General features: G+C 58.3%; 212 protein-coding genes, 3 tRNA genes, 1 other RNA gene, 1 pseudogene and 1 riboswitch. Of the genes and pseudogenes, 98 read left to right on the forward strand and 119 right to left on the reverse strand.

The features are described 5' to 3' along the window. Positions 1–185: 185 nt before the first annotated feature. Both OQ273_RS00005 and OQ273_RS00010 read left to right on the forward strand, forming a co-directional pair. A complete protein-coding gene (locus OQ273_RS00005) occupies positions 186–527 on the forward strand; it encodes a DUF202 domain-containing protein (protein WP_267988425.1) in 342 nt (113 codons plus the stop codon). A gap of 611 nt (positions 528–1,138) precedes the next feature. Further along, complete coding sequence (locus tag OQ273_RS00010) at positions 1,139–1,690, forward strand: cytochrome b (protein WP_267988426.1); 552 nt, start codon at positions 1,139–1,141, stop codon at positions 1,688–1,690. 24 nt (positions 1,691–1,714) lie between these two features. On the opposite strand, the gene OQ273_RS00015 is transcribed toward OQ273_RS00010, so the two are convergent. The 14 genes from OQ273_RS00015 to urtA form a co-directional block, all read right to left on the reverse strand. Continuing rightward, positions 1,715–2,734 carry an NADP-dependent oxidoreductase gene (locus OQ273_RS00015; RefSeq protein WP_267988427.1) on the reverse strand — a complete coding sequence of 340 codons (1,020 nt, stop codon included), beginning with the start codon at positions 2,732–2,734 and terminating at the stop codon, positions 1,715–1,717. A gap of 143 nt (positions 2,735–2,877) precedes the next feature. Further along, entirely contained in the window at positions 2,878–3,465 is a 588-nt protein-coding gene (locus OQ273_RS00020) for a TetR/AcrR family transcriptional regulator (RefSeq protein ID WP_267988428.1), read from the reverse strand. 124 nt (positions 3,466–3,589) lie between these two features. Then, positions 3,590–4,210: an urease accessory protein UreG gene (gene ureG, locus OQ273_RS00025; protein WP_267992987.1), complete on the reverse strand. Its 621-nt coding sequence runs from the start codon at positions 4,208–4,210 to the stop codon at positions 3,590–3,592. Next, positions 4,204–4,890 (reverse strand): urease accessory protein UreF, encoded by a 687-nt coding sequence (locus OQ273_RS00030; RefSeq protein WP_267988429.1) that lies wholly within the window; start codon positions 4,888–4,890, stop codon positions 4,204–4,206. Before OQ273_RS00030 ends, ureG begins: the two co-directional genes overlap by 7 nt. After that, on the reverse strand, positions 4,868–5,323 hold the full coding sequence (locus tag OQ273_RS00035; protein ID WP_267988430.1) for an urease accessory protein UreE: 456 nt from the start codon (positions 5,321–5,323) through the stop codon (positions 4,868–4,870). Before OQ273_RS00035 ends, OQ273_RS00030 begins: the two co-directional genes overlap by 23 nt. Beyond that, positions 5,320–7,032, reverse strand: a complete 1,713-nt coding sequence (gene ureC / locus OQ273_RS00040; protein ID WP_267988431.1) for an urease subunit alpha — start codon at positions 7,030–7,032, stop codon at positions 5,320–5,322. The genes OQ273_RS00035 and ureC overlap by 4 nt, the downstream gene beginning before the upstream one ends. Before the next feature lie 6 nt (positions 7,033–7,038). Further along, a complete protein-coding gene (locus OQ273_RS00045; RefSeq protein ID WP_267988432.1) occupies positions 7,039–7,344 on the reverse strand; it encodes an urease subunit beta in 306 nt (101 codons plus the stop codon). An 8-nt stretch (positions 7,345–7,352) separates the two neighbouring features. Continuing rightward, on the reverse strand, positions 7,353–7,655 hold the full coding sequence (locus OQ273_RS00050; protein ID WP_267988433.1) for an urease subunit gamma: 303 nt from the start codon (positions 7,653–7,655) through the stop codon (positions 7,353–7,355). Positions 7,656–7,664: 9 nt separating this feature from the next. Then, positions 7,665–8,528, reverse strand: coding sequence for an urease accessory protein UreD (locus tag OQ273_RS00055; protein ID WP_267988434.1), 864 nt, complete (start codon positions 8,526–8,528; stop codon positions 7,665–7,667). A gap of 23 nt (positions 8,529–8,551) precedes the next feature. Next, positions 8,552–9,253, reverse strand: coding sequence for an urea ABC transporter ATP-binding subunit UrtE (gene urtE / locus OQ273_RS00060; RefSeq protein ID WP_267988435.1), 702 nt, complete (start codon positions 9,251–9,253; stop codon positions 8,552–8,554). Between the two features lie 13 nt (positions 9,254–9,266). Further along, on the reverse strand, positions 9,267–10,019 hold the full coding sequence (urtD, locus tag OQ273_RS00065) for an urea ABC transporter ATP-binding protein UrtD (protein ID WP_267988436.1): 753 nt from the start codon (positions 10,017–10,019) through the stop codon (positions 9,267–9,269). Then, the gene (urtC, locus tag OQ273_RS00070; RefSeq protein WP_267988437.1) at positions 10,016–11,161 is read right to left on the reverse strand and encodes an urea ABC transporter permease subunit UrtC; all 1,146 of its coding nucleotides are present in this window, start codon (positions 11,159–11,161) and stop codon (positions 10,016–10,018) included. The genes urtD and urtC overlap by 4 nt, the downstream gene beginning before the upstream one ends. Then, positions 11,158–12,762: an urea ABC transporter permease subunit UrtB gene (urtB, locus tag OQ273_RS00075; RefSeq protein ID WP_267988438.1), complete on the reverse strand. Its 1,605-nt coding sequence runs from the start codon at positions 12,760–12,762 to the stop codon at positions 11,158–11,160. The genes urtC and urtB overlap by 4 nt, the downstream gene beginning before the upstream one ends. A gap of 65 nt (positions 12,763–12,827) precedes the next feature. Further along, positions 12,828–14,087, reverse strand: coding sequence for an urea ABC transporter substrate-binding protein (gene urtA, locus OQ273_RS00080; RefSeq protein ID WP_267992988.1), 1,260 nt, complete (start codon positions 14,085–14,087; stop codon positions 12,828–12,830). A gap of 538 nt (positions 14,088–14,625) precedes the next feature. Between urtA and OQ273_RS00085 the strand changes: the two genes are divergently transcribed. Both OQ273_RS00085 and OQ273_RS00090 read left to right on the forward strand, forming a co-directional pair. Continuing rightward, entirely contained in the window at positions 14,626–15,642 is a 1,017-nt protein-coding gene (locus OQ273_RS00085; RefSeq protein WP_267988439.1) for a LacI family DNA-binding transcriptional regulator, read from the forward strand. 123 nt (positions 15,643–15,765) lie between these two features. Next, positions 15,766–17,253 carry an NAD-dependent succinate-semialdehyde dehydrogenase gene (locus tag OQ273_RS00090; RefSeq protein WP_267988440.1) on the forward strand — a complete coding sequence of 496 codons (1,488 nt, stop codon included), beginning with the start codon at positions 15,766–15,768 and terminating at the stop codon, positions 17,251–17,253. A gap of 53 nt (positions 17,254–17,306) precedes the next feature. Here the strand turns inward: OQ273_RS00090 and OQ273_RS00095 are convergent, their stop codons facing one another. Continuing rightward, positions 17,307–18,491 (reverse strand): amino acid aminotransferase, encoded by a 1,185-nt coding sequence (locus tag OQ273_RS00095; protein WP_267988441.1) that lies wholly within the window; start codon positions 18,489–18,491, stop codon positions 17,307–17,309. Continuing rightward, positions 18,484–21,945 (reverse strand): indolepyruvate ferredoxin oxidoreductase family protein, encoded by a 3,462-nt coding sequence (locus OQ273_RS00100; protein ID WP_425493307.1) that lies wholly within the window; start codon positions 21,943–21,945, stop codon positions 18,484–18,486. Before OQ273_RS00100 ends, OQ273_RS00095 begins: the two co-directional genes overlap by 8 nt. A gap of 138 nt (positions 21,946–22,083) precedes the next feature. Here OQ273_RS00100 and OQ273_RS00105 point away from each other — a divergent pair, with 138 nt between their 5' ends. Beyond that, entirely contained in the window at positions 22,084–22,542 is a 459-nt protein-coding gene (locus OQ273_RS00105; RefSeq protein ID WP_267988442.1) for an Lrp/AsnC family transcriptional regulator, read from the forward strand. 6 nt (positions 22,543–22,548) lie between these two features. Here the strand turns inward: OQ273_RS00105 and OQ273_RS00110 are convergent, their stop codons facing one another. The 9 genes from OQ273_RS00110 to OQ273_RS00150 form a co-directional block, all read right to left on the reverse strand. Further along, positions 22,549–23,001: an SRPBCC family protein gene (locus tag OQ273_RS00110; protein ID WP_267988443.1), complete on the reverse strand. Its 453-nt coding sequence runs from the start codon at positions 22,999–23,001 to the stop codon at positions 22,549–22,551. A gap of 21 nt (positions 23,002–23,022) precedes the next feature. Beyond that, positions 23,023–23,652 carry a nucleotidyltransferase family protein gene (locus OQ273_RS00115; protein WP_267988444.1) on the reverse strand — a complete coding sequence of 210 codons (630 nt, stop codon included), beginning with the start codon at positions 23,650–23,652 and terminating at the stop codon, positions 23,023–23,025. Between the two features lie 5 nt (positions 23,653–23,657). Then, positions 23,658–24,497, reverse strand: coding sequence for an XdhC family protein (locus OQ273_RS00120; RefSeq protein ID WP_267988445.1), 840 nt, complete (start codon positions 24,495–24,497; stop codon positions 23,658–23,660). Next, the gene (locus OQ273_RS00125; RefSeq protein WP_267988446.1) at positions 24,494–25,690 is read right to left on the reverse strand and encodes a vWA domain-containing protein; all 1,197 of its coding nucleotides are present in this window, start codon (positions 25,688–25,690) and stop codon (positions 24,494–24,496) included. The genes OQ273_RS00120 and OQ273_RS00125 overlap by 4 nt, the downstream gene beginning before the upstream one ends. Further along, on the reverse strand, positions 25,687–26,565 hold the full coding sequence (locus OQ273_RS00130; protein ID WP_267988447.1) for an AAA family ATPase: 879 nt from the start codon (positions 26,563–26,565) through the stop codon (positions 25,687–25,689). The genes OQ273_RS00125 and OQ273_RS00130 overlap by 4 nt, the downstream gene beginning before the upstream one ends. 75 nt (positions 26,566–26,640) lie before the next feature. Beyond that, positions 26,641–29,064: an aerobic carbon-monoxide dehydrogenase large subunit gene (locus tag OQ273_RS00135; protein ID WP_267988448.1), complete on the reverse strand. Its 2,424-nt coding sequence runs from the start codon at positions 29,062–29,064 to the stop codon at positions 26,641–26,643. Beyond that, the gene (locus OQ273_RS00140; RefSeq protein WP_267988449.1) at positions 29,061–29,552 is read right to left on the reverse strand and encodes a (2Fe-2S)-binding protein; all 492 of its coding nucleotides are present in this window, start codon (positions 29,550–29,552) and stop codon (positions 29,061–29,063) included. The genes OQ273_RS00135 and OQ273_RS00140 overlap by 4 nt, the downstream gene beginning before the upstream one ends. A gap of 27 nt (positions 29,553–29,579) precedes the next feature. Further along, on the reverse strand, positions 29,580–30,443 hold the full coding sequence (locus tag OQ273_RS00145; protein ID WP_267988450.1) for an FAD binding domain-containing protein: 864 nt from the start codon (positions 30,441–30,443) through the stop codon (positions 29,580–29,582). A gap of 131 nt (positions 30,444–30,574) precedes the next feature. Continuing rightward, positions 30,575–31,741, reverse strand: a complete 1,167-nt coding sequence (locus OQ273_RS00150) for an MHYT domain-containing protein (RefSeq protein WP_267988451.1) — start codon at positions 31,739–31,741, stop codon at positions 30,575–30,577. A gap of 578 nt (positions 31,742–32,319) precedes the next feature. Here OQ273_RS00150 and OQ273_RS00155 point away from each other — a divergent pair. Beyond that, complete coding sequence (locus tag OQ273_RS00155; protein ID WP_267988452.1) at positions 32,320–32,931, forward strand: TetR/AcrR family transcriptional regulator; 612 nt, start codon at positions 32,320–32,322, stop codon at positions 32,929–32,931. 24 nt (positions 32,932–32,955) lie between these two features. Here OQ273_RS00155 and OQ273_RS00160 read toward each other — a convergent pair whose 3' ends face one another. Next, a complete protein-coding gene (locus tag OQ273_RS00160; RefSeq protein ID WP_267988453.1) occupies positions 32,956–34,107 on the reverse strand; it encodes an acyl-CoA dehydrogenase family protein in 1,152 nt (383 codons plus the stop codon). Between the two features lie 176 nt (positions 34,108–34,283). On the opposite strand from OQ273_RS00160, the gene OQ273_RS00165 reads away from it, so the two are divergent. Genes OQ273_RS00165 through OQ273_RS00175 form a run of 3 tightly spaced genes read left to right on the forward strand, consistent with a single transcriptional unit; the run spans position 34,284 to position 35,721 of the window. Further along, on the forward strand, positions 34,284–34,565 hold the full coding sequence (locus tag OQ273_RS00165) for an SCP2 sterol-binding domain-containing protein (RefSeq protein ID WP_267988454.1): 282 nt from the start codon (positions 34,284–34,286) through the stop codon (positions 34,563–34,565). A gap of 3 nt (positions 34,566–34,568) precedes the next feature. Continuing rightward, complete coding sequence (locus OQ273_RS00170) at positions 34,569–35,018, forward strand: MerR family transcriptional regulator (RefSeq protein WP_267988455.1); 450 nt, start codon at positions 34,569–34,571, stop codon at positions 35,016–35,018. Positions 35,019–35,049: 31 nt separating this feature from the next. Next, positions 35,050–35,721 (forward strand): NnrU family protein, encoded by a 672-nt coding sequence (locus OQ273_RS00175; protein ID WP_267988456.1) that lies wholly within the window; start codon positions 35,050–35,052, stop codon positions 35,719–35,721. A gap of 6 nt (positions 35,722–35,727) precedes the next feature. Here the strand turns inward: OQ273_RS00175 and rirA are convergent, their stop codons facing one another. Further along, positions 35,728–36,189 carry an iron-responsive transcriptional regulator RirA gene (gene rirA / locus OQ273_RS00180; protein ID WP_267988457.1) on the reverse strand — a complete coding sequence of 154 codons (462 nt, stop codon included), beginning with the start codon at positions 36,187–36,189 and terminating at the stop codon, positions 35,728–35,730. 283 nt (positions 36,190–36,472) lie between these two features. Here rirA and OQ273_RS00185 point away from each other — a divergent pair, with 283 nt between their 5' ends. Then, positions 36,473–37,498 (forward strand): Fe(3+) ABC transporter substrate-binding protein, encoded by a 1,026-nt coding sequence (locus tag OQ273_RS00185; RefSeq protein WP_267988458.1) that lies wholly within the window; start codon positions 36,473–36,475, stop codon positions 37,496–37,498. Positions 37,499–37,569: 71 nt separating this feature from the next. On the opposite strand, the gene trhO is transcribed toward OQ273_RS00185, so the two are convergent. Next, entirely contained in the window at positions 37,570–38,511 is a 942-nt protein-coding gene (gene trhO, locus OQ273_RS00190; protein WP_267988459.1) for an oxygen-dependent tRNA uridine(34) hydroxylase TrhO, read from the reverse strand. Between the two features lie 121 nt (positions 38,512–38,632). Further along, positions 38,633–40,438: an alpha/beta fold hydrolase gene (locus OQ273_RS00195; protein ID WP_267988460.1), complete on the reverse strand. Its 1,806-nt coding sequence runs from the start codon at positions 40,436–40,438 to the stop codon at positions 38,633–38,635. Positions 40,439–40,662: 224 nt separating this feature from the next. Here OQ273_RS00195 and OQ273_RS00200 point away from each other — a divergent pair, with 224 nt between their 5' ends. From OQ273_RS00200 to modC, 6 genes are all read left to right on the forward strand, one after another. Beyond that, positions 40,663–42,891: an autotransporter domain-containing protein gene (locus tag OQ273_RS00200; RefSeq protein ID WP_267988461.1), complete on the forward strand. Its 2,229-nt coding sequence runs from the start codon at positions 40,663–40,665 to the stop codon at positions 42,889–42,891. A 213-nt stretch (positions 42,892–43,104) separates the two neighbouring features. Continuing rightward, on the forward strand, positions 43,105–43,746 hold the full coding sequence (locus OQ273_RS00205) for a 2-dehydro-3-deoxy-phosphogluconate aldolase (RefSeq protein ID WP_267988462.1): 642 nt from the start codon (positions 43,105–43,107) through the stop codon (positions 43,744–43,746). 95 nt (positions 43,747–43,841) lie between these two features. Continuing rightward, positions 43,842–44,549 (forward strand): tellurite resistance TerB family protein, encoded by a 708-nt coding sequence (locus OQ273_RS00210; protein WP_267988463.1) that lies wholly within the window; start codon positions 43,842–43,844, stop codon positions 44,547–44,549. A gap of 168 nt (positions 44,550–44,717) precedes the next feature. Further along, positions 44,718–45,482, forward strand: coding sequence for a molybdate ABC transporter substrate-binding protein (modA, locus tag OQ273_RS00215; RefSeq protein WP_267988464.1), 765 nt, complete (start codon positions 44,718–44,720; stop codon positions 45,480–45,482). 3 nt (positions 45,483–45,485) lie between these two features. Beyond that, a complete protein-coding gene (gene modB, locus OQ273_RS00220) occupies positions 45,486–46,169 on the forward strand; it encodes a molybdate ABC transporter permease subunit (RefSeq protein WP_425493308.1) in 684 nt (227 codons plus the stop codon). Beyond that, positions 46,166–47,275 (forward strand): molybdenum ABC transporter ATP-binding protein, encoded by a 1,110-nt coding sequence (gene modC, locus OQ273_RS00225; protein WP_267988465.1) that lies wholly within the window; start codon positions 46,166–46,168, stop codon positions 47,273–47,275. The genes modB and modC overlap by 4 nt, the downstream gene beginning before the upstream one ends. Positions 47,276–47,312: 37 nt before the next feature. Here modC and OQ273_RS00230 read toward each other — a convergent pair whose 3' ends face one another. Further along, the gene (locus tag OQ273_RS00230; protein WP_267988466.1) at positions 47,313–48,509 is read right to left on the reverse strand and encodes a pyridoxal phosphate-dependent aminotransferase; all 1,197 of its coding nucleotides are present in this window, start codon (positions 48,507–48,509) and stop codon (positions 47,313–47,315) included. Positions 48,510–48,615: 106 nt separating this feature from the next. On the opposite strand from OQ273_RS00230, the gene OQ273_RS00235 reads away from it, so the two are divergent. Then, positions 48,616–48,837 carry a hypothetical protein gene (locus OQ273_RS00235; RefSeq protein ID WP_267988467.1) on the forward strand — a complete coding sequence of 74 codons (222 nt, stop codon included), beginning with the start codon at positions 48,616–48,618 and terminating at the stop codon, positions 48,835–48,837. A gap of 7 nt (positions 48,838–48,844) precedes the next feature. Here the strand turns inward: OQ273_RS00235 and OQ273_RS00240 are convergent, their stop codons facing one another. The 5 genes from OQ273_RS00240 to OQ273_RS00260 all read right to left on the reverse strand — a co-directional run bounded on the left by OQ273_RS00240 (position 48,845) and on the right by OQ273_RS00260 (position 54,174). After that, on the reverse strand, positions 48,845–50,041 hold the full coding sequence (locus OQ273_RS00240; RefSeq protein WP_267988468.1) for a multidrug effflux MFS transporter: 1,197 nt from the start codon (positions 50,039–50,041) through the stop codon (positions 48,845–48,847). A 172-nt stretch (positions 50,042–50,213) separates the two neighbouring features. Continuing rightward, positions 50,214–51,284 carry a nickel/cobalt transporter gene (locus tag OQ273_RS00245; protein ID WP_267988469.1) on the reverse strand — a complete coding sequence of 357 codons (1,071 nt, stop codon included), beginning with the start codon at positions 51,282–51,284 and terminating at the stop codon, positions 50,214–50,216. Further along, entirely contained in the window at positions 51,278–51,940 is a 663-nt protein-coding gene (locus OQ273_RS00250; protein ID WP_425493309.1) for a DUF1007 family protein, read from the reverse strand. The genes OQ273_RS00245 and OQ273_RS00250 overlap by 7 nt, the downstream gene beginning before the upstream one ends. A gap of 123 nt (positions 51,941–52,063) precedes the next feature. Then, a complete protein-coding gene (locus OQ273_RS00255) occupies positions 52,064–52,972 on the reverse strand; it encodes a LysR family transcriptional regulator (RefSeq protein ID WP_267988470.1) in 909 nt (302 codons plus the stop codon). A 2-nt stretch (positions 52,973–52,974) separates the two neighbouring features. Then, complete coding sequence (locus OQ273_RS00260) at positions 52,975–54,174, reverse strand: amidase (protein ID WP_425493310.1); 1,200 nt, start codon at positions 54,172–54,174, stop codon at positions 52,975–52,977. 526 nt (positions 54,175–54,700) lie between these two features. Here OQ273_RS00260 and odc2 point away from each other — a divergent pair. Continuing rightward, the gene (gene odc2 / locus OQ273_RS00265) at positions 54,701–55,834 is read left to right on the forward strand and encodes an ornithine/lysine decarboxylase (protein WP_267988471.1); all 1,134 of its coding nucleotides are present in this window, start codon (positions 54,701–54,703) and stop codon (positions 55,832–55,834) included. Between the two features lie 44 nt (positions 55,835–55,878). On the opposite strand, the gene OQ273_RS00270 is transcribed toward odc2, so the two are convergent. The 5 genes from OQ273_RS00270 to OQ273_RS00290 form a co-directional block, all read right to left on the reverse strand. Next, the gene (locus OQ273_RS00270; RefSeq protein WP_267988472.1) at positions 55,879–56,823 is read right to left on the reverse strand and encodes a carbohydrate kinase family protein; all 945 of its coding nucleotides are present in this window, start codon (positions 56,821–56,823) and stop codon (positions 55,879–55,881) included. Beyond that, the gene (locus tag OQ273_RS00275) at positions 56,820–57,512 is read right to left on the reverse strand and encodes a D-lyxose/D-mannose family sugar isomerase (RefSeq protein WP_267988473.1); all 693 of its coding nucleotides are present in this window, start codon (positions 57,510–57,512) and stop codon (positions 56,820–56,822) included. Before OQ273_RS00275 ends, OQ273_RS00270 begins: the two co-directional genes overlap by 4 nt. Before the next feature lie 97 nt (positions 57,513–57,609). Then, positions 57,610–58,584: a WD40 repeat domain-containing protein gene (locus OQ273_RS00280; RefSeq protein ID WP_267988474.1), complete on the reverse strand. Its 975-nt coding sequence runs from the start codon at positions 58,582–58,584 to the stop codon at positions 57,610–57,612. A gap of 8 nt (positions 58,585–58,592) precedes the next feature. After that, complete coding sequence (locus OQ273_RS00285) at positions 58,593–59,633, reverse strand: CobW family GTP-binding protein (RefSeq protein ID WP_267988475.1); 1,041 nt, start codon at positions 59,631–59,633, stop codon at positions 58,593–58,595. Between the two features lie 63 nt (positions 59,634–59,696). Beyond that, complete coding sequence (locus OQ273_RS00290) at positions 59,697–60,488, reverse strand: creatininase family protein (RefSeq protein ID WP_267988476.1); 792 nt, start codon at positions 60,486–60,488, stop codon at positions 59,697–59,699. 286 nt (positions 60,489–60,774) lie between these two features. Between OQ273_RS00290 and OQ273_RS00295 the strand changes: the two genes are divergently transcribed. The 5 genes from OQ273_RS00295 (at position 60,775) to OQ273_RS00315 (ending at position 69,696) form a co-directional block, all read left to right on the forward strand. Next, on the forward strand, positions 60,775–61,242 hold the full coding sequence (locus tag OQ273_RS00295) for a MarR family winged helix-turn-helix transcriptional regulator (protein WP_267988477.1): 468 nt from the start codon (positions 60,775–60,777) through the stop codon (positions 61,240–61,242). A gap of 113 nt (positions 61,243–61,355) precedes the next feature. Further along, positions 61,356–62,369, forward strand: a complete 1,014-nt coding sequence (locus OQ273_RS00300) for a LacI family DNA-binding transcriptional regulator (protein WP_267988478.1) — start codon at positions 61,356–61,358, stop codon at positions 62,367–62,369. A 154-nt stretch (positions 62,370–62,523) separates the two neighbouring features. Continuing rightward, the gene (locus OQ273_RS00305; protein ID WP_267988479.1) at positions 62,524–63,630 is read left to right on the forward strand and encodes a TRAP transporter substrate-binding protein; all 1,107 of its coding nucleotides are present in this window, start codon (positions 62,524–62,526) and stop codon (positions 63,628–63,630) included. 137 nt (positions 63,631–63,767) lie between these two features. After that, the gene (locus OQ273_RS00310; protein ID WP_267988480.1) at positions 63,768–67,244 is read left to right on the forward strand and encodes an indolepyruvate ferredoxin oxidoreductase family protein; all 3,477 of its coding nucleotides are present in this window, start codon (positions 63,768–63,770) and stop codon (positions 67,242–67,244) included. A gap of 229 nt (positions 67,245–67,473) precedes the next feature. Continuing rightward, entirely contained in the window at positions 67,474–69,696 is a 2,223-nt protein-coding gene (locus OQ273_RS00315) for a putative bifunctional diguanylate cyclase/phosphodiesterase (protein WP_267988481.1), read from the forward strand. A gap of 45 nt (positions 69,697–69,741) precedes the next feature. Here OQ273_RS00315 and OQ273_RS00320 read toward each other — a convergent pair whose 3' ends face one another. Beyond that, positions 69,742–70,149 carry a methyltransferase family protein gene (locus OQ273_RS00320; protein WP_333781674.1) on the reverse strand — a complete coding sequence of 136 codons (408 nt, stop codon included), beginning with the start codon at positions 70,147–70,149 and terminating at the stop codon, positions 69,742–69,744. A gap of 334 nt (positions 70,150–70,483) precedes the next feature. Here OQ273_RS00320 and OQ273_RS00325 point away from each other — a divergent pair, with 334 nt between their 5' ends. The 6 genes from OQ273_RS00325 (at position 70,484) to OQ273_RS00350 (ending at position 75,815) form a co-directional block, all read left to right on the forward strand. Further along, on the forward strand, positions 70,484–71,356 hold the full coding sequence (locus OQ273_RS00325; RefSeq protein ID WP_267988482.1) for an alpha/beta fold hydrolase: 873 nt from the start codon (positions 70,484–70,486) through the stop codon (positions 71,354–71,356). 207 nt (positions 71,357–71,563) lie between these two features. Beyond that, a complete protein-coding gene (locus OQ273_RS00330) occupies positions 71,564–72,295 on the forward strand; it encodes an N-acyl amino acid synthase FeeM domain-containing protein (protein WP_267988483.1) in 732 nt (243 codons plus the stop codon). A gap of 229 nt (positions 72,296–72,524) precedes the next feature. Next, positions 72,525–72,749 carry an aa3-type cytochrome c oxidase subunit IV gene (locus OQ273_RS00335; protein WP_267988484.1) on the forward strand — a complete coding sequence of 75 codons (225 nt, stop codon included), beginning with the start codon at positions 72,525–72,527 and terminating at the stop codon, positions 72,747–72,749. Between the two features lie 86 nt (positions 72,750–72,835). Then, on the forward strand, positions 72,836–73,990 hold the full coding sequence (locus tag OQ273_RS00340; protein WP_267988485.1) for a Re/Si-specific NAD(P)(+) transhydrogenase subunit alpha: 1,155 nt from the start codon (positions 72,836–72,838) through the stop codon (positions 73,988–73,990). Beyond that, a complete protein-coding gene (locus tag OQ273_RS00345; RefSeq protein ID WP_267988486.1) occupies positions 73,990–74,409 on the forward strand; it encodes a proton-translocating transhydrogenase family protein in 420 nt (139 codons plus the stop codon). The genes OQ273_RS00340 and OQ273_RS00345 overlap by 1 nt, the downstream gene beginning before the upstream one ends. A gap of 11 nt (positions 74,410–74,420) precedes the next feature. Beyond that, positions 74,421–75,815 carry an NAD(P)(+) transhydrogenase (Re/Si-specific) subunit beta gene (locus OQ273_RS00350; protein ID WP_267988487.1) on the forward strand — a complete coding sequence of 465 codons (1,395 nt, stop codon included), beginning with the start codon at positions 74,421–74,423 and terminating at the stop codon, positions 75,813–75,815. A gap of 47 nt (positions 75,816–75,862) precedes the next feature. Here OQ273_RS00350 and OQ273_RS00355 read toward each other — a convergent pair whose 3' ends face one another. Further along, a complete protein-coding gene (locus OQ273_RS00355; protein ID WP_267992994.1) occupies positions 75,863–76,672 on the reverse strand; it encodes a tetratricopeptide repeat protein in 810 nt (269 codons plus the stop codon). 129 nt (positions 76,673–76,801) lie between these two features. Beyond that, positions 76,802–77,026 (reverse strand): 30S ribosomal protein S21, encoded by a 225-nt coding sequence (rpsU, locus tag OQ273_RS00360; protein ID WP_267988488.1) that lies wholly within the window; start codon positions 77,024–77,026, stop codon positions 76,802–76,804. A 295-nt stretch (positions 77,027–77,321) separates the two neighbouring features. On the opposite strand from rpsU, the gene OQ273_RS00365 reads away from it, so the two are divergent. From OQ273_RS00365 to OQ273_RS00380, 4 genes are read left to right on the forward strand one after another with little or no spacing between them, the layout of a single operon-like run. Then, positions 77,322–78,575, forward strand: coding sequence for a sarcosine oxidase subunit beta family protein (locus tag OQ273_RS00365; protein WP_267988489.1), 1,254 nt, complete (start codon positions 77,322–77,324; stop codon positions 78,573–78,575). Between the two features lie 18 nt (positions 78,576–78,593). Then, positions 78,594–78,908 (forward strand): sarcosine oxidase subunit delta, encoded by a 315-nt coding sequence (locus tag OQ273_RS00370; protein ID WP_267988490.1) that lies wholly within the window; start codon positions 78,594–78,596, stop codon positions 78,906–78,908. After that, positions 78,905–81,898 (forward strand): sarcosine oxidase subunit alpha, encoded by a 2,994-nt coding sequence (locus tag OQ273_RS00375; RefSeq protein ID WP_267988491.1) that lies wholly within the window; start codon positions 78,905–78,907, stop codon positions 81,896–81,898. The genes OQ273_RS00370 and OQ273_RS00375 overlap by 4 nt, the downstream gene beginning before the upstream one ends. After that, positions 81,891–82,460, forward strand: a complete 570-nt coding sequence (locus tag OQ273_RS00380; RefSeq protein WP_267988492.1) for a sarcosine oxidase subunit gamma — start codon at positions 81,891–81,893, stop codon at positions 82,458–82,460. Before OQ273_RS00375 ends, OQ273_RS00380 begins: the two co-directional genes overlap by 8 nt. A 12-nt stretch (positions 82,461–82,472) precedes the next feature. Here OQ273_RS00380 and OQ273_RS00385 read toward each other — a convergent pair whose 3' ends face one another. Beyond that, a complete protein-coding gene (locus OQ273_RS00385) occupies positions 82,473–82,976 on the reverse strand; it encodes a MaoC family dehydratase (protein ID WP_267988493.1) in 504 nt (167 codons plus the stop codon). Positions 82,977–83,203: 227 nt separating this feature from the next. Between OQ273_RS00385 and OQ273_RS00390 the strand changes: the two genes are divergently transcribed. The 4 genes from OQ273_RS00390 to OQ273_RS00405 all read left to right on the forward strand — a co-directional run bounded on the left by OQ273_RS00390 (position 83,204) and on the right by OQ273_RS00405 (position 87,239). Then, on the forward strand, positions 83,204–83,947 hold the full coding sequence (locus OQ273_RS00390; protein WP_267988494.1) for a phosphoadenylyl-sulfate reductase: 744 nt from the start codon (positions 83,204–83,206) through the stop codon (positions 83,945–83,947). Between the two features lie 13 nt (positions 83,948–83,960). Next, positions 83,961–84,878 carry a sulfate adenylyltransferase subunit CysD gene (gene cysD, locus OQ273_RS00395; protein WP_267988495.1) on the forward strand — a complete coding sequence of 306 codons (918 nt, stop codon included), beginning with the start codon at positions 83,961–83,963 and terminating at the stop codon, positions 84,876–84,878. Then, complete coding sequence (gene cysN, locus OQ273_RS00400; protein ID WP_267988496.1) at positions 84,878–86,347, forward strand: sulfate adenylyltransferase subunit CysN; 1,470 nt, start codon at positions 84,878–84,880, stop codon at positions 86,345–86,347. Before cysD ends, cysN begins: the two co-directional genes overlap by 1 nt. Positions 86,348–86,432: 85 nt before the next feature. Then, positions 86,433–87,239: a mechanosensitive ion channel family protein gene (locus tag OQ273_RS00405; protein ID WP_267988497.1), complete on the forward strand. Its 807-nt coding sequence runs from the start codon at positions 86,433–86,435 to the stop codon at positions 87,237–87,239. Positions 87,240–87,311: 72 nt separating this feature from the next. Here the strand turns inward: OQ273_RS00405 and OQ273_RS00410 are convergent, their stop codons facing one another. The 12 genes and pseudogenes from OQ273_RS00410 to OQ273_RS00460 all read right to left on the reverse strand — a co-directional run bounded on the left by OQ273_RS00410 (position 87,312) and on the right by OQ273_RS00460 (position 97,571). Then, positions 87,312–87,824: a DUF934 domain-containing protein gene (locus OQ273_RS00410; protein ID WP_267988498.1), complete on the reverse strand. Its 513-nt coding sequence runs from the start codon at positions 87,822–87,824 to the stop codon at positions 87,312–87,314. 14 nt (positions 87,825–87,838) lie between these two features. After that, positions 87,839–89,509, reverse strand: coding sequence for a nitrite/sulfite reductase (locus OQ273_RS00415; protein ID WP_267988499.1), 1,671 nt, complete (start codon positions 89,507–89,509; stop codon positions 87,839–87,841). Positions 89,510–89,554: 45 nt separating this feature from the next. Beyond that, the gene (locus tag OQ273_RS00420) at positions 89,555–89,869 is read right to left on the reverse strand and encodes a DUF2849 domain-containing protein (protein WP_267988500.1); all 315 of its coding nucleotides are present in this window, start codon (positions 89,867–89,869) and stop codon (positions 89,555–89,557) included. 22 nt (positions 89,870–89,891) lie between these two features. Beyond that, complete coding sequence (gene cysG, locus OQ273_RS00425) at positions 89,892–91,319, reverse strand: siroheme synthase CysG (protein ID WP_267988501.1); 1,428 nt, start codon at positions 91,317–91,319, stop codon at positions 89,892–89,894. A gap of 179 nt (positions 91,320–91,498) precedes the next feature. Further along, positions 91,499–91,714 carry a hypothetical protein gene (locus OQ273_RS00430; RefSeq protein WP_267988502.1) on the reverse strand — a complete coding sequence of 72 codons (216 nt, stop codon included), beginning with the start codon at positions 91,712–91,714 and terminating at the stop codon, positions 91,499–91,501. Between the two features lie 4 nt (positions 91,715–91,718). After that, positions 91,719–92,177 (reverse strand): hypothetical protein, encoded by a 459-nt coding sequence (locus OQ273_RS00435; RefSeq protein ID WP_267988503.1) that lies wholly within the window; start codon positions 92,175–92,177, stop codon positions 91,719–91,721. A gap of 4 nt (positions 92,178–92,181) precedes the next feature. Then, a complete protein-coding gene (locus OQ273_RS00440) occupies positions 92,182–93,420 on the reverse strand; it encodes an agmatinase family protein (protein ID WP_267988504.1) in 1,239 nt (412 codons plus the stop codon). 4 nt (positions 93,421–93,424) lie between these two features. After that, complete coding sequence (locus OQ273_RS00445; RefSeq protein WP_267988505.1) at positions 93,425–94,222, reverse strand: ABC transporter ATP-binding protein; 798 nt, start codon at positions 94,220–94,222, stop codon at positions 93,425–93,427. Further along, positions 94,219–94,767: an ABC transporter permease gene (locus tag OQ273_RS00450; protein WP_425493400.1), complete on the reverse strand. Its 549-nt coding sequence runs from the start codon at positions 94,765–94,767 to the stop codon at positions 94,219–94,221. Before OQ273_RS00450 ends, OQ273_RS00445 begins: the two co-directional genes overlap by 4 nt. After that, a pseudogene (locus OQ273_RS23720) lies at positions 94,750–94,842 on the reverse strand (ABC transporter permease); the annotation flags it as partial. The gene OQ273_RS00450 and the pseudogene OQ273_RS23720, both read right to left, overlap by 18 nt. 250 nt (positions 94,843–95,092) lie before the next feature. Beyond that, positions 95,093–96,163, reverse strand: a complete 1,071-nt coding sequence (locus OQ273_RS00455) for a putative urea ABC transporter substrate-binding protein (protein ID WP_267988507.1) — start codon at positions 96,161–96,163, stop codon at positions 95,093–95,095. A 107-nt stretch (positions 96,164–96,270) separates the two neighbouring features. Then, positions 96,271–96,382: riboswitch (guanidine-I (ykkC/yxkD leader) on the reverse strand. A gap of 193 nt (positions 96,383–96,575) precedes the next feature. Further along, complete coding sequence (locus tag OQ273_RS00460; protein ID WP_267988508.1) at positions 96,576–97,571, reverse strand: hypothetical protein; 996 nt, start codon at positions 97,569–97,571, stop codon at positions 96,576–96,578. Positions 97,572–98,807: 1,236 nt separating this feature from the next. Here OQ273_RS00460 and OQ273_RS00465 point away from each other — a divergent pair. From OQ273_RS00465 to OQ273_RS00475, 3 genes are all read left to right on the forward strand, one after another. After that, positions 98,808–100,409 (forward strand): bifunctional metallophosphatase/5'-nucleotidase, encoded by a 1,602-nt coding sequence (locus tag OQ273_RS00465; RefSeq protein WP_267988509.1) that lies wholly within the window; start codon positions 98,808–98,810, stop codon positions 100,407–100,409. Between the two features lie 112 nt (positions 100,410–100,521). Continuing rightward, positions 100,522–101,169 (forward strand): glutathione S-transferase family protein, encoded by a 648-nt coding sequence (locus tag OQ273_RS00470; RefSeq protein WP_267988510.1) that lies wholly within the window; start codon positions 100,522–100,524, stop codon positions 101,167–101,169. 69 nt (positions 101,170–101,238) lie between these two features. Then, complete coding sequence (locus OQ273_RS00475) at positions 101,239–101,442, forward strand: hypothetical protein (protein WP_267988511.1); 204 nt, start codon at positions 101,239–101,241, stop codon at positions 101,440–101,442. 1 nt (position 101,443) lies between these two features. On the opposite strand, the gene OQ273_RS00480 is transcribed toward OQ273_RS00475, so the two are convergent. The 5 genes from OQ273_RS00480 to cpdR form a co-directional block, all read right to left on the reverse strand. Then, positions 101,444–102,946 (reverse strand): SpoVR family protein, encoded by a 1,503-nt coding sequence (locus OQ273_RS00480; RefSeq protein ID WP_425493312.1) that lies wholly within the window; start codon positions 102,944–102,946, stop codon positions 101,444–101,446. Then, positions 102,930–104,252, reverse strand: a complete 1,323-nt coding sequence (locus OQ273_RS00485; RefSeq protein ID WP_267988513.1) for a YeaH/YhbH family protein — start codon at positions 104,250–104,252, stop codon at positions 102,930–102,932. The genes OQ273_RS00480 and OQ273_RS00485 overlap by 17 nt, the downstream gene beginning before the upstream one ends. A gap of 4 nt (positions 104,253–104,256) precedes the next feature. Further along, positions 104,257–106,191: a PrkA family serine protein kinase gene (locus OQ273_RS00490; RefSeq protein ID WP_267988514.1), complete on the reverse strand. Its 1,935-nt coding sequence runs from the start codon at positions 106,189–106,191 to the stop codon at positions 104,257–104,259. A gap of 376 nt (positions 106,192–106,567) precedes the next feature. Next, a tRNA-Val gene (locus OQ273_RS00495) sits at positions 106,568–106,642 on the reverse strand. Positions 106,643–106,712: 70 nt separating this feature from the next. Further along, entirely contained in the window at positions 106,713–107,072 is a 360-nt protein-coding gene (cpdR, locus tag OQ273_RS00500) for a cell cycle two-component system response regulator CpdR (RefSeq protein ID WP_267988515.1), read from the reverse strand. Between the two features lie 348 nt (positions 107,073–107,420). Between cpdR and OQ273_RS00505 the strand changes: the two genes are divergently transcribed. Both OQ273_RS00505 and hisN read left to right on the forward strand, forming a co-directional pair. Continuing rightward, entirely contained in the window at positions 107,421–108,302 is an 882-nt protein-coding gene (locus tag OQ273_RS00505) for an N-formylglutamate amidohydrolase (RefSeq protein WP_425493401.1), read from the forward strand. Between the two features lie 262 nt (positions 108,303–108,564). Next, positions 108,565–109,338 (forward strand): histidinol-phosphatase, encoded by a 774-nt coding sequence (gene hisN, locus OQ273_RS00510; protein ID WP_267988517.1) that lies wholly within the window; start codon positions 108,565–108,567, stop codon positions 109,336–109,338. Between the two features lie 5 nt (positions 109,339–109,343). Here the strand turns inward: hisN and OQ273_RS00515 are convergent, their stop codons facing one another. After that, complete coding sequence (locus OQ273_RS00515; RefSeq protein ID WP_267988518.1) at positions 109,344–110,306, reverse strand: alpha/beta fold hydrolase; 963 nt, start codon at positions 110,304–110,306, stop codon at positions 109,344–109,346. A 469-nt stretch (positions 110,307–110,775) separates the two neighbouring features. On the opposite strand from OQ273_RS00515, the gene OQ273_RS00520 reads away from it, so the two are divergent. Continuing rightward, complete coding sequence (locus OQ273_RS00520; RefSeq protein ID WP_267988519.1) at positions 110,776–111,249, forward strand: Hsp20 family protein; 474 nt, start codon at positions 110,776–110,778, stop codon at positions 111,247–111,249. 64 nt (positions 111,250–111,313) lie between these two features. On the opposite strand, the gene OQ273_RS00525 is transcribed toward OQ273_RS00520, so the two are convergent. From OQ273_RS00525 to OQ273_RS00545, 5 genes are all read right to left on the reverse strand, one after another. Further along, positions 111,314–111,886, reverse strand: coding sequence for a DoxX family protein (locus tag OQ273_RS00525; protein WP_267988520.1), 573 nt, complete (start codon positions 111,884–111,886; stop codon positions 111,314–111,316). Continuing rightward, a complete protein-coding gene (locus tag OQ273_RS00530) occupies positions 111,870–112,709 on the reverse strand; it encodes an HvfC/BufC N-terminal domain-containing protein (protein WP_267988521.1) in 840 nt (279 codons plus the stop codon). The genes OQ273_RS00525 and OQ273_RS00530 overlap by 17 nt, the downstream gene beginning before the upstream one ends. Beyond that, positions 112,693–113,616 carry an MNIO family bufferin maturase gene (gene bufB, locus OQ273_RS00535; RefSeq protein ID WP_267988522.1) on the reverse strand — a complete coding sequence of 308 codons (924 nt, stop codon included), beginning with the start codon at positions 113,614–113,616 and terminating at the stop codon, positions 112,693–112,695. The genes OQ273_RS00530 and bufB overlap by 17 nt, the downstream gene beginning before the upstream one ends. A gap of 78 nt (positions 113,617–113,694) precedes the next feature. Continuing rightward, positions 113,695–113,997 (reverse strand): BufA1 family periplasmic bufferin-type metallophore, encoded by a 303-nt coding sequence (locus OQ273_RS00540; RefSeq protein ID WP_267988523.1) that lies wholly within the window; start codon positions 113,995–113,997, stop codon positions 113,695–113,697. Between the two features lie 213 nt (positions 113,998–114,210). Further along, positions 114,211–115,281, reverse strand: a complete 1,071-nt coding sequence (locus OQ273_RS00545; protein WP_267988524.1) for a threonine aldolase family protein — start codon at positions 115,279–115,281, stop codon at positions 114,211–114,213. Positions 115,282–115,853: 572 nt separating this feature from the next. Between OQ273_RS00545 and gltB the strand changes: the two genes are divergently transcribed. Together gltB and OQ273_RS00555 are read left to right on the forward strand one after the other, a co-directional pair. Then, positions 115,854–120,569: a glutamate synthase large subunit gene (gene gltB, locus OQ273_RS00550; RefSeq protein WP_267988525.1), complete on the forward strand. Its 4,716-nt coding sequence runs from the start codon at positions 115,854–115,856 to the stop codon at positions 120,567–120,569. 44 nt (positions 120,570–120,613) lie between these two features. Next, on the forward strand, positions 120,614–122,068 hold the full coding sequence (locus OQ273_RS00555; RefSeq protein ID WP_267988526.1) for a glutamate synthase subunit beta: 1,455 nt from the start codon (positions 120,614–120,616) through the stop codon (positions 122,066–122,068). A 13-nt stretch (positions 122,069–122,081) separates the two neighbouring features. Here the strand turns inward: OQ273_RS00555 and OQ273_RS00560 are convergent, their stop codons facing one another. After that, positions 122,082–123,299 carry an SGNH/GDSL hydrolase family protein gene (locus tag OQ273_RS00560; protein ID WP_267988527.1) on the reverse strand — a complete coding sequence of 406 codons (1,218 nt, stop codon included), beginning with the start codon at positions 123,297–123,299 and terminating at the stop codon, positions 122,082–122,084. A gap of 12 nt (positions 123,300–123,311) precedes the next feature. Further along, positions 123,312–124,559 carry a lytic murein transglycosylase gene (locus OQ273_RS00565; protein ID WP_267988528.1) on the reverse strand — a complete coding sequence of 416 codons (1,248 nt, stop codon included), beginning with the start codon at positions 124,557–124,559 and terminating at the stop codon, positions 123,312–123,314. A 243-nt stretch (positions 124,560–124,802) separates the two neighbouring features. On the opposite strand from OQ273_RS00565, the gene galU reads away from it, so the two are divergent. After that, positions 124,803–125,690: a UTP--glucose-1-phosphate uridylyltransferase GalU gene (gene galU / locus OQ273_RS00570; RefSeq protein WP_267992995.1), complete on the forward strand. Its 888-nt coding sequence runs from the start codon at positions 124,803–124,805 to the stop codon at positions 125,688–125,690. Here the strand turns inward: galU and OQ273_RS00575 are convergent. From OQ273_RS00575 to hemH, 4 genes are all read right to left on the reverse strand, one after another. Further along, positions 125,687–127,207: an outer membrane beta-barrel protein gene (locus tag OQ273_RS00575; RefSeq protein WP_267988529.1), complete on the reverse strand. Its 1,521-nt coding sequence runs from the start codon at positions 127,205–127,207 to the stop codon at positions 125,687–125,689. The two genes, galU and OQ273_RS00575, sit on opposite strands and share 4 nt — an antisense overlap. A 69-nt stretch (positions 127,208–127,276) precedes the next feature. Beyond that, the gene (locus OQ273_RS00580) at positions 127,277–127,732 is read right to left on the reverse strand and encodes an NfeD family protein (RefSeq protein WP_267988530.1); all 456 of its coding nucleotides are present in this window, start codon (positions 127,730–127,732) and stop codon (positions 127,277–127,279) included. Beyond that, positions 127,729–128,718, reverse strand: coding sequence for an SPFH domain-containing protein (locus OQ273_RS00585; RefSeq protein ID WP_267992996.1), 990 nt, complete (start codon positions 128,716–128,718; stop codon positions 127,729–127,731). Before OQ273_RS00585 ends, OQ273_RS00580 begins: the two co-directional genes overlap by 4 nt. Before the next feature lie 193 nt (positions 128,719–128,911). Beyond that, on the reverse strand, positions 128,912–129,970 hold the full coding sequence (gene hemH / locus OQ273_RS00590; RefSeq protein ID WP_267988531.1) for a ferrochelatase: 1,059 nt from the start codon (positions 129,968–129,970) through the stop codon (positions 128,912–128,914). Positions 129,971–130,239: 269 nt separating this feature from the next. On the opposite strand from hemH, the gene OQ273_RS00595 reads away from it, so the two are divergent. Both OQ273_RS00595 and OQ273_RS00600 read left to right on the forward strand, forming a co-directional pair. After that, a tRNA-Leu gene (locus tag OQ273_RS00595) sits at positions 130,240–130,313 on the forward strand. A gap of 493 nt (positions 130,314–130,806) precedes the next feature. After that, positions 130,807–131,949, forward strand: a complete 1,143-nt coding sequence (locus OQ273_RS00600) for a slipin family protein (RefSeq protein ID WP_333781675.1) — start codon at positions 130,807–130,809, stop codon at positions 131,947–131,949. Positions 131,950–132,002: 53 nt separating this feature from the next. On the opposite strand, the gene OQ273_RS00605 is transcribed toward OQ273_RS00600, so the two are convergent. The 7 genes from OQ273_RS00605 to OQ273_RS00635 form a co-directional block, all read right to left on the reverse strand. Then, positions 132,003–133,862, reverse strand: coding sequence for a 5'-nucleotidase C-terminal domain-containing protein (locus OQ273_RS00605; RefSeq protein ID WP_267988532.1), 1,860 nt, complete (start codon positions 133,860–133,862; stop codon positions 132,003–132,005). Positions 133,863–134,074: 212 nt separating this feature from the next. Continuing rightward, the gene (locus OQ273_RS00610) at positions 134,075–135,325 is read right to left on the reverse strand and encodes a phenylacetate--CoA ligase family protein (protein ID WP_267988533.1); all 1,251 of its coding nucleotides are present in this window, start codon (positions 135,323–135,325) and stop codon (positions 134,075–134,077) included. 102 nt (positions 135,326–135,427) lie between these two features. Then, positions 135,428–135,790, reverse strand: coding sequence for an outer membrane lipoprotein Omp10 (gene omp10, locus OQ273_RS00615; RefSeq protein ID WP_267988534.1), 363 nt, complete (start codon positions 135,788–135,790; stop codon positions 135,428–135,430). Positions 135,791–135,952: 162 nt separating this feature from the next. Continuing rightward, positions 135,953–137,398 (reverse strand): homospermidine synthase, encoded by a 1,446-nt coding sequence (locus OQ273_RS00620; protein WP_267988535.1) that lies wholly within the window; start codon positions 137,396–137,398, stop codon positions 135,953–135,955. A gap of 94 nt (positions 137,399–137,492) precedes the next feature. Beyond that, positions 137,493–138,125: an aminotransferase class IV family protein gene (locus OQ273_RS00625; RefSeq protein ID WP_267988536.1), complete on the reverse strand. Its 633-nt coding sequence runs from the start codon at positions 138,123–138,125 to the stop codon at positions 137,493–137,495. Beyond that, positions 138,122–139,294 carry an aminodeoxychorismate synthase component I gene (locus tag OQ273_RS00630; protein ID WP_267988537.1) on the reverse strand — a complete coding sequence of 391 codons (1,173 nt, stop codon included), beginning with the start codon at positions 139,292–139,294 and terminating at the stop codon, positions 138,122–138,124. Before OQ273_RS00630 ends, OQ273_RS00625 begins: the two co-directional genes overlap by 4 nt. 136 nt (positions 139,295–139,430) lie before the next feature. Further along, positions 139,431–141,299: a M3 family oligoendopeptidase gene (locus tag OQ273_RS00635; protein WP_267988538.1), complete on the reverse strand. Its 1,869-nt coding sequence runs from the start codon at positions 141,297–141,299 to the stop codon at positions 139,431–139,433. A 387-nt stretch (positions 141,300–141,686) separates the two neighbouring features. On the opposite strand from OQ273_RS00635, the gene OQ273_RS00640 reads away from it, so the two are divergent. After that, positions 141,687–143,513, forward strand: coding sequence for a peptidoglycan L,D-endopeptidase MepK (locus OQ273_RS00640; RefSeq protein ID WP_267988539.1), 1,827 nt, complete (start codon positions 141,687–141,689; stop codon positions 143,511–143,513). Between the two features lie 15 nt (positions 143,514–143,528). Here the strand turns inward: OQ273_RS00640 and OQ273_RS00645 are convergent, their stop codons facing one another. Beyond that, complete coding sequence (locus OQ273_RS00645) at positions 143,529–143,792, reverse strand: DUF2312 domain-containing protein (protein WP_267988540.1); 264 nt, start codon at positions 143,790–143,792, stop codon at positions 143,529–143,531. Between the two features lie 123 nt (positions 143,793–143,915). Further along, positions 143,916–144,221 carry a DUF1244 domain-containing protein gene (locus OQ273_RS00650; protein WP_267988541.1) on the reverse strand — a complete coding sequence of 102 codons (306 nt, stop codon included), beginning with the start codon at positions 144,219–144,221 and terminating at the stop codon, positions 143,916–143,918. 274 nt (positions 144,222–144,495) lie between these two features. Here OQ273_RS00650 and OQ273_RS00655 point away from each other — a divergent pair, with 274 nt between their 5' ends. Together OQ273_RS00655 and pyk are read left to right on the forward strand one after the other, a co-directional pair. Further along, positions 144,496–144,903 carry a DUF1036 domain-containing protein gene (locus OQ273_RS00655; RefSeq protein WP_267992998.1) on the forward strand — a complete coding sequence of 136 codons (408 nt, stop codon included), beginning with the start codon at positions 144,496–144,498 and terminating at the stop codon, positions 144,901–144,903. Further along, entirely contained in the window at positions 144,903–146,342 is a 1,440-nt protein-coding gene (pyk, locus tag OQ273_RS00660) for a pyruvate kinase (RefSeq protein WP_267988542.1), read from the forward strand. Before OQ273_RS00655 ends, pyk begins: the two co-directional genes overlap by 1 nt. Here the strand turns inward: pyk and OQ273_RS00665 are convergent. The 6 genes from OQ273_RS00665 to OQ273_RS00690 all read right to left on the reverse strand — a co-directional run bounded on the left by OQ273_RS00665 (position 146,309) and on the right by OQ273_RS00690 (position 150,152). Further along, the gene (locus OQ273_RS00665) at positions 146,309–147,391 is read right to left on the reverse strand and encodes an alpha/beta fold hydrolase (protein ID WP_267988543.1); all 1,083 of its coding nucleotides are present in this window, start codon (positions 147,389–147,391) and stop codon (positions 146,309–146,311) included. The two genes, pyk and OQ273_RS00665, sit on opposite strands and share 34 nt — an antisense overlap. Positions 147,392–147,411: 20 nt before the next feature. Beyond that, positions 147,412–148,032, reverse strand: coding sequence for a tetratricopeptide repeat protein (locus tag OQ273_RS00670; protein ID WP_267988544.1), 621 nt, complete (start codon positions 148,030–148,032; stop codon positions 147,412–147,414). A gap of 74 nt (positions 148,033–148,106) precedes the next feature. Then, complete coding sequence (gene ykgO / locus OQ273_RS00675; protein ID WP_267988545.1) at positions 148,107–148,232, reverse strand: type B 50S ribosomal protein L36; 126 nt, start codon at positions 148,230–148,232, stop codon at positions 148,107–148,109. Positions 148,233–148,353: 121 nt separating this feature from the next. Then, on the reverse strand, positions 148,354–149,436 hold the full coding sequence (locus tag OQ273_RS00680; RefSeq protein ID WP_267988546.1) for a 5-(carboxyamino)imidazole ribonucleotide synthase: 1,083 nt from the start codon (positions 149,434–149,436) through the stop codon (positions 148,354–148,356). A 2-nt stretch (positions 149,437–149,438) separates the two neighbouring features. Beyond that, entirely contained in the window at positions 149,439–149,933 is a 495-nt protein-coding gene (gene purE, locus OQ273_RS00685) for a 5-(carboxyamino)imidazole ribonucleotide mutase (protein WP_267988547.1), read from the reverse strand. Positions 149,934–149,948: 15 nt separating this feature from the next. Then, positions 149,949–150,152, reverse strand: coding sequence for a YdcH family protein (locus OQ273_RS00690; RefSeq protein WP_267988548.1), 204 nt, complete (start codon positions 150,150–150,152; stop codon positions 149,949–149,951). 222 nt (positions 150,153–150,374) lie between these two features. Here OQ273_RS00690 and OQ273_RS00695 point away from each other — a divergent pair, with 222 nt between their 5' ends. Beyond that, complete coding sequence (locus tag OQ273_RS00695; RefSeq protein ID WP_267988549.1) at positions 150,375–150,572, forward strand: YdcH family protein; 198 nt, start codon at positions 150,375–150,377, stop codon at positions 150,570–150,572. A 73-nt stretch (positions 150,573–150,645) separates the two neighbouring features. On the opposite strand, the gene OQ273_RS00700 is transcribed toward OQ273_RS00695, so the two are convergent. Together OQ273_RS00700 and OQ273_RS00705 are read right to left on the reverse strand one after the other, a co-directional pair. Next, complete coding sequence (locus OQ273_RS00700) at positions 150,646–152,292, reverse strand: acyl-CoA synthetase (protein ID WP_267988550.1); 1,647 nt, start codon at positions 152,290–152,292, stop codon at positions 150,646–150,648. A 27-nt stretch (positions 152,293–152,319) separates the two neighbouring features. Continuing rightward, positions 152,320–153,093, reverse strand: coding sequence for a sulfite exporter TauE/SafE family protein (locus tag OQ273_RS00705; RefSeq protein WP_267988551.1), 774 nt, complete (start codon positions 153,091–153,093; stop codon positions 152,320–152,322). A 107-nt stretch (positions 153,094–153,200) separates the two neighbouring features. Between OQ273_RS00705 and OQ273_RS00710 the strand changes: the two genes are divergently transcribed. The 8 genes from OQ273_RS00710 (at position 153,201) to OQ273_RS00745 (ending at position 161,237) form a co-directional block, all read left to right on the forward strand. Then, positions 153,201–153,854 carry a thiamine phosphate synthase gene (locus OQ273_RS00710; protein ID WP_267988552.1) on the forward strand — a complete coding sequence of 218 codons (654 nt, stop codon included), beginning with the start codon at positions 153,201–153,203 and terminating at the stop codon, positions 153,852–153,854. A gap of 8 nt (positions 153,855–153,862) precedes the next feature. Next, on the forward strand, positions 153,863–154,864 hold the full coding sequence (locus tag OQ273_RS00715; RefSeq protein ID WP_267988553.1) for a tetratricopeptide repeat protein: 1,002 nt from the start codon (positions 153,863–153,865) through the stop codon (positions 154,862–154,864). 113 nt (positions 154,865–154,977) lie between these two features. Next, positions 154,978–155,541, forward strand: coding sequence for an elongation factor P (efp, locus tag OQ273_RS00720; protein WP_267988554.1), 564 nt, complete (start codon positions 154,978–154,980; stop codon positions 155,539–155,541). 36 nt (positions 155,542–155,577) lie between these two features. Then, entirely contained in the window at positions 155,578–156,372 is a 795-nt protein-coding gene (locus OQ273_RS00725) for an inositol monophosphatase family protein (protein WP_267988555.1), read from the forward strand. A 519-nt stretch (positions 156,373–156,891) separates the two neighbouring features. Next, positions 156,892–157,953, forward strand: coding sequence for a MotA/TolQ/ExbB proton channel family protein (locus tag OQ273_RS00730; protein WP_267988556.1), 1,062 nt, complete (start codon positions 156,892–156,894; stop codon positions 157,951–157,953). 3 nt (positions 157,954–157,956) lie between these two features. Then, the gene (locus OQ273_RS00735; protein WP_267988557.1) at positions 157,957–158,988 is read left to right on the forward strand and encodes a peptidoglycan -binding protein; all 1,032 of its coding nucleotides are present in this window, start codon (positions 157,957–157,959) and stop codon (positions 158,986–158,988) included. Between the two features lie 60 nt (positions 158,989–159,048). Next, positions 159,049–160,698, forward strand: coding sequence for an FAD-binding dehydrogenase (locus OQ273_RS00740; protein WP_267988558.1), 1,650 nt, complete (start codon positions 159,049–159,051; stop codon positions 160,696–160,698). A gap of 35 nt (positions 160,699–160,733) precedes the next feature. Further along, positions 160,734–161,237, forward strand: coding sequence for a cupin domain-containing protein (locus OQ273_RS00745; RefSeq protein WP_267988559.1), 504 nt, complete (start codon positions 160,734–160,736; stop codon positions 161,235–161,237). Between the two features lie 14 nt (positions 161,238–161,251). Here the strand turns inward: OQ273_RS00745 and OQ273_RS00750 are convergent, their stop codons facing one another. Both OQ273_RS00750 and OQ273_RS00755 read right to left on the reverse strand, forming a co-directional pair. Continuing rightward, positions 161,252–161,728, reverse strand: coding sequence for a nucleotidyltransferase family protein (locus tag OQ273_RS00750; protein ID WP_267988560.1), 477 nt, complete (start codon positions 161,726–161,728; stop codon positions 161,252–161,254). Next, the gene (locus tag OQ273_RS00755; RefSeq protein ID WP_267992999.1) at positions 161,729–163,498 is read right to left on the reverse strand and encodes an ABC transporter transmembrane domain-containing protein; all 1,770 of its coding nucleotides are present in this window, start codon (positions 163,496–163,498) and stop codon (positions 161,729–161,731) included. It abuts the gene before it with no gap. A gap of 219 nt (positions 163,499–163,717) precedes the next feature. Between OQ273_RS00755 and rpmE the strand changes: the two genes are divergently transcribed. Next, complete coding sequence (gene rpmE / locus OQ273_RS00760) at positions 163,718–163,939, forward strand: 50S ribosomal protein L31 (RefSeq protein ID WP_267988561.1); 222 nt, start codon at positions 163,718–163,720, stop codon at positions 163,937–163,939. Positions 163,940–164,036: 97 nt separating this feature from the next. Here rpmE and rcdA read toward each other — a convergent pair whose 3' ends face one another. Both rcdA and OQ273_RS00770 read right to left on the reverse strand, forming a co-directional pair. Then, on the reverse strand, positions 164,037–164,555 hold the full coding sequence (gene rcdA, locus OQ273_RS00765; RefSeq protein ID WP_267988562.1) for a protease adaptor protein RcdA: 519 nt from the start codon (positions 164,553–164,555) through the stop codon (positions 164,037–164,039). Between the two features lie 403 nt (positions 164,556–164,958). After that, entirely contained in the window at positions 164,959–165,147 is a 189-nt protein-coding gene (locus OQ273_RS00770; protein WP_267988563.1) for a DUF1192 domain-containing protein, read from the reverse strand. Positions 165,148–165,240: 93 nt separating this feature from the next. Between OQ273_RS00770 and OQ273_RS00775 the strand changes: the two genes are divergently transcribed. Both OQ273_RS00775 and OQ273_RS00780 read left to right on the forward strand, forming a co-directional pair. Next, positions 165,241–166,221 (forward strand): NAD(P)H-quinone oxidoreductase, encoded by a 981-nt coding sequence (locus OQ273_RS00775; RefSeq protein WP_267988564.1) that lies wholly within the window; start codon positions 165,241–165,243, stop codon positions 166,219–166,221. Positions 166,222–166,230: 9 nt separating this feature from the next. Further along, positions 166,231–166,386, forward strand: a complete 156-nt coding sequence (locus OQ273_RS00780; protein ID WP_267988565.1) for a hypothetical protein — start codon at positions 166,231–166,233, stop codon at positions 166,384–166,386. A gap of 4 nt (positions 166,387–166,390) precedes the next feature. On the opposite strand, the gene OQ273_RS00785 is transcribed toward OQ273_RS00780, so the two are convergent. The 6 genes from OQ273_RS00785 to tkt all read right to left on the reverse strand — a co-directional run bounded on the left by OQ273_RS00785 (position 166,391) and on the right by tkt (position 173,305). Beyond that, positions 166,391–167,158, reverse strand: coding sequence for an SGNH/GDSL hydrolase family protein (locus OQ273_RS00785; RefSeq protein WP_267988566.1), 768 nt, complete (start codon positions 167,156–167,158; stop codon positions 166,391–166,393). A gap of 107 nt (positions 167,159–167,265) precedes the next feature. Beyond that, the gene (locus tag OQ273_RS00790) at positions 167,266–168,291 is read right to left on the reverse strand and encodes a class I fructose-bisphosphate aldolase (RefSeq protein WP_267988567.1); all 1,026 of its coding nucleotides are present in this window, start codon (positions 168,289–168,291) and stop codon (positions 167,266–167,268) included. Between the two features lie 413 nt (positions 168,292–168,704). Further along, positions 168,705–169,901, reverse strand: a complete 1,197-nt coding sequence (locus OQ273_RS00795; RefSeq protein WP_267988568.1) for a phosphoglycerate kinase — start codon at positions 169,899–169,901, stop codon at positions 168,705–168,707. 2 nt (positions 169,902–169,903) lie between these two features. Then, the gene (locus OQ273_RS00800) at positions 169,904–170,212 is read right to left on the reverse strand and encodes a DUF1272 domain-containing protein (RefSeq protein WP_267988569.1); all 309 of its coding nucleotides are present in this window, start codon (positions 170,210–170,212) and stop codon (positions 169,904–169,906) included. A gap of 16 nt (positions 170,213–170,228) precedes the next feature. Then, entirely contained in the window at positions 170,229–171,230 is a 1,002-nt protein-coding gene (gene gap / locus OQ273_RS00805; protein ID WP_267988570.1) for a type I glyceraldehyde-3-phosphate dehydrogenase, read from the reverse strand. Positions 171,231–171,301: 71 nt separating this feature from the next. Next, complete coding sequence (gene tkt, locus OQ273_RS00810) at positions 171,302–173,305, reverse strand: transketolase (RefSeq protein ID WP_267988571.1); 2,004 nt, start codon at positions 173,303–173,305, stop codon at positions 171,302–171,304. Between the two features lie 324 nt (positions 173,306–173,629). On the opposite strand from tkt, the gene OQ273_RS00815 reads away from it, so the two are divergent. The 5 genes from OQ273_RS00815 (at position 173,630) to OQ273_RS00835 (ending at position 175,907) form a co-directional block, all read left to right on the forward strand. Beyond that, positions 173,630–173,902, forward strand: coding sequence for a DUF4164 domain-containing protein (locus tag OQ273_RS00815; protein ID WP_267988572.1), 273 nt, complete (start codon positions 173,630–173,632; stop codon positions 173,900–173,902). Between the two features lie 3 nt (positions 173,903–173,905). Then, positions 173,906–174,265, forward strand: a complete 360-nt coding sequence (locus OQ273_RS00820; RefSeq protein ID WP_267988573.1) for a cell division protein ZapA — start codon at positions 173,906–173,908, stop codon at positions 174,263–174,265. Between the two features lie 61 nt (positions 174,266–174,326). Continuing rightward, positions 174,327–174,484: non-coding RNA, 6S RNA (ssrS, locus tag OQ273_RS00825), on the forward strand. A gap of 17 nt (positions 174,485–174,501) precedes the next feature. Continuing rightward, positions 174,502–175,092, forward strand: a complete 591-nt coding sequence (locus tag OQ273_RS00830) for a 5-formyltetrahydrofolate cyclo-ligase (RefSeq protein WP_267988574.1) — start codon at positions 174,502–174,504, stop codon at positions 175,090–175,092. Continuing rightward, positions 175,089–175,907: a TIGR00282 family metallophosphoesterase gene (locus OQ273_RS00835; RefSeq protein ID WP_267988575.1), complete on the forward strand. Its 819-nt coding sequence runs from the start codon at positions 175,089–175,091 to the stop codon at positions 175,905–175,907. The genes OQ273_RS00830 and OQ273_RS00835 overlap by 4 nt, the downstream gene beginning before the upstream one ends. A 7-nt stretch (positions 175,908–175,914) precedes the next feature. On the opposite strand, the gene OQ273_RS00840 is transcribed toward OQ273_RS00835, so the two are convergent. Further along, the gene (locus tag OQ273_RS00840; RefSeq protein WP_267993000.1) at positions 175,915–176,727 is read right to left on the reverse strand and encodes an MBL fold metallo-hydrolase; all 813 of its coding nucleotides are present in this window, start codon (positions 176,725–176,727) and stop codon (positions 175,915–175,917) included. Between the two features lie 370 nt (positions 176,728–177,097). On the opposite strand from OQ273_RS00840, the gene OQ273_RS00845 reads away from it, so the two are divergent. The 4 genes from OQ273_RS00845 to ruvB all read left to right on the forward strand — a co-directional run bounded on the left by OQ273_RS00845 (position 177,098) and on the right by ruvB (position 180,195). Next, positions 177,098–177,847 (forward strand): YebC/PmpR family DNA-binding transcriptional regulator, encoded by a 750-nt coding sequence (locus tag OQ273_RS00845; RefSeq protein WP_267988576.1) that lies wholly within the window; start codon positions 177,098–177,100, stop codon positions 177,845–177,847. 131 nt (positions 177,848–177,978) lie between these two features. After that, positions 177,979–178,509: a crossover junction endodeoxyribonuclease RuvC gene (ruvC, locus tag OQ273_RS00850; protein WP_267988577.1), complete on the forward strand. Its 531-nt coding sequence runs from the start codon at positions 177,979–177,981 to the stop codon at positions 178,507–178,509. Next, entirely contained in the window at positions 178,506–179,123 is a 618-nt protein-coding gene (gene ruvA / locus OQ273_RS00855; RefSeq protein ID WP_267988578.1) for a Holliday junction branch migration protein RuvA, read from the forward strand. The genes ruvC and ruvA overlap by 4 nt, the downstream gene beginning before the upstream one ends. A 28-nt stretch (positions 179,124–179,151) precedes the next feature. Further along, positions 179,152–180,195, forward strand: a complete 1,044-nt coding sequence (ruvB, locus tag OQ273_RS00860; protein WP_267988579.1) for a Holliday junction branch migration DNA helicase RuvB — start codon at positions 179,152–179,154, stop codon at positions 180,193–180,195. Between the two features lie 3 nt (positions 180,196–180,198). Here ruvB and OQ273_RS00865 read toward each other — a convergent pair whose 3' ends face one another. The 3 genes from OQ273_RS00865 to OQ273_RS00875 all read right to left on the reverse strand — a co-directional run bounded on the left by OQ273_RS00865 (position 180,199) and on the right by OQ273_RS00875 (position 183,189). Next, the gene (locus OQ273_RS00865) at positions 180,199–181,101 is read right to left on the reverse strand and encodes an NAD-dependent epimerase/dehydratase family protein (protein WP_267988580.1); all 903 of its coding nucleotides are present in this window, start codon (positions 181,099–181,101) and stop codon (positions 180,199–180,201) included. After that, positions 181,098–181,865 carry a glycosyltransferase gene (locus OQ273_RS00870; protein ID WP_425493402.1) on the reverse strand — a complete coding sequence of 256 codons (768 nt, stop codon included), beginning with the start codon at positions 181,863–181,865 and terminating at the stop codon, positions 181,098–181,100. Before OQ273_RS00870 ends, OQ273_RS00865 begins: the two co-directional genes overlap by 4 nt. Positions 181,866–181,968: 103 nt before the next feature. Next, positions 181,969–183,189, reverse strand: coding sequence for an NAD-dependent epimerase/dehydratase family protein (locus OQ273_RS00875; RefSeq protein WP_267988582.1), 1,221 nt, complete (start codon positions 183,187–183,189; stop codon positions 181,969–181,971). 170 nt (positions 183,190–183,359) lie between these two features. Here OQ273_RS00875 and ybgC point away from each other — a divergent pair, with 170 nt between their 5' ends. From ybgC to OQ273_RS00940, 13 genes are all read left to right on the forward strand, one after another. Then, positions 183,360–183,794: a tol-pal system-associated acyl-CoA thioesterase gene (ybgC, locus tag OQ273_RS00880; protein ID WP_267988583.1), complete on the forward strand. Its 435-nt coding sequence runs from the start codon at positions 183,360–183,362 to the stop codon at positions 183,792–183,794. Positions 183,795–184,094: 300 nt separating this feature from the next. After that, on the forward strand, positions 184,095–184,811 hold the full coding sequence (gene tolQ, locus OQ273_RS00885; protein WP_267988584.1) for a protein TolQ: 717 nt from the start codon (positions 184,095–184,097) through the stop codon (positions 184,809–184,811). A 10-nt stretch (positions 184,812–184,821) separates the two neighbouring features. Beyond that, positions 184,822–185,283, forward strand: coding sequence for a protein TolR (gene tolR, locus OQ273_RS00890; protein ID WP_425493315.1), 462 nt, complete (start codon positions 184,822–184,824; stop codon positions 185,281–185,283). Between the two features lie 9 nt (positions 185,284–185,292). Beyond that, positions 185,293–186,348 carry a hypothetical protein gene (locus OQ273_RS00895; protein WP_267988585.1) on the forward strand — a complete coding sequence of 352 codons (1,056 nt, stop codon included), beginning with the start codon at positions 185,293–185,295 and terminating at the stop codon, positions 186,346–186,348. Positions 186,349–186,418: 70 nt separating this feature from the next. Next, positions 186,419–187,705, forward strand: coding sequence for a Tol-Pal system beta propeller repeat protein TolB (gene tolB, locus OQ273_RS00900; protein WP_267993002.1), 1,287 nt, complete (start codon positions 186,419–186,421; stop codon positions 187,703–187,705). Between the two features lie 101 nt (positions 187,706–187,806). Beyond that, complete coding sequence (pal, locus tag OQ273_RS00905; protein ID WP_267988586.1) at positions 187,807–188,313, forward strand: peptidoglycan-associated lipoprotein Pal; 507 nt, start codon at positions 187,807–187,809, stop codon at positions 188,311–188,313. 55 nt (positions 188,314–188,368) lie between these two features. Further along, complete coding sequence (gene ybgF, locus OQ273_RS00910; protein ID WP_267988587.1) at positions 188,369–189,265, forward strand: tol-pal system protein YbgF; 897 nt, start codon at positions 188,369–188,371, stop codon at positions 189,263–189,265. A 37-nt stretch (positions 189,266–189,302) separates the two neighbouring features. Beyond that, entirely contained in the window at positions 189,303–190,631 is a 1,329-nt protein-coding gene (gene tilS / locus OQ273_RS00915) for a tRNA lysidine(34) synthetase TilS (RefSeq protein ID WP_267988588.1), read from the forward strand. A 271-nt stretch (positions 190,632–190,902) separates the two neighbouring features. Continuing rightward, entirely contained in the window at positions 190,903–192,843 is a 1,941-nt protein-coding gene (gene ftsH, locus OQ273_RS00920) for an ATP-dependent zinc metalloprotease FtsH (RefSeq protein WP_267988589.1), read from the forward strand. Positions 192,844–192,983: 140 nt separating this feature from the next. Next, a complete protein-coding gene (gene glmM / locus OQ273_RS00925; protein ID WP_267988590.1) occupies positions 192,984–194,336 on the forward strand; it encodes a phosphoglucosamine mutase in 1,353 nt (450 codons plus the stop codon). 23 nt (positions 194,337–194,359) lie between these two features. Next, the gene (locus OQ273_RS00930; protein ID WP_267988591.1) at positions 194,360–194,494 is read left to right on the forward strand and encodes a hypothetical protein; all 135 of its coding nucleotides are present in this window, start codon (positions 194,360–194,362) and stop codon (positions 194,492–194,494) included. A 167-nt stretch (positions 194,495–194,661) separates the two neighbouring features. Continuing rightward, positions 194,662–195,525: an outer membrane protein gene (locus OQ273_RS00935; RefSeq protein ID WP_267988592.1), complete on the forward strand. Its 864-nt coding sequence runs from the start codon at positions 194,662–194,664 to the stop codon at positions 195,523–195,525. Between the two features lie 211 nt (positions 195,526–195,736). After that, positions 195,737–196,573 carry an outer membrane protein gene (locus OQ273_RS00940; RefSeq protein ID WP_267988593.1) on the forward strand — a complete coding sequence of 279 codons (837 nt, stop codon included), beginning with the start codon at positions 195,737–195,739 and terminating at the stop codon, positions 196,571–196,573. 154 nt (positions 196,574–196,727) lie between these two features. Here OQ273_RS00940 and OQ273_RS00945 read toward each other — a convergent pair whose 3' ends face one another. Further along, positions 196,728–197,534 (reverse strand): FkbM family methyltransferase, encoded by an 807-nt coding sequence (locus OQ273_RS00945; protein ID WP_267988594.1) that lies wholly within the window; start codon positions 197,532–197,534, stop codon positions 196,728–196,730. A 161-nt stretch (positions 197,535–197,695) separates the two neighbouring features. Further along, complete coding sequence (locus OQ273_RS00950; RefSeq protein ID WP_267988595.1) at positions 197,696–198,253, reverse strand: SH3 domain-containing protein; 558 nt, start codon at positions 198,251–198,253, stop codon at positions 197,696–197,698. Between the two features lie 217 nt (positions 198,254–198,470). Here OQ273_RS00950 and OQ273_RS00955 point away from each other — a divergent pair, with 217 nt between their 5' ends. Together OQ273_RS00955 and serA are read left to right on the forward strand one after the other, a co-directional pair. Further along, positions 198,471–199,646, forward strand: coding sequence for a phosphoserine transaminase (locus tag OQ273_RS00955; RefSeq protein WP_267988596.1), 1,176 nt, complete (start codon positions 198,471–198,473; stop codon positions 199,644–199,646). A gap of 70 nt (positions 199,647–199,716) precedes the next feature. Continuing rightward, entirely contained in the window at positions 199,717–201,312 is a 1,596-nt protein-coding gene (gene serA, locus OQ273_RS00960) for a phosphoglycerate dehydrogenase (RefSeq protein WP_267988597.1), read from the forward strand. 15 nt (positions 201,313–201,327) lie between these two features. Here the strand turns inward: serA and OQ273_RS00965 are convergent, their stop codons facing one another. Then, positions 201,328–202,218: a DMT family transporter gene (locus tag OQ273_RS00965; protein ID WP_267988598.1), complete on the reverse strand. Its 891-nt coding sequence runs from the start codon at positions 202,216–202,218 to the stop codon at positions 201,328–201,330. Between the two features lie 227 nt (positions 202,219–202,445). Between OQ273_RS00965 and OQ273_RS00970 the strand changes: the two genes are divergently transcribed. Both OQ273_RS00970 and OQ273_RS00975 read left to right on the forward strand, forming a co-directional pair. Further along, positions 202,446–203,744 carry an adenylosuccinate synthase gene (locus OQ273_RS00970; protein ID WP_267988599.1) on the forward strand — a complete coding sequence of 433 codons (1,299 nt, stop codon included), beginning with the start codon at positions 202,446–202,448 and terminating at the stop codon, positions 203,742–203,744. Between the two features lie 39 nt (positions 203,745–203,783). Then, positions 203,784–205,262: a hypothetical protein gene (locus OQ273_RS00975; protein ID WP_267988600.1), complete on the forward strand. Its 1,479-nt coding sequence runs from the start codon at positions 203,784–203,786 to the stop codon at positions 205,260–205,262. Between the two features lie 28 nt (positions 205,263–205,290). On the opposite strand, the gene rpoH is transcribed toward OQ273_RS00975, so the two are convergent. Together rpoH and OQ273_RS00985 are read right to left on the reverse strand one after the other, a co-directional pair. Further along, a complete protein-coding gene (gene rpoH, locus OQ273_RS00980) occupies positions 205,291–206,193 on the reverse strand; it encodes an RNA polymerase sigma factor RpoH (RefSeq protein WP_267988601.1) in 903 nt (300 codons plus the stop codon). Positions 206,194–206,413: 220 nt separating this feature from the next. Continuing rightward, positions 206,414–207,436, reverse strand: coding sequence for an RluA family pseudouridine synthase (locus OQ273_RS00985; RefSeq protein WP_267988602.1), 1,023 nt, complete (start codon positions 207,434–207,436; stop codon positions 206,414–206,416). Positions 207,437–207,466: 30 nt separating this feature from the next. Between OQ273_RS00985 and OQ273_RS00990 the strand changes: the two genes are divergently transcribed. Both OQ273_RS00990 and OQ273_RS00995 read left to right on the forward strand, forming a co-directional pair. Beyond that, the gene (locus OQ273_RS00990; protein ID WP_267988603.1) at positions 207,467–207,847 is read left to right on the forward strand and encodes a hypothetical protein; all 381 of its coding nucleotides are present in this window, start codon (positions 207,467–207,469) and stop codon (positions 207,845–207,847) included. Next, entirely contained in the window at positions 207,844–208,671 is an 828-nt protein-coding gene (locus OQ273_RS00995; RefSeq protein WP_267988604.1) for a TrmH family RNA methyltransferase, read from the forward strand. The genes OQ273_RS00990 and OQ273_RS00995 overlap by 4 nt, the downstream gene beginning before the upstream one ends. A 21-nt stretch (positions 208,672–208,692) precedes the next feature. Here the strand turns inward: OQ273_RS00995 and OQ273_RS01000 are convergent, their stop codons facing one another. Together OQ273_RS01000 and OQ273_RS01005 are read right to left on the reverse strand one after the other, a co-directional pair. Then, positions 208,693–210,846, reverse strand: a complete 2,154-nt coding sequence (locus OQ273_RS01000) for a coiled-coil domain-containing protein (RefSeq protein WP_267988605.1) — start codon at positions 210,844–210,846, stop codon at positions 208,693–208,695. A 283-nt stretch (positions 210,847–211,129) separates the two neighbouring features. Then, positions 211,130–211,729 carry a DUF1134 domain-containing protein gene (locus tag OQ273_RS01005; RefSeq protein ID WP_267988606.1) on the reverse strand — a complete coding sequence of 200 codons (600 nt, stop codon included), beginning with the start codon at positions 211,727–211,729 and terminating at the stop codon, positions 211,130–211,132. Between the two features lie 174 nt (positions 211,730–211,903). On the opposite strand from OQ273_RS01005, the gene chpT reads away from it, so the two are divergent. Beyond that, complete coding sequence (gene chpT / locus OQ273_RS01010; RefSeq protein ID WP_267988607.1) at positions 211,904–212,539, forward strand: histidine phosphotransferase ChpT; 636 nt, start codon at positions 211,904–211,906, stop codon at positions 212,537–212,539. Between the two features lie 179 nt (positions 212,540–212,718). After that, on the forward strand, positions 212,719–213,084 hold the full coding sequence (locus tag OQ273_RS01015; RefSeq protein WP_267993003.1) for a response regulator: 366 nt from the start codon (positions 212,719–212,721) through the stop codon (positions 213,082–213,084). 344 nt (positions 213,085–213,428) lie between these two features. Here the strand turns inward: OQ273_RS01015 and ctrA are convergent, their stop codons facing one another. Continuing rightward, entirely contained in the window at positions 213,429–214,130 is a 702-nt protein-coding gene (gene ctrA, locus OQ273_RS01020) for a response regulator transcription factor CtrA (protein WP_267988608.1), read from the reverse strand. Positions 214,131–214,559: 429 nt separating this feature from the next. Here ctrA and OQ273_RS01025 point away from each other — a divergent pair, with 429 nt between their 5' ends. Beyond that, a complete protein-coding gene (locus OQ273_RS01025; RefSeq protein WP_267988609.1) occupies positions 214,560–214,916 on the forward strand; it encodes a flagellar export protein FliJ in 357 nt (118 codons plus the stop codon). 104 nt (positions 214,917–215,020) lie between these two features. Next, entirely contained in the window at positions 215,021–215,527 is a 507-nt protein-coding gene (locus OQ273_RS01030) for a paraquat-inducible protein A (protein WP_267988610.1), read from the forward strand. Between the two features lie 78 nt (positions 215,528–215,605). Here the strand turns inward: OQ273_RS01030 and sciP are convergent, their stop codons facing one another. Beyond that, a complete protein-coding gene (gene sciP / locus OQ273_RS01035; RefSeq protein WP_267988611.1) occupies positions 215,606–215,881 on the reverse strand; it encodes a CtrA inhibitor SciP in 276 nt (91 codons plus the stop codon). A 467-nt stretch (positions 215,882–216,348) separates the two neighbouring features. On the opposite strand from sciP, the gene mnmA reads away from it, so the two are divergent. Continuing rightward, positions 216,349–217,548: a tRNA 2-thiouridine(34) synthase MnmA gene (gene mnmA, locus OQ273_RS01040; protein WP_267988612.1), complete on the forward strand. Its 1,200-nt coding sequence runs from the start codon at positions 216,349–216,351 to the stop codon at positions 217,546–217,548. 86 nt (positions 217,549–217,634) lie between these two features. Here mnmA and OQ273_RS01045 read toward each other — a convergent pair whose 3' ends face one another. Beyond that, positions 217,635–218,774 carry a DegT/DnrJ/EryC1/StrS family aminotransferase gene (locus OQ273_RS01045; RefSeq protein WP_267988613.1) on the reverse strand — a complete coding sequence of 380 codons (1,140 nt, stop codon included), beginning with the start codon at positions 218,772–218,774 and terminating at the stop codon, positions 217,635–217,637. A 266-nt stretch (positions 218,775–219,040) separates the two neighbouring features. Continuing rightward, entirely contained in the window at positions 219,041–220,000 is a 960-nt protein-coding gene (locus OQ273_RS01050) for a Gfo/Idh/MocA family protein (RefSeq protein ID WP_267988614.1), read from the reverse strand. Positions 220,001–220,143: 143 nt separating this feature from the next. On the opposite strand from OQ273_RS01050, the gene OQ273_RS01055 reads away from it, so the two are divergent. After that, positions 220,144–220,220 (forward strand) — tRNA-Met (locus tag OQ273_RS01055). Positions 220,221–220,419: 199 nt separating this feature from the next. Here the strand turns inward: OQ273_RS01055 and OQ273_RS01060 are convergent. The 4 genes from OQ273_RS01060 to OQ273_RS01080 form a co-directional block, all read right to left on the reverse strand. After that, on the reverse strand, positions 220,420–221,580 hold the full coding sequence (locus OQ273_RS01060) for a tyrosine-type recombinase/integrase (protein WP_267988615.1): 1,161 nt from the start codon (positions 221,578–221,580) through the stop codon (positions 220,420–220,422). Between the two features lie 668 nt (positions 221,581–222,248). Continuing rightward, the gene (locus tag OQ273_RS01065) at positions 222,249–222,761 is read right to left on the reverse strand and encodes a hypothetical protein (RefSeq protein ID WP_267988616.1); all 513 of its coding nucleotides are present in this window, start codon (positions 222,759–222,761) and stop codon (positions 222,249–222,251) included. A gap of 506 nt (positions 222,762–223,267) precedes the next feature. After that, a complete protein-coding gene (locus tag OQ273_RS01075) occupies positions 223,268–223,810 on the reverse strand; it encodes a HEPN domain-containing protein (RefSeq protein ID WP_267988618.1) in 543 nt (180 codons plus the stop codon). Continuing rightward, on the reverse strand, positions 223,810–225,069 hold the full coding sequence (locus OQ273_RS01080; RefSeq protein WP_267988619.1) for a hypothetical protein: 1,260 nt from the start codon (positions 225,067–225,069) through the stop codon (positions 223,810–223,812). The genes OQ273_RS01075 and OQ273_RS01080 overlap by 1 nt, the downstream gene beginning before the upstream one ends. A 349-nt stretch (positions 225,070–225,418) precedes the next feature. Between OQ273_RS01080 and OQ273_RS01085 the strand changes: the two genes are divergently transcribed. Beyond that, the gene (locus OQ273_RS01085; RefSeq protein WP_267988620.1) at positions 225,419–226,849 is read left to right on the forward strand and encodes a hypothetical protein; all 1,431 of its coding nucleotides are present in this window, start codon (positions 225,419–225,421) and stop codon (positions 226,847–226,849) included. Position 226,850 lies beyond the last annotated feature (1 nt).

Genomic DNA, 226,850 nt, shown 5'->3' on the forward strand with positions numbered 1-226,850 from the left:
GGTACTTCGTCTCAAGACGCGGGAGAGTAGGGCGCCGCCAGGTCCGCAAAACGCAAAACAAAAATATCTTCTCTGAACAGTGACAATTCAAAAAGGCGGCCCGGACATTTTGCTCCGGGCCGCTTTTTTGCGTTTGGACACGCCTGTCCTGCGCACACTACCCGTACCGTCACGGGGCTTGACCCGTGACAACTCTACACGGCAGGCTGATAACAGATGCAATTGAGGGATCTGTTATGGATGTGCGTGAAAAGCGCTCGGTTGAAAACCTGGTTCTGGCAATCGTGCGGACTGAACTTGCAAACAGACGCACTCTTTTGTCCTATCTCAACACCTCGATCGCATTGTTTGTTTCAGGTGTCGGTCTTTTGAAGCTCAGCGGCAGTTCGTGGCTGGAATGGATTGGTATTGTGCTGATCCCGGTATCGCTCATCGTGGCGGTGATCGGTGTTGTGGACTATCTGGTGCTGCGGCGCAGTATCGAAAATGAGAGAGAAAGAGCCGCCGCCGAAGACATCGATACCTGATGGCACCGGATACTTGACTGCCGGCGGCGGCCCGAGACGGCACGCGCCGTGCCGCCTGTTCCATTGGCCGCAAATCTTGCGGCCATCTATGATTAGGAGCGGTGTGCGGGTAACAGGCGGTTTGTCGGAACTCGAACGGCTCAGCCATCCGGAACGTTCGGCAAACGGTCTTTGAAGGTGTTGCCCGCGCCTACACGACGTATATTGTGCCGGCAATCTTCGGTTGCAAATTACATTCTGGTAATGAGAAAGTAATGGCGTCAAATCAGATGCTTATGCATCATCACGATCGCGCGATCCGAGTGGAGCGCCATTGTATCGACGTCTTCGGGCCGAGCTGGCCGGACATGACGAACCAGGCGGATATGGTTCGCAGGATTTTGCATATGGGCTCAGAACCCAAAACCGTGGCCTTACGCCCTTTAAGGATGCGTTGACTGGAGGTCGACTACAATCGCACAAGGGTATTGTGGGCCTCAGTTTTTGTGGCGGTTTGGGGCATGTCGTTCAGACGGCCATTTATATGATTGACAGCTGCAATCCGTTTGATGGCCATGGAAGCCGTGTCGGGGCGACGCTTGGTTACTGAACCATTTCAGGAGGTATCCGATATGAAGACTTCCAAACCTGCTGCGTACGACCTGGTTTCCCGTTTCAATCACTGGATCGTCGCGTTCGCCATGATCGGCATGCTGGCTTTCGGGATCTACATTGATGATTTTGTTCCACGCGGTCCACAAGCCGGTGCGCTGCTGCAGACCCACAAGGCGCTTGGCGTGCTTGTGCTCGCTTACGGATTGTGGCGGGTCGGTTGGCGGCTTGCCCGAGGGTTCCTGGACTCTGCCGCGCGGATGCCCGCCTGGCAGGAGATCCTGTCGAAGATCACCCATTGGGTGTTGATTGCAGGTATCATCCTCATGCCGCTCTCCGGAATGACGACCTCACTGTTCGGCGGCCATGACATCAATATATTCGGACTGTTCACCATACCCGGATTCACCGAAAACAAGACGGTGTCGGATCTGGCCGGCGATGCTCATGGGACCATCGCCAATATCCTGATTGCGTTCATCGTGCTGCACATCGCAGGCGCGCTCAAGCATCATGTCATCGATCGTGACACGACGCTTGTGCGCATGACCACCGGACGGACGGAACGCTAGGCCGAAGCCGGTCAGGCTGCGCTACTACGACACCTTCACAACAAGTTTGCCGAAGTTCTTGCCGTTGAGCATGCCGATGAAAGCCGCGGGGGCGTTCTCCAGCCCCTCCACGACATCCTCGCGATACTTGACTTTCCCCTCGGCGAGCCAGCCCGTCATATCCTTGACGAAGTCCCGGTAGCGGCTTTCGTAGTGATCGAAGATGATGAAACCCTGCATCTTGATGCGCTTGACGAGCAGCATGCCGATCAGCGCCGGGCTGCGGTCCGGCCCGTCCGGCAGGCTGGTCGCATTGTAGCTGGCAATCCGGCCGCAGACCGGAATACGCGCATGAACATTGAGCAGCGGCAGGACCGCATCAAAGACGGCACCACCGACATTTTCGAAATAGACGTCGATGCCGTCAGGGCAGGCGGCTGCAAGCTGTTCTTTAAGGTCTGCTTCGTGACGGTCGATACAGGCGTCGAACCCGAGTTCCTCAACGGCATAGCGGCATTTTTCAGCGCCGCCGGCGACGCCGATCACCCGGCACCCTTTGAGTTTTGCAATCTGGCCGACCGCCGATCCGACGGCACCGGTTGCCGCCGAGACGACGACTGTCTCGCCTGGCTTTGGTTCGCCGATATCCAACAGGCCGACATAGGCGGTAAAGCCGGGCATGCCCATGACGCCGAGCGCAAGGGAGGGATGCGGCATGTCGTTGTCCAGCCGGGCAAGGCCTGTCCCGTCGGATACGGCATAGTCCTGCCAACCGTTTGTGCTGAGTACCAGGTCGCCAACCGCGAATTTCGGGTTTTTGGATTCTTCTACCCGGGTTACCGTTCCGCCGATCATTACCTCATCGATGTTCACGGGCGGGGCGTAGGATGGCGCATCGTTCATGCGGCCGCGCATATAGGGGTCGAGTGACAGATAAAGCGTGCGCAACAGGACCTCACCTTCGGCCGGTTGAGGTATTTGGGATTCCTCCAGCCTGAAGTTCTGCGGTGTCGGGAACCCGGTCGGGCGCGAAGCAAGCACAAAACGGCGATTTGTGTTGGTCATGGTGTTTTCCTCTGTTTCCATAATTCGCCGGTTCGTAGCCGGCTTGATTTACTTGAATTCTCCAGTAGACCAGTCGTCTATTTCGGGAAAGCCGTTAGTTTTCAATATTTTGTGTTACTCAAAGCTCCCGGGATGTCTCCGATTTACTGGATTTGCAACATCTGGCGCGTCGCCAGGAGAGCGTTTTTGAATGCATGTGTATCGTGGCGCAGCTTGGTCATCAGTGTTGCGCCAAGCCAGAGATCATAGAGTGCCAGCGCAGCCTGCACCGGCTTCAGGGTTTGGGGCAGGGATCCGTCACGTATGCCTTCCATCAGACATTGCGCCAACCGTGTGACAACGCGCTCGGTACCATCATGCAGGATTTCCCGCATGTTCTCGGAAAGGTCCGACACCTCGGCGCCGAGTTTGACGACGAGACATCGTGTGCCGAATTCAAACGCTTCCTGCGATTCGGTCCACAAGGTCCAGTAGCGGATGATGCGTTCGGCGGCACTGCGCCCGTCAGGCTTTAGAATCCGATCCATTCGCTCCAGATACCGTTCGAAATAGTCTTCCAGAAGCGCTTCGCCGAAATTCTCCTTCGAGCGGAAGTAATGATAGAAGGACCCCTTGGGAACCCCGGCCACCGAGAGCAGCTCGGACAGCCCGACAGCTGTGAAACCCTTGCCGAGAATGACTTCCCGGCTGGAATCAAGAATGTGTTGACGCGTGTCTGTCTGCGCAGCCATGCCTTCTTCTAGAATCAATTAGACCAGTCGTCTAGCCTTGGCTTTGAGGGCCTGCATTTCAACGGGCAAGGGTGCAGTTCGTCGGTAAAGCGGGGGATCGTCCCTTACAGGCCCGATTTTGGGGCTATTTTGCCTCCAATCCACCGGCTTCGGTCAGGAACCGGACGATATCGTCGACCCCGTCACCGCGGCGCAGGTCGGTAAAGACACTCGGACGACCCTGTCTTCCCTTGTCGGCATCGCGCGCCATGACATCGAGATCCGCGCCGACATGAGGCGCAAGATCCGCCTTGTTGATAATCAGAAGATCCGAGCGGGTAATGGCCGGGCCGCCCTTGCGAGGGATTTCCTCGCCCTGGCACACGGAGATCACGTAAAGCGTCAGATCGGCGAGGTCCGGCGAGAAGGTGGCTGCCAGATTGTCGCCGCCCGATTCAATGAAAACGATATCGAGATCCGGATGTTTGCCTGAGAGGTCCTCAATGGCAGCGAGATTGATCGACGCGTCCTCCCGGATGGCTGTATGCGGGCAGCCGCCGGTTTCCACGCCAATAATCCGATCCGACGACAGCGCCTGCATGCGCACCAGCGCCTCCGCATCTTCGCGTGTGTAGATATCATTGGTGACGACGCCGACCGACCAGCGTTCGCGCATTGCCTTGCAGAGCTTTTCGGTGAGCGTCGTCTTGCCTGATCCGACAGGACCGCCGATGCCCACACGCAATGGACCGTTTGAACTCATGATCGAAAGATCCTCGAATGTTGCATTTCGTGCTTCATGGCCGCGATCTCTGCAAGGAAGGTGGCGCTGCCAAGGTCATCCAGCGTGGCCGTAGCCGCGCGCCTGCCGGTCTCGGCAAGGACCGGCTCCAGCGCTGAGAGGACACTGACACCCTGTTTTTGGCCAATTGACGTCAGTCTCAAGCCGGCCTGGATCAGGTTTGAGGTAAAGGCGTGAAGATAGGCGGTGACCGTCGCCTCCACTGAAATGCCATGTGCGCCCGCCAGTGCGCCGACCGCGACAGGCAGCGGGCAGTCCGGGCCAAGCTCGACGGGAACCGGTGCAGGCCAGGCTGAAGCGGCCTCAAGGAAAGCGGCGCCCTGGTTTACAGTTTCCAGATGCCTCTCGCTCGACCCCGTTAGCGCTTCACCCAGCGCGCGCAGATCTTCAAGGTCCTCACCCGCCCTTGCTCGCCGCCAGCTTTCAGCGACAAGCACGGCGTCGTTCCAGGCCGAACCCCGTTCCAAAAGATCGCGGAGCCAGGCCTCAAGGTCTCCGGCGTCTGCAATGCGGCCATCATGCACCGCATATTCCAGCCCATGGCTATAGGAGAAGGCGCCGACCGGGAAACTCGGCGACAGCCAACTCATCAGGCGCAGCAGGGACTGGCTGGATAGGGTCTCATTCATGGTGGTGATGTCCATGTGTACCCGAATAGGCGCCGCCTTCCGGGTCGAACGGTCCTTCGATCTCCGTAACTTGAGCGCCCAAGCCTTCCAGCATGGCGCGCATGGTGTGATCCCGGCGGATCAGGATGGACGTCTCACTGATCGCCGAAGGACAATGACGATTGCCCAGATGCCAGGCGAGCTGCAACAGATGGAGCCTGTCCCTTGCCGTCACGTGGTAGAGCGGCTCCGGTTCTGCCCGGACCTCAATGATGCGCCCATCACTCAGGAGCAGACCATCCCCGTGGCGCAGAAGCCGCGCCTCGGGAAGATCCAGCAGGAAGCCGATCCCGTTATCCGACGTCATGACAATGCGCCGACGATGCCGTCCGGTCTCGTCAAGCGTGATGGTGCCTGCAAGCTTGCCCGGATCGACCGGGACGATCCGGTTGACGGTGGGCTGTGTCAAAACAGGAAATACCTTTGTGCCATGGAGACGGTCTCAGCCGGCTCGCAGGTCAGAAGTTCACCATCGGCTCGCACTTCGTAGGTTTCCGGATCGACCTCGATCTCCGGGAGCGAGGCATTGAGCATCATTGCGCTCTTTCCGATCGAGCCGCGTGTGTTTTCCACCGGGATCATTGTTTTTTCAGCACCCAGTTTCCTGCCAAGATCCGAGGAGGCGGCGGCTGCCGAGACGAATGTGACGGACGAGTTTGTCAGCGCTTTGCCGAAAGCCCCGAACATGGGTCGGTAATGGACCGGCTGCGGTGTCGGGATCGACGCATTCGGATCGCCCATCGGTGCGGCGGCAATCGTGCCGCCGATCAGAACGGTATCGGGTTTGACGCCGAAGAAGGCCGGGTTCCAGACAACGATGTCCGCGCGCTTACCCGGCTCGAGCGATCCGATATGGGCGGACATGCCGTGCGCAATAGCGGGGTTGATCGTGTATTTCGCAATATATCTGCGCACCCGGAAGTTGTCGTTCTCTCCGGTTTCTTCCGGCAATCTGCCGCGTTGGCGCTTCATCTTGTCTGCGGTCTGCCACGTGCGGATCAGAACCTCGCCGACCCGGCCCATGGCCTGGCTGTCGGACGCGATGATCGAGAAGGCACCGAGATCGTGGAGAATGTCCTCCGCCGCAATTGTTTCGGGCCGGATTCGGCTTTCGGCGAAGGCAACGTCTTCGGGGATGTTGGCGTCGAGATGATGGCAGACCATCAGCATGTCGAGATGTTCCGCCGCCGTGTTGACGGTAAAGGGAAGGGTCGGATTGGTGGAGGACGGCAGAATATTCGGGAGCCCGCAAACCTTGATGATATCGGGTGCGTGGCCGCCGCCCGCGCCTTCCGTGTGGAAAGCGTGGATCGTGCGCCCGTCGATCGCGGCGATCGTATTTTCGACAAAACCGCTTTCGTTGAGCGTATCGGTATGGATCATCACCTGAACGTCCATCGCGTCGGCAACGGAAAGGCATGTATCGATGGCGGCAGGTGTTGTGCCCCAATCCTCGTGGAGTTTCAGAGCGCAAGCGCCGGCATTGACCATCTCTTCCAGAGCAGCCGGTTTTGACGCATTGCCCTTGCCGGCAAAGGCAAGGTTCATCGGGAAAGCGTCGGCGGCCTGGATCATGCGGCCGATGTGCCAGGGTCCGGGCGTGCAGGTCGTTGCAAGGGTGCCGTGCGCCGGCCCGGTGCCACCGCCCAGCATGGTGGTGACGCCCGACATCAGGGCTTCATCGATCTGCTGCGGGCAAATGAAATGGATATGGGCATCGAAACCCCCGGCGGTCACGATCTTGCCTTCGCCGGCAATTGCTTCGGTTCCGGGTCCGATCACGATATCGACGCCGGCCTGGGTATCGGGGTTTCCGGCCTTGCCGATCCGCTCGATGATCCCGTCCCGAATGCCGATATCGGCCTTGTAGATGCCGGTGTGATCGACGATCAGGGCATTGGTGATCACGGTGTCCACGGCACCCTCGGCGCGGGTGGCCTGCGACTGGCCCATACCGTCGCGGATGACCTTGCCACCACCGAATTTTACCTCGTCGCCGTAGACTGTAAGGTCGCGCTCGACCTCGATGAAAAGCTCGGTATCGGCCAGGCGAACCTTATCGCCTGTTGTCGGGCCGAACATGTCCGCATAGGCGGCTCTTGAAATCGTTGCGGGCATGGTTGTTTAGAGCTCCCCCATGATCTTCTTCTGGAAACCGAATATGTGTCTCGAACCGCCGAACGGTACGAGCGTGACATCACGCTCCTGCCCGGGTTCGAAGCGCACAGCGGTGCCGGGTGCGATGTCGAGGCGCATGCCGCGCGCCTTTTCACGCTCGAAGACCAGCGCTTCATTGGTTTCGTGGAAATGGTAGTGGCTGCCGACCTGAACGGGCCGGTCGCCGCTGTTGGCAACGCGGATGACGATCGTTTCGGCCCCTTCATTGAAGGTGATGTCGCCTTGTGCGCAAATGATTTCGCCTGGGATCATGGAAGCACCTATCGGATCGGGTGATGGACGGTGACGAGTTTTACGCCGTCGGGAAAGGTGGCCTCGACCTGAACGTCATGGATCATCTCTGCGATGCCCTCCATGACTTCGTCGCGTCCGATGACATGGGCGCCGGCTTCCATCAGGTCGGCCACGCTGCGTCCGTCCCTTGCCCCTTCGACGACAAAATCCGAGATCAACGCCACTGCTTCCGGATGGTTGAGCTTGACGCCCCTTGCGCGTCTCTTGCGCGCCACTTCGGCTGCCATCGCGATGAGCAGCTTGTCCTTTTCCCGAGGTGTCAGGTTCATGTTCTCTCCCTAGGTATTCCATAATTTCGGCAGGCCTTGATGGGCGCCTGTCAGTTTCCGGTTGCACCAGTCGATCACCGGCACGAGTTGCCGGCGCAGATCCAGGCCGCTTTCTGCGATCATCCGCACAACAAGACGCTCTCCGGCCGAGTTGCGAATGGCGCTGGCGCCCGCGTTTTTCCCGAGCATTGCCCGAACCGGCTCAATCATGTCGGCCGCGTTCGGATGGACCAGCAGAACCGTTGCGATCGCGCTGGCTCCGGCCATGGTCGCAGGACGGCGCAGGACATCAAGGACGTCACCTTGAAGACGGGTGTCTTCGGCGTGCAGCACCTGTCCGCCGCGATAGATGCGCCAACGGTCGAGAAACGACGCCTGATGAACGACCTCGTTCATTGCCCGGCGTCCGAAAATGACGGGCTCGACCAGTAACAGGGCGGCGTCCTTTGCCAGCTCGACATTCAGCTCTCGCGACAGTGCGGACCGGTCGAACAGGATTGTCTCCTGCGGTAGCCAGGATAAGGCCGCGCCGCCGCCGATTTTCATGCCGACCGTGATGCGCGCCGTATCGCTTGCGGCGCGGTAGACCTTTTCGCAGGCCTGCGTTGTCATGACAGCGCGGGCGTTTTTTCCGATATCGATGGACCAGTCCAGCCGGTCGCCACCGGTCACGCCGCCCGAGATATTGATCAGAACAGCGTCCAGCGCCGGGCCGTTATGGGTTTTCGGCAGCCGGATTTTCGCGGCACCCTGCTGATAGAGGCGTCCGAGCCTTGATTTGCCTTCGATATGGGCGACAGATATGCGAGCGGCTCCTTTAACCCGCTGGAGCCGTTTGTTCGGCACGATCTCGTGACGCAATACTGCCTCCATGGCCAATCCAATCACAAGCCGCTCTATACCATCAGGTGGCGGCGCACGTCAGGATTATCTAGATCGGCGGCGAGACCGCTGTGAACCATCTCGCCCCGGTCCATTATATAGACCCGGTCAGCGAGTTCGCGGCAGAAATCGAGATATTGCTCCACCAGCAGGATCGTCAGGCCGACGGTATCGCGCAGATAGGTCAGGGCACGGCCGATATCCTTGATGATGGATGGCTGGATGCCCTCGGTCGGCTCATCAAGGATCAAGAGTTTCGGGCGGGTCACAAGCGCTCTGCCGATTGCCAGTTGCTGTTGCTGGCCGCCCGACAGATCGCCGCCTCTTCGTGGCAGCATGGTCTCCAGAACAGGGAAGAGTTCGAAGACCTCAGGAGGGATGGTCCTCGATCTGCGGTCAAGGCAGGCAAAGCCGGTCTGAAGGTTTTCCTCAACGGTTAGAAGGGGAAAAATCTCGCGGCCCTGCGGGACCGTTGCAATACCCTTTGACGCGCGGACATAGGGCGCCTGGTTGTCCAGGTTGTCGCCATCGAAGGTGACCGCGCCTGAGGATGTCGCATGCTGGCCGGTGATGGCCCGCAGGAGCGAGGTCTTGCCGACGCCGTTGCGCCCGAGGACGCAGGTAATCGCCGAGGGTTCGGCGCTCATTGACACGCCGCGCAGCGCTTCGGCGGCGCCGTAGTGGAGATGCAGGTTTTCAACCGTAAGCGTTGCCATGATCTCCTCCTGATCAACGTCCGAGATAGTTCTCGATGACCTTGGGGTGGGCGCTGACATGGTCGAGCGATCCTTCGGCGAGGACGGAGCCTTCCGCAAGGACGGTCACCTTCACATCCAGATCGCGCACAAATCCCATGTCGTGTTCGACGACGACGACGGAGTGGTTTTCGGCGATCTCGCGCAACAGGCGTGCCGTTTCTTCCGTTTCGGCGTCGGTCATGCCGGCAACGGGCTCATCGACCAGAAGCAATTTCGGGTTTTGAGCGAGCAGCATGCCGATCTCCAGCCATTGTTTCTGGCCGTGGGACAGGTTGGCGGCGTATTCATGCCGCCTTGCAGTCAGGCGGGTGACGTCCAGAATGCGGTCGATCTCGTCACGATCTTCCCGGGCGCTGCTGTAAAACAGTGTCGCCATGACGCCGCGACTGCGGTCGAGTGCCAGTTCCAGATTGTCCTCGACCGTATGGCTTTCAAAAACGGTCGGCTTCTGGAATTTGCGGCCGATGCCGAGCTCGGCGATGTCGGTTTCGTCATGCCGGGTCAGATCGATCTCGCCGTCGAAGATCACGTCGCCGCTGTCGGGGCGCGTTTTTCCGGTGACGATATCCATCATCGTTGTCTTGCCTGCCCCGTTGGGTCCGATGATCGCCCGCATTTCACCGGGTTCGAGCACCAGAGAGAGATTATTGATGGCCTTGAAGCCATCGAACGCCACGCTGACACCATCCAGATAGAGCAGGCTTCCGCTTGCGGCCTTTGTCATTCGGCTGCCTCCCCGGCGGTTTTCGCGAGCGTTGGTTTCACCCGCCCTCCCGGCCGTTTCTTCAGCAGGCCGGAAACGGCCCCGACGATGCCCTTCGGCAGGAACAACGTGACGACGACAAACAGCGCGCCGAGCGCAAAAAGCCAGAATTCGGGGAAGGCGGCGGTAAAAACCGATTTGCCTGCATTGACGATGACCGCGCCGATGATCGGGCCAACCAGCGTTCCCCTGCCGCCAACCGCCGTCCAGATCACCACTTCGATGGAGTTCGCCGGCGCAAACTCTCCGGGATTGATGATGCCGACCTGCGGGACGTAAAGGGCCCCGGCCACGCCGGCCATCATCGCCGAAACCACGAAGACGAAGAGTTTGACGTTTTCGACCCGGTATCCGAAGAACCGTGAACGGCTCTCGGCATCGCGCACGGCGACAAGGATCTTGCCGAATTTGGAGCGCACAATGCCCGAGCAGATCAGGAAGGCTGCGGCGAGGGCGAGGGCGGAGGCGGAAAAGAGTCCTGCTCTTGTGGTGTTGGCCTGAATGTCGAAACCGAGAATGTCCTTGAAATCGGTCAGGCCGTTATTGCCGCCGAAACCCATCTCGTTTCGGAAGAAGGCAAGCAGCAGGGCATAGGTCATCGCCTGGGTGATGATCGAGAGATAGACACCGGTGACACGGCTGCGGAAGGCAAACCAGCCGAAGGCGAAAGCAAGTGCGCCGGGCACCAGGACAATCATGATGGCGGCGAACCAGAACTGGTCAAAGCCGTACCAGAACCAGGGCAGTTCCTTCCAGTTAAGGAAGACCATGAAGTCCGGCAGGATCGGGTCTCCATAGACCCCGCGCGAGCCGATCTGGCGCATGAGATACATGCCCATCGCATAGCCGCCGAGGGCAAAAAAAGCGCCATGGCCGAGCGAAAGAATGCCGCAGTAACCCCAGACAAGATCAAGCGCCAAGGCAAGCAGCGCATAGTTGAGATACTTGCCCATCAGGCTGATTGTGTAGTTCGGCACGTGCAGGGGGTGGTCCGGCGGCAGGGCGAGATTGCAGATCGGCACCAGGATCGCCAGGCCGAAAAGGGCTGCGATCACCCAGATGGCGCGGCGATCGAGGGCCTTGAAAAGAAATGATGTGATCATGCTTCGACGGCCCGGCCCTTGAGCGCGAAGAGCCCGCGCGGCCGCTTCTGGATAAACAGGATGATGAGGACGAGGATGAGGATCTTCGCAAGGACGGCGCCGGCAAAGGGCTCGAGGAACTTGTTGGCGATGCCGAGGGTCATAGCACCGACCAACGTTCCCCAGAGATTGCCGACGCCGCCGAACACGACGACCATGAAACTGTCGATGATGTAGCTCTGGCCAAGATTTGGCGAGACATTTGCGATCTGTGACAGGGCGACGCCGGCAATGCCTGCGATGCCGGACCCCAGGGCAAAGGTGAAGGCATCGACCCAGGGCGTGCGAATGCCCATGGAGGCGGCCATCTTCCGGTTCTGGGTCACGGCCCGCATCTGCAGGCCGAAGGCAGTCTTCTTAAGCACAAGAAAAAGGGCGGCGAAGACGACCATGGCAAATACCACGATCCACAGCCTGTTGGCCGTGAGTGTCAGCCCGCCAAGCTCATACGCCCCCGACATCCATGACGGATTGCCGACCTCCCTGTTGGTGGGCCCGAATATGGTGCGGATCGCCTGCTGCAGGATCAGCGAAATGCCCCAGGTTGCCAGCAGGGTTTCCAATGGTCTGCCGTAAAGAAAACGGATCACGCCGCGTTCGATGGCGAGACCGCAGGCCCCGGCGACAAGAAATGCCAAAGGCAGGGCAAAAAGCAGCGAATAGTCAAAGAGGTCCGGCGCTGAGGCGCGGATGGCTTCCTGAACCACAAAGGTTGTGTAGGCGCCGAGCATGACCATCTCGCCATGGGCCATGTTGATGACGCCCATCACACCGAAGGTTACGGCCAGGCCGATGGCGGCGAGAAGGAGAACCGACCCGAGCGAAATGCCGTACCAGATGGTTTGCGCCGTGTTCCAGAGAGCCTCGGCCCGCTCGATCTCGGCGATCTGTGCCTGCGCCGCATCGGCGATGCTCTTGTCGCCGCCGGCGGCCAGTTCACGCAGCATCGGAAGGGCAGTGCGCCCGCCTTGTGTGCCGACCAGTTCCACGGCTCTTACCTTGTCGAACGTGTCAGCGTCAGTGTTAAGAATGGCCGCGGCCCTCGCAAGTTCCATGGCCTTTATGACATTGGCATCGGTTTCGCGTCCGAGCGCTGCATTGAGCGCTTCAAGGGCCGAACCGTCGCCGCGTTTGAATATGGTTTGAGCCGCTGCAAGACGTATCTGCGGATCAGAGCTTTCAAGCGTCATCGATCCGATCACCCCGGCAAGCTGTCGACGCAGCCGGTTGTTGACCTTGATCTTGCGCACGGCGCTTTTTGAGAGTGTTTCCACCTCGACGCCTGTCAGCGGGTCGCTCAAAACAAAGTCCGATCCGGATTTTTCGGCAAGAAAAACCTTCTTGTCGGACTTTCGATAGAAGAGCGAGCCGTCCCTGAGAGCTTGGAGAACAGGAACGGCCCGCACGTCGCCGGTTTTCGAGATTGCTTCGATCTGAGCAGCGCGGTCCTTCAGTTTTCCGGTCGCCAGTGTGTCGATGAGGTTGAGTAACCCATCGTCGGCACCGGCGACGGAAAACAGCATTGGGAGGATGAACAGTGCAGCGATAAATCGTTTCAGCATAACTCTAAGCCAGCGACGCATTCTTTTTGGAGTACGGCGGGCCTTGATGCCCGCCGCGTGCGGCGTCAGCTTCCCTTGCCGCCGCAGGTCGAGGTTTCAACGTTGAAGTTTCCGCACTCGAGCGGCTTGCGCCAATCGGAGATCAGCTTTGCCGAATCCGGCAGATAGTCAGACCAGGCATCGCCCGCGACCAGTCCGTCGGTCTCATCGACGATGTCGAACTGGCCGTCTTCCTGGATTTCACCGATCAGCACCGGTTTGGTGATGTGGTGGTTGGGCATCATGGTTGAGTAGCCGCCCGAAAGATTGGGCACGGCCACGCCGATGATCTCGTCGATCACGGTATCAACATCGGTGGTGCCGGCTTTCTCAACCGCCTTAACCCACATGTTGAAGCCGATATAGTGAGCTTCCATCGGGTCATTGGTCACGCGGTTCTCGTCGCCGGTGAATTCGTGCCAGGCCTCGATGAAGGCATCGTTTTCATCCGATTCCACTGATTGGAAATAGTTCCAGGCGGCCAGGTGACCGACGAGCGGTGCAGTGTCGAGACCGGCCAGCTCCTCTTCACCGACGGAGAAGGCGACGACGGGGATATCCGTTGCGGAAATGCCCTGGTTGCCCAGTTCCTTGTAGAAAGGCACGTTGGCGTCGCCATTGATGGTGGACACGACGGCGGTCTTCTTGCCTTCCGAACCGAAGGCCTTGATGTCGGCGACGATCGTCTGCCAATCGGAGTGACCGAACGGCGTGTAGTTGATCATGATGTCTTCTTCGGCGACACCGTTCGACTTGAGATAGGCTTCAAGGATCTTGTTGGTCGTGCGCGGGTAGACATAGTCGGTGCCGGCGAGTACCCAACGCTCAACGCCTTCGTTTTCCAAGAGATAATCGACCGCCGGAATGGCTTGCTGGTTCGGGGCCGCCCCGGTGTAGAAAACGTTGCGCTGGCTTTCCTCACCCTCATACTGAACCGGATAGAAGAGGATGCCGTTGAGCTCTGAAAAGACCGGCAGGACGGATTTGCGGCTGACCGATGTCCAGTTTCCGAAGACGGCGGCAACCTCGTGGACATCGAGAAGTTCACGGGCCTTTTCGGCAAAGAGTGGCCAGTCGGACGCAGGGTCGACGACAACGGCTTCCAGCTTTTTACCCAAAAGGCCGCCTTTTTCGTTCTGCTCCTCGATGAGCATCAGCATGACGTCTTTCAAAGTCGTTTCGGAAATGGCCATGGTTCCGGACAGGGAATGAAGGATACCGACCTTGATCGTTTCCTCGGCCATGGCCGCGGTGGATGCCGTCATGCCTGCGACGACTGCGGCCATGCCGAAGGATCGAATGCGGTTTTTCAGAGTGGTCATTAGGGTCTCCGTAGAAGTATTTGCACCGCAGACCGCCCCGCAGGAATCGTGCCAGACTCGTTACCGGTTTGTTAATTTGCCTATAGCGTTTTGTTTTTACTTTATTTTTATTGGATGCGCGCCCCGATGATGGCCTGGTGGATCCGGCTGAGGTTGTGTTAAATTTTGTGCATGACAACAAAATGCTTATTTTTTGTGCGATGCAATATGGTCAAAAAATATGCAGTGCACTGAACGTGACGGCGGCCATTCCATGGGTTAGACAGTCTGAACCGGCCTGACCGGTAGAGGTATTTGCACCAAGACCTCGGCCCTGCGCCCTGGCGCAGGGTTTGCCGGTTTTCCATTTAACTTGCAATGCCTGACTGAAGGCGGATCATGTCTGTCGAAACGTTCGCGGCTGCTGTTTTGCAATCGATTACAATTCGGCTATAAGGGCTGCTTCGAACTGTGTGCCCGGAACGGATCGCATCAGCGGCGTCCGGTAAAAACGAAAGCCATCATGAACCAGCGGACCAAGATCAAGGACATTGCCCGTGTCGCGGGCGTTTCGACCGCTACGGTGTCGCGTGCGTTGAGCGATTCTTCGCTGGTGACCGATGCGACCCGTGAGAAAGTGCGTGAGGCCGCCAATCAGCTCAATTACCGGACCAATGTACGGGCGCGCAATCTGCGCATCCAGAAATCGATGGCCGTGTTGCTGGTCGTGCGCAATATGAGCAACCCGTTCTATCTTGAGATCTTCAAGGGTGTCGAAGCCGTTGCCCGTGCGGCTGGCTATGTTCTGCTGATGGGCAACACCGAGGACGACCCGGAACGCGAAGCCGAGTATTTCGACATGCTGCAGGACGGTCAGGCGGATGGCATGATCCTGATGACCGGCGCCGTGCCGGACGGTCACGCGGTGTTGCAGCCGGAAAGCGGGCTGGCGCCGATCGTCGTGGCGCTGGAGGCGGTTGAAGACTGCGACCTTGCCCATGTGCAGATCGACAATCAGGCGGCTGCAAAACGGGCAGTGGACTACCTGCAATCGCTTGGACACCGGCGCATTGCCCACATATGCGGACCATTGCCTGAAATTCTCGGCCGTTTGCGGCTCGACGGATATCGCACGGCCATGGCCGAAGCCGGGCTGGAGGTGCCGGATCATTATGCGCCGGTCGGCGACTATTCCAGCCAGAGCGGCCGTGAGTGCTGCGCCAGCCTGTTCGACCGGGCCGATCCGCCGACAGCCATTTTTGCAGCCAATGATGAAATGGCCTTTGGTGCCATCAGCGAGTTGCGGCGGCGTGGTCTCAGCGTGCCGGAAGATGTCTCGGTTGTCGGGTTCGACAACCTGTTTATCAGCGAGAGTTACAGCCCGGCTCTGACGACGGTCAACCAGCCGCGTATCGAGATCGGGCAGACGGCAATGACCATGCTTCTCGATATCATCTCGGCCCGCCAATCGGCGCCGCAGACCCTCGAAATGCCTACCGAACTGGTGGTTCGCCAATCAACCGGACCGGCGCCGCAATAGCGTATTTCCGAGGACCATAAATTCTCAATACCTGTCCTTGCTTTGGCACATGCAATGGTCAATACACATGGCCAAAGGCGCCGTGCCGCTTACCAAGATTTTGCCTGATCGTGGAGACCCGTTATGAGCATATCCGATAAACTCCTTTCCAGACTGACACACCCAACGCTTCTCAAACCTGCCGGGCTTGTCGGCGGTGAATGGATTGCCGAATCTGACAGCGGCCGGCATTTCGATGTCACCAACCCATCGACCGGCGAGGAGATTGCCAGCCTTCCCGATATGGGCGCGCAGGATACACGCCAGGCGATCGATGCGGCGCATGAGGCCCAAAGGGGCTGGGCGGCCATGACCGCCAAGGAACGCGGCGCCATCATGCGGCGGCTTTACGAGCTTCAGATGGAGCATGCCGACGATCTGGCGATCATTTTGACCATGGAGATGGGAAAGCCGGTCGCCGAGGCGCGTGGCGAGATCGTTTACGGCGCTTCGTTCCTCGAATGGTTCGCGGAGGAAGCCAAGCGGGTCTATGGCGACACAATTCCCGGCCACCAAGGCGACAAGCGTATCGTCGTCGTCAAGCAGCCGATCGGCGTTGTTGGCGCAATCACACCGTGGAATTTTCCCAACGCGATGATTACCCGCAAGATCGCGCCGGCGCTTGCGACGGGCTGCACCGTCGTCGTCAAGCCCGCCGAACAAACGCCGCTTTCGGCCATCGCTTTCGGCGTTTTGGCTCAGCGCGCGGGCCTGCCGGCGGGCGTCTTGAACCTGATTGTCGGCGAAGACGGGCCTGCGATCGGCCGCGAGCTTTGTGACAATGACAAGGTGCGCAAGCTCACGTTCACCGGGTCCACCGAGGTTGGGCGCATCCTCATGCGCCAGTGTTCAGACCAGATCAAGAAAGTCGGTCTTGAGCTCGGCGGCAATGCGCCGTTCATCGTTTTCGACGATGCCGATATCGATGCGGCGGTCGATGGGGCGATGATTTCCAAATACCGCAATGCCGGTCAGACCTGTGTGTGCGCCAATCGCATCTATGTCCAGTCCGCCGTCTATGACGAGTTTGCCGAAAAGCTGGCCGTCAAGGTGCGCGAGTTGAAGGTTGGAGACGGGTTCGAGGAGGGCGTGACAACGGGACCGCTGATTGACGATCAGGGACTGGCCAAGGTCGAAGAACATGTGGCCGATGCGATCTCCGGCGGTGCGACTGTCCTGACCGGTGGCAAGGCCGATCCCCATGGCGGAACATTCTACGAGCCGACCGTTTTGACCGGTATTACCAGCGATATGAAAGTGGCCCGTGAGGAGACTTTCGGGCCGGTTGCTCCGCTCTTCCGCTTTGACACGGTTGAAGAAGTAATTGAATTGGCCAATGCCACCGAGTTCGGCCTTGCATCCTATTTTTATGCGCGCGACCTGTCGCGCGTTTGGACGGTTGCCGAAGCGCTGGAATACGGCATGGTGGGCGTCAACACCGGGCTGATCTCAACGGAGGTCGCGCCCTTCGGCGGCGTCAAACAATCGGGCCTTGGCCGTGAAGGTTCGAAATATGGCATCGATGACTTCGTGGAGATCAAATATCTCTGCTTCGGCGGTATTGGCGCCTGAGTCCGGAAGCTGCCGAAATTGAAACGGGGCCGAAAGGCCCCGTTTTAGTTGGTTCAGCCGGTCACCGAGACAATTGCCCGGGCAAGCTCGTCGAGCCTGTCGCCCGGCAGGCCGGCAATGTTGATGCGGCTGTCTCCGACAATGTAGATTCCACGTTCATTGCGCAGTGTATCGATCTGGTCCGGGCTGAGACCGAGGCGCGAGAACATGCCCTTTTGCCCTGCTATGAAGTCGAAGCGCGAGCTGTTGGATTCCCGACGCAGGGCATCGGCAAAGTCCTGGCGCAGAACCGTCATGCGCGTGCGCATGGTTTCAAGTTCCGCTTTCCAATCGGCTTTCAGCTCTGCATCCTCAAGAACGATGCGAACGGCAGCGGCCCCATGATCCGGCGGCATGGAGTAGACGCTTCTTGTCACCGACAGCAATTGACCAAATGCGGTATCCAGCTGTTTGGTGTCAGCGCCAACCAGGATGGCCGCCCCGAGGCGCTCGCGGTAGACGGCAAAGTTCTTTGAGCAGCTCGCGGCGATCGCGCATTCGGGGACCGTTTTCGCCATCAGCCGGACGCCGGCGGCGTCTTCCTCAAGCCCGTCGCCAAAACCGAGATAGGCAAGGTCGATAAAGGGAAAGAGTCCCTTGTCCCAACAGAGCTCCGTGACGGCTTTCCACTGGTCAAGTGTGAGATCCGCTCCCGTCGGATTGTGGCAGCAACCATGCAGGAGCAGGATGTCGCCTGCCTCAGCCTCCTGCAGTGTAGCGATCATTTCATCGAAACGGATCTTGCCGGTTTCGGGATCGTAATAGGGATAGGATTTCGGCTTCAGGCCGGCTCCTGCCAGCAGCGGGATGTGATTTGGCCAGGAAGGGTCTGAAATCCATACTGTCGCGCCCGGGCGGGCACGGTTGAGCATCATGGCGACAATACTCAGCGCGCCCGATCCGCCGGGAGCCTGGCACACCCGGTAGTTGTCCGGCGAGACTGTATTGCCGAGCACCAGTTCGCCCATCGCTGCACAGAACGACTTGTCGCCCTGAAGGCCGACATAGGTCTTGGTTTTCTGTTCGTCATAGAGCCGCTTTTCAGCCGCGCGGATTGAGCGCATGATCACGGTCTCACCGTACTGGTCCTTGTAGACGCCGACACCGAGGTCCGTCTTGTTCTCGCGTTCGTCTTCGCGAAATTGCGCCATCAGCGCGAGGATCTTGTCGGGCGGGGCGGGCTGCAGGGCTTCAAACATGATGTGCTTCCTGTTGTGGTGCGGCAGCGCCCAGATCGGCGAGGCCGGCCTCCATTCGGGTCTTCACCTTTGCTATCGCGTCTTCTTTCACAGGTCCATAGCCGCGTATGTGCATGGGCAATTCAAAGAGCTCACACCATGCCTGCGCGTTGTCCGCTGTGACATGCCGGAGGCCTTTGTCGACGATGTCCTCGAACCAGACGATCAGTCCCCGCTCAACGCGGCGGTCATGGCCATAGCCGAAGGGATCAAAAACGGTTCCACGCAGGCGTTTCATCCGCGCCAAGACATGAAAGGCGGGAAGCATCCAGGCTCCGAAGCGCCGCTTTTTCGGCCGGCCGCGCGCATCGAGGTCGGCGTTGAGAAAGGGCGGCGCCATATAGTAGTTGACCTTGAAGTTGCCGGAAAAACGATCCTTCAGGGTCTTCATGAATTTCGGATCGGCATGCAGTCGCGCCACTTCATATTCATCCTTGTAGGCCATCAGCTTGAAAAGAGAACGGGCGATGGCCTTTGTTATTCCTTGCGCCCCGGTCTTTTTTTCTTTGGCCAGAACCGTGTCCATCAATTTGCGGTAGCGCGCGGCATAGGCCCGATCCTGATAGTCGATCAGAAAGTCCTCGCGCCGTTTGACAACTTCGTCCGGCGAGCCGGCGGCCTCCGGTTTCTGGCTCGGGTCAGCAGGCAGAAGGTCCGGTTTGGCAAAGGCGATCCGGCCCCAGGAGAAGGCCCTTTTGTTTGCTTCGATGGCAACATTGTTCAGTTCGATGGCCCGCATGAGCGCCTGGTGGGAGACGGGAACGGCTCCGCTTTGCCAGGCATAACCGAGCAGGATGATATTGGCGAAGACCGTGTCGCCAAGCAGACGTTCCGACAGGCGGTTTGCGTCGAAGCTTGAAACATTGTCCGCACCGACCGCATCTTCGATTTCCCGGCAGCGTCGATCGACGGCAAGGCTGGCGTCGCGATGGCGGACGATGTCACCGGTCGGAGATTCGGCGAGGTTCAGCAAGGCACGCATTCCGTTTCGATAGGTGCCGGAGGCCTTGGGCGAGGTTGAGACGACAATATCGCCGCCGATCAGTGCGTCCGCCGAATGATCATCGATGCGGACCTGGTTGATGTCGCCGGGCGCGGCAGCCAGGCGAATGAAACTGAGGACCGGGCCGAACTTTTGTGCAAAGCCGGTAAAATCAAGTACCGAGGCACCCTTTTCCTCAAGGTGGGCGGCCATGGTGATCAGTGCGCCGACCGTGACAACACCTGTGCCGCCGACGCCGGTCACCAGCAGATTGTACGGCCGTTCGAGTGAGGCCATTTGGGGTTGCGGCAGGTCGGTTGCCAGTTCCTCCGCATCTTCGGCTGCTGCCGTGCCCTTGCGGCGCTCGGCGCCCTCGACGGTGACGAAGCTCGGGCAAAAGCCGTCAAGGCAACTGAAGTCCTTGTTGCAGGACGAGAGATTAACCCGGCGTTTGCGGCCGAACTCCGTCTCGACCGGCTCGATGCTCAAGCAATTGGAGGCCACGGAGCAATCGCCGCAGCCCTCGCAGACCAGCTCATTGATGAAGGCAAACCGTTTCGGGTCTTCCACCTGGCCGCGCTTGCGGCGGCGGCGTTTTTCCGTGGCGCAGGCCTGTTCGTAGATCAGCACCGTCACGCCTTCGATCTCGCGCAACTCGCGCTGTACCGCGTCGAGCTCGCCGCGGTGATGCAACGTCGTTGCGGGCGGGAAGTCTGGAAGGTTGAATTTTTCCGGTTCGTCCGAGACAAGGGCGATGCGCTCGACACCCTCCGCCCTGACCTCGTGAGCGATGGCCTGAACACTGACAGGGCCGTCAACCGGCTGGCCGCCCGTCATGGCGACGGCGTCGTTAAAGAGGATCTTGTAGGTAATGTTCGCCCCGGCGGCGATGGACTGGCGGATCGCCATGGAGCCGGAATGATAGTACGTGCCTTCGCCCAGATTCTGGAAGATATGACCCTTGCCGGTGAAACGTGACGAGGCCGCCCAATTGACACCTTCGCCGCCCATCTGGATGAGCGAGGTGGTCTCGCGGTCCATCCAGCTTGCCATGAAGTGGCAGCCGATGCCGGCCAGTGCCTTTGAGCCTTCCGGCACCCTGGTCGACGTGTTGTGCGGGCAGCCGGAGCAGAAATAGGGTGTGCGGGTCGCGCCTTCGACGGTGATGGGTGCGAGCCGGTTTTCGGCCAGGTGGCGTGCCCGTTCGGAAAACTTATTCGTACCGAAGAGTTTGTCGAGCCGTCCGGCAACGATGGGTGCGAGCTGCAATGGCGACAGCTCGCCGGTCCACGGCACCAGCCGCTCGCCATTCTCATCGCGCTTGCCGACCATAAAATCGGGTTTGTCGCCGGGATAATCGTAGAAGTATTCCTTGAACTGACTTTCGATGATGCCGCGTTTTTCTTCGACCACCAGCACTTCGCGCTTGCCGCGCACGAAGGCAAGGGCGTCCTGGCGCGCCAGGGGCCAGACCATGCCCACCTTGTAGATATCGATGCCAAGCTCGCGGCAGGCTTGATTGTCCAAACCGAGTAGACGCAGTGCTTCCATCAGGTCGAGGTGACCCTTGCCGGTGGTCACGATGCCGAAGGTTGCGTCGTCATTGTTGTAAATGCGGCGGTCGATGGGGTTGGTGTGAGCAAAGGCGAAGACGGCCTGTTTTTTCGCCTCCATCCGCTCCTCGATCTGAGGGCCGGGCAGGTCCGGCCAGCGATAGTGCAGGCCGGTTGGCGGCATGTCGAAGGCGGGCGCTGCGAAGACGCGGTCCGGACGGATGTCCATGGACGCTGCCGACTCCACCGTTTCGGAAACGGCCTTGAAGCCGACCCACATTCCGGAATAGCGGCTGAGCGCATAACCATATTCGCCAAATTGCAGATATTCGGAGACACTTGCCGGGTTCAGTGTCGGCATGAACCAGGCCATGAAGGCGACGTCCGACTGATGCGGCATGGATGAGGAGACGCATCCGTGATCATCTCCGGCAACGACGAGAACACCTCCCGTCGGAGAAGAACCATAGGCATTGCCGTGTTTGAGGGCGTCGCCTGCCCGGTCGACGCCGGGACCCTTGCCGTACCAAAGACCGAAAACGCCATCCACGGTGCGGTTCGGATCGGTCTCGACCTGTTGGGATCCAAGAACTGCGGTGGCTGCAAGATCTTCATTGACCGCCGGCAGGAACTCGATACGGGCTTCCCGGAGCAGGTCGCTGCTGCGCCACATCTCAAGGTCGACGCCGCCGAGCGGAGAGCCGCGATAGCCCGATACAAACCCGGCGGTGTTCAGTCCCGCCTGACGGTCGCGGCGAGCCTGGTCGAGCACGATCCTGGTCATCGCCTGGGTGCCGGTCATGTAGACCCGACCTGATCGAAGCCGGAACCGGTCCTCCAGGCTGTACTGCAGGAGCGGCATTGGTGCGTGAATGTTCATGGCTCATATCCCGAGTTTTTGGTTGTGATATTTTACCCGGAGACTGATGGTGATTCTGTCCAGTTTATTTGAATATTTGGTATTTTTCGGATAAATTATCCTAGAAGCGGGCTTTCTTTGGAATATGCGGAGGAAATTATGCAGCTGGACAAGCACGATCGCCACATACTCAGGGAGCTTCAGAAGGATTGCCAGATCACCAATCAGGCGCTGGCCGATACGGTGGGACTGTCTGCGTCCGTATGCTGGCGGCGCGTCAATGCGCTGGAAAAGTCAGGCATTATCCGGCGTTATTCGGCAATCGTGGACGGCCCATCAACTGGACTGGGCTTTCAGGCTATCGTCTACGTATCCCTGGTGCGGCACGAGACGAGCCGTCTGCAGGAGTTCATCGCTGCGGTCACGCAGCGTGAAGAGGTATTGGAGTGTCTGGCAACGACGGGAGATGCGGATTACCACCTGCGGGTCATCTGTGAGGACCAGGCCGCCTATAACCAGCTTCTGGAGGAGTTTTTGTTCCAGTTGCCGGGCATAGCGCATGTGAGGACGAGCCTCATTCTGAAGGAAATCAAGTCGCAGGCATATATACCCGTATGACCGGGTTCAGGCCGGTGCGTTTTCCTCGAAAATGGCCGCAAAGTTGGTGAAGAACTGACCGGCCAGCTTTTTCGACGTCGAGTCGATCAGCCGGCTGCCGAGTTGGGCGAGCTTGCCGCCGATGTCGGCCTTCACATCATATTGCAGGATGGTGTCCTCACCGTCCTCGCTCAGCTGCACGGTCGCCCCGCCCTTGGCGAAGCCGGCAACACCGCCCTTGCCCTCGCCGCTGATCGTGTAGCCCTCCGGCGGGTTCAGGTCGGACAGTTCAACCGTGCCCTTGAAGCGCGCCTTGACCGGACCGACACGCAAAAGCACAGTCGCTTTCATCTCTGTTTCGGAGATCATTTCCAACTCCTCGCAGCCTGGAATGCACTGCTTGAGGACTTCTGGGTTGTTGAGTGCATCATAAACGGCCTGGCGGGACGCGCGAATGCGTTGAGAGTCGTGCATTTCCATGGGGTGTATCCTTGTCTTTGTTCAGCCGCAGCAGGGGGCAACCGGGAAGCGGGACGACATTGCGCGGCCGTAATCGGCTGCCGTATCAATGTCTGTGATGAATGCGGAATTGTTCATATCCGCCGCTTGGACATCGGCGGGACGTTTGTCGATCAGGTGCCGGCAACCGCTTCGTATGCCGCCCCGGGCTGCCTGTGCGCAAAGCTGTTGCGGCAGGATGACCGGATTTCCGCGCTTGCCGAGGAACTCCGGCACAATGATCTTTCTGCAGACCTTGTCTGCAAATACGCCGGCAAGGCTGCAATAGTCCCGCGCCTGGAGATAGGGCATGTCGGCCAGGGCGATCATCACACCCTCCGGCTGCGGCGATGTGCTCAACACGGCGTTTAGTCCGCAAGCAACGGTCGACATCTGTCCGGACGCATAGTCCGGATTGAAAAGTGTCTTGAGCGGCAATCCGTCCAGTGCTGATCGAACAGCATCCGCTTCATGGCCGGTAACGACGACAAGGCTTCGGCAGCCGGACGCCAGGATCGTTTGTGCCGTGTGCCGGACCAGCGGGACACCTTCAAACGGCAGCAGCAGTTTGTTTTCATCGCCCATGCGTCTCGACAGGCCGGCTGCGAGCAAAACCACGTCGATGTTTGTCATCGGATTCATCCTTGCCCGGCCGCCTCCTGTTGACTGCCGGCTTCGTGGTGCATTTGCCCGCTGCGCCGCAGGGCAATGACTTCCCCCATGATCGAAAGGGCGATTTCCTCCGGCTCGACAGCTTTTATGTCAAGACCCGCCGGAGCGTGGATGACTTCGGCGCGCGCCCGCAATTGGGGTTCATCCGGTAGGTCGGCCACCAGCGATGCAAATTTGCGTCGGCTCGCCACCATGCCGATATAGCCGGCCCTGGAGGCAAGCGCGGCCTTCAGTGCTTCGCGGTCCCGCCGGCCCTGAGTGGACAGGATCAGGGCATCTTCCGGCCCGGCCTGCGATGCGGCTTTTGCAAAATCGTCGAAACAGGCATCGGCCCTTGCCATTTCGCCGGTCTCGTCCTGCGGTGTGCCGGAAATGGTGCGATAGCCGATGGCGCCGGCAATTGCGATGAGTGTTCTGGCAATGGGCGAGGATCCCAGGATGATCAGGCGCCGTGTGGCCTTCATGGGCTCGAGGAAAATCTCAACGGTTCCGCCGCTGGGGCAGGAGGATTTGTGCAGGGTCGTGCCATCCGTGTCGACGGGTGCAACAACTTCTTCTTTCGGCCTGATGCGGATCATCTTGGGTTGCTGCGCCTCGAGCGCCTGCAGCGCCTCTTTTCGCACGGCGCCGGTCACGCAGTTTCCGCCGAGGAAACCATGCAGTTCGCCATCCACGGTGATCACGGCCTTTGCACCGGGTTTAGCCGATGTGGCGTCCTTTGTGCGCACGACCGTTGCGACGCAGAAACTCTGTCCGCTGTTGCGCAGCTGTTCAATGAGGTCGAGCGTGTTTTCCGAAAGCTTCATGACATTGCCGCCAGTTCCGGCTCGATTGCTGCAAGGCTTTCCAGCGAATTGGCCGCCGCAAAATGATCGATATAGGGGCGAGCTGCCTGCATGGCGGCGGTGACAGGTTCGTAGTTGCGCCAGCCGAGGAGCGGGTTGAGCCAGATGAGCCGCCGGATATGTTTCTTCATCTGCGCCAGTTCGTCTGTGAGCTGTTGCGGCGTGCCGGTGTCATATCCGTCGCTGAGAATAATCGCGACCGTTCGCGAATTGGTCAGACGGCGGGCATAATTTCGGTTGAAGGTTGCCAGACTTTCGCCAAGCCGCGTGCCGCCTCCGAAGCCTTCCGCCATCAGCGCCAGCCGCGTCATGGCGCGCGCCGAGTTGCGGTCGCGAACGGCATCAGTGACGCGGATGAGGCGGGTGTGGAAGACGAAGGCCTCCGAGTGCATCCAGGTACAAACCAGCCCTTTGACGAACTGCAGGAAAAAGCGGCTGTAGTGTTTCATGGAGCCGGACACGTCCAGGAAGACGATAATGTGCACGGGCCTGTCAGGCGTGGCGCGCCGGAACAGCTCGATCGGCTCGCCGCCGCGTGGCAGTGCGTGACGAATTGTTCGCCGCAGATCGATGCGGCGTCCCTTGCGCGCCATGCGTTGACGTCTTGAAAGGCGATATCGCATGGCCTGAGCCAGCCGCAGCGCCAGCAATTCGGCCCGCCTGATCTCATCGGGATCGACTATATGTTTCAAATCGGTTTTGCGATCGATCGACTGTCTCGCTGCGATCAATCGGCCCGAGGCATCACCGGTCGCCTCGTTTTGCGTCTCGCTCTCGACCTGCGGCGCATCACCGTTGCCAGGCTGTCCATCGGCCAGATGATCCTGCCATATTGGTGTCTGACGCAGGGGGTTCTTCACATGCGGTGACGTTGTGCGCTTGCTGTTTATACGAACCTTGCCGGACGGAAGCCAATAGGCCTCGAAGAGGTCGTCAAAGCGCTGCCATTCTTCCCGGTTGCCGGTCAGCAGGGTCTTCAGTTCCAGCCGTATCTGCGCCAGTCGCGTCAATCGTCTGGCGCCCAGATGGGCGGCGATGCCACCGCATTCCTCAATGCCCACGGTAAAGCCGTTGACGCGCAAATGATCGATAAAGCCGACGACGCGGTCGGTCAGGCGTGTGTTTTCCGCATGTCCGGCCGCCACTGCCATCATGCCGCCTTTCCGGCCAGCCGCGAGACCGTTTCCTTTGGAACGGATTTGATGTCCTTTTCCGTCTTTAGAAGGCAGATCATGGTCTCGGTGACCTTGGAGATATCATCCTGAAGCGCTTTGACGCCAAGGCCGCACAGCGCTGCAGCCCAGTCCAGCGTCTCGGCGATACCTGGTTTTTTCTCAAGATCTTCCTTGCGCAATTGCTGGACGAAACCGATGACGGCTTCGGCCAGTTTTTCCTCGAGATCGGGCATCCGTGCCCGCAGAATGGCCAGCTCGCGTGCGTGATCGGGAAACTCGACATAGGAATAGAGGCAGCGCCGGCGCAGCGCGTCCGACAGTTCCCGCGTTCCGTTGGATGTCAGGATCACATAGGGGCGGCTCTTTGCCGCCATGGTACCGAGTTCGGGAATGGTGACCTGAAAGTCGGAGAGAATTTCCAGAAGATAGGCTTCAAACTCCTCATCGGCCCTGTCGATTTCGTCGATCAGCAACACCGGACTCTTGGGCTGGCTAATTGCTTCCAGCAAGGGGCGGTGCAGCAGGAAATCCTCAGAAAAAATGTGCTTCTCGATCGTGTCGGCTGATTGGCCCTCATGTTCGCGGGCGCGTATGGCCAGAAGCTGTTTTTGATAGTTCCATTCGTAGATGGTCGAGCTCGCATCGAGCCCCTCATAACATTGCAGACGGATCAGCTTCGTATCCAGCGCGCTTGCGAGCGCCTTGGCGGTTTCGGTCTTGCCGACTCCGGCTTCGCCCTCAAGCAGAAGCGGGCGTTGCAGCGACAGGGTGAGTTCGAGTGCCGTTGCAAGCGCGTCGTCCGCCACATAACCGGCGTTTGCCAGCCGGGGCGCGATATCGGTCGAAGTGGTCATCAACAGATCTCTGCAAATAACTATTATCTGTCGCGGTACCGCCCGGTTTCAATGTCGGGCGGTACCGCGATGGTTTCAGCCTGTCAGTCCCAGTTTCTGGGCTGTTTTCCACACGCGCCAGTGATCGTGCGGCATCTGTGTGTGCGTCAGGCCCTTATGGGCGAAGGCGTCGTTGACCGCGTTGGAAAAGGCCGGTACGCCACCGACATTCGGGCTTTCTCCGACACCCTTGGCACCGATCGGATGATGCGGGCTCGGCGTTGTCGTGTGATCGGTCTGCCAGAGCGGTGTTTCAACGGCGGTCGGCAGGTAGAAATCCATCAGGCTGCCGCCCTGCACATTGCCGATCTCGTCATAGGAGATGTCCTGCCCCATGGCGATGGCCAGCGCCTCGGTCAGGCCGCCGTGGACCTGACCCTCGATGATCATCGGATTGATGCGGGTACCACAATCGTCGAGCGCATAGAAGCTGCGCACATCGGTCACGCCCGTGTCGACATCGATATCGACGACGCAGATATAGGCACCGAACGGGTAGGTCATGTTCGGCGGGTCATAATAGGATACGGCCTCCAGACCGGGTTCAAGACCGGGGATTGCCTGATTGTAGGATGCGAAGGCGATTTCCTTCATCGTCTTGTGTGCTTCCGGATTGCCCTTCACCTGGAAGCGGTCGATGTCCCACTCCAGATCGCCCTCGTGGACCTCGAGCAGATAGGCGGCGATCATCTGCGCCTTGGCGCGGATCTTGCGGCCGGCCATGGCGGTGGCCGCACCGGCAACGGGCGTCGAGCGTGAGCCGTAGGTGCCGAGCCCGTAGGGCGCGGTGTCGGTGTCGCCTTCCTCGAGCGTGATGTCCTCGGCGGGTATGCCGATCTCGGTGGCCAGAATCTGCGCGAAGGTGGTGGCATGGCCCTGACCCTGGCTGATCGTGCCGAGTCTGGCGATCGCCGAGCCGGTCGGATGGATGCGAATCTCGCAGCTGTCGAACATGCCAAGACCGAGGATATCGCAGTTCTTGACGGGGCCTGCGCCGACGATCTCGGTGAAATGGGCGATGCCGATACCCATCAGTTTGCGGGTCTCGCCGCGTTCGAAGGCTGCGCGGTTTTCCGCTTGTTCGGCTCTCAAGGCCTGATAGTCAACGGCTTCAAGCGCCTTTTCCATGGCCGTGTGATAGTCACCGCTGTCATATTCCCAGCCCAGTGCGGATGTGTATGGGAACTGATCCTTGTTGATGAAGTTCTTCATCCGCAGTTCGACCGGGTCCATATCGAGCTTGCGGGCCAGAATGTCGATCATGCGCTCGATCATGTAGGCCGCTTCCGTCACGCGGAACGAGCAGCGATAGGCAACGCCGCCCGGCGCCTTGTTCGTATAGACGCCATCGACGCCACAATAGGCGACCGGGATGTCATAGGATCCGGTACAGATATGGAAAAAGCCGGCCGGGAACTTGGTCGGATCGGCGCAGGCGTCGAAGGCGCCGTGATCTGCCAGCACATGGCAGTGCAGCCCGGTGATCGTTCCGTCCTTTTTTGCCGCCAGCTTGCCGGTCATGTGATAGTCGCGGGCAAAGGCCGTCGCCGTGAGGTTTTCAATCCTGTCCTCGACCCACTTGATCGGAACGCCGGTGACGATGGACGCAACCGCCGAGCAGATATAACCGGGATAAACGCCGACCTTGTTGCCGAAGCCGCCGCCGATATCGGGGGAGACGACGCGGATATTGTGCTCGGGGATATTGGTGATGAGCGAGGCGACGGTGCGCACGGCATGCGGCGCCTGGAATGTACCCCACAGTGTCAGCTTGCCGTTGATTTTGTCCATGGAGGCGACGCATCCGCAGGTTTCAAGCGGGCAAGGATGAACACGCTGATAGGTGATCATCTCCTCGACCGTTACCTCGGCATCTTGGAGCGCCTTGTTCGTGCCGGCCTCATCGCCCTCTTCCCAATGGAAGATGTGATTGTGATGCTTGCGCGGCCCGTGCGCGCCTTCCATCTTGTCCTTGATGTCTTCGCGAAGCAGGGGAGCGTCGTCATCCATCGCCTTGAAAGCGTCGACGAGTGCGGGCAGTTCCTCATATTCAACTTCGACAAGTTCGGTGGCGTCGGCGGCGATGTAACGGTCCTCAGCCACCACGAAGGCCACTTCCTGGTTCTGGAAAAGTACTTTCTCATCGGCAAGCACCGCCTGAACGTCGCCGGCCAGGGTCGGCATGTAGTGCAGGTTCAGCGGCTTGAGATCCTCGGCGGTCAGAACCGCGACCACGCCGGGCATTGCAAGCGCTGCATCCTTGTTGATGGAATTGATCCGCGCGTGACCATAGGGGGAGCGGACAAAGTCGCCGAACAGCATACCGGGCAGCTTTATATCGTCTACATAGTTGCCCTTGCCCTGGGTGAAGCGTGCGTCCTCGACGCGCTTGCGCGACGAGCCGAGGCCCTGGAGCTTTTCAACGCGTTCGGCATCGGTGGGGGGTGTCTGGACGTTCATTCTGCTGCCTCCTTCACCGAAAGTTCCTCGGCGGCGGCCTGGATGGCCTTGACGATGTTCTGATAGCCGGTGCAGCGGCACAGATTGCCGCTGATGCCGAAGCGGATTTCCTCTTCGCTCGGGTTGGGGTTTTCCTGCAGCAGACGCCAGGCGCGGGTAATCATGCCCGGAGTGCAAAAGCCGCATTGCAGCCCGTGATGCTGTCGGAATGCCTCCTGAACGGCATGCAGCGTTCCGTCCGGCTGGGCGATGCCTTCGATCGTGGTCACGTCAGCACCTTCGGCCTGGCCGACAAAAACAGTGCAGGATTTGACGGACTTGCCATCGATATCGACGGTACAGGCACCGCAATGGCTGGTTTCACAGCCGATATGCGGGCCGGTGAGGTTGAGTTCTTCCCGCAGGAAATGGATGAGCAGGGTGCGTGGCTCGGCCAGGGCTTCTACGGCCTTGCCGTTCACCGTCATCTTGACATGGGTCTTTGACATGGAATTCTCCGAAACGTCTGGCGCTGCTCAGGCAGCGCGTTCATGGGCGGTTTCGATGGCGCGCTGCACCATGATGCCGGCAACATGTGTGCGGTACTCGGCCGGTCCGCGTCCGTCGGACGCCGGGTCTGTGATCGAGCGGGCCGCATCGACGGCCGCAGCGATCGCAGCGGTATCGAGGCCCGTGCCGACAAGCGCCTGGGCTGCTGCCTCGGCCCAAAGCGGTGTATCAGCCACATTGGTCAGGGCGATGGATGCGCTGGTGCACTGGCCACCGGAGACCGTCAGGATGACACCCGCCGCAGCCGTCGCATAGTCGCCGATCTTGCGTTTTTGCTTCTGATAGCTGTAGCCGTGGCCGGCGGCCGGCGTCGGTATGTGGACCGATGTCAGGATCTCGGCCTCGTCACGCGCGGTAAAATAGGCCGCTTCATAAAATTCCCGTGCCTTGACGGTGCGGCTTCCGGTCTTGCCCCGCAGGACATATTCCGCATCAAGCAATTGCATGATGGCCGGCATGTCGTTGCCGGGATCGCCATTGGCGACATTTCCGCCGATTGTGCCGACATTGCGGATTTGGGGATCGGCAATCTGGTAGGATGTTTCGCGCAGGATGGGGCAGGCGGCTGCAAGCTCATCCGATGCTATGAGGTCCGCCTGGGTAACCGCCGCGCCGATCTCGATGCGGTCGCCAGTGACCCTAATGCCGGAGAGTTCGTCGATGCCCTGAATGTCGATCAGGTGTTCGGGTGTCGCCATGCGCAGCTTCATCATGGGGATGAGGCTGTGTCCGCCGGCAAGTATCAGCGCATCGCCGCCATGATCGGATAACAGTCCGACGGCCTCGTCGATACTGCTTGGCCGGTGGTAGTCAAATGAACCGGGTATCATTGCGTTCCTCCCAAACCTCACAATGGTATGGGACCAGTCTGAACACGCGATGCCTATGGAAGAAACGGCGCTGCACCAACGAACGGCATTTTGCACCAACGGTCCTTATTCTGCACGAATGGCATACGGTGCTAGACGCCGAGCCGGTTTCGCAGATCCTTGGCGCGGGAGCGGCTGACGGGAACCTCCAGCTCCGCTGCCTCGCCGACATAACAGAACAGTTGGTCGCCGACTTTCTTCAAACCGTTGATGTGGGCCGGGTTCACAAGGTAGCGGCGGTGTGTCTTCAAGAACCGGCCGGCAAGTTGGCTCTTTTCCACTTTCGACAGGGACCAAGGGCAGAACAGCGCATCCTCGTCGGTGCGGATCTTGGTGTAGTGGCCGTCGCTCTCGATTGCCAGAATGCGGTCCGTGTTCATGAAACGGACTGTCCCCTCCTTTTCGTAGGGAATGCTGTTCTTGGCCGGGGAGATCATCTGGCCGGCACGGCTGAGCGGCACGCTCTGTGCCCGGGCCGGCTGGCGTTTTTCCGTCTCCGTCTGTACAGGCTCCGCGTTGTCCGGTCCCTCCGCGGTGGCAGTCTTTCCGGCTTCCTCCATGGGAACGGCCAGCAGCAGAAACAACCCGCAAATGACAAAGGCGCTCAGGCTCACCGACATGGCTAGAACCTGCGGATCGAGGGCCGGGATCGGTTCGGCGACAAATTCGGCAGCCTGGGCAAAAGACGTACCCAGCATAGCCGCGTAATGCATTGCCGAGATCGACAATCCAAGGACAACCGCACCGATGGCGGTGCGCAGGAGCGAGCGTGTTGAATAGGCAAGCCACATGGCAAGCGTCGATGCGGCAATTGCGATCACCACGGACGAAATGATGCCGCGTGCGCTGTAGGTCACGATGCAATTGGCCGAGATGGCGGCCATGCCGGTATAATGCATGGACGCGATGCCAATGCCGGTCAGGCTGCCCGAGGTCAGGATACGCAGGTTGGTCCGCTCACCGAAATGCAAAAGCAGCAATCCGCAGCCTGTGATCAGGATTGCGATCAGCGCGGAACTGAGTGTGAGCAGGGGGTCGTAGGTGACAAAAAACGGCAGGGTTACGGCCAGCATGCCAATGAAATGCATAGACCAGATGCCGCCGCCCAGAGCAATCGCGGCTTGAGCAATCCGCAGCTTGCGGCGCGGCACCGGAAGATTACGAAGACCGTCGGTCAGTCTCAGGCAGGTAAATGCCGCCATGATGGCGACCAGTATCGACGCACCGACAAGGAACGGCGAGTAGTGCACCTCCACCATCTGATGCTCACTTTCCTCCCGGGTTTGCGCCCGTTTTTTCGCGGGCGCAGCGGATGTCCGAACCGGTTCCTCCCAGAACCTGTTAGTGAACGGCGATTCGCATGTCCCTTATAAGGATAGCTCGGCGCCATGTCGGGATGGTGTCCAGACCCGCCATTTTTAGAACCAATCTGATGGGCACGTTATCAACAAGGGTGCTCCAAGAGCAAGTGACAGCCTGCTTTCAATGTCTGTCTTGAGTTTCGCTCCGGCCTATCTGTCCTGGGTTGCGACGGGTTTGGCGTCGCAACGGTAAAGGCTCGGTATTGCCGGATGGGCGGATTTTCAGAAAATTGTCTGTTCTTTGAGACCCGGTATTCGAGAAATATTCTTTTTCTACAGTTGGTTAGCTGTTTTTTTCGGGCAGGTGAACGTGCTTTAAGGGCATTGCCGCGGGGGTTTACCAATATGTAATCAATTGTTTTGTTTTTTTGGCGCGCCGGGGTCGTTCCTGATAAGATGCGACGAAAATCATCGGGGAATGAATGCCAGGTACAAAGTCACAAGAAACGAATCCTCTGATGGTTCCGGGGCGCAGAATGCCGAAGCAGAAGCGCTCCAAGAAGACGGTCAGCCAGATTCTCGAGGCAACGATAGAGCTGCTTGAAGAAGCCGGCTTTTCCGGTGTCACGATGCAGAAGATCGCTGACCGGGCAGGCATCAATGTGGCTGCCGTCTACAGCTATTTTCCGAACAAGCACCACGTTATCCTCGAGTTGAACAACCGGATATTTGAACAGCGCAACGATGTCCGGATTGAGCAGCTTGAGGAGCTGTTTGGCCAAGACGGGCACTGGGCGGATAATTTTGCCGAATCCTTGCGGGATCTGGCGGTGCTTCTGGAAAATCAGCGCGGTGCGGCGGCGGTGCATGCCGCGATGCGGGCTTCGCCTGCGTTGGCGGAGATGAGCGCAAAAAGCCTCGATCGGGCGAGTGACCGGATCAAGTCGTTTCTGGAGCGGGCCGATCCGGATTATCCGGGGGATCAGTGGTTGCGGGCGCGAGTCATTTCCGAAGCGGTCACATCTGTCTTCGATTTGATGCAGACCGCCGAGGACGCCGACAACAACGCGCTCTTAAATGAGGCGATTTTGATGGTGAGAGCCTATCTGAAGTACCCTGCCGAGGAAGCAAAGACACAGCCGGATTAGTTGGCGATGCGTGTCCCGTCTGGATCAATCGCCGGCGGGTAAGGTTCCTTCCAGCTTACAGATAATCCCCAGCATGATCTCGTCTGCGCCACCGCCGATGGAGCCGAGACGGCCGTCGCGGTACGCCCGGCTGACCGGATTGTCCGCGGTGAAGCCCATGCCGCCCCAATATTGCAGGCAGGAATCTGCAACCTCCCGGTAGAGCCGCCCGCTTTTCAGCTTCGCCATCGAAGCCAGCCGCGTGGCGTCCTTGCCGTTCACATAATCTTCGATGGCGCGCCAGGTCAGGGCGCGTAGCGCCTCGACTTCGGTGCGCAGTTCCGACAACCGGAAATGGACGGCCTGATTGTCGAGGATGGGCCGCCCGAATGTCTTCCGGTCACGGGTGTAATCGATTGTCTGGTCAATCAGCCGATCGAGTGCGAGAAGGCTTGACGCTGCGACCCAGAGCCTTTCTTCCTGGAATTGCAGCATCTGCATGGTGAAGCCCATGCCTTCCTGTCCGACCAGGTTTCGCCTCTGTACGCGCACATCGTCGAAGAACAGCTGCGCGGTGTCGGAAGAGTGCATGCCGATCTTGTGGATTTTCTGCCGTTCAACGCCCTTTGCGTCGAGAGGCACCATGATGAGGGACTTGTTCTTGTGGACAGGTCCTTCGCCGGTATTGGCGAGAAGGCAGCACCAGTCGGCCTGCATGCCGTTGGTGATCCACATTTTCGAACCGTTGATGACATAGTCGTCGCCATCGACCCTTGCCATTGTCTTGACCGCTGCAACATCCGATCCGCCTCCGGCCTCCGAAACACCGATACATCCGACCATGTCACCGGCGATCGACGGGGTGAGCCATTCCTGCTTGAGTTCATCGGTTCCGAACCGGTTGAGCGCCGGTGTGCACATATCGGTCTGAACGCCGATGGCCATCGGCACACCGCCGCAATTGACGCTGCCAAGCGCTTCCGCCATCACCATCGAATAGGAGAAATCCAGCCCGAGGCCGCCGCATTGAGGGTCGTATTTGATGCCGAGAAGGCCCAGTTTTCCCAGCTTTGCAAAGACTTCATGCGCCGGAAACTGTTCTGCAGCCTCCCACTCGTCCACGTAAGGGTTGATGTCCGTCTCGATGAATTTCTCGACGGTGCTGCGCAGTTGTTCGTGTTCTTGCGTTAGCTGCATAGACGCCTTCTCCCATGACCTGTCCGGCGCCCTGAAAGCCGAAATCCGCCGTCGATAAGGATCATTCCACTTCTTTACCTATAGGTCAATTGATTCATCTTTGCGAAAACTCGTTGCGGTGGACTTTCACTCGGCGTATATCTTGCGGCAACTCACCAAAGCCAAGGAGCAAAGACATGAGTGTTGCTGAGATTGCGGAATCGATTAAGGATCGCGTTGCCGCCGGATCGTTCGACAGTGTTGTAAAGTTCAATTGCGGCGATGACGGCGTGCTCGTTGTCGATAACCAGACGGTCAGCACGGAGGACCAGGAAGCCGATTGCACGATCGGCATCAGCCTTGAGGACCTTCAGTCGATTGTTGCCGGCGAGCTCGACCCGACCGGCGCTTTCATGCAGGGCAAGCTGCAGATCGAGGGTGACATGAGCGTGGCCATGAAGCTTGGGCAGGTGCTCTGAGCCGTGAACGGCATTCGTGAACAGGATGGGGCGCGGGCCGCAGAAACGGCCGCGGTGAAGCCGGGACGTGCCGAGGGCCGGGATCTATTCGGCATCGCGGATCTTGCCGAGGAGTTCGGCATCACCACCCGGACCATCCGTTTTTACGAAAACAAAGACCTCATTCACCCGGCGCGGGTGAATGGGGCACGCGTCTACACACGGCGCGACCGCGCGCGGCTGGCTTTGATCCTGCGCGCCAAGGCCATCGGCTCGACTCTCTCCCAGATAAGACATTTCCTCGATCTTTATGGCGAACATGGCGAGGGGCAAAAGTCGCAGCTTGAATATGTGGTCAGCGAATCCACCAAGGCGATTGACGACCTTGAGACAAAACGTGCCCTGATCGACGACACGCTCAGCGAACTCAAGGCGATCCGAAAAAGCTGTCTTGAGTGCCTGAAGGACCTGTGAACCCTCCGGCTGCTTCGGCGGAGCCTTGCCGATGACCGAATTCGCACTGGTTTTGATTTTGTTTGTCGGCTCGCATGTTTTCCCCGCGGCAACCGGGCTGCGTGAGCGTCTGATGTTGCGTTTCGGCAGGCCGCTTTACCTTACCGTCTATTCCGGTCTTTCCGTCGTGCTGCTGATATGGCTTGTCTCGGCTGCTTCCAGAGCGCCCTATATCGGCGTGTGGCAGACGACGCGGTATCTGGTCGTCGGCTCCATGGCGCTTAACCTGCTGGCGGCCATTCTTCTTGCCTGCGGTGTGTTGCGTGCCAATCCCCTGTCCATTTCGCTTCAGTCGGGACCGACAGACGTTGAGCATCCAGGTGTCCTTGCCGTGACGCGGCATCCTATCCTGTGGGCATTGTTCCTTTGGGCGCTGGCTCACTGTCTCGTCAACGGAGATGTCGTTTCGCTGACGATGTTCGGCGGATTTGCGCTTCTTTGCGTTGTCAGCCGGCCGGTTCTGGAAAAGCGTGCCGCACGACGTCTCGGGCTTGAAGGCTACCGTTCGGCAATGGCTGTGAGGGAAGGGGATCTGAGCCAACGACTGGGCAGGGCGGCTTCAAGGCAATTGGCAATGGAGATCATCGCCGGCATTGTGGTCTTTGGCCTCATGCTGATGTTTCACGAAGCGCTTTTGGGCGTTGATCCGCTGGTCTACCTGTAGGCCGGTTTACGATATGTGGGCAGTCGGCGGCGGGGTGCCGAGCCCGAGCCGGCTGCCGATATCAAAGCGGGCCGCCGACAGATCGGCGATTGTATGCTTCGACAGGGCGTTGAGAAATGCATCCAGAGCTTCGCGCCAGGCAGAGTTCAGGGCGCAACTGTTGACCAGAGGGCATTCGGCCGCATCGTTCTCGAAACACTCGGCCATGGCGAAACTGTCCTCGGTAACCCGGATCACATCAAACAGAGTGATTTCTTCAGCCGGCCGGCCAAGCTTGATGCCGCCATTGCGGCCGCGCACCGTTTCGACGATGCCTGCCTTGACGAGCGGCTTGAGGATCTTGAACAGAAACAGTTCCGAGACGCCATAGGCTTTTGCGATCTCGGGAACACGGCTGAGTTCACTGGAGTCAGCCGCGCAATACATCAGCATCCGCACGGCGTAGTTGGTTTGTTTTGTGACACGCATTTCATTCCATCCTGACAGTCATGCACGGCGCGCCTGATATTTAGAATCGTTCTACAAAATCCGATTATTTTCGTCAAGTTTTGTGGGTGCGATATTCCGCGTGACCTGATGCTGAAAGATACGATCTTTTATCGATTTTGTGCCGAATTTTCAGATAGTTATTAGAATAGTTATAAACTGATGAAATAATTTGATTTTTTTTATCATCTTTTGTTGCAATGGCCGATTAAAATGGAGTAACAGCCTCATATTATCAATTTTTCGCATGTACTGGGGAAGCGATATGAACGTCAAATCTGTCATTGCAGCCGCCACGGGCGCGTTTATGGCGGCGTCGGCCGGCGCAACGGCCTTCGCCGAGGAAGTCAACATCTACTCCTACCGTCAGCCGGACCTGATTGCTCCACTGCTGGACGCCTTCACGAAGGAAACAGGCATCGAGACCAATGTTCTTTTTCTGAACAAGGGTCTTGTTGAGCGGATGAAGGCTGAAGGCGCGAATTCGCCCGCTGATCTGATCATGACGGTCGACATCGGCCGCCTGAGCAACGCGAAAGACGAAGGCGTGACGCAGCCGGTTGAGAGCGCGGCGATCAATGGCACGATCCCGGAGAATTACCGCGATCCCGAAGGTCACTGGTACGGCCTGACCACACGTGGCCGGGTCATCTACGCCTCCAAGGATCGGGTGGAGCAGGATGCGATCACCTATGAAGAACTGGCGGACCCGAAGTGGAAGGGCAAGATTTGCATCCGCAGCGGACAGCACATCTACAATGTGGCTCTTATTGCCTCGGTCATCGCCCATCTTGGCGAAGACAAGGCTGAGGCCTGGCTCTCAGGCGTCAAGGACAATCTGGCACGTAAGCCGAACGGCAACGACCGGGCCCAGGCAAAAGGTGTTTATTCCGGTGAATGCGATATCGGCATCGGCAACACCTATTATGTCGGCCTGATGATGACCAATGAGAAGGAGCCGGAGCAGAAAGAATGGGCCGACGCCATCAAGGTGCTCTTCCCCAATGCGGAAGATCGCGGCACCCATGTGAACATCTCAGGCATGGCGCTTGCAAAACATGCGCCCAACAAGGACGCAGCTGTCAAGCTGATGGAGTTTCTGGCAAGTCCCAAGGGCCAGGAACTCTATGCCGAGAGGGTGTTTGAATATCCGGTCGACCCAAATGCTTCGGCCTCCGACATCGTCAAATCATTCGGCGACATCAATGCCGATCCGTTGAGCCTCGACGAGATTGCCAAGAACCGCGCCGCGGCATCGGCAATGGTCGACAAGGTTGGCTTCAACAACTGATTTCGAGCTTTTTGCCTGACATATGGAAGAGAATCCGGGCGGCCTTTGGCCGCCCGTTTTTATTGCAGGGCTTACCGGCCCATATGAACCTGGCCCCGTTTTTTCGCCAGAACCATCTGCTTTTGCCGTTCGCGGAAGCGTTCCCGGTCTTCCCTGCTGCGTTCGCCGATGCAATGGGGGCACGAAACGCCAGCCTCGTAGGCCGGGTGCTCGGTTTCCTGTGGTGTGAGCGGGTGGCGGCAGGCATGGCAAAGGACGTGATCGCCCGGTTCGAGACCGTGGTTTACCGACACGCGTTCGTCGAACACAAAACATGAGCCATCCCAAAGGCTTTCGTCTTCCGGCACCTCTTCAAGATATTTCAGGATGCCGCCCTTGAGGTGGAACACGTCCTCGAAGCCTTCCGCCTTCATGAAGGCAGTGGCCTTCTCGCAACGGATGCCGCCGGTACAGTACATGGCGATTTTCGGCTTGTTGTGCAGGCCGGTATTGTTGCGGACCCAGTCGGGAAACTCGCGGAATGTCGTGGTGTGGGGATCGACCGCGCCGCGGAAGGTGCCGATGGCGGTCTCATATTCGTTGCGGGTGTCGATGACGATGGTATCGGGATCGGTGATCAGCGCGTTCCAGTCCTTCGGATCGACATAGGTTCCGACACTTTCCAGCGGATCGATGCCCTCGACGCCCATGGTCACGATCTCCTTTTTCAGCCGCACCTTCATGCGCAGAAACGGCATTTTGGCGGCGCGGCTTTCCTTGTGCTCGAGACCGTTGAACTCCGGGATCGAGCGAAGGGACCCAAGGACCGTGGAAATGCCGGCATCGGGACCGGCGATTGTCCCGTTGATGCCCTCGCTTGCAAGAAGCAGCGTTCCGCGGACCGCGTTTTCCTCGCACAGAGTCTGAATCTGCGGCTGCAGGTCGCGATAGCGCGCCAGCGGCGTAAAATGATAAAGCGCGGCAACCAGAAAACCGGAACCGGTTACTTCGGGTTTTGTATCCTCTGTCGTCATATCCGTCGCATACAGCCTCTCAACGCACTGTGCAATATTGTCACCCAAGACCCCTTTGCCGTTCCGGGGCGTGGATACCGGCAGTGCCGCAACTTGCCGCCGATAGCCGATTTTTCAAAATTCATTCCGTTTGCGAAGCGCTCTGGTTTAACAGCGCGACAACCTTTTCCGTATGGCTCAGGGAAATATACCGTCCCGCATCCTGGAAGACATGCCACCGCGCGCCCGGGAGCTTTGCGGTCCAGTAGGATCGAATCTCTTCGATGTCATGAATCGGATCACTGTTGCCAAGCAGGACAGTCCAGTTATGCGCCGATTCAAGTCCTTCAATCTCCTTCTGTAGAACGTAACCCTTCTGTTCGCGAATGAAGCCGCTCAGGCGGCCGGTGGAAAACGGCATGATTGAGCGGAGATAGTCATCGAAATTCCGGGCGTCGGCAAAACTCTCAAGATCGGCCGGCGCATCGCCGATACCGACGCGAATAATCGTGGCGATGCGCTTTCTTGACATTGTCGACGCGATCCAGCGTGCAACCTTTTCAATGCTGTCCGGGTAACGGTCGAACGCGTAGCGCACCATGCCCAGATAGCCTTTACGTTGTGAACAATCATGCTGCAGAAGGTCCGGGTTGATAACCAGAACCCGGTCTAGTCGCTCAGGGGCGGACCGGGCCAGTGCCAGAACATGGAACGCGCCGCCGCGCGTGATGGCATGGATCTTTTCGAAGCCGAACTTATCGCAAACCGTGACGACATCATCGGTGCCGGTGGCAAAGCGGTCCGGCAGTTCTTCCAGATCATCCGTCAATCCGAAGCCGGGACGATCGATCGAAAAGGGACGGTAGCCATTTTGCTGAAGGCAATCGACCACGGTCTGGAATGCGTGACGCGTCGACAGGCTTGAATGGGCAATCAGGACCGGTTGACCTGTTTCCGGCCCGTAGTCGTTGACGGCAATAACACGGTTGTCCGTGCTGCGTATGAGCCTCAACGGTGCGCGGGCCCTGCGCCCCGTCTCAATCAAAGCCGGTGTTTCTTGTAGGAGCATGGCTGACGCAAAAGCCCCCATCACCAAAGGCGGAAGGTCTGTTGCGCTGGCGATATCAAGACGCAGAAATATGTGTGCGAACCGGTCTTTCGCGATGGCAGCCGACATGCCCGCGACCTTTGCAGCTTCGCTACGGCTATATCCCTCGCACAGCAAATGCACGAGCTTGGCATCCCGCCGTGTCAAATCGAACACATCTATGAGGATGTTTTCGACCGCTGCGCGCGGTGGCGCGGACACGGTGGCAAGTTCCGAAAGCCTTCGCATGAGTGAGGTTTGTCGGGACACGCCGACAGATTTCATCGCACCCGAAAGCGCCTTTCGCGCCGTATGGTAGGTGACACCCGCCTGCGCTGCGGCGCGTTTGATCGAACCTTGCGCAAACAAGGCCGCGCTGACACGCGCCTCCAGATTGGACATTCCTAGCGCGCGTGCCGCGTATTCGATTTCATCGGTCATATGACTGAGAGAAACGGCCGCAACGACAATCGTGTCGGATGTGCGGACATGCGTGCTCAGTTTCGGTTCCAGGACGAACCAGCGCTGCGCGAGGTCTGCCGAGGCATATGTCAAAAGCGCGGGGCGCTGTGACCGGTCCTTTATCAGCGCATGTGCCGCTTCCCTTTTCTTCGAAACAGCTGCGCCGATTTCGATATCGATGTCATCTTGCCGGAGCCAGTCGTCAAATTTTCGATCGGTCCAGATGATCGTTCCTGCAGAATCGATGACCGCGAAAGATATGGTTTTCTCAAACAAAAACGGCCGCACGGTATTTTCTGTGTCCGGGCGCGCAATGGCAGCTTCCAACCGGTCTTCGAACTCGGCTTTGAACTGTTCCTCGAGGGGATCATGCAAGCTGATTGGGTCGATGTCTGCCATTTTTCGGAGTGTCGTGCGGCAAGCGACAGGACGCAAGTCGCACATCTCTATTTCAGCCCTCATTTGGGGGTGAAGCGAGATTTGTTCACACAATAAACTTCAACGCGAAACGTCACGAGCGCCTTTAGCGGAAGGCGGAAATCACGAAACGCCAAGATCTGGGCGGGTGGGGAACCTGCCATTTGGCGCGCGCGGTGCCCGGCACCGCAACGAGGGGATGGGGAATGCATTTCAAATTGTTGAAGCTATTAACTGCAAGTACGGCTCTGATTGGCGCAGCGGCGATCGCTGCCGGCGCGCAAGACGCCGGGTCTTTCGATGTTTACGGAACCGGTTCGCCGAAGATGATCGCCTGGGATGTGTCAGGCGACGGCAATATTATCGTCGGCGAATTCGGTGCGCAGGCGCTTCGCCTGACCCTCGGCGGCACCCCGACCCAGATTGGCGGACAGGATGCGCTGGCCATATCAGGCGACGGCTCGACCATCGTCGGTTATGAACTGGATAGTCTCGACGCATTCGCCGTGCGCTGGGCCGGCGACGGCACGGGCAGGACACGGCTCGCAACCCAGATATCCGGCACCAGCACCACGGTTGAGCGTTCCTGGGCGCATGGCGCGTCCTGGGACGGCAGTGTGATTGTCGGCCGCGCCGAGTATTCGGGCGTTATTGATGCGGCACGATGGACATCCGGCGGGCTGGAGATCCTCAGCGGACTTCCCACCGGCTCGGCCTCGATTGCCAATGATGTATCCGGTGACGGTCAGACCATCGTTGGCAGCTGGTTCATGAACCATCCGGGTATTGACGGTATGGCGTTCAGCTGGACGCAAACCGGCGGCCTTGTCGATCTTGGCAGGCTCAATGGCGGCGCTTATTCGGAGGCGACGGCCATCTCGCGCGACGGACGGGTGATTGTCGGCAATGCATTCGACCCGACGCTGGCTCAGCGCCAGGCCGTGCGATGGGTTGACGGCGGAACAATCGAGAGCCTTGGCGGTATCCTCAGCGCTGGAACCGGAAATTCAGAGGCCTACGGCGCATCCGATGATGGCAGTGTCATCGTCGGCAACGCCATGGTTTTCAGAGGCGGCATCAGAACCCGTGCCATGCGCTATGAGAACGGCACCATGCAGACCGTCGAGGACTGGCTTCGCGATAATGGTGTCACGATCACCGAAGATGTGACCAATACCGCCTACAGCACCAATTCGGACGGAAGCGTTGTTGTCGGCAAGACCGGTGACGAACGCATGTTTGTCGCACGCGTGCCGTCGAGCGGTAGCGGAGGAAGTGGCGGAAGCGGTGGAAGTGGCGGTACCGGTGGCGGTGATGGTGGCAGTGGAAGCGGCGGCAGCGACGGCGGAAGTGGAAGCGGCGGTAGTGGTGGAAGCGACAGCGGCGGTAGTGGTGGAAGCGACGGCGGTGGAAGCGGTGGCGGCAGTGGAAGCGGTGGCGGCAGTGGAAGTGGCGGTAGCGGTGGAAGTGGTGGCAGTGGCGGAAGTGGAGGCAGTGGCGGTCTGATCGTCATCGACGATCTTGCGCAATCCCTGTCCGGTACAAGCATGGCCAACACCGCAACGCTCAGCGGGCTCAATATTCTTCTCAACGGTGCCGGCAGCCGGCCGCTGGACCGCCGTGCAAATCTCGACGGATCCATCCTTTGGGCAACAGGCGATCTCGGCCGTGCCGATCACGGCGCCCAGGATGGCTGGTTTGGCCTGGGCGAGGTGGGAATTGGTCGCGACTTTGATTCGTTTCAGTTCAACGCGGCTGTGGGCGCCTCCCATCAGGAGCAAAATACGGCACTCGGCGGTGAGACGGATATCGATACAGTCTATGCGAAACTCGAGGCACTGGCTCTGCTCCACTCTTCGGGCAAAGGCGGTATCTGGGCCGTGCTGACCGGCACAGGCGCCTATGGAAAAGCAGACATTGACCGCAACTATCTGGCAAATGGCGGTGCAACCGTCCGCTCATCGGGATCGACCAATCTTACCGGATATGGTGTGCGTGGCCGGCTTCAGTGGGAACATCTCGTTCCCCATGTCTCACCCTATACGGAACTGAGCTGGTCGCGATCCTGCATGGATGGCTACAGCGAAAGCGGCGGCCCGTTTCCCGCCTCATTTAATCGACAATGTGCATCCGAAACGCTTGCGCGCTACGGCGCAGACGCGACTGTGCCGGTCACCGAGCGCTTCCGAGTGATCGGTACGCTGGAGGGCGTCCACCGGGTCGCCGGCTCGGCGGACGCCTCCAGCGGTGTGGTTGCCGGTATCGGCAATTTCAACTTCAACGCACCGGACCAGAAGGACAATTGGGCGCGTGCCGGTGTCGGGTTTGAAACGGATGTCGGTGAAGCCTCAATACTGAGCGTCATGGTCAACGGCACGACACAAAGCAGCGCGCCGAGCGCCTGGATGTCGGCTTCCTGGCGCAAAAAATTCTGAACCCGGGGCGCGGCGCCGCGACCGTCGGCGGGCAAACCTTACTGTCCGCCGGCGTTGTCGTGCTGCTGACCTGACACGCCACGCCGCCCGGTGCGCGGCGCCTTGCCGGCCGCGTGGATTGCCCATCATCATATGCTGCAATCCAATCGAGACTTGCCCTGACAGCCGGTGCGGGGTAATCGGTCGCCATGTTTCTTTTATCTATGGTGTGAAATGGGCAAGAAGACTGAAGCTCTGCTGGCGATCCTGCAATTGCAGCCGGTGGTTCCGGTTCTGGTGGTGGACAGGGTCGCGACCGCAATTCCGTTGGCGCGGGCGCTGGTCGATGGCGGTCTGAAGGCAATCGAGATCACATTGCGCACCGATGCAGCGCTGGATGCAATCAAGGCGGTCGCCGATGAGGTGGAGGGCGCTGAAGTGGGTGCCGGAACTATCCTCAACGCACGGCAGTATGAGGCCGCTGTGAAGGCGGGATCGCGCTTCATTGTCAGTCCGGGCACGACCCAGGAGCTGCTCGATGCGGCAACGCAATCAGAAGTGCCGCTGCTTCCGGGTGCTGCCACGCCGAGCGAGGTCATGGCATTGCGTGAGGAAGGCTATGCAGTGATGAAATTCTTCCCGGCCGAGCAGGCCGGCGGCGCTGCCTATCTGAAATCGCTGGCATCGCCGCTCGGCGGTATCAGCTTCTGTCCGACCGGCGGCATTACGGTGAAAACCGCGAAGGATTACCTGTCATTGCCCAATGTCATCTGTGTCGGCGGGTCATGGGTCGCGCCGAAAGCATTGGTCGAGGCCGGCGACTGGGCCGCCGTGACCGAGCTTGCCGTGCAGGCAAAGGCACTGGCAACGACTTAGACGGGCCTCACAACCACGATCTTCGGATTTGAAACACAGGCCGGGCGCACCTATCTGGGCAGGAGACACCGCACCGCTCAGAAAGGCCTTATCTCATGTTCGATCCCAAGACGCTTCTTGATCAGTTTCTCGGCTCGAAGGTTCCCGGAACCGAGGATACGGTGCGCGGCAAGGCTGGTCAGGCCGTGCAATTGGCAAAGGACAACCCGCTGGCAACCGGTGCAATCGGTGCGCTGCTGCTTGGAACGAAAGGCGGGCGTTCGCTGACCGGATCCGCCCTGAAGATCGGCGGCCTCGCCGTGGTCGCGGGGCTCGGATACCAGGCCTACAAGAACTACAAGGCCGGCAAGGCGCCGGGTGAAGATACGACGCCGCTCATCGATACGGATGTGGTGCCGGAGGCGCAAAGATCAGGTTTTGACACGCAGGCAAGCGATGTGGATGACAGTTTCGCGCTGGCCCTGATGCGGGCAATGATTGCTGCAGCGCGCGCCGATGGGCATGTGGACGATGATGAGCGTGCCCGCATTGCCGACCGTTTGGCCGTCTCCGGTCTTGAAGACGATGCGCGGGACTTCATCAACCGGGAACTGAAAGAGCCGACCGATCTCGACGAAATCGTCGCGGCCGCCCGGACGGAAGAACAACGGGTCGAGCTCTATACAGCCTCCCGGCTTGCGATTGATCCCGATACGCGCGCCGAACGTGGCTATCTCGATATGCTGGCCGGCCGTTTGAAACTGCCCGATGCGTTGGTCGATCATATCGAGGCGACGGTTGCGGGCGCGCCGAGCCAGGGCTGACATCCTCATTTTTTTGCATCTTGCCGCATAACACCTGCGCCTGGCCCGGCGAAGGCGTTAACGCTCTTCGAGGGTTGACCGCTGGCGGGTCGATCAGTCGCACCGCGCCAGTTCAATTTGGTTGTGTCTTGTTCTAATGTCGCCACGTCTAACCGTGTGGGACAGCTTATGCTTTGGCGATTGACCGTGGCGATCATGGCGCTTTGCGCAACGCTTGCATCAGTGCAGGCGAGCGAACGCACGCTCGTTTTTGCAGCGGCGAGCATGAAAGATGCCGTTGAAGCGGTCGCCCGTGCCTACGAGGCGGAAACCGGCAATGCGGTCGCGGTGTCGTTTGCCGGCTCCGGCGCATTGGCCCGGCAGATCGAGGCCGGGGCGCCGGCCGATCTTTATCTTGCGGCCAATGCTGAATGGATGGATTATCTCGAAGCACGAGAACTGATCGATGCCGAGAGCCGGTTAGATGTCGCCGGCAATGAGCTGGTCGCGGTCGCGCGATCGGATGGCTCAAACAAGACCAAAACCGGAGCGCCCGATGTGCTTAGAACCGGGCGTTTTGCCATGGGCGATCCTTCGCATGTTCCGGCCGGAATCTATGCGCGTCAGGCCCTTGAAACATTGCAATTGTGGAATGAACTTCAATCCCTCGCGGCGTTCGGGGAAAATGTTCGAATAGCCCTGGCGCTTGCCGCCCGCGGTGATGTCGCCTTTGCGCTGGTCTACCGCAGCGATGCCGCCATGCGTGACGACGTGGATGTCGTCTACCGGTTTTCCGGCGATCTGCACGCACCGATCGTTTATCCGCTGGCGCTTACGGCTGACGCGAACGCGGGCGCGCAAGCCTTCTACGACTATTTCACCTTACAGGCCGAAAGCGGAGCACTTGAGCCCTTTGGCTTCACCAAACCCGCAACCGTCGGCAAGGGATCCTAGCTGATGCCGGAGAGTGCAGTCGCGGGCATCGTGCTCCTGTCGCTGAGGGTTTCGGCCGTGGCCATGCTGTTTGCCGTTCCTGCGGCATTTGCCATTGCCTGGGTTCTGGCGCGGCACGACTTTTACGGCAAAAGCGTGCTGCAGGCCCTGGTGACCTTGCCGCTGGTCCTGCCGCCGGTCGTTACGGGCTATTTTCTGCTCATCCTTTTTGGTGCGGGCGGTCCTCTGGGGCACCTGTTCGATGCCCTCGGCATTGATTTCGCCTTCCGCTGGACCGGCGCGGCGCTGGCTGCGGCGGTCATGGCCTTTCCTCTGCTGGTGCGCCCGATGCGCCTTTCCATCGAAGCGCTCGACACCGGGCTTGAAGAGGCCGCAGCGACGCTGGGCGCGGGGCGGATAACGCGGTTTTTCACCATTACCCTGCCCATGGTGCTGCCCGGCGTGATCGCCGGCGGCGTGCTGGGCTTTGCAAAGGCACTGGGCGAATTCGGTGCGACCATTACGTTCGTGTCGAATATACCGGGAGAAACGCGAACGCTGTCTTTGGCAATCTACACGATGCTGCAAAGCCCGGCAGGCGATGGAACCATGGCGCTGCTGATCGCGGTTTCCGCGTGTCTGGCGATCGGGTCAGTTCTGTTGTCCGAATGGTTGGGCCGGCGGGTTGACATCAGGAGGCGCGCATGAGCCTCGATGTCCGGCTGACCTCGCAATTGGGCTCGTTCAGGATCGAAGCCGATTTTCGCGCCGAGGCGGGCGTGACGGCGCTGTTCGGTCATTCGGGGTCCGGCAAGACCAGCATCTTGAAGATGATTGCCGGGCTCGTGCGACCGCAGGAAGGCCGCATCAGCGCCGAAGACCTTGTCATGTTCGACAGCAGCAACGGGACCGATGTTCCCGCTCAAAACCGCCGGGTGGGCATGGTCTTTCAGGACGCGCGGCTGTTCCCGCACATGACGGTCGCACGCAATCTGACCTATGGGCGGTGGGCCGGGCGGCGTGCGGAAACGGTAGATTTTTCGCGGATCTGCAACCTCCTCGGGATCGCCGATCTGCTGAACCGCTATCCCGCGACCCTTTCGGGTGGAGAAAAACAGCGTGTCGCCATCGGCCGGGCGCTGCTTGCCGACCCGGCGCTGCTGCTGATGGATGAACCGCTTGCCTCACTGGATCAGGACCGGAAACGTGAGATTTTGCCCTATCTGGAGGAAGTGCGCGACGAAACCGGCCTGCCTATTGTCTATGTCAGCCACGAAGTGGATGAGGTCGCGCGGCTTGCCGATACGCTGGTGCTGCTGAACGAGGGAAAGGTGCTCGGATCGGGCGACGCCGCCGATATGTTCTCACGGCTCGACTTCGGTCCGGCGCTTGGACGGCACGAAGCAAGTTCGTTGCTTTCGGGAATGGTGAACAGAGTGGACAGCTCATATGGCCTGTCCGAGATTACGCTCGAAGGCGGCCATCAACTCTATATCGTAAGTGATCGTCTGCGGATCGGGGATCGGTTGCGTATGCGCATCAAGGCGCGCGATGTTGCTCTTTCGCTCAGGGCTCCCGAGGATGTCAGCGTGCGTAATGTTTTGCCTGCAGCGGTGAGCGACTTTGTGGTTGAGGACAGCCCCTTTGTGGAAATCGTGCTTGACGTGTCCGGACAGGCCCTGCGCGCGCGCGTCACTCGGCACGCCTTTGATGAATTGAGCATTCACCAGGGGCAGAATGTTTTTGCCATGATCAAGTCCGTTGCGATCGGCCAGCGCATGCTGTCCGGACGTGTGGCGGCCAGGGGCGGCTGAAGGCGTTGGACAACAACCGCCTGAGCGGCGGCAATGTTCAGTTGCCGCCGGTCTCTGTTTCCAGAAATGCCGCCATGCGGTCGATGGCAACGGATATTCTTTCCTCCGAAGCGGCGCAGGACAGCCGGATATAGCCTTCGCCGAAATCGCCGAAGTCGGGACCGCCTACCAATGCGACGCCGGCTTCTTCAAGCAGGCGGGAGGCCAGCTCTTTTGCCTTGAAGCCGGTCGCGGAGATATTCGGAAACGCGTAGAACGCACCTTTCGGCGTTGCGCAGCTTATGTTCGCGATTGCGTTCAGTCGCTCCGTCACGAGCAGCCGGCGGCGGTCGAAAGCGGCGATCATTGCGTTCACCTCGTCCTGGGGCCCGTCGATTGCCGCAATGCCGGCAAACTGGCTCGGTGTGTTGACGCAGGACCAGCAATTGACCGCCAGTTTGCGGACCTTGTCGTAAAGATATGCGCCATCCGGGCCGTTTGGCCAGATCGACCAACCCATGCGCCATCCGGTCATTGCCCAGGTCTTGGACCAGCCGTTGAGAACGATGAGCCGGTTGCGGATCTCGGGAAAGGTCAGAAGCGAGGTGTGCGCCTCGCCGTCATAGGTCATGACGTCGTAAATCTCGTCGGAAAGAACAGCGACATTCGGATGGTTCTGAAGGCCGGCGACGAGCTTTTCGATCTCGGCGCGCGGGGTGACGCCGCCGGTCGGATTTGCCGGTGAATTGACGATCAGGAGACGCGTTGCGGGCGTAATCCTAGACAACGTCTCCTCTGCCGAGAAGGCAAAACCGTTTTCCTCGCGGATCGGTACAGGGATGGCCTTCGCGCCAGTGTAGTCGATCATCGAGCGATAGATGGGAAAGCCCGGATCGGGGTAGAGGATTTCCGCGCCCGGTTCGCCGAACATGGTGATGGCCGCGAACATGGCCGGTTTGCCACCCGGCATGATCATTACTGTGTCGGGAGACACTTCGACGCCGGTCGTGGTCAAGGTCCGGCGGACGACGGCTTCGCGGGCCTCCGGAAGCCCGTTGGCCGGCGTGTAGCCGTGATGTCCGTCGCGCAACGCCCTGATGGCCGCTTCGACAATATGGGGCGGCGTTTTGAAATCAGGCTGTCCAATCCCCAGATTGACGATATCGCGCCCCTCGGCCTGCAGTGCTGCGGCGCGTGCCAGAACGGCGAAGGCGTTTTCTTCGCCGATACGATCGAAAGCGGCGACTGTTTGCATCTTCATTCCCCATTTGAGACCGGTTGGGTCTTCATGGCGTATCGGGCCTGTTATTTCAATGCGATGTATGGGATGAGGGGACGCATCAACGAGGAAGGTTCAATCTATGTCCGGCAATAACGTGAAATCTTCGGCGATAGCGGCGGCTCTCATTCTTGCAGCTGTAGCCATCCTGTTTCTCGTCATGCCGCGCATTGTTCTGGCCCTCGGAGAAATCTCCCCCTGGCTTGGCTATGCCGTCACCGTGCTTTTTGTCCTTGGCTTCTTCGCCATCTTCTGGCTGCGTGCCCGCCATCAGCGGCGAAACCGGACTGACGACACCGTGTGACGCCGCCCTATCCGGCCTCAGGGATACCCTCACGCAGCGGGATCAGGCGCGACAGCACAAACGCGGCAATACCGCAAAGCGTAATCGCTGCGATCATGGGTGTTGCCGTTCCGTCGAAGAACGGGCTTGCGGCGGCAATCATCGCGCCGCCTGCGACCATTTGAAGTGTTCCACCCAGTGATGAGGCGAGACCGGCAATGTCACCATGGTTGTCGAGCGCCAGGACCATCGTGGTCGGGATGACCAGACCGAGGCAGGCATTGGCCGCAAAGAGAAATCCGACGATGACCACCAATGAACCGTATCCGGCAAGGGTCAGAGCAAACAGGATGATCGTCAGCACACAAAAGCCGGCAACCGCCGCGGACACAACTCTTGCCATGCCGAAACGCTTGCCGAAACCGGCTGCCGTCTGGGACGCGGCAAAGAAGCCGATGGCGTTGATGGCGAAGGCAATGCTGAACCCGGTCGGTGAGAGACCGAACTGATCGCTGTAAACAAAAGAGGCGCTGGCGATGAAGACGAAGAAGCTTGCCATGCCGAACCCGCCGATGAAGGTCAGTCCCATGAACTCCGTATCGGTGAGAAGGGTGCGGGCGCCTTTCATGAAACTGCGCCGGTTGAACACGACCCGGTTTTCCGGTTTCAGCGTTTCGGGCAGCATGAATCCGGTCAACAACAGGCTGCACACGGCTGCGACGCAAAGCAGCAGGAAGATCGACCGCCAACCGGCCAGCAGGATCATGCCACTGCCGGCGAGCGGCGCCAGCATGGGCGACACGCTGATGACCAGCATGATCAGCGCCATCAGGCGCGTCGCTTCAACGCCCGTATGCAGATCGCGGATGATCGCGCGCGGTATGACCATGAGGACGGCCGCACCAAGCCCTTGAACGAACCGTGCAGCCATCAGTACCTCGATATTCGGTGCCATGGCGCAGCCGACGGAACCGAGAATGAAGATTGCCAGCCCGAAATAGAGCGGTGGCTTGCGCCCGACCTGGTCAGCGATCGGGCCATAGACCAATTGCGATGCGCCGAAGGCAATGAAGAACACGGTCAATGTCATCTGCACAGCACCGACGGTCGAGTCGAGATGGTCGGCAACCGTGGGAAGCGCCGGCAGATACATGTCAATCGAAAGCGGACCGACACAGGACAACAGGCCGAGGATAAGGGCCGAGCGTAGCATTCCGGCTGACATGGCGAAGGTCCTCAGTGTTCTGATCCGGCAACGCACGCCGGAGAGCGCAAGCGGTCCTTTTATCCCGATTCGAGAGAGTGGGCCACACGCAATGCAGCCGAACCGTGACGCTCCTGACAAATCATCCTATGGGTGAGGCGAACTGCTCGGTTTGGTTTTTGTGTTCCGACGCCTACGCCTGAAGGGCGGCGAATAGAAGCGTCAAGCCGATCAACAGGACGAACAACGCTCCCGTTATCTCGATAGCGGTTCCAACGCGTGCTGCGGCCGATTGGCTGCTGGCGAAGCGGACAGCCGTGTTCTTGGCCATCACAGCAAGGGTTGCCAGGATAGAAACGGTGATCGCGGTGCCGATCGACATGGCGGCAACAGAGAGGACCCCGCCGACAAACAAACCGTTCAGCAAGGCAAAGGTCAGAACAATCAGCGCGCCCGAGCAGGGGCGCAAGCCGATGGCCACGATGGCCGACCAGGCCTCGCGCAGGTCCAGCCGTTCGGCCTGTAGCCGCGCCGGGTCCGGGGCATGGCTGTGACCGCAGGTCGAGCACACTCCATCGGCGCCGATCTCGTGGCCGTGGCTATGGTCGTGATCGTGACTGTGCGCGTGGCTGTGATGGATGTGGGAATGATCGTGATCGTGATGATGATGGGGGGCACCTGCCGCCTCGGCATGGGCGAAGGCGGGCGTCACAGCACGCATGAGCGGTCGCAGTTTGCGAATGAGAAGCCAGGCCCCGAAAGCTGCGATCAGCGCGTAGCTGGCGATTTCGAGCGTATGGGTCGCATCGCGCATGGATATGCTTGTGCCGTGAAGCGCAAGGTAGGTTACCCCCACAATAGCGATGGCGACGACCCCCTGCATGAAGGCAGCGAGAAATGAGATCACCACGCCGCGGCGCAGTGTCTGTTCGTTCGCAATGACGTAGGATGAAATCACCGCCTTGCCGTGACCGGGCCCGGCGGCGTGGAATACGCCATAAGCAAAGGACAGGCCGATCAGCACCCAGAGTTTGGCCGGGTCCTCGCGCATAGCTTTCAATGCGCCGGACATTGCGCGGTAAAACTCCTGTTGCTGCGCGTTGATCCAGCTGAAGACAGATGCAAACGTGCCGCCGCCGGCAATGCTCGGCTCGGCTGTGCCGATCCCCAGCGAGGATTGCGCCAGCCCTGGCGATGCGGCGAGTGCGCAAAGGCACAAGCCAAGAATCACAGTGGTTGCTGGCCGCACGTTTTGCTTCAACATTTCAACTCGAGCCGGGTTGCGAAGAACTTTGAAAAGTCATTCCCCTCGGGATCATTGAAGAATGCCTCGGTCAATGATTCCTGGTTTTGGGCCAGGATCTCATCGGGGTCGGGCCGAATGACGGAGCGCTGACAAGCGCCCAGACGGCCCTCGACGACAAGATCGCTGTCATTGAGGAAATCGATGGCCGTGTACATGGTTGGGTCGTATACGCCAAAGCTTATCGTTCCGTTCAACGGGACCGGACGGTCAGGCGTAACTGCAAACAACATCAAAAGCTGGCCGTCGGCGAAGTCGACATGGATAGCGTCGGGTGCGGAGATGCCGACATCTTTGCCGTTGCTTATGATCGATGTGTAGTAGTCGAAATCAGCCAGCGATGCGTGCACGATCTTGCCGACCTCGGCCAGTTCTTCCGGTTCGAATTTCAAATTCGCGTTCATGTCGAACTCGAGAAGCACGGTTGAGGAGAACAGCTCGTCAAAGCGCCAGACATGTCGCAGTTCACCGATGGAGCCGTCGTCAGTAATACTGACCTCGAGGCGAGCCTCGGCGAAGACATGCGGATGGGCCTTGGCTGCCGTGTTGCCCACGGCCGCCAATACGCAGGTCCATCCCAATATCTTCAGGCCGTCCTTAGCCAGTGTCACAGGCATACTCCGGTTATGGTTTTCCGTTGCCTTAAAATTTGGGCCGGAATTGGACTGTTCCAAGACCTGCCTGCCTAATTTAGTTGAATTTGCCGGTCTTGTGAATCGCCTGACGTTATTGAGATTCTATTAACGATCGCAATATCCGCCATATTGCTTGAACCAGGCGGCAAGATAGTCGACAAAAGCGCGTACTTTCGCCGGCAGATAACGCCGGTGTGGATAAACGGCATAGATACCGGCATCGTCCGGCATGTATTCGTCGAACAGCGTGACAATCTCGCCGCTCTTCAATAGCGGCCAGGCGACGAAATCAGGCAGTGCGGAGACGCCGACACCCGCCCTGACGGCCTTCATGCTTGCCGACGGGCTGTTGACCTCAATCGGACCTTTCACGGAGACCGTTTCCGTCGCGCCGGATTCTCCACGAAAATGCCAATTGTTGAGAGAACGGCTGTTTGTGTCGGTGATGCACGGCACATTGGCCAGGTCCGACGGGTGTTTGAGCTCCGGGTGGCGTTTGATGAAATCGGGGCTGGCGCAGATATAGGCCTTGAACGGGGCAAGCTTGCGGGCGATCAGTCCCGAATCGGCCAGCCTTGTGATGCGGATGGCAACGTCAAATCCTTCCTCGACGAGATCGACGAAACGGTCATCCGATGTGATTTCGAGTTTGATCTCCGGGTTTTCTATGGCGAAATCGATCATCGAACGGCCGATATCGGCGTCGGTGAACGTACGCGGGGCTGAGACGCGGATCGTTCCCTTCAGGTCCCGGTTCGATTCGCGCACCAGATCCGCCAGGTTATCGATCTCCTTGAGGATATCCGATGCGGACCGGTAATAGGTGTGCCCGGCCTCGGTCAGGGAGAATTGCCGCGTGGTCCGGTTGAGAAGCAGAGCGCCGAGATCGTCTTCCAGCTCCCGCACATATTTCGAGAGCAGCGCCTTTGAGCGGCCGTTCTTTCGGGCAGCGGCGGAAAAACCCTCGGCCTCGACGACGTCAATGAATGCCCGGATGCGTGTCAGTGTATCCATGTTTACTCCCCGTTTGCCACGGCTAAGTTCATGATGGTCCTGCCGAGCGCGAGCAGGGCAAGGTCGGAACCTCCGGGGCCCAGAAGTGATATTCCGAGCGGAGCGCCGTCAACGTGCGCGATCGGCAGTGTAAGCTGCGGCAGACCGGTGAGCCCAGACAGACACAGGAGGCGGATGGCCCGCTCGCGATAATCCTGCAAGTCGTCGAACGATGCGGCGGCAAGCGGCGCAGCGCCCGGTACCGTTGGCATGACGATCAGTCCGTCATTGCCGAGCAGGTCCTCAAGTTCCGATCTGAGGGCAGCGCGTTTCATGATTTCAGCATCATAGATATCGGCGCTGATGGTCTCGCCATAGGCAAAGCGCTCCTTGATGCCGGGGCCGAGCCGTCGATCGGCGCCGGCAATCCATGTTCCGTGATTGCGCCAGGCCTCGAATGCCTGGGTCTTTCGCAAACACCAGTATCGCGCCTCGACATCCAGTGATGTCAGGGTCTTGTCGTCGGCATTGCCCAAAAGCTCGTGGACATCTCTTATGGCACGCCTATAGGCGTCCATTTCGCGCGTTCCGGCCAACAAAGTTTCCTGTTCATCAAGCCGGATCAGTCGTGACGGTTTGGAAGCCGCGGGCGGCAGGAGAAGCTCGGCAACCTGAATGTAGAGGTCGATGTCCCGGGCGAACCAGCCGAACACGTCAAAGCTCTCGGCCAACGGCATGGTGCCGTCAAGCGGGATAAGGCCATGGGTGGTCCGCAATCCGACCAGCCCGCAATAGGAGGCCGGGGCGCGGATTGAACCGCCTGTGTCTGATCCTGTGGCGATGTCCGTCAGGCCACCGGCCACAGCCGCGGCCGAGCCGGATGAGGACCCGCCCGTCACCCGGTCCGGCGCAGCCGGATTGATGGCGCGCGGGAAGTGTGCATTCTGGCCGGTCAGGGAAAAGGCCAGTTCATCGGTTTGCGTCTTGCCGATGAAGCTGGCTCCGGCATCAAGCAGCATCTGGACCGCCGGCGCCGTCGTCTTGGCCGGGGCGGTTCCGGCCTGTTTATCCGGATTGCCGCATCCTGTCTTGTGCCCCGCAACATCGAAAATGTCCTTGACCGCGAGCGTGCAGCCGGACAAAGGCCCCCTGGCCAGAGTTTCAATGGCAGGACCTTTCGAATCCACAAAGGCATTGAGCGGATCGTTTCGCATCAGATCCATGGCGATTGTCTCTAATTGTTGAACTGAAATCTTCTGGTTGTTCATTTTTTCGCAAATGCGAAGGAATGTCCATAAGCGAATCCGAAAAACCGCTTGATTGTGACACCATGACGCCTTATGTCCGCAGCTGCCCAAAGTCGCACGTGCCTGTGGGTGTCCGCCGACCCTCGTAAAGGTGAGGAAATCGGTAAGGTACCTGGAACTAACCCCTCCAGTCGGTTTGTCGGCCAACCGCCAAATCGAGGACATCTTGAAGCAACGACGGTGCGGGCCTTTATGGTGTCTGCCGGCTGTCCAAAGGCCGGGGTTACTGCAGAGGCACACCTTCATTGCCGGACGTGCGGTCGGGGTTCCCAACCAATCCAAGGCAGACAAAGCAGGAGCATTCGGACCGGTTTCGGCCCGGGGTTCCATCGTCGCATCGACCATGTGTCGCGGAGCCGGTTTTTCCACCCGTCGGTTCCCTGACAAGTGATCGAATGCACTTTGTCATCCGGAGTGATCCGGATTTGATTGGGAGAACCCGATGACCACTGAGCGTATTATCGACTTTCTGAACACACGACGACCGGACGGACCGTGCCTCGTTGTCGATCTGGATGTCGTCAGAGACAATTTCACCGCCTTTCGCCGCGCGCTGCCGGACAGTGCGATCTATTATGCGGTCAAGGCCAATCCATCGCCTGAAATCCTGCGGTTGCTTGCGTCGATGGGATCGAATTTCGACGCCGCATCGGTGAGCGAAATCGAAATGGCGCTGGAGGCCGGGGCAACGCCCGACCGCATCTCTTTCGGCAATACGATCAAGAAGGAGCGCGATATTGCGCGCGCCCATGAGCTGGGCGTGACGATGTTCGCTGTCGATGCTGTTGAAGAGGTGGAGAAGATTGCGCGGGCCGCACCCGGCGCGCGCGTTTTCTGCCGTGTGCTGACTGATTGTGAAGGTGCGGAATGGCCGCTGTCGCGCAAATTCGGCTGTGCGCCTGATATGGCGCTGGACGTATTGCGTGTGGCCCACACGCTCGGGCTGACGGCCCATGGCGTTTCGTTTCACGTCGGCTCTCAGCAGACCGATATCAATGCCTGGGACAGGGCGCTCGGCGATGCGCGTGGCGTCTTCGACAGCCTTGCGGCGGACGGTATTGTCCTGAAAATGGTCAATCTGGGCGGCGGGTTTCCGACCCGTTACCTCAAGGATGTACCGGCGGCGGAAGCCTATGGGCAGGCGATTTTCGAAGCGCTCAGCCGGCATTTCGGCAACCGGATTCCCGAGACGATTATCGAGCCCGGGCGCGGCATGGTGGGCAATGCCGGGGTGATCAAGGCCGAGGTGGTTCTTGTCTCGCGCAAGGCCGACAATGACAATCTGCGCTGGGTCTATCTTGATATCGGCAAATTTGGCGGTCTTGCGGAGACCATGGATGAAGCGATCCGCTATCCGATCCGCACCGCTCGCGACGATGACCGGTTCGAACCCTGTGTTCTGGCCGGCCCGACCTGCGACAGCGCCGATGTCCTCTACGAAAAGACACCTTATCCATTGCCGGTTTCTCTGACGATCGGCGATGAGGTGCTGATTGAGGGAACGGGTGCCTATACGACCACTTATTCGTCAGTGGCGTTTAACGGGTTCGAGCCGCTCAAATCCTACGTGATCTGACCGTTTCGGCCAGAATCAACCAGTAAAGAAGAGGTGCGGAAAGCTCAGCTTTTCGCACGCTTCGACAGTTCATGAAGCCAGGGTGCATCGGCACCGGAGCGTGAAACGGTTATCGCCGCAACTTCTGTTCCGAAGGTCAGGGCGGCTTTAAGCAGCGCTGCGTCGATCTCGGCAATGCCGGGTTTTGTCAGAACGCCGAGATCGGAGAGTTTCGCCAGAAGCCCGGCGTTGAATGTGTCTCCGGCGCCAACTGTGTCGACAACCTTTACCCGTTTTGGTTTTACGCTGATGCGTTCTCCGTCCGACATGAGCGCGGTCACCTCATCACCGCCGCGTGTCAGAACGATCAGGGACGGCCCCATTCTTTGCAGCATGCGGCATTTGTGATCGAGTGTACCTTCGCCCGGAACGAGCCAGGATAGATCCTCATCGGACACCTTGACGATGTCGCTCAACTCGATCATCGCGTTGATGCGCTTGCGGTAGGTCTTGGTGTCGGAGATGAAGCCTGTGCGGATGTTGGGATCGAGCATGATCACCCGGTCGCGGGCTTCGCGTCTTTGCAGATAGGCAAGCGTTTCCGCACAGGGTTCGTTGATCAGGCTGATGCCGCCGAAAAAGAGGGCGGAGACATCGGCCGGTATGGACGGCAGCCGCTCTGCCGTCAGCATCCGCCCGGCGCTCATCTCATCATAGAATGTGTAGCTTGCCTGGCCGTCAGTAAGTTCGACAAAGGCCAGGGTCGTGGGCCGGTCGCTCGAAACGCAAAGGCTGTGGTCCACCTTGCTGCTTTCCAGCGTTGCCTTCAATTGCTGGCCGAACAGATCCGTTGACAGGCCAAAAAAGAACCCGGCGGACTTTTCCAGCCGCCCAAGCGCAATCGCGGTGTTGAAGACCGCCCCGCCGGCGAGCGGTTGAAAGCCCCGGACGCCGTCAGCGCCGGTCATCGGGATCATATCGATCAGTGCTTCTCCGCAGCAAAGGATCATGAGGCGCTCCGGTTGATATGGGTGTCATAGTCTGAGACGAGAAGATGAACGGGCGGTGTGTCTTCCTCAGCGGTCGAAAACCGCTTGATCGGCATTTCGAAGACATTGTCCGTCTTGTCGTCGTTGACGGTGGAGACCTCGCCGATCAGCACATCCTCTTTCTCGGCCCAGAATGCGTGCCAGACGCCGGGCACAAGGGTAACGCTTTCGCCGGGATCGAGCTTGAGCAGGCCGCCGGCTTCAAGTGTGCGCATCCGTCCGTCAACCGGAACGCTGACCTTTGCGGACCGGTCAATCGAGCCATCTTCTTCAGACTCAAAGAGCTCCAGCACCAGCTTGCCGCCGCCGCGATTGATGATGTCTTCCGCCTTGATATTGTGGCGATGCATGGGACTGAGCTGGTCCTTGCGCGAGATCATGATTTTTTCGGCATACAACATGCCGCGGCCGGAAGCGAGGTCGGCGGCGTCTCCATTCCTGACCGTAAACAGAAAAAGGCCCATTTCGTCGAACCGGCCCTCGCCATAGTCGGTAATGTCCCAACCCATGCCTCGTTCGATGATCATTGAATCAGCATTGGCCTGCATGTCTTCGGGCGTCCAATAGGCAAAAGGCGGCATGACATATCCGAAGGATCGGATAAAGGCATCGCCGCTTTTCAGGATTTCGTTGATCTGTGAGCGTTTCATTGTTTCTTCCGTGGCAGCGCCATTGTCGACACACGGTTCCCCGTGTCTTTCTTAGCATCCATTGCCGGGAGGATAAGAGGCCAAATGGGCCTGTATATCAAGCGGTCAGATCGGCGACCCCACAGTCTCCGGTCTCAGTGCCGAAAACCAGCTGTACACCCCGGCGGCTCCAGCCCATCGTGCTGACCGCCCCGCGTCCGCCGCGCCGCAGCACCGCTTCCTTGCCGTCCGAGATCCTTGCAACGGTGATCATGCCGTCGCCGTAGCCGATGGCGACGGCATCGTCGGTCGGATGGCAGGCGACGCATGTCACCGTGGTATCGCCGCGGGTGCCGAGCTCAAGCGGCGCCTTGCCCATGGGGCCGTCCTTGCCCGAAAACGGCCAGACGATGGCTGCCGGTGCGCCTGAAGAGGCCAGCCATTTGCCTTTGGCGCTCCAGCTGAGCGATTTGACCTTCGCAGGATAGCCCGACATGCGCATGTGCTTGCCGTCTTTCAGGCGCCAGCCGTGCAAGGCGTTCTCCTGCATCGAGGAGACGAGATATTTGCCGTCCGGGGAAAATGTGACAAGTGTGTGCGCGCCCTTCCAGTCAAGGTCGACGGGTTCGGTCTGAAGGCCGGCCCAATGCAGTGAGACGCCGTTATAGCGCGCGGCGGCGATACGCATGCCTTTGGGCGCAAAGGCCAGACCTTCCACGGTGCGCTGCTCCTGGAACTCAACGAGAGTGCCGTCGGATTTACGCACCATAGCCGCGCGGCCGGTCGCAAAGGCGACCGCACCTTGAGGCCCGGCAGCCACACAGGTGATCCATTTGCCGGGATATTCCGCAAGCACCGTCGTCGCGCCACTTCTGTCCGTGGCTGTCACCTTGCCGTCTTCTCCGCCCGTTATGAGTTGATCGCCAGCCGGAGTGCGCGCGGCGCAAAGCAGGCCGTCATGCGGATTTGAGGAATGGGCACCGTGATCAAGCCGGTGGACTGTTCCGTCGGCCAGGGCAAAAAACGGACTGTCCCAGAGATAGGCCGCGGCGATACAGTGCCCGCTCAGTTCGAAAGGTGCGATTGTCGGCATGGGCCGTCCTATGCCTGGCAGGCCTCGAAGGTCCGTTTGAGCTTTTCGTGATCGAGGTCGCGGCCGATGAACACGATGCGGCTCTCGCGCTCTTCCCCGGCGTTCCACGGGCGCTGGTGATCGCCTTCGACGATCATATGGATACCTTGGACGACGTAGCGGTCGTCGTCACCGTCAAAGGCAATGATCCCCTTGAGCCGCAGGATGTTCGGTCCGTCGATCTGCGTCGTTTTCTGGATCCAGGGAAAGAACAGATCGGGTTTGACGGGGCCGGCCCGCAATGAGATCGACTGAACGGATGTGTCGTGAATGTCCGACACCTTGGCATGCTCATGATGGTGTTCATGCTCGTGATCATGATCGCAGCCCGGTCCGCAGGCGTGGTCCGCATGGCCGTGTTCGAGAAAATGCGGGTCATTGTCGAGGGCGCGCTGCAGATCGAAGGCGCCGCGGTCGAGTACCTCGGGGAGTGAAATCGCCGCGCGCTCGGTGCGGTGGATGCGGGCGGACGGGTTGATCGCGCGGATGCTTGCTTCCACCGAGGCGAGCTGTTCCGCATCGACGAGGTCCGTTTTGTTCAATAGCACCACATCGGAGAAGGCGATCTGATCCTCCGCTTCCTGGCTGTCTTTCAGGCGCAAAGGCAGGTGTTTGGCATCGACAAGCGCCACCACCGCATCCAGGCGCGTCTTGGCGCGCACGTCGTCGTCCATGAAAAAAGTCTGGGCAACCGGTGCCGGATCGGCAAGGCCGGTTGTTTCCACGATGATGGCGTCGAAGCGGCCCGGCCGGCGCATCAGGCCTTCCACGACACGGATAAGGTCACCGCGTACCGTGCAGCATACGCAGCCATTGTTCATCTCGTAGATTTCTTCGTCCGATTCGACGATGAGATCATTATCGATGCCGATTTCGCCGAACTCGTTGACGATGACCGCATACCGTTTGCCATGGTCTTCGGAGAGGATCCGGTTGAGAAGGGTCGTTTTGCCCGATCCGAGGTAACCGGTCAGTACGGTCACCGGAATGGAATTGGCGGCTTCGTTCATCATAAGCTCCTGACGTTGGAACCGCATATAGGCGATCACTGGCTCGCGCGCCAGCCACAGCGTTCAACGCAGGCGGCTGATATCGAAGCTGTGAATGTCCTGCAGCAACTCGATCAGCCCGGCAACGCTGTGGGAAATCAGGGCCTCGCCCTTATCAGCGGTCGCTGCAAGGGCGTTTCCGGTGGCGCCGTGCGGGTTCAGATCGGAGATTTTCCAGCCGAAGGCGTGGGGCCCGTAGGCGCGAAGGTGCCTTGCCGAATTCTGAAGCGTCTCCTGATAGGATTCAAAATCCTCAGCCTTGGCGATATCCACGAGGTCGGGACGCAGCGCCAGCATCACTGAGGTTTCGATGTCGCCGGCATGGATGCCGATGTCTTTTTCCCGTTTGGAAATGAGTCCATCGGGCAGGCCGAAGCGGGTCCAGCTTGTCGCCACTGCGAGCATGGAAAAGCGTATGCGGGCCTCGGTGGCAACCACAGTCATCAAGGGCGAATTGCCGCCATGGGCGTTGAGCATGACACATTTGCGCACACCCATTTGCGACAACGATCCGGCGATGTCGAGCCAGCGATTGATCGCCTCGTCCCAACTCAGGCTGCGTGTGCCTGCAAAGTCCATATGTTCGACAGAATACCCGACTGCCTCCACCGGAAGGAAGGTCACGGGCAGGTCTTCGGGAAGAGCCTTTGCAGCCGCTTCGGCTATGCCACCGGCGATGATGCTGTCGGTTTCGAACGGAAGATGCGGACCATGCTGCTCATGCGCACCGAGCGGGAGAACGGCGATCCAGTCAAGGCGCTCTTCGGCCGGAAGGCCGGGGTCGTTTTCGTTCCATATCGGATGGGGGAAAGCCATCGGATGAACCTTTCCTGCTATTTTGTCCGTGCGCAGCCGGACCGGTCATGGAATCGACACGTCCTGAACGTATTCGCATGTGGCGGCGGTTTCAAACCATCCCGTTGAGGTGTTAGCGGGCTAAAATCTGCCGAGAAGCCTTAAAGTGGCCGCAACCTTTGGGTGAAATTGAAAGATCGTTGATCGCGATTCGGTCAGCGGTCAGATTTTGAAAAGAAGCCAAGCAAGGTTATAATTCCGTTGCCCAGCAATGCCCGGTTCAGGGCATGTGGATCAGGAGGCCGCCATGGCCAAAAAAAGTAAATCCGGCGAAGACAAGAAAAACAACGAAGACAAAGTCGAGCTGTTTTCTCAGCTTGCGGCTTCGGCGCGCTGTTCGCGCACCCTGCTGTCCAGGCAGCTCCTGTCATGCGGGCTCTATGCCGGGCAGGATGCGGTTATCCTGGCTCTTGATGCGGAGGATGGATTGTCATTGTCGGTGATTGCCGAGCGATTGGGCGTAAGAGCGCCGACGATGACCAAGACGATTAACCGGCTTGCAGCCCAGGGCTTCGTTGACAAAAGGGATTCTGAATCGGACGCCCGCCTATCTCATGTCTTTTTGACAGACACGGGCCGCGAAGCCGTGAAGTCGGTCAGAAAGGCCATCCGGAAATCGCAAAAACTCGCGTTGCGGGAAATGAGCCCCAAGGACATCAAATCGCTGACCAAGCTGTTGCGGCGCGTTGAACAGAACATCGCTTCGGCTCTTTGACAAGGCAGCCTTCGACCATCCCTTTTAAAATTTCAGGTTTCAATTTAAAACGGGCGGATTGAGGGGTCATATCAGGGCCGCGCAAGCGGCCATGCTGCCATGGGGTGTGGTTTTTGGGCCAGAAGGTCAAACTGTCAACAATTGCCGATTCTCTTGGTCTGTCGACCGCGACCGTGTCGCTGGCTTTGCGCGACAGCCCGCTTGTTGCCGATGCGACGCGGGAGCGGATCAAGGAGCAGGCGCAGGCGCTCGGCTATATCTACAACCGCCGCGCAGCCAGCCTGCGCACATCTCGGTCAGGTATTATCGGTGTCGTTGTTCACGACATCATGAACCCGTTCTACGCGGAAATCCTGCGGGCTATCGAGAGCGAACTCGATCGCAACCGCCAGACTTTCATCCTGTCCAATCACTACGATTCGGTCGAAAAGCAGCGCAATTTCATCGAGACGCTGCTCCAGCTCGGCGGTGACGGTGTCATCATGTCGCCGGCTATCGGTACGCCCAAACGCGATATCGAACTGGCCGAAGACAACGGCATGCCGGCGATCCTGATTGCCCGGTCTGTCGACGATGTCCCCGTCCCGACCTATCGCGGAGACGATGCCTATGGAATTGCTCTGGCGACCAATCACCTGATTGGTCTCGGTCACCGCTGCATCGCTATGGTTGGCGGCACGGATCAGACGTCGACCGGCCGGCACCGCTACCAGGGCTATGTCCAGGCATTGCAGAAAGCCAATATCAAGGTCGATCCGGATTTGAGAATACCGGGTCCGCGCACCAAGCAGGCAGGCTTTGAGGCGGCGGTCAATTTTCTGTCGCTGCCACAAAAGCCGACGGCTGCCGTGTGCTGGAATGATCTGGTTGCCATTGGCCTGATGAACGGTATTGCGCGCGCCGGACTGGTGCCGGGTCAGGATATTTCGGTAACCGGCTATGACGATCTTGAAGAAGCCTCGATCGCAACGCCGTCGTTGACAACGGTGTGGAACGGCCAGGCGGAAGTGGGCCGTATGGCAGCGCGTGCGCTGCTCGACAAACTCAACGGCTCGAAAGATGCTGACGGCCTGCATCTTATCCGGCCGGAAATGCGCATTCGGCAGTCGACGTCGCCCCTTAAGTGATTCGTCGCTGATGCTTCCCGGCAGGGTTTGCAGGAGCAAAGGGGCAGGCCATATCGTTTGCATGGGCAGCGACAAGGTGTAATCTTGAGCAAGACCCGTTCGGCCTGCTATTGGCCGGGTCCGGCTATCCGCAGAACCCGACAGGAGGACAAGCATGAACCGTCGCTCATTTATCAAGAGGGCGGGTGCGGCAGGCACCGGCGCGGCAGCTTCCGTGGCGCTGGCAGCGCCCGCGCTGGCTCAGTCGCAGCCGGAGGTAACGTGGCAGCTTTCGTCGGGTTACCCCAAGTTGCTCGACACGATTTATGGCGCCTCCGAGACGTTTGCCGACACGGTGCGGGAACTGACCGACGGCAAGTTCGACATCAAGGTTTTTCCGGCCGGTGAAATCGTCGACACATCCGATGGTTTGGACGCGGTACAGGAAGGCAAGATCGAGATCGCCAGCACGGCGTCCAACTATTTCTGGGAAAAGGACCCGGCCTTTGCATTTGGAACCGGCGTGCCGTTCGGTCTCAACCAAAGAATGATGAACTCCTGGCTTTACGAAGGCGGTGGTCTTGAGCTCCTGAACGGTTTTTACAAGAAATTCAATATTATTGGATTTCCGAGCGGTAACACCGGTGCGCAAATGGGTGGCTGGTTCCGCCGCGAAATCAATTCCCTCGACGACTTGCAGGGCCTGAAGTTCCGCATCGGCGGTTTTGGCGGCACGATTATCGAGAAAATCGGGGTTCAGCCGGTCGATCTTCCACCAGAAAGGATTTACGGCGCGCTGGAGAACGGCACGATTGACGCGGCCGAATTCGTCGGCCCCTATGACGACGACAGGCTCGGCCTCAACCGTGTGGCGAAATACTATTACTACCCCGGCTGGTGGGAAGGTGGCGTCACGCTGATGAACCTGGTCAATCTGGACAAGTGGAACGCGCTTCCGAAGTCTTACCAGGCGGCGATCCGCAGCGCTTCGGCACAGGCCAACGCCACCATGATTGCACGGTACGATTCGCTCAATCCGCCGACGTTACGCCAGCTCGTTCAGTTTGGAACGGTGCTGCGGCCCTATTCGCACGATATCATGCTCGCCTGCTTCAACGCGGCCGAGGAGACCTACAAGGAACTGGCCAGCGACAATGCGGATTTCAAGGCGTTGCTCGATTCCTATATGAGCTATCGCCGGGACGCCTATCTATGGTTCCAGTTGTCGGAATATGCGCAGGATGCGTTTTTGATGCTGCAACAAAGGGCAGGGCGGCTCTGACCGGCTTTTGTGTCCTGGCCGCACGTTGCAGTGCACAATCGATTTCATTTGACGTGCAGACGTCGGGACCCAAAATAAGCCGAAAGCCTTAACGGCGGAACGATGCCGGCCTTCCGGGCTGAGCTGCGGAGGACTGGATGACACTGCATGACGTCTCGCTGGACGACAAGTACGACCTTTCCAAAAACAGGATATTCGTTACCGGAACGCAGGCCGTTGTGCGGCTCCTGCTCATGCAGAAGGCGCTTGATCACCGGGCCGGTCTGAATACGGCGGGGTTTGTCTCCGGTTACCGCGGCTCGCCGCTGGGTGCGTTCGATCAGCAATTGTCCCTCGCGAAGCGGCAGCTTGAAGCCAGCGATATCGTTTTCCAGCCGGGTCTCAACGAGGAATTGGCCGCGACCGCGTGCTGGGGCACGCAGCAGGCTGAACTTGACGGACACGGAAAGTATGACGGCGTCTTTTCGGTCTGGTACGGCAAAGGTCCGGGTGTCGACCGGTCCGGGGACGTGTTTCGTCATGCGAACCTTGCCGGTACGTCGCCGCATGGCGGCGTCCTGGCGCTGATGGGTGATGATCACACAGCTGAATCGTCCACCAATGCGCACCAGACCGAGTTCGTTTTCGTCGATACGATGATCCCGATCCTCAACCCCGCCGGGGTTCAGGAAATCATCGATTACGGACTTTACGGCTTTGCGCTTTCGCGCTTTGCCGGGACCTGGGCGGCGCTCAAATGCGTGAAGGACAATATTGAATCGACCGGTTCCGTGGAAGCCGGGCTCGACCGGCTCAATATCGTGCTGCCTGAGTTTGATATGCCGCCGGATGGCCTGAACATAAGGCTGGGCGAGCTTGATTTTCTCGGTCAGGAAGTGCGGCTGCATGAATATAAACGGGATGCGGTCAGCGCCTTTATTCGCGCCAACGGGCTGAACAAGACGATCTGGAGTGGCGGCCCGAAAGCCAAGATCGGCATTATCAGTGTCGGCAAGAGCTATCTCGATGTGCGCCAGAGTCTTTCGGATCTTGGCATCGACCGCGAGGCGGCGGACCGCGTCGGCATCAGGCTGATGAAGGTGGCCGCGCCCTGGCCGCTGGGCCTGGAGGACTTTCGCCCCTTCGTTGACGGGCTCGAGATGGTCATCGTCGTTGAGGAAAAACGATCCCTGATCGAATCGCAGTTGCGCGAGGCGCTCTACGGGACTGCTCACCAGCCGGTCATCGTCGGCAAGCGCGATGAGACCGGTGCCTGGCTCTTTCCGGTGAAAGGTGCGCTCGATCCGAACGAGATTTCAGTTGCGGTCGGTGAGCGGGTTCTGAAGGTTGCGGGCCATTCAGAAGAGATTGATGCCCGCGTCAAACGCATTCGCCAGGCCCAGGCGATGCTGTCGGATATGACGGATGTCGCGGTCCGAACGCCGTATTTCTGTTCCGGATGCCCCCACAACAGTTCAACGCGGGTTCCGGAAGGGTCGAAAGCGGCAGCGGGAATCGGCTGTCATTTCATGGCGATCTGGATGGATCGGGAAACGCAGGGGTTTACCCAGATGGGCGGGGAGGGCGCCCAGTGGGTTGGCCAGCAACCCTTCAGCGAGACTCCGCATATCTTTCAGAACCTCGGTGACGGAACCTATAATCACTCCGGAATACTGGCTCTGCGGTTTGCTATCGCAGCGGGCGCCGACGTGACCTACAAGATCCTCTTCAACGACGCAGTGGCGATGACGGGCGGACAGCAGCTCGACGGCGGTTTGACGGTTGATGCCATTGCCCGTCAGGTTCGGGCCGAAGGGGTCGACCGGATTGCCATTGTCTCCGATGAGCCGGACAAATATCCGACCGGTATGGACTGGCCGTCGGGCGTGACCTTCAATCATCGCTCCGAACTTGATGCCGTCCAGAGGGAACTGCGCGAGGTCAAGGGCGTTTCCGTTCTTCTTTACGATCAAACCTGCGCAGCGGAGAAGCGGCGCAGGCGCAAGCGGGGTACGTTTCCCGATCCCGATCGACGGGTGGTGATCAACGAGCTGGTGTGCGAGGGATGCGGCGATTGCGGCATCCAGTCGAACTGCGTCTCGGTTCAGCCGGTTGAAACGGAGTTCGGCCGAAAGCGCCGCATCGATCAATCGAGCTGTAACAAGGACTTTTCCTGTCTTGAAGGGTTCTGCCCGTCCTTTGTCACCGTCCATGGCGGCAAAATCCGCAAGTCGGGAGCAACCGTTGATGGCGGCGACCCGCTGAACGGTGTGCCCGACGCGATTGCGGCGCCGGTTGAGGACGGTTGGGCCTGTGTGATCACCGGCGTTGGCGGAACCGGTGTTGTTACGATCGGTGCAATCCTCGGCATGGCCGCTCACATTGAGGCAAAAGGCTGCGGCATGATCGATATGGCAGGCCTTGCGCAGAAGGGTGGCGCGGTGTTTTCCCACGTGCGGATCGCGGCAAAGCCTGAAGATATTGCCGCAATACGTGTTCCGGCCGGCAAGGCCGATCTTGTGCTCGGATGCGATCTGGTGGTGTCCGGATCGCGCAAGGTGCTGGCGTCCGTACGCGAGAACGAGACGCTCTTTATCGCCAATACGGCGGAGATCATGCCGGGGGATTTTGCCCGCAATGCTGATTTCTCGTTGCCGGTGGAGCGGCTCAAGCGCGAAATCGTCAAGACAGCAGGAGAGGACCGCACGGTCTATTTCGATGGAACTGCGGCGGCAAACGCCTTGTTCGGCAATGCGATCGCGGCAAACATGTTCATGCTCGGCCTTGCCGCGCAGCGTGGCGGGTTGCCTTTGTCGGCCGCTTCGGTTGAGCGGGCGATCGTTCTGAACGGGCAGGCGGCGGACATGAATATCGCGGCGTTCAGGTGGGGCCGGCGCGCCGCGCACGATCCGCAGGCGGTGCGTGACCTGGTTGCCGCGGCCCGTACGCCTGACCGGACGCATATGATTTCCAAACAGCCGCAGGAGGCAATCGACAGACGGGTGCAGTTCCTCACGGCCTATCAGAGCAGGCGCTTCGCCGAGCGCTACCTCAAGCGCATCGAGACAGTAAAGGAGGTCGACAACAGGCTGACCGGGGCGATCGGCGCCTTGAGCGATGCGGCGGCGCATAACCTTTTCAAGTTGATGGCGATCAAGGATGAATATGAGGTTGCCAGGCTTTTCACCGATGGGTCATTTGTCAGGCAGCTCAACGACCAGTTCGAGAGCTGGGATCGGCTGGAGTTTCACCTCGCGCCGCCCTTTCTTGCGGGGACCGGGGACAACGGCCGGCCCGTCAAGCGTCGCTTCGGCCCGTGGATGTTACGGATTTTTGCGCTTCTTTCCGCCGCCAGGCGCTTTCGCGGCACGCCGCTCGATATCTTTTCCTTCCAGGAAGAACGGCGGCGGGAAAGGCGCCTGCTTGCCGAATATGAAGACCTTTTGGACGAGATTTGTCGCACGGTATCGAAAAACAATTACGATGCCGCGGTTGCTTTGCTGAGTTATCCGCAGCGTATTCGCGGTTACGGCCTTGTTAAGGACCAGTCAGTCGCGGACCTGCAGAATGAACTCGAAAACCTCAAACAGGCTTATTTTGCAGGCGATACGGGTTTGCCCCAGGCAGCCGAGTAATATCGGTGTTTGCGAAAGGCTCTATATTTAAGAAATACAACCGCGACCATGTTATATATATCAAAGGTTGTATTCGGGTGCTATAAACCGAATCTCAAGTCTTCCTTAAGGCTTTTACGATAGCTCATAAGCTACACTGCGTGGAATGAAGTTTATGGGCGGAAAAGAACCGCAACAGATCCCGGCGGATGTATATCTGTCGTTTGTCCGGTCGTTATACGGGAACCGTATGACGCTTTTTGCCGGCATGATCGCGCATGTCACGGTCAGCCTGCTGGTTTTCTTCAAGCTCAAGGATCCCGTTTATCTGCTGTTTGGCTGCGCGATTTTCGCCAATTGGCTGGCCCGCGCCTATTCCATGACGCTTTTTGACAAAGCGGATGTCTGTGCGCAGGACAGGGTGGCAATCGCCTGGTGGGAAAGGGTTTCAGTTACCGGCGCCGCGATGATCGCCTTCCTGTTGGGGGCAATGAGCGGATATGCTTTCCTGGCTTCACAGGATACATTTGCCGAAATTGCCACGCTCTCCATCACTCTGAGCCTTCTTGTATCTGTCGTCGGCAGGAATTTCGGTACAAAGATCACCGTTCATGTCGTTACGGTTGCGGCTTGCGGCCCGATCATGGTCAGCCTTTTGCTGACCAACAATATCTACATGATGCTGTTGGCGCTTCTGATCATCCCGCTTGCGTCCACGACCATTTCAATGGCCAACGGTGTGCGCGAATTTCTCTATGAGAACGTGCTGAGCCGCCGCGAGATCGCCATTATTGCCGATCGTTTCAATGCTGCGCTTAACAATATGCCGCATGGATTGTTCATGCTGGACGAAAACAGCCGGATCGTGGTCGCGAACAAGAAGGCGGCCGAACTTCTGGCGGCCGGGACCCGGGATGCGCTTTCGGGCCATTCCCTCGCCGCGGTTCTGAGATATGGCGTGCGCAAGGCTGTGATCACGCCTGACCGGGCCAAGATCATTCAGTTGCAGTTGCAATCTCTGATCGATGGCGAGGAGTCGCGGGCGCTGGTTTATTTCTCCGATGAACTTTATCTGGAGTTCAGCGCCAAGCGCCGAAAGCACAGTGGTGTCGTGCTCATTTTTGAAGACGTGACAGCGCGTATCAAGGCTGAGGAAAAGATCGTCCATATGGCGCGTTACGACAGCCTCACCGGTCTGTCCAACCGCGGCTATTTCTCCGAAACCGTCGAGAAGGCGGTCAAGAAAATGGGAGAGGATGAAAAGTTCGCGCTGGCCGTCATTGATCTTGATGATTTCAAACACGTTAACGATACCAGCGGCCACATGATGGGCGACCGGCTGCTTTGCGCCATCTCGGCCCGCCTCAGCAGTATTGCCGGCGACAACATGACCCTGTCGCGTTTCGGCGGCGACGAGTTTGTAGTTTTTATCCGCAATGTTCGGGACGAGGCGCATATCGACGAGATCATGTCGAATATGTTCACGGCCTTGCGCGGGACCTATCTCATCAACGGAAACCGTCTGTTCGTCAGCCTGAGCGCGGGCATCGTGATCGGCACCAAGGCGGAGTTTCGACTCGATGATCTGCAAATCAAGGCAGACCTGGCGCTCTATGAAACAAAGCACCAGGAAAAGAACAGCTGGGTGCTTTTTGCCGACGAAATGGATGAGAAATATACGCGTCGCCAGAAGCTCAAAGCCGCGCTGCGGGACGCCGTTCGGGAAAAATCCTTCAGTGTTGCCTACCAGCCGATGTTTACGATCGATACGGTTGAAGTAGCCTGCTGCGAGGCGCTCTCGCGCTGGTATCATCCCGAATTCGGCGCGGTTTCGCCGGCGATCTATATCCCGCTCGCCGAGGAGATGGGTATCGTTGGCGAGCTGACGCGGCACATGCTGACAGTTGCCTGTGCCGATTGTGCCAGCTGGTCCAACGGATCGGCGGTGTCTGTCAATCTTTCAGCCAATGATCTTCGCAACAAGGAGATCGTCTCAATGGTTACGGATGCGCTGAAGGCATCCGGGCTTGAAGCGGGGCGGCTGCAGGTTGAGGTGACGGAAAGCGCATTTGTGCAGGATGCTGCAAAAGCCAAGGCCATTCTCAAGGAACTGCACGCCAAGGGCGTGACGATCGCGATCGACGATTTTGGAACCGGCTATTCGAGCCTGAGCTACCTGCATCTCCTGCCGCTCGACAAGGTCAAGATAGACCGCTCATTCGTTTCCGACATCGCCAACGACGAGCGTATGCTCAAACTGCTGAAAGGTGTTGTCCACCTGTCGCGGGAGTTGGGGCTTGAGATCGTTGTCGAGGGCGTCGAGACCGAAGAGCAACTTGAGTTGATCCGGTCAACCAAGAGCGCCGATCTTATTCAGGGCTTCATCTTCGGCATGCCCATGCCCAGCAGCGGCATATCCGAGCTGACCTCACTTGGCTCGGATGACGACGCCCGCCACGTGGCTGCCCAGTAGTAGTTCGGGATCACAGGCGCTGCCCTCAATACCAGTTGACCAACCTCAACCGCGGCCAAAGATCCTCGGTATGAACCGGCCTGTTCTCGCCTTGTATTGCGCATACTCCTCGGCCATGGCAGTGGAGGCGAATTTCTGTTCCTCGCCCTTTGCCGCGACCCAGTAGGTTATGATGATGGCCGTCAGCGGAACAAGCGACCAAGGGCTCCATGTGCCGATCGCCCAGCCGGACCAAAGCAAGAGGTAGGATGAATAAAAAGGATGCCTGACCACAGAATATGGGCCTGTCATCAGCAGGCTTCCGGGCAGTTTTTCATCGAAGGCGGCAAGAAGTCCGGCTTTTGACGATTCACGTATCGTTGCCCGGAAAAGAAGTGCGCTCGCGATGAGCATGACCAGGGAAACCAGTTGGGGGATAATTGGCTGCTGAACGTAGAAAGTCAGGCCTATCATTAACAACATGCTAAACAATACAAGCAGTGAGAGCATATTCATGCCCTTCGGCATCTGCTTTATGTCGACGTCAAAATGGCACCGCATCGACCACACGTGGGCTGCCAGAATCCCCACTGCAAATAGGCAAACAAGCCCATCCAGCAACATCGCTCACTCCCAAAACATCGATCTTCTCAACTCAACCTGGAATAGAGCTTTACACCTGCCTATGCCGGGCGCTTTCCTATCTAACCAATAAATCCAAACTTGCAAGCTTAGGCAAATATTAAGCGGCATCTGTTAAATTCCCAGGAGCAGAAAACCACTGCAAACCCTGACCTGGAGATGGGATTTGACACTGATAATGCCGACCGTCGAAAGCGACAATGCGTCGCTGTCCTATATGGACAGAGCGGGCGAGGGCATGCCGATCCTGTTTCTGCATGGATCGGGGTTTTCAAAAGAAGTCTTTAGCCAGCAATTCGAGAGCGAGGAACTTGCGGGTCACCGGTTGATTGCCGTTGACCTGCCCGGTCATGGAGCATCACCTGATGCTGCCGATCCAAAGGCCACCTATTCATATGCGGGTTTTGCGGCCGCGGTTACCGGGTTTATCCGTGAAATCGGGTTGGAGCGCTGTGTTGTCGTGGGCTGGTCGCTCGGCGGGCATGTCGCCTATGAAATGCTCGACGCGGTGCCAGAGGTTGCGGGTGTTTTGACATTTGGCGCGCCGCCGGCTGTCGGCGGACCCCTTGGAATTGTGCGGTCCCTCCACATTTCCAGGAACCTGCTGCTTATATCCAAAGGCAGGTTCTCCAAGCTCGATGCGGAGCGCTTCGAGCTGGCTTGTCTTGGCGGTATGCGCCGGGGTGAGTTTGTCGATGCGTTGCTTCGCACTGACGAGAAAATGCGCCCGCTGCTTTCGCGCAGTGTCATGAGTATATCCGGTGGAGGCCAGAAAGAGCGTCTGGAAGCATCCCGGACTCCGGTTTGTATTCTGCAGGGACGCCATGATCCCATCGCCCGAACCGGATATGTGCAGACCCTTTCATGGCCTGCCCTGTTCGAAGGGCGTGCGGTAATTTTTGAAGAATCCGGCCATGCGCCGTTTGTTGACGCCCAGGAGCGGTTCGACCGGCTCGTGAGGCGCTTCTGCGATGCTGTCGCGTCCGGTCAAACCGGACATGCCGGCAATGATATGCTGCCGCTCTCGCTGGCCGTTTAGCTCGCCACACTCTACCCAGAGACAAACTCTTTTCTGAACCTGACGGGCTGGCATTGAAATCTGCCCGTGTGGAGCCTTTTTCCCGATACTTGCGCCGGAGTCATTAACCTTAACATAAAGTTTACGGCCGAAATTATTTGATTCAACTTTTAAATTTCAGATCGTTCCGCTAACGTTAAGCAATCGTTAACGTGTCTGGGGCGAGAGATGACACCAATCAGCGGAATGTCCAATTTCAACCAAAAACTGTTTGGTGTCATGGACAGGATCGAGTACCGGCGGATCGTAAGCGCTGAGGATTTCGAGGATCTATCTGCACTTCGTACAAAGGCTTATCGCAGGGCCAATATGCATGTGCCGTCAAATGGCGGACTGTTTATCGACGAGATCGACTTCGATCCGCAGGCCTATGTGTTCGGCATCTATTGCGACGAGCAGCTGATCAGCTCGATCCGCATACATCATGTGACGCCCGATCATCGCGTCAGCCCGGCGCGCAATCTCTTCCCGGAGGAAGTGGACCGTTTTCTGGACTCCGGCATGACGCTGATCGATCCGGTCCGTCAGGCCTCCGATCCAGATCTTTTTGACGACCTTCCGGCTTTGCCGTACCTCACCTTGCGTGTGGCGATCCTGGCAATCGAGTATTTTAAAGCCGACCGCTGCCTTTCTTTTGTTCCGCCGCGCCATGTGGCTTTTTACAAGCGCGTGTTCGGTTCGAAGCTGGTGGCTGGCCCGTTGCGGAACTGCAAGGGTTACGGCATTGATTTCAGCCTGCTTGCGGCCGATATCGCCAGCGAGCTGCCGCGGGTCTATCGGCGTTATCCGTTTTTCCGTTCGCAACCGTTTGAGCGACGGATGATGTTCGGGCCGGCGGAGGAGCAGAATCAGATTCCGCTCACCGTCATTCCTACAGCCCGCTACATGCTGGCTGCCTAGCGGCAACGCTATGCCGGGCGGTAACGACCGTCCGGTTTACGTGTCTATGTGCCGCATACGGCCTTTTCACACCACGACTTGCCCCGGGGAGCGGCATTGTGTATTCGATGCTGCAAGTTTTTGCTCGTATCTGCCGGCGCAGACCGGCTCAGTGCACAGCGAATAGATTTAAGACAGGAAACGTCCGTGTGACCGCCGGACGAAACCGGTTTGGCAGGGGAGTATCTTGATGGCCGAGAACAATACCGGGCCCGTCGAAACGGGGGCTGAAATGGACTACGCGGAACACGAAAAAACGTACAATATGTTCCTCAACCTGACGAAGTACGGCACGCTTGCCTGCGTTGTCATTCTGATTGCGATGGCGTTCGGTTTTTTCACGGCGGCCGGTTTCTTTACATCAACGCTGCTGGCAATCATCCTTCTCGCAATTGGTATTTACGTTCTGAAATAGGCGGCCAGGGCCTGTTGCCGGTGCGTTGCCGCAGTATTGCGGCCACGGCAATTCTTGGCGCGATGTCAGATCACAGGGAGTGAAGAGTGGCCAGCACCGTTTTCATTGCAAAAGAATCCCATCCAGAAGAATCCCGGGTTGCCGCTTCTGTCGACTCCGTCAAGAAAATGATATCGCTCGGGCTTGAGGTGGTGGTTCAAAAGGGAGCCGGTGCCGGCTCACAGATATCCGACGAAGCATTTGCCGAAGCCGGCGCAAAACTTGCCACTGCGACCGGGGCCAAATCGGCGGATGTTATCTTGAAAGTGCGCCGCCCGACCGATTCGGAAACCAAGTCCTATAAAAAGGGCGCCACGGTCATCGCCATTATGGACCCCTACGGCAATGAGAAGGCTCTCGGTGCAATCGCCAAGGCGGGCCTGTCCTCATTTGCAATGGAACTGATGCCGCGCATTACACGCGCGCAGGTGATGGACGTGCTGTCCTCGCAGGCAAACCTTGCCGGCTATCAGGCGGTGATCGATGCAACGCACGAATTCGACCGGGCACTGCCGATGATGATGACAGCGGCCGGCACGGTTCCGGCGGCGAAGGTTTTCGTGATGGGTGCCGGCGTTGCCGGATTGCAGGCGATTGCAACTGCGCGCCGGCTTGGCGCTGTCGTGTCGGCAACGGATGTGCGGCCGGCTGCCAAGGAGCAGGTTGCCTCGCTCGGCGCCAAATTCATCGCGGTCGAGGATGAAGAATTCAAGGCGGCAGAGACGGCCGGCGGATACGCCAAGGAAATGTCTAAGGAATATCAGGCCAAGCAAGCCGAGCTGGTAGCCGATCATATTGCCAAGCAGGATATCGTGATCACGACGGCGCTGATACCGGGCCGGCCGGCTCCGAAGCTTGTCAGCAAGGCAATGTTGAAATCCATGAAGCCGGGCTCGCTCTGTGTTGATCTGGCGGTCGAACGCGGCGGCAATGTCGAAGGCGCAAAAGCCGGCGAGATTGCCGAGGTCGAAGGTGTGCGGATCATTGGTTACAACAATGTGCCGGGCCGTATCGCCGCCAGCGCATCTCAGCTCTACGCGAAGAACCTTCTCTCCTTCCTGGAAACGCTGATTGACAAGGAAGAGAAGACGCTTGCGATCGACATGGAAGACGAACTCGTCAAGGCCACCCTGCTGACCCAAGGCGGCAAGATCGTGCACCCCGGTTTCGGCGGTGCCAGTGATGCAAAGGGAGATGCGTGATGGCAAATTCCGCAGTCGACAACGCACTGGACAATCTCGAATCCGCCACAGAGGCGGTGCGGCAGGCCGTAACCGACATGCCTGCGGTCGCCGATGCCGCCGGAGCAGCGGCACATGGCGCGACAGGCGGCCTGGTTGATCCGTTCATTTTCAGGTTCGCCATCTTCGTGCTGGCAATCTTTGTGGGCTACTACGTGGTCTGGTCTGTTACACCGGCGCTGCACACGCCGCTGATGGCGGTGACAAACGCCATCTCCTCGGTGATCGTCGTCGGAGCACTGTTGGCGGTGGGGATATCGGCAAGTGGGCTAGCGACCGGTTTCGGGTTTATTGCGCTGGTGCTCGCCTCCGTGAACATTTTTGGCGGCTTCCTGGTCACCCAGCGCATGCTCGCCATGTACAAGAAAAAAGAAAAGTGAGGGGCTGATTGATGTCTGAGAGTTTTGCAGCCTTTCTCTACCTTATTTCGGGCGTTCTCTTCATTCTCGCCCTGAGAGGGCTTTCCCATCCGACGACAAGCCGGCAAGGCAATGTCTACGGCATGATCGGTATGGGCATCGCCATTTTGACGACGCTTGCGCTGGCAACGCCTTCTGCCGGTGGTATCGGGCTCATTATCATCGGCCTTGCCGCCGGTGGTGGCGTTGGCGCTTATGTCGCCCGCCGCATTCCGATGACGGCAATGCCGCAACTTGTAGCAGCATTCCACTCGCTGGTCGGTCTTGCCGCCGTGCTGGTGGCGGCGGCGGCGCTCTATTCGCCAACGTCGTTCGGTATCGGCGATGTCGGCGATATTCATGCGCAAGCGCTTGTCGAGATGTCGATCGGCGTTGCTATCGGTGCCATTACCTTCACCGGTTCGATCATCGCCTTCCTGAAACTTGACGGCAGGATGTCCGGCAAGCCGATCATGCTGCCGATGCGCCATGCCATCAATGCCGGGCTCGGCATCGCCATTATCCTGCTTGTTGTGGTTCTGGTCGTCACCGAGAGCACATTTGTCTTCTGGCTGATCGTCGTGTTGTCGCTGATCCTCGGCGTACTGATCATTATCCCGATCGGCGGGGCGGATATGCCGGTTGTCGTCTCGATGCTCAACTCCTATTCGGGTTGGGCCGCAGCCGGTATCGGCTTCACGGTCGGCAATCTTGCGCTGATCATCACAGGCGCACTGGTCGGTTCGTCAGGCGCCATCCTGTCCTACATCATGTGTAAGGGGATGAACCGGTCGTTCATATCGGTGATCCTCGGCGGATTTGGCGGCGAAACGGCCGCTGCCGCCGATGACGACATCGACCGCTCGGTAAAACTCGGTTCCGCCGAAGATGCCGCGTTCCTTATGCAGAACGCCTCCAAGGTCATCATTGTTCCGGGATACGGCATGGCGGTTGCCCAGGCGCAACACGCGCTGCGTGAGCTTGCCGATCTGCTCAAGGAGGCCGATGTCGAGGTCAAATACGCCATCCATCCGGTCGCCGGCCGCATGCCCGGACACATGAACGTGCTCCTGGCGGAAGCCAATGTGCCCTATGACGAGGTGTTTGAACTCGAGGACATCAACTCCGAATTCGCACAGGCCGATGTGGTCTACGTGATCGGCGCCAACGACGTGACCAACCCGGCCGCGCGTGATGACCCGTCGTCACCAATCTACGGCATGCCGATCCTCGAGGTCGACAAGGCCAAGACCTGTCTTTTCGTCAAGCGGTCGCTGGGTTCGGGCTATGCCGGTATCGACAATACGCTTTTCTACAAGGACGGCACGATGATGCTGCTTGGCGATGCCAAGAAGATGACGGAAGACATCGTCAAGTCGATGGATTGATCCAAAAAAACCCGCCATCCGGCGGGTTTTTTATTGGGTGCCTGATCTCAGCGGACGCGCGACAGGCCGTCTTGCGCCGGCTGGTATTTCGGATCCAGCTGCGCGGCGCGTGCATAGGCATTTCGGGCTTTTGTCTTATCGCCCCGCCGCTCGTAGATCAGGCCCTGATTGACCCAGGCTTCCGCGATGTTCTTGTCGAGCTGCAGCGCCTTGTTGATGTCGGTGAAGGCATTTTCCTCGTCGCCCAGCGCCAGATAGGACAGGCCGCGATTGTTGTAGGGCAGCGGCGCGCTCGGCGACAGCGAGATGGACTTTGAGAAGTCCTCGATCGCCTGATTGTGCTGGCCGCGCTTCTGGTAGATGAGGCCGCGATTGTTGTAGGCGCGCGGATCGGTCGTATCGAGGTCGATTGCACGCTGATAGTCATTGAAGGCGTTGTTGAGCTGGCCAGCCTCGCGGTACATGTTGCCTCGTCCGATATAGGCCACGTCATAGCGCGGGTTGATCTGCAGAGCCTTGTTGTAGTCGTTCGAGGCGGCCGCAAGATCGCCCATGCCGCGATAGATCAGCGCCCGGTTGGCATAGGCCTGATAGAAATTCGGGTTGAGCTTGAGCGCCGTGTTGAAATCCTTCAACGCCTTGCTGAAATCACCGGCCCTGCCATAGGCGCTGCCGCGCACATTATAGGCTTCGGCGTCGTTGGGATTGTTGTTGATGACCTGTGTCAGCGAGGCAATGTTGCCTTCAGCGCCTTGCGCCCGATCAATGCTGATCACACTGGCCGGATCGGTTGCCTGGCAGGCGGAAAGAGCAATGGCCGAGGCAGCTACGATCAGGAAAGCCGGAATGCGATTCATGCTTTTCAACGCTGTCACCCGTATGCCCCTCGTTTTTGAAACCGCCGTCCCATTCATAAATAAAGGCGGCGGCGATTCAATCGCCCCGCCTCAGCAAACGCACAAATTGCGTTTGAATAATGGCAGATCCTAGCGGCCGCTGCGACCGCCCAGAAGACCTTCGCGCTGAGCGCGCTTGCGTGCAAGCTTACGTACCCGGCGAACGGCTTCGGCTTTTTCGCGTGCGCGCTTTTGTGACGGCTTCTCGTAGAAATCACGCATTTTCATTTCACGGAAAATGCCTTCGCGCTGCATCTTCTTTTTCAGCGCGCGCAGCGCCTGATCTACATTGTTGTCGCGGACAAGTACCTGCACCTGATCCCGTTCCTTCCGGTTTAGAGTTATGCCATCGTCATTCTGACAATGTGTAACGGCAAATAAATTCTGGTTCGCGAAAGTCGATTGACCTCGCGGTTGGCAAGGCCCTAACAGAATTCGCCCCTCAAGTCCACAGTCGCGGCGATGATTTGATTATTTTCGTGGCCTCAGGATAAAACCGGACCGGGTCTGAAGGGCGGCGTCCGGCGTCGCAATGAAACAAACCAAGGGCAGGTTATTCTGCCATCAATTGAACCTGCATCATGCGTTTAACCGGGAGCCAGTCATCCGCATGCGAAAGTACTCCGTTTTCGCCGTCGCCCGCGAGGCCATGCGCGGCCACAAGGGCTGGCCGCAGCAGTGGACATCGCCGGAGCCGAAAAAAAACTATGACGTGGTGATCGTCGGGGCCGGTGGTCATGGTCTCGGTACGGCATACTATCTTGCCAAGGAGCACGGCATCACCAATGTGGCCGTGGTGGAAAAAGGCTGGCTGGGCGGCGGCAATACCGGACGCAATACCACGATCATCCGCTCCAACTACCTCTATGATGAAAGCGCCGCGCTCTATAACCACGCCATGAAGATGTGGGACGGGCTCAGCCAGGATCTCAATTACAATGTCATGTATTCGGCGCGCGGGGTGATGATGCTCGCGCACAATGTCCATGATGTGCAGGGCGCGCAGCGGCATATCCATGCCAACCGTCTGAATGGCGTCCAGAATGAATGGCTGACGCCCGAACAGGCAAAGGCCTATTGCCCGCCGCTCAATATTTCGGCAGCGGCGCGTTATCCAGTGATGGGTGCGGCGCTTCAGCGATGCGGCGGCACCGCCCGCCACGATGCGGTTGCCTGGGGCTATGCACGGGCTGCTGCCGACCGGGGTGTCGATGTCATCCAGAACTGCGCGGTCACCGGCGTCCGGCGTTCGGCAGACGGCGTCGTCGAAGGGGTCGAGACGACGCGCGGTTTCATCGGCGCCAAGAAGGTCGGTGTCGTTGCCGCCGGCCACAGCTCCGTCATCATGGAGATGGCCGGGGTACGCATGCCGCTGGAAAGCTACCCGCTGCAGGCGCTTGTCTCGGAGCCGGTCAAGCCGGTCTTTCCTTGTGTGGTTATGTCCAACACGGTGCACGCCTATATCTCGCAGTCCGACAAGGGCGAACTGGTCATTGGCGCCGGCACGGATCAGTACACCTCCTATTCGCAGACCGGCGGCCTGCATATCCTGACACACACGCTCGATGCCATCTGCGAGATGTTTCCGATCTTCTCGCGTATGAAGATGCTGCGATCGTGGGGCGGGATTGTCGACGTGACGCCGGACCGTTCGCCGATCCTGGCGAAGACGCCTGTCGGCGGGCTCTACGTGAATTGCGGCTGGGGAACGGGTGGCTTCAAGGCAACGCCGGGTTCGGCCCATGTCTTTGCCCACACGATCGCCAATGACGCACCGCATGCGATCAATGCGGGCTTTACCCTTGAGCGGTTTCAAACCGGCCGCCTTATCGACGAGGCGGCGGCTGCCGCCGTCGCGCACTAGTGTTCCGGGTCTGACGATATGTTGCTGATACGCTGTCCCTATTGTGAAGAAGAACGGCCGGAAGTGGAGTTCCGCCATGCGGGCGAGGCGCATATCGCCCGGCCCGCCGATATTGCTTCGATTTCCGATGAGGCCTTTGCCGAGTTCTTCTTCATCCGCGACAACCCGAAAGGTCTCGCCTATGAACGCTGGCGGCATGTGCATGGCTGCGGCCGTTTCTTCAATGCCGTCCGCGACACCGTTTCCGACAAATTCGTAACCACTTACAAGGCGGGTGAGCCAAAGCCGGACGGCGAGACGTTGCTAGAATGGATGAAGGATCAAAAGTCATGAGCGGCGTGAACCGGATTCCCGAGGGTGGCCGGCTGACGCCGGCGAAAACTGTTCGCTTCACGTTTGACGGCGACATCTACACCGGTCTTGAAGGCGATACGCTTGCCTCCGCGCTGCTTGCCAATGGCGTGCATCTGATGGGGCGCTCGTTCAAGTATCACCGCCCGCGCGGTGTTCTCGGTGCAGGGCCCGAAGAGCCGAATGCGCTGATGAGCATCGGGCGCGATCGATCCCGGCGGCAGCCCAATGTGCGTGCCACCGTGCAGGAAATCTTTGACGGGATGACAGCCGAGTCGCAGAACCGCTGGCCCTCCCTCGGTTTCGATGTCGGCGCCATCAATGACGTGCTGTCGCCGTTTTTCGCGGCCGGTTTCTACTACAAGACCTTCATGTGGCCGAAGGCGGCCTGGCAGAAGCTTTATGAGCCGGTCATCCGCTCGGCGGCCGGCCTCGGCGTGTCGCCTGACGAACCCGATCCCGATCGCTACGCCAACCGTTATGTCCATTGCGATGTGTTGATCATTGGCGGCGGCGTGTCGGGCCTGAGCGCCGCGCTTGCCGCTGCAGGGACCGGGGCACATGTGATCCTGTGTGACGAACAGGCCCATATGGGCGGCGCGCTCGCCTATGAAAGCTGTGTGTCGATCAACGGCCAACCCGGCTTTAACTGGGCTGGGCAGACCGCCGCAGAGCTGGCGGCGATGGACAATGTGCGGGTCCTCACGCGCACCACTGCTTTTGGCTACTACGCCCAGAACTTCGTCGCTCTTGCCGAGCGGGTCAGCGATCATCTGGCCGAGCCGGACCCGGATCAGCCGCGCGAGCGGCTCTGGCAGGTTCGGGCCAAAAAAGTGGTGATCGCCGCCGGCGCAATCGAACGTCATATGGTCTTTGCCAACAATGACAGGCCGGGCATCATGCTGTCCTCGGCCGCGCGTATGTATCTCAATCACTATGGTGTTGCTGTCGGCACGAAGGTCGGTGTCTATACGGCAAACGATTCGGCCTATGAGGCTGCATTTGATCTCCACAGCGACGGCGTCTCCATTGAAGCGATTGTCGATTGCCGAGACAATCCGGGCGAGGGTCTTTTGTCCAAAGCCGCCGATCTCGGAATCGATGTGATGACCGGCCACTCGGTCACGGACACCAAGGGCGCGCGGCGCATCTCTTCCATGACGGTTGAGCGCAATGGCGGCGGAGGTGCCCGGGCGATCGCGGTTGACGCGCTGATCATGTCTGCGGGCTGGACCCCGTCGGTTCACATGTATTCCCAGTCGCGCGGCAAAGTGGTGTGGGATGCGGAGAGTGAACGGTTCCTGCCGGGTGAGAATGTCCAGGATTGCGTCAGCGTCGGCGCCTGTAATGGAACCGATGAATTGCAGGCATCGATTGACGAGGCTGTCGATGCAGGTCTGCAAGCGGCAAAGGCCGTTGGCGCAAAGCGGTCATCACGGCCGAAAATCAAGGGCAAGGGAGGCGTGGATTGGTCCGGCGGCATGGCCGGAAGCGGTGCCGGGGCCGGCCCCGATACGACCGTCAAGGCGTTTGTCGACTTCCAGAACGATGTCACCGCCAAGGATATCCGCCTTGCCGTGCGCGAAGGCATGCACTCGATCGAACATGTCAAACGCTTCACCACGACGGGCATGGCCTCCGATCAGGGCAAGACCTCGAATATTCACGGTTTGGCGATTGCCGCCGAAACCCTCGGAAAACCGGTGCCGGAGGTCGGCCTGACGACGTTCCGCGCGCCCTATACGCCGGTCACATTCGGCACCATCGTCAACCATGGCCGGGGCAAATTGTTCGATCCGACCCGGTGCACGCCGATGCATGGCTGGGAAGAAGCACATGGCGCGGTCTTTGAAGATGTGGGTCAGTGGAAGCGGGCCTGGTATTATCCACGCCGGGGTGAGGACATGCATGCCGCCGTCAACCGTGAATGCCGGACGGTGCGTCAGACGGCAGGGCTGTTTGACGCTTCGACGCTCGGGAAGATCGAGGTTGTCGGTCCCGACGCCGCCAAATTTCTCGATCTGATGTACACCAATGGCTGGCAGAAGCTGAAACCCGGCCGATGCAAATACGGCATCATGCTGCGCGAGGACGGCTTCATTTATGATGACGGCGTCGTCGCCCGGCTTGCCGAAGACCGTTTCCATGTAACCACGACGACCGGCGGTGCGCCGCGTGTCCTCAATCATATGGAGGATTATCTCCAGACGGAGTTCCCCGATCTCGATGTCTGGCTGACATCGACCAGCGAGCAATGGGCTGTCATCGCCGTGCAAGGGCCGAAAGCGCGTGAGATCATCGCGCCGCTTGTGGAGGATATCGACCTATCCAATGAGGCGATGCCCCATATGAGCGCGCGCGAGGGACGGATCTGCGGTGTTCCGACGCGGCTATTCCGGGTCTCCTTCACCGGCGAGGCGGGGTATGAGGTCAATGTTCCGGCTGACTACGGCCAATCGGTCTGGGAGGCGATATGGGCAAGGGCCGAGCCGCTCGGCGCATGCGCTTACGGAACCGAGACGATGCACGTGTTGCGTGCCGAAAAGGGCTTTATCATCGTCGGCCAGGACACGGACGGAACGGTGACGCCGCAGGATGCGGGTCTTTCCTGGGCCATCGCCAAGTCCAAACCGGACTTCGTCGGCATTCGCGGATTGATGCGCCCCGACCTCGCCGCCGAAGGCCGCAAGCAACTTGTGGGCCTCAAGACAAAAAATTCCGGTATCGTGCTGGAGGAGGGGGCTCAGATTGTCGCCGATCCCAATGAACCGGTTCCCATGACCATGCTGGGCCATGTCACCTCATCTTACTGGTCGACGAATTGCGGTCATTCAATCGCTATGGCGCTGATCGCCAACGGCCGCGAAAGGATGGGCGAAACGCTCTATGTGCCCATGCCGGACCGGACCATTGAAGTCACGGTGACCGGGACGGTGTTTTTTGACGAAAAGGGGGAGCGGGTCAATGGCTGACAACAAGACCGCGCAGCCTCAAAGGCCGTTGGAAGGGCGCATGGCGGGTTCACCTCTTGTCCGGATCGAGCCGGCTGAACCGGCAAACCGCCTGGTTCTGCGTGCGCGGCCGGAGGCCAGCGCGGAACTGTCGAAAGCGCTTGGCGTCAAGCTGCCGCAAAAGCCGAAAAGCTCCGAGCAATCAAAAGCGGCCAAAACCAAAGGACGGCGGGCGCTTTGGATCGGGCCGGATGAATGGCTGATCATTGCAGACGCATCCGCTGATCTCACATCCGTTTGCGGCAAGGTCAGCGCGCTTCATTCGGCGGTTGATGTGTCGCATCGCAATACGGCGATCACGGTTTCCGGGCCGGCGGCGGAGGCGACACTTAACGCCGGCTGTCCCCAGGACCTTTCGCTTGATGCATTCCCGGTCGGGGCGTGTTCACGCACGTTGCTGGGCAAGGCTGAAGTCGTTCTGCTTCGGGAATCGGAAGAGACATTCCGGGTGGAATGCTGGCGATCTTTCTCGGCCTATGTCTTCGATTTCCTCGCCGATGCGTCTCGGGCGCCGATGATCTGAACCGGATTTGCTCTAGCCGGCTTCCTGTTTCTGCTTTTCCGGGTGGTCTTCCGGATCGAAGCGGATAATGGTGAGCCATTCGGCGGTGATCGCCGGTTTCTTTTCTTCCTTGATCTCCACCGAGACGCCATGGGTCAGCATGACCATGTCCTGGCCGCGGTAACGTCGTTCTTTCAGAACAAAACGGCCGCGCACATGCCAGCCGCTCCTGACCGGTGTCAAAAACCTGATCTTGTTGAAACCGTAATTGATGCCCATGCGCTGCTCTTTAACGTGGGGCAGGCAGTCATAGTTCATCTTCGAAAGCAGCGACAATGATAAGAAACCGTGCGCGATGGTTCCGCCGAATGGCGTTTCGGCTTTCGCCCTCTCGGGGTCAACGTGGATGAATTGATGATCGTGCGTCGCATCGGCAAAGAGATCGATGGTCTTCTGATCCACTTCAATCCATTCCGAAACTCCGACTTCCTTGCCAACAAGGCCGTCGAGATCAGCAAGCGAAATAATTGGCGGCATGGCGTCCTAGGCCCCTGATACACAAAACGACTTTCCTCAATATACGTCTAGACCGTGAAGGAAAAGGGGCGTGCAGAGATTGTGGACGCGGTGAAATCAGTTTTCGCGCCATGAACGGATGCACGACAATTTAATGCAGGCGCCCGCGTGCATATAGAACAGCGTTGTTTCAATTAGGTCCAAAATTGGTTCAGTCTTGGTGCCAAGAGCCATTTTGGAGACATTCAATGCAAATCGGACAGGCCACGACCGGGGTGCCGGCAAGCGAAGCAGACTATGGTGCGCTCAGCCTTGAAGAACGCCTGACGCTGCTGGTGGAAACGCATGACAATGCGGTTTTCACGACAAGCCTTGGCATGGAAGACCAGGTGTTGACGCACGCGCTTTCAAGAGCCGCGCCCGAGGTGCGGATCGTAACACTGGAAACCGGCCGACTTTTCGAAGAGACGGTGCGGCTGATTGAACGAACTGAAGCGCTGTTCGGCGTTTCAATCGAGCGGTTCCGGCCCGAGGAGAAACGGCTTGGCGATTACGTGGCGCGTTTTGGTCTCAACGGCTTTTACGAAAGTGTCGAAGCGCGGCATGCCTGCTGCGGCGTGCGTAAGCTGGAGCCGTTGGCAAGAGCGCTTGCCGGGGCGGATTTGTGGATCACCGGGCTTCGCCGGGGGCAATCTTCCAACCGGGCCGATGTGCCGTTTGTCGTGCGTGACGGGGATCGCGGTCTGCTTAAGGCGAACCCCCTTGCCGACTGGGATATCGAAGCCGTCCGCGCCTATGCCGACCAGCACGATGTGCCGCTCAATCCGCTGCACGCCCAGGGCTTTCCGTCGATCGGCTGCGAGCCGTGCACACGGGCCGTCAAGCCCGGTGAGGACGAGCGCGCCGGCCGTTGGTGGTGGGAAAATGATGCCAAGCGCGAATGCGGTTTGCATGTCGCAGGGCAGGAGACACCGCCGCAAACGGCGCAATAGAACGGATACAGATATGTCAGAGACAAAACCTCCCCTTGATCCGAACCTCAAGGCGCTTGAAAGCGAAGCCATCCATATCTTCCGTGAGGTGGCGGCCGAATTTGAAAAGCCCGTCATGCTCTATTCGGTGGGCAAGGATTCCTCGGTGCTTCTGCATCTCGCCCGTAAGGCGTTCCACCCGGGGAGGATCCCGTTTCCTTTGTTGCATGTGAATACGGGCTGGAAGTTTTCCGAGATGATCGCGTTTCGCGACCGAATTGTCGGGGATTTTGATCTCGACCTGATATCCTACACCAATCCGCGCGGTCAGCTTGAGAACATCACGCCTTTCACGCACGGTTCGTCCGCCTACACCAACATCATGAAGACCGAGGCATTGCGCCAGGCGCTTGATGCCGGCGGCTATGACGCGGCCTTTGGCGGCGCACGGCGCGATGAAGAGGCCTCACGGGCAAAGGAGCGGATCTATTCCTTCCGCACGCCCGATCATCGCTGGGACCCGCGCAACCAGCGCCCCGAACTCTGGTCGATATACAACGGCATGATCCGCAAAGGCGAGAGCGTGCGAGCCTTTCCCCTGTCCAACTGGACCGAAGTCGATATCTGGCGCTACATCCAGGCCGAAAACATCCCCATCGTTCCGCTTTACCTTGCCGCCGAACGGCCTGTTGTCGAACGGGACGGCATGCTCATTCTTGCGGAGGACGCGCGACTGGAACTGCTGCCGGGAGAAATCACCCGCAGGGAGACGATCCGCTTCCGCACACTTGGATGTTTTCCGCTCACCGGAGCGATCCGCTCAACGGCGACGACGCTTGACGACATTATCGGCGAACTGGAGACGGCGACCGTCTCGGAGCGACAGGGTCGTGCGATCGACCGTGACGAGGCCGGGTCCATGGAAAAGAAAAAACGCGAGGGTTACTTCTGATGACCGCCAATGCCGACATTGCCGCCCGTTCTGAAATCGAACCGGCGGCGCGCAATGCGAGGCCGTTGCGGCTCATTACCTGCGGCAGCGTCGATGACGGGAAGTCGACCCTGATCGGCCGTCTGCTGTGGGATACAAAAGCCGTCAAGGACGATCAGGCCGACGCACTCGAACGCGACAACCGCAACCAGCAGAACGAACTCGGCCTTCCGGATTTCGCCCTGCTGCTCGACGGCCTTCAGGCAGAACGCGAACAGGGCATCACCATCGACGTCGCTTATCGTTATTTCTCGACCGGCAACCGGTCATTCATTGTCGCCGATACCCCCGGCCATGAGCAGTACACACGCAATATGGCGACCGGTGCCTCCACGGCCGATCTCGCGGTGCTGCTTGTGGATGCACGAGCGGGCCTTCTTGAGCAAACGCGGCGTCACGCGACCATTGCGATGCTGATGGGTATTCGACAGTTCGTGCTTGCGGTCAACAAGATCGACCTTGTGGACTATGATCAGGCCCGGTTTGACGGGATCGCTTCAGAGTTTCGCCGGTTTGCACTCTCGCTCGGGGTGACCGATGTTACGGCCATTCCGATGTCGGCGCTCCTTGGTGAAAATGTGGTGCTGAGCGGCGCTCAATCGATGCCCTGGTATAGCGGCCCGACGCTTGTCAGCGTTCTGGAACTGGCGACACAAAGGAGCGCGCAAACGGTGGGGTTCCGGCTGCCGGTCCAGCGCGTCAGCCGGCCGAACGAGGGTTTTCGCGGTTATCAGGGAACGGTTGCGGGCGGATCGGTCAAGCCCGGCGACAGCGTTGTAGTCCTGCCGGCAGGTACAGTCGCCAATGTCAAACAGATCGTTACATTCGATCTTGTGCGCAATGCGGCGGTTGCCGGTGATGCGATCACGCTGGTTCTCGACCGGCCGGTCGACGTGGCGCGGGGCGACATGATTGCATCGATCGATGCGGCGCCATCCGTCGGGCGAGCTTTTGAGGCCAAGCTGGTGGCTTTGTCAGCCACGCCCATCGTTGCCGGTAAACGATACTGGCTGAAATCCTCCAGCCGCCGCCAGAGGGTCCGGGTGCGACCCAAAAGCCGGCTGGATCTTCATACCGGTCTTTGGGACGAGGCGGAGAGCCTGCCGCTCAACGCCATCGGTACGGTGCATCTCGACTTTGACGAAGATGCGATGTTCGATGCCTACGAGACGAACCGCAACACAGGCGCCTTCATCCTGATCGACGCGGAGACCAACAACACGGTTGCCGGCGGCATGATCGTCGAACGTCGTATCGATGTCGGCGGCATTTCCGGCGGTTCCGACCGGGATCATGTCGTACTCTCCATGCCGGCAGACGTGGCCGACAGGCTGATGGCCGGTGACCTCTTCAACAGACTTCGCGATCAAATCGATGTTCGCCGGACCGGGGCTGCAAAGGCGGCCACTGCCTTGCACGATCTGGACTGACAGGCTGCGGATATCCGGATTTTGAGTGCGTCGAAGAATCCGCTATAGGGTTTGACGATCACATGACTGCCGGAGACCCCGTACGATGGATAATCTGATCTCGCAGCTCGGCGCCTTCGGGCCGCTTCTTTTCAGCGCCGGCAAGGCGCTGCTCTTCCTGATTGCCGGTTATCTCGTCGCCGGCATCGTATCGCGGACGATCCGCAAGCGCGTGCTGGCCAGCCCCAGGCTGGACGATACGCTCGGCACCTTCTTCGCATCGATCGCCAAATGGCTGATTATGGCGGTGACGGTGATCGCCGTCCTGCAGGTATTCGGCTTTCAGGCGACCAGCCTTGTTGCCGTGCTTGGTGCCGCGACCCTTGCCATCGGCCTTGCACTGCAGGGCACGCTGCAGGATATTGCCGCCGGTGTGATGATCATCATCTTCCGGCCCTTCAAGCTGGAACAATATGTGGATATCGACGGTACCTCAGGCACCGTGAAGGCGATCAACCTCTTTATCACCGAACTGGTGACGCCCGACAATGTGCAGATCATCATTCCGAACGGGAAGGTCTGGGGATCGATCATCACCAATTACTCGGCCCATGACACGCGGCGGGTCGATGTCACCTACGGGATCGACTACGGCGACGATGCCGACAAGGCGATGGCGATTATCATCAAATGCGCCAAGGCTGACGAGCGGGTTCTGAAGGATCCGGAACCCTGGGTCCGGGTTGTCAATCTGGGTGATTCCTCGGTCGATATCGGCATGCGTATCTGGTGCAAGGCTGCTGACTACTGGGACCTGAAATTCGCCATGACGCAGACGGTCAAGGAAGCCTTCGACAAGGACGGCATCTCGATCCCCTATCCGCACCAGGTGGAAATCCACAAAGAGGGCTGAACAAAAAAGCCGCCGGGTCTTAAGCCGGCGGCAGGCTCTGGGAGTCTTCAGAAAGAAGCCGTTTGATGACTTTTATGCGCCAATGCTGCGCCAGGCATAGGAGCCGGTGGAGCGCGACGGCACGGCAGCCGGCTGGTAGTAGCTGTCGATGCCGGGCAGGTGGCCCTCGGAAAGGCGCTTAATGGCCGTCCCGTTGGTAACTGCAAAGCTGTCGATGCCACAGCGCAGCATCAGCGGAACCTGATCGATCAGCACATCGCCCATGGCGCGAAGCTCGCCATCGAAGCCAAGGCGTTCGCGCAGCAGCGAGCCCTGCGAATAGGCACGTCCGTCATTGAAGACCGGGAATGTGACGGCGATCAGCGCCAGCCGATCCAGAAAGGGTTCAAGCTGGCTGACTTCGTCCGCCGGCTCGAGAATAACGCCGGTGCTTTCCGGCCGGCGGTCGGTATCGTCCAGTTCCAGATACTGCGCCAGCGGCAGAAGCAGTTTGGCATTTGCGTCGGCGCTCTGGTCCTCCCCGGCAACCTGCCAGGGATCGTCCGTTACAAAACCGGTTTCTTTCCAGATTTTCATTTCGCTCATCTCGTCGTCCTCGGTCAGGCGGCTTTGGAGGCTTCGCCGTAGAGTGCCTCCTTGAAGGGTGCGGGTCCAACCCGGCGATAAGCTTCAAGGAACGTTTCTTCCGGATTTTCGCGCAGGCCGAGATAAGTCTCGACAACCGTCTCCACCGCATCGGTCACCTTTTCCGGCTCGAAGCCGCGGCCGATGATCTGGCCGACCGATGTGTTTTCATCACCTGATCCGCCCAGAGTAATCTGGTAGAGTTCCGCGCCTTTCTTTTCGACGCCGAGAATGCCGATATGGCCGACATGGTGGTGACCGCAGGCATTGATGCAACCGGAGATCTTGATCTTCAGCTCACCGATTTCCTGCTGGCGTTTCTGTGAGCCAAAACGCTCGGAAATTTCCTGCGCGACCGGGATCGAGCGGGCATTAGCCAGGGCACAGTAATCAAGCCCCGGGCAGGCTATGATGTCCGTGACGAGGCCGGCATTGGCTGTTGCCAGCTCGGCTTCCAGCAGAACGCGGTAGACGTGCTCCAGATCGGCCAGCGCGACATGCGGCAGCACGAGGTTCTGTTCGTGCGAGACGCGGATTTCGTCATGGCCGAACTTCTCGGCAAGATCGGCGACCACTTCCATCTGGCTGTCGGTGGCATCGCCGGGAATGCCGCCGATCGGTTTCAGCGAAATCGTGACGACGCCGTAGTCGGGGTGGTGGTGCGGCGTGACGTTCTGGTGAACCCAGGCCGCGAAATTCGGGTCGGACTTCTTGGCGCCGGCAATCTGGGCCCAGCCTTCGGGCCTGTCCTGAAGTTCCGGCGGCGCGAAGTAGCTCGCAATCGCGGCAAGATCGTCGGCTGGAAGCTTCAGTTCCGTGGCTTTGAGCTTTTCCCACTCGGCCTCGACCTGGCGGGTAAAGTCTTCCTCGCCGGTCTCGTGCACGAGGATCTTGATGCGGGCCTTGTACTTGTTGTCGCGGCGGCCGTGCAGGTTGTAAACGCGCATGATGGCGGTCGTATAGGACAGGAGGTCGGCTTCCGGCAGGAAATCGCGGATTTTCTTGGCGATCATCGGCGTGCGGCCCTGGCCGCCGCCGACAAAGACGGCAAAACCGAGTTCGCCGGCCTCGTTGCGCTTCAGGTGCAAACCGATGTCATGAACCTGGATGGCCGCCCGGTCGCGCTCTGCGCCGGTCACTGCGATTTTGAACTTGCGCGGCAGGAACGAATATTCCGGGTGGTTGGACGACCACTGGCGCAGGATTTCCGCATAGGGACGCGGGTCGGCGACTTCATCGGCGGCGGCACCGGCAAAATGATCGGCGGACACGTTTCGAATGCAGTTGCCGGAGGTTTGGATGGCGTGCATCTCGACCTCTGCCAACTCTTCCAGGATGGCCGGCGTGTCGGAAAGCTTCGGCCAGTTGTACTGGATGTTCTGGCGCGTGGTGAAGTGACCGTAGCCCTTGTCGTAGTCGCGGGCGATGCGCGCAAGACGGCGCATCTGGCGGCTGTTGAGTGTGCCGTAGGGGATGGCAACACGCAGCATATAGGCATGAAGTTGCAGGTAGACCCCATTCATCAGGCGCAGAGGTTTGAACGCCGTTTCGTCGATCTCGCCTGACAGGCGGCGCTCGACCTGGTCGCGATACTGTCCGACGCGCTGGCGGACAAAATCATGATCGAACTCATCATAGCGGTACATCGGCTACTCCTGCGGAACGGGTCCGGTTGTTGGGCTGTTTTGTGATCAAGCGGCCGTGGCCTGCTTGAAATCGGCCTGTTTGCCGAGATCTGCGCGGATCGTGGGGCCGGCGGCACGGATGCGCTCTCGCAGGCGGATAGGGTAGATCTCGCCTTCGATCTCCTCGACATCGATGAGATCGACATCGACAACAAGGTTGTCGTTGAAGGCGGACTTGCCCGCATCGGCAAGCGCGTCCGCGGCTTCCTGATGACGGGCGATCAAGGCAGTGTCGATGTTCTCAAGCCATTGACCATTGGCTCCAAGCCACACGGCGATGCCGTCTTTCAGGCGATTGGCGGTCAGTACCTTTTTCATCACAAATATCCTCTTCTTCGCCCCGTCAGGCAGCGGCGACTTTTGTCGTTGCCACTGAGAGCGGGGTGGAATGGGTAAAGTTGGCGCCGGCGACTGCATCGCCGATGATCACCATCACCGGGCCGTTGAGGTCATCTAGTTGCTCGATGGCCGGCAGTTCCTTCAGCGTGGAATGCATCAATGTCCGGTTTGGCTGGCTGGCGTTTTCTATGATCGCCACGGGCGTGTCAGTCGCCAATCCGGCTGCCGTCAGACGTTCGGCAACGGATGCAGCGACCGTTCTGCCCATATAGACGGCGATTGTCGCACCGGAAACGGCAAGCCGCGCCCAGTCTGGAAGAACCTTGCCTTTCAGGTCGTGCCCGGTGGTGAACACCATGGATGATGCAACGCCGCGCAAGGTCAGTGGCAGTTCGAAATCGGCAGCGGCGGCAAAGGCCGAGGTGATGCCGGGAACGATCTCATAGGCAATGCCCGCATCGCGCAGCGCCGACATTTCCTCGGCCGCACGGCCGTAAACCAGCGGATCGCCGGATTTGAGGCGCACGACGCGCTTGCCCTTTTCGGCGAGTTCGACAATCAGCGCACTGATTTCGGCTTGAGACTTGGAATGGCAGCCCTTGCGTTTGCCGACCGAGATGCGCTCGGCATCGCGCCGGCCCATATCGACAATTGTTTCAGGCACCAATGCGTCATAGAGGATAACGTCGGCTTCCATGAGGACACGCTGGGCGCGCAGGGTCAGGAGATCTTCAGCGCCGGGGCCGGCTCCGACAAGCCAGACATAACCTTCGGCTTTGTCTGTGCCATGCAGGAGCCTATTGGCGCTCTTGCGGGCGGCTGACAGATCACCGGCCTCGACATCGTCGCGGACGCGGCCGGAAAAGAAGTGCCTCCAGAACTGACGACGCGTTGCGCCGCGCGGCAGGGTCATGTCGACCGCCCCGCGATAGCTTTCGGCAAGTCCCGCAAGTGTGCCAAGCGTCGGCGACAGCATCTGATCGACCCGCGCGCGGATCATTTGTGCAAGGACTGGCCCCGCGCCTTCCGTGCCGATCGCCACCGCAACCGGTGCGCGGTTGACGAGGGCGGGTGTCAGGAAGTCGCAATAATCAGGCTGATCGACGGCGTTGGCCGGGATTTTGACAGCCCGCGCATCGGTGACGATGCGGGCGTCAAGATCAGCCTCGCCGGTTGCTGCAAACACCAGCGTTGCGTGGGTGAGATGTGCCGGATCGTAGGCTTCGGCGATCCTCGCAATGGCGTTCTTGCGCAGATAGTCGGCAAAGGCCGCCTCGGGGTGGTCCGCATAGACCGCAATCGCGGCAGCCGTGTTGGCGAGAAGCCGCGTCTTGGCATAGGCTTCTTCGCCATTGCCGAACACGGCGACCTTCTTTTCGGCCACATTGAAGAAGGCCGGGAAGGTCGAAAGTTTGCGGTTGCCGTATGTCATCTTATCCCTGCGGGCGCAATTGTCCTGTTGCAGGGAATTTTCGTTGAACGGGCTACCGGATTGAAGAAATGCTTTTCTGCGCTGCCGCGCCGGACGGCATTTTTTTGCCCGACGCGGGTTTGGGAGCGGATCAATTGCCTAATGCGGCCTGTGCCCTTTGATGTGTGTTGTACGCCAGGCTATTTGCGGGTGCGATTTTTGGCCGTCAGCCGGCGGAACAGAACGAAGCCGCCCAGCACGGCCATTGCGGCGGCGACGACCGCCATGTGAAAGGGCGACGCAACCATGTGGGCGAGCCATCCGGCGGCTGTCAATTCTGTGTGCGCGCCCGGATGGGCCAGGGCCGGGACTGCCGGGCTGAGGAAAAAAGCTGCTGCGATTGTACGATAAGTCATTGATCTATCCTTTTGTCGGTTCGTCGAGGCGATCTTCCAGCAGGCTGATCAGGTCGATATCCAGCCTGTTTGTCAGGGAGACATAGGTAAAGGTCATATTTTCCCGGTGGGATACCATGTTACCGGGGAAGGGCATGTAAACGAGCTCGCGCGAGGCAAAGGCCGGTGACGCTGTCCCGATCTGCCAGTTCGAGGCAATCGACGCGTCGACGAGGTTCATCATCAGGCCATCCTCGCCTGGTCTTTGGAAATCTATGCCGGCGATCCGAAGATAGGAGGTCTTGTCCTCCGCCGCGCGGAAGCCGTCAATAAAATTGGCGGCGAGCATGTGCAGTTCTTCCTGCCGCTCCCTCCCGTGCGAACCATTGACATGGGAGTGAAGATGATCGGCAGCGTGATGATGGTTGTGACCGGGGCCGTGGTGATGATCGTGGTCGTGTGAATGATAATGGTGATGGCTCATCGGTTCACTCCACATCCGGGCCGGCCGGAATAGACACGGGCTTGTCGATGATGGCCCGGTGCGCGCCCATCTTGCCGTGTGAGACAAGTGTGCCAAGCACATCGACAATCACACGGGTCGCCAAGAGGGCGGTGATGTCCGACGTATCATAGGGAGGGGACACCTCGACCACCTCAAGCCCGCAAATACCTTCTGCCGCAACCAGCGATACCAACTCCAGCGCTTCGCGCGGCAGGAAGCCGCCCGGTTCCGGCCAGCCGGTGCCGGGGACAAAGCCACAATCGACGCTGTCGATATCGAAGGAAATATAAACCGCGTCCGCATCCTTCCAGGCAAGCTCCAGGGCTCGGGCCGCAGTCTCCGGCAGGCCCAGCTCCTCGACATCGCGCATGGTGAAGATATTGGTGTTGCGCTTGCGGGCGATCTCCACCCCCTCGCGCGGCACCTGCCATCCGCCAATGCCGATCTGGACGAGATTGACGGCGGGCACGTTGACGAGGTCGGTTGCGTGGAACCAGGGCGTCGTATGCATGCGCTCATCGAGATCCTTTTCCTGGATGTCGATATGGCGGTCGAAATGGACGATGCCGATCCGCTTGGAGGTGCATTCGGCAATGCCGCGCACGCAGGGAAAGCCGATGGAATGGTCGCCGCCGATCATGATCGGCAAAGCACCGGACGAAACGACATGGCTTACCGCGCGGGTGATCTGGTCGAAAGTCTTTTCGATATTGGCGGGAATGGTGAAGACATCGCCCACATCGCACAGGGTCATTTCTTCACGCAGGTCGACGCCCATCTCGTAATTATAGGGGGTGTAAAGCGCCGATATCTTGCGCACGCCCTGGGGTCCGAAGCGGGTGCCGGGGCGGTAGGTGGTTCCGCCGTCAAAGGGAATGCCAATCACCGCGGCGTCATAGGCACCAACCTGCGTGACATCTTCAATGTAGGGCGCCTTGAGGAAGGTGTTGATGCCGGCATAATGCGGCAGTTCGCCACGCGCGAAGGTCGGTATGGACTTGTCTTCCAGACAGTCGGAGCCCGTCAGGCCCATGCGCAAAGCCCACTGTTTTTCCTTTTCCCAGGCCTTTGTCGGCAGTGTTCCTTCCTTTTCCGCCGCCTTCCAGCCGCGCAGTTGCAGCTTGTCGAAATCGGGGTGATGGTGTTTTTCGGGCGGCGTTGAGGACCGTGACCCAAGGACCCGGCGCTCCCGTTCAAACCCGTTGGCGAAGATGTCTTTCATGCCCTTACTCCTGTGGATGCATGTGGCCCGCGCGTTTCAGCTCCTCCAGGGTTTCAGGAGAAGGCTCCTGACCGGAACGCGTCAATAGCAGGTCGTAGGTGATGGTTGCGCCGTAGGCGTCGGGCGCCTGCGGATCGTGGCGTATCTTGTCGAAGACGAGAAGGCGCGTGCCCAGTTTGAAGGCTTCGTTGATGTCATGGGTGACCATGAAGACGGTCATCGACATTTCTTCCCACAGGCCAAGAAGCAGGTCGTGCATGTCCACGCGAATGCCGGGATCGAGAGCGCCGAACGGTTCGTCGAGCAGCAGGACCTTAGGGCGCTTGATGAGTGCCTGCGCGATGGCAAGGCGCTGCTGCATGCCGCCGGACAGCTGTGCCGGGTATTTCCTGCGGGCTGGAGTAAGACCTATCTTTTCAAGCGTTTCCCTGACGGCGTCGCGCGCCTTGCTTCGGGCAGCTCCGAAGGTTCGGCCAAGCAGTTTGGACGCGCCGAATTCTCCCGCGAGAATCAGATTGTCCTCAACGGTCAGATGCGGGAACACTGAATAGCGCTGGAAGACGATGCCGCGATCGGGCGTCGGCTCGTCCGGCAGGTCGTTGCCGTCGATCTCTATATGGCCGCGTGTCGGCAGTTCCTGCGACAGAAGCATGCGCAGGAATGTTGATTTCCCGCAGCCGGATGCACCGACCACGGTGCAGAAGGTACCAGCCTCGACATTGAGGTTCAGACGCTCCAGCACGGGCGTGCCGTCGTAGACTTTCGACACGTTGCGCACGACGATTTTGGGTGGCGCACTCACAGGCTCTCACCTCCCAGATGATGCCAGGGAAAGGCGCGCTTGGAAATCATCAGTAGCAGGCGGTCGATGAGGAAGGCCAGCAGTGTGATCCACAGCACGTATGGCAGGATGACGTCCATCGCGAGATAGCGGCGCACCAAGAATATGCGGTAACCGAGGCCTGAGGTGGAGGCGATAGCTTCGGCGGAAATCAGGAAGATCCAGGCGGGCACGAGACCGAGCCGAATGGCGGTGATCAGTTTCGGCAGGATCTGCGGCAGCACGAGGCGTGAGACCATCTGCACGACGCCGGCGCCGAGCGTTTCGGCCTTGATCACGAGTTCACGCGGAATGTCCATCACGGCCTGCGCGGTCGAGCGCATCATAACAGGCGCGGTGCCGACGACGATAAGCATCACCTTGGAGAGTTCGCCAAGGCCGAAGGTGATGAAAAGGATCGGCAGGATTGTGATCGGCGGAATGAGCGAGAAGGTCGCGATGTAGGGCGCGAGCGTGACGCGCATATGGGGAATGAAGCCGATCAGGATCCCGAAGATGAGCGCCAAAGCCGTGGCAAGGCCAATCCCTGTTCCGAGGCGTATCAGGCTGTCAAGCGTATCGGTCCATAGAAGCAGATCGCCGCTGCGTTTGTCCGGCACGAAAGCCATCCGCCAGAAGGTGGCGCCCATCTGTTCAAGCGACGGCAGCAGCTTGTCTGCCGGGTTGTCCAGACGCCGGTAATGGCTGGCGACGGCAAAGGCGATCGCGGTCGCGATGAAGGGCATGATCGCCAGGGCGATGCCGGTTGAGCGGGACGGCTTTCGGTTGATGATACGCATGATGACTACTCAGTCGCCCGCCCGGCCCAGCCGGACGGGCGCATCCTTCCGCTTAAAGGTCGCCGCTGGCGGCCATGCCCATATATGTCGTGTCGAAGCGCAGCTTCACATTCGCCTCGTCGCCGTAGATCGAGCCGTCCGGGAACAGGACGCCGACGAATTCCGGGCTTGGTGCGCCTTCTCCGAGAACGCCGTTCTCAAAGAGGAACTCGGCCACGAATTTGGAGGTCTTGGCGAGTTCCGGCGAACTGGTGAATGCCACCGCCTCGGCGGGCGTATAGAACATCTTGGTGGTAGCAAGCTGCGCGTCATAACCGGCAAGGTCCGTGCCGGAGGCTTCGGCCATTGCGGTGCGCGCCGCCTTACCCTCATCGCTGTCGGACGACATGATCGCCATCAGCTCGTACCAGGCGCCGGTCAGCGCCTTGCCGAAATTGGGATTGTCGTTGAGCGTCTGCGTATTGACCATCATGATGTCGATGATCTCGCCCGGAATGGCCGCGCTGTCGAAGACCTTGCTCGCGCTGGGCTGCGCATCGATCTCCGACAGGAGCGGATTCCAGGTGACCACTGCTGTGACGTCATCTGTGGCGTAGGCGGCGATCATGTCGGCGTCGGACGTGTTGACGACGGTGATGTCCCGCTCCTTCAGTCCGACGCTGGCAAGCGCCCGGGCAAGGAGATAGTGAGAGACGGAGAGTTCGACGAGATTGACGTTCTGCCCCTTGATCTCGGCAAGATCGGTCTTGTCCTTGAGGATGACGCCGTCATTGCCGTTGGAATAGTCGCCGACGATGAGCGCCGTGGTGTCGACACCGCCACCGGCGGGAATGGACAGGGCGTCCATATTGGTCATGGAGCAGCCGTCATATTCGCCGGCCGTGTACTGGTTGATGGATTCCACGTAATCGTTGATCTGCACGATATCGACGGTGATGTCGTATTTGTCGGCCCATTTCTTCATGATGCCGGAATCCTGAAGATATCCCCACGGCATCCAGCCCACATAGATCGACCAGCAGACTTTGAAATCGGTCTTTTCAGCCGCTAGCGCGGGCGCTGAAACGGTGGGTGCCGCGAGGAGTGCGGCAAGGCTAAGAACCTTTATTGTGTTCCTGAACATGATTGTACGCCTTCCTGCATTTGCGCCAGCTTTTGGAGCCGGCTTGCCAAGAATGAGGTCTGACGCACACACCGGGAGAGGGTTTGCGCGCGCAAACCTGTGCAGTTGTCTCCCGGGTTTTTTTCCCGCCGTGTCACCGGCTATTTGCTCTGCCGGCTTGCCCCTCTTGGACCAGCATCCCGCCTTGAGGACGGAACCGGAACCCTAGGGGCGCTGCACGATAATCACTCTGCAAGCTCCGTGCCAAACCGGGAATCGGGCTGAGCCATGGAGCCTGGCCCGCTTTATTTTTCAATGGATTCAGAGTGTTGGTAATATTGCAGGCAACGAACCCTGTCGTTGTTCAACCGCAATGATGCAGTGCAAAAATATTGGGCAGTGGCGCATTTTTGATCAGTTTGCCATCATTCGTTCAAGGATCGAAGCGGTCTGACTGTGGCCTTGCAATATCGTGGAGGCGCGTCGCGCCTTTGACCCTCGGAACCTTGCCTCCCATCAGGAAGCGGAGTTCCCTGGCTGAGAACGGATTTTCCTTCGAACTGATCGCGGAGAGGTCTCCGGACAGCAGACGGTGCATGTTCGGCTTTAGGCGAAGCGGCGGCCTTTTCCGATTCAGGCCGGCGATGTCCGGTTTGTCGGACTTGAAATCGCTTCGCTTGTCATCGTGCGGCTCGGGGAACAGCTCCGGGTCGAAATTCAGAGTCGGGGCGCGGCTCCCGTCCTCATAGACAAATCCTTTTCCGGTGAACCAGTCGCGTGACGGAAACTGCGATTCATCGACGGTGAGTTCGATTTCCGCACCGTCGACTTCAACCTTCGGGTTGACTTCCCAGTGTTTCGGGCTGGTCATAGCAGCCGGGAAAAGCTCCAGCTTTCCGTCTTCGAGGAGAATGGTCTTATCGTTTGTGCGGAAAGCATATTCTCTGTTCAGGTTGTATCTCTTTGTGAAGCGCTCGAAGCTCATGGCGCCGTTTCGTCCTGGCTTTGAGTAAAGCTCGTATGTCTTTTTGATGCCGTCGTCTGCCGACCTGATCTTCCAGTTGCCTATCTGGTCGAACCCTGGCCCGTCGAAGGAGTGGGCCATCACAGCACGCGACAGCCGCACGATATCCTCCCATTCGCCGCCATTTTGTCTGATATACTTACCAATCCTGATGCCGATGGCGTTGTTCCACATATCGAGGCCGTTGTCGGCGCCACTATCGCTATCGCTTTCATGTCTGTTGAGCCGGCCGAGAGCGATACCCGATCCAAAAAGCCTGGTGAGCTCGGCCGACAGAAGTATGTGGCGATAGGCATCGGCAGCGCCCCCGTTTTGTCGGCCCGGTAGCTGCGAGGCTATCGTTTCACTGATGATTTTCTTTATGTAGCGATCAAAGAGTTTACTATTAATCTTTTTGAGACTCACGTATTATTTTCCTCTTGTTTGAAAGCTTTCCGCTTTTCAAATATAATTAAAGAAATAAAAACAACTATAGAATTAAAAATAATTCTTTCACTGTCAAAATCCCAATACATATCATATTTGTATATAAAAATCACAAATAATGATATTATTAGAAAAAATATATTAAATATTGTAAATATAAAGAAAGCAATATAATGAAGTTTATTAATTCGAAATATAAATAAGATTGAAAATGTAATATTAATAAGAAGATTTAGATCTAGAATTGCTTCCAGAATTTCGTATCTTTCCGGATACCTGACCCGATCAACACCTGATAAGAGTGATGGAACGTCGAAGTTGTACCAATATGAAACCCACGACAGAAAGAAGAGGGTTGCGCATAGGAGCCATATGGTTCGTCTGCTCGCGATTGCCTGTTTGGACTCCTGTGATTTCATCGATGCGTCCCGCAAATCAGTTGCGCATTTGTATTGATCATGGCGTTCAGTTTTCGCCCGTCATTTGTTGTTTTGATTGCCGTGTGTCGGTCGACCCTGAACATATTTCAGTTCAATTCGTGCGCCGCAATTTTGCGGTTCTCGACCGATAAAATGCATTCAGCGGGATAATTGAAATCAAACAAATTAAAGTCAGTATGAACCTGAGCTCATTTTCATGCCAATGCCGTACCGCACTTTCTACAAAAAACACACCGAACATGATCGCCGAAGTTAATATATTTAAAATAAAACAACTCCAGAATGCATATTTATAGTATTTTGAACGTGTTACAATTGAGATAAATACAAAAAAAGCGGTAGATATATATATAGAAAAAAATATATCTAAAAAACGAGGGGTATAATAATTTACATGCTCGGACCTGTATAGAGCGTACAAGATCTTGCTGTTCTCCCAGTATGCCAAAAAAGAGACAGCCAAAAAGCAGATTGCCGGCACCCACAAAGGTATTATGCGCGGATATGCTTCGTCTACAGCTCTCAAGGTTCCAGGTGTCCTGCTAAATCTCGCAATTGATGCCATCGTCTGTGCTCGCCAAACGGGCGCTTTTCTGACTTGCACGCAATCATGTTCTTTTTTTGTTCCAATGACAATCCTATTAAGCCGGTTTTTTCACGCCTACGGTTTTCAGCAGGCGATGATTACAAAACCATCACAACTTCAAACTGGCGTTCGGGGATGGGCTCGGTTAGCATTCCGGCTTAAAGATCAAAAATAAGGAGGCTCCCCCCGATGAAACTCTCCCGGCTTTTACTCGCCAGCTCGGTTTTTGCCCTTGCGGCCGGACCGGCGCTTGCCGACTACACGCTGAATATCATCCATATCAATGACCTGCACAGCCGCATTGAATCGATCAACAAATATGATTCCACCTGCAATGCTGAAGACGAAACGGAAGGTAAATGCTTCGGCGGCGTTGCGCGCGTTGCAACAAAGATCAACGAGTTGCGCGATGCGGTGAATGCCGAAGGCGGCAATGTCATCGTGCTCGACGCGGGCGACCAGTTCCAGGGTTCGCTCTTTTATACGACCTACAAGGGCGATGCCGCTGCCGAGTTCATGAACACGATCGGCTTCGACGCCATGGCCGTCGGCAACCATGAGTTCGACGACGGTCCGGAAATGCTGTCCAACTTCCTCGACAATGTCGAGGTGCCGGTGATATCCGGCAACACAGATGTTTCGGGGAACAATCTGCTTGCGGGCCGCGTGCCTGAGCATACGGTGCTTGATGTCGGCGGCGAGAAGATCGGCATCGTCTCGGTTCTGGCGACGGATACAGACGAAACATCGTCCCCGGGCCCGAGCATCAAGTTCGAGGACGAGATCGAACATCTGAAGAAGAAAGTCGCAGAGCTTGAGGCCGAAGGCGTCAACAAGATCATCGCGCTCACTCATGTGGGGCTGAACCGCGACAAGGAAATCGCCGCCGCCGTGCCCGGTCTTGACGCGATTGTCGGCGGGCATTCCCATACGCTGCTTTCCAACAGTGTCGAAGGCGCGCCGTCCTATCCGACCATGGTCAAGGGACCGGACGGCAAGGATGTGCCGATCGTTCAGGCCTATGCCTATTCCAAATATGTCGGCGATCTGAAGCTGACCTTCGACGATGACGGCAATCTCACCGAGGCAAGCGGGGATACCATACTGCTCGATTCGTCGGTCGAACCGGATGCGGCGATCCTTGCCCGGGTCAAGGATCTTGGCGGTCCAATCGAGAGCCTGAAGGCCAAGGTCGTGGCGCAGGCCGACGATGTGATTGTCGGCGACCGTGCGGTCTGCCGCGCCGAGGAATGCTCGATGGGCAATCTGGTCACCGACGCCATGCTCGACCGGGTCAAGAACCAGGGCATCCAGATCGCCTTTCAGAATGGTGGCGGGCTTCGAGCCTCGATCGACAAGGGCGAGATCACCATGGGCGAGGTGCTCACGGTTCTACCGTTCCAGAACACGCTCTCGACCTTCCAGATCAAGGGGCAGGGCATGCTCGACGCGCTGGAAAACGGCGTCAGCCAGGTTGAAGACGGCGCAGGCCGCTTCCCGCAGGTCGCAGGCATGAAATTTACCTGGGATCCGGCGGCCGAGCCCGGCAAACGCATCGTCAATGTGATGGTTGCGGGTGACAGCGGCTATGAGCCGATCGATCCGAGCAAGGTCTATGGCGTCGTGACCAACAACTATGTCCGCAATGGCGGCGACGGTTACAAGATGTTCAAGACCGATGCGATGAACGCCTATGATTATGGGCCCGGCCTTGAGGTCGTGGTGGCCGACTATCTGGCCGCCGGTGGAGCCTACAAGCCCGAGGTCACGGACCGCATCACCAAAAAATAGAAACGGTCCGCTTCTAATCGAAAGGTCCCGTTGGAGAAAACCCGACGGGGCCTTTTGTATGCGCCGGGTCTTGCGGCTATCCTCACGCCGAGAAAGACAGATCGAGGTTTCGATGACTGATCCTGTGCGCCTGCATGGATACCGATATAGCGTCTACAACCGGATCGCCCGGCTGGCGCTTCATTGCAAAGGAGTCCGCTACGAGACGGCCGAGGTCAATCCGTTCGCGGAATTGTCCGCAGACTATCTGAGGCTGCACCCGTTCGGCCTTGTTCCCGTTTTATCGCACGGCACGTTCAGCCTGTTCGAAACAGGTGCGATCACGCGCTATGTCGACCGGGCCTTTGACGGCCCGTCACTGCACCCTGAAACGCCGGTCGGTCTGGCCAGGATGGATCAACTGATCGCTGTCATCGATCATTATGGTTACTGGCCCATGGTCAGACAGGTCTTTGCGCAGAGTGTCTTTCAGCCGCTTGATGGGCAGGCTCCGGATACCGATGAGATTGCCTCGGGTCTTGAGAAGTCGTCAAAAGTCCTGGCATTCCTCGACGGTGTCGCGGACGAAGGGCAGATTCTCAATGGCAGCGCCATCACTCTTGCAGATTGTCATCTCGCACCGATGATGGACTATTTTGTCCGGGCCGAGGAAGGCAAGACAGCCCTTCGCGCCTACCATGCTCTCAGCCGGTGGTGGGATCAGGTTTCGGAGCTTGAGATGCTGAAGGTAACGGACCCGCTGCCGACAAGGGACAATTGACGCGGGTCAAACAATGTCCGATGGATGTGTGCTATCAACCGGTCAACCGTACAACAAAGGTACCGCCCTATGGCTTTTGAAGACCTGATCACGCGCATCAACATGCTTTTTGTCGAGATGGAAAACCAGCCGGAGGATGCGACCGAGCTGCTGGGACAAATCCGCCTGGAGCTAAACAGGCTGCGCGCGACAGGCCAGCCGCTACCGGAGGACCTCGTCAAGCTTGAAGAGCGGCTTGAGGCGGAATTCGGCGCTGGAAAAACGGACGGCTGAATCAGGAAACGATTTCCTCGAGCTTCACTTCAAATCCCCAAAGGCGCTCAAGATGTTCGAGCGTCGCGATCTTCTGATCTTCCTCTAATGGAACACCGTTGCGCTTTGTGTGTTGAAGCATGAGCTGGCGGTCACCCAGAAGGTCGACGTCGACGACCTGGATGTAAGGCTCCAGTGTTGATAGGTCGTGGTTCTGGGCAAAGGCGTCGCGTACCTTGCGGAAGCCGCGTTCGTCGTGAATGCCGGTCACCGTGTAAAACGGATCTTCCGCCTTGTCGGCAATTGCGAACATGCGGAACTGGCGGATAACGGACGGGCTCAAGAACTGCTGGATAAAGGATTCGTCACGATAGTTGGCCCAGGCCTCCTTCAGAACGTTTTTCCAGTCCTTTGCTCCGGCAATCTCGGGGAACCATTCATGATCTTCCGGCGTCGGCTCCTCGCAGATGCGCCGGATGTCGCGCATCATGGCAAAGCCCAGAGCATAGGGGTTGATGCCGCTGAAGCGCGGATCGTCGAAGTCCGGCTGGAACAGCACATTGGTATGGCTGTGGAGGATTTCCAGAAGGGCGCCGTCCGTCAGCAGGCCTTTTTCATGCATGGCGTTGACGATGTGGAAATGCACGAAGGTGGCGCAGCCCTCATTCATCAGCTTGGTCTGTTTCTGCGGGTAGAAATATTGCGCAATGTTGCGGACGATGCGCAGCACCTCGCGCTGCCATGGTCTGAGAACCGGGCTGTAGTGCTCGAGGAAGTAGAGAAGGTTTTCTTCCGGCAGGTGAAGCTCCCGCTTGCGCTCCCGCATCCCTGCGTCGGCTCTGGCCGTATCGGCAGGGTCCGTCGCGGAATTCCACAGATAGTTGACGGTGCGCTCCTCGTGTTCGCGCCTTTCCCTGCGGCGCTCCTCTTCCTCGCGCAGTGACGGTTGGCGCGGTCTGCGGTATCGGAAAACGCCGTGCGGCATCAACGCGTGGGCGGCATCCAGAATGCGCTCCACCTCGCTCACGCCGTGCCGTTCCTCGCACTGGCTGATATAGCTACGAGCATATTCCAGGTAGTCGAGAATGCCGGCTGCATCCGTCCACTGGCGAAACAGGTGGTTGTTCTTGAAGAAATGATTGTGTCCGAAGGCGGCGTGCGCCATGACCAGCGTCTGCATGGCCATGGTGTTTTCTTCCATGCAATAGCTGATGCAGGGATCGGAATTGATGACGATCTCATAGGCAAGGCCCATCGCGCCCTTTCGGTAATGCACCTCGTTGCTGACAAAATGCTTGCCGAAGGACCAGTGGCGATACATCAGCGGCATGCCGATGGACGAATAGGCGTCGAGCATCTGTTCGGACGAAATGATCTCGATCTGGTTGGTGTATGTATCGAGCTTCAGATCGCTGTGCGCGACCTTTTCAATCGCATCATAGGTCTGACGCAGCGTGTCGAACGTCCAGTCCGCACCGTCGAACAGGGGCTTTTTCTTGCGGGCCGTTCTAGCTGCCATGGGCATCCACCGGTTTTTTGGCAAAGAGCTCCCGGAAGACCGGATAGATATCGGCTGGCCGGGAAATGCGTTTCATGGCGAAATTCGGCCACCGGCTTGCGACGCGGCGGTATTCGCGCCACAGCTCGATGCCGTTTTCCTCGCTGTTGAGGAACTCGGCTTCGGCTTCTTCGACAATTTCGACATAGGCGAAATACTGGCAGTTGCGCATCAGGTTCTCGTTGAGGATTTCGACGCATTTTTTTGAGTCGCCTGAATAGTTCTCGCCGTCCGATGCCTGGGCGATATAGATGTTCCATTCGGATGGCGGATAGCGCTCCTCTATAACGCGCTGCGCCTCAACCAGGGCCGTGCTGACAACCGTGCCGCCGGTTTCGCGGGCGTAGAAAAAGGTTTCCTCATCCACTTCCTGGGCATTGTGCGTGTGGCGTACGAAAACGAGGTCGATCGATTTGTAGCGTCGGCTTAAAAACAGGTGGAGCAGAACGAAGAACCGCTTGGCGAGGTCCTTTTCGCGCTCGCCCATGGATGCCGAAACATCCATCAGGCAGATCATGACGGCCCGTTCGCGCGGTTCCGGACGCTGTTCGAAATAGTTGTAACGCACATCCAGCGGGTCGATGTAGGAAATGACCTTCTGGCGCTTCAACAGATCCTCAAGGAGGTCGTGCAGCGTCGACAATTCGTTACGCTGTTTTTTTGTCGGGCGCGAGACTTTCTCCAACCGGAATATCTCTTCGCGCAATGCCCTGATTTCCGCATCTTTCGGGCGTTTGAGTGCCAGGCGGCGTCCGAGCGCATTGCGCATGGTGCGCTCGACATTGATATTTGAGGGCGAGCCGGTGACGGAAAAGCCGGCGCGGTAAGGTTTGGTCACCTCGATCTGCTTGAGGCCGCGCTTGACCAGATTTGGCAGTTCCATGTCCTCAAAGAAGATATCGAGGAACTCGTCACGGGACAGGACAAACAGGAATTCGTCCTCGCCTTCACCGCCGTCGGAGCCTTGTTTACCGCTTTCTCCGGCACCGCCCGCGGGCGGCTTCTTGATCCTGTCGCCAGCGCGGAAGGATTTGTTACCGCTGGAGACATAGTCCCTGGTTCCGGCCTTGCGCGAGTGGCGGAAATTCGGCTCGGCAATGCTGTCTGCCGGCACGATCACCTGCTCGCCACGATCGGCATCGGCAATCTCGCGGGTGCGGACCGCCTCGTCGACGGCCTTCTTGACGTGGTTGCGCACACGCTTGAGGAACCGTCGCCTGTTGCCGAGGCTCTTGTCCTTCGGATTCAGGCGCCGGTCGACAAAATGTCCCATGTGGCTACCCCGCCTTGTTGACGCGCATATACCACTCGACCAGACGGCGCACCTGTCGCCTTGTGTAGTCGCGCTCGATCATGCGCTCGACAAACTCATGGTGTTTGGCGTCGGCTTCCTTGTCGCGCTTGGCGCCGAAGCTGATCACCGGCAGGAGATCCTCGACCTGTCCGAACATGCGTTTTTCGATCACACCGCGCAGCTTCTTGTATTTGCGCCAGTCCGGGTTCTTGCCCTGATTCTCAGCCCGCGCACGCAGCACGAATTTGACCACTTCGTTGCGGAAGTCCTTCGGATTGGTGATGCCGGCGGGCTTTTCGATCTTGGCCAGTTCCTGGTCGAGGATTTCGCGGTCGAACATCTGTCCGGTGTCCGGGTCCTTGTAGTCGTGTTCCTCGATCCAGGCGTCGGCGTAGGCGATGTAGCGGTCAAAGAGGTTCTGGCCGTAGTCGGAATAGGATTCCAGATAGGCTTTCTGGATCTCGTGGCCGATGAATTCCGCATAGCGCGGCATCAGATCGGCCTTGAGGAATTCCAGATAGCGGCCTTCGACCTCGTCGCTGAACTGCTCGCGCTTGATCGCCTGTTCGAGCACATACATCAGGTGCACAGGATCGGCGGCGATTTCCTCGGTGTCGTGGTTGAAGGTCTCGGAAAGCACCTTGAAGGCAAAGCGGGTCGATGTCCCGGTCATGCCCTCGTCGACGCCTGCGACATCGCGGTACTCCTGCAAAGATTTCGCATTGGGGTCCGTATCCTTCAGCGTTTCGCCGTCATAGATGCGCAGCTTGGAATGCAGCGTCGAGTTCTCGTGATCATGCAGGCGGGTCAGCACGCTGAAGCGCGCCATGATGTCGAGCGTCTCCGGTGCGCATTTGGCGTCGCGCAAGGCGCTTCCGCCGAGCAGCTTCTTATAGATCAGCGCTTCCTCGGTGGCGCTCAGGCAATAGGGCACCTTGACCACGGAGATGCGGTCGAGGAAGGCTTCATTGTTCTTGTTATTGCGGAACTGCTGCCATTCCGCCTCGTTGGAGTGGGCGACGATGATGCCGTGATAAGGGAATGCGCCGATGTTTTCGGTGCCGACATAGGATCCTTCCTGCGTCGCGGTGAGCAGCGGATGCAGCACCTTGATCGGCGCCTTGAACATCTCGACGAACTCCAGCATGCCCTGTGTGGTCCGGTTCAGGCCACCGGAATAGCTGTAGGCGTCCGGATCGTTCTGGCTGAGATGCTCCAGCTTGCGTATATCGAGTTTGCCGACGAGAGAAGAAACATCCTGGTTGTTCTCGTCGCCCGGCTCCGTCTTCGCAACGCCGATCTGGCGCAGCTTGGAAGGATACAGCTTGACGATGGAGAATTTTGAGATGTCGCCGTCATATTCGTCGAGGCGCTTGACCGCCCAGGGCGATATCAGACCGGTCAGCAGGCGTCTTGGAATATTGTATTTATCCTCCAGCAGATCGCTCATCCGGTCGGGGCTGAAAAGACCCATGGGGGATTCAAAAACCGGGCTGATCTCGTCGCCTGCCTTCAAGACATAGATGGGCTCGTGCTCCATCAGTTTCTTGAGGATTTCCGCGACGGTCGATTTGCCGCCGCCGACGGGTCCGAGCAGGTAAAGGATCTGCTTGCGTTCTTCCAGACCCTGCGATGCGTGGCGGAAGAAGCCGACGATGCGTTCGATCGTTTCTTCCATGCCGTAGAGTTCGGCAAAGGCGGGGTATCGCTTTATGGTCCGGTTTAGGAAAAGGCGGCTCAGTCGTTGATCCTGACTGGTGTCGATCAACTCGGGTTCGCCGATTGCTGTGATCATTCTTTCGGCTGCGGTTGCCCGCATGGCCGGGTCGTCGCGGCAGGCCAGCAAATAGTCCTGCAAGGTCATCTCTTCCACCTTGGTTCGGTCGTAAACCTCGGAATGCAGAGAAAACACGTCCATGATCCTCGTCCTTTCCTAGTGCCTTGGTCGTCTCCCCAAATTGTCGCCCTGGTATCAAAGTAATATGTGGTGCCGGTCTTCGTATTTGGCGAATCAACTCAAGTTGAAAACAGATTGCACTGCAGCGCACGCGGCGCCGGGGCATCTTCGCCTGACCAGGGAACCGTTGAATCCAACTTGCCCACCCACATGCCGACGGTTCGTCAAGGGCAACATGATTCGATGTGGAGTATAACACAGCTAAGTCAATTGCTGCTGCGTGTATTGCGGTCACTTATGTCTCACGACAGAGTAACAGACCCGGACTGCGGCAATAAGGCGCTGCATATGGACCACAAAACGCGGTCGCACATTTATGAATATCGATGGAAACTGATGGTGGGCGGTACTGGGATTGAACCAGTGACCCCTACGATGTCAACGTAGTGCTCTCCCGCTGAGCTAACCGCCCATCCGACCGGCCGCATACACCATAAAAGGGGCGCGGTGGTCAAGCCTCATTCGGTCGATTGAGCGGATAATTATGCGGCCTGGAGGATCTTTTCAACCTCGTTGACGAGGTCGCGCAAATGGAACGGCTTGGAAAGGACCGTGGCGTTCTTCGGGGCATTTGATTCCGGGTTCAGCGCAACGGCGGCAAAGCCGGTGATGAACATGACTTTCAGGTCCGGATCGAGCTCGGTTGCGCGGCGCGCCAGTTCGATGCCGTCCATTTCCGGCATGACGATATCGGTAAGCAGCAGTGAAAACGGCTCCTCGCGCAGGCGTTCATAGGCGCTTGCGCCATTGTCATAGGACTGGACGGCATATCCCGCCTTTTCCAGTGCCTTGACGAGAAAACGACGCATGTCGTTGTCGTCTTCAGCAAGTAGTATTTTCATACCGCTCCTCATGCCCTTCCATCCTGTGCCTGTACCCTTTGCGCTCGCCGGGTTGAACAGAACAGGCCGTATCTGCCCCGTTTTTGGGGATTCATCGGGACTGCGCTTACCACGCAGGGTTGGCCCATTCAAACCTGACGAGGTAAATATCGGGTGAATTTGCGTCGCTGGCACGCCACATTTTATATGGTTTTGACATGTTTTTTTATGACAACCGCTCACGATAGCGCCAACCGCCGTACGATCTATGGACTTGGCCGCTTTCAACTGGCAACATATCAAATAGGGCGTGATTTGGAGGAATATGGGCGTGACCGGCATAGGGCGTAACTCGGAGGCAATCCATTGATCGAGGACGCTTTTTCCGATCACCCTCCGTTTGAGATACGCCAGCCAGCCACTCAAACCGTTCCGTTTGTCTTCAATTCTCCGCATAGCGGCCGTGTCTATCCGGATGCCTTCCTGTCAAATTCCCGCCTCGACCGGCATTCTATCCGGCGTTCGGAAGACTATTATGTCGACCAGCTTTTCGACGCGTCTCCGCAGATTGGCGCACCGCTGCTTGCGGCGCATTTTCCGCGCGCCTTTATCGACGTGAACCGTGAGCCCTACGAGCTTGATCCGCGCATGTTCGAGGGCCGTATCCCGCCCTTTGTCAATTCGAATTCCATGCGGGTGGCCGGCGGCCTGGGCACGATCCCGAAGCTGGTGGCGGAAAACATGGAAATCTACAGGAAACGGTTTGCGATCGAGGATGCGCTTGAGCGCATCGACCGGCTCTACCGTCCCTATCACGACCGGCTGCGCCGCCTTATGGTCAAAACCCATGCGCGTTTCGGCTATGGTGTGCTGGTGGACTGCCATTCCATGCCGGCGAGTGCCCAATCCGGCAATAAAAACCGGCCGGACTTCGTGATCGGTGACCGTTACGGTACAAGCGCGACGGAAGCCCTGTCACAACTGGCGGTCTCCATCCTTCAGGATCTTGGATATACGGTATCGCGCAACAAGCCCTATGCCGGAGGGTTCATCACCGAACACTACGGACGTCCGGCGCGAGGTCTGCATGCCATTCAGATTGAAATCAACCGTGGTCTCTACGTCAATGAGCAGACATTTGAGAAGACGGAAGGTTTTGAGGAGCTGCGCGCCGACCTGATCCGCTTCATGAGCCTTGTAACCGACTATTTCGCCAGCGACTTCAGTGATGTTGCGCTGGCCGCCGAATAGGCACCCGTCGTCGCGATTATCCAAAAAAAAGACCGCGCCATATGGAGCGGTCAAATCTAGGGAGGAAACGCCCAATAAGGGCATTTGCAGCAATTTGGCTGCATCGCGAATGTATTGCTGCGCTGCACAAAAGTCAAGGGATGAACAGATTTTTTTCGCAGGCGCAACATAAACCCATCTTCATCAAAAGCTAGAAAATCGTCGCCCTTTGCCATATCGCTGCGGGGCAACATCATGCCGAACCTTCGCCTGGGACACTTATATGCAGCCTGATCTGGACTTTTTTCATGAGCTGGCCGATGCCGCCGCAAAGGAAACCCTGCCGCGTTTCCGAACCAACGCCGCCGTGACCAACAAGCTTGAGAGCGGTTTTGATCCTGTTACGGAGGCAGACCGATCCGCAGAGGCGGCGATCCGTGCATTGATCAAGGAAAACTTTCCCGACCATGGCATCATGGGCGAAGAGTATGGCAGCGAGGGGCTGGATGCAGAATATGTTTGGGTCATCGACCCGGTAGACGGCACGCGCGCATTCATTTCGGGTCTACCGGTTTGGGGCACGCTGATCGGCCTTTATCGGAACGGGCGCTCCATCGCGGGCCTGATGGATCAGCCTTTTACCGGCGAGCGTTATCTCGCCGATCAAAACGGAGCAATCTACCGGGGTCCGGACGGGCAGCGCACGATCCACGCGCGTGACTGCGGCGACCTGTCGGCCGCGACCTTGTTTACGACGTCGCCGCATCTGTTCCTGCCGGAAGAGTTTCCGTTTTACCGCGCGGTTGAAGAGCGGGTGAACCTGTTTCGCTACGGCTGCGATTGCTACGCCTACACGCTGGTTGCCGCCGGACATGCGGATCTCGTCATTGAAAACGGCCTGCAGGCCTATGATGTAGGTGGATTGATTGCGATATTGGAAGCGGCCGGCGCAGTGATGACCGACTGGCAGGGCGGGCGTCCGGAGCAGGGCGGCAACATCATAGCTGCCGGCAGCCGAACAGTGCATGCCGAGGCCCTGGAACTGCTAAACGGTTAGACAGGTCAGGCTTCGCCGGGAAGAAAGGCCCTGATGCCGGCAAGGACCTGTTCGCGGTAGATATCGGTTTCCTGGAACAGCTCATGTTTGGCGTGGTCGATCGTGATCAGTTCGCTGGCGCGAAAATGCGATGCGATCTGTTCGATCTCCTGAATGGGGACAATCGAATCCGCACCGGCGCCGAAGATGAGTGTCGGGATCCGGACAGACGCAAGATGAGCCGGATCGTGGATCCGCTTCATTGTCTTGAAGGACTCAGCCAGCCAGCGGAAAGTCGGGCCGCCCAATATGAAATCAGGGCATACGTCATAGATGGCCCGGTTGCGATTGAACCGCGCCCGATCCGATGTCAGCGCGTTGTCCTCAAAGGTGAGATTTCGCTGCTTTGTCCCGGTTGTTGATTTTCGGCCCAATCCGATCAGGCTCGCGGCCCGCACAAGCAAGCGCAATACCGTTCCGTCATATTTACCCGGATGCATGCCGACAAATGGCGAGGTGAGCACCATGCGCTCGACCCGGTTGGCAAGGCGTGGGGCGGCCGACAGCGCAATCAGGCCGCCGGTTGAGTGCGCGACGATAAAAAAAGGAAGGCGGGTGTCTGGCAAGACGATGTTTTCAAGGAAATACTCAAGATCGCTCTCATAATCGGCGAAGCGCTGGACATGGCCGGCGTTCGATCCTTGCAGCAGGCGCTCGGAACCGCCCTGACCGCGCCAGTCGAAGGTGGCGACCCAAAGGCCGGCCTCGGTAAGGTCGCGGATGGTTTCATAATACTTTTCTATGGTTTCGTTGCGGCCCTGTAGCAGGACAACAGTGCCCTTGGCTCTCGTAACCTCGGATCGGAACAGGGCGTAACGCAGCCGCTTGCCGTCGCCTGTTTCGAAAAATCCCGATGTTGCGTTCTTCGGAGCCGGGTTGTCCGGCGTGTCGTGAATCGCACAGGTGCTGATCGGAGCTTTTTTATCCATGTTTCCTCAGGCTGTAGTGACTATTTAACCTATGCGCCAGCGTGGCCCGTTTTGTTTCTGGCCAGGCGCAAAATGCGCCGTAGTGCAGGCCACTTCAAGCATTTTGCAACGACGTCCAGAGACAAAATGGGCCTCGTGCCAAAAGGATTTGCCCATGATCGGCCCGTTTGTTGTCGAATATGCACCCGCATGTCCTTCCTCCTCACATACCGATCCTGAACACATCCGGACAAACCGGCACAAAGGTTAAATAGTCACTACAGCCTCAAGCGCGGCAAGGCGTTGCAATCAAGGATCAATAGGCGAAAACTGCATTGATTTTAGCCCTTCCGTCGTGTCTTGAAACAGTGAAATCGAGCTCCTACCTATAGTCTGCAGGTGCCAAAACGGGCCTGCTGGCTGAATGTCCGCCCGGTAGCGGGGACATCAAAAGCCAAATGCAAACTGTCGCTCCATGGAGGACAAGACCATGCGTCATGTCGATTTTTCACCCCTTTACCGTTCCACCGTCGGCTTCGACCGCCTGTTTACCATGCTGGACAGCCTTGCCCAGCCGGATCAGAGCCAGACCTATCCGCCCTATAATATCGAGAGAACCGGAGACAATTCCTACCGGATCACTATGGCCGTTGCCGGTTTTGGTGAAGACGACCTGTCGATTGAAGCCCGTGAGCATGTGCTGACGGTCAAGGGCGACAAGTCCGACAACAAGGATGGCGGTGAAGGCGAGTTTCTATACCGCGGAATTGCCAAGCGCACGTTCGAGCGCCGTTTCCAGCTCGCCGAATATGTTGAAGTCAAAGGCGCCAAGCTCGAAAACGGCCTGCTTCATGTGGATCTCGTCCGGGAAATTCCGGAAGCCATGAAACCGCGCCGCATTGAAATCACGGCCGACAATTCTGTTGGCGCTGCCAAGCAGATCGAAGCCGAAACGGTTGCCTGAGCCAAATCAGGCTGAAAAAGGAACGGCGCCCCAGGGCGCCGTTTTTGTTTGCCGATCCGCCGGCTCAGGCATAGGCCAGACGTCGCCCGCTCCACCAACGCGAAACGATTGTGTCGAGTGACACCAGGCCCGGCCCCTTCAGGGCAACATAGATAAGCGGGAAGATCCAGAAAAGCCGTTGGTCGATGATCTGACCGGGCTGGCCATCGAACAGCGTGCCAAGAGCGACGCCATGGGCGGTCACATCGACATAGGTCTGGACCACTATGAAGATAATCATCCCAACGGACCCCACCCGCGCAAAGAGGCCAAGAATGACGAGGATCGGCAGGATGAACTCGCCATAGGTGCCGGCAAAAACCATGAGGTGCGTGGTGAACGGCAGAGCTGCTGTGTCGTAGCCTGCCGCCTCGAAAGCCTTGCCCGCGATCTGTATATAGGCACCGTCCGAGATTTCGAAAAAGCCGCCAAAACCGTCCCCGACCTTAGTGAGAGCAGAATTCAGATAATAGGTGTAAAGGGTCGCCGCGATGATGAAGCGCGAAAGAAGCCCCAGAAACCAGCCATCCGTCAGCCGTTCCACGGTGTCGAACACGCCATCATGAATCCGGCGTAACAAGTCAATCAACGATGTCATCTGAAATGCTCTCTTCTGTTTTCTTGTCTGTCGCAAGGCCGCAAAATACGCCGGCCTCAAGCATGGCGGTTATGGCGGCGGCAAGGTCGAAGTCTTCAGCTTCGGCGGCTGCCGCTCCGGCTGCCCCGCCAAGCGTTTGTCCGCTGATCAGCGCTTGCAGAAATGCCGCGCCGCCCGGCGGCAAATGGCGAACTTCCACATCGAATTCCCGCCGGGTGATCAGCCCGTCCTCGGCGATGCCCGTCTTGATGCCGGACGGGTCTTCTCCGGCCCGATTGGCCGAGAAGATCGACACAGCCGCAAAGGGCGAACGAATGATATGTGCAGCCGGGTGGGGCGCAAAGCTTTGCAGCGCCAGATCCTCCGGCGCGACGGCTGCAAGCTCTTCAGCACCAAGGACCGGCCTGTCGGCGGCGTGAAAGGCGTCCAGCCATTTGCGCTCCAAGCGCGCGACATCCGGCAGGTAAACCAGTTCGCGAACCGGTTCAAACGTTTCCAAAAACGCCGGGAAACCGGCCCCGTAGCGAAAAAGCAGAGGTGATGAGGGTTGTTCCGTCTGAACATAGATTTTTGCCATGGAGCGGAAAAACCTGTCGCCGACAATCCTGTGCACAGCTGGATAGATATCGGCCAGCGCATTGATCAGGCCGACGGTCACATTGTTGCGGTAGACATTGAAGCGTTTGACCGCGTTCTTTCCTTGCGGTCCGATAATTCCTTCAGGTTTTGGCAGGTCGGGATCAAGAAGGGCTTCAGAAAACCGGACAAGCGGGACCGGGCGGTCCGCCTTTTCCGTAGGCGCGTCGTTATCCGGCTGCGGCATGGCGGCTTCCCAGCATGTAGCTCGAGGCTCGGCGTTCCAGAATCTCATCGGCGCGCATGGCTTCACGCTTCAGGACCGGCCACTCGGGAACATCGTTGTCCCACTCGATCAGGGTCGGGACCGGCCCCATCTGACCGATCACAATATCATAGAGTTTCCAGACTTCGTCATCGACAGGGCGGTCATGGGCATCTATCAGCAAAAGCTCGCCTTCATCATCGGTGTCGCCGGCATGGCCGGCAAGATGGATCTCTTCCACCTTTTCGAGCGGGAACTCCGACAGATAGGTGAGCGGACGGTATTTATGGTTGGTGGCCGACACGAACACATTGTTGATGTCCAAAAGCAGACCACAGCCGGTACGTTTCGCGATCTCGCAGATGAAATCCGTCTCGCTCATGGACGATTGTTCAAATTGTACATAGGTCGACGGGTTCTCCAGGAGGATTTTTCTGCCAAGAGCCTCCTGCACCTGATCGATGTGGTCACAAACGCGGTTCAGGGTTGTCCGGTCATAAGGGACGGGCAGCAGGTCATTGTAATAGCTGTTGTCGTGGGTGGACCAAGCAAGGTGTTCCGACACGAGGCCGGGCTCATAGCGATCTACGACGGCTTTGAGCCGCGCAATGTGATCAGCATCGAGGCCGTGTTCGCTGCCGATCGAAAGGCCGACACCATGGACGGAGAGCGGGAAGGACTGGCGGATTGCCGTCAGTGCCCTGTGCGGTGCGCCGCCTTCGCCCATATAGTTTTCCGCGTGAACCTCAAGAAACCCAATGCGGTAATCGTCCCGCAGAATCTGGTCGATGTGGTTTGATTTCAAACCGGCGCCGGCGCGGGCGGGAACAGTTTTGTGTGTGAAGCGGGCTCGGCTGTCGCCATCCTTCCAGGCAGGGCTTTGTGTCATTATTGTCTCCGCTTCACTGAGGCGCACCGGCCGCCCAAGACGCTTGGGCGGCCGGTGCGAGTTTACACGAACAAGGTCTTATGCCGGCAGGTCGCGGTCCAGCGGCTCAAGCGAACCCTTGCGGTCGCCTGGCAGGGCCATGGTCAGGCATGTGCCGTCATCCACCAGCGTCCAGGCATTGCCCTGGTAGTCAACCGTCGATGTGCCGGCGCAGGTCGTGCCAGGGCCGGCCGCGCAATCGTTCTTACCGGCCAAAGATACGCCGTAGCACTTTTCCTTGGCGGAGGCTTCTGTGGTTGTCGCCATGAGGCTTGCGCCCGACAGTGCCATGGCAACCGCTCCGGCAACTGCTGATGCGCTGACGATCGTTTTCTTGGACATGGAATTCTCCTTGAGAGTTTGCAGTTCATGTAACGAAACTTCTAAACACCGGCTCGGACCGGAATGGCTTAAGTGTCGGCAAAGTGCGGGTAAATTGGAAATCAACAGCGTGTTATCTCCTGAAACCGGCGCGTGACGGGTGCGTTACGCCTCCGGACCCGCCTCAAACATGTGCCAAATGATCCGTTTTTCGGCCTTTGACGGCGAAAACCTCTACAGGTTAGCCGGGCTATCCTGGTCCAGCAAGGCGGCGAATTCCCGGACATGATCACGCGTCGTCGCGAATCCGGTGACCAGACGCGTGATCAATTCGTTTTCGCCAATCAGTTGTTTTGCGAAATGGGGCGTCTTCCATTCATAGAAACCGGCCCCTGCCGCCTGGAGCCTGTCGAAGGTGCTGCGGTCCATAATGGCGAAGACTTCGTTGGCAGGGCTTTCCCACGCCAGGCGCGCATGTTGTGATTCTGCAATAGCCGTCTGCAGTTCCTTGGCCATTGTGTTCGCATGGGAGGCGAGCGTGACCCACAGGTCATCTTCGAAATAGGCTTCAAACTGGGCGGCCATGAAACGGCTTTTCGAGAAGATATGTGCCGAGCGCTTTCGCAGGAACGGCAGATCGCGCGCGAGGTCCGGATTAAAAACGACGATCGCTTCCGCGCACCAGCAGCCATTTTTGGTGCCGCCGAAAGACAAAATGTCGACGCCGCGTTTCCAGGTCATTTCGGCCGGGCTTTGCCCAAGTGCCGCCATCGCGTTGGCAAAGCGCGCACCATCCATGTGAAGCGGGAGACCGTGGAGGCGGCAGATTTCTGAAATCTCATCGACCTGAGCGGCTTCGTAGACCGTTCCGATTTCCGTGGATTGCGAGATACTGACGGCCATCGGCTGACCGGCATGGATGAACTGCGCCGGGAAGCGGCGGATCGCGGCATCAAGCTCTTCCGGATCGAGCCGGCCATGGTCGCCGTCAACCGGTTCGATCCGTGCCCCCGGTGTCAGCATTTGTGGCGCGCCGCCCTCATCTTCAATCAGGTGTGCTTCGCGATGAGCAAAGGCGACGCCTCCCGGCCTGTTGGCGGCGGCCATCGATATCGAATTTGCCGCCGTGCCGGTGCCGACAAAAAAAACCGCAACGTCACGCTCGAACAATTCGCCGAACCGCTGTTCCACTTTCCTGTCCTGTTCGCTCAAGCCATAGGCCTGGGCAAATCCGTCAGCGTGCCGGGTGAGGGCCTCGGCGATGCGTGGATGGGCTCCGGCCCAATTGTCTGAAGAAAATTGCATGGTGTTTTTCGGTTCCGTGATGTTGTCCTGATGCTGCAGTTTCTCGCATGGAATGATAGCGGCGCAAAGCGGTGCTGTTCCGCCTCTGGTTATAAAGCAAGCAAAGCCTCCCGGACTGCGAAACAATCTTTCGCGGTATCAGCGGTTTTGGCAATTTGCTGACCCCGTGAGCCATAAAAATGGCGGGGCCATCTTGCTCACCTCGGTTGTTTCTGGCATACAGGGTTAAAAATAGGACAGCCATACTGTCCTAATTGGGTGACCGTAGCCGAATCCGGTGTCGGTATCCGCAAAGACCGCACAAGCGGTCGCGATAGCAGCATGCGCGCGGCTTTGACGCGCCGGTTGTTGTCGTAGCACGGGCAACAATCGGATTTTATTGGAAAAATCCGGAGCCGGCCTGTGCGCGCGGTGTTTTGTGACCGGATGCCCGGGCCGTAAAATGCCGAAAATCGGCTAATTGCTTAAATTTGCCGCGTGAAAAACCTGTACCGGAATTCTATAAACCGGCACGGACAGTAAAGTCGCCTCGAAAACCGGCAGGTCGCGAGGCAACGACAGGAGGAACCGAGATGACGGACAAGACGCCATCAAAGGCTAAAGCTGCGCAACGCCCGGCACTGACGGCGAAACGTGCGCGCACGGCCGGGTTCCCGCAGAAGCAGGGGCTTTATGACCCGCGCAATGAGCACGATGCCTGCGGTGTTGGTTTTGTCGCCCATATGAAGGGTCAAAAGTCCCATCAGATCATCAAGGACGGCCTGTTCATGCTGGAAAACCTGACCCACCGCGGTGCGGTCGGGGCGGATCCGCTGATGGGTGACGGCGCGGGCATTCTGGTTCAGATCCCGCACGCCTTTTTTGCTGAAAACATGGCCGAGCAGGGCATCACGCTACCGGATGTCGGGCACTATGCGGCCGGATATCTCTTTATGCCGCAGGACCTAGAGCTGCGCGCGCATATTGAGAAGATTGTCGAAGAAGTCGTTGCCGCCGAGGGGCAGGTGCTCCTGGGTTACCGTGACGTGCCGGTCGACAATTCGTCGCTGTCCAAAGCGCCCGATATTGCCGCCACCGAGCCCCACCACAGGCAGGTTTTCATCGGCCGCGGTGATGAGGTGCAATCGGAAGCGGACTTTGAGCGTCGCCTGTTCATTCTGCGCAAGGTGATCTCCAATCGGATTTTTGAGGAAACGGACGGGCGTGACAACGGCTTTTATATCGTTTCCCTGTCGAGCCGGACGATTGTCTACAAAGGCATGTTCCTGGCCTATCAGGTCGGCGCCTATTTCAAGGATTTGACGGACGAGCGTTTTCAGTCGGCCGTGGCGCTGGTTCACCAACGCTTTTCGACCAATACGTTTCCGTCCTGGAAGCTGGCGCACCCCTATCGCATGGTCGCCCACAATGGCGAAATCAACACGCTGCGCGGCAATGTCAACTGGATGGCGGCGCGCCAGGCTTCGGTGACGTCGCCGCTCTTCGGTGACGACATCAGCAAGCTGTGGCCGATCTCCTATGAAGGACAGTCCGACACGGCCTGTTTCGACAATGCGCTCGAATTCCTGGTTCAGGGCGGCTATTCGCTTGCCCATGCCGTCATGATGCTGATCCCGGAAGCCTGGGCCGGCAACAAGCTGATGCATGAAGACCGCAAGGCGTTTTACGAATATCACGCGGCGCTGATGGAGCCTTGGGACGGGCCGGCCGCCGTTGCCTTTACCGACGGCCGTCAGATCGGCGCGACGCTTGACCGCAACGGCTTGCGGCCCGCCCGCTATATCGTGACCGATGACGACAGGGTTATCATGGCGTCCGAGGCTGGCGTATTGCCGGTGGACGAAAAATCCATCGTGCGCAAATGGCGGCTTCAGCCGGGCAAGATGCTGCTCATCGATATGGAAGAAGGCGCCATCGTCTCGGATGCGCAGATCAAGCGTGAGCTGGCAAACGCCAATCCCTACCGCGATTGGCTGGACCGCACGCAGATCGTGCTGGAAGACATGCCTGTTTCAGGCCGCGCCACGGGCCATTCCAGCGCATCACTGCTCGATCAGCAGCAGGCCTTCGGCTATTCTCAGGAAGACCTGAAATTGCTGATGTCGCCGATGGCGACAACCGGTCAGGAGGCGATCGGCTCCATGGGAACGGACACGCCCATTTCAGCCATGTCCGACAAGACCAAGCTGCTTTACACCTATTTCAAGCAGAACTTCGCTCAGGTGACCAATCCGCCGATCGACCCGATCCGCGAAGAATCCGTCATGAGCCTCGTGTCTTTCATCGGCCCGCGGCCCAACCTTTTTGACTTGAAGGGACTTGCCGGGCGCAGGCGCCTTGAAGTGCGCCAGCCGATCCTGACCAATGAGGACCTGGAAAAAATCCGGGCGATTGGCGATATCTCTGACAATCAGTTCCAGACCAAGACACTGGACATCACCTATCGTGAGGACAGTGGCGCCGACCATATGAGCGAAGCCCTCGATGCGCTGTGCGCGCGGGCGGAAAAGGCAGTCAATAACGGCTACAACATCATCATCCTCTCGGACCGGCAATTGTCGGTCAACCGGATCGCCATACCGGCGCTGCTGGCGACGGCGGCTGTTCATCATCACCTGATCCGAAAGGGGCTGCGCACGTCTGTCGGCCTTGTGGTTGAATCGGGCGAGCCGCGGGAAGTGCATCATTTCGCGGTGCTGGCCGGCTACGGGGCTGAGGCGATCAACCCTTATCTTGCGTTCGATACGCTTGCAGACATGCATCAGAACGGTGAGTTCCCGGCGGTGGTTGACGCAACCGAGGTGGTGCATCGCTATATCAAAGCCATCGACAAGGGCCTCTTGAAGGTGATGTCGAAGATGGGGATTTCCACCTACCAGTCCTATTGCGGCGCTCAGATTTTCGATGCCGTCGGCCTTTCCGGCGAATTCGTCAACAAGTATTTCTTCGGTACCGCGACGACGATTGAGGGCATCGGGCTCAGCGAGATCGCGATTGAGACCCATGTGCGCCACGCGCAGGCCTTCGGCGACGATCCGGTGCTGACGACCGCGCTCGAGGTCGGCGGGGAATATCTCTATCGCATGCGCGGCGAGAACCATGCCTGGTCGCCGGATTCGGTGGCGATGCTGCAACATGCAGTGCGCGGCAATGCTGCCGACAAATATGAGGAATTCGCTCAGCTTGTGAATGAGCATGCGGAAGGTCTCAACACGATTCGCGGCCTCTTCAGGATTATTGAAGCCGAGGAAGACGGACGCAAACCCGTGCCGCTTGACGAGGTCGAGCCGGCGGCGGAGATCGTGCGGCGGTTTTCCACCGGCGCCATGTCCTTCGGCTCGATCAGCCGGGAGGCGCACACCACCTTGGCAATTGCCATGAACCGGATCGGCGGTAAGTCGAATACGGGCGAGGGCGGCGAAGAGCCCGATCGCTATATGCCGTTGCCTGACGGGTCGATGAACCCGGAACGTTCCGCCATCAAGCAGGTGGCCTCCGGACGCTTCGGCGTGACCACGGAGTATCTGGTCAACTCCGACATGATACAAATCAAGGTCGCGCAGGGCGCAAAGCCCGGCGAGGGCGGGCAGCTTCCCGGTCACAAGGTCGATGCGACAATAGCCAAGACCCGGCATTCGACGCCGGGTGTCGGGCTGATTTCGCCGCCTCCGCACCATGACATCTATTCCATCGAGGATCTGGCGCAGCTGATCTTCGATCTGAAGAACGTCAACAGCGACGCGGATATCTCGGTCAAACTGGTCTCAGAGGTCGGCGTCGGCACCGTGGCGGCAGGTGTTGCCAAGGCGCGTGCGGACCATATCACCATTTCCGGCTATGACGGCGGGACCGGCGCGTCACCGCTGACATCGCTCAAACATGCCGGATCGCCTTGGGAAATGGGACTTGCTGAAACCCACCAGACCCTGGTGCTGAACGGGCTTCGCTCGCGTGTTCCGCTGCAGGTCGATGGCGGTTTGCGAACCGGGCGCGACGTGATCGTCGGGGCATTGCTCGGCGCGGATGAATTCGGTTTTTCCACCGCGCCGCTCATTGCCGCCGGCTGTCTGATGATGCGCAAATGCCATCTCAACACCTGCCCGGTAGGCATCGCAACACAAGACCCGGTCTTGCGTCAGCGTTTCAAGGGAACGCCCGAACACGTCATCAACTATTTCTTCTTTGTTGCCGAGGAAGTGCGCGCGTTTCTGGCAAAGATGGGCTATCGCAAGCTGGACGACATCATCGGCCAGTCGGACCTTCTGGAGAAGGACCGGATGATCAGCCACTGGAAAGCGAACGGCCTGGATTTCAGCAACATCTTCCACAAACCTGAAGCCGGGAAGGAGGACATCCGTTGGACCCAGCGTCAGGATCATCCGATTGACGATATTCTGGATCGCAAGCTGATCGCCGAGGCCAAGCCGGCGCTCGCATCCAAGACGCCGGTGTCGATCGAGACCGCGATCCGCAATGTTGACCGATCGGCGGGCGCCATGCTCTCCGGCGAGATTGCGCGGCGCTATGGCCACAAAGGTCTCCCCGACGGCACGGTTTCAGTCAAGCTTGAGGGGACCGCCGGCCAGTCTTTCGGCGCATTTCTCTCGCGTGGCGTCAGTTTCGACCTGATCGGCGATGGAAACGACTATGTCGGCAAGGGCCTTTGCGGCGGCCGTATCATCGTGCGCCCGCCGGAGGAAAGCCGTATCGTTCCGGAAGAGTCGATCATTGTCGGCAACACCGTTCTTTACGGAGCCGTTGAAGGTGAATGTTATTTCCGCGGTGTGGCCGGCGAACGCTTTGCCGTTCGCAACTCCGGCGCCATTGCCGTTGTCGAGGGTGTCGGCGATCACGGTTGCGAGTATATGACCGGCGGTATTGTTGTCGTCATCGGCGAGACGGGACGCAATTTTGCCGCTGGCATGTCGGGCGGTGTGGCCTATGTACTTGACGAGGCGGGAGACTTTGCCCGGCGCTGCAACATGGCGATGGTCGAGCTCGAGCCCGTTCCGGAAGAGGACGACATGTTGGAAGAGCTGCACCATCATGGTGGTGATCTGGACCATAAGGGCCGCGTGGACGTTTCCGACGACATGACCAAGCATGATGAGGAACGGCTCTACCAGCTCATTGCCAATCATGTGCACTACACCAACTCGCAGCGGGGCCAGGATATTCTGGAAAACTGGGCAGACTATCGCCCGAAGTTCCGCAAGGTCATGCCGATTGAGTATCGCCGGGCACTTGAGGAGATGGAGCGCATGCGTATGGGGGTTGCCGCGGAATAGGCGGAACCTCTAGGCCAACGAACGGGATTTGGATAGGAACGCAAATGGGTAAGGTAACCGGATTTCTGGAGATTGACCGCCAGGTCGCCAAGTACCAGCCTGCGTCGGACCGCGTCCGGCACTACAAGGAATTCAGCCTTCCCATGTCTGAATCCGAAGTGGTCAAGCAGGCCGCACGCTGCATGGATTGCGGCATTCCATTCTGCCACGGGCCAACGGGTTGTCCGATCCACAACCAGATCCCGGACTGGAACGACCTTGTCTATAACGGCAACTGGGAAGAGGCGATCCACAACCTGCATTCGACTAATAATTTCCCCGAGTTCACCGGCAGGATTTGTCCGGCGCCATGCGAGGAAGCGTGTACGCTGAACCTTGAGGATATTCCGGTTGCGATCAAAACCGTGGAGCAAGCCCTGGCCGACAAGGCCTATGAGATGGGTCTGATCGTACCGCAACCGGCCGATATCAAGACCGGTAAATCGGTCGGTGTTATCGGCTCCGGGCCGGCAGGTATGTCCGCTGCCCAACAACTTGCCCGCGCCGGGCATGAGGTTCATGTCTATGAGCGCGAAAGCAGCGCCGGTGGCCTGCTGCGCTACGGCATTCCCGACTTCAAAATGGAAAAGCACTTTATCGACAAGCGGGTTGAGCAGATGGAGGGCGAGGGGGTCGTCTTCCACTATGGTGTGCATGTTGGCGCAGATAAGTCAGTTGACGAACTGAATGCCGAGCACGACGCCTTGATCTATTGCGGTGGTTCGGAAAAACCACGTGATGCCGGTATTCCGGGCGTTGAACTGACCGGTGTGCACGATGCGATGCCTTACCTTGTCCAGCAGAACAAGCGCGTCGCCCGTGAGAGCGTCGACAACGTTGGCTGGCCGTCCGACCCCATCCTGGCAAGCGGCAAGCATGTGGTTGTGGTTGGCGGCGGCGACACGGCCTCCGACTGTATCGGGACAGCCTTCCGCCAGGGTGCGGTCAAGGTTACGCAGCTTGATATTCGGCCGCAGCCGCCGGTGCGTGAGGACAAGCTGGCTGTCTGGCCGTTCTGGGCAACGAAGATGCGTACATCGTCATCGCAGGCCGAAGGCGCAGTCAGGGAATTTCAGGTGGGCACGCTGGAGTTTGTCGGTGAAAATGGCGTTTTGACCGGCGTGAAGTGTTGTCAGGTCGATGAAAAGAGACAACCCGTCGCCGGGACGGAGTTTATTCTGAAGGCCGATCTTGCCTTCATCGCCATCGGTTTTCGCGGGCCGTTCGAAAACGGCGTGCTCAAGGATCTGGGCGAGCGGCTCGACATCGGCGTGGACGGGCGCGGCTCGACCTTCGTGAAAGCCAACGAAACCGACTACCGCACGTCCGTGGACGGTCTTTGGGCGGCGGGCGATGTGCGCCGCGGGCAGTCACTGGTTGTCTGGGCAATTCGTGAAGGCCGGCAGGCCGCGCACGATGTCGACAAGGAACTCATGGGCAAGACCACGCTGCCGCGTTAGCGCATCAGCCTTTTTATCCCTGAGGCTGAAGGTCGGGCTTTTTCTTTGCCGCAGCCTTCTCGTCCTGTTGCGGAAGAACAAAATGGTCAGCCCGGCCGGGCGGCGCTTTGCTTGTCTTGCCGTCGAAGACGAGATCATCGCGTGGTGTGCGGGTGAGCGAGGTCTGCGGCGTTTCCGTGCCAAGAAGCTTGTCCGACCCGTCCAGACCCGGATCCACCATGCTTATGGGGCTGGTGCGCACCTTTGCGGAGCCGGTGTCGGGATGCAGGACGAGAAGCTCGGGAAGATTTTCTTCCGTCAGCTTGGCAATGCCTTCATTGGCATCGTCTCCGAGCAGCCGGCGGATCGACTTTTCGACATAGAAGGCCAGTTTGCGCTTGCCGGCCTTGGTCATGCGGATTCCGTCCGAGGTTCTCAGCCGCACCTGCTGGCCAATAATGTCGGAACCCGTGTAGACAAATTTCCCGTCGGCATCGACGAAGCCGTCCCAGATATCGACATACTCGCCATTCACCTCTTCAACGACCGACCGGTAGATGCTGTTGAAGGCGAGGATGTCGGCGGACATGGATGAGGATTTGTAGGACGGTGCGCCGACCCAGATGAGCGGAATGTTGCGGGCGCGCACGGCGCGCGCCATCGTGTCGACCCTGTCGGTATATTCAGTCACCCATTGTTCGGATCTTACCGGGATCCGCTTGCGGCTCTGGCGGATTTCCTGGCGGTCATTGGAGCCCACCATGACGATCACGATAGACGGCTGAAATTCGTCCAGAATGCCAGGCAGGTTGCGGTTCCAGTTATAATAGTCGTCGCGCACCAGGCCGGAGGATCCGTTGGTCTTTCGCACGACAGCGACGCCCGGCGCCTGCTGGAATGCCGTCCGCAGACCTTCCGACAGCGACTTGGCCATGAAATCGCCGACAACGAGGATCTTGCGGGCGTTTTCCAGTTTTTTGACCGTTGCGACCTGCTGCTTCTTTGAGCGCTTGGGTGCGGAGCGTGTTACGGACTTCTTGCGTTTGATTGTGGCGCGGGGGCGCTGGCGGTTGGTTTTCTCGGGCCTGACGCGACGTGGCCCGAACAGGCGGTCCAGCACGGAGCGGCGCTCATACTTCGTCTGTGCCTCGACGCTGACAACCGGCAGCGAGACGGTAAAGACCATCGCAAAGACCGCCAGCAGCGGCAGCACCAAAAGGTGCGGTATCAGCCTGTTCAGACGTCGGACCAATCCGGTCTCCCGTTATCGCCTCAAGGTTTTGAGTAGTTTTTGCGACGGAACACCATCCGGCGTCAAGCCGGAGCGTGATTGAAAGGTTTTGATTGCAAGCTGTGAACCTGAGCCGATATTGCCGTCGATTTCGCCGCCGTAATAGCCGAGCGACTTCAGATGAACCTGTATTTCACGACGTTCATCCATGGATAACGCGCCGTTCGGCTTGGGCCATTCCTGCTTCAACCCGCTGTATCCGGCAATTCTGTCGGCCAGAAGGCCGACGGCCAGGGCGTAGCTGTCTGAGTTGTTGTAGCGCTTGAATATGAAAAAGTTGCGCAGCATCAGGAAGGCAGGCCCATTGGCTCCGGCTGGCATTTTCAGCACGGCCTTTTCTCCAGGCCTTGGAAAGCCGCGCCCCGCGGGACGCTTGAAGCCGAGCTTGGCCCATTGGGACAGTGTTTTCGACTTGCCGACATATTTTTTTGAACCACGCGGCGCCTTGACTTCATAACCCCATGTCTTGCCGGTTCGCCAACCGTTCTTGTCAAGAAGATTGGCAGCCGTTGCCAGGGCATCCGGGATGGAGTTCCAGATGTCGCGGCGGCCATCGCCGTCAAAATCCACCGCGAAAGCCAGATAGCTTGTTGGAATGAACTGCGTGTGACCCATTGCGCCTGCCCAGGAGCCGGTCAGCTGGTTTTTCCTGATTTTCCCGGATTGGAGGATTTTCAGGGCTGCAACCAGTTGCTGACGGGCATATTTGGAGCGTCGGCGATCCGCATAGGCGAGGGTTGCGAGGGCGCGGGGCACATAGTGAAGGCGTTCGGGATAGTTGAAGACATTGCCGTAGCTCGATTCCATCGACCAGATGGCAAGCACAACGGAACGGTCTACGCCGAAGCGGCGTTCGATCTGCGAGAGCACACGGTCGTAACGCTGCGCCATCTGCTGACCCGTCTCCACTGTCGTGAAGTGGACCCGCGTATCGACATAGCTCCAGACATCCTGTTTGAACTCGGGCTGGAAACGGGCTTTGCGCAGCACTTCCGGGTCCGGTTCGCGCACACCGGCAAACGCCTTTTTGTAGGTTGATTTCTTGATGCCTGACTTGGCGGCGACGGGATAAAAATCGTTGATCCACTTGCGGAATGCCGCATCGGCAGCCGCGGGCGGCGCTGAAGACAGCAAAGTGACCGCCAGCAGCAGCAAGGTGGCAAGCGCTGCTTTGGCGTTGATCAGGTGTCTGGCATCTGCGATTCGTACAGGTCGTAACATGATTGGCAACAATAGCTGGGGCTCGGGGCGGAAAAAAGGCCACCCATGGCCGGTTTTCAACACTTCAGACACCAAATTAGCGTTGACGCATCAACAATCTCTTAACCATAAGAATGCACCGCTGCGGCCTCGGCCCGGCAAGGGGCGGTTGCGGCTGGAGAATTCCAGCGCTACGGAATAGTGAAAGGCGCAATAGATCCGCCCCGTTGCGGGTTGGAAAAGGTAATGAAAGGCACGGGTTCCATGTCGCAAAGAGCCAAGGTCAGAAAAGCGGTTTTTCCGGTTGCGGGGCTTGGGACCCGGTTTTTGCCGGCAACCAAGGCAATACCGAAGGAAATGCTGACCGTCGTCGACAAGCCGGTCATTCAATATGTTGTCGACGAGGCGCGGGCTGCCGGCATCGAGCACTTTATCTTCGTGACCGGCCGGAACAAGGCGGTCATAGAAGACCATTTCGACATTCAGGTCGAGCTCTACGACACGCTGCGCAATCGCGGCAAGACGGACGAACTGAGCAATCTGCAGGCATTGCAGCCCAAACCCGGTCAGACGAGCTTTACCCGTCAGCAGGAACCCCTGGGCCTTGGTCATGCTGTCTGGTGCGCCCGCGAACTGGTTGGCGATGAGCCTTTTGCGCTGCTTCTTCCCGATATGGTGATGCAGCATGAGCCCGGCTGTCTTTCCGGCATGGTCGATCTTTACGGCCGGGTTGGCGGTAATGTGATTTCCGTTGAAGAGGTTCCCGAGGAGGAAACGCACCGATACGGAATTGTCGGTGTGGGCGACGATATTGGCGCCGATGGCTTCCATATCAATGCCATGGTCGAAAAGCCGACACCGGGCACCGCGCCTTCGAACTACTTTATCAATGGGCGCTATATTCTGCAGCCGGAAATCTTCTCGATTCTGGAGACGCAGGAGCGCGGCGCCGGCAACGAGATTCAAATCACCGATGCGATGCTCAAACTTGCCGAAGACCAGTCATTCTCCGCCTACCGTTTTCGCGGCAACACGTTTGATTGCGGTTCCAAGGAAGGCTTCATCAAGGCGAATGTCTCCTTCGCGCTGACACGTAGCGATATACGGGAGAAGGTCGAGGATGATTTGAGGCGGATGGTGAGTGCGCTCTAGCGCTGGATCTTGACGCCGAGGCCGACAAACAGATCGTCCTGGTCGGTTCCGCCATCGCTTGTGGTTTTTTCGTAGGTGATGTCGCCGTTCAGTGCGAAGTAGCGGTTCCACCACCAGGTAAATCCTGCCCCGGCTCCGAAAATCGTTTCGTTCGGCGTTGCGCCCACATAGTCGCGCCAGCCGACGAACCCGCTTACATTCGCGCTCAGATTGGCATGCAGCTGACGCGTGATTTCCATGGTCGCGGCGTAGAAGACAGACCCCGGCTCATTGGCGGTGGTTGAATCTTCCAGCGTTGTTGCAAGTCCCATCAGCACATCGGTGCCGCGGCGCGGCGACCAGGTGGCGAAGCCGTCGACGGTGAAGGCCTGAATGGGCTCGAGCCTGCTGTCGTTGATGTCCCGCTGTGCATAGCCGACCGCGATTTCGCCGGTGAGTTTTTCACCGAAATCCGCGGCGACGCCGGCGCGCAGCCCATAGGTGGTTGAGGACCGGTCGAAGCCGGATGCGTCGAGCGTATCGTCATAGATGATCTGTCCGCCGTCAGCCTCAAAGAAAGGCCGGTAGGCGGAGCCAGTTTCAAGCCCGGCGCGCAAGGTGAGTGTGTAGTTGCTCTGGTTTCTGTCCGCGAGCGAGACGAATGTTCCATCGGAAAGTTCGGCGCTGCCAAAGGTCGTGCGTCCGCCGTTTATCGTAGCGGTGCCGCGCCAGGAGCCAAACAGGTGGCTCAGCGAGCCGGCGGCAGCGAAATCATGGACTTCCGCCTGGGCAACGGCGTTGGTTACCGCATTCGCATCGGTCGGGTCCTCGCGGCCAAACTGATAGTCGAGACCGAGATTGGCCGTTGTCGTGGAGGACAGGTCGAGCCGCAGATCGGCGGCGACAGATGTGCTTGGATCTTCGGAACCATCACCGCTGATGGTCCTGTCGATCACCTGTTCCGCGCCGATGACGAGCTGATGCCGGGACCAGTCGGATTCAAATTCGGTTTCCAGCACGGTCCTGCTGTAGGTCCTGGACGTATTGGACGACCCGTCGCTGTCACTCTCATGGGCGATTTGCTGTGTGATCGAGGGCCGCATGATGAATGTGCCGACCCGTATGCCAACCGGTTCGAACGGGTTGTCTTCATCGCGGCGGGCGGTTCCTTGAACGACCGGCTGGGTTGACGGGTTGATAGTGCCGCGGGTTTGTACCGGTTGTGCCGGGTTGAGAGTTTGCGGTTCATCGGGATCCGCTTCAAACGTCGCATTCGTTCCGGGATCGTCAATTCGATCGGTCCGCAGCGCGGTGCCTTCAGCTTCGTCGATATCGCGCAGTAGCCGCCGTCGCTCGTTATCGCTCAGGCCGCCTTCGTCGGTCAGGCCGCGCAATAGGAAGTCTTCGTCGGCGATGGCCTGCCCGCTGGCCGTTTGAACGCCGCTCAGGCTTGTGCATAAGGCGAGCAGGATAGCCCCGGCGCGCAGCGGATATTTATAAAAGCCTGAGCCGTATGAAGTGCGACAACGCGGCGCCATGGACAGGAAGCCTGAACGAAAGAGGTTTGAAATCTTGTCAAACCGTAAATCGTCATGGTTAAGGCTTCCTTACACCGGATCGACGCGCAGCTCCCGTCCGGTGCTTTCGACCACTTTCACGCGTGTACCGACGGGAAGGTCCGGTCCGCTGACGACCCAGGTGGTGTCATCAATGCGAATGCGGCCGCGACCCTCGTTGATCGGCTCGGATAATGTAGCGGTCCTGCCGACCAGGCTTTCACCCCTTTTGTTGAGCAGGGGCTCGTCGCTCTCGTCACTGCGTTTCATCATGCGGCGTCCGACGACTGCCGCCGCCACGGCCAGGATGGCGAACACAAGTATCTGCAGCTGCCAGGCCCAGAAAGGCTCCGACCAGAATACCAGAGAAATGGCGCCGACAATGATTGCGGCAATGCCGATCCAGATCAGGAATACGCCCGGCATCAGGATCTCGGCGGCGAGCAGAACCAGCCCCAGGACCATCCAGCTCCAGGGACCGAGTTCCTGTATGATGCGCTCTATCATGCGTCGTTGTCCCTATGTCCGGCGGTCGGCACCGAGCCGCTACGCCCGGAGGACGAAGACGACGGCGTGCCGCCGTCACTGAAGACTTCCTTGGCAATGGCGCCGATGCCGCCCAGCGACCCGATGAGCGATGAGGCCTCCATGGGCATCAGAACAATCTTCTGGTTCCTTGCCGTGCCGATGGATGCCAGCGCTTCGGTGTATTTCTGGGCGACGAAGTAGTTGATGGCCTGGACATCGCCGGCGGCAATGGCTTCGGAGACGACCTTGGTGGCCTTGGCTTCGGCTTCGGCCAGCCTCTCGCGTGCTTCAGCGTCGCGGAATGCCGCTTCCCTGGTGCCTTCGGCTTCCAGGATCGCTGCCTGTTTCGCGCCTTCGGCGCGTAGGATTTGGGCATTACGCGAGCCCTCCGCCTCAAGCACTTCAGCGCGTTTTTCACGTTCGGCCTTCATCTGACGGGCCATGGAATCGACAAGGTCGTTCGGCGGATTGATATCCTTGATCTCCACGCGGGTGATCTTGATGCCCCAGGGACTCGCCGCTTCGTCGACAACCTTGAGCAGCCGGTCGTTGATGGCGTCACGGTTGGACAGCAGCTCATCAAGGTCCATGGATCCCATGACGGAACGGATGTTTGTCATGGTCAGGTTGAGCAGCGCAACTTCAAGCTGGTTCACCTGATAGGCTGCCTGCGGGGCGCTCAGCACCTGGTAAAAGGCCACGGCATCGGCGGCGACGCTTGCATTGTCCTTGGTGATCACTTCCTGGGTGGGTACGTCCAGGACCTGTTCCATCATGTTCATGCGGGCGCCGATCCGGTCGATGAACGGGACGATCAGGTTCAGCCCCGGCTCAAGGGTGCGCGTGTAGCGTCCGAACCGTTCGACCGTGTAGTTGAACCCCTGCGGAATCGTCTTGATACCGGCAAACAGGACGAAGATGACAAGGACAACAAACACAATGACTGCAATGTCGAGTCCGGCCAAGGGCATGTTTTTTCTCCTGTTTGTTTCAACTTGAATGCGTGTTGCAGGGGATCATCCGGCCGGCCGAATCAGCCGTGCCTGTGTCCCCCTTTGCCTTAAGATGGGTGCAAGGGCGAAAAGTTGCAAATGGGGCGCATGCGCCATGTGGATTGAGGTTAAGCCATCGTGAAAACCGGCGAGGATCCCGCCGGGTTCAGATCCAGCCCTGAAGCTCGCGCCGCACCACGGTTTCGATCACCTGCATGCCGGCTTCGCCGTCATTAAGGCAAGGGATGTGGGTGAACTTTTCCCCGCCATGTTCATGGAATATTTCGCCGGCCTCGCCGGCAATCTCTTCCAGGGTTTCCAGACAGTCCGAGACAAAGCCCGGATTGATCACGGCGATGCGTTTAACGCCTTCCTTGGCGAGTTTCTCGATCGTTTCATCCGTATAGGGCTGCAGCCATTCTTCCGGTCCGAAGCGTGACTGGAACGTGGTTATCAGCTTGTCCTTGTCCCAGCCGAGTTTCTCGCGCACAAGGCGCATCGTCTTCATGCAATGGCAGTGATAGGGATCGCCCTTGTCAAAGTAAGACTGCGGAATGCCGTGGAACGAGGCAATAACCTTCTGCGGCTCCCAGTCGAGTGTCGACAGGTGTTCGGTAATGGAGTTGGCAATGGCCGATACATAGGCCGGGTCGTCATGATAGGGCGGCACGGTGCGCAGTGCAGGTTGCCAGCGCATGTTCTGAAGCGTCTCGAAGGCCTTGTCGTTAACGGTGGCGGTCGTGCTTGCCGCATATTGCGGATAGAGCGGGAAGATCAGTACGCGCTCGCAGCCCGAATCCTTAAGTGCCGTGAGCCGGTCTTTGATCGAAGGCTGGCCGTAGCGCATTGCCCAGTCGACCTGAACATTGGGGTGGCTCTGAAGGCTGCTTGCAAGGGCGACGGACTGGTTACGCGTGTAAGTCCGCAGATAGCTTTCATCGCGCTCCTTGTTCCAGATCGATTCATAGGCCTTGCCGACCCGGCCGGGCCGGGTATTGAGCACGATCCCGAACAGGATTGGATACCAAAGCACGCGCGGCCATTCGATGACCCGTTTGTCGGTCAGGAACTCGCGCAGATAGCGGCGCATGGAGGTGTAGTCGGTTCCGTCCGGCGTGCCGAGATTGACGATAAGCACGCCGACCTTGCCGAAGGCAACGGAAGGATGCCCATCCGGCAGCGGTGCGGCGGTGGATTCGATCTTGTTCTTGTCGGCGTGTTTCATGGAGCTCCCCGGTCTGTTCTCCGGAACATATGCGCCGCGCCATCTTTTTCAAGCAGGCAGATATATGTTGCGAACGAGCAACAGTCCTTCGCCGAGAAAGCGAAAATCGAAAAACACTCATCGTACCGCTTGCAATCTGCAGGCGGCCTCAATAGAAGCCGCAACCCCGGCGTTAAACCGACGCGAGTGCTGGCGGCCCGAGTTCTGGATACTCGGCCGGCACGGTTTGCTCTGCATTGACCGTGTGCATGTACCGTAGAGGCCGTTGGGACGCTTGTAGCTCAGTGGTAGAGCATCGGTCTCAAAAACCGAATGGCACGGGTTCAAATCCCGTCTAGCGCCAATCTATAGCTCAATTGGTAGAGCACCAGACCGCGACTCTGGGGGTTGGGGGTTCGAATCCCTCTTGCCTGCATGTCGAAGGGTATTTCGGAGCCGGCCGCGTAACCGGTTGAACCTGCTGCAACGACAATGTCGGTGCAGCGGCGCAGGCGGATGCGTCCTTGTGGCGGTCTGCGCCAGGTGATGATGAAGGTGGGCCAGAGTCAGACGCACGGGGCGGCGTGCTGTCCCGCTCGGACTCCCCGACATCCGCTCTCCTGCGCACGCCGGCCAGAACGGCAGGTCGGCTTCGGAGCCCACATAAACCCCGACGCACAAGGTGTGGACGGACAAGATTTAAGAATCGGTCAAGGCCGCGTGCCCCGCAACCACCCCGGGGGAAACACATAGGCCTTGTCTGCTGTAAACAGGGTGGACACCGGCCCCAATGGGGCAAAACGAAAGGAACGTTACAGCGCATGACATAGCGATGTTGACGACAAAAGGTGAATCTCATGATGAAGACAATTGGAAGGATGATCGGCTTCGATCGTGTCCTGATTAGAGAAAATGAGCGCGCCGTCGCGCTTCATAAAGGACGTTTCATGGGAATACTGGTTCCGGGTGAATACTGGCTGCGCAATGCGCGTGGTACGCTTCAGATTGAGGTGCATGACCTCAACGATCCGGAATTTGTTTCGTCGTTTGACGATGCGTTGTTTCGGGTCATGCCTGACGTTGCCAGCGAGCATCTGACAGAAATCCGTACGGGCTCGATGGAGGTCGCAGTTATCCTCAGGGATGGTCGCTTCTTCAGTGTGCTCCCGCCGGACGGAAGAACTGTGGTCTGGACGCAGACCGGTCCTTGGAGCGTTGAGCGTTTCGACGTTTCGGAAACGATCGAGGTTCCCAGGGATGCGGCAAAAATGCTGCGTCGGGCAACGAAACACGCACGTGTTGTGCAGGCTGAGATTACACAGAATCAAACCGGTCTGCTCTACGTCGATGGTGAGTTTGTCCGCACCTATGGTCCCGGCGCCCATCTGTTCTGGGACGTTGGCCGCAAGGTGGACATGAGGCTTATCGACACACGTTGGCAGTCGGTTGACGTTAGCGGTCAGGAGGTCCTGACCAAGGATCGTGTAACGATCCGCCTGAATGTCGCTGCTGACTACCGGGTCGTTGATCCGGTCAAGGCCGTTGCGTCGGTCCAGGACTTCTACGAGACCCTTTACAGGGCGCTGCAGTATGCGTTCCGGAAGGCCCTTGGCGCCAAGACGCTCGACCAGATCCTTGAAAACAAGGTGACTGTCGATGATGAGGTGGCGAACAAGGTCAAGTCGCATATGGCCGAGATCGGCGTCCAGGTTGGCGAAATCGCTCTGAAGGACGTAATCCTGCCGGGCGAGATGAGGGAAATCCTCAATCAGGTGGTCGCCGCGACCAAGGAAGCGGAGGCCAATGTTATCCGTCGGCGTGAGGAAACGAACGCTACGCGGTCACTGCTTAACACTGCCAAGGTTATGGCGGAGAACCCGGTTATGCTCAGGCTTAAGGAACTTGAAGCCCTTGAGCAGATTGCCGGAAAGGTTGAGCGCCTGACTGTCCACAGCGGGACAAACGGTCTGATGAATGACCTTGTCAGTCTGCGTGACTGATTAAAAACTGACGCCGCTCCCATTCGGGGGCGGCGTTTCTTTTTTGTGGTCGGCTAGTTTGCCTTTGCAGGAATATTCAATTGCTGGCCGACCTCCAGCCGGTGTGGATTCTGGTCTGGGTTGGCCTTGGCGATATCGCCCCATTTGAACGGGTCGCCGAGATACTTTTCGGCCAGCGTCCATAGATTGTCGCCTTCCTTGACGATATGCCGGCCGGCATCGTCGACGGCTGTCTTCATGGCCGTGGCGTCTTCCTTGGCCATCTGTGAAGCAGATGCGGTTTTTTCGCTGCCCTTCGCCATGGTGTCCTTGGGCGTGACCTCTGTAATCCGCGTGCCGACATAGGGCTTGTAGGGAGAGTTGCTGGCCAGATAGGCCTGAACAACGTCTTCAAGACCGGGGCCGTAGTCATAGGCGTCGGTGGCTTTTTCGGCGAAGACTTTGTAGCCATCGCCGCCGGCGCGCATGAAGTTGTTGGAAACCACGCCATAGGTGGCGTTCAGATCAATGGCTTCATAACTGCCGTTTTTCTCAACCATGACATTCGATGTACGGCTGCCGGGAGGAAGTGACAGGTCGAAACTGTATTTCAGTCCGGAGACCTGCGGAAAACGGCCCGCGCCTTCCTCGACCTGACTGACGCCGTTCTCAAGCGCTGCAACGACGTCCGAGCCGATCAGCTTGAAGGTTGAAAGTGTGTTCTGGAAAGGCAGTACCGTGAAGACTTCACCGACGGTTATGTCACCTTCATCGATCGAGGCGCGCAGCCCGCCGCCGTTTTGGATCGCAATGCTGATGCCTTGGGCGGAAACGCGGTCGAGCATGGCATCGGTCACCAGGTTGCCCATCTCGCATTCGCGGGCGCGGCAGCTTTCCCGGTTGCCGTCGATGGCAGCGGAGGCCATGGCGATCACTTCATCCATCTTCTCCTGAATCGGTGCCGCCATTTCCTCGATGCGTTTGACCATTTCCGGGTCGGGCGTCACGCTCGCATCAAGCAGGACCGGTTCACCGCTGGCGCTCTTGAGTGTGCCGTCGTCGGCGAACACAAGCGTCACATCGCCCAGATATTTCGAGTGCGCATAGGCATGCACCAGCGCGACCTGTTTACCTGACGGGCCCGTGAGCATGGTGGGGTAGGGGCCGTGCGCATTGTCCGCCGTGTTGGACATGAGCGTATTGGAGTGGCCGCCGACAATCAGGTCGAGGCCGTCGACCTCAGCGGCAATTTTCTTGTCTTCCTCAACGCCGACATGGGTAAGGGCGATGATCACCGTTGCACCTTCCGCCTTGACCGTCTCGACGGCATCGTTGAGGTAAAGAACAGGGTCCATAAAAAGGACCGCTTCACTGGGCGAGGACAGTTCGACTGTGTCGGCAGTAACCGCACCGATCACTGCGACTTTTTCGTTGCCGAAGTCCTTCATCACATATTCGACCATCTTGCCGGCGAGCGGGCTGTTGGCGCCGATCAGCGCATTGCCGTAAATGGTCGGGAAATTGGTGTTGTCGAGGAAGCTCGCCAGTGCTTCGTCGCCATCGTCGAATTCATGATTTCCGAGCACATTGGCGTCAAGGCCGATCAGGTCGAGAAACTCCGCTTCGGCTTTACCTTTGTACACCGTGTAGAACACCGACCCCTGAAAATTGTCGCCCGCCGACAGCACCAGGACGTTGTCGGATGCCTTGCGGCGCTGGTCGATGGCGGTCTTCAGCCGTGCAATCCCGCCGAAACATTTGCCCTCCGACCTGTCCTTTTCGGAACAGGTCGAATCATATTTGTTGATTGGCTCGATACGGCTGTGAAAATCGTTGAAGTGCAGGATGTTCAGTTCGAAATCGGCGAGCGCGATACCCGTTGATCCTGCAAGAAACGCGACCGCAATGCAAAGGCGTTTCAATAGTTTTGGCATGTGCTGCTCCCTGGTCGATGTAGATGGTTCCACCAGCCATTGCGGATGTCACGGGCCGGCGGGCTATGGCTCTGCGGCCGGATCATGCATGCAATATCATGCGCCGGCCCTGAACGAAGGCTACGTCATGTTTTCATCATTCGTAACGTGTCGCAAGCTGTGCCGTCGGCATATCCGACGGCCTCACCGGTTCGAGCAGACAATGAAACGCCCTAGGCGTCGTAGTTGCGCTCGTCCGAGATCACCTTGCCGTCGTTTGGAAGCCCGTTATCTGCCAGAATCACATCACCTTTGAGCTTGGTGACATCGGCGAGGGTCTGTGTCAGTGCCGAAGGATTGGGTTCGGCCCCCGGCACAGGCTCGATATGAAGTGTCATGGCATCCTGGTCCCCCTCGCGGCGGACGACCAGCCGTGCACGGGCAACGTCGGCGTGACGGTCGACGATTGCTGCGACCTGTTTCGGGTCGACAAACATGCCCTTGATCTTGGTGCGCTGGTCGGCGCGTCCCATCCAGCCCTGGATGCGGGTGCCGGTCCGGCCGCAGGGTGATGCGCCTTCAAGCACAGCCGTCATGTCGCCGGTGCCGAAACGGATCAGCGGGTAGGCCGGGTTGAGCGAGGTGACGACAATTTCGCCGACCTCTCCGTCTGCTACCGGATCGCCGGTCCCCGGGCGGACGATTTCGACGATCAGATTCTCGTTGACGATCATGCCCGGATGAGGATTGCCCTCATCATCGGCGCTTTCATAGGCGATCACGCCGATATCGGCCGTAGCGTAGGATTGCATGACGACGATGCCGCGGTTGCGGTATTCCTCGCGCAAGGACGGGAACAGTGCGCCGCCCGATACCATCGCCCGCTTGATCGATGAGATATCACAACCGGTTTCTTCGGCCTTGTCGAGCAGAACCTTCAGATAATCCGGCGTTCCCGTATAGGCGGTCGGCTTCAGGGCCGCCGCCGCCTCAACCTGGGCTTCCGTATTGCCGATCCCTGCGGGAAAAACGAGGCAACCGAGCGCCCTTGCCCCTTCATCGAGCACAAAGGCGCCCGGCGTCATGTGGTAGGAAAAGGTGTTATGGACAATGTCGCCGGAACGCAGTCCTGCTGCAAACAGGCTGCGTGCCGATTGCCAGGGGTCGGCTCCGAAGCCTTGCGGCTCCCAAACCGGTCCCGGTGACATGAAAACATGATTTCCGACAAGCGCATCGGGATCGGCGAGGCCTCCAAAGGGCGGTTTCGCGGCCTGCATCTGCATGAGTTCCGGTTTGCGCAGCACCGGTAACCGGGCAAGCGCTTCGCGGCTGGTGACCGCCATCGGGTCATGACCAGCCAACCATTCGCGAAGGCCCTCAGCCTTACTCATTGCGCCGGCAAGGAAGCTCGGAAGGCCTGCAAACAGGGATTCTTCGCGTTGACTGGGGCTCTGTGTCTCGAGATTATCAAAATATGACGTCACGATGCGCGGGTTCCTTACCTTACGTTAGTTAGAATTCTGTCTTCAGCACAAGGTAGGCCGGTTCAGCAGGATTGCCCCGGCCTTCTTTCGCCGCGTCCTTTGTCAGACCAGTCTGCGCGTCAGAGAAAACTGGTCGCCGCTGCTTGATGTGCAGTTCAGTCGCGTGGGCGACACCAGCGAGCAGTTTACCCGTGCGTTGGTGCCGCGAACCAGGGACCGGATGTCGACCTGCACCAGCCGCCTGTTGACATAGGTATATTTTCCCGTTGCCAGCAGGGTGTTGGTATCCGTCGTGCGGGTTTCAAAGCGGCCGGCAGTAAAGCGTGACTGAATTCCATTCGGATCGAGCCACTCTCCCTCAATTGAGTTCGGGTCATATCCCGGACCCGGGCCGTAACCCGCCTGACATCCCGCCAGTCCAAGCGCTGTTGCCGCCAGGATTGCGAGCTTGATCCAATGCCGCATTTCGAACCTCCGCGTTGCTGATATGGACCGGTACCGGGTATGCCGGTTCGGACAAGCCCCCTCAGTGTCCGATCCAAGTCTTACGCAACTGATAACACTGGCCGCGCCGATCCTGCAACACGACCAGTCAACGAGGGCGGGTTTTGACGCCGATCGGCGTTGCTAATGCACGAGTACGTTGCGAAACTGCCACGCATCGGTTTCATCGAGGTCCTCGGGAAAGAGGCCGGGCCGTCCGGTCAGGGGTGTCCAGTCCGTATAGTGGCCTTCCACCGGTCCAAGGTAGGGCAATTGAACTTCCAGGCAGCGGCGGAAATCCATCTCGTCGGTTTCGACGATGCCGGCTTGCGGGTTTTCCAGGGCCCAGACCATGCCCGCCAGCACTGCGGAGGTCACCTGCAGGCCGGTCGCGTTCTGATAGGGCGCAATCTCCCGCGTTTCCTCGACTGACAGCCGCGAACCGAACCAATAGGCGTTCTTTGCGTGTCCGTAGAGCAGCACGCCGAGTTCATCGACGCCGTCGGCAAGCTCGTGTTCGTCGAGAACATGCAGGACCGGCTGCTGAGTGCCGCCATTGCCGAACATCTCATGCAGGGACAGAACCGCGTCATTGGCCGGGTGATAGGCGTAGTGGCAGGTCGGTCGGAAAGTCACGTCGCCGTTTGCGTCCTTCAGAGTGAAAAAATCGGCGATGGAGATCGACTCGTTGTGGGTGACGAGGAACCCGTATTGCGGGCCGGGTGTCGGACACCAGGTGCGCACGCGTGTATTGGCTCCCGGCTGATCGAGATAGATCGCCGCCTGGCATCCGGCCTCGTGGGAATGGGCGTTGTCGGGTTTCCATGTCTCGTGCGTGCCCCAGCCGAGTTCCGATGGCTGCAGGCCTTCCGATATGAAGCCCTCGGCGGACCATGTGTTCCAGAACACGTTCAATGGCTTTGGCAGTATGGCCCTTTGCGTGTCGCGCTCGGCGATATGAATGCCCTTGACGCCGGCCCGCTGCATCAACTCGGCCCAACCGGCCCGGTCGTTCTGGTCGGGAACGGTGAACTCAAGGCCGAGATCGGAAGCCAGATTGACGAGTGCCTGTTTGACGAACCACGAGACCATTCCCGGATTGGCGCCGCAGCACGAGACCGCCGTTGAGCCGCCGGGATTTGCAAGCTTTTCCTGCCGCACGGTTTCGCGCAATGCGTAATTGGTGCGTGCCGCATTGTCCGCGGATTCGTCGAAATAAAACCCCAGCCAGGGTTCGACCACAGTGTCGATATAGGGCACGCCCAGTTCGCGGCAGAATTTCATCAGCTCCAGCGAGGAGGTGTCGACTGAAAGGTTGACGCAAAAACCCTGTCCTTCGCCGTCGGTTAGAAGAGGGCCGAGAACATCACGATAGTTGTCCGGTGTCAGGGCTTTTCGCACATAGCGAACACCGTGCTGCTTCAGCAGTTCTTCATCATCATTGCGCGGATCGATGACGACCATGCGGGACCTGTCATAGTCGAAATGCCGTTCGATCAGCGGCAATGTGCCGCGGCCGATCGAGCCGAAGCCGATCATGACAATGGGTCCGTCGATTTTGCCGTAAACGGGATAGTCGGCATTCGCCATGGCTGGTCCTTTCAGCGGAATTGCGGGCCGTGCCCTTTTGCCGATCCTCTAGAGCAATTCTTTCGGGGATGGAAGCCGCGTGTCGGGTCCGGCTTCAATCGTTCAGAACCGCGGGCATCAGACCGCGCAGCGAGTTACCGATGTAAAGGGCACGTGCGCCACGCAAGTCGTCGAGCGTGAGAATGGCTTGCCTTGCCCTGCCTGTGTCGAGCAGATCTTGCCTTAGCACTCCGGCAAGCAGGCCACACTCGATCGATGGCGTCAGCAAGGGACCGGTATCGTCCGTTTGAATGAAGAGGCTGGTAATGGTGCCTTCGCAGACCTCGCCCCGTTCATTCAGCAAAAGAACCTCGTCGGCCTGGGTTGCCGGAAACTCCTCTCGGGCCGTTGTGTAATGATCCCTGAATGTCGTCTTGTGGCGCAGCAGCGTATTGGTTGAGTCGAGGCGTGTTGATGCGATGCCGAGGCGCCAGATTGTGCGGTCAGGGTCCGCGGGAAATTCAGACGTGATAACAATGCTTTTGCCGGACGGCGTCAGTTCGATGCGTATCCGGCGGTCCTCGCCCTCGGGATCGACAGCATCAAGCAAGTGGCCCAACCACTGTGCGTCATAGGGTATCGATAGCGCTTGCGCCGATCGTTTCAGGCGGTTGAGATGCCTGTCCAGCCTGTCAATTGTTCGGTTGGCTCTCAGGCGCATCGTTTCGATCAGGCCGGGTGCATTCACGATGCGATCTCCTGGCCCATTGCGCCGTCCAGTGCATAACGCGCCTTGATGCGGCATTCCTCATATTCCGCGTGGGCATCGGAATCGAAAATGATCCCGCCGCCGACGTTCAGAACTGCCTTGCCGCCTGGAAACAGGCTGATGGTGCGAATGGCGACATTGAACTCCATCATACCGGACGGTGCGATCCAACCGATCGATCCGCAATAGATATTGCGGTCGGTGTCCTCGAGCGCATGGATAATTTCCATGGCACGTATCTTCGGAGCGCCGGTGATGGAGCCGCACGGGAAAATCGCCCGCATAATGTCGGTAATGGTTGCGCCCGGCTCCAGCTTTCCACGCACCCGGCTGATCATCTGATGGACTGTCGAGAAGGTCTCGACATGATAAAGCTCGGGAACGTGGACGCTACCGGCCGAGCAGATACGTGACAGGTCGTTGCGCAAAAGGTCGACGATCATAAGGTTTTCGCTGCGGCATTTCGGATCCTGTTCGAGCTGCCGCTTGAGTGCTGCGTCCTGCGAGGCGGTAGCGCCGCGTGGCGCGGTGCCTTTCATCGGTTTGCTGTCGATCCAGCCGTCCCGGTCGACACGGAAAAAGAGTTCAGGCGAACGCGAGACGATTTCCGGCCCCTCGAGGCGGACAAGCGCGCTGTGTGCAACCGCCTGTCGTGCCCGCAGGCTGTTGAAAAGCGTAGTGCCGCCGCCATTGCAGTCCGCTTCAATTTCATAGGTCAGGTTGGCTTGAAAGCAGTCACCGGCATGAAGGTGGGAGCGCAGCGTGTCAAAACGGGATTCATAGGTTTCGAAGTCCCAACGGTGTTTGGCACTCGATACCGCGATGTTGTTACCAGGTACCGCGAGTATTTCGGCTGCGCGTGCCGGTGGTTGCGGTGTGTCAAACAGTCCGAAACACAAGAGCGGGCAGGAGCGCTTGTGATCTTCACGCGGCGCCAGTCGGGACACAAGGGCCGGCTCCAGCGCGATGCCTGCCTCGTAGGCAATGTATCCGGCGCTCCACAAACCGTCCTTCGCTGCCTGCTCCAAATTGTCGAGTGCGGGAACAACCTCGTCCTGTTCCCAGGCCGTGACCATGGACCGCGCGCCTGAAAAACACAGGTTCTCGCCGGTGAAATCGTTCCGGAAGAGGATGAGGTTTTCGTCCATGATAGGGTTGCCGCGCTCTTCCCATATTGGGCGCGGCCCATCTAGCGAGCGCCCTCACGCATAACTGGCCGACCTCTACAGCGCCATCCCGGCGAACGCAACAACTCGCCAGTGCCATCTCCTGCCGACAGCCAGCCTAGCTGTCGAGTGCGTCCAGTTCGTCGATCAGTCCTTCGATCATGGCAAGGCCCTGGCTCCAGAACGACGGGTCGCTGGCGTCGAGGCCAAACGGTGCGAGAAGTTCCGAATGGTGTTTTGTGCCGCCGGCCTTCAGCATGTCGAAATAGCGTTCCTGAAAGCCGTCCTCGGCGTTTTGATAGACCGCATAGAGCGAGTTCACCAGGCAATCGCCGAAAGCGTAGGCGTAGACATAGAAAGGCGAATGGATGAAATGCGGGATATAGGCCCAGAAGGCGTCATAGCCTTCGGAAATCCGGATCGCCGGACCAAGGCTTTCACCCTGCACCGAAATCCACAGTTCACCGATCTGCTCCGAGGTCAGTTCACCTTCGCGGCGCGCCGTGTGGACCTTTCTTTCGAACTGATAGAAGGCGATCTGGCGCACGACCGTGTTGATCATGTCTTCAACCTTCTGGGCCAGCATGGCCTTGCGTTCCTTCCGGTCTTCCGTGCTGTTCAGCAGAGTGCGGAAGGTCAGCATTTCCCCGAACACCGACGCCGTTTCGGCAAGAGTGAGCGGCGTTTGCGCCATCAGCGCGCCCTGTTCGCCGGCCAGCACCTGATGAACGCCATGGCCGAGTTCATGGGCAAGGGTCATCACATCGCGCGGCTTTCCCATATAGTTCAACAGAACGTAGGGATGCACCGACGGTACGGTCGGATGGGCAAAGGCCCCCGGCGCCTTGCCGGCCCGTACGGGCGCGTCGATCCAGTTGCGGTCGAAGAAGCGGCCGGCGATTTCCGCCATGCGAGGGTCGAAGTCACGATAGGCCGACAGGACCGTTTCTCGCGCCGTATCCCAGCCGATCAGCGCCTTGGGCGTTTCGGGAAGCGGTGCGTTACGGTCCCAGAAATCCATGACATCCATACCCAGCCATTTGGCCTTCATGGCGTAGTAGCGGTGCGACAGGCGCGGATAGGCCTCGGAGACCGCATCGGAAAGCGCATCGACCACCTGCCGTTCGACCCGGTTGGCCAGGTGGCGGCTGTCGGCAATATCGCTGAAGCCGCGCCAGCGATCGGAGATTTCCTTGTCCTTGGCGAGCGTATTGGTGATCAGCGTGAAGGTGCGGATGTTTTCTGAAAACGTTTTTGAAAGGGCCATCGCCGCGTTGCGGCGTTCTTCGGGCTTTGCCGATTGCAGCCTGTTGAGTGCCGGCTCCAGCGTCAGTTCCTCGCCCTCGACATCGAATCGAAGCGAGGCCATGGTTTCGTCGAACAGGCGGTTCCATGCGCCATGACCGGTGACGGATTTTTCCAGGAAGAGCTGTTCGATCCTGTCTTCAAGCTGGTAGGGTTTGTCGAGGCGCAGGTCGACAAGCCATGGCCGGTAGTGTGCCGTTTGCGGATCGTCCTTAATGGCCGCGTCGATGACCGCATCGTCAATGCGGTTGATCTCCAGCGGAAAGAACAAAAGCCGGCTGCTTATGTCGGTGATGCTCGACTGCACGTCGCCGTAGAATTTGGCTCTTTCAGGATCGCTTGTGTCGGAAAAATAGGTCAGGCCCGCATAGGATACGATCCGGCCCATCAGTTCCTCGAGTGTTTCGTATTGACGCAGCGCCGCGCCAAGGCCTTTGTCGCCGCCAGCTTTGACGGCGGTCTCAATCCGGCCCTTCCAATGTTCTTCGAAGGCGGCGCTCTCGCTGGCGGCCCGTGCCAGATCGTCCTTTAGCTGTGGTGCATCCATCGCAGGATAAAGATCGTCCAGATCCCATTGCGGCAGCTGTCCGAGGGACCCATCCTGCCCGCCCGTTGCCTCGGTTTCGACAAGGGCGTGGTTGAGACCTGAAATGAAGTCATGAAAAGAGGGCGGTACCGGCATTGTGGGGCCTCGCGGAAAAATGTCCCAATTCAAATAGGGCTGGTTGCGGCGTTCTCCAGACGGGTCGTCGGTCGTAGACGGGTATCGTATTTTCGGCAAATATTCACGATCTGTCCCAATCTGACACGATTCGAGATTAATAGAACTGGTTAAATTCACTCATTGTTAGAACTTTGTTCACTATAAATGTCATTTGACACGGACTGTGAGGGCTTTGCCTTGCTCTTACCGCAATTGTCGTACAGCAGTGCCCGGACGTTAATTCTGTTCCGATTTTGCCGGATAAACCAATACGATAGGTTGACCGGAGACCAGTTTAGCAGAATTATCTAGGGACAAGTTGGGGACGCAGGGATTTTTGGGAACTTGCCGAGTAAGTCTCAACGTATGACCAGAGCTGTCAGCACACGCAGCCGGGCATTGGCCGCTGTGCTCGCAGCCTTAGTGTGTCTTGCCGCCGCTTCGCCGGCGTTCGCGGAAACGCGTTCCCTGAAATTGTATTTCATTCACACCAAGGAACGGGCGACGATCACGTTCAAGAAGAACGGGCGCTATGTTCCCGGCGGGCTGAAGAAGCTCAACCGGTTCCTGCGCGACTGGCGTCAGAAAGAGGCCACCAAGATGGACCCGCGCCTGTTCGACCTGCTTTGGGAAGTCTATCAGGCCAGCGGCTCGCGGGATCATATCCACGTCGTCTCCGCCTACCGGTCTCCAAAGACAAACGCCATGCTTCGCAAGCGCTCGCGCGGGGTGGCAAAGAAGAGCCAGCACACTTTGGGCAAGGCCGTCGATTTCTACTTGCCCGATGTTCCGGTCAAGAAGGTTCGTCAGATCGGCATGAAATTCCAGGTTGGCGGGGTCGGTTACTATCCGAAATCCGGATCGCCCTTTGTTCACCTTGATGTCGGCAGCGTCCGCTCGTGGCCCCGCATGGACCGCAAAGAACTGACCAGCCTGTTCCCGAAAGGCAAGACACTGCATCTGCCGAGGGATGGCAAGCCGTTGCCGGGCTACAATCAGGCTCTTGCCGATTACAAGAAGCGCGTCAGTTCGAACAGTATCCAGGTTGCCGGCAAGCGTTCGATCCGTCGGCCTTCGCGCGACAACAACAGCGGTGGTGGTAACCTTCTGGCCGGACTTTTCGGCGGCGGCAACAAGAAGGAAGAGCCAAGGCAGACACGTCAGACCGTTGTTGCAGCGGCTTCGGCGCCTCCGGGTGTTGAAGAGCGGGACAGCCTGACGCCTGATCTGGCTATCGTGCCGACGCCCCGCATACGGCCAACCGCACCTGTTCAGGATGTTCAGGTCGCTCTCGCCCCGGCCAGCGAACTGAGCCCCGAAGCAATTACGGCGGCATTCCGTCCGCGACTGCCGGCAGCGGCAATACCGCAGGACGGAAATGTCGCTCTTGCCAGCGCCACGACGGGTGCTGATACCCTGCCGGTTCCGGCGCTTCGCACTGGCGGCTCCGAAAGTCAGGGTGGCGTTGAATTGGCATCGACCGGTCCAACCTCCTCCGAGGTTGTGTTGGCCTCGTTGCTGGCTGAGCCGACCTATGCGGCAACCGGCAATCCCGGCCTGACACGGCAGGAGCTTGGACTTCAGCAAGGCATTGGAACGGAAGAAGAGGGCACGGTCACCAAGCTTGCCTATGTGCCGCGTCCCTCGCAACGGCCTGATTTGGTTTCGCCGGAGACTCAGGCTTTGGCTGCCGCGGTTGGCGAGGATGTGCCGGGCGGTCTGTCGTATGAGACAGTTTCGGGCATTCCGGTTCCGCGGCCATCGCCGTTCGGCTCGTCCGCGTCCGATGAAATGGTTGCGCTTGCACCGGTGCAGGTGGCGCTCGCCCCGCCTTCAGGCAATACGTCGGGTGCGCGGGTTGATGTTTTTGCACCGGCTTTGAAGCAGTCGGCCGGAAAACGCAGTCGTCCGACCATCGGCGATGCGATCGATGCGCGCCCGTCGGCCGTGCGCACCGAACCGGTTCTGACGCCGACGATGATCACCCACACCGCTTTCGCCGCGCATAGCGTATCGGGCATGGATGCGCCGGTCAGCGCACCGCAGTTTGTTTCAAGCCTGATGCGCACTGCACCTGACATGGTGCATGTCGACGGCTTCTCGACCGAAAACCGGATCGCCAGTGCGGACCGGTTCAGCGGAACGGCGGTCAACTTCCAGAGTGTTGCACGTTTCGAGGTGCGCGGCCGCTAGACGCGTGCCCCGGCTTTATTCTTCCGGCGGGGCCTCGGCCATTCCAAGTGCGTGAAGATAGGTATCCAGCACCGCTTCCTGTTCCATGCGCTCATTTTGATCGAGCTTGCGGATCGAAATCACCTTGCGCAGAACCTTGGTATCAAACCCCATGGATTTTGCCTCGCCGTAGACTTCTTTTATGTCATCGGCGACGGTCTTTTTTTCTTCTTCCAGTCGTTCGATGCGCTCGACGAAGGAACGCAACTGATCCCTGGCTACTCCATGGGCTTCTGACATAGGCGACTCTCCTGAACAGTAAAAAACGCCGCGGACAGGTGCCCCGACACGGGGCCCGCGTCAAGGGGGCTGGAAAAATTGTTGTGAACTGTGCGCCTGATGCGACAGCCTGACCTGCCTTAATCAGTGATCCTTGTGGGAATGAACGAAGGCGGCCTTCTGTTCCTCGGTTGCTTCCGTCTGATATTGGTCTCGCCACTCGTCATAGGGCATGCCGTAGACGATCTCGCGCGCTTCCGGTTTGGTCAACTCGACGCCTGCCTCGTTGGCGGCCTTCTGATACCAGTTCGAAAGGCAGTTGCGGCAAAAACCGCCGAGATTCATCAGATCGATATTCTGCACGTCGGTCCGTTCACGCAGATGTTCAACAAGCGTGCGGAATGCGGCTGCCTCGAATTCGGTGCGCTGGTCTTTGGTCAGTTCGGTCATCTTGTTCTCTGGCGTTGCTGATTGATACGGGACAACGGGTTTGAGCCGTTCATATGTTCTTATTGCTTTCGTATGAAAACGACATAATGCGTCCGGGTTCAATAATCCACCGATGCCGCCCGCAAAACCGTTCGATGGGGAGTTGGCGTCAGCATGGCTTTTTGACATATTGCACGACAATGGGGCACATAACGTAATAGCTTATCTCCAATGGGGTTTTGGGCGAGAATTGACTGGTAAACGCAAAGCAGGCTGGCTCGGTGCCGTTGGCGCCTTGGTATTTACGGGCAGTCTTTGGACAACACCGCAGGCACAGGCTGATTTTCGTGTCTGTAACGGAACACAAAACCTGGTGGGCGTTGCGATCGGGTACCGCAGCGATGACGGATGGATTTCCGAGGGCTGGTGGCAGATTTCGGCAACGTCCTGCGCAACGCTGATCGAAGGGCCCTTGGCCTCACGCTTTTACTATCTCTACGCCGAGGATGCGGCGCGCGGAGGCCGGTGGGGCGGAAATGTCGACATGTGTGTCGCCGAAGATGAGTTCAAAATCGTCGATGTTAAAAACTGCTTCACACGCGGCTTTTTGCGCATGGGCTTCAAGGAATATGATACCGGACAGCAATCAAGCTGGATGGTCCAGCTCTCCGATTCAACGGAAGTAGAGGAAGGTCAAAATTAATGAAGCGTCTGCGCAAAGTAAAAATCCTTGCAACGCTGGGCCCCGCCTCCTCCGAAGAAGATATGATCCAGAAACTGCATGAGGCCGGTGCGGACCTCTTCCGGATCAACATGAGCCATGCAAGTCACGATCTTATGCGCACGCTGATCGAGCGGATACGCAAGGTTGAAAAACGGTGCGGGCGCCCCATCGGTATCCTGGCCGACCTTCAAGGCCCGAAGCTGCGCGTCGGAAAGTTTGCCGACGGTGCGCTGGAGCTTGTTCCCGGCCAGACCTTTACGCTGGACAAAAATGAAAAACCCGGCGACGCAAGCCGCGTCCATCTTCCGCACCCCGAGATATTCGAGGCGGTGGAAGCCGGACACCGGCTGCTGATCGACGACGGGCGCTTGCAGCTCCGGGCTGAAAAATCGGACGGTGACAAAATCGTCTGCACCGTGGTTTCAGGCACAAAAATATCCGATCGGAAAGGTGTCAGCCTGCCGGACACGACCCTTGGCGTCGGCGCTCTGACCGACAAAGACCGCGCCGACCTCGAAGCGGTGCTTGCGACCGACGATGTGGACTGGCTGGCGCTGTCCTTCATTCAGCGGCCCGAGGATCTGGCCGACGTGCGCAAGGTTGCGCGATCAAGGGTCGGCCTCATGGCCAAGATTGAAAAACCGCAGGCGATCGAGCGGATCGATGAAATTATCGAGTTGTCCGACGCACTGATGGTGGCGCGCGGCGATCTTGGTGTCGAAATGCCGATCGAGTCGGTACCTGGACTGCAAAAACAGCTGACGCGTGCCTGTCGTAAGGCGGGTAAGCCTGTTGTTGTCGCGACGCAGATGCTGGAATCGATGATCTCCGCGCCGGTGCCGACGCGGGCCGAGGTGTCGGATGTTGCCACCGCTGTCTTCGAGGGGGCGGATGCTGTCATGCTTTCGGCGGAATCGGCCGCTGGCGATTATCCGGTCGAAGCGGTTTCGACCATGGCCTCGATTGCGCGCAAGGTGGAACGCGATCCGAACTATACCAGCATTGTGCATGCACAGCGTTCGCAGCCGGAAGCAACCGGTGCGGATGCGATCTCCTTGGCGGCGCGGCAAATCGCCGAGACTTTGAAACTGTCGGCGATCGTTTGCTACACCTCTTCCGGGACGACGGGAATGCGCGCCTCGCGCGAACGCCCGCAAGTGCCGATCATTGCTCTCTCGCCGGTAATCCAGACGGCCCGGCGGCTTTCAGTCGTCTGGGGTCTTCATTGTGTGGTCACCGAGGATGCGCGCGATCTTGATGATATGGTCGATCGCGCCTGCCGGATCGCCTTCCGGGAAGAGTTCGGCAAACCCGGCGACAGGCTCATCATTTCAGCCGGGGTTCCGCTCGGAACGCCGGGAGCAACAAACATGTTGCGTATCGCCTATATCGGCTCGGACGGCATGACCGGAATCTGATTGATCGCCGAGGACCGTTTGGGGATCGAGGGCGGCGGATTGGTCGTCTCACCACCGGCATTAATGTCACGCTCCACCTTTCGGGCAATTGCAGCAAGGTCCACTTCTTTGCCGCCCAGCTTTTCCATGGCCGCGATACACACCTCCGTAGCCGCATAGTCGGGTTTGTGACCGACGCCCCTAAGCACATGCAACTCGGCGCGCTCGATTTGCCGGGTCAGCGCGCGCGAGTGGATCTCCGTTGAGACAACAAAGTCTTCGTCACCGGCCACGACGATAGTCGGACGGTCTATCTCGCCGTAACGCGGTGATGTCCTGACGATATGGTCGTAAAGGCTTGCTACATCGTGGGCATTGTATTTGAAGGTCCAGGGTCGCAGAACGAGTGCAGTTCCTGAGCGGGCAAGGTAGTCGGGCGGATAGTGGTTCGGACTGAAAACGCAGCGTGCGGCGCGGCTGATGCGCAAAAGCCCGGCAGGCATTGCAATGAGCCAGGCTGCCAGCCTGCCGATAAACGGTGTTGTGGCGAGGTGATAATGCCAGTCGATGCCGCCGGGCCAAGGGTGCGACACCGTTGCCAGCAACAGAAGACTGTCCACCTTCTCCGGTGTTTCCAAGGCCATATTGGCCGCAATTACGCCGCCGAAGGAGTGGCCGACAATCAGTCCGCTCTTGATGCCTTTTCGTTCCATCAATTCGGCGACCGCACGGGCCTGGGCATCGGGAAGGGCGTTTTGCCCGCCGCCGCGATCCGACCATCCGTGACCCGGCCGGTCGACGAAAAGCAGTTCGGCGCGGCCTTCGAGGTCCTGGCGGAACGCTTCCACCTGATCTCTCAGATTCCCGCTGGCGCCATGGAGAAAAACAATGGCAGGCAGATCGGCGTCTGCGGCTGCTGGAATATGCAGGGCGTGCAAGCGGTATCCGCCGACGTCCACAAACTCACCGATGGGAGGGTAAAGCCGTTCGATCCGCCTGCTTTGTATCCAGGAAAACAGGATCAGCCCTGTCGCTATGACCGTAACCGTTATGAAGGGAAATGCGTACAATGCGATGGCAACCCGTTGGATCAGATCTCGTCGCCGGTCAGTTCCTCGGACAGCTCACCGACGCGTTTTTGAGCCTCGCGCATGGCCGGATAGACTTCAAGCACTTTGAGATAGGTGCCAAGCGCGGCTTCATCCGAGCCTGCAGCCGTCAAGATGGATGCCATCCCCATCAGAGCGCCAAAATGTCGGGGCTCAAGCTGAAGCACCACATGGATGTCAGCCATCGACTTGGCGTGATTGTCCATCATGAAGTGAAGCGTGGCGCGGCGGTTCCAGCCCTCGGCGAACTCCGGAGACAGGACCGTGACCTGATCGAGCAGGTCGAGCGCCGTGTAATAGCGCTTGTCGCGTATGGCGTCATTGGCCCATTGCATGAGCTGATTGGACGTCGCACTGTCCGATTTGCGCCACTCCGCCCAGATTCGGTCTGCAATCCGCCTTGCCGAAGCCGCCTGAGGCTCGCGTTTCAACTCCACGAAATATTCGTCAATGCGTTCGGAACGGCTCTTGGTAACGGTGGTTGCGACTTCATCCGTGGCGGGTTCATCGCTTTGTGCTTTTGCGGGACCTATTCCGGCAAAAACCGCAGAAGCAATCAAGATGGCCCAGAGCAGGCTGTATAAAAATGCAAATCGGCGCATGCCATAAACATATGGCTCATGCGCCGGTGGTCAAACGCAAATTTTGGTGAACTGTGTACGCCGACTGGCGGCGCTCAGCCCTGCCGCGCTTTAAAGCGGGGGTTCTGCTTATTAATAATGTAGACACGGCCCTTCCGGCGCACCAGGCGGTTCTCGCGGTGACGTGTCTTCAGCGCTTTGAGCGAATTCTTGATCTTCATTGTTCCGTACCCGTGGTCAGCGCCCGCTGCGAACAGCCAATGGGCAGCTACACAATCAAAAGCGCGCCTCGCGGCGCGCTCAATTCGTTGGGGATGCGTTTACCCGCAACGTTTCATAGTGTCAACCGCCGCCGGCCTGTTTTGCAGGCCCGTTCAATCGTGTGACATGGCCCATTTTCCGGCCCGGACGGATCTCCAGTTTGCCGTATAGATGAACCAGCGTATCGGGCTGACTCAGATAGGTCTTTAAATTGTCGACATCGCTGCCGATCAGATTGTCCATTTCGCAGTCGCTGTGCCTGGTGCAATCGGCGAGCGGAAGGTTACAGATTGCGCGCACATGCTGTTCAAACTGGGAAACGGTGCAGGCCGCTTCGGTCCAATGGCCGGAATTGTGTACACGCGGCGCGAACTCGTTGACCAGGACCTCGCCATTGTCGAGCACGAAGAACTCGACGCCGATGACGCCGACATAATCGAGGCGGGCGAGTATCGTTTCCGTTGCGGCCCTTGCGGCGTCGATTGATGCTTGCGCAACACCCGAAGGCACCACAGAGCGCCGCAAAATTCCCTCACTATGATGGTTGCGGCTCGGATCGTAGCTGACGATCGTGCCGTCCATCGCCCGTGCTGCAATGACCGATATCTCATCGGTGAACGGGACAAGCCTTTCCAGAATGAGCGGCACGCCGCCGAGTGCGGCATGAGCACCGCTGGCGTTGGAGCTTTGGGCGTTGAAAAACCGCTGGCCCTTTCCGTCATAACCCAGACGGCGGGTCTTCAGAACGGCTTTGCCTGCGAAATTTTCCAGTGCTTCGTCGATCTCGCGTTGGCTGTCGATGGCGACGAAGTCGGCGGTGGCCACGCCACATTCCTTCAGAAACCGCTTTTCCAATAAGCGGTCCTGCGAAATCTCAAGCGCGGCAGGCGGCGGATAAACGGGTTTTCTGGCTGCGAGACGGCGTGCAGTTTCGACCGGCACATTTTCGAATTCGTAGGTGATCACGTCGCTGAGCACCGCCAGGGTATCCAATGCGTCGGCGTCGCCATAGTCAGCGGTAATCTGGCTGCCGGCCACCTGGGCGGCCGGGCATTTTTCCTGGGGCTCGAGGATAATGGTGGCAAAGCCGAGGCGCGCGGCGGCCATGGCAAGCATGCGCCCGAGCTGTCCGCCGCCGACTATGCCGATCGTATGCCCGCTCATTGTCAGCTCTCGTCTTCGGGACGGTTTGCGACCGCATCGGAGCGGGCCTGGCGCCATTGATCCAGGCGTGCCGCGAGCTCGTCATCGGAAAGGGCCAAAACGGCCGCCGCAAGCAGGGCGGCATTGGTGGCGCCGGCCTCGCCGATGGCCAGCGTGCCGACGGGGATGCCTGCCGGCATCTGCACGATAGACAGCAGGCTGTCCTGACCCGAAAGTGCCCTGGAACGGATCGGAACGCCAAACACGGGCAGGGGCGTCAGTGATGCGGTCATGCCAGGAAGATGTGCAGCCCCGCCCGCCCCGGCGATGATCGTTCGGAAACCGTTTTCGCGTGCGGTTTTTGCAAATTCGACCATTCGCTCCGGTGTGCGGTGCGCCGAAACGATCAGCGCTTCGTAGCCGATGCCCAGCTCATCCAGCGTCAGCGCCGCATGTTTCATTGTCGGCCAATCGGATTGGCTGCCCATTATGATTGCCACCGGCACCGTCGTGCTCATGGTTCTGCCCCGTCTTCAAGCGATAATGTCAGGAATGATCTGGTCTTCAACCTTGGCGATCTTGTCCTTGATCGCAAGTTTCTTCTTTTTCATGCGCTGTACCTGAAGCGCGTCACAACCCACGGTTAGCATGGCCTTGATCGCGGCGTCGAAGTCCTCATGTTCCTGGCGCAAGCGTGCGGCCTTTAAGCGCAGTTCTGCCTGTTCCTGGTCCGACATGCCATCTCCCCGTCGTCAGCATGATTGCAAGCCCTTCTAATCCCGGCGGTTGAAGAACATGCGGCATGCTCTAGCACTTTGTTGGATTCGGCAAAACAGCAATCGTCATAAAGTTATCCACGGTCTTGAAATTAGTCTTCGACAACATCCATATTTTAATGGCACAATCTTAAGTCGCTGCCCTAGCCGGCGGCATGACAGGCAAAGAAAAGGAGTTGTTCTATGGCAATCCACGCTCGTCTTGAAACGCTTGAAAAGAAACACGGCGCTCTGGAAGAGGAACTCCATCTGGCTCTCAATCATCCATCTTACGATGATACGACGATAAACGACATCAAGCGGCGCAAGCTACGATTAAAAGACGAGATCGAGCGATTGCGAGGAGAAATGTCTGAAACATCGCGTATGGAGCTGAACTAGTCTAATCCCGGAGCTGCCGCTGGTCCGCAATGCGGCGGCTCCGTCTTTCTTCCCGTTGCTGCAGCGTTCGCCTTTACTGGGCGTTTTTGACCTGCTCGCGAAGGACGAATTTTTGTATTTTTCCGGTCGATGTCTTGGGCACGTCCTGAAAAACCACATATCGCGGGCACTTGAAATGAGCGAGCAGTCCGCGGCAATGCTGGATCATCTCATCGGCTGATGCTTCCATGCCGGGCTTGAGTTCAACAAAAGCGCAAGGGGTTTCACCCCATTTGTCATCCGGCTGCGCGACAACAGCCGCCGCCTGCACCGCGGGGTGTTTGTAGAGGGCATCCTCCACCTCGATGGACGAGATGTTCTCTCCGCCCGAGATGATGATGTCCTTCGAGCGGTCCTTGAGCTGAATATAGCCATCCGGGTGCATGACGCCGAGGTCGCCGGAGTGGAACCAGCCGCCGGCAAAGGCTTCCGCGCTGGCGTCGGGATTCTTCAGGTAGCCCTTCATCACAATGTTGCCGCGAAACATGACCTCGCCGATGGTCTCACCGTCTGGCGGGACCGGCTCCATGGTCTGCGGATCGCGGACCGACAGGTCTTCCAGCGCCGTATAACGCACACCCTGGCGGGCTTTCATGGCAATGCGCCGCTGCTGATCCAGCTCGTCCCACTCACGGTGCCATTCATTGACGACGGCCGGGCCGTAGGTTTCCGTCAGGCCATAAAGATGAACGACCTCAAATCCGGCCTCGGCCATCTGGGCGAGAACGGATTCGGGCGGTGGCGCTGCGGCCGTGTTGAAGGAGACGGTCTGGCTGAAGGGGCGTTTTTCTTCTTGCGGCGCATTCAGCAATGTCGCCATGACGATGGGCGCGCCGCACAGATGGGTTATGCCATGCTCGGCAATGGCGTCGTACATCGCGCCGGCGCGCACCCATCGGAGACACACATGGGTTCCTGCGACAACGCTGAGCGTCCAGGGAAAACACCACCCGTTGCAGTGAAACATCGGCAGTGTCCAAAGATAGACCGGATGCCTGCCCATGCCGGACGCGACGACGTTGGCGTAACCCATGAGTGCGGCTCCGCGATGATGGTAGACCACGCCCTTGGGGTTTCCGGTGGTGCCGGATGTGTAATTAAGTGAAATCGAATCCCACTCATCACCCGGCATGTGCCAGTCATAGTCGGGATCGCCTTGCGAGATGAACGCCTCATAATCTTCCGTGCCGATCCTTTCACCCTTTGCAAATGGCGTGTTTTCGCCGAATTCGGGATCGTCGTAATCAATGACCAGAGGGTCGACGGAAGCGATGTCCAGGGCCTCTTTCACCACGCCGGAGAACTCGCGGTCGACAATCAGTATCTTTACGTCCGCATGGTCGAGCTGAAATGCGATGATCGCCGCATCGAGGCGGGTATTCATTGAATGCAGGACGGCGCCTGTCATCGGAACACCGTGATGGGCCTCCAGCATGGCCGGGGTGTTGGATAACATCACCGAAACCGTGTCGCCCTTGTCGATGCCGCGATTGGCGAGCGCCGAGGCGAGCTGGCGGGAACGGGCGTAGAAGGTCCGGTAGGTCATCCGCAACGAACCGTGGATCACCGCGATGTGGTCCGGATAGACGCTTGCCGCACGCGCCAGATGTGTAAGCGGCGTCAAGGGCTGATAATTGGCGGGGTTGCGGTCGAGATCGGTCTCATACGGATTGACAGTCATGCTTCCTCCCCGAAAGTCTGATCCTGATCAGTGCAATAGCGCATTCATGCCATCTGCAACAAGTTTGACCGATGTCGCCAGGATCGTCAGGTACATCAGCGGATAGAAAACCTCGGGACGCAGGCGTTTGACGATCCAGGCCCCGGCGAGTGTTGCCAGCGGCGCCAGTGGCATCAGGACAAATGATGCGCTCAAATTGCTGGCGTCAAACTGGCCAAGGGCAAAATAGGGGATCAGCTTGACCGCATTGACGATCGCAAAGTAGCGGGTGCTGGTGCCGACATAGACTTTGGGATCAAGGCGCAGCGGCAAGGTGTAGATCTGGAACGGCGGCCCGCCGGCGTGGGTGACGAAACTGGTGAAGCCGGAAATTGTCGCCCAGAATGTGCCCTTGACAGGCTGTTGGGGCCTGGGTGGTGGCTCCTTGCCGCGACGTGCCTTGTAGCGTTCGTAGACGTATAGACCAACGAACCAGATGGCGATGAGGCCAACGAGGAGCCGGATCAGTTCCGTTGACACCAGCGAAGCGGTCAGCCAGCCGATACCGATACCGATCATGGCGCCGGGCAACATTACCTTCAGCGTTGTTGCGTCATTGTAGTGACGCCAGATCCAAAGGCTGAAAATATCCATGACGATCATGATCGGCAGCAAGATCGCGGCGGCCTGGACGGGCGATATGACCAGTGCCAGGATCGGGACACCCATCAGCGCAAAGGCGCCGCCAAGACCACCCTTGGACAGTCCGACGAGGATTACGGCAGGAACGGCTGCTGCGTAGAAGATGAAATCTGTGGGCATAGGCGCTGTTGATCCGAACTCCCGCGTGGTCTATCGGGAACCGAACAAAAAGGCGAGAGCTTCGTACGGATATACACCGTCCGGCCTCATCGGGTCAGTGAGTATTCATGTCAGATATTGAAAACAGGTGCAGGCTTGTTCTGATCGCACCACCCATGGACGACCCCGACGCTGCGCGCGAACTCATTGCCGGCGCGCTGCGCGGCGGAGATGTCGCGTCGGTCATTCTTCCGCAATATGGACTTGACGAACGCGCTTTTCAGGACGTTGCGGAGGCGGTTGTGCCGCTGGTGCAGAAAGCCGGGGCAGCAGCGATGGTCGCAGGAGACAGCAGGATAGCCGCGCGCTCGAAGGCGGATGGGCTGCATGTCGACGGCGGCCGGGATGTGCTTGCGGACGCGATCGAGCGTTTTTCTCCCGGCATGATGGTCGGCGCGGGCAGGGCCAAGGATCGCCATTCAGCCCTTGAGATCGGTGAATTGCGGCCCGATTACGTGTTTTTCGGGAAACTGGACGGCGACATCAAGGCCGAACCGCATCCCAGGAACCTGGCGCTTGCCGAGTGGTGGGCCTCAATGGTGGAAATTCCATGCATCGTCATGGGCGGGCGGGACATTTCATCGGTGGTTGAGATTGCGCAAAGCGGAGCAGAGTTCGTCGCGCTGCGGGACGCCGTCTTTGCCGAACCCGGTGCGGCGGCCATCAAGGTCACTGAGGCGAACGCGCTGCTCGACGAAAAAGCGCCACGGTTTGGAGATTAGGTGTCGTTATGACGAGATTTGGGATCATAACTGCAGCACTTGCCATCCTGTTTGCCGCAATCGGCGCGGCCAAAGCCGTTGAAAGCGAAGATGCGACGGCTGCGCCGAGCTCCGGGATAGCTGCGGAAGCTGCCGGTTCGGAAGGCGTGGAGGCGGATGGTCCCGAGGCCGAACCCGTGACCGAAAGCGATGCGGCCTACGGTGCGTTCCAGCGCGGCCTTTATCTGACGGCTTTTCAATTGGCACTGCCGAGAGCGAAGCTTGGAGACCCGGCCGCCCAGACCCTTGTTGCGGAAATCTACGCGCGTGGCCTCGGTGTTCCCCGCAGTATGAAGGACGCGGCATTCTGGTATGAAAACGCTGCAAACAGCGGAGACACGGCGGCACAGTTGAAATATGCGCTGATGCTGCTGGAGGGGCGGCACGTAAAGGGCGATCGCGACAGGGCGCGTGAACTGATGAAACAGGCGGCCGATGCCGGCAATTCGTCCGCTCAATTCAACTATGGTCAGATGCTCATAACCGACCAACCGGGCAATGAAGGTGTCCAAAAGGCGCTTCCCTATATGACGCAGGCGGCCAGCAGCGGAATTGCCGACGCCCAGTTTGCTCTGGCGCAGATTTATGCTTACGGCACAGGGATCGAGGCCCACCCGGAAAAGGCGCGCATGTGGATGATCCGCGCGGCGCGGTCGGGCTTCGATACCGCACAGCTTGATCTTGCCGTCTGGCTGATTGACGGTATCGGCGGCGACATCGACTATCAGGCCGGTTTCGGCTGGATGCGCCGTGCCGCCAATCTCGGCAACGTCATGGCGCAGAACCGCCTGTCGCATCTTTATATCAACGCAATCGGGACACGGCCGGATCCGATCGAAGCAGCCAAGTGGTATATTCTGTCGCGCCGTGCCGGCCTTGACGATGGCCGCCTTGAGGATTTCTTCCAGGGGCTGACGGCGGACGAGCAGAAAGCCGGTATCGAGGCGGCGAACAATTTCCGCTCGCGTTAGCTGGCTTCCCATGGAACGCCTTAAATCCTGCCAGCGCCTGCTGCCCGGGCTTGCATGTCCTGCGCAATTGTGTTCTTGAGGCGCCGAATTGACAGAAGACCGGAAACGCTCCCATGAAAATAAACGGAAATGAGATTCGCCCTGGAAACGTCATCGAGCACAATGGCGGGCTGTGGGTGGCCGTCAAGACGAACGCCGTCAAACCCGGAAAGGGCGGCGCGTTCAATCAGGTCGAATTGAAGAACCTTATCGATGGAACGAAGCTCAATGAACGGTTTCGGGCGTCGGAGACGGTCGAGAAAGTACGGCTGGAGCAAAAAGATTTCCAGTACCTGTACGAGCAGGGCGAGATGCTCGTTTTCATGGACAATGAAACCTATGAGCAGCTCGAATTGCCGCAGGATTTTGTCGGTGACCGGGCAAAGTTCCTGCAGGACGGCATGATGGTGACGGTGGAGCTCTACGAGGAAAAGCCGATCGGCATTTCGCTCCCGGACCAGGTCAGCCTGACGATCACGGAAGCAGACCCGGTTGTCAAAGGCCAGACGGCTGCGTCTTCCTATAAGCCAGCGGTTATGGAAAACGGCGTGCGTGTCATGGTGCCGCCCTTCATCGAGGCCGGTGAGCGCATTCTGGTCGATACAAACGAAATTACCTATATCCGCCGGGCGGACTGAACCGTCCGGGCTTTTCAAACCTCATAAGGCATCGCAATGGCCCGTTCAGCGCTACTCAACGTCATGGTACAGGCCGCTCTGAAGGCAGGCCGGTCCCTTTCCCGTGATTTCGGAGAGGTTCAGAACCTTCAGGTATCCCTGAAGGGCCCCAGCGACTATGTCAGCCAGGCCGACCACAAGGCCGAAGAAGTGATCCTTGGCGAGCTGCGCCGGGCGCGACCGACCTACGGGGTGCTGGCGGAAGAAAGCGGCGAGGACAAGGGAACGGACGGTCAGCACAGATGGATTGTCGATCCGCTTGACGGGACCACCAATTTTCTCCACGGCATTCCGCTTTTCTCGGTATCGATCGCGCTTGAAAGGGCGGGCGAGATTGTCGCCGGCGTTGTCTATAACCCGGCAATGGACGAGCTTTATTCGGCCGAACGGGGTGGCGGCGCCTTCCTGAACGACAGACGGATGCGTGTCGCAGGGCGAAGGCAGCTTTCAGACTGTGTCGTGGGCACAGGCGTTCCGCATCTCGGCCGCGGCCAGCATGGCCAATATCTTATCGAGCTGAGCCATATGATGGGCGAGGTTGCCGGGATCCGGCGTCTCGGATCGGCCGCGCTGGACCTTGCCTATGTGGCCGCCGGACGTATGGATGGCTACTGGGAAGATCATCTCTCTCCCTGGGACCTGGCCGCTGGTGTCATCCTTGTGCGGGAGGCGGGCGGTTTTGTATCGGATCGCGATGGGGGCGGTAAAATCTTTGAAAAGAAGAGTATCGTCGCCGGTAATGAACGCGTGCAAAAAGAGTTGTTGTCCTTGCTCAAGCGACCGGCAAAATAGGGTCGTATTTTCGTTCTAGGTGCTAGAGCGTGTCTTGTTTAAATTGAAGCATTTGATGGCGGAAAACCGGTCCACTCGGCAAGGCGCGTCGCGCAACGCTATGTGGTGCATCGGGCAAGCGGCGCAACGCTGCCGATGGGCCGATTTCCCGCCACCCCTGAAAGGACTGTTTTTTTGAAACACAGATATAGATCGGCCAGGCGATTTTGCCCTCTGACTGCGTTGGCTCGCGCTTGTGGTGGGACAGCACCACGGCGCGCAATCCGCCTTGTCAGTGACCAAAATCGCCCCGGTCATATGCATTAATTTGAACACGACATGCTCTAATCTTGCCTTCCGGTCTTTCCTTTCTTCGTTGTTTTTGTTTAGTTTCATGAAGATTGATTTGAGGGCGCGACAAGAGCAATGCCGGGCAAGCGGTCTATGACCGATGGTGATTTGCCCGTGTAAGAGGGAAGCGGACCGCGTGAGCCTATGCAAGGCAGCACCGCGGTGCCGAAAAGGTAGGGTACACGGCTTATGGCAAAGCTAAGACTGTCGGGCTGGGGCTTGTCGGAACAGGATTTGGGGGTCGAGCCGCACCGCTTGTCGAGCCCGCTGGTGTTTTTCTGGAGCCAGGTCATCTTCCTTATCATGACGGGCTTCCTGGCTGCCATTCTCTATCGTCAGATATCAAGCGCATTCTTTGCAAATCCGGGCCTTAACGGCCTCATTTTGTTTGTGTTGGCCATCGGTGTGCTGCTGGCGGTCAATCAGGTTTTGCGGCTTCGGCCCGAGGTCAGCTGGGTCAATTCCTTTCGCCAGGGCAGCGACCGGATGCGCGGCTCACGCAGTCCGACGCTTCTGGCGCCGATGCGCGTGCTGCTTGGGCGCAAGCAATCCATGTCGCTTTCGACCACGTCCCTGCGGTCGATCCTCGATTCCATTGCGACACGGCTGGACGAGTCGCGTGATACCTCCCGTTACATGATCGGGCTGTTGGTGTTCCTCGGTCTGCTTGGAACATTCTGGGGACTGCTTCAGACGATTGCATCGATCAATGATGTGATTCAGGCGCTTGATCCGAGCTCAGGCAATACAAACGATGTCCTGCAGGAACTGAAGGACGGACTGGAAGCGCCGCTTGCCGGCATGGGAACGGCATTTTCGTCATCCCTGTTCGGACTTGCCGGATCGCTTGTTCTGGGGTTTCTCGACCTGCAGGCGGGCCGGGCGCAGAACCGCTTTTATACCGAGCTTGAGAACTGGCTCTCAACGGTGACGGATCCCGACTTCGATATTGCAGCACCGGAGATGGCGGGAGGCGCCGAATCCTCGGAGGATATCCGCCGCCTCTCCGAAACCGTCCAGACCATGGCGCAGGCCGGCGGCGGCATCAATCAACGATCCACCGCTGCCATGGCCAATCTTGCCGAAGGCATTCAGGGTCTTGTGAAAAATATGCGCAGCGAGCAGCAGATGCTGCGCGACTGGATTGAAGCGCAGCAATCCGAATCCAAGGCCATGCGACAGACCCTGGACTCGCTCAGCGAGGAAATCGGCAAGATGGACGGCAACGGCAAGAAATCCAAGGGCGGTTAGACAATGGCGCTGGCGCGAAACCGACGCGGCGACCGGGGAGTCGATTACTGGCCCGGATTTGTCGATGCCCTGTCGACGCTGCTTCTTGCCATCATGTTTCTGCTGTCGGTCTTCGTGATCGCGCAGTTCCTCTTGAGCCGTGAAATCAGCGGCCGTGACGAGGTCTTGAACAGGCTCAACTCGCAGATCAATGAGCTCACCCAGCTTCTTGCGCTTGAGCAATCGGGGCGGCAGGACCTGGAAGATGCGCTTGCCAATATGCAGGCCACGCTGAACGATGCAGAGAGCGAACGGTCGCGGCTACAGGAGCTTCTGGCGCGCGGTGCAGGGGCCTCCAGCGCAGCGGAAGCGCAGGTCGGCGTACTGAGCCAGTCGCTCGATGAGGAACGCCAGATCAGCCAGCGCGCGCTTTCGCAGGTGGAATTGCTTAATCAGCAGATTGCCGCGCTGCGCCGCCAAATCGCCGCACTCGAAGACGCGCTTGATGCCTCCGAAGCCAAGGACAGAGAATCGCAGACAAAGATAGCCGACCTTGGCCGGCGGTTGAATGTTGCCCTTGCCCAACGGGTTCAGGAGCTGAACCGTTATCGCTCCGATTTCTTTGGGCGGTTGCGTGAAATCCTGTCGGACCGCGAAAATATCCGCATTGTCGGCGACCGCTTCGTGTTCCAGTCCGAAGTGCTTTTCCCGTCAGGCAGCGATCAGCTCAACGCCGAAGGGCAGCAGGAGATGGCAAAGCTTGCCAGCGCCCTGCAGGATCTTGCCCGGGAAATCCCGGAGGATATCAACTGGGTTTTGCGCGTTGACGGTCATACGGACAATGTTCCGCTATCGGGCACCGGACGCTTTGCCGACAACTGGGAACTGTCCTCGGCGCGCGCAACATCCGTGGTGAAATATCTTATCAGCAGGGGTGTGCCGGCCAATCGTCTGGTTGCCGCAGGCTTCGGGGAGTTCCAACCGATCGAACCAGGCAATTCGACCGAGGCCCGTGCGACCAACCGCCGTATCGAGCTCAAATTGACCGAGCGCTGACGATTTGGTCGAACCTGCTATCGGTTCCGATTGTCGCCAGTCGAGGGCATTGGAGGAAAGATGGATTGTGACGTCATCGTCGTGGGCGCCGGCCTTGCGGGACTCGTTGCTGCAGCTGAGCTTGCCGATGCGGGCAAATCGGTCATCATTGTCGACCAGGAAAACGAGAACAATATCGGCGGTCAGGCCTTCTGGTCCTTCGGAGGCCTGTTTTTTGTCGATTCACCTGAACAGCGGCGGCTGCGTATTCGCGACAGCCATGCACTCGCCTGGCAGGACTGGCAGGGATCTGCTGGTTTCGACCGGGAGGAAGATCACTGGCCGCGCCGCTGGGCCGAAGCTTATGTCGATTTTGCCGCCGGTGAGAAACGCCCTTGGCTTCACCAGCAGGGCGTTCGCTGGTTCCCGGTTGTAGGATGGGCCGAACGCGGCGGTGCGTTGTCCGACGGTCACGGCAATTCGGTTCCCCGCTTCCATATCACCTGGGGTACTGGCCCCGGCCTTCTCGCCCCGTTCGAACGGCGGGTCCGCGAGGGTGTTGCACGCGGCAAGGTGCGACTGTGTTTCCGCCATCAGGTGGACGACATTGTCGTAACGGATGGCCGGGTGACGGGCGTCAGCGGCAGTTTGCTGGAAGAAACGGATGCGCCGCGGGCCGTGCAATCTTCTCGTGAAGTGACCGGGACATTCTCTTTCGCTGCCGGCGCGGTGATCGTCACGTCCGGTGGCATTGGCGGAAATCATGACCTGGTGCGCAAAAACTGGCCGCGCGAACGCCTTGGCGAACCGCCATCAACGATGGTGTCAGGCGTGCCGCATCATGTCGACGGCAGAATGCTGCAGATCAGCGAGGATGCGGGTGCAGCGATCATCAATTCAGACCGCATGTGGCACTACACCGAAGGCGTGAAGAACTGGGATCCTATCTGGCCGAAACACGGCATCCGTGTTCTGCCCGGTCCATCCTCGTTCTGGTGTGATGCAAAGGGCAACCGGATGCCGATCCCGTGCCTGCCGGGTTTCGATACGCTGTCCACCCTGGGTCACATCATGAAGACCGGCTATGACTACAGCTGGTTCGTTCTGACCCAATCGATCATCGAAAAGGAATTCGCGCTTTCCGGTTCGGAGCAGAACCCCGATCTCACGGAAAAGAGCATTGCGAAGGTTTTGCAACGGGTGCGCAAGGGCGCCCCGGCACCGGTGGAAGCCTTCAAGGAAAAGGGAGAAGACTTCGTCGTTCGTGATACGCTTGATGCGCTGGTGGATGGAATGAATGCGCTCACGGGAGAAGATCTGATCAATCTCGACCATCTGCTTGCGCAAATCGAAGGACGCGACCGCGAGATAGAAAACCCGTATTCCAAGGATCTTCAGATTGTCGCCATGCGTGGCGCCCGCAACTTTATCGGCGACAAGCTTATCCGCACGGCAAAGCCGCATCGCCTCCTCGATCCGAAACATGGGCCGCTCATTGCGGTGCGGCTGAACATTTTGACCCGCAAGACGCTTGGCGGCATCCACACCGATCTTTCCGCCCGGGTACTGGACCGGACCGGTAATGTGATCGAGGGCCTTTATGCAGCCGGCGAAGCGGCAGGTTTTGGCGGCGGCGGCATGCACGGTTACAATGCGCTCGAAGGAACCTTCCTCGGCGGCTGCATCTTTTCAGGCCGCACGGCCGGACGGGCGGCATCCGGCGCTGTCTGATTCCAACCGACGAAAAGACTTGGAGACTGCAGGTGATGCGTAAGAACCCTGGTCCCGTTGCCCGGATTGCCGATCTTGAACGTGAGCCTTTCAGTCAGGGCACGTCATATGAGAGCCAGGATACGCCGCTTGGCGAGCGGCTTGGTCTGACCGCGATCGGCGCGACCTATATTGAAGTTCCGCCCGGCAAATCCAGCTGCCCGTTTCACAACCATCACATGGAAGACGAGATGTTCGTCATTCTTGGGGGACAGGCTGAGTACCGTTTTGGCGACCGGAGTTTCGAGGTCAAAGCCGGTGATGTGCTTGGCGCGCCGAGAGGTGGTCCCGAAACGGCCCACAAGCTGACCAACACGGGCGAAGCTGTGTTGCGCTATATCGCTGTTTCCAGCAAGGCCGATGTGGAATTGTGCGAATACCCCGACAGCGGCAAGTTTCTTGTCAGCGACAGGCGCGATCCGACAGGGCCAGCCAGTTTCCGTCATATCGGCCGGGCAGATAGCAGTCTTGACTATTGGGACGGCGAGGACGGCTCCTGAGTGCGCCAGGCCAACTATGCCTGACGATGGGAAAGCCTGTCGCCGATCAATGCCGCGCGCTCGCGATCTTTTTTGCGGCCGAAACGCAAAAACAGCGTGTGCTGTTCTTCAAGCGAAGGTACAAACACCGTTGCACCGGCCCAATCGACCGCAATCCGGCTTTCCAGCCTTACCGGATTCCAATGGCCGTTTTCATGAAGATGCAGATCGGCGAGCAGATCGATGGGCAGCAGGCCCTCGATACAGATGCGAGCAAACGGGTCTGATCGGAAATGCGGATCGGGCTGGGGAGGCGGGACCGGCTGTTTCCAGTAATCCAGGAACACGAGCGCCGAAGCACGATCGGTGAAAAGGTCAATATCGTGCGGTTCACCGATATCGATCCCGCTCAAGACAAGCGCGCCGCTGCCGATGATCCACCAGTTGCCGCTGGCGGCCGGAGCCGCATTTGCGATGGCGTGCAGCGTTTCGGCGAGCCTTTGCCCCGGCATCTATTGCGCCGCTTCGGTTTCGGATGGCTCGTCGTGGTGAAACTGCAGCCGGGCAAGGCGTGCATACATGCCGCCTTTCTTCACGAGGCTTGCATGGTTGCCTTCCTCAACGATCCGACCGTGATCCATGACCAGGATACGATCTGCCTTTTTGACGGTCGCCAGCCGGTGCGCAACCACGAGGGTGGTGCGTCCCTTCATCAGGGCATTGAGAGCCGTTTGCACAAGCGTTTCGCTCTCCGCGTCCAGTGCCGATGTCGCCTCGTCAAGGAGAAGGATCGGTGCGTCTTTCAAAAGCGCCCGGGCAATGGCGATGCGCTGGCGCTGTCCGCCCGAAAGCGTGATGCCGCGCTCTCCGACAAGCGTGTCATATCCGTTTTCCATGCGGGCGATGAACGGGTCGGCCAATGCGGCTTTAGCGGCGTCCAGTATGTCTGCTTCGGTGGCATCGGGCCTGCCGAAAGCAATATTGTCCCTGATCGAACTTGCAAAAATCGCAACATCCTGCGGCACGCTGGCGAGGCGCTGGCGGACGGCAACAGGATCGGCCTGCTTTACATCAACGTCATCCAACAGGATTGCACCGCTCTCGGGATCGTAGAAACGGCTGATCAGGGAAAACAGCGTGCTCTTTCCCGCTCCCGACGGCCCGACGATCGCGACAGTCTCCCCTGGCTGAATGGAAAAAGACAGGCCGTCCAGAATTGGTTCGTCAGGGCGCGCCGGATAGGAGAACACAACGTCGCGAAAGGCGACGGAACCAAGCGGCGGCTCAGGCAGCGGCTTGGGGTGCGGCGGCGCTGCGATGGCCGGTGCTTCGTCAAGCAGCTCCGTCAACCGTTCGGCGGCCCCTGCTGCCTGTGAGACCTCGCCCCAGACCTCAGACAGGGAGCCCAGGCTCGAAGCGGCAAGGATCGAATAGAGCAGGAACTGGCCCAGCGTTCCGGCCGACATTTCGCCGCCAAGAACGCTGTGCGCCCCGAACCAGAGGATGCCGACAATGCTGCCGAAAATCATCAAAATCGCGAAACCGGTCAGGAATGCCCGGGCGCGTACCGCTGCACGTGCAGCTATGAAGGCGCTTTCGACCGCATCGGCATATCGTCTGTTGGCCGTCGGTTCGCCGTTGAAGGCCTGCACGGTTCGCGATGCGCCGATTGCCTCGCTTGCGTAGGCCGTCGCGTCGGCAAGGGTATCCTGTGCTTCGCGAGAGCGGCCACGAACTGACCGGCCAAAGCCCACGAGCGGGAAGACGATGATCGGAATGGCAATCAGCACCAGGCCGGACAGGCCCGGGCTGGTGACGATCATCATGACCACCGCGCCGAGACACAGGATTGTGTTGCGCAGAGCCATGGAGGCGGTGGCGCCTACCGCGGACTTGATTTGTGTGGTGTCGGCGCTCAGTCGCGAGACAATTTCGCCGGATTTGTTGGCGTCGAAGAAGGATGGCGACAACTCGGTGACATGGCTGAACACATCGCGCCTGAGATCGGAGACGACCCGCTCTCCAATCGTGATCACGAAGTAGTAGCGCATGGCGCTGGCGAGCGCGAGAAGCGACGCGATAACCAGGAGCATGGTGAAATAGTTGTTGATGAAACCGACATCGGCATCGGTGAAGCCATGGTCAATCATGCGCCGCACTGCGAGCGGCAGGGCAAGGGTCGTTCCGGCGGCAAGAAGCAATGCCACTATCGCCCCGCTGACCAGTCCGCGATACCGGAGAATATAGGGAAATAATCGCGCGAGCGGTCTCATCGACCGCATGCGGCTGGCGTTGTCACGAGTATTTTCCGCCAATGCTTTGTTCCGTTGTAAACCGGCGGCAAAAAACCGCTGTCCCTCTTGTCAGTTTTCAGCCCTTCATGTATAGGCTCGCCATCGAATTGGGAAGCCGTGACCTTTCGGGTATGCGGCTTTGTTTATGACATGGGCCGGTTTGCCGCAGTTGTCTGCGCCCGGGCCGGACTTTTGCAGGACATAGCAATGAAAGCTGATATCCATCCCGACTATCACATGATCAAAGTGGTCATGACCGATGGCACAGAATATGAGACGCGCTCGACCTGGGGTGCTGAAGGTGACACGATGACACTGGAAATCGATCCGAAGGCCCATCCGGCCTGGACCGGCGGTCATCAGCATCTGCTTGATCGCGGCGGTCGCGTTTCGAAGTTCAAGAAGCGGTTTGAAGGTCTCGGACTGTAAAACGCGTTTCCGGCATACGCCGGTCTGAACAGAAAACCCCGCTCGAAACGAGCGGGGTTTTTTTGTTTGCCGGAACGCTGCCGGCAATTTGAATTTTCTAGTTGTTGCCGAAGGCCGTCTTCAGAAGCGAGAGTTGCGCCTGGACCGAATTCTCATTGTCCGGTGTGGACGGCGTATTGCTCTTGCGATGATAGATTTCCTTGTCCAGAAGTGCGACGCGCGCCTGGAGGCGCAGCGAACGTTCGACAAGGTCGCGAAATGCTTCGGGCAGATCGTCCCAGCCCGGTGCGCTGCGGTCGCAGGCAAAACCGTCGAGGCGGACCTTGGTCTTTTCGGCAATCACCTGTTCGCGGGTCATCTCGCCATTGTTGACGGCGCGCTGCAAGAGCAGCCAGGACGCCATCTGCATCAGGCGCGTGGTCAGGCGCATGGATTCAGCGGCATAAAGCACGGACGCCATGCGCGGGAGCGCTTTGGCAGCCACGCGGCCCGTTCCGTCCAGATAGGCGGCCGTTTCCTCAACCAGTCCCATTCCTTCCGAATAAAGCGTGCGGAAGGAAGCGGACGATGTGATGCGCTCCGCAAACTGGATTGTATTCTTGTTGGTATCAGCCATGCCCAATGCCTCGTTCGGTGCGAATAATACAATAATATAAACACAACAAGCCGCAGCTCCGCCGTACCCGTACCGCCGCTTGCCGCCTCACAGTGGGGCTTGCCGGCTTGCAACGCAAGGCAATTCTTAAGGAAGGGTTAACGGCTTTCAGCCTCTGATAACCAAAGTGCAACAGCCCGTTTTTTGCTGAAAATTGAGGCTTTGGGCAAAAAAAAAGAGCCGCGACGCGGCTCTCAGAAGTTTAACAGGGAGGCATCAAACAGAATGACATCTTGTCACTCAGTCCGAATCCAGAAGAACTGGATGTATATGATAATGATCCGTAAAGCTTAACGCAGGGTTAACGGCCTTAAGAAAATGCGAATTTTTAAAAGCTGTTTACCATCCTGCGCGCCCGGTGCCGCTAGCGAAACAGCGATTCCGCGGCGTTCTTGCTTTTCTCCTTTGAGGACCTTTCAGTCTCCAGCCGCTCGATCTCCTGTTGCAGCATCGAAATGCGCTCCTGCAGCTCATCCACGGAAATCATGGACAGATCGCAGCCGATTTCATGGGTCAGGGGCTTTTTCTGCGGCTCGTCCTCAAAAATAGACATCGTTTCCTCCATGGGCATTGCTGATTTTGAATGATATGGGAAATGCAAAAGGGAATCCAACCAGACTGGGCGGGCAGGAGCCGCCGGACAATCATGAAAGCCATTGAAATCCGTGAACCGGGAGGACCGGAAGTTCTCGTCGCCGTCGAGCGACCGATGCCGGAGCCGGCCGCCGGTGAACTGCTGATTGCCGTCAAGGCTGCCGGTGTCAACCGTCCCGACTGTCTGCAGCGCATGGGTGCATATCCACCGCCACCGGGCGCGCCGGACATACCGGGCCTGGAGGTCGCGGGACTGGTTGAGGCGGTGGGCGATGGTGTCGGCGCTTTCAAGGTCGGTGATCCGGTCTGTGCGCTGGTGCCGGGGGGTGGCTATGCCGAATACTGCACGGTGCATGAAACCAACGCGCTCCCCGTTCCCGCCGGCTTCAGCTTCGGTGAAGCAGCGGCGATCCCGGAAACCTACTTCACCGTGTGGAACAATGTCTTCCAGCGTGGCGGGCTGCAATCCGGCGAGACCCTGCTGGTCCATGGCGGCTCGTCTGGAATCGGAACGACGGCGATACAGCTTGCCAGGCATTTCGGGGCCAAGGTGATGGTGACCGCAGGCTCAAAGGACAAATGCAAGGCCTGTCTTGATCTCGGCGCCGATCTCGCCATCAATTACCGCGAGGACGATTTTGTTGCCGTTGTCAAGGAAGAGACGGGAGGTGAGGGGGCAGATCTCATTCTCGATATGGTGGGCGGGGACTATATCTCCCGCAACTATGACGTTGCAGCGGTAGAGGGGCGGATCGTTCAGATCGCCTTTTTGCAGGGCGCCCGGGTCGAGGCGGATTTTTCAAAGCTGATGATGAAACGGCTCGTGCATACCGGCTCCACCCTTCGTGCGCGCTCCGTCGTCTTCAAATCCGATATTGCCTCGGAGCTCAGACGTAAAGTCTGGCCTCTGCTTTCCAGGCGCGCCGTTGCGCCCGTCATGGACACGATGTTTCCGCTTGAGCGTGCATCCGCGGCCCATGCCCGCATGGAAGAGGGCGATCATATCGGCAAGATCGTTCTCGACGTTGGATAGCGGGCGGCCATGACCAAAGTAATTGCAATCGTTCTTCTGCTGGCGATGATCGCCCATCTGATCAGGCCGCTGGGTCTTCCGGGTCTCAAGCGGCGTGGTGACTTCTGGAAGATCGCGGTCTTTGCATTTCTGGCGATGATGGTTGTGGTCGTTTTCCAGCTTTAGGCTGCTATTGTGCCGCCTCGGCGTGTTCCGTTTTCGTCGTGGCTGGCTCGCCTGCATCTTCCAGAATCGTGTCGGCAAGAAGCTCGGCCCAATACCGATAGCCGGCGGCGCCGGCATGAAAGCCGTCTTCGGAAAAGCCGGCGGGATCATGGGGATAGAGTTGCGCCGCCGCCATGGCGAAACGCTCCTTGCAGAGCTGCCTTCCCATGCGATTGATGATCGAGGCGCGCATGTGAAGGATGTGCGCAAGCAGCGGCGGCAGGCTTGGCACCATCCGCATATCGATAACCGGGGACCACAGGATAACAGCTTCCGGCCATTTGGCCCGAAGGGCGTAGAGCAGTCCGCCGAAGCCGCGCTTGAACTTCTTTGCCGTCACGAAGTTCTTTGCGTCATTTGTACCGGCAGCGATAATGATGTGTGTGTAATCGATCCGTTCAAGATTTGGCACGACATGATCACGGATCTCGGCGCAGACGGCCGAATTGGCACCGGCGTTGCGCCAGCTTACGCTCTTGCCGGTCCGCTCATAGAGAATTGCTGCAAGTTGTGCTCCGACGGTTTCCGATACATCGTCGACACCGACGCCGGCGGCAGACGAATCTCCCACGACAAGCAGGCGCAACGGTGCAATATCTGCCTGCCCGGCGACACCGAACGGCCTGCCTTGAGGCGGGCTGAGGCGCGGCGTGCCTGCCCGCACCCGAAGGCCTGACACAATGGCGACCGGCGCGAGCAGCCAACTCGCAATGCCATAAAAGAGATGTTTCATCGCTCGCCAAAAGCCCTCTGCTCGCGGCCCGCCATTTCAAGGCAGGCCGTAAGCCATGACGCCCCAGCTTGCAGGTGCTGTCAAGCGTGCCGGGTGTGGCTGTGGTCTCAGGCAGCCTGTTCGAGGTCGCGATTCCAGTTGCCGGTGGCGGCAAGGCCGTTCATGCGGGCGCGATGCGAGAAGGCACGCTGGCCGGCTGCTACATTTTCAGGCTTGCCGCCCCAGGCTTGGAGACATGCGGCCTGAAGGGCACGCCCATAGGAGAAGGTCAGCTGCCAGGGCATATCGTAAGCCGCGTTCATGGCAGACAGATGCGCGGTTGCTTCTTCGTCCGACTGACCGCCGGACAGGAATGCAATCCCGGGCACGGATGCCGGAACGGTGGCACGCAGGCAACGGACGGTTTTTTCCGCGATTTCTTCGACGCTTGCCTTGCGGGCATTCTTGCCGTCGATCACCATATTCGGCTTCAGGACCATGCCTTCCAGGCTGACACGGGCGTTGAAGAGTTCGGCAAATACGGCGCGAAGCACCTCTTGCGTCACCTCATAGCAACGGTCGACGGAATGGTCGCCCGGCTCGCCGTCCATGAGGATTTCAGGTTCAACAATCGGCACGATGCCGGCTTCCTGGCAAAGCGCTGCATAGCGTGCGAGCGCCTGGGCATTGGCGCGAACCGCGCCCCGGTTCGGCAGGACATCCGAAATGGCAATAACACCGCGCCATTTGGCAAAGCGCGCGCCAAGGCCGTAATACTCGGAAAGCCGGTCCCGCAAACCATCAAGACCTTCGGTAACCTTTTCGCCCGGAAATGCGGCCAGATCCTTTGCACCGCCGTCGACCTTGATGCCGGGTACAGCGCCGGTATTGCGAATGATCTCGACGAGCGGCGTGCCATCGGCTGCCTTCTGGCGCAGCGTTTCATCGAATAGGATCACGCCGGAGATGTATTTGCGCATTGCCTCGTCGGCGCGAAAGAGCATTTCGCGGTAATCGCGGCGGTTTTCCTCGGTCGATTCAACGCCGATTGAATCGAACCGTTTCTTGATGGTGCCGCTGGATTCATCGGCCGCCAATATTCCCTTGCCGCTCGCTACCATTGCCCCGGCGATGTCTTCCAGGCGTTCACTCATCGATTGCTCTCCTTGCTTGCGGGCCGCAGCGCCGGTTCAAACGGCTGCATGGGGCGGTTCTTTTCATCGTGTTTGCGAAATTTCCCATGCCGATACCAGAAGACAGAGGACAGGAAAATGCCGCGCGTGGTGATTGAATCGATTGAATGTGCTTCAATCGATTGAAATCCTCAGATGTTTTTCGTCATGGTTTATGAGCCCTTTGGCTTTGAAGCCAGGAAGACGTCTGCGTAGTGGTATCCGCGAGGTGCTGAAAGCAGCAGAAAACCCGCAATGTCTACAACCGGCGGGCTCGCACATGTTGCGCTGCTGCCAAAAGCCGATCAAGGTCTTCATGCCGGCAGCCGAACGACCCGGCAGGGCCGTTTCATCTGATCCCGTGTCAGCGGTCCGTGCCTGTCGGCTTCAGGCACTCAAGCCTTGAGCGCATCAACGCCCGGCAGCGGTTTGCCTTCCATCCACTCAAGGAATGCTCCACCAGCGGTGGATACATAGCTGAAATCCTTGGCAACGCCGGCGTGATTGAGCGCTGCGACAGTGTCGCCGCCGCCCGCTACGGAAACCAGGAGACCTTCCCTGGTGCGCTCGGCGGCATATTTGGCGGCAGCGACGGTTGCTGCATCAAAGGGGGCAATCTCGAATGCGCCAAGCGGGCCGTTCCACACAAGCGTATTTGCCTTGTGGATCCAGTCATTGACGGCCTCGATGGATTTGGGGCCCAAGTCGAGGATCATGCCGTCCGCCGGTATGGCGTTGATGCTGACAGTCTCGTTCTCGGCACCTGCTGCAAATTCCTTCGCGACGACACCGTCAACCGGCAGCACGATTGCGCAATTGTTGGAGGCCGCTTCAATCATGATCTGCTTGGCGGTTGCCGCAAGATCGTGTTCGCAAAGCGATTTGCCGACATCGGTCCCCTTGGCGGCGAGAAACGTATTGGCCATGCCGCCGCCGATCACCAGGGCATCCACCTTGCCGACAAGGTTCATCAACAGGTCCAGTTTGGTCGACACCTTGGCCCCGCCGACAATGGCGACAACCGGGCGTGCCGGGCTTCCGAGGCCTTTCTCCAGAGCCTCCAGTTCCGCCTGCATGGTGCGTCCCGCATAGGACGGCAGAATATGCGCCAGACCCTCGGTCGAAGCGTGGGCGCGGTGGGCTGCCGAAAAGGCATCATCGACATAGATATCGCCGTTTTCGGCAAGCAGTTTGGCGAATTGCGGATCGTTCGCTTCCTCGCCAGCGTGAAAGCGGACATTTTCCAGCAGCAGGATATCGCCGTTTGACATGGCGTTGACCGCGTCCAATGCGGGCTGCCCGACGCAATCGGCGGCAAAGTGCACCCGATGGTCGATGATCTCCTCGACCGTGTGGGCGATCGGCTGCAGCGACATGCTGCCTACCACCTCCCCCTTGGGCCGGCCGAAATGGGCGAGCAGGATAACCTTGGCGCCCTTTTTCGACAGTTCGATCAAGGTGGGGCACACACGTTCGATGCGTGTTGTATCGGTGACGGCACCGTCTTTAACCGGAACGTTGAGGTCGACGCGGGTCAAAATCCGTTTCCCGGCGACGTCGGTCAGTGAATCCAGGGTTTTGAATTGGCTCATGGTCAGCGCTCTCGTGGCGGGGTATCTTTCAGGCGGTGGATAAATTCGGCCAGCTTCTCACGGTCATGCTTCAGATGCATCCGCTTGGCTGAGGCCGGCGCATTGCCGAGGCCTGTTCCGTTCCGGTATGCGTTTTTCGGACGGATCGGCCGTTTCTCAAATCCGCCCCCGCAGTTGGGGCAGACATTGTGCAACCGGGTTTCCACGCAGTTTGCGCAGAAGGTGCATTCATAGCTGCATATCATGGCATCGGGCGCATCCGCGAGCAGGTCGATATCGCAGTATTCGCAATTCGGCCTGATTGTCAGCATGCGCCCTTTGCCTCTTCTATATCAGCTTACCCATGGCGATGGCGGTATCCAACATACGGTTGGAGAAACCCCATTCATTGTCGTACCAGGTCAGAATCCGCACGAATGTGCCGTCCAGGACCTTCGTCTGGTCCATGTGGAAAATGGACGAGTGCGGGTCATGATTGAGGTCCACGGACACAAGCGGCTCGTCCGTATAACCGAGAATACCCTTCAGATCGCCGTCGGCGGCAGTGCGGATTGCGGCATTGACCTCTTCAACACTTGTCTCGCGCGATGCGATGAAGTTCAGATCGACGACCGATACATTCGGCGTCGGCACGCGGATGGCAACACCGTCAAGCTTGCCGTTGAGTTCGGGAAGGACAAGACCGACCGCCTTGGCAGCGCCCGTCGAAGTCGGAATCATCGACATGGCGGCAGCGCGGGCCCGATAAAGATCCTTGTGCATCGTGTCCAGCGTCGGCTGGTCGCCCGTATAGGAGTGGATCGTCGTCATGAAGCCCTTTTCCATGCCGATGGCATTGTTGAGCACATAGGCAACGGGCGAAAGGCAGTTGGTGGTGCACGAGGCGTTGGAGACGACAAGGTCCTCGGCCGTCAGGGCGTCGTCATTGACGCCGAAAACAATGGTCTTGTCGGCGCCGCTTGCCGGCGCGGAAACCAGAACGCGGCTGGAGCCGTTCTCAAGGTGCATGGCCGCCTTGTCGCGTGCCGTAAATATGCCGGTACACTCAAGAGCGACGTCCACATCTGCCCAGGGAAGCTCTTTCGGGTCGCGGATAGCCGTGACCTTGATGGGGCCGCGGCCGACATCAATGGTGTCGCCCTCAACCGTCACTGTTCCGGGGAAGCGGCCATGAACGCTGTCGTAACGGATCAGATGCGCGTTCGTTTCCACCGGTCCCAGATCGTTGATTGCAACAACCTCGATATCAGTGCGGCCCGATTCGATGAGGGCACGCAGCACATTGCGGCCGATGCGGCCAAATCCGTTGATGGCGACTTTGACGGTCATGGATAGTCTCCCGTAAATAATACCTATGGTCCCGGACAGCAGCCTCGCGGGGCTGATCCGTGTGCAGAAAATCAGGCGGCGTCGCCGGCCAGGCTTTCCAACTTTGCTTCGACGGCTTCGAATGCTGCATCGGCCGTGATGCCGAAATGGCCATACAATTCCTTATAAGGCGCGGAGGCCCCAAAGGAACTCATGCCGACGAAAATTCCATCATTTCCGATAAAGCGGTCCCAACCCTGACGCACACCCGCCTCAATGGCGACCTTTACCGGCGAGTTGCCCAGGATCGCTTCCTTGTATTCCTCGGTCTGCTCTTCAAACAGTTCGAAAGACGGCACTGAAACGACGCGCGTCGTGTGTCCGGCAGCTTCGATCTTCTCGCGGGCCTCCAGGGCGATCTCAACCTCGGAGCCGGATGCGAAAATGGTCACGTCCGCGTCGCTCGCGGGGGCGATGTCGTAGGCGCCGAATGCACACATATTCTCTTCGATATAGGAGGTGCGGACTGCCGGCAGGTTCTGGCGCGTCAAGGCGATGCCGGAGGGCCTTGCCTCCGACTCAAGGGCAAGCTGCCAGCACTCGGCGGTTTCGGTGGCATCCGCCGGCCGGAAGACAAGCAGGTTCGGCATGGCGCGCAACGACGCCAGGTGCTCGACCGGCTGATGGGTGGGGCCATCTTCGCCAAGCCCGATGGAATCGTGCGTCAACACGTGGATCACCCGAATGCCCATCAGTGCGGCAAGCCTGATCGACGGTCGGCAGTAATCGGAAAAGATGAGAAATCCGCCGGAATAGGGGATGAGGCCGCCGTGCAAGGCGATCCCGTTCATTGCAGCCGCCATTCCATGTTCGCGAATGCCGTAATGGATGTAACGGCCGGAAAAATCGTCAGGCGTAATGGCCGGCGTGTGTTCGGTCTTTGTGTTGTTGGAGCCGGTCAGGTCTGCCGAGCCGCCAAGCGTTTCAGGCACCACACCGTTTATGACATTCAGCGCCGCTTCCGATGCCTTGCGGGTTGCGACTGTGGGTTTGTCTTCGGCGAGCTTTTTCTTGTACTCGTCTATGGCGCTGTCGAAGCCGCCGGGCAGTTCGCCGCTCATGCGTCGGACAAAGGCGGCGCGCTGTCCGGCATCGGCCTGTTCTACTTTTTCTTCCCAGGCCTTGCGTTCCTTGGTGGAGCGCAGCCCGGCAAGACGCCAGCAGTCTAGAACGTCGGACGGCACGTCGAAGGCTTCGTGCGGCCAATCGAGCTTTGCGCGAACACCCTCGATTTCCTCCGCGCCGAGCGGTGAGCCATGGGCTTTGGCCGTGCCGGCCTTTGTCGGTGCGCCGTAGCCGATGGTCGTCTTGCAGGCGATCATGGTTGGTCTGTCGGACGTTTTGGCTCTCTCGATTGCCTCGGCAATGGCATCTGGATCATGACCGTCAATGCTGATCGTATTCCAGCCGCTGGCCTCGAAACGTGTCACCTGGTCGGTGGAATCGGAAAGGCTGATAGCACCGTCGATCGAAATATCGTTGTCGTCCCAAAACACAATCAGCTTGTTGAGCTTGAGATGACCGGCAAGCGCAATGGCCTCCTGGCTGATGCCTTCCATGAGGCATCCGTCGCCGGCAAGCACATAAGTGTGGTGATCCATGAGATCGCTGCCGAATTCGTCGGCCAGCTTGCGTTCGGCGATCGCCATGCCGACGGCATTTGCCAGACCCTGCCCGAGCGGTCCGGTTGTTGTTTCGATGCCGGCTGCGTGGCCGTATTCAGGGTGCCCGGCGGTCTTGTATCCAAGCTGCCTGAAATTCTTGATCTCCTCGAGCGTGATGTCTTCATATCCGAGGAGATAAAGAAGGGAATAAATCAGCATCGAACCATGGCCGGCTGACAGCACGAAGCGGTCGCGATTCGGCCAGTCCGGGCTCTTTGGGTCGAAGGTCATGAAACGCGTGAACAGGACGGTCGCAATGTCGGCGGCGCCCATGGGAAGTCCCGGGTGTCCGGACTTGGCCTTTTCGACTGCATCCATGGAAAGAAAACGGATTGCGTTTGCCATCCGATCGTGTTTTTCGCGTGGGATCATGATTTTTTTCGGCTTTATCAGGGTATCGAGAAGCGACCCTGCGCGGTCGCCCGTTGAAAGCACGTGACACATAGCAGGTGGCGTCGCGGAGTCAACAAACGAGGCTGCCTATCGGCCTTATGGCGGCGCAATTGAGCCCGCCTGCGGATCTGTTGCCGCCATGAGGGCGCAGGCCGATGTGTGTCGAGCGCGACGGGTTATCCCCAATCGAATAGCGCAAGAAGTGCAACAATATTTGACGCCTGCTTCCTGCACCGCATAATCTTCGTACGGTAAGTGCCCGAGAATCAAACGAATTGTGAACTCGAAGGCATAAGGCAGAGCATGTCAGGCGAGAAAACAGCAAAATCAGCGCTCGAGGATCTCAGCAAGGCTTTGTCGCGGCTTGAGAACTCTGTGGATGGACGCCTTGAGAAAGAGCGCGACTTTGCTGATGCGGAAGAAGAAGTCCAACGACTGAATTCCGACAGGTCGCGTCTTGCACAGGAGCTCGACCAGTCCGAGGAACGGGCAGGCCGGCTTGAGGAGGCGAATCGCGAGGTGTCCCGCAGGCTCGTAACGGCAATGGAGACGATCCGCGCGGTCTTGGATCGATAGGCGATGGCACAGGTCACGGTGAACATTGACGGCAAGGCCTATCGAATGGCCTGCGAGGAAGGCCAGGAGCCTCACCTGACGGAGCTTGCGAGCAAATTCGACCAGTATGTCGGACATCTGAAGGGTGAGTTCGGAGAAATCGGTGACTTGCGCATCACGGTGATGGCCGGGATTCTGGTCATGGATGAGCTCAGCGAGGCACAGCGCAAGCTGCACGGATTGGAAAGCGAAGTCGGCAGTCTGAAAAAGACCCGCGATACGGCGCTTGCGCGCGTCGACGATGCGGATTCGACGCTGGCCGACACGGTCTCCAAGATCACCGAGCAAATCGAGCGCATTACCGAAAAGATCGAAAAAAGTTGAATACCGCGACATTGTGAACCGCGGGGCTGGCGCATCATCCACGCCGACACTATATTCCCGCGGCGGTCTGCGCCTCTCGGTTGGAAAAACAATCCCCGGGGCCTTAATCGATCCTAAGGGAGCTGTCCCTGTTTAGACTCGTGGGTTTTTACACACGGCGCCCACCTACGCTGTAGGTTCCCGGGATCGTAAACCTCCGCCGGTTGCCGCGGACCGCTCCGCAACAGGCCAGTCTCATGTCCGAAAAGAAACTCAAATCAGAAATCCGCCGCACTGTGCTTGCCGCGCGTGATGCGCTCGATGCGCAGTGGCGCATTGAGGCAAGCCTTGCAATAGATACGGCTGGTGCTGAGGCAATCGTGTTGAACAAAGGCGCGGTGATCTCCGGCTTCTGGCCGATCCGTTCGGAGGTCGATGTGCGTCCGCTCATGTTCTCGCTGCGGGAAAAAGGCGCAAGACTGTGTCTTCCCACCATCGTTGACAAAACGACGATCGTGTTCAGGGAATTGCTGCGCGGCGCGCCGATGGTCGATACGGGTTTTGGAACCGCCGGGCCCGGGCCGGAGGCAGCCATTGTGGACCCGACGGTCATGCTTGTGCCGCTGGCGGCTTTCGACCGCCGGGGCCACCGTATCGGATACGGGGCGGGCTACTATGACCGGGCGATTGCCAATCTGCGCAAAAAGGGAATAGAACCGCTGCTGATCGGCGTCGCGTTCGAGGCGCAGGAAGTGGAGCAGATACCGAGCGAGGCGCATGATGTGGCGCTGTCGGCGGTCCTGACGGAAAGGGGGCTTCGCCTTATGCCTGAGGTCAGCGGTTCATGAGGCTATTATTTCTCGGCGATATGGTCGGCCGGAGCGGACGCACGGCCGTTTGGGACAAGCTGCCCGGACTGATCGAGGAGTTCAGCTTCGATTTTGTCGTCGTTAACGGCGAAAACGCGGCCGGTGGCTTCGGCATCACCGAAGAGATATTCCTGCGCACGATCGAGAGCGGGGCGGACGTGGTGACGACGGGCAACCATGTGTGGGACCAGCGCGAGGCGCTAAGCTTTTGCGAGCGCCACGATCGTTTCGTCAGGCCGGCGAATTTTCCCGGGGGAACGCCGGGGCGCGGCTCGGGTGTTTATGTCGCGCGCAACGGCGCGCGGGTCCTCGTCAGCAACATTATGGGCCGGATTTTCATGCATCCGGATCTTGACGATCCTTTCATGACGGCCGAGCGTGAGCTTGCGGCCTGCCCGTTGGGGGAACAGGCCGATGCCGTCATCATCGACTTTCATGCCGAGGCAACCAGCGAAAAACAGTGTTTCGGCCATTTCGTCGATGGACGGGCCAGTCTTGTCGTTGGAACGCACACCCATATTCCGACGGCTGACCACCAGGTGCTGAACGGCGGGACAGCCTATATCTCGGACGCCGGCATGTGTGGTGATTTTGATTCATCGCTTGGCATGGACAAGGAAGAGCCGATCAACAGGTTTGTCTCCAAGATACCGAAGGGCCGGTTTGAAGCGGCGACCGGTCCGGCAACCCTTTGTGGCGTTGCCGTGGAGATTTCCGAGCGAACCGGGCTGGCAGAATCCATCCAGCCGCTGCGCATCGGCCCGCGGCTGGAAGAGTGCCTGCCGGTCTACTAAAGCGTGTTCAAACGCCCTGCAGAATAATGATCGTCGGCTGTTTGGGCAGATCCCTGAGCGTTACGGTCAGATTGTCCTGCTCCCTGAACTGACGGTCGAAATCCTCGCCAAACAGATCGAGAAAAGCGTTGATCGGCGTGCCGCGTCGATGCATCGGAAGGATGACTGAGGCGCGAAGCCGCTTGACGATGTCGCTCATCCGTTCGTGTCCGACCGTCAGTCCGCCGTCGATGGGAACCATGACGACGTCCAGACGCCCGATCTGCGCAATATGGCGATCTTCCAGATCATGGTGCAGGTGACCCAGATGGCCGATGCAAAGACCGGCGACTTCGAAGATGAAGATCGAGTTGGCGTCGGCCTCACGGCTGCCGAACCCGGACCGAATGTCGGTTGTCACATTGCGGATATAGGTGTCGCTGACGACGACATCATGATCGATGGGCCCGCCATTCGGATTCCATCCAGGCAAAACATTCTCGATGGCCGGGTCCGGTTTGAGGGTGTAGTGGCTGGAATGGGCCTTGTTCATCGTCACGACGGTCGGCGCATCGTTGTTTCCGATATAGCCGTTGTAATCCGTTGCGATCGTCACGCCCTCTGGTGTTTCGATCAGGTAGGTGGAATGGCCGATAAAGGATATGCGGACCTGCTCGCGGTTCACTGGCTTTGCCGACGCAAGCTGTACCTTATCTGACTGCCACCCTTCCGCGACCGCCTGACAGGTGGAAACCGGAAGCGGCTCTCTGTCGCTGCTGGCCTCCGTTGGCTTCACATGTGCAAGTTTCAGCCCGCCGGCAACGGCAATGACAGCCGGCATGACACATATAAAACTGATAAAGCCCCAATGTAATTTCATTGTTTTGCCCCGTAAAAATTCAAAATCTTGATCCGACAAAACCTGCCGGTCATCGCGCGCCTGATTTTTCCGTTTTACGCCGGAGGCTGTTTCCGTATGGACGTTGCCACCTTCGTAATGGTGGGTTCCGGTCGTCATACCGCTTCAGTCTTTTAGGCCAGTGGCCAAGTTTTTTTGATTCCCACCGGCTTCAATATAACTTGCCCGCGCCCCCATATGAAGCGTGCATGTTCACAGCTGCGCAGAGGCGCCGGTGACCCAATGTCTGGACGATCCCGGTTGCTTTGCCTATAAGGCGCGCAATCGCGAAACGGTATTGTGGACAGGTGCCATGGCAGGCCATTCAAAATTCAAGAACATCATGCACCGCAAGGGCCGGCAGGACGCGGTACGCTCCAAGCTGTTCTCCAAGCTTTCCAAGGAGCTGACGGTCGCGGCAAAAATGGGTGGAGCGGATATCGAAGGCAATCCGAGGCTGCGCCTTGCCGTGCAGAACGCCAAGGGCCAGTCCATGCCCAAGGACAATATCCAACGCGCAATCAACAAAGGTGCCGGCGGCGACAGCGAAGACTACGAGGAAATCCGCTACGAAGGTTACGGCCCGGGTGGTGTTGCCGTGATTGTCGAGGTGCTGACGGACAACCGCAATCGTTCCGCTTCAAATGTGCGTGCCTGTTTCACCAAAAACGGCGGAACGCTGGGTGAGACCGGATCGGTTGGTTTCATGTTCGACCGGGTCGGTGAAATCATCTACAAGCCCGAGGCCGGAGATGAGGATACCGTCATGGAAGCGGCCATCGATGCCGGCGCCGACGATGTTCAGTCCGGGGAAGAAGGCCATACGATCATGTGCGCGTTCGAATCAATCGGAGACGTCTCGACCGCGCTTGAAACGAGCCTTGGAGAGCCCGAATCCGTCAAGCCGATCTGGAAGCCGCAAACCAGCACCGAGGTTGACGAGCAGAAGGCCGGAACGCTTTTGAAGCTGATCGACGCACTCGAAGACGATGACGATGTGCAGAACGTCTATGCGAATTTCGACATATCCGACGATGTTATGGCCAAGCTTGCCGAAGCTTGAGGTGCGCGACCCCGATGATTGATTGAGACCCGGATCATCGATCCGGGTTTTTTGTTGTTATTTACGAAATGTTTTTGTTTTGTTCGCTTATCTGTGGCATAGCTCGAAAGCGGCAATTCACGGACGGGGACATGGCTCATAGCGAGACAACACGCATTATCGGTATCGACCCGGGCTTGCGCAGAACCGGTTGGGGCCTGGTTGAGAGTGTCGGCAACTCGTTACGCTTCATAGCTTCGGGGACGGTGCGCTCCGATGGTGACAGCGATCTGGCGAGCCGGCTATGCCAGCTTCACGACGGCCTTTCGGATGTGCTGCACAGCCACAGTCCGCACGAGGCGGCGGTCGAGGCGACATTCGTCAACAAGGACGCGACCGCAACGCTCAAGCTCGGCCAGGCGCGAGGCATTGCCATGCTCGTACCGGCACTGGCGGGTCTTGCTGTTGCCGAATATGCGCCCAATGCCGTGAAGAAAGCGGTGATCGGTGTCGGGCATGGCGACAAGAAGCAGATCCACATGATGGTCAAGGTGCTGATGCCCAAGGCGCAGTTCGATACGGATGATGCGGCAGACGCGCTCGCCATTGCCATTTGCCACGCCCATCACAGGCAAAGTGCGGCGGGACGCTTGCGGCTCGCCGCCAAGGCGGGTGCGGCATGATTGGCAAGCTCAAGGGAACCATTGACGAGATCGGTGAGGATCACGTGCTGATCGACGTGCATGGCGTTTGTTACGTCGCGTTCTGTTCGGCCCGCACGCTGGCAGGTCTGGGGCAGGCCGGCGAGGCGGCAGTGCTTCATATCGAGACATTCGTGCGGGAGGACCAGCTCAAGCTCTATGGATTTTCCTCTGCAATGGAACGCGAGTGGTTCCGCCTTCTTCAAAGTGTTCAGGGCGTGGGTGCCAAGGTGGCCCTTGCTGTTCTTTCGACGCTGTCGTCCGCCGATCTTGCCAATGCCATCGCCCTTCAGGACAAGGCAATGGTTGCCCGCGCGCCGGGGATCGGGCCGAAGGTCGCTCAGCGCATTGTGACCGAGCTGAAGAACAAGGCGCCCGCCATTTCCGGCGAGGCGCCGGCGGGGCTTGGTCTCAAGCAGGAGCTTGGAGAGGGTGCGGCCAGCGGTCCTGTGACGGATGCGGTTTCGGCCTTGTCCAATCTCGGATATTCCCGCGATCAGGCAGCCGGCGCAGTGGCTGCGGCGATGAAAACAGCCGGAGAGACTGCCGATTCAGCAACGTTGATCCGGCTTGGCCTGAAGGAACTGTCGCAATGAAACCTCATCAGCCATGCGGGAATGAATGATGAGCGACCATGACAGGATCGTATCCGCCGACATGCGCGGAGAGGATGCCGAGGCCAGCCTGCGTCCACAAAGCCTGGACGAGTTTACCGGTCAGGCCGAAGCCCGCTCAAACCTGAAGATTTTTATCGAGGCCGCAAAGGCGCGGGGCGAGGCGCTTGACCATGTCCTTTTCGTTGGCCCGCCCGGTTTGGGTAAGACAACGCTTGCCCAGATCATGGCGAAAGAACTGGGCGTCAATTTCCGCTCGACATCGGGACCGGTGATCGCCAAGGCTGGCGATCTGGCAGCCCTGCTTACCAATCTTGAAGAGCGTGACGTGCTCTTCATCGACGAAATCCACCGTCTCAACCCGGCGGTGGAGGAAATCCTCTACCCGGCGATGGAAGATTACCAGCTTGATCTCATCATCGGCGAAGGACCGGCGGCCCGGTCGGTCAAGATCGATCTGGCGAAGTTTACCCTGGTGGCGGCCACGACACGGCTCGGCCTGTTGACGACACCGTTGCGCGACCGTTTCGGCATTCCGGTGCGGCTCAATTTTTACACGGTGGAGGAACTCGAGCAGATCGTGCGCCGCGGCGCCCGGTTGGTAGGGCTTTCCATGACGGATGAGGGCGCGCAGGAGATCGCGCGGCGCGCGCGCGGGACACCGCGCATTGCGGGCCGCCTGTTGCGGCGCGTCAGGGATTTTGCCGAAGTCGCCAAGGCGGAAGCGGTCACCCGGCAAATCGCCGATGAGGCACTGACCCGCCTTTCGGTCGACAATAAGGGATTGGATCAGCTCGACGCGCGCTATCTGACGATGATCGCACACAGTTTCGGTGGCGGTCCGGTGGGCGTTGAAACGATTGCAGCAGGCCTTTCGGAGCCGCGCGATGCGATCGAAGACATTATAGAGCCCTATCTCATCCAGCAGGGCCTCATCCAGCGCACGCCGCGCGGACGGTTGCTGACAGCCAATGCTTGGCGGCACCTGGGACTGGACGTGCCGAAGGACCTGGCGCAGCAGCAGACAAGCCTGTTTGAGGAAGGCGATGACTAGGGTTTAGTCCGCTTGTTCAATCAGCCTGGAGACCTCCGCCCGCAGCAGTGGTTCACCTCCCGGCTTCCAGCCGAGCGCGGCGATCTTTGTTGTATCCATGATGTTGTAGCCGCGCCGGTCAGCGGGCTTCGGCAGGGTGTTGGCACTGCCGGTCTGCGCCTGGACCAGCTTGAGGAGGTCATGCCGGTCGATCAAGAGATCCGACACGTTGAACACCCCGGCGCGCACCTGCTTGTCCTTTGCCTCCAGCATCAGCCGGATGGCGCTTGCGACATCGCGACCGTGGACCTCCGTCCCGCACCGCGGCTCGACAGGCTTGCCTTCAAGATAGTCAGAAAAGAGAGTGGACCATTTGTGCGTGCCTCCGGCCGCGGTGGCTCCATACACTCCCGTTACCCGCAGGCTTGCAACACAGAGGCCGGTTCCGCTTGCCAGTTGCGACAGGTGACGCTCGCAGGCGTGCTTGATCGCTCCGTAATGTGTGTCGGGCCGGCATTCGGTCTGCTCAAAGAGCCGTGCCCCGCGTCGTTGTTTGCCATAGGCAGCCCGGCTGGACAGAAAGACCGCACGTTTAACACCGCAATGCGCCGCGGCCTGAAAGAGAAGCAGCGTTGCAAGGAAATTATGCCGCCAGAAGCCGGACGGATTGTCGCCTTCGCCGCCACGATAGAGCCCGGGCTCATGCGAAAACCCGGCATGGACCAGTTGATCGAACCCGTTGACGATGGCCTGAAAGCGGGTTTTGGGATCAAGCGTCATTGCAATATGGTCAGGCGGCTTGAGAAAGAGGCTTTTATCAGGCGGCGTCCGGCTGGCGATCGTAACGTCGTAGCCCTTCTTCGAAAGCTCCTCGACAACGAAGCGACCGACGATCCCGCTGCCGCCGGTGACAAGAAGTTTTGTCACGTGCTGTCTGCCGGGTTTTTCAGTGTGCTCAGATCCGGGATGGCCTTGCCGTTGTAGTAGGCTTGCCAGAGTTCGATCAGCGGGGCGAGCGCCTTAGATTTGGGGTGGTCCTGCTCCCAGGGTTTTTCATATTGATAATGCAGCACGTTGATGGAGGACCAGTCCCACAGTTCCGGAAGGTTGAACCACACATATTGCAGCATATTGTCGAAGACCGGCAAGCCGTGCCATTGCGGAAAATAGCTCTCCAGAAAGGTTTGGTCCGTGCGGCGCCAGAATTTTTCCGGCTCGTCGAGCCTGTCGAGCATATCGCGGAAGGTTCCGGCCGACGGCTGTGCCACGAAGACACCGGAATTCAGCCGGTGAAAATCGGCAAGCGATTCATAGACATTGGAGGCGGCCGAGAATTGCGGATAGGAAAACAGGCGGTCGATATTGCGCAGCACCAGCGCATCGGCGTCGATAAAGACGCAGCGCTCATATTCCTCCAACTGCCACAGCCGCAGCTTGGCAAAATTGTCCAACGGCGTATGGAAGGCGGGCTTGCGGCCCTTTGTAAAGGGTGCACCGGCGTGCAGGGACTTGCGCGCATGCCGCTCATTGAAGACGTCCGATGTCGGCAGAAGGTCGGCCCGCATCAGCCGCGCGCCGAGTGCTTCCAGCCCGGCAAGCTGAGCGCGTGTGACGGCACCGGTATGAAGCACCACCATATCTGCCGACGTTTCGGTCATTGTGATCGATCGGATCAGCGCCTCAGCGCCCATAACATAGTCGCTGTTGGTAACCAGCGTGACATAGGCAAAGGGGTTCGCGGCGGATTGTCCGCCGGTCTGTCTCGGGTGGTCACTCACAGGCAGGCTGACCCAATCAGGATGCCGATTTCAGTGATTTGCCTTCCGGATCGCGGTTGATGGTCGGCTCGATATCCTTGGTCCAGGCCGATACGGCCGGGATACGGCTGCGGTCGACGCGGTAGGCGTATTTACGGGCAACCTCGACCACCTCTTCCAGGAGACCTTCTTCTAGCGTGATCGGGTTGAGCCCGAGGCTCAGGAACTGCTCATTGTGAACGACAAGGTCGTTTTCCGCCGCCTCCTTGCGTGGATTGGGCAGGTAGGCGACGTCCGTTCCAGTCAGCCGCGAGACCAGTTCGGCAAGATCCTTGACCCGATGCGTTTCTGTCATCTGGTTGAAGATCTTGACCTTGTCGCCGGCCTCCGGCGGGTTCTGCAGCGCCAGATCAATGCAGCGCACCGAATCCTGAATGTGAATGAAGGCGCGTGTCTGGCCGCCGGTGCCGTGGACGGTCAGCGGAAAGCCGATCGCCGCCTGGATGAGGAAACGGTTGAGGACTGTACCGTAGTCGCCGTCATAGTCGAACCGGTTGATCAGTTGCTCGTGGCGCCGTGTTTGTTCGGTATGCGTGCCCCAGACAATCCCCTGGTGCAGATCGGTCACGCGCAGGCCGTCATTCTTCGCATAGAACTGGAAGAGCAACTGATCCAGGCACTTGGTCATGTGGTAGATCGACCCCGGATTGGCCGGGTAAAGGATATCCTGCTTGACCGTCTGGCCATCCATCGTCTCGATACCGACGGGAAGATAGCCTTCAGGGATCGCGGCGCCGACGGTCGAATAGCCGTAGACACCCATTGTGCCGAGGTGAACCAGATGCGCATCGACGCCGGTCTCGACCATGGCGTTGAGCAGATTATGCGTGGCGTTGACGTTGTTGTTGACCGTGTAATTCTTGTGGCGGTCGGATTTCATCGAATAGGGCGCGGCGCGCTGTTCGGCGAAATGGACAATCGCGTCCGGCTTGTGTTCGGCCAGCCAGCCCTTGAAGACATCATAGTCGCGGGCAATGTCGATCAGGTGGAAATGGATGCGGCGGCCCGTCTCCTGGTGCCAGATGCGTGTGCGCTCCTGGATTGAGTCCATCGGTGTCAAAGATTGAACGCCCAGTTCCGTATCAATCCAGCGTCTGGAGAGATTATCGAGGATATGAACATCATGCCCTTGCTCCGACAGATGCAGCGATGTTGGCCAACCGACAAATCCGTCTCCGCCGAGAACCGCAATCTTCATGGCTAAACCCTCCATTGGCGACTTGGTGCGAGCGTTAGCCCGCAAATGTGACAGGATTGCAATGGCCGGTGGACAATTGCCCTGTGCGTGTGATGAAACACCATTGCTGTGGCAACAGATTTGAGCCGCGTCAACCGCGGCGGTCCCTATAGTTGTTGATGGAGAACGTGTTGGCTGAATCACTTGCCGGGGAACTGGTTGGAAACGGACACAGGCTTTTTCAGCGGGTCTACTATGAAGATACCGACTTTTCAGGTGTGGTTTATCACGCCCGCTACCTGCATTTCCTGGAACGAGGACGCACGGACTATCTCCGCTGCCTCGGCATCAATCAAAGTGAACTTGCCAATGCGTCCGAGGGCAAGGGGCTCGCCTTTGTGGTCTATCACATGGATATCGGCTTTCGCGGCGCGGCGCGCATGGATGACGTGATCGAGATCCTGACTGAGCCCAAAAGGGCTACCGGTGTGCGCTTCGTTCTGGACCAGACGATCAGGTCCGGCGATCGCATGTTGATCAAGGCGACGGTTACCGTCGCCATCGTCGACAGACAGGGGCGTCTGACGCGCTTGCCTGAGGACGTTGCGGCCAGGTTCGGTCTCTAGGCGGCTTCCGGCCGCCATAATCGCGCGATTTGCAGCCGTTTTCACGTTCCTGTCATTGCACCCTCTTTGCGCTTGCCTTATTTCCTAACCTGTCATTAACCATAACCGTGCCTTAATGAGATGTGAGGAACCGGGCGTTTCGTACGCCTTCCTTTGACCAAAATTAGCCGTAACAAGGCAGGCCGGGTGAGTGAGACGGTACAGGCAACCACAGCGAAACCGGACCGCATGTTGCGGCAGTCATTGCGGTTTCCCGGCTTGAATGAAGCGGGACACTTGAACATCTAGGATCGGAATAGAATGGAACAGGTAGGTCTGGCCGCCACGAGCGAGGTGACGCTTTGGGCGTTATTCGTTGAGGCCGGTTTCGTGGTCAAGCTCGTTATGATCGGGCTTGTGGCCGCGTCGATCTGGACGTGGGCAATTATCATCGACAAGAGTGTCAACTATGCTCGGGCACGCCGTCAGTTCGACCGTTTCGAACAGGTCTTCTGGTCGGGGCAGTCGCTTGAGGATCTCTATCAGATGCTCACGGACCGCAACACGAGCGGGATGAGCTCTATCTTTGTTGCCGCCATGGGCGAATGGAAAAAGTCCTTCGAACGGGGGGCACGCTCGCCGATGGGGCTGCAAATGCGTATCGACAAGTCGATGGACGTGACGCTTGCCCGTGAATCGGAAAAGCTGGAGGCACGGCTTGGTTCGCTGGCCTCGATCGGCTCGGCAGCGCCGTTTATCGGCCTTTTCGGCACCGTGGTGGGCATCATGACGTCCTTCCAGGCCATTGCCGGGTCCAAGTCGACCAATCTGGCTGTTGTTGCACCCGGCATTGCCGAGGCATTGCTGGCGACGGCCATGGGTCTGCTGGCCGCAATCCCCGCGGTGATTGCCTATAACAAGTTCTCTTCCGATGCCGGCAAGCTGACCGGGCGGATGGAGGGGTTTGCCGACGAATTCTCCGGCATCCTGTCGCGTCAGATCGACGAAAAGCTGCAACAGCGGCAGGCGGCCGAGTAGGAGAACCGCCATGGCAATGGGAACAGATACTTCAGGCGGTGCGGTTCGGCGCAGGGGCGGCAATCACAGAAAAGGCCGGCGCAGCAAGCCGATGAGTGAAATCAACGTGACGCCCTTTGTCGATGTCATGCTGGTGCTGCTGATCATCTTCATGGTTGCAGCGCCGTTGCTGACTGTCGGCGTGCCGATCGATTTGCCGGAGACGGAGGCGAGCGCGCTTAACTCGGAGACGCAGCCCATTACGGTGTCGGTCAATGAAGCCGGCGAGATTTATCTTCAGGAGACATCCATTCCGTTGGATGAGATCGTTCCGAAGCTGGAGGCCATTGCAACAACGGGTTACGAGGAGCGCATCTATGTGCGCGGCGATCGCAATGCGGACTACGGTACCGTGATGAAGGTCATGGCGCGCATATCATCGGCCGGATACAGGAATCTCGGCCTTGTCACCCTCCAGGAGCAGGATGGGTGATCGGCAGCCATGAAGCTCGGCGTCTTCATATCGGGTTTGTTCCACGCGGTTTTTCTGAGCTGGGGGCTTTTCTGGCTCTCTGCGCCCGAATCGCATGAGACCCTGGCAATTGATGCTGTGCCGGTCGACATCATCCCGGTGTCTTCCATCACCCAGATCCAGCAGGGCGACCGGACCGCTGCCGTCGCGGAGCGTGCTGCACCGAAGCCGACCAGCAGACCAAAACCGGTGGAAGATGCGCAGAATGTCGGTGATAACACCGTGGACCTGAAACCGACACCGGCAGAACAGCCGTCCGAGCGCACGGTCGAAGCGGCCGCAGAGCCAGAAAAATCCAAGATAGCCGAACCGACACCGACGACCGAACCTGAGGCGCCGCCGCGGCCGGCGGAAAAACCGGAACCGGTTCCTGCTACCGAAGTCGCCGCGCTGCCTGAACCGCAGCAGCAGGTCGCACCCGATCCGGTTGCCGAGGCCATAACGCAAGCGGAAACCGTGAAGCCGGAATTCGAGCCTCTGCCCGAAAAGGTGCCGACGCCGACGGTCAAACCCTCCCCGCCGAAAGCGCAGACCGCAAAAACACCGGAACGCAGGAACAATGAGGCGAGAAGCCAGTCCGCAAGCGCCGCCTCGACCCGCGAAAGCGACTTTAACGCTGACGAGATCGCGGCCTTGTTGAACCGCGATGACGCACGCGGTGGCGGGGCAAGGCGCAGTGAGCAAGAAGCGGCACTCGGGGGACAAAGCACGAGCGCCGGTCAGGAACTTTCGCAAAGCGAAATGGATGCCCTGCGGGGTCAGATCCAGCGTTGCTGGCAAATCGTTCCGGGACTGAGCGACGGGGGAGAAGTCCGGGTTCAGGTCAGTATGCGCCTCGACCGCTCCGGTGCCATTGAGGGGCAGCCCGATGTTCAGGCGAGGGGTGGAACCGAACAGGTGCGCCGTGTGCTGGCCGGTGGGGCGCGACGCGCCGTGCTGCGCTGCGCGCCCTATAATCTGCCCGCGGAAAAATACGAGACCTGGTCCGAAGTCGTTGTGAACTTCGATCCAAGCAAGATGTTCTGAGGAAAGTGTCTTGAGCGAAACATATACAAACAGCATTCATCCCAAACTTGGTCGCCTCCACGGCCTCTTCATCCTGTGTTTTGCAGTTGCCGGCTGTGTGCTGACATTCGCGCGTCCGGCCTACGCCTTGGTCGAGATCGACATAAACCAGGCCAATGTCGAGCCCCTGCCGATGGCGGTGACCGATTTCATCTCCGAGGACGATCTCGGACCGAAGATTTCCGATGTCATTGCAAGTGACCTGCGGCGGTCCGGACTGTTTGCGCCAATCAACAAGCAGGCCTTCATTCAGAAGATTTCCAATCCTGACGTTTCGCCTCGATTTGAGGATTGGCGGGTGATCAATGCGCAGGCCCTGGTCGTCGGCCGGGTCAGCAAGGAGGCGGACGGGCGGCTGCGTGCCGAGTTCCGCCTTTGGGACACGTTTGCAGGCGATCAGCTCATCGGTCAGCAGTTTTTTACGCAGCCTGAAAACTGGCGCCGCGTCGCGCATATAATCGCCGATGCGATCTATGAGCGGCTGACCGGCGAAAGCGGCTATTTCGATACCCGCGTGGTTTTCGTTTCGGAAACCGGTCCTCGCAATGAGCGGCAGAAGCAGCTTGCGATCATGGATCAGGACGGCGAGAACCTGCGCTTCCTGACCCAGGGCAACGATCTTGTGCTGACGCCGCGCTTTTCGCCAAGCCGTCAGGAGGTCACTTACATGTCCTTCGCTGACGGACAGCCGCGCGTCTACCTGCTTCAGCTCGAAACGGGCCAGCGTGAAATCGTCGGCAATTTCCCGGGCATGACATTCTCACCACGCTTTTCGCCGGACGGGCAAAAAGTGATCATGAGCCTGCAGCAGGACGGGAATGCAAATATCTACACAATGGACCTGCGCACCCGCGCGACCACCCGTCTCACGGACACGGCAGCGATCGATACCTCGCCATCCTATGCACCGGATGGCAACCAGATCGTATTTGAGTCCGACCGGGGCGGGCGTCAGCAGCTCTACGTAATGAATGCGGACGGGTCCAACCAGCGCCGCATTTCGTTTGGCGATGGCTCCTATTCAACGCCGGTCTGGTCCCCGCGAGGCGATCTGATCGCCTTTACCAAGCAGTCCGGGGGCAAGTTTTCCATCGGCGTGATGCGGCCGGACGGGTCCGGCGAGCGTATTTTGACAACCGGATTTCACAATGAGGGACCGACCTGGTCGCCGAACGGGCGGGTCATCATGTTCTTCCGCCAGCCGGCAGGGGCTTCAGGCCCGCAACTCTATTCAATCGACCTGACCGGCTATAACGAAATAAGGGTGGAAACACCGAATTTCGGATCAGATCCGGCGTGGTCGCCATTGCTGAAATAGTATCGCAAGGAAACCGTATTCTGCTGTATAAGGAGAAAGCGGCGTATGACCGTGCACCCCGGCAGATTAACGAAAGTGTCGTCATAACGAGGAGATCGACCATGACAATGATGATGAGCTTAGCGCGCAGTCCGGCCGTGCTTGCGCTGGCCGTAGCGCTGGCCGTTGCCGGCTGCTCGTCCAAAAGATCGCTACCCAACAGCCCGGGTGAACTTGGACTTGCCGGCGGCGGCGCAGTTCCCGGTTCGCAACAGGATCTGACCCTGAATGTCGGCGACAGGATTTTCTTTGATACCGATTCGTCGGCGATCCGTCCGGATTCAGCGGCGACGCTCGACCGCCAGGCACAATGGCTGGCAAAGTACCGCGATAAATCGGTTACCATCGAAGGTCATGCCGACGAGCGCGGAACACGCGAGTACAACCTGGCGCTCGGTGCGCGCAGGGCTGCGGCCACGCGCTCTTATCTCGTTTCCAAAGGCGTCGCGGCAAACCGTATCAAAACCATTTCTTTCGGCAAGGAACGTCCGGTGGCGGTTTGCGACGATATTTCGTGCTGGTCACAAAACCGGCGTGCTGTAACGGTTGTCGGCGGTGTCGGCAGTTGATCGCAGCCGAGGGTGGGGTCCTTGAAATCGCGCCAAGGAAAGGCAGGTAAAACACATGACCGCGTATAAACGTATTCTGGCCGCCTGTTTCGCGCTGGCGTTCATGCCCTGTGTAGCGCAGGCTGCACTGTCGCTCCAGCCGCAGGTCGCGTCAACGCCCATTGCCGCGTCGGCAAAGTCCGGAAAACCGGCCGAACAACGGCCCGTTCTCCTGGCCCAGGCTGGTGATACAGCCTTTCGCATGGGGCAGATGGAAGAGCAGATTCGCGCCCTGAACGGCCGTGTTGAGGAAATGAACTTTCTGCTGCTTCAGATGCAGGAGCAGATGCGGCAGATGCAGGAGGACAATGAGTTTCGCTTTCAGGAAATCGAAGGCGGCACTGGCAATCGCACCGAGGCGGCGCCGCAGGGCGAGCGCGATGTCGCCGTGGTTGATCCGTCCGAAGGGCCGGCCGATCCGCCGCGCGATCTCGGCACAATCACTTTCGATGAGAGTGGGGAGCTGGTCGGCGGTTCCGCTTCCGAGCCGGCCGCGCAGGACGATACGCAGACGGCTTCTCTTCCTGCGGGCGATGCCGAGCAGCTCTATCGCGCGGCCTACGGCTATGTGCTGTCGGGCGATTACCAGCAGGCTGAAGCGGCTTTCAACGATTATATTGCCCGCTATCCGCAAGAGCCTAAAATTGCCGATGCCTATTTCTGGCTTGGCGAGGCGCAGTATTCGCAAGGGTCTTTCCATGAGGCCGCCAAGACGCTTTTGACGGCACATAAACAGTATCCGGAAGCCCCGAAGGCTCCGGAGATGCTCCTGAAGCTCGGCATGTCGCTTGCCGCGCTTGACAATCGTGACACGGCCTGCGCCACTTACAGGGAAGTGCTGACGCGCTATCCGAATTCTTCGGAGGCGGTCAAAAACAAAGTGGCGGTCGAACAGAGCCGGATGAGCTGCTAGACGAACCGCTTTCACCGGGCGAAAGAAATGAGGAACGGTGCCAGACGTTCGTCCAGAAGCAGAAATTGACGATTTCATCTCCCGGCTCGGGACGCTGAAGGTTCTTTGTGTCGCGGTTTCCGGCGGCAGCGATTCCACCGCACTCCTGCATCTTCTCCATCAACGCATGCCCTCCATCAGCGAGACACGCCTTGTCGCGGTCACGATTGACCACGCATTACGGCCGGATTCCGCGCAAGAGGCGGCCAAGGTTGCCGAGTTTTGCAAGCTGCGCGGCATAGAACATCGCATCAAGATATGGACAGGGGAAAAACCCGCATCCGGGCTGCAGGATGCGGCGCGCAATGTTCGCTACGAACTGCTTCGGGAAGCGGCCCTGGAGCTTGAGACCAATGCCGTCGTAACCGCACATACGCGCGACGACCAGATCGAAACGATCAGAATGCGGCAACAGCGGGCGGCCGGTCGCGGACTGTCCGGCATGGCGGGCAGGGTTTTGTTCAGGCGCGATTGCTGGATCATGCGGCCGTTTCTACGTGTCCGGAAACAGGCGCTGCGCGACGTGCTGACGGCGGCGCAGATCGGCTGGAGCGAGGACCCGAGCAATCGCGACCGCCGGTTCGAACGCGTCCGTATTCGCCAGGCGCAGAACGAGCCGGGCGCGGACATGGAGCTTTTGTCGATGGTCGAGGCAATGGCCGATGCCCGGCAAAAGGACAATATGCGATTGGCGAGGTTCCTCAGTGAGGGCACGCGTGTCCATGGTGATATGGTCGTCGAGCTTCCGCTGGTTCCTGAAGGCCTTTCGGATGTGCTTCAGCAGGCGGTGGCGATGATGGCTGCCCTGATGGGGGGAAGGGCCTATCTGCCGGGTGCACGATCGCAGGATCAGATCGCCCGGCTGATCGCCGGCGGCGGGCCGCCGCGGGTCAATCTCAGCCGTTCGGTGATCGACCGGCGGGCAAACCGCATTTTTATCTACCGGGAGCGGCGGTCTCTTCCCAAACTCGAACTCGCACCCGGCGCCAGCGCCGTCTGGGACGGCCGTTACCGGATTAAGAACGACTACAAGCGGCGAACCGTTTCGATCGGGCCGATGGGCGACAATCCGCCGCGGCTGGCCGAAAGTCTGCCCGGTGATGTGCCGCGTGGCGTGATTTCGCGGTCTGCCCGCTCCATGCCAGGACTGATCGATCCCAAGGGTACGCCGGGGGCTCTGACGGGAGCCGACAGAGCCGAAAGCCGGGTCTCTTGCATACGCCATTTTGTCCATTTCGATCAGTTTTTGCCGGATTTTGACCGCGTTGTGGCGGATGAGTGTGCCCGTCTCTTCGGCTGTTCGCCCTATCCTGTGCCGCCTGCCTGAGGTGAAACCAACCCATCCGGCAGGCGGATGGACCCGTTTTTGCCTGATTTGACGCTTAGTCTCGTATATGAGGACGCTGTCGTTTTCGCCTTTATGCCGTGTGCAGCCGGGGCATTCGATCAGCGCTTTAGGGATATGGGGCCGATAATTAAGGTTGATGCCACATGCAGGGCCCTTGCGGTCTTGGCAAGGGGCCTTCCGGGACCTATGTTGTCCATCAGATGAGTTTACCTGCCAAAAGGGCAGAGTTCCGGTAGTTTCGGGGAACCGTATGAACCCAAATTTCAGAAATTTCGCCCTCTGGGCAATCATTGCGCTGTTGTTGATTGCTCTGTTCAATATGTTTCAGGGGCCGAGCGAACGCAGCGCATCGCGTGAAATCAGCTATTCGGAGTTCCTTCAGGACGTCGATAATGGCCGTATCCGCAACGTCACCATCGTCGGCGACACCATTACCGGGGTGTATGCAGAGGGTGGAAAATCGTTCCAGACCTACTCCCCGGGCGATTCAGGACTTGTTCAAAGGCTTGAGGACCGCGGCGTCGGCATTACGGCAAAGCCCGAGGTTGACGGCTCGAACACGTTTTTCGGCTACCTGATCTCCTGGCTGCCCATTCTTCTGATCCTCGGCGTATGGATTTTCTTCATGCGGCAGATGCAGGGCGGCTCGCGGGGCGCCATGGGTTTCGGCAAATCGAAAGCCAAATTGCTGACTGAATCGCATGGGCGCGTGACGTTTGACGACGTTGCCGGTGTCGATGAAGCGAAAGAGGATCTGGAAGAGATCGTCGAATTCCTGCGTGACCCGCAGAAGTTCCAGCGCCTTGGCGGCCGCATTCCGCGTGGTGTTCTGCTTGTCGGACCGCCCGGTACCGGTAAGACGCTTCTTGCCCGTTCCGTCGCCGGTGAGGCGGCTGTGCCGTTCTTTACGATTTCCGGCTCGGATTTTGTCGAGATGTTTGTTGGCGTCGGCGCCAGCCGTGTGCGCGACATGTTTGAGCAGGCGAAGAAAAACGCCCCTTGCATCATCTTCATCGATGAAATCGACGCTGTTGGACGACACCGTGGTGCCGGCCTCGGCGGCGGCAATGACGAGCGCGAGCAAACGCTCAACCAGTTGCTGGTTGAGATGGACGGCTTCGAGGCGAATGAGGGTATTATCCTGATTGCCGCCACCAACCGTCCGGACGTGCTTGATCCGGCCCTGTTGCGTCCAGGCCGTTTCGACCGGCAGGTGGTCGTTCCCAATCCTGATATCATCGGCCGCGAACGTATCCTGAAAGTTCACGTACGCAATGTGCCGCTGGCACCGAACGTTGATCTCAAGGTCATCGCACGCGGCACGCCGGGCTTTTCCGGCGCCGACCTGATGAACCTCGTCAACGAAGCGGCGCTGATGGCGGCGCGGCGCAACAAGCGTCTCGTCACCATGCTGGAATTCGAAGATGCCAAGGACAAGGTGATGATGGGTGCGGAGCGCCGTTCCACCGCGATGACGCAGGAGGAAAAGAAGCTCACCGCCTATCACGAATCCGGTCACGCCATCGTTGCACTCAACGTGGAATCGTCCGATCCGGTTCACAAGGCAACCATTATTCCGCGTGGTCGCGCGCTTGGCATGGTCATGCAGTTGCCGGAAGGCGACCGCTATTCCATGAGCTACAAATATATGGTGTCGCGCCTTGCCATCATGATGGGCGGGCGGGTCGCAGAAGAGCTGACATTCGGCAAGGAAAACATCACATCCGGTGCAGCCTCCGATATCGAGCAGGCGACCAAGCTTGCGCGGGCCATGGTGACGCAATGGGGCTTTTCCGATGAACTCGGACAGGTCGCCTATGGCGAAAACCAGCAGGAAGTGTTCCTCGGTCATTCTGTTGCTCAGCAAAAGAATGTCTCGGAATCGACGGCGCAGAAGATCGACAGTGAAATCCATCGCCTGATTGATGATGCCTACGCAGCCGCCAGACGTATCCTGACGGAGAAGGAAAAGGACTTCAAAACGCTGGCTGAGGGTCTGCTCGAATATGAGACGCTTTCGGGCGACGAGATCAAGGCCCTGCTTCGCGGTGAGAAGCCTTCACGCGATATGGGTGATGACACGCCGCCCTCCCGTGGTTCTGCCGTGCCCACCGCCGGTGCGAAGAGCCCTGACGGCAAGGAGGAGCCGGACGACAAGCCGGATGCGGGTATGGAGCCGCAGCCTCAGTAACCCTACGTCAAGAAAAACTTGTGAAAATGGCCGCTTCGAGCGGCCTTTTTTGCTATATCGGCGTGTAACGAAATCTTACCGGCAAAGGCCGCGCCCTATGGTAGGGATGAAAATTGCCGACGGCGGCGCAGGGGAAAGTGATGTCACGTCAATATTTCGGAACGGACGGTATTCGTGGAAAATCCAACACATTCCCGATGACCCCCGATGTGGCTATGCGGGTCGGTCTTGCAGCCGGACGCGTCTTCCGGCGCGGTGATCACAGGCACCGGGTGGTGATCGGCAAGGATACCCGTCTGTCGGGCTATATGCTGGAAAACGCGCTTGTTGCGGGCTTCACCGCGGCCGGGATGGACGTCTTCCTCCTCGGTCCTATTCCGACGCCTGCGGTTGCAATGCTGACCCGGTCGCTGCGCTCAGATATCGGCGTGATGATTTCGGCTTCCCATAACCCCTTCGAGGATAACGGCATCAAGCTGTTCGGGCCGGACGGATACAAACTGTCCGATGAACTTGAGTTGCGCATTGAGCGTCTTGTCGATGCGAACATGGCCGATCTGCTGGCAAGTTCTCCAAATATCGGTCGCGCCAAGCGCATTGACGGCGTCCATGACCGCTATATCGAGTTCGCCAAACGGACGTTGCCACGCAATGTGTCTCTTGACGGACTGCGGGTCGCGATCGATTGCGCCAACGGTGCCGCCTACAAGGTCGCTCCGGCGGCGCTTTGGGAACTGGGTGCGGAAGTGGTGACTTTCGGCAATGAGCCCAATGGTCACAATATCAATCTGAATTGCGGCTCCACCCATCCGGTGACGCTGGCAAAGAAGGTTCACGAGGTGCGCGCCGATATCGGGATCGCGCTCGACGGCGATGCGGACCGTGTGCTGATCGTCGATGAGAAGGGAACGGTCATCGACGGTGATCAGCTGATGGCCGTGATCGCCGAATCCTGGGCCGGTGACGGACGTCTTTCCGGCAACGGCATTGTTGCGACCGTCATGTCCAATCTGGGACTTGAGCGATTTCTGTCGGAAAGGGATTTGGCCCTGGCGCGCACCAAGGTCGGTGACCGTTATGTGGTCGAACATATGAGAGCCAACGGCTTCAATGTCGGTGGCGAGCAATCCGGACATATCGTCATGTCAGACTTCGCGACGACCGGCGACGGGCTTGTCGCGGCTTTGCAGATCCTGGCCTGCGTGAAACGCATGGACCGGCCTGTGAGCGATGTGTGCCGCCGCTTTGAACCGGTGCCCCAGGTGCTGAAAAATGTCCGTATTTCAGGCGGCAAACCGCTTGAGGACAAGCACGTTAAACAGGCTGTCGAGGCTGCCGAGGACGAACTTGGGTCGAGTGGACGGCTCGTCATCCGTCCTTCGGGCACGGAGCCATTGATCCGCGTCATGGCTGAAGGGGACGACCAGGGCAAGGTCGAGCGAATTGTCGACCAGCTCGTGAGCGTCATTTCAGACGTGCGCAGCGCCGCCTGATCACCCCGCCTCGATAAAGGACAATGCGCGCCATTCAATCGCGCATCCGCCTGCTTTTCTTCGCTGCTGATATGGAAACGACGACCGCCATGGCCGCGGGCGACGTTTCTGTCGGGGTCGCGAAACTGTTCGAATTTTCAGAAAGCCTGAAAGTCTGAAGCCGGATTAATGTCTGAAAACAAAAAGAAATTTTCGATTCTTCGGTAAATGGACATAGATAACAGGCTCTTAACCTTTTTCAGCGACACTTCCGGTGTGTAACAGAAATTTCGCCACGGTACGGACATGGGGGTTCGACCGGTTTGGTGGGGCCTGGAGAAGTAAAATGAGAGTATTCCTGTTAGCAACCACAGCGGCACTTGCCGTCACACCGGTTTTCGCGGCCGACACGCCTGTCGCAGTACCCGCAGTTGAACCACAGCCCGTTCACTACGGCGAAATGCGCGGATCGCATGATCCGTGGGAAGGATTTTATGTCAAAGGCCAGGTGGGTTACCTGTGGCCGGAATTTCGCGGTGCAACCTATGCCGTGACCGGCGGCACGTCCGGGTTTGAAACTGGTGAGCTCGACAACACTTGGGCCGCCGGTATTGGAGCGGGTTTCCAGGTGAACCGGTATCTTAGAACAGAGCTGATGTTCGACTATATTTTTGATTCGGATTTCTATGGTTCCACGGTCGGTCAATGCGGTGTTGGCCCAGGTGGCGCTCTGGTCGATTGTACATCCACCGACACCACAAGCTGGAATGCGTACACGCTGATGGCCAGCCTTTATGTCGACCTTGATTTTTGGGAGCACCATTCCGCATGGGGCCACATTGTCCCGTTTGTCGGTGGTGGCATCGGTGGTAGCTATGTGAACTGGGATCGGCTCAACAACACTGCTTGTGAGATTGCTGATCCGACAAACTGCGAGACCATTTACCACGAGGGCGAAAGCTCCTGGCGCTTCGCCTGGCAGGTTGAAGCCGGTGCTTCTTACTACTTCCGTTGCGATTTCGCCGGTGAGGCATCCTATCGCTACCGCCGGATCGGCGAGGGTGGGATGTTCGGTTACGCCAGCTCCACAGGTCCTGGCCATGATCAGGGTATCAATGTGCAGTCGGTCAATCTCGGCCTGCGGTACTACCCCGGCCGCGACTGCGAGCCGCCTTATGTCCCGCCGCATGTCCCGCCGGTCTATAAATAAGACCAGCTGATATTATCGTTTCGAACCGCCCGGCTTGCCGGGCGGTTTTCGTTTGTCGGGCCGTTTTCGTCTCATGCATGGGTAACGATCGGTAAAGAAACGTGGTGAACGAACATGCTTAACCGCAACTTAACCAGTTTCGCCCATAGTTGGCTTATGGAATTTGCGTCGGGGGAATACCTGCCCCGAGACAGGCAGAGGAACTGGTTTAATGATGAAGAGTTTCATGTCCCGCTCACTGATCGCAGCGCTTCTGCTTGGAAGTTCAAGCGCCGCTCTTTCGGCCGACCTGGACAACATAATCTACGCGCCGGAATTGCCCAGAACGAAGCCGGTTGAAGTCGGCAATGGCTGGTATCTTCGCGGCGATGTCAGCTACGATTTCTCGACCAGCGGATCCGGCGACACATTCCGCACCTATGATGGTGTGAGCTACACCGCACGCAACTTCACGACGTCTTCGTTCGATACCGATTGGGGTGCCGGTATCGGCTTCGGCTACCAATTTTCCAACTGGCTGCGGGCCGAGGCTATGCTGAACTACCAGCAAGGAACGCTGGACGGCTCGTACTCCTCGGCCGTCGTGCCGTGTTCGACGCCCGTTTTAGGGACAGGATGTAGTGTTGTCGGGTCCGGTGAGTTCGATTCCTACAGCGCCATGACCAATGGTTACATCGACCTCGGGACTTACGCGGGTTTCACACCCTATGTCGGTGCGGGCGCCGGTATGACCTACGTAAGCTATGACTCATTCAATGCGCAGGAGACCTGTATCGGCGGTGCTTGTCCTGTGGCGCCGCCTGCTTCGGTCACACGGCCGGGTGAATCCGATTGGCGCTTCACCTATGCGCTGATGGCCGGCGTTGCCTACGAGTTCATGCGCAATCTGAAAGTCGATGTGGGCTACAGATACACCAATGTCAGTGGCGGAGACGCGTTCGGCTTTGACGGCACATCTGCTGCGGGGGGCGCGACCGGCGTTCAAGGGACCGACAACGGTTACAGCACGCACGCTGTCACGACTTCACTGCGTTACTCCCTTTGGTAGGGTTCGTATCCGATTGCTCGAGAAATTGGCGGGTCATTCGGCCCGCCTTTTCTTTTTCGGCAATTGGCGACTGATTGACGACGTCGCTCGCACGCAGCAGCTGTGGACGAAAACCAACAGACGGGCAAGAACAGAGCCAGGTGTCTTTGCCCCATCAGTACCCGATCACGTTCACAATATCATCTCTGATAAAAACGAAATTCGAGAAGATGTATATGTTTGAATAGGGACTTTTCGGGTCCCTTTTCTCCAAACGGTCCGGCAGCAATTGAAAGACTTCATACCCTTCCAGCAATCTTGCAAACGAGTACAGGCTCTTTTCCCTGAAAAGATGATGGATGTTGAACTCAATCTGAATCAGTTTCGGCCGCAATTCGCGGATGATTCTCTTTGAACCGGACAGAACCTCGTACTCATATCCTTCCGTGTCGATTTTGATCAGATCGATCCCGGTTACGTCGGGTTGGCCGTGAAAGAAAGTGTCCAGTGTCGTCACTTCAACTTCCTGGGAAAGGTCGTTGACGACAAAGGGAACGTTTTTCACCTCTTCTGAAAATGATGCATGAGACAGGGCGGAATCGCTGTAGTGAATCAACCGCCTTTCGTTCCTTTCTCCGACACCTTTTTCGATCGGAACAAAGCGACCATCAAATGTGTCCGTCAAGCCCGAGAGTGTTTCATAGGATGAAGGAAGGGGTTCGAACGCGAAAACCTTTGCCTGTGTGGCTTGCAAAAGCAGTTTTGAGTAGGCGCCAACATTTGCCCCGACGTCCACACAAACCCTGGGGTTTATTTTGTTGAGAACGGTCTCCACCAGATGTTGTTCACCGCTGACATGTTGGTTTTGCCATCGGTCATAACCTTTTTGCTGCAAAATATGAGAGAGGATAAGGTCCGGTTTCCTTTTGACCAGAGGCTGTATGAAAGTCCGGATGTAAGCCTTGCGCAACAGGTTACCCATCAGGTGGGCCAACCGGGAAATTCAGCGCGGGTGACAGGCACTGTGATGTGGGTCATCGAATACAAACCATTTGTCTTGCGTTTGAGCGGATGAGACACCCGCGGCACACGGTCACAATATTGAAACAAGGCGGCCGGAGGCCGCCTTTTTTGTCTAGGCCCTCAGTGACGGTGCCATCCGCCGTGGTGGTGTGGGGCGTAGAGCGGTCCATACGGCCCATAAGGATGATAGGGGTGATATGGATGGTACGGCCCGTATGGGTGGTAGGGGTGGTAGGGATGATACGGGTGATACGGATGATAAGGTCCGTAGGGCGCATAGGGGTGGTAGTAGCGGTTCCAGTAGGGATACCAGGGATAGTTCTGATAGTGGGCATGCCAGTAGGCCTGGTTGAAGACCACGATGCTGATTCCGATCGCGACCCCGACCTGTGGTGTCAGCACGACGCGCTGTCCGTTGTTGACGGTCAGGATATAGGAAGAGGCAATCCAGCCGCGAGCCGAATTCCACGAGATGTCGCACCAGTCATATCCGGACTGACAGCCATAGACTTCAATGGTTGCATCCTGGGGCAAGGTTGCTATCGCTGGATAATTCGTTCCGGGGCCGGCGCGCATATGCACAGTCGTTGTGGTGTAGCCGGTCGTCTGGGCAAGTGCAGCCGTCGCGATCAGCGGCAATATCAGGGTTAAAAGCGCTCGCGCGAAGTACATTCTCATGGAGAAGTCCAATCCACTTTGTTCAACCTGTCTTGATTAGATAGCCGGGTGCGTTGCGGGTCAAGCCGCGCATTGGCCTGTTATATATTTCCGCAAGCTGTTTTGCCCTGCGACGGCCGGTTGCGTTTTCAGGGTTGCGCTGTCCGGTTCTTTTGGCTATCCCCGCCAGTGGGACACCCCTCCCCAACGAGGGGCAACTATCTGGAAGGATAGCCAAATGACTGAGAATACAAAGCCGGACGTGCGTCCGGACAATCCCCGTTTTTCATCCGGACCTTGCACGAAGCGCCCCGGCTGGATGCCCGAAGCGCTCAAGGATGCCGCGTTGGGACGCTCCCATCGCGCCAAGATCGGCAAGGCCAAACTCAAACAGGCGATCGATGAGACCCGTGAGATACTCGGTGTGCCTGCCGACTATCGCATTGGTATTGTGCCTGCATCCGATACCGGTGCGGTGGAAATGGCGCTGTGGTCGATGCTCGGCGCGCGCGGCGTTCAGATGCTCGCCTGGGAATCTTTCGGCTCCGGCTGGGTCAGCGATGTCGTCAAACAGCTCAAGCTGCCGGATGCCGATGTTCTCGAGGCCGATTACGGTCATTTACCCGACCTCGAAAAGGTCGACTTTGCCCGTGATGTGGTTTTCACATGGAATGGCACCACCTCGGGGGTGTGTGTTCCAAATGGCGACTTTATTCCCGATGACCGGCAGGGGCTGACGATCTGCGATGCAACGTCCGCGGCGTTTGCCCAGGACCTTCCGTTCGAAAAGCTCGATGTTGTGACCTTCTCCTGGCAAAAGGTGCTTGGCGGCGAAGGCGGGCATGGTGTGCTGATTTTGAGTCCACGGGCTGTCGAACGCCTTGAAACTTACACGCCGCCATGGCCTTTGCCGAAAATCTTCTGCATGACCAAGGGCGGGAAGCTGATCGAGGGTATCTTCGAAGGCGCAACCATCAACACGCCCTCCATGCTTTGTGTCGAGGACTATCTGGACGCCCTGGCCTGGGCGAAGCATATCGGCGGCCTGCCGCAGCTTATGCGCCGCGCCGATGAAAATGCGGCGGTTATCGATGGTTTTGTGAAGCAATCGGACTGGATCGATTACCTCGCCGCCGATCCGGCGACCCGTTCGAATACGTCGGTGTGTCTCAAGATCGTCGATCCGCGTGTCGCAGCCCTGCCTGCGGCTGCGCAGGCCGCCTTCGCAAAGGGTCTGGCGGCCTCGCTCGAAAAGGAAGGCGTTGCCTATGATATCGGAGCCTACCGGGATGCGCCGGCGGGCTTGAGAATATGGGCAGGCGGAACGGTTGAAAAAACCGATCTCGAAGCGCTGATGCCGTGGCTCGAATGGGCTTTTGCGATGCAGATCGTCACTATTGAGTCAGCTGCCTGACTGAGTTTTGGGCCGCTGATGACGGCGGCCCGCTTTTACACCACATATCGCGATAGAGAGGGAGGCCATCATGGCACCGCGCGTACTTGTTTCCGACAAGCTTTCCGAAACCGCAGTTCAAATCTTCAAGGATCGCGGCATTGATGTCGATTTCCTGCCGGATGTTGGCAAGGACAAGGAGAAGCTGCTCGAGATCATCGATCAATATGATGGTCTCGCGATCCGTTCCGCAACAAAGGTAACATCCAAACTCATCGATGCGGCGAGCCGGCTCAAAGTGGTCGGCCGCGCCGGTATCGGCGTTGATAATGTCGAGATTCCGGCGGCTTCGCGCCGAGGCATTATCGTCATGAACACGCCGTTCGGGAACTCGATCACCACAGCAGAACATGCAATCGCCATGCTGATGGCCGTGGCGCGGCAGGTTCCGGCGGCCGATGTTTCCACCCAGGAAGGCAAATGGGAAAAGTCCCGTTTCATGGGTGTCGAAATCACCGGCAAGACACTGGGTGTTATCGGTTGCGGGAATATCGGCTCGGTTGCCGCGACGCGTGGGATTGGCCTCAAGATGCGGGTCATCGCGTTTGACCCGTTCCTTTCGGCCGAGCGGGCCGAGGAACTCGGCGTTGAAAAGGTTGAGCTGGACGAACTTCTCGCCCGGTCGGACTTTATCACGCTGCATGTTCCGCTCACCGACAAGACGCGGAACATCATCGACGCCGAGGCGATTGCCAAAATGAAAGATGGAGCGCGTGTCATCAACTGCGCGCGCGGCGGGCTTGTGGTCGAGGCCGATCTTGCCGAAGCCATCAAGTCCGGCAAGATTGCCGGCGCGGGGTTCGATGTGTTTGAACAGGAACCGGCGACCAACAGCCCGCTCTTCGGCCTTCCAAACGTTGTGTGCACGCCTCACCTTGGTGCGTCCACGAGTGAAGCGCAGGAAAATGTCGCCGTCCAGGTTGCCGAGCAGATGTCGGACTATCTGATCAAGGGTGCGGTCACCAATGCGATCAATATGCCATCGATCAGCGCGGAAGAAGCGCCTCGTCTCAAGCCGTTCGTCAAGCTGGCTGAAGTCCTGGGCGCCTTTGTCGGGCAGGTGACCGAAAGCGCTATCAAGGAAGTCGAGATTCTTTACGACGGATCGACCGCGCAGATGAACACCAAGGCGTTGACAAGCGCGGTGCTTGCGGGGCTCATCCGTCCTCAGGTGGCGGATGTGAACATGGTTTCAGCTCCGGTCATGGTGAAGGAGCGTGGTATCATTCTGTCAGAGGCGCGCCGCGACAAATCCGGGGTTTTCGACGGTTATATCAAGCTGACCGTCAATACCGCAAACCAGACACGGTCCATCGCCGGCACATGTTTTTCCGACGGCAAGCCGCGATTTATCCAGATCAAAGGCATTAATCTCGATGCCGAGGTAGGCGCCAATATGGTTTATACCACCAACGCGGATGCACCGGGGATCATCGGCCTTCTCGGAACCGTTTTTGGAACTGCCGGCGTAAATATTGCCAACTTCTCCCTCGGTCGCAACAAGCCGGGCGGCGATGCGATCGCGCTGCTCTATGTCGATGCGCCTGTCGATGAGAAGGTGCTGGATCTGGTGCGTGGCCATGCGGAAATTGAATCGGCAAAACCGCTCGTCTTTGACGTCGCTTGACGGGACCGTTTCGCCTCAGACCTGAGCGCGATCGGGTTTGTGCTCGGCGAGCGCTATACCGCCGAGCACAAGACCCAATGCGATCAGGTGGAACATTTCAAGCTGTTCGCCGAGCAGAAGAACGGCGAACAGCGTTCCGAAAATCGGCACCAGATTGATAAACAGGCCGCCACGGTTGGCGCCGATAATCGCCACACCCTTGATGAAGCAGGCCTGTGAGACGATCGACGGAAAAACCGCTGCAAACACTATGACAAACCAGCCTGTCATATCCGGCAAAATCAGGCTGCCGGACCATGCCTCAAACACCGTAAAGGGCGCGCCTCCGATAAGGGCACCCAGTGCAAGCGCGACCATCGCGCTGCTCCAGTGCAGTTTTGGCATCCAGCGCAGGGCAACCGTATAGGCTCCGTAAAACGAGATCGACAGGATCAGGAGCGCATCGCCATAGCCGACATCAAGGCTTAAAAGGCCCGGCAGATTGCCATTGGTGGCAACGAGCGCGACTCCGGTAATGGAGATGAAAAAGCCGATAATCTGGCTGTAACTGACCCTCTGGCCAAAAAGCAGGAAATTTGCTGCAAACACCAGCAGCGGCATTGCGGCCTGTTCGATGGCTCCGTTGATCGCACTGGTGTAGTTGAGCGCCAGATAGTAAAAATTGTTAAACAGAGCAAAACCGACAATTCCCATTCCCAGCAGAAACAGGAAATGGGCGCGCAGAACCGACCACTCACGTCGTAAATGCGGCAACGCGAATGGCAGCAAAAGCAGCAAAGCAAGGAGCCATCGACCGCTGGTCAGCAGGGCCGGGCTGACATGGCCGGCCGCAAACTTGCCGGCAACAGCGTTCCCGCCCCAGCCAAGCGTGGTGATGACCAGCAGAATATAGGCTTTGAGCGCCATTGAGTGTCCATTTAGGAGAAAACAGGCCGCAACTTGCTCGCAAAAGCTTTAAAAAGTCAACGCGATTTCGCCTTTTCCACTTGTCTGACCGCTCGGAGCGCGCTGGCGGTCTTCGGAGGGTTGGCGAAATTGCCAGGCGGCGATTTTACTTGCGTTGAACATGGGTTATAGATGCGCCGGTTTGGTGCGAATTCGACCGGATGCGGTCAACAAGGTTAGGGAAACACATGACGAATGTCGTGGTTGTCGGCTCGCAATGGGGCGATGAGGGCAAGGGCAAGATTGTAGACTGGCTGTCGGAGCGCGCCGATGTCGTCGTGCGCTTCCAGGGCGGGCACAATGCCGGCCATACGCTAGTAATCGACGGCGTCAGCTACAAGCTTTCGCTTCTGCCCTCAGGCGTGGTCCGTGAGGGCAAACTTGCCGTTATCGGCAATGGCGTTGTCATTGACCCGCATGCACTGGTCGCCGAAATCGACAGGCTTGGCGAGCAGGGCGTGCCGATTTCGCCTGACAATCTGCGCATCGCGGACAATGCGACGCTGATTTTGTCCCTGCATCGCGAACTGGACGGCATCCGCGAGGATGCAGCGTCCAATTCGGGAACCAAGATCGGAACGACGCGTCGCGGCATCGGACCTGCCTATGAGGACAAGGTCGGGCGGCGCGCGGTGCGGGTGATGGACCTTGCCAATATGGAGACGCTGCCGGCGAAGGTCGACCGGTTGCTGACGCACCACAATGCACTGCGCCGTGGATTGGACCAGGAAGAGGTCGCACATGATGCGATCATGGACGAATTGAAGGAGGTGGCCGGCCGCATTCTTCCGTTCCGCGAGACCGTCTGGCGGCTGCTTGATACGAAGCGCCGTGCCGGCAAGCGCATCCTGTTCGAGGGCGCGCAGGGAACATTGCTCGATATAGATCATGGAACCTATCCGTTCGTGACCTCGTCCAACACGGTAGCCGGGCAGGCGGCAGCCGGTTCCGGCATGGGGCCGGGATCGGTCGGATATGTCCTCGGCATCACCAAGGCCTACACGACGCGTGTCGGCGAGGGGCCGTTCCCGACCGAGCAGGATAATGATGTCGGCCAGTTCCTCGGCGAACGGGGTAAAGAATTCGGAACGGTAACGGGGCGCAAGCGCCGATGCGGCTGGTTTGATGCCGTTCTGGTGCGCCAGGCGGTGGCGACCAACGGCATTACCGGTATCGCGCTGACCAAGCTGGATGTTCTCGACGGCCTTGACGAGTTGAAAATCTGCGTAGGCTACAAGCTTGATGGCCAGGAGGTAGATTTCCTGCCGGCCAGCCAGGGGCAGCAGGCGCGTGTCGAGCCGATCTACGAGACGCTGGAGGGGTGGAAGGGCTCGACCGTTGGCGCACGAAGCTGGAACGACCTGCCAGCGCAGGCGGTCAAATATGTCCGTCATATCGAGGAACTTATCGGCGCTCCGGTCGCGCTCCTGTCGACAAGTCCAGAACGCGATGACACAATCCTTGTGACCGACCCGTTTGAAGATTAGGGTTGTGACCGCAGGGACTTATATTTACAGAGCAGTTGTATGGTGGATTTTGTAGCAGTTATTGAAAAGGCTGTTAGCGGGCTGAACGACAACACGCCGGAGATGCGTGAAAAGGTCTATGAAAAAGCCCGTGGAGCAATCCGCCGTCAGTTGGAGAACCTGAACCCGCCGGTTACCGACGCCGTGCGGGAGAAGCAGCTCGCCAAGCTTGAAGAAGCCATTCAGGAAATCGAGGACCGCAATACGGAGGCGTTCTCCGATTTCGACGAGGATGCCTTTGCCGATATCCTGACCGACGCGCAGATTGATGCCGATGATATCGGCGATGAAGAAGACATTATCCCGCGAGAGCCCACCCGCAGCCGTCCTGCGCGCTCCGCCCGTCCGACAATCGAAGATGAATTCGACGATGAGGACGACGAAGACGACTACGATGATGTTTCACTTGATGATTCGGTTCGACCCGAAGCGCGGCGTCTGGGAGACAGCAACAGCGCCGACTATCTCCAGCCGCGTCGAAGCGGCGGCTTCGGCACAATCATTGCCGTTGCCGCGGCGATTGTTGTCATTCTGGTGGTTGCTATCGGACTCTGGACATTCCGTGGCACGCTTTCGGCAATGGTGTTCGGGTCGGGAAGTGATGTCGAAACAGCGGACAGCCAGCCTGCGTCCTCGGACGGTCAGCAGGCTGCATCAGGCAATGAGGCGAACTCGGGTGAGGGGCAACCTGCCGGAACCTCTGGCCCAGACAAATTCACGCAGCGTTTGATGCCTGACGGATCAGAAGTCGACGAGGGGCCGGGCACCAGTCCGGACCTGGAGGTGGATGCGGAAGGTCGATCTGTCGCCGCGCTCGATCTGTCGCAGCCCGACGCGGCCAGCACGGATGGCCAGCCGGCAGCGGGTACGGATACTGCTGAACAACCCGATGGGGCGGCCACTGCGGCACCGCCTCAGGTCGGGCAGAAGATGTTTCTTTACGAAGAGCGTCTCGGGCAGCAAGCGCCGACCGCAGAAGAGGGCAGTGTCGTCTGGTCCATCGTTCGCGAATCCCCGGGAGACAATCTTCCTCCCGAGCCGGCCATCGAGGCGCAGATCAATGTGCCTGGCAAAGGCCTGAGTGCGATATTGACCATCAAGCGCAATGCCGACCAGTCATTGCCGGCCAGTCATCTCATTGAAATCGTCTTTGCCGTGACCGAAGAGTTTGACGGCAACGGCATTGGCTCCATCCAGAATTTTGCGCTGAAACAGACCGAACAGGACACAGGTGATTCGCTGATCGCCGTACCTGCGAAGATCACCGACAGCTTTTTCATGATTGCTCTGAACGATTATGTCGAGGCGGTTCAGCTCAATCTGCGGCTGCTTCGCGAAAGAAACTGGATCGACCTTCCCGTCAGCTACGGCAACGGTCGTAGAGCTCTCTTGACCCTTGAAAAAGGATCAACGGGAGCCGAAGTCTTTGATCAGGTGATCCGCGCATGGGAGGCGCGCACCGCCGGCGGTACTCAGTAACGCCGGCGACGGCAGGACGCATTGAACTTTATTGAGATACGGCCTGGAGGCTGTTTGCCCGTTCAAGGGCAGCCTTGCGAACTGCGCCCTGTACCTTTTCGAAGGCCCGGACCTCGATCTGCCGGACGCGCTCCCGGCTGATATCGAACTCGCCTGACAGCTCTTCGAGCGTCATCGGGTTTTCCGAAAGCCGGCGGGCCTGGAAAATACGCTTCTCGCGGTCGTTCAGGACATCCATTGCCGAGGCCAGCATGGCACGGCGGTTTTCCAGCTCATCCTGCTGTATCAGCAGGGTTTCCTGGTCCTCGCTCTCGTCGACCAACCAATCCTGCCACTGACCCGATTCACCTTCGGAGGCTTTGATCGGCGCATTCAGCGAGGCATCGCCCGACAGGCGGCGATTCATCGACACGACCTCGTCTTCGCTGACGTTGAGCTTGGTGGCGATCTCTGTGACCTGATCGGGTTTAAGGTCACCTTCCTCGAGCGCCTGGATCTTGCCCTTCAGCTTGCGCAGGTTGAAGAACAGGCGCTTCTGATTCGCCGTGGTGCCCATTTTAACGAGCGACCAGGAACGCAGGATATATTCCTGTATCGAGGCCTTGATCCACCACATTGCATAGGTGGCGAGCCGGAAACCGCGCTCGGGGTCAAACTTTTTCACCGCCTGCATCAGGCCGACATTGCCTTCGGAAATGACTTCGCCGATGGGAAGGCCATAGCCGCGATAGCCCATGGCAATCTTGGCGACCAGACGCAGATGGCTGGTCACCAGTTCGTGCGCGGCTTCTGTGTCGGAATGCTCGTGGTAACGTTTGGCCAGCATATATTCCTGCTGGGGTTCCAGCATCGGAAAGCGGCGGATTTCTTCCAGATAACGGTTCAGGCCACCTTCGCCGGCAGCCACCGATGGTAAGGTGTTTCGGGCCATTACAGCACCCCTCTTTCTTTGTTTGAGGCTCCCTCTTCGAGGCAAGCCCGCCGTGCCCTTTATTAGCCAGGCACATTCAGCTTTGAGATAGTTACGAAAAGCGGCGAGATCAAGCCAACGCCACGCAAATCGATTTATGCCATTGATTCCAAGCAGGTTTTAGACTTTAAGGCACGATTTTTCGCGACAAATCCGCACGGACGTCGCTGATCGCCCAAGTCTATGAAAACGCTGAGATTACTTCGCTTATGTCGGTCGGTACCGGTGCTTCGAAGCGCATTGTGTGCGCATCGCGTGGATGGGAAAACTGCAGCAGATATGCATGCAAGGCCTGGCGGTTCAGCTTGGCGACCGCTGCAGCAATATCGGCCGGCAACGTGTTGATCTTGGTGCGAAAGGCCGTTCCGTATTCGGGATCGCCGATGAGCGGGTTGCCGAGATGTTCCAGATGGACCCGGATCTGGTGGGTCCGTCCGGTTTCCAGCCGGCAGTCCACCAGCGCGGCTACTGGCTGTTCGGCTTCCCTCGCGCCAAAACGTTGCCTGACCTCGTAATGGGTTACGGCGTGGCGGGTATCGGGTCCTACGGACCGATGGACGGAACGCTTGGTCCGGTGGGAGGGCGAGCGGCCGATGGGGGCATCAATTGTACCCTTGAGCGGCGAGGGACAACCCCAGACAAGGGCGAGATAGGCGCGCCGCAGAGGACCGGATCTGCCATGGTCCGCAAACTGCTCGGCGAGGCGGTTGTGGGCAAAATCGTTCTTGGCGACAACCATGACGCCGCTGGTGTTCTTGTCGAGGCGGTGAACGATGCCGGGCCGCTTGACGCCGCCGATTCCCGACAGGCTGTCTCCGCAATGGTGAAGCAATGCATTGACCAGCGTTCCGGTATGATTGCCGGCGCCTGGATGAACGACCATGCCGGCGGCCTTTGATATGACAATGAGGTCGTCATCTTCGTAGAGGATGTCCAGCGGGAGCGCTTCACCTGTTGGCTTTGCCTCCTTCGCTTCCGGCATGTCGAGCTCAATCAGATCGCCGGGCGCGACAGCGCGCCGCGGCTCGTTCACCACGGCGCCGTTCACACGGACGGAACCGTCGCGTATCAAAGCCTGCAGGCGGTTGCGCGACAGTTTGCCCGAAAGTGCGGCTGTCAGCCAGGCATCGAGCCGGCCGGTGGCGGAGGAGTCCGCCGTCAGCACTTTCTTCTCGGCCTCTGCTTGGGTAAAGGGATCAGTCATGGAACTGCAATCTGCGAAACAGGGGTCCTGATGAACAAGGTGGAACTCGAACCGGAAGAGGAAAAGCCGCTTGATCCGGAAATGGAAAAAGTGCGGAAAAAAATGGTTCGGCTGCTGGTCGTTTCCATCGGCATCATGATTTTGGGAGTTATGGCGGTCCTTGCGGGCGTTGTCTACAAGGTCATGCAGCCCGGTGAAGAAACCGCTATTGCTGCGGGGCAGGGCCTTGCCGTGCCGTCAGGAGAACCCATACAGCATAGCATGTCGCTGCCGCAGGGCTTTGTTGTCGACGATGTTGCCCTCGATGGATCGCGCATCCTGTTTTATGGAAGAATGGTCGACGGCTCGCAAAAGGTCGTGATCCTCGACATCGAAACGGGCCGCATGGCTGCGGAAATCACATTGAAATGACAGGGCAGTCACGCCGGATCGTCCGCATAACCGATCCCGACGACGAGCGTGTGGCGGAATTCAGACATATTCGCGAGCGCGATCTTGTCCGGCGCGACGGCCGCTTTATCGCGGAGGGCACGGTCGTTCTTCGCATGCTTGCGCAGTCCGACCGGTTCTTGGCGGAAAAGATCCTTCTCCTGGAGGGTCGAGTGGAGGGCGTTGCCGATGTAATCGAGGCGTTCGATCCGGAAATACCGGTGCTGGTGTGCAATCGCGAAACAATCGATGCCATTGCAGGCTTTCCGATGCATCGCGGTGTCCTTGCGGTCGGTAAGGCACGGCGAAACGAGCCGTTTGGCGAGGCGATTGCCGGACTGCCACCCCATGCACTTGTCCTGGTATGTCATGCGATTTCCAATCACGACAATCTGGGCGGGCTGTTCCGCAATGCCGCCGCTTTCGGCGTTGATCTCGTTTGCCTTGATGCGGAATGCTGCGATCCGCTTTACCGCAAATCCATCCGGGTTTCCGTCGGTTCAGCCTTGACGGTGCCCTTTGCCCGGGGAGGCGGCGTTGATGACATTGCCGCGCAGTTGTCGGATGCAGGTTTCGGGTTGATCGCGCTTTCACCTGATGGCGAACGCCCCATCGGGGAAGTGGATACGGGGCCGCGCACCGCACTGCTGGTGGGAACTGAAGGGCAGGGGTTGCCGTACAACCTGCTTGAAAAGCTTGGCAGGGTGCGGATCCCGCAGGCAAAGGATTTGGACAGCCTCAATGTCGCGACGGCGGCGGGTATCGCCCTTTATTGCGTGGCAACGGGTCAGAAACGTTTCACCTAGGAAATTGTACGGTGCGGCGGTTCAGCCTTCCAATTCCGACTTTGCCCGGCTGGCCAGGCTGACCCGTTTTGCACCCGGATGATCCGAGGTTCCCGCATCTGAAATAATTTCGTGGATCGGTGACGCTTCACCCTCACGCTGCCCCGACAGGCCGACAACGGCTGCGGCAATTGCTGCGATCTCTTCGCGCATTCCCGTATCGTCATCCGTGTTCGGCGTGTTCTTCAGCTTGTCCACCAGGGCCGTGTGGCGCTCACGAAGGTCTTCCATCCGTCCTTTTACGGTACCGTTGATGTCCCTTTTCTCCTCTTGCGTGTCTTCGGCAGTCAAGCTTTCGGCTTGCACAAGTCCATTCGCGCCGTTGGCGATCTGCTGCTGCTGCTCCGGTCGTGATTGTTCCGTGTCGTCAGGTCCGGATTGTGTGATGTGCTCGCTCGGCGCAGTTTGTGCATCCTCGCGTTTGCTGGCTGCGGTGGCAAGGTCCTGCTCGCCCGAATTGTCAGGCGCGGACCGACCGAGGGTCCTTTCCCGTTCATTTTCAAGACGTTTTTGCAGATCATCGGCTGCAGACTGTGAGGCTTTCAGGTCCTTTTTAAGCTGCCGGTTGCCGGCTTTCAGCACGATGATCTGCTCGCGTCCCCCGCGTTCCGTCATCCTGCTCTTTTCCAGTGCTGCCTTTGTGTTTTCGACGCGTCCGTTCAGCGCCTCGATGTCGCGTTGCGCCTTTTGCAGATCAACAAGACCCAGCCTGTGGGCCTCGCTTGTTTCTTCGACCCTTTTGTGCAGCTCATCGATCTGAGCATTTGCCTCGCCGAGCTGACGTATACGCTCATCGAGCACGGACTGCCGCGCTGCCAGATCAATGCGCGTTTCCTTGTGGCCCGCCTTCTCATTGCTCAAATCAGCCTCAAGCGCCTCGCGGCGTTTATGGGTCGTTTCGAGTTCGGAGGTGCGCTTTTCGCCTTCAAGCTGCAGGGCTTTTATCTGTTTTTCCAGCGCCGCGGCGGTCTTGGCATTTTCGCGTCGCGTCTTGTCGTGTTGTGCAACGCTGTCCTTGAAGGCCGCGTGTGCCGTTTTCAGCTCGATGCCTGTTTGTTTGTGACCATCCTTCTCGGCGTTCAACTTGTCTTCAAGCGCACTGTATCTTTCAGCCTCGCGCGTCAATTGGGATGTCAGCTTCTCGCCTTGCTTGACCAGTCTGTCGATCTGGCTGTTCAGCTCGTTTGCCTGTTGTTTCATGGCGCCATCGAGCTGGGCAAGCTGGCTGTCGCGGTCCGCAACGCCGGACTGCGCGGCGGCCAGTTCAATCCTGGTTGCCTCGTGTTCCTGTTTTTCCTTCTGCAACATATTGTCCTGATCAACCGCTGCTTCCGCCGCCGCCTTCAGGCTGTCTTCCAGTGTTTTGATTTCGGTGCCCAACTGGCTTTTTTGAAGTTCAAGCAGCTCAAACGTGTCCTTCAACTGAGCTTCAGTGTCGGCATGGGACGACTGCGCGGCTGCCAGCTCAATCCGCGTCTGGTTGTGGGCTTCCTGTTCGTGCTGCATGGTCTGCTCAAGCGTTTGCGCGGCGTCGGCGACAGTCGCGATATCATTGAGCAGTTGATCGCGCTCCATTGAAACCGTATCGAGTTGGGTTCGCAGATTGACCATTTCGGTATGGCTTGCCGCAAGATCGATCTTCGTGCTCTCGACTTCCGTGGACACGGTGATCAGATCGTTGTGCAGCCGTGCGATTTCCGCAGTGTCCAACTTCTTCATGCGCTCGAATTCGCGCATGGTTTCCGACAGCTTGTCGATCAATTGCTGCTTCTTGCGCCCGTCCGAGCGCAGTTCGCCGCCTTCGGTGACCAACTCCTCGATGTGCTGATCCGCCAGCTTTTTGTCGCCTGCAAGTGCGGCGAGATCCGATTGAAGCTTTTCAGCACGCATTTTGGCGAGTGCGACCTCTTCGCGCTCTGATTTCAGTTCGGTTGTCAGCTTTGCGGATTCGGAGGCAAAAGCAGCGCGCAACTGATCCGTCTTTCCCCTGATTTCCGACAGGCTCAGCGGTACCGTCGCCTCGATACGCTTTTCTGTCAGCTTGACGATGCGGCCGTAGATGGCCGGGGTAATCAGCATTGCGAGGATCGCTGCTGCAAGAAAACCCAAGGCAAATATGAGGAGAAACTCAATCACGCGGCACACCCGCTGATTTGCTTGCCTCGCGCATCGTTGGCCTTGTCGATAGGGCTGGTGTTCGGCTCATCACTTGTACTTGTCCGTTCCCGCGGGAAGACCGGGGCCATAGTCGGCACCCGTTTTCGCGGCAACTGCAACACAAAGGATGTGTCGTATAGTCCATCGATTGCCGCGCCCACCTGCATAAAGCATGCTAGCAGATACGGGTAAAGGGTTCCCGGTTACTTCTGGTTAACCAGCGTGTCTTTTCGGGCACAGCCGCTACGGCCTCCGCGATCGGTCAGAACGGGTTCCAGGTCGGGCGGCGCGTCAACTTCAGGTAGCCGATATTGATGCCGATCCGGGCACCGACGCCGGTACGAATGGGCACAATGACCACATGCGCGCCCTGCAGCACGGTCATGCCCGCGCCGGCGACGGCATAGGCCTGGCCGCTAACGCCTGCGAAACGGCCGTAGATGTCATCGACGCTTCCGAGCTCGTAAACCAGCATCATCACCCGGCTGCCCTGGCCGCCATAGTCAAAGCCCAGGGACGGGCCTTGCCAGAAGACCGGATGTTCACCGGCATTCTTGGTGTAGAGCTGGCCTTCGCCATAGGTCAAACCTCCGACAAGGGCTCCAGATGCCTCTTCACCCAGAACATATCCATTTGGCAGACCGTATTGCTGAAAGGCGTTTTCAACCACGCGGGCAAAACCGTCTGTTGCGGAGCCAAAATAGTTGTGCCCGGCGTCAACCATCTCCTGCATCGTGTAATGCTGTGAGCCGTCCGGTTGGGCCTGCTGAGCCAATGCTGTGGAAAGGCCTGCCGCCGCCAGCGCTGACGCAATTGTCATATGCAGCAACAAGGCAGCGATTGCGCGATGCACGCGGTTCATCTTATATCTCCGAATCGGAATTAACCTGGCACTCATAATGCCTCAGTATCATCGCCGGAGGACGTTAACAGTCAGTTTACCAAATGTGTTGTCATTGTGACATCCGCTGGTTTGTCAGGAGCTGTAGCCGAACCTCGAACTTTTGCCTGGGCGGGCCTTAACAAGGAGCAAGACATGTCTTCAAATCCAAATCTGACGCTTTCGGGTCCGGACCTGGCTGCGCTCCTTTGCAGCAGGGTGTGTCATGACATCATCTCGCCGGTCGGGGCCATCAACAATGGCCTGGAGCTTCTCGATGAAGGTGGCGCTGACGAAGATGCCATGGACCTTATCCGAACCAGTGCGCATAACGCGTCGGTGCGCTTGAAATTTGCCCGGCTGGCTTTCGGCGCATCGGGCTCGGTCGGTGCGTCAATCGATACTGGAGAGGCGGAAAAGGTCGTGATGGACTTTGCCGGCGCCGACAATAAAACCGAGATTTCCTGGCAAGGTGGACGTGCAATTGTCGCAAAGAACAAGGTCAAGTTGCTGTTGAACCTTTTTCTCGTCGCCTACGGATCGATCCCGCGCGGGGGCTCGATAACCATTATTCTCGAAGACCTTGAGACCAATCCGAAATTCACATTGAGGGCGAGCGGCAGCATGCTGCGCGTTCCGCCGAAATTTCTCGAAATTCACAGTGGCGAATCCAGCGAGCCGATCGATGCGCATTCCATTCAGCCCTATTACACGGTGCTGTTGGCCGAGGCCGCCGATATGGTGCTGACAAGCACCGCTGGCGCCGAGGAAGTGGTCTTTACCGCGTCCTGAGTGGCCGCTGCCCCATCAAAACGGCATCTCTATTTACCGCTTGTTAAGCGTCTGCGGTAACCAAATCTTACGGTCTCCAACCTAAATTACGATCAGGTGGGGCGCGACAAACGCCCCCGAGCTCCGTTGGCCCACGGGCGGGTATTCGGGACCGGGCCTTTTATTGGGGAGAAACGATGATGCAACGGCTTGTTTTGGTCGATAAATCGGTGATCATTCGGAAGGTCGCCAAACGGATCCTGGCGGATCTGGGATTTCTCGTTTCCGAGGCAGATAATGTTGAGGCCGCGATGTCGATCTGCAAAGGGCGCGTGCCGGCGGTACTGATCGTTGATGCTGACCTGCCGGGGGCGACCGAGCTGATCAGCGATGTCAGGAAATTGCCTGGCGGCGACAAGGTGAAAATTTACTATTGCCTGATCGAGGGCAAGCTGAAGAACATGATGCAGGGAAAGCGCGCGGGTGCGGACGACTTCCTGCTCAAGCCCTTTGATCGGGATATCCTTACAAAGGTGTTCTCCGAACAGGCAAAAACGGCAGCCTGAGCAGACATTTAGCCGTTGTGGCAATTTTGTCGCGATTGATGGCGGCGCATCCCTGTGCGCCGCTTTTTTTGTTTTCCGACCATAGGTTGAAACCGAAAATTGTGGAGATCAGGCCAGAGGGCACGGATCGGATCGGATGCAGGCCATATCCGAAGACGGGTTTTCCGGGTGTTTGGTGTGTCGGCTGACTTAGATGTCCAGGGCGTTCAGGGATGGTGCGCTCGTTGAAAAGGTTCACAAGTCTTGCCGAAACGACTGCTTGCCTGGACAGGCCGGCAGAAAAATACCCGCCGGAAGCTTTGCTTCGGCGGGTATGATTATGTTCGTCTGAATGCTGGCCTGCGTCAGGCGCTTTCGAGTATCTCGCTGTCTTCCGGTTCGCGAAGCACGTATCCGCGGCCCCAGACAGTCTCGATGTAGTTGCGGCCACCGGCTGCAGTTGCCAGTTTCTTGCGTAGCTTGCAGATGAAAACGTCGATGATCTTGAGTTCCGGTTCATCCATGCCGCCATAAAGATGGTTGAGGAACATTTCCTTCGTCAGGGTCGTGCCCTTGCGTAGGGAAAGCAGTTCCAGCATCTGGTATTCCTTGCCGGTGAGGTGGACGCGCTGTCCGGCGACTTCGACGGTCTTGGCGTCGAGATTGACCAGCAAATCACCGGTCGTGATGACCGATTGCGCATGTCCCTTCGAGCGGCGGACGATGGCGTGGATGCGCGCGATCAGTTCGTCCTTGTGGAATGGCTTGGTCATATAGTCATCGGCACCGAAGCCGAGACCGCGAACCTTGTCTTCAATACCGGCCATGCCTGACAGGATGAGAATAGGTGTCTTTACTTTCGAAAGACGCAGGGTACGCAGGACCTCGTAACCGGACATATCCGGCAGGTTCAGGTCTAGCAGGATGATGTCGTAATCATACAGCTTGCCCAGGTCCACACCTTCTTCGCCGAGGTCGGTGGTGTATACATTGAAACTTTCCGACTTGAGCATCAATTCGATACTCTGTGCAGTCGCACTGTCGTCCTCGATCAATAAAACCCGCATGAATTTCCCCTTTTCCGCCGCAAAAGGCCGCAACGGCCATGTGCACCCTATGGACCGAGTCGTCGCCCACCGAACCTGTCATGAAATGGTTAACAAATTCTAATTCGGTAACGCAACCCTTAATTCTGTCGTCAGTTGTGATGTTCAACCTACTGATTCTTAATGTGAATCAAAAAAACGGAAGTTAATTTGATACATTAAGAAAAGCTTATAACCGACTCGGTAGATTCACGAAAGAAAACTCGATTCAGGTGAATTTCATTTACCCGGTTTTAAGCGATTGGCCCTATGATTAACGATGTCCGTAAACGAAAGGTTACCAAAACGGCCAAACGGCCGTTTCGTTAGCATTAAGTTATGCGAATTGTGTAATCGGGGACGGATAACGGAATTGGAGTGCCGGGATCTCGCGTCACGGGAGTAATGCGTATGAAGTCTAGTGAGAGCCTCGTTCGCCTGAAAGAGTTTCAGGTCAACGACAAACGCCGGCAGCTGAATCAGATTCAGCTGATGATGTCCGAGTTCGAGCGCATGGCCGCCGAACTGGAGTATCAGATTGCGGCAGAGGAAAAGAAGTCGGGAATTTCGGATCCCACCCATTTCGCCTATCCGACCTTCGCCAAGGCGGCGCGTCAGCGGGCTGAAAACCTGCAAGGCTCCATCCGCGAGTTGCGGGTGCAGCAGGATGCCGCGGAACTGGCGGTGGAGGAAGCCGAGGCCGATCTGGAGAAAGCCGAGGCGCTTGAAGTGCGTGATGCAAACGCGCGCAGCACCAAGGTCGGCTAGCCGAACTCCTTTTACCTGGACGCAAGAACATCCCGCTGGTTCCGCCAGCGCGGATGTGCTTTGCTGCGCGCGGTGCTAAAGCCGAGGGGCATTCCGGGAAGGGCGTGTCTCAACCACTCACAGGCCGGGGTTCGTCATTGCGCTATCCGCTTTTGTTGCCGCCTCTTTTGTTCGCCGGTCCTTTCCTCCTGGCGCTTGGGCTCGTGCTGCCGCTTGTGCGGTTCGAAAAACTCTATTTCTTTGAGGAAACCCCGTCACTTGCAGATATCATCGCCACGCTTTGGCGCGACGGAAATATTGCCCTGTCATTGCTGGTGGCGCTTTTTTCGGCCATCTTTCCCGTATTGAAAATTCTGACGGTTCTTTACGAGGCCGCAAGGCGCGGCAATGAACCGGGCCGATCCGGGCTGATCGGCCGGTTTATACCGCTGCTTTCTAAATGGTCGATGATGGATGTCCTGCTGGTGGCACTGGTTATCGTCGCCGCCAAATCAAGCGGTGTCGCCAGCGCATTCACCCAACCGGGATTGTGGTGTTATGCCGGCTCGGCGCTGACGGTCACGGTGGCGCACTGGCTCATTCAGGCAAGACCATCGCCAAACGGGCTGTGACCGGAGCCGGGCATGTTTATGATTTTGGGGAAGCAGGTGCGCGCCGATCGGATGACGGCCGGCGCGTAATCGTCGCGATCAGTGACGGTATTGCTGGATACGCGTGGTCCGCAGTCCTGCAAGGCCGTGGGCATCGATGGATGCCTGCCAGGAAAGGAATTCCTCGACGGTCAGCGTATAGCGTTCACACGCTTCCTCAAGGCTCAGAAGTCCGCCCCTTACGGCGGCAACGACTTCGGCCTTGCGGCGGATGACCCAGCGCCTCGTGGAGCTCGGAGGAAGATCGGCAATTGTCAACGGACTACCGTCGGGGCCGATTACATATTTAATTCTCGGTCGTACCATCTCGGTCATTGGACACTCTACACAAACTCAAAGACCTAACTTCCAACACCATACAGATTGAGGTTTAAAGATTGTCTAAACAAATGACCTTGAGTTTACATGTATTTGAGTGATCGCTTTTGAGGCCGGCGTGACACGGTTGTCGACTTTTCTTGCGACCTATCGCTAGTGCATTGCTTTTAAAGAATTAATAGGCTGGTTCTGGGTTGGCCGGTCGAAGGTGCCTTAGCCGTTTGCACCAACCTGAAATTGTGGGCAATCCGGATTGCACCGCCGATTGCGCCGGATGAAACGAAGTGCGTATTGCGTCGGAAGATGGGTTTGGCTGCCGGTTTTCAGCAGCGGTTTCGAGGGCAAGGGCGTTCTTGAAAAACGGCCCAAGGGCGCGAATGGCTTGCCGACAGACAGCCGATTGCATATATCATTGCCAGAAGCTTGATTGGCGCCTTTAACGCCTTTGAACGCGGAAAACGGTTTTGAACACTTTAGATATCGATAAGAAGCCCGAAGACACACGGGTTGTCGTCGCCATGTCCGGCGGTGTCGACTCGTCGGTTGTTGCCGGCATTTTGAAGCGCGAAGGCTATGATGTCGTCGGCGTGACGCTGCAGCTCTACGATCACGGGGCCGCCGTGCACCGGGCCGGCTCCTGCTGCGCGGGCCAGGACATTGATGACGCACGGCGCGTCTGCGAAACGCTGGACATCCCTCACTATGTGCTGGACTACGAACAGCGTTTCCGCGAGGCCGTGATCGATCCGTTTGCCGAGAGCTACGTGGCCGGCGAGACGCCTATTCCCTGCGTTGCCTGTAATCAGACGGTCAAGTTTGCGGATCTTTTGAAGACAGCCCAAGATCTCGGCGCTGATGCGCTGGCCACCGGGCATTACATCCGCTCACGTCCCCGTGGCGAGCACAGGGCGCTTTATCGTCCGCTCGATAGCAGCAAGGACCAGAGTTATTTTCTCTTTGCCACGACCCAGGAACAGCTCGACTTCCTGCGGTTTCCGCTTGGCAGTTTGCCGAAGGCCGAAACCCGGGCTTTGGCGGCCGGCATGGGGCTGAACGTGGCCGACAAGGCGGAAAGCCAGGACATCTGCTTCGTGCCGCAGGGAAAATACAGCGACATCATCACAAAACTGCGGCCGGAAGCGGCGGCGAAGGGCGAGATCGTTCATATTGACGGCCGGGTTCTTGGCCGCCATGACGGCATCATGCATTACACGATCGGTCAACGCCGTGGCATAGGCGTTGCGGTCGGCGAACCCCTTTACGTTGTTCATCTTGATGCGCCGTCTTCGCGTGTAGTTGTCGGTCCGAGATCGGCGCTCGACACCCACAGGCTTTTCCTGCGTGACGTCAATTGGCTTGGCGACACGCCGCACAGTGAACTGCCGCAGGACGGTTTCAACTGCTTTGCCAAGGTTCGCTCGACGCGGCCGCCAAAGCCGGCAATCGTCTGGTCGAGGGACGGCACGCTGGTGGTAGAACTCGAAAAGGGCGAGCCGGGCATTGCTCCGGGGCAGGCCTGTGTCCTTTATTCAAGCGATGAAGACGATGCGCGTGTCTTCGGCGGCGGTTTCATCGACCGGACCGAACGCACGGACGAGGCGGAAAAACTGCTTCAGGCGGTGTTGTCAGACGCTTCCGAACCCGCGGCCCTGCACCAGGGCTAAGCCTTGTGTGATTTAACCCGAGGCGTTCCGTCCGTGCAAAAAAAGGCCGGCACAATGGCCGGCCGATACCCCAGATAGCGGTTTGGTTATTCCGCCGCCACCGCCTGGCGGGAGGACGCAAATTCAATGATCGTCTCGATGATGCGATCCTGATCGCTGCGCTGCAGGTAGGGATGCATGGGCAGGCACAATATTGAATTCGGCAGTTGTTCCGTGACCGTCAGCTCGCCGGGGCCCTTCGGATGGTGAGCATAGGCGGGCTGCTGATGCAGCGGTTTGACGTAGTAGATCACCGACGGGATATCGCGCTCGGCCAGCGTTGCCTTAAGGGCGTCCCGGTCGACGGTTTCGATGGCGAACTGCGCCCAGGCTGACACCATGCCTTCCGGCGTGTGCGGCACGCGGACATGGTCTTTCAGATTTTCGCTGTAATAGGCCGCAACATTCTGGCGTGCTTCCAGCTCCTCGTCGAAGATCGCCAGTTTCTCAAGCAGGATGGCTGCCTGGATCGTGTCGAGCCGAGAGTTTATGCCGACATGAATGTTGTCGTACTGGCTTTCACCCTTGCCGTGGAAAGCATAGGAGCGCAGCTTTTCCATCATGGCATCGTCATTGGTGAACATGGCGCCGCCGTCACCGTAACAGCCGAGCGGTTTTGCCGGATAGAAACTGGTTGCCGCGGCATGGCCAAAGGACCCGCAACGGCCGGCAGGGGTCTTGCCGCCAATGCTTTGTGCAGCATCCTCCAGCATCAGCAGGCCGAATTTGTTACAGACGGCATTGATCGCCGGGTAATCGGCAGGCGTGCCGAACAGATCAACCGGAAGCACAGCCTTCGGATTAAGGCGGCCCTCCGCGCGAATGGCGACGATGGTTTCTTCAAGATGGACCGGATCGATATTGTATGTCTCGTGCGAGACTTCCACGAAGACAGGGGTTGCACCGGTCAGTGCCACGACTTCAGCCGTTGCGGCAAATGTGAATGACGGCACGAAGACCGCGTCTCCCGGGCCGATCTTCCAGGCCATGAGCGGGATCAGAAGCGCATCGGTGCCATTGGCGCATGCGATTGCGTGCTTGACGCCCACATAGTCGGCAATCTTTTCCTCGAATTCCGACACTTCCGGTCCGAGAATATAACGGCCTTCGCTGAGAACCTTGGAGACTGCCTTTTCAAGACGATCGCCAATGCGCGCCCTTTGCGCAGCAAGATCGATAAACTGCATGTTTGCTTCAGTCCCCCTGCGGTCGCACTGATGGTGGTCCGGAATAGGCCGGTCGCCCGACAGTGCCTAAAAAAGAGTATTGTGGACATTCGGACCCCAACATGCCGAATGTCCACACTCTCACCGACAATAACGTCAAATCCCTTTGAATCTAGCTAATACGCTGTCATTGCACATATTTCTACCCCTTGACCATCACACAAAGGCGCAGTTTGTAACCGCAGGTGATCGGTATTTTTTGGGTGATTTGCGCCGCAAATCGCCAATCAGTCGTGGCTTACAGTGCCCGTCGAGAGGATTTTGATGACGGCGAGGCCGTCGTCAACCGGCGTGCGGGAGGGTTTGCCTTCGGCAATACACGCGATGAAATGGGCGCATTCACGTGTCAGCGGAAGCCCGTCCGCGATGTCGATAAAGCGCGGCTCGGCCGTCTCAAACTCCAGGCCGTTGTCACCCTTCCAGACCTGGTGGTCATAAACAGCGAGCTTTTCCTGCCATGGCGCGACATCATCAAACACAGCCATCGCCTTGTCGCCGATCACCGTCAGGCGGCGCTCGCGGTAGGGGTTCAGGCGCGAGGCAAAGACATGTGAGCGGATGCCGCCCGGGAAGCTCAGATGCAAATGGGCAAAATCGCTCAAGTGATCGAGGACAGCCGCCCCTTCGCCACGGATATCGGCGGGTTCCTCGCCGGTAAGCGCCAGAATCAGCGACAAGTCATGGGGGGCGATATCCCAAAGCGCATCGTTTTCGGTGTGAAACCTGCCGAGGCCGACGCGGTGGGAGTGGATATATTGAATATGTCCCAGCTTGCCCTCTAGAACCATGCGTTCGAGGGCTTCGAAGGCCGGGTGAAAGCGCAGCACATGGCCGGTCATGACTGTCAGGTCTGTTTTTGCCGCGGCTTCGACGACGGCCGAGGCATCCTCGACAGTCAGCGCAATCGGTTTCTCGATCAGAAGATGTTTGCCGGCTGCGATGATCTTGAGAGCCATCGGCGCATGGAACTGCGGCGGCAGCGCGAGGACAACGGCATCAATGTCGCTGCTCGAAAGAACGTCTTCCATGTCCATTGAAGCAACGCCGAATTGCCCGGCAAGGTCTGCCGCGCGGATTTTATCCTCATCGCATACGGCATAAAGGGCTCCAAGCTCGCTCAGTGTCCTGACGTGATTCCTGCCCCAATAGCCGCATCCGATGACGGCAACTGCCGGTTTGGATTTCATACTGTTTGTCTGCGTCCTTTGTCGTTCCCGCGTTGCCATATCGGCCTGCCTGGCAGCGCGCAAGTGGCGGGCCGGATTTTCTGCAAGCTTTTGCTTGACACCGGCAAGCGTGCGCCCTTATATCGCGCCGTTCTTGGCTCTCCGGCGGGGTAGCTCAGGTGGTTAGAGCAGCGGAATCATAATCCGCGTGTCGGGGGTTCGAGTCCCTCTCCCGCTACCAATTTTTTCAAAGACTTAGAGAGATTTCGCTGAAAAATAGCCGTTTTTGCGTTAGCGCGAAAAACCCTTATTTTTCAACACTTGTCAGATTTTCCGCATTTTCCGTTTGACATAGATTTGACATGCGCGTGCCTGTTTGTACCCGTTTTGTCTTGCGAATTCCTGTTAGGTTGCGCAGTTCACTTTCGTGATGATGTTTGTCAGGAGAACAACGCTTGCTCAGCTGCCTTGGCAGCGTTTCTTTCGTCCTGATATTCGCGCCAAAGATGCCCGTAAATATCCCATGTCGTCTGGATGCTGGCATGCCCCGCCCAGGTTTTGACTTGCTTTGGCGTGGCGCCGTTTTTGATCCACAACGATATTCCTGCATGACGAAGGCTGTGCATGCCGAAGAGAGGCTTATCGCCTTCCTTGATAATATTGGCGGAGACCATCAGTGGAACCCAAAGCCGATTATAGAGATTGGCATAGCTTTCGACTTTGCCCACCCCGTTGCCGAAGACCAAAGCATCCTGATTTGAAGGGCATGAAAGCATCCACTTGCGGAGTGCTTTTGCTGTTCGAGGCCCTATTGGCACATTACGAATGCTGTTCTTTGTTTTAACTCGCTCAATGTTGTTCCAGCGATCGGCCTTGCGTCGAACCTGAATCTCGGTTGTCGGCTTCTTCAAACATATGAACCGTCGGCTCACGGCGCGTAGTTCGCTTATTCTGAGGGCTTGGAATAACAAGACGCTCACGAAGGCTTCGGCGCGTCCACTTTTGTCGAAGTTCGCCGACGCTTGGAGAAACGTTTTCAAGACTTCCATCGGGGGCAAATTCAGAGACTCACGGTCAGCTTCCCAATCGGGCGCGGTGCGTACCGAAATCGCCCGCGCCGGATTGCTGCCGATCCAACCCTGACCCACCGAATAGTCAACGATCATACGGAGCGTCGAAAACACGCGTTGGGCCAGATCGTCGCTACGGCTGACTTCCAGTTCACGTGCGAAAGCGACACAGTCCGGTCCACTTAGCCGAGAGATTTTTGATTTTGCGATATTGAAAGGTATTAAGTGCAAGCGGACGTGTTGTTCGTATCCCCTCAACGTAATTCGCGCTCGCTTACTGGCGTCGACCAGGTTTTCGAAGTCGCTGAGAAATGCTCGTGCGGCGTCTCCCACCGTTATCGAACGTTTATCAGGCACATGAACGCCGCGGGCAATCTGACCTTCAACACGGATGCGTTCGTCTTCTGCCTCGCGTTTGGTTCCAAACTGCTTCTGTTGAAGGTTTCCGTCACGATCAACATAGTTCAGCTGCCAGGCGGTGCGTTTCTCGCCCGATTTTGTTGCCCAAGACCTTTTCCTGACCCTTGCCATACACGAAGCCTGTATCTATCTCCGTTCGCGTCCGAGTGCCTGCTGCTCGCGTTTCTTGAAATAGGTTTCGAGCGAAGATTTCCGCGCGACTAGGCCGATACCTGGTTCGTTCCAGATTGGCATGCAACCGCGCTCTGCAATGTGATAAATCCTCCTCGGTTTACACCCCAAGGCAGCGGCAATAGCCTTGGCGCCGCAAAGGAGATCCGAGTCAAGCCCTTTGCCTGTTTTCGCTAGCGCGTTACTCTCGTGCTGTCGTTTGCAGTGGTACATCGGCTATTCCTGAACGGCTTGTTCTCGTCTTCGACCATCACTAACGTTTTCCCAAGATGCTCTTGGTTGTGTGTCATATCTAAGTCCGGAAATTCGACAGATCAACGGAAAAACTCACGTAAAAATATACACTTACATCCACCATCAACCAGCTGTTGTTCTCTCGGGGAAAGCCTCGAACAGTCCGGCTATTTCCATCCAATATTCTTTTTTCAATGCTTAATCAGATTATGGCCGGGCCGAAGAAGGCGGACTGTCAAGGGCGGCCCACAGGGCCGCCGCCAGAGGCGGGCATAGCCCCTTGACTGTCCGGTGCGGCCCGGCAGGCTTGCTTGCAAGCAGCAAAAACCCTTCCAATCCCCCAGAAGATCCTGGCATCTTCGACATGCGGCCCCTTAAAGGCGCTGTTCTCGATCCGCCATACGCTCAAGGTCGGAGAGGACGGCATCCAACCATGCGCGATCCTCATACATGTAGACCCGGGCTGCATCTTGCCGTGTCGCGATAGCCCCAAGGCTAAGCTTGGCATGGACGCCAGCTACCGTCCGTGCTGGAACAGCGACAGCTTCACGCACGGCCTTTGCGTAGCCTTCAAAGGATTTCCAGCATTCAAGCCATGCATTCGCATGAGTGTCTCTGAGGGGGCTGGGCATGAGATCGCTTCGTCTACCTGCTGCTCGAAGTCGTTTGAGTAGTCGCCGCGCCCTGGCGTTCCGGTTACGAAATTGTTCTGCCGTCGCAATGCGGCGAAACAACTCGGCATCTGCGTTGGGATCGAGGTCGGGTAGCGTAGGCACCGGAAGGGTATCTATGGCGTTGAAAGTAGGAAAGGCCAATGCCGGTGTGGCAAGGCCTCCGGCCAGTATGGCACGGCGGGAAAGTCTTGTGTTAAAGGTACGGGTAGCCATGACCGGACTCCTCTAAGTCAGGTTGTGGTCAGGCGTGGGGTGGGTGTTCGCGCACCCCCTCACGCTGTTCGGTTACCATGCATTGTCTCAGTAGATAAGTAGTGATACCCCTGTATCACCTATTTCCTATATAGTCAACTGTAGGCATTAATGTTGATCTATATGGATCAAGAAAGTTCTTTTGAATGGTGACATCTGAACAGATTCGTGGTGCGCGCGCGATGCTCCGATGGGAGCAGAAGCAGCTTTCGAAGGCTTCGGGTGTCTCGATTCCAACCATCAAGCGGATGGAGGCAGGATCCGGCCCGGTACGTGGGACGTACGAGAACGTGTTAGCGATTCAGACGGCACTCGAAGATGCTGGTGTTGAATTTGTTGATGCGAATGGTGGTGGACCCGGTGTGCGGTTGCGAGGATAGAATCGCAGATGTCAACTCGCCCGATTAAACGCTGTGATTTTTAAGCAGAATGTGAAAGCGGGCGTTTGCAGCGAGCGCATTCAATCACTACAAGTCCAAACCACCGCCCATATACTTTCCCTTGTAGGGGAGGGGCTTTTTGAATACCGCACGGAACAAAGCGTCGACGCAATCAATAATTGCCTGCAGCGCTCCTATTACCTCTATATGCGAGAGAGAATGAACCTCCTTGGGGTGCACAAGCCGGTTTCTTGCGTCAATGGCGGCTTGCAGTTTGCTAAACCAAGTACCTTTGGAAGCAGCCACGTCATCGGAGAATTTTTTGAGAAGTAACTCAATGCGATCAGTCATTCTGGAAAACTTTGGAGTGGCTGAAAGTCGAAAAGAGCCCTTTTCGAGGCGCACCTCCCTTTCGAGTAGCACACCCTTTTCATGTACGGACAAGATTGAACGGTTTTTAAAGTGATCAGAGATCTCGTTAATATGCGCTTCTAAGAAGGAAACCCCGTGCAAAAGTGCAGCTCGGAGAAAAGCTTGTTTTTGATCTGTGCGCTTTTCGATCTCTGCCTTTTCCGCAAAGCCCTTGGCGGCATCCATCAAAGTCCTCGCATAGTCCACAAAATCGGACATTAAAGCTTTGCCTTACCTTTTTCGAACTCCAACACGGCCTTCTTCGCCTCGTAGCCTTTGATTGCGGTATCTATCACACCCTTCGAAAAGCCAGTCCCCTTTTCCGCTTGCAGCCAGAAAAGTTCAGTGAAACGTCCGCGTTCTTTTGGATCTGAGCGGAAGCCTAATCCTCGATAAGCCTCAGGGTCGGTCGCATGCTTTCCCTGAGCTAGCAAGTCGGCACGCAATGGATCCTTGCTCGTACTCTTTACAAGGTCGTAGTGCCGCTTCAGGCGCGCTTTGTTCCTTTGCAGCACGCCAGCAACGAAAGCCCAACCTGCTAGCAAAGCTATGTTCCGCGTTTTGTAGATTTGGTCGGCTCGCCCCTTTAGCTTTTTTGTTTTCTTGTCCATGAAAGCGGCCTTTTGAGCTTCTTGAAGTTTCACGAATTGCTTTCCCGCTTCTAGCAGGTTTTTATCCTGCCACATCTTTGGGTGATCCTTTTTGGCCTGAACCCAGTCTTGGGGCTCACGTTCGCCCGATTTTACAATTTTGGGCGTGGTGTCGACTGAATCGAACTTTTTGTCGTCAATGTTCTGGCCAGCATAGAAATTCACAATAAATGTTCGGGCTTCTTTCACAGTGGTTGGACTTGCCCTGCTCGCCTTGTCGGCAAAATCGCCATCCTTTTCCAGAAGTCCACACTGCTGGCACCAGTCACGAAGTTCGGGCCCTTCCATCGTGGCATACATTCTATCAAGCAGGTCTGCTGACACAGCTATGTTGGTATTCGAGATTACTTGAACATCCAGCCTCTGGTCCTTGTCCAAGTCGAAGTAGACTTTGATTCCGTGATGCACATCAATCTTGTCGTTCAGTGCCTCCGAAATCGCTTCGAACCGGTGCTGACCACCGATTACCTCAAGAGTGCCATCATTATCACTCAAGAACTCGCAGACGATATTGCTGAACTTACGCCTTCCCAAGGCATCTGACTTCATCTGCTCGAAAGCCGAGTGGTTTGTTACTAATTCTCGATTCGCTCGATAATCGCCGGAGGCATCAGGATCCAGTGCCACGTCCGTAGTTCCGTGCGCGCAGATAATTGAAGCAAGAGCGTGGCATTCTACAAAAGGGGCTCCGGTTAGTTCATCGATCAATACAATCATGTTCTGGCGCTCCAACGGCTTGAACAGCTCGCAAAACTCTACGATTAGGCTTTCAAGTTCAGTGCCCGTTGGATCTGTGGGGAAATCGGAGAATGTGATCTTATCCGTCAAGACTGTCCTCTTTTGTCGCTGAATTGAGAGAGCACTCATAGTTATACTACTTAGAATCGCCCGGGTAACTATCTTCAGCGGCCGTAGGCCGCGCTGCAACGCAGCGCTTCAACGGACGATGAACAGCAGGTTTGGGCCGATAGCGTTCACTTGCATGGGCCAAACTATAGCTGACCAAAGAGTCGCGGAGATCAGCCTTCTGCATGAGGACTAGAAGTCGAATGATGAAAACATCGTAGAGGTTCAATTCACAACACACCGTTTGAATAGGTGCACCAAAGGGACAAATCGTTCATTCCTACGGTAACTAGACCGATATGGTGAGATGTCCTGAGAGTATAGGCAGCGAATGATTTCAGAAAAGCGGATAGTTAGGGCAGTTGATGACGCAAATGTACATTTCCTCTGGTGCTGGGAACGGTTTCAGAAGCTGAAAAGGTTTGAAATTGAGCCACAGGATCTGACTGACTTTCAAGTCAGGCTAACTGCAGCATTTACGATACTTGATCGGACCTATCGATTGATCAAAGCTGACCAGAAGCGGCTCATTGAACGAAAAGAGCAATACAGTCGGCCTTGGTTTGCCAGCAGAATGGGTAAGCTAGACCTGTACTTGAAGGCGGTAAAAGAGGCCCTCGGGATTGGCCGCAGCCTAGGGGATGGATTCGCCTGGATTTTTTACAAGGATGAATCCGCGCTGCTTGAGCAACATAATACAGAACAGCGACAGCTTCTGCTTCCGCCAAGTGTTGGAGGTCTGGGTGAACGGGCATTCATCGAGAAGTTGCAGGGCCTCAAAGGCATGTTTGTGCTGTATCATGCCATCACCTCGTTTCTGCGCCTGGGCGACGTCAGCTTTTTCGATCCTGTGTCCGGTGAAATCGTGGGCATCGGCGAACTAAAGACACGCCACGTGGAGGGCGACCGTTACGACATCACATTGGGGTTTGTCTCAGGTGGTTTCGAAAACCCAATGCTGAAGCAGGACGAGTCTGAAGAGCCCGATGTTAGATTCGAGCCCTTGGACCAATCAACTAGGAAAAAGCTCAACAAGCAGATGGATCAGCTGGGTAACGCTTTGGAAATGCGTGTCAAGGCGGATGCCAATCCGAGAATCGAGACCTCCAGCAAATTCCATTTTGAAGTGCTAGAGCGAAATATTCAAAGCTGCGGCGCCAGGGCCTTTGAGATGAGAAAGGCCGGACCGGGTCTTATTCTCGGTGCTTGGCGTCCACGCCTACAGAGTAGCCTTGGAAAGAGAATTATGCGATCAGCGACGAACATAGACGCGGCCATCAGTCCGGTAGAGGCGGCCGTCGCGAAAATCCTTGATCCTCAACTTGAAGACAACTGTCTTTTCATTGGCAACCTTGGCAATCATGAAACGGGCTTCCCGGTCACGCCAAGCGGCGGAGTTCCCATGATCTGGTGGCCGCTCGGAGAGCAACAGATACATGACCTACTCTTTGGACACGTGCTAGTCATCACGCTATTCAACCCCGCTATACTTTGGGCGATCCTGCGCAAGCGAGGCTTTGAAGTCATTTTGGGCCGAAGGTCACGCGTTCTGAAGATCACCAAGAAGGTGGGAAAAGCAGGTCTGGACCTGGAAAATTTCTCCTACTTTGAGAACCTAATACCTTATGCGCTCATGGATGAAAACGCCGTGGCTGATATGATCGATGCAAGTGTGAAGCAGATAGTGGCTGCCGCAGGCGGTCGCCCCGCGAAAGTTGGCATTAGACCACACCTGAGATTTGAGCCAGATAGGCGCAAATGAC

It is taken from the genome of Hoeflea prorocentri, assembly GCF_027944115.1.
Lineage (GTDB): Bacteria > Pseudomonadota > Alphaproteobacteria > Rhizobiales > Rhizobiaceae > Hoeflea_A > Hoeflea_A prorocentri.

What these genes read in the sequence shown, in the direction of transcription:
- OQ273_RS00405 (WP_267988497.1), top strand. Translation starts at nt 86,433, where the DNA reads ATGGATAATCTGATCTCGCAGCTCGGCGCCTTCGGGCCGCTTCTTTTC.
- OQ273_RS00830 (WP_267988574.1), top strand. Translation starts at nt 174,502, where the DNA reads ATGTCCGAAAAGAAACTCAAATCAGAAATCCGCCGCACTGTGCTTGCC.
- urtA (WP_267992988.1), bottom strand. Translation starts at nt 14,087, where the DNA reads ATGGCCGCAGTCGTCGCAGGCATGACGGCATCCACCGCGGCCATGGCC.
- OQ273_RS00710 (WP_267988552.1), top strand. Translation starts at nt 153,201, where the DNA reads ATGTCAGATATTGAAAACAGGTGCAGGCTTGTTCTGATCGCACCACCC.
- trhO (WP_267988459.1), bottom strand. Translation starts at nt 38,511, where the DNA reads ATGACGACAGAGGATACAAAACCCGAAGTAACCGGTTCCGGTTTTCTG.
- OQ273_RS00280 (WP_267988474.1), bottom strand. Translation starts at nt 58,584, where the DNA reads ATGCCGACAATCGCACCTTTCGAACTGAGCGGGCACTGTATCGCCGCG.
- modA (WP_267988464.1), top strand. Translation starts at nt 44,718, where the DNA reads ATGCTTTGGCGATTGACCGTGGCGATCATGGCGCTTTGCGCAACGCTT.
- OQ273_RS00945 (WP_267988594.1), bottom strand. Translation starts at nt 197,534, where the DNA reads ATGGGTAACCTGTTGCGCAAGGCTTACATCCGGACTTTCATACAGCCT.
- OQ273_RS00645 (WP_267988540.1), bottom strand. Translation starts at nt 143,792, where the DNA reads ATGTCAGAAGCCCATGGAGTAGCCAGGGATCAGTTGCGTTCCTTCGTC.
- OQ273_RS00150 (WP_267988451.1), bottom strand. Translation starts at nt 31,741, where the DNA reads ATGGTGGAGGTGCACTACTCGCCGTTCCTTGTCGGTGCGTCGATACTG.
- OQ273_RS00725 (WP_267988555.1), top strand. Translation starts at nt 155,578, where the DNA reads ATGGCCCGTTCAGCGCTACTCAACGTCATGGTACAGGCCGCTCTGAAG.
- OQ273_RS00095 (WP_267988441.1), bottom strand. Translation starts at nt 18,491, where the DNA reads ATGTTTGAAGCCCTGCAGCCCGCCCCGCCCGACAAGATCCTCGCGCTG.
- OQ273_RS00575 (WP_267988529.1), bottom strand. Translation starts at nt 127,207, where the DNA reads ATGGCGCCGCGTTGTCGCACTTCATACGGCTCAGGCTTTTATAAATAT.
- OQ273_RS00990 (WP_267988603.1), top strand. Translation starts at nt 207,467, where the DNA reads ATGAACAAGGTGGAACTCGAACCGGAAGAGGAAAAGCCGCTTGATCCG.
- OQ273_RS00735 (WP_267988557.1), top strand. Translation starts at nt 157,957, where the DNA reads ATGGCGCTGGCGCGAAACCGACGCGGCGACCGGGGAGTCGATTACTGG.
- OQ273_RS00670 (WP_267988544.1), bottom strand. Translation starts at nt 148,032, where the DNA reads ATGCGCCGATTTGCATTTTTATACAGCCTGCTCTGGGCCATCTTGATT.
- OQ273_RS00895 (WP_267988585.1), top strand. Translation starts at nt 185,293, where the DNA reads ATGAAGCTCGGCGTCTTCATATCGGGTTTGTTCCACGCGGTTTTTCTG.
- gap (WP_267988570.1), bottom strand. Translation starts at nt 171,230, where the DNA reads ATGACCGTCAAAGTCGCCATCAACGGATTTGGCCGCATCGGCCGCAAT.
- OQ273_RS01085 (WP_267988620.1), top strand. Translation starts at nt 225,419, where the DNA reads ATGATTTCAGAAAAGCGGATAGTTAGGGCAGTTGATGACGCAAATGTA.
- urtC (WP_267988437.1), bottom strand. Translation starts at nt 11,161, where the DNA reads ATGATCACATCATTTCTTTTCAAGGCCCTCGATCGCCGCGCCATCTGG.
- OQ273_RS00940 (WP_267988593.1), top strand. Translation starts at nt 195,737, where the DNA reads ATGATGAAGAGTTTCATGTCCCGCTCACTGATCGCAGCGCTTCTGCTT.
- OQ273_RS00230 (WP_267988466.1), bottom strand. Translation starts at nt 48,509, where the DNA reads ATGCAAACAGTCGCCGCTTTCGATCGTATCGGCGAAGAAAACGCCTTC.
- OQ273_RS00530 (WP_267988521.1), bottom strand. Translation starts at nt 112,709, where the DNA reads ATGCCGCAGCCGGATAACGACGCGCCTACGGAAAAGGCGGACCGCCCG.
- OQ273_RS00380 (WP_267988492.1), top strand. Translation starts at nt 81,891, where the DNA reads ATGGCTGACAACAAGACCGCGCAGCCTCAAAGGCCGTTGGAAGGGCGC.
- OQ273_RS00680 (WP_267988546.1), bottom strand. Translation starts at nt 149,436, where the DNA reads ATGAGCGGGCATACGATCGGCATAGTCGGCGGCGGACAGCTCGGGCGC.
- OQ273_RS00840 (WP_267993000.1), bottom strand. Translation starts at nt 176,727, where the DNA reads ATGCCGGCTGTCATTGCCGTTGCCGGCGGGCTGAAACTTGCACATGTG.
- OQ273_RS00090 (WP_267988440.1), top strand. Translation starts at nt 15,766, where the DNA reads ATGAGCATATCCGATAAACTCCTTTCCAGACTGACACACCCAACGCTT.
- OQ273_RS00630 (WP_267988537.1), bottom strand. Translation starts at nt 139,294, where the DNA reads ATGGACGAAAACCTCATCCTCTTCCGGAACGATTTCACCGGCGAGAAC.
- galU (WP_267992995.1), top strand. Translation starts at nt 124,803, where the DNA reads ATGTCGCAAAGAGCCAAGGTCAGAAAAGCGGTTTTTCCGGTTGCGGGG.
- OQ273_RS00995 (WP_267988604.1), top strand. Translation starts at nt 207,844, where the DNA reads ATGACAGGGCAGTCACGCCGGATCGTCCGCATAACCGATCCCGACGAC.
- ruvA (WP_267988578.1), top strand. Translation starts at nt 178,506, where the DNA reads ATGATTGGCAAGCTCAAGGGAACCATTGACGAGATCGGTGAGGATCAC.
- OQ273_RS01015 (WP_267993003.1), top strand. Translation starts at nt 212,719, where the DNA reads ATGCAACGGCTTGTTTTGGTCGATAAATCGGTGATCATTCGGAAGGTC.
- bufB (WP_267988522.1), bottom strand. Translation starts at nt 113,616, where the DNA reads ATGACACAAAGCCCTGCCTGGAAGGATGGCGACAGCCGAGCCCGCTTC.
- OQ273_RS00240 (WP_267988468.1), bottom strand. Translation starts at nt 50,041, where the DNA reads ATGTCAGCCGGAATGCTACGCTCGGCCCTTATCCTCGGCCTGTTGTCC.
- OQ273_RS00435 (WP_267988503.1), bottom strand. Translation starts at nt 92,177, where the DNA reads ATGAGCCATCACCATTATCATTCACACGACCACGATCATCACCACGGC.
- OQ273_RS00985 (WP_267988602.1), bottom strand. Translation starts at nt 207,436, where the DNA reads ATGACTGATCCCTTTACCCAAGCAGAGGCCGAGAAGAAAGTGCTGACG.
- OQ273_RS00050 (WP_267988433.1), bottom strand. Translation starts at nt 7,655, where the DNA reads ATGAACCTGACACCTCGGGAAAAGGACAAGCTGCTCATCGCGATGGCA.
- OQ273_RS00715 (WP_267988553.1), top strand. Translation starts at nt 153,863, where the DNA reads ATGACGAGATTTGGGATCATAACTGCAGCACTTGCCATCCTGTTTGCC.
- OQ273_RS00010 (WP_267988426.1), top strand. Translation starts at nt 1,139, where the DNA reads ATGAAGACTTCCAAACCTGCTGCGTACGACCTGGTTTCCCGTTTCAAT.
- OQ273_RS01060 (WP_267988615.1), bottom strand. Translation starts at nt 221,580, where the DNA reads ATGGCAAGGGTCAGGAAAAGGTCTTGGGCAACAAAATCGGGCGAGAAA.
- pyk (WP_267988542.1), top strand. Translation starts at nt 144,903, where the DNA reads ATGAAGCGTCTGCGCAAAGTAAAAATCCTTGCAACGCTGGGCCCCGCC.
- OQ273_RS00440 (WP_267988504.1), bottom strand. Translation starts at nt 93,420, where the DNA reads ATGAAAGACATCTTCGCCAACGGGTTTGAACGGGAGCGCCGGGTCCTT.
- OQ273_RS00015 (WP_267988427.1), bottom strand. Translation starts at nt 2,734, where the DNA reads ATGACCAACACAAATCGCCGTTTTGTGCTTGCTTCGCGCCCGACCGGG.
- OQ273_RS00125 (WP_267988446.1), bottom strand. Translation starts at nt 25,690, where the DNA reads ATGATGGCAGTGGCGGCCGGACATGCGGAAAACACACGCCTGACCGAC.
- OQ273_RS00540 (WP_267988523.1), bottom strand. Translation starts at nt 113,997, where the DNA reads ATGTCCAAGAAAACGATCGTCAGCGCATCAGCAGTTGCCGGAGCGGTT.
- modB (WP_425493308.1), top strand. Translation starts at nt 45,486, where the DNA reads ATGCCGGAGAGTGCAGTCGCGGGCATCGTGCTCCTGTCGCTGAGGGTT.
- efp (WP_267988554.1), top strand. Translation starts at nt 154,978, where the DNA reads ATGAAAATAAACGGAAATGAGATTCGCCCTGGAAACGTCATCGAGCAC.
- glmM (WP_267988590.1), top strand. Translation starts at nt 192,984, where the DNA reads ATGTCACGTCAATATTTCGGAACGGACGGTATTCGTGGAAAATCCAAC.
- sciP (WP_267988611.1), bottom strand. Translation starts at nt 215,881, where the DNA reads ATGACCGAGATGGTACGACCGAGAATTAAATATGTAATCGGCCCCGAC.
- OQ273_RS00130 (WP_267988447.1), bottom strand. Translation starts at nt 26,565, where the DNA reads ATGACCACTTCGACCGATATCGCGCCCCGGCTGGCAAACGCCGGTTAT.
- OQ273_RS00580 (WP_267988530.1), bottom strand. Translation starts at nt 127,732, where the DNA reads ATGATAGAGCGCATCATACAGGAACTCGGTCCCTGGAGCTGGATGGTC.
- OQ273_RS00750 (WP_267988560.1), bottom strand. Translation starts at nt 161,728, where the DNA reads ATGCCGGGGCAAAGGCTCGCCGAAACGCTGCACGCCATCGCAAATGCG.
- urtD (WP_267988436.1), bottom strand. Translation starts at nt 10,019, where the DNA reads ATGACAAAGGCCGCAAGCGGAAGCCTGCTCTATCTGGATGGTGTCAGC.
- modC (WP_267988465.1), top strand. Translation starts at nt 46,166, where the DNA reads ATGAGCCTCGATGTCCGGCTGACCTCGCAATTGGGCTCGTTCAGGATC.
- OQ273_RS00650 (WP_267988541.1), bottom strand. Translation starts at nt 144,221, where the DNA reads ATGACCGAACTGACCAAAGACCAGCGCACCGAATTCGAGGCAGCCGCA.
- OQ273_RS01050 (WP_267988614.1), bottom strand. Translation starts at nt 220,000, where the DNA reads ATGAAATCCAAACCGGCAGTTGCCGTCATCGGATGCGGCTATTGGGGC.
- OQ273_RS00365 (WP_267988489.1), top strand. Translation starts at nt 77,322, where the DNA reads ATGCGAAAGTACTCCGTTTTCGCCGTCGCCCGCGAGGCCATGCGCGGC.
- purE (WP_267988547.1), bottom strand. Translation starts at nt 149,933, where the DNA reads ATGAGCACGACGGTGCCGGTGGCAATCATAATGGGCAGCCAATCCGAT.
- rcdA (WP_267988562.1), bottom strand. Translation starts at nt 164,555, where the DNA reads ATGGCTGATACCAACAAGAATACAATCCAGTTTGCGGAGCGCATCACA.
- rirA (WP_267988457.1), bottom strand. Translation starts at nt 36,189, where the DNA reads ATGCGTGTCACAAAACAAACCAACTACGCCGTGCGGATGCTGATGTAT.
- OQ273_RS00935 (WP_267988592.1), top strand. Translation starts at nt 194,662, where the DNA reads ATGAGAGTATTCCTGTTAGCAACCACAGCGGCACTTGCCGTCACACCG.
- OQ273_RS00115 (WP_267988444.1), bottom strand. Translation starts at nt 23,652, where the DNA reads ATGACAAACATCGACGTGGTTTTGCTCGCAGCCGGCCTGTCGAGACGC.
- OQ273_RS00305 (WP_267988479.1), top strand. Translation starts at nt 62,524, where the DNA reads ATGAACCGTCGCTCATTTATCAAGAGGGCGGGTGCGGCAGGCACCGGC.
- OQ273_RS00475 (WP_267988511.1), top strand. Translation starts at nt 101,239, where the DNA reads ATGGCTTTTGAAGACCTGATCACGCGCATCAACATGCTTTTTGTCGAG.
- OQ273_RS00875 (WP_267988582.1), bottom strand. Translation starts at nt 183,189, where the DNA reads ATGAAGATTGCGGTTCTCGGCGGAGACGGATTTGTCGGTTGGCCAACA.
- OQ273_RS00480 (WP_425493312.1), bottom strand. Translation starts at nt 102,946, where the DNA reads ATGCCCATGGCAGCTAGAACGGCCCGCAAGAAAAAGCCCCTGTTCGAC.
- gltB (WP_267988525.1), top strand. Translation starts at nt 115,854, where the DNA reads ATGACGGACAAGACGCCATCAAAGGCTAAAGCTGCGCAACGCCCGGCA.
- OQ273_RS00620 (WP_267988535.1), bottom strand. Translation starts at nt 137,398, where the DNA reads ATGGCGAATGCCGACTATCCCGTTTACGGCAAAATCGACGGACCCATT.
- OQ273_RS00390 (WP_267988494.1), top strand. Translation starts at nt 83,204, where the DNA reads ATGCAAATCGGACAGGCCACGACCGGGGTGCCGGCAAGCGAAGCAGAC.
- OQ273_RS00780 (WP_267988565.1), top strand. Translation starts at nt 166,231, where the DNA reads ATGACCAAAGTAATTGCAATCGTTCTTCTGCTGGCGATGATCGCCCAT.
- rpoH (WP_267988601.1), bottom strand. Translation starts at nt 206,193, where the DNA reads ATGGCCCGAAACACCTTACCATCGGTGGCTGCCGGCGAAGGTGGCCTG.
- OQ273_RS01025 (WP_267988609.1), top strand. Translation starts at nt 214,560, where the DNA reads ATGAAGTCTAGTGAGAGCCTCGTTCGCCTGAAAGAGTTTCAGGTCAAC.
- OQ273_RS00965 (WP_267988598.1), bottom strand. Translation starts at nt 202,218, where the DNA reads ATGGCGCTCAAAGCCTATATTCTGCTGGTCATCACCACGCTTGGCTGG.
- OQ273_RS00210 (WP_267988463.1), top strand. Translation starts at nt 43,842, where the DNA reads ATGTTCGATCCCAAGACGCTTCTTGATCAGTTTCTCGGCTCGAAGGTT.
- OQ273_RS00545 (WP_267988524.1), bottom strand. Translation starts at nt 115,281, where the DNA reads ATGCAATTTTCTTCAGACAATTGGGCCGGAGCCCATCCACGCATCGCC.
- OQ273_RS00165 (WP_267988454.1), top strand. Translation starts at nt 34,284, where the DNA reads ATGAGTGTTGCTGAGATTGCGGAATCGATTAAGGATCGCGTTGCCGCC.
- OQ273_RS00525 (WP_267988520.1), bottom strand. Translation starts at nt 111,886, where the DNA reads ATGACATCGTTGATTGACTTGTTACGCCGGATTCATGATGGCGTGTTC.
- OQ273_RS00455 (WP_267988507.1), bottom strand. Translation starts at nt 96,163, where the DNA reads ATGTTCAGGAACACAATAAAGGTTCTTAGCCTTGCCGCACTCCTCGCG.
- OQ273_RS00410 (WP_267988498.1), bottom strand. Translation starts at nt 87,824, where the DNA reads ATGAGCGAAATGAAAATCTGGAAAGAAACCGGTTTTGTAACGGACGAT.
- OQ273_RS00520 (WP_267988519.1), top strand. Translation starts at nt 110,776, where the DNA reads ATGCGTCATGTCGATTTTTCACCCCTTTACCGTTCCACCGTCGGCTTC.
- OQ273_RS00270 (WP_267988472.1), bottom strand. Translation starts at nt 56,823, where the DNA reads ATGATCCTTTGCTGCGGAGAAGCACTGATCGATATGATCCCGATGACC.
- ruvB (WP_267988579.1), top strand. Translation starts at nt 179,152, where the DNA reads ATGAGCGACCATGACAGGATCGTATCCGCCGACATGCGCGGAGAGGAT.
- cysN (WP_267988496.1), top strand. Translation starts at nt 84,878, where the DNA reads ATGACCGCCAATGCCGACATTGCCGCCCGTTCTGAAATCGAACCGGCG.
- OQ273_RS00755 (WP_267992999.1), bottom strand. Translation starts at nt 163,498, where the DNA reads ATGCGGTCGATGAGACCGCTCGCGCGATTATTTCCCTATATTCTCCGG.
- serA (WP_267988597.1), top strand. Translation starts at nt 199,717, where the DNA reads ATGGCACCGCGCGTACTTGTTTCCGACAAGCTTTCCGAAACCGCAGTT.
- cysG (WP_267988501.1), bottom strand. Translation starts at nt 91,319, where the DNA reads ATGACATACGGCAACCGCAAACTTTCGACCTTCCCGGCCTTCTTCAAT.
- tkt (WP_267988571.1), bottom strand. Translation starts at nt 173,305, where the DNA reads ATGATCCCACGCGAAAAACACGATCGGATGGCAAACGCAATCCGTTTT.
- urtB (WP_267988438.1), bottom strand. Translation starts at nt 12,762, where the DNA reads ATGCTGAAACGATTTATCGCTGCACTGTTCATCCTCCCAATGCTGTTT.
- OQ273_RS00485 (WP_267988513.1), bottom strand. Translation starts at nt 104,252, where the DNA reads ATGGGACATTTTGTCGACCGGCGCCTGAATCCGAAGGACAAGAGCCTC.
- OQ273_RS00245 (WP_267988469.1), bottom strand. Translation starts at nt 51,284, where the DNA reads ATGTTGAAGCAAAACGTGCGGCCAGCAACCACTGTGATTCTTGGCTTG.
- OQ273_RS00785 (WP_267988566.1), bottom strand. Translation starts at nt 167,158, where the DNA reads ATGAAACATCTCTTTTATGGCATTGCGAGTTGGCTGCTCGCGCCGGTC.
- OQ273_RS00730 (WP_267988556.1), top strand. Translation starts at nt 156,892, where the DNA reads ATGGCAAAGCTAAGACTGTCGGGCTGGGGCTTGTCGGAACAGGATTTG.
- OQ273_RS00975 (WP_267988600.1), top strand. Translation starts at nt 203,784, where the DNA reads ATGGTGGATTTTGTAGCAGTTATTGAAAAGGCTGTTAGCGGGCTGAAC.
- OQ273_RS00950 (WP_267988595.1), bottom strand. Translation starts at nt 198,253, where the DNA reads ATGAGAATGTACTTCGCGCGAGCGCTTTTAACCCTGATATTGCCGCTG.
- OQ273_RS00800 (WP_267988569.1), bottom strand. Translation starts at nt 170,212, where the DNA reads ATGCTGACAATCAGGCCGAATTGCGAATACTGCGATATCGACCTGCTC.
- OQ273_RS00315 (WP_267988481.1), top strand. Translation starts at nt 67,474, where the DNA reads ATGACGCTTTTTGCCGGCATGATCGCGCATGTCACGGTCAGCCTGCTG.
- OQ273_RS00250 (WP_425493309.1), bottom strand. Translation starts at nt 51,940, where the DNA reads ATGCCTGTGACACTGGCTAAGGACGGCCTGAAGATATTGGGATGGACC.
- OQ273_RS01075 (WP_267988618.1), bottom strand. Translation starts at nt 223,810, where the DNA reads ATGTCCGATTTTGTGGACTATGCGAGGACTTTGATGGATGCCGCCAAG.
- chpT (WP_267988607.1), top strand. Translation starts at nt 211,904, where the DNA reads ATGTCTTCAAATCCAAATCTGACGCTTTCGGGTCCGGACCTGGCTGCG.
- OQ273_RS00600 (WP_333781675.1), top strand. Translation starts at nt 130,807, where the DNA reads ATGATGAAGACAATTGGAAGGATGATCGGCTTCGATCGTGTCCTGATT.
- OQ273_RS00020 (WP_267988428.1), bottom strand. Translation starts at nt 3,465, where the DNA reads ATGGCTGCGCAGACAGACACGCGTCAACACATTCTTGATTCCAGCCGG.
- OQ273_RS00430 (WP_267988502.1), bottom strand. Translation starts at nt 91,714, where the DNA reads ATGACTTATCGTACAATCGCAGCAGCTTTTTTCCTCAGCCCGGCAGTC.
- OQ273_RS00740 (WP_267988558.1), top strand. Translation starts at nt 159,049, where the DNA reads ATGGATTGTGACGTCATCGTCGTGGGCGCCGGCCTTGCGGGACTCGTT.
- OQ273_RS00470 (WP_267988510.1), top strand. Translation starts at nt 100,522, where the DNA reads ATGACTGATCCTGTGCGCCTGCATGGATACCGATATAGCGTCTACAAC.
- OQ273_RS00295 (WP_267988477.1), top strand. Translation starts at nt 60,775, where the DNA reads ATGGCCAAAAAAAGTAAATCCGGCGAAGACAAGAAAAACAACGAAGAC.
- OQ273_RS00375 (WP_267988491.1), top strand. Translation starts at nt 78,905, where the DNA reads ATGAGCGGCGTGAACCGGATTCCCGAGGGTGGCCGGCTGACGCCGGCG.
- OQ273_RS00155 (WP_267988452.1), top strand. Translation starts at nt 32,320, where the DNA reads ATGCCGAAGCAGAAGCGCTCCAAGAAGACGGTCAGCCAGATTCTCGAG.
- OQ273_RS00870 (WP_425493402.1), bottom strand. Translation starts at nt 181,865, where the DNA reads ATGGGCGCTGAGGCGCTGATCCGATCGATCACAATGACCGAAACGTCG.
- ftsH (WP_267988589.1), top strand. Translation starts at nt 190,903, where the DNA reads ATGAACCCAAATTTCAGAAATTTCGCCCTCTGGGCAATCATTGCGCTG.
- OQ273_RS00320 (WP_333781674.1), bottom strand. Translation starts at nt 70,149, where the DNA reads ATGATAGGCCTGACTTTCTACGTTCAGCAGCCAATTATCCCCCAACTG.
- OQ273_RS00690 (WP_267988548.1), bottom strand. Translation starts at nt 150,152, where the DNA reads ATGTCGGACCAGGAACAGGCAGAACTGCGCTTAAAGGCCGCACGCTTG.
- OQ273_RS00260 (WP_425493310.1), bottom strand. Translation starts at nt 54,174, where the DNA reads ATGGATCTGATGCGAAACGATCCGCTCAATGCCTTTGTGGATTCGAAA.
- cysD (WP_267988495.1), top strand. Translation starts at nt 83,961, where the DNA reads ATGTCAGAGACAAAACCTCCCCTTGATCCGAACCTCAAGGCGCTTGAA.
- OQ273_RS00045 (WP_267988432.1), bottom strand. Translation starts at nt 7,344, where the DNA reads ATGATCCCAGGCGAAATCATTTGCGCACAAGGCGACATCACCTTCAAT.
- pal (WP_267988586.1), top strand. Translation starts at nt 187,807, where the DNA reads ATGACAATGATGATGAGCTTAGCGCGCAGTCCGGCCGTGCTTGCGCTG.
- OQ273_RS01065 (WP_267988616.1), bottom strand. Translation starts at nt 222,761, where the DNA reads ATGGCTACCCGTACCTTTAACACAAGACTTTCCCGCCGTGCCATACTG.
- urtE (WP_267988435.1), bottom strand. Translation starts at nt 9,253, where the DNA reads ATGGCAACGCTTACGGTTGAAAACCTGCATCTCCACTACGGCGCCGCC.
- OQ273_RS00310 (WP_267988480.1), top strand. Translation starts at nt 63,768, where the DNA reads ATGACACTGCATGACGTCTCGCTGGACGACAAGTACGACCTTTCCAAA.
- OQ273_RS00030 (WP_267988429.1), bottom strand. Translation starts at nt 4,890, where the DNA reads ATGGACATCACCACCATGAATGAGACCCTATCCAGCCAGTCCCTGCTG.
- OQ273_RS00790 (WP_267988567.1), bottom strand. Translation starts at nt 168,291, where the DNA reads ATGAGTGAACGCCTGGAAGACATCGCCGGGGCAATGGTAGCGAGCGGC.
- OQ273_RS00105 (WP_267988442.1), top strand. Translation starts at nt 22,084, where the DNA reads ATGCAGCTGGACAAGCACGATCGCCACATACTCAGGGAGCTTCAGAAG.
- OQ273_RS00770 (WP_267988563.1), bottom strand. Translation starts at nt 165,147, where the DNA reads ATGTCTATTTTTGAGGACGAGCCGCAGAAAAAGCCCCTGACCCATGAA.
- OQ273_RS00835 (WP_267988575.1), top strand. Translation starts at nt 175,089, where the DNA reads ATGAGGCTATTATTTCTCGGCGATATGGTCGGCCGGAGCGGACGCACG.
- rpmE (WP_267988561.1), top strand. Translation starts at nt 163,718, where the DNA reads ATGAAAGCTGATATCCATCCCGACTATCACATGATCAAAGTGGTCATG.
- OQ273_RS00605 (WP_267988532.1), bottom strand. Translation starts at nt 133,862, where the DNA reads ATGCCAAAACTATTGAAACGCCTTTGCATTGCGGTCGCGTTTCTTGCA.
- OQ273_RS00845 (WP_267988576.1), top strand. Translation starts at nt 177,098, where the DNA reads ATGGCAGGCCATTCAAAATTCAAGAACATCATGCACCGCAAGGGCCGG.
- OQ273_RS00345 (WP_267988486.1), top strand. Translation starts at nt 73,990, where the DNA reads ATGGCAAATTCCGCAGTCGACAACGCACTGGACAATCTCGAATCCGCC.
- tolR (WP_425493315.1), top strand. Translation starts at nt 184,822, where the DNA reads ATGGCAATGGGAACAGATACTTCAGGCGGTGCGGTTCGGCGCAGGGGC.
- OQ273_RS00490 (WP_267988514.1), bottom strand. Translation starts at nt 106,191, where the DNA reads ATGGACGTGTTTTCTCTGCATTCCGAGGTTTACGACCGAACCAAGGTG.
- OQ273_RS00350 (WP_267988487.1), top strand. Translation starts at nt 74,421, where the DNA reads ATGTCTGAGAGTTTTGCAGCCTTTCTCTACCTTATTTCGGGCGTTCTC.
- OQ273_RS00205 (WP_267988462.1), top strand. Translation starts at nt 43,105, where the DNA reads ATGGGCAAGAAGACTGAAGCTCTGCTGGCGATCCTGCAATTGCAGCCG.
- OQ273_RS00100 (WP_425493307.1), bottom strand. Translation starts at nt 21,945, where the DNA reads ATGAACATTCACGCACCAATGCCGCTCCTGCAGTACAGCCTGGAGGAC.
- OQ273_RS01045 (WP_267988613.1), bottom strand. Translation starts at nt 218,774, where the DNA reads ATGCAGTTTATCGATCTTGCTGCGCAAAGGGCGCGCATTGGCGATCGT.
- OQ273_RS00185 (WP_267988458.1), top strand. Translation starts at nt 36,473, where the DNA reads ATGAACGTCAAATCTGTCATTGCAGCCGCCACGGGCGCGTTTATGGCG.
- OQ273_RS00640 (WP_267988539.1), top strand. Translation starts at nt 141,687, where the DNA reads ATGACCAGAGCTGTCAGCACACGCAGCCGGGCATTGGCCGCTGTGCTC.
- ureC (WP_267988431.1), bottom strand. Translation starts at nt 7,032, where the DNA reads ATGCCCGCAACGATTTCAAGAGCCGCCTATGCGGACATGTTCGGCCCG.
- tolQ (WP_267988584.1), top strand. Translation starts at nt 184,095, where the DNA reads ATGGAACAGGTAGGTCTGGCCGCCACGAGCGAGGTGACGCTTTGGGCG.
- OQ273_RS00135 (WP_267988448.1), bottom strand. Translation starts at nt 29,064, where the DNA reads ATGAACGTCCAGACACCCCCCACCGATGCCGAACGCGTTGAAAAGCTC.
- OQ273_RS00775 (WP_267988564.1), top strand. Translation starts at nt 165,241, where the DNA reads ATGAAAGCCATTGAAATCCGTGAACCGGGAGGACCGGAAGTTCTCGTC.
- OQ273_RS00815 (WP_267988572.1), top strand. Translation starts at nt 173,630, where the DNA reads ATGTCAGGCGAGAAAACAGCAAAATCAGCGCTCGAGGATCTCAGCAAG.
- OQ273_RS00555 (WP_267988526.1), top strand. Translation starts at nt 120,614, where the DNA reads ATGGGTAAGGTAACCGGATTTCTGGAGATTGACCGCCAGGTCGCCAAG.
- OQ273_RS00955 (WP_267988596.1), top strand. Translation starts at nt 198,471, where the DNA reads ATGACTGAGAATACAAAGCCGGACGTGCGTCCGGACAATCCCCGTTTT.
- OQ273_RS00705 (WP_267988551.1), bottom strand. Translation starts at nt 153,093, where the DNA reads ATGCCCACAGATTTCATCTTCTACGCAGCAGCCGTTCCTGCCGTAATC.
- OQ273_RS00565 (WP_267988528.1), bottom strand. Translation starts at nt 124,559, where the DNA reads ATGTTACGACCTGTACGAATCGCAGATGCCAGACACCTGATCAACGCC.
- OQ273_RS00140 (WP_267988449.1), bottom strand. Translation starts at nt 29,552, where the DNA reads ATGTCAAAGACCCATGTCAAGATGACGGTGAACGGCAAGGCCGTAGAA.
- odc2 (WP_267988471.1), top strand. Translation starts at nt 54,701, where the DNA reads ATGACCACTGAGCGTATTATCGACTTTCTGAACACACGACGACCGGAC.
- OQ273_RS00745 (WP_267988559.1), top strand. Translation starts at nt 160,734, where the DNA reads ATGCGTAAGAACCCTGGTCCCGTTGCCCGGATTGCCGATCTTGAACGT.
- OQ273_RS00330 (WP_267988483.1), top strand. Translation starts at nt 71,564, where the DNA reads ATGACACCAATCAGCGGAATGTCCAATTTCAACCAAAAACTGTTTGGT.
- OQ273_RS00930 (WP_267988591.1), top strand. Translation starts at nt 194,360, where the DNA reads ATGCGCGCCATTCAATCGCGCATCCGCCTGCTTTTCTTCGCTGCTGAT.
- ruvC (WP_267988577.1), top strand. Translation starts at nt 177,979, where the DNA reads ATGGCTCATAGCGAGACAACACGCATTATCGGTATCGACCCGGGCTTG.
- OQ273_RS00160 (WP_267988453.1), bottom strand. Translation starts at nt 34,107, where the DNA reads ATGCAGCTAACGCAAGAACACGAACAACTGCGCAGCACCGTCGAGAAA.
- OQ273_RS00200 (WP_267988461.1), top strand. Translation starts at nt 40,663, where the DNA reads ATGCATTTCAAATTGTTGAAGCTATTAACTGCAAGTACGGCTCTGATT.
- OQ273_RS00085 (WP_267988439.1), top strand. Translation starts at nt 14,626, where the DNA reads ATGAACCAGCGGACCAAGATCAAGGACATTGCCCGTGTCGCGGGCGTT.
- OQ273_RS00255 (WP_267988470.1), bottom strand. Translation starts at nt 52,972, where the DNA reads ATGGATACACTGACACGCATCCGGGCATTCATTGACGTCGTCGAGGCC.
- ctrA (WP_267988608.1), bottom strand. Translation starts at nt 214,130, where the DNA reads ATGCGGGTTTTATTGATCGAGGACGACAGTGCGACTGCACAGAGTATC.
- OQ273_RS00175 (WP_267988456.1), top strand. Translation starts at nt 35,050, where the DNA reads ATGACCGAATTCGCACTGGTTTTGATTTTGTTTGTCGGCTCGCATGTT.
- OQ273_RS00515 (WP_267988518.1), bottom strand. Translation starts at nt 110,306, where the DNA reads ATGGATAAAAAAGCTCCGATCAGCACCTGTGCGATTCACGACACGCCG.
- cpdR (WP_267988515.1), bottom strand. Translation starts at nt 107,072, where the DNA reads ATGAAAATACTACTTGCTGAAGACGACAACGACATGCGTCGTTTTCTC.
- OQ273_RS00285 (WP_267988475.1), bottom strand. Translation starts at nt 59,633, where the DNA reads ATGAACGAAGCCGCCAATTCCATTCCGGTGACCGTACTGACCGGTTAC.
- OQ273_RS00370 (WP_267988490.1), top strand. Translation starts at nt 78,594, where the DNA reads ATGTTGCTGATACGCTGTCCCTATTGTGAAGAAGAACGGCCGGAAGTG.
- hisN (WP_267988517.1), top strand. Translation starts at nt 108,565, where the DNA reads ATGCAGCCTGATCTGGACTTTTTTCATGAGCTGGCCGATGCCGCCGCA.
- OQ273_RS00820 (WP_267988573.1), top strand. Translation starts at nt 173,906, where the DNA reads ATGGCACAGGTCACGGTGAACATTGACGGCAAGGCCTATCGAATGGCC.
- OQ273_RS00695 (WP_267988549.1), top strand. Translation starts at nt 150,375, where the DNA reads ATGGCAATCCACGCTCGTCTTGAAACGCTTGAAAAGAAACACGGCGCT.
- OQ273_RS00335 (WP_267988484.1), top strand. Translation starts at nt 72,525, where the DNA reads ATGGCCGAGAACAATACCGGGCCCGTCGAAACGGGGGCTGAAATGGAC.
- OQ273_RS01005 (WP_267988606.1), bottom strand. Translation starts at nt 211,729, where the DNA reads ATGAACCGCGTGCATCGCGCAATCGCTGCCTTGTTGCTGCATATGACA.
- OQ273_RS00235 (WP_267988467.1), top strand. Translation starts at nt 48,616, where the DNA reads ATGTCCGGCAATAACGTGAAATCTTCGGCGATAGCGGCGGCTCTCATT.
- OQ273_RS00795 (WP_267988568.1), bottom strand. Translation starts at nt 169,901, where the DNA reads ATGAGCCAATTCAAAACCCTGGATTCACTGACCGACGTCGCCGGGAAA.
- OQ273_RS00355 (WP_267992994.1), bottom strand. Translation starts at nt 76,672, where the DNA reads ATGAATCGCATTCCGGCTTTCCTGATCGTAGCTGCCTCGGCCATTGCT.
- OQ273_RS00700 (WP_267988550.1), bottom strand. Translation starts at nt 152,292, where the DNA reads ATGACTGTCAATCCGTATGAGACCGATCTCGACCGCAACCCCGCCAAT.
- OQ273_RS00275 (WP_267988473.1), bottom strand. Translation starts at nt 57,512, where the DNA reads ATGAAACGCTCACAGATCAACGAAATCCTGAAAAGCGGCGATGCCTTT.
- OQ273_RS00465 (WP_267988509.1), top strand. Translation starts at nt 98,808, where the DNA reads ATGAAACTCTCCCGGCTTTTACTCGCCAGCTCGGTTTTTGCCCTTGCG.
- OQ273_RS00145 (WP_267988450.1), bottom strand. Translation starts at nt 30,443, where the DNA reads ATGATACCCGGTTCATTTGACTACCACCGGCCAAGCAGTATCGACGAG.
- omp10 (WP_267988534.1), bottom strand. Translation starts at nt 135,790, where the DNA reads ATGCGGCATTGGATCAAGCTCGCAATCCTGGCGGCAACAGCGCTTGGA.
- OQ273_RS00195 (WP_267988460.1), bottom strand. Translation starts at nt 40,438, where the DNA reads ATGGCAGACATCGACCCAATCAGCTTGCATGATCCCCTCGAGGAACAG.
- ybgF (WP_267988587.1), top strand. Translation starts at nt 188,369, where the DNA reads ATGACCGCGTATAAACGTATTCTGGCCGCCTGTTTCGCGCTGGCGTTC.
- hemH (WP_267988531.1), bottom strand. Translation starts at nt 129,970, where the DNA reads ATGAAACACGCCGACAAGAACAAGATCGAATCCACCGCCGCACCGCTG.
- OQ273_RS00385 (WP_267988493.1), bottom strand. Translation starts at nt 82,976, where the DNA reads ATGCCGCCAATTATTTCGCTTGCTGATCTCGACGGCCTTGTTGGCAAG.
- OQ273_RS00290 (WP_267988476.1), bottom strand. Translation starts at nt 60,488, where the DNA reads ATGGCTTTCCCCCATCCGATATGGAACGAAAACGACCCCGGCCTTCCG.
- OQ273_RS00055 (WP_267988434.1), bottom strand. Translation starts at nt 8,528, where the DNA reads ATGGAGGCAGTATTGCGTCACGAGATCGTGCCGAACAAACGGCTCCAG.
- ykgO (WP_267988545.1), bottom strand. Translation starts at nt 148,232, where the DNA reads ATGAAGATCAAGAATTCGCTCAAAGCGCTGAAGACACGTCACCGCGAG.
- OQ273_RS00110 (WP_267988443.1), bottom strand. Translation starts at nt 23,001, where the DNA reads ATGGAAATGCACGACTCTCAACGCATTCGCGCGTCCCGCCAGGCCGTT.
- OQ273_RS00635 (WP_267988538.1), bottom strand. Translation starts at nt 141,299, where the DNA reads ATGCCGGTACCGCCCTCTTTTCATGACTTCATTTCAGGTCTCAACCAC.
- OQ273_RS00970 (WP_267988599.1), top strand. Translation starts at nt 202,446, where the DNA reads ATGACGAATGTCGTGGTTGTCGGCTCGCAATGGGGCGATGAGGGCAAG.
- OQ273_RS00415 (WP_267988499.1), bottom strand. Translation starts at nt 89,509, where the DNA reads ATGTACCGCTATGATGAGTTCGATCATGATTTTGTCCGCCAGCGCGTC.
- OQ273_RS00120 (WP_267988445.1), bottom strand. Translation starts at nt 24,497, where the DNA reads ATGAAGCTTTCGGAAAACACGCTCGACCTCATTGAACAGCTGCGCAAC.